Origin of the sequence: Rhodococcus sp. JS3073, assembly GCF_026810085.1 — a bacterium.
In the GTDB taxonomy this organism is placed as follows: Bacteria; Actinomycetota; Actinomycetes; order Mycobacteriales; family Mycobacteriaceae; genus Rhodococcus_F; species Rhodococcus_F wratislaviensis.
This window is the reverse complement of sequence record NZ_CP113951.1, coordinates 7,532,291-7,762,976: the sequence shown is the minus strand read 5'-3', so window position 1 is coordinate 7,762,976 and position 230,686 is coordinate 7,532,291. Positions and strand designations below refer to the sequence as shown.

At 66.6% G+C, this 230,686-nt stretch carries 195 protein-coding genes and 13 pseudogenes (2 of these 208 cut by a window edge); 89 read left to right on the top strand and 119 right to left on the bottom strand.

Translation table 11 applies throughout. The annotated features are described in order from the left end of the window. Positions 1-286 carry the final stretch of an acyl-CoA dehydrogenase family protein gene (locus tag OYT95_RS35455; protein WP_268790267.1) on the top strand. It extends 743 nt beyond the left edge of the window, so the window shows 286 of its 1,029 coding nt (coding positions 744-1,029); its start codon lies off the left edge, out of view; it ends in the stop codon at positions 284-286. Between the two features lie 111 nt (positions 287-397). On the opposite strand, the gene OYT95_RS35450 is transcribed toward OYT95_RS35455, so the two are convergent. The 5 genes from OYT95_RS35450 to OYT95_RS35430 form a co-directional block, all read right to left on the bottom strand. Further along, complete coding sequence (locus OYT95_RS35450; RefSeq protein ID WP_268790266.1) at positions 398-1,198, bottom strand: crotonase/enoyl-CoA hydratase family protein; 801 nt, start codon at positions 1,196-1,198, stop codon at positions 398-400. 167 nt (positions 1,199-1,365) lie between these two features. After that, complete coding sequence (locus OYT95_RS35445) at positions 1,366-2,271, bottom strand: alpha/beta hydrolase (protein ID WP_268790265.1); 906 nt, start codon at positions 2,269-2,271, stop codon at positions 1,366-1,368. A 45-nt stretch (positions 2,272-2,316) separates the two neighbouring features. Further along, positions 2,317-3,933 carry a flavin-containing monooxygenase gene (locus tag OYT95_RS35440; RefSeq protein WP_268790264.1) on the bottom strand — a complete coding sequence of 539 codons (1,617 nt, stop codon included), beginning with the start codon at positions 3,931-3,933 and terminating at the stop codon, positions 2,317-2,319. A gap of 105 nt (positions 3,934-4,038) precedes the next feature. Continuing rightward, entirely contained in the window at positions 4,039-5,511 is a 1,473-nt protein-coding gene (locus OYT95_RS35435; protein ID WP_268790263.1) for an aldehyde dehydrogenase family protein, read from the bottom strand. A 1,669-nt stretch (positions 5,512-7,180) separates the two neighbouring features. Further along, a complete protein-coding gene (locus tag OYT95_RS35430; RefSeq protein ID WP_268790262.1) occupies positions 7,181-7,465 on the bottom strand; it encodes a YciI family protein in 285 nt (94 codons plus the stop codon). A gap of 132 nt (positions 7,466-7,597) precedes the next feature. Here OYT95_RS35430 and OYT95_RS35425 point away from each other — a divergent pair, with 132 nt between their 5' ends. Beyond that, entirely contained in the window at positions 7,598-7,732 is a 135-nt protein-coding gene (locus tag OYT95_RS35425; protein ID WP_268790261.1) for a hypothetical protein, read from the top strand. 403 nt (positions 7,733-8,135) lie between these two features. On the opposite strand, the gene OYT95_RS35420 is transcribed toward OYT95_RS35425, so the two are convergent. The 6 genes from OYT95_RS35420 to OYT95_RS35395 form a co-directional block, all read right to left on the bottom strand. Continuing rightward, on the bottom strand, positions 8,136-8,516 hold the full coding sequence (locus OYT95_RS35420) for a nuclear transport factor 2 family protein (protein WP_268790260.1): 381 nt from the start codon (positions 8,514-8,516) through the stop codon (positions 8,136-8,138). Between the two features lie 99 nt (positions 8,517-8,615). Further along, positions 8,616-9,227 (bottom strand): malonic semialdehyde reductase, encoded by a 612-nt coding sequence (locus tag OYT95_RS35415; protein WP_268790259.1) that lies wholly within the window; start codon positions 9,225-9,227, stop codon positions 8,616-8,618. A 221-nt stretch (positions 9,228-9,448) separates the two neighbouring features. Beyond that, positions 9,449-10,612, bottom strand: coding sequence for an acyl-CoA dehydrogenase family protein (locus OYT95_RS35410; protein WP_268790258.1), 1,164 nt, complete (start codon positions 10,610-10,612; stop codon positions 9,449-9,451). A gap of 140 nt (positions 10,613-10,752) precedes the next feature. Continuing rightward, positions 10,753-11,394, bottom strand: coding sequence for a 3,4-dihydroxy-2-butanone-4-phosphate synthase (locus OYT95_RS35405; protein ID WP_268790257.1), 642 nt, complete (start codon positions 11,392-11,394; stop codon positions 10,753-10,755). A 78-nt stretch (positions 11,395-11,472) separates the two neighbouring features. Next, complete coding sequence (locus OYT95_RS35400; RefSeq protein ID WP_112298487.1) at positions 11,473-11,970, bottom strand: flavin reductase family protein; 498 nt, start codon at positions 11,968-11,970, stop codon at positions 11,473-11,475. Positions 11,971-12,192: 222 nt separating this feature from the next. Further along, positions 12,193-13,470 carry a PucR family transcriptional regulator gene (locus tag OYT95_RS35395; RefSeq protein WP_112298488.1) on the bottom strand — a complete coding sequence of 426 codons (1,278 nt, stop codon included), beginning with the start codon at positions 13,468-13,470 and terminating at the stop codon, positions 12,193-12,195. 309 nt (positions 13,471-13,779) lie between these two features. On the opposite strand from OYT95_RS35395, the gene OYT95_RS35390 reads away from it, so the two are divergent. The 4 genes from OYT95_RS35390 to OYT95_RS35375 all read left to right on the top strand — a co-directional run bounded on the left by OYT95_RS35390 (position 13,780) and on the right by OYT95_RS35375 (position 19,149). Continuing rightward, complete coding sequence (locus OYT95_RS35390) at positions 13,780-14,352, top strand: VOC family protein (protein WP_037227239.1); 573 nt, start codon at positions 13,780-13,782, stop codon at positions 14,350-14,352. Positions 14,353-14,409: 57 nt separating this feature from the next. Beyond that, complete coding sequence (locus OYT95_RS35385; protein ID WP_128638316.1) at positions 14,410-15,300, top strand: fumarylacetoacetate hydrolase family protein; 891 nt, start codon at positions 14,410-14,412, stop codon at positions 15,298-15,300. Further along, the gene (locus OYT95_RS35380) at positions 15,293-17,059 is read left to right on the top strand and encodes an FAD-dependent oxidoreductase (RefSeq protein WP_128638315.1); all 1,767 of its coding nucleotides are present in this window, start codon (positions 15,293-15,295) and stop codon (positions 17,057-17,059) included. Before OYT95_RS35385 ends, OYT95_RS35380 begins: the two co-directional genes overlap by 8 nt. Before the next feature lie 89 nt (positions 17,060-17,148). Further along, a complete protein-coding gene (locus tag OYT95_RS35375; RefSeq protein WP_268790256.1) occupies positions 17,149-19,149 on the top strand; it encodes an acetoacetate--CoA ligase in 2,001 nt (666 codons plus the stop codon). A gap of 70 nt (positions 19,150-19,219) precedes the next feature. Here OYT95_RS35375 and OYT95_RS35370 read toward each other — a convergent pair whose 3' ends face one another. Both OYT95_RS35370 and OYT95_RS35365 read right to left on the bottom strand, forming a co-directional pair. Then, a complete protein-coding gene (locus OYT95_RS35370; RefSeq protein WP_128638313.1) occupies positions 19,220-19,924 on the bottom strand; it encodes a GntR family transcriptional regulator in 705 nt (234 codons plus the stop codon). An 86-nt stretch (positions 19,925-20,010) separates the two neighbouring features. Then, positions 20,011-20,487, bottom strand: coding sequence for an Lrp/AsnC family transcriptional regulator (locus OYT95_RS35365; protein ID WP_037227252.1), 477 nt, complete (start codon positions 20,485-20,487; stop codon positions 20,011-20,013). Positions 20,488-20,761: 274 nt separating this feature from the next. On the opposite strand from OYT95_RS35365, the gene OYT95_RS35360 reads away from it, so the two are divergent. The 3 genes from OYT95_RS35360 to OYT95_RS35350 are packed head-to-tail and all read left to right on the top strand — an operon-like array spanning position 20,762 to position 24,586. Then, complete coding sequence (locus OYT95_RS35360) at positions 20,762-23,113, top strand: transketolase-like TK C-terminal-containing protein (RefSeq protein WP_268790255.1); 2,352 nt, start codon at positions 20,762-20,764, stop codon at positions 23,111-23,113. Positions 23,114-23,156: 43 nt separating this feature from the next. After that, the gene (locus OYT95_RS35355) at positions 23,157-24,296 is read left to right on the top strand and encodes a 2-oxo acid dehydrogenase subunit E2 (RefSeq protein WP_268790254.1); all 1,140 of its coding nucleotides are present in this window, start codon (positions 23,157-23,159) and stop codon (positions 24,294-24,296) included. Between the two features lie 38 nt (positions 24,297-24,334). Then, positions 24,335-24,586 (top strand): DUF3263 domain-containing protein, encoded by a 252-nt coding sequence (locus tag OYT95_RS35350; protein WP_268790253.1) that lies wholly within the window; start codon positions 24,335-24,337, stop codon positions 24,584-24,586. 108 nt (positions 24,587-24,694) lie between these two features. Here OYT95_RS35350 and OYT95_RS35345 read toward each other — a convergent pair whose 3' ends face one another. Together OYT95_RS35345 and OYT95_RS35340 are read right to left on the bottom strand one after the other, a co-directional pair. Further along, on the bottom strand, positions 24,695-24,853 hold the full coding sequence (locus OYT95_RS35345; protein ID WP_268792346.1) for a hypothetical protein: 159 nt from the start codon (positions 24,851-24,853) through the stop codon (positions 24,695-24,697). 40 nt (positions 24,854-24,893) lie between these two features. Next, positions 24,894-25,109, bottom strand: a pseudogene (locus OYT95_RS35340) (YceI family protein); the annotation flags it as partial. 519 nt (positions 25,110-25,628) lie between these two features. On the opposite strand from OYT95_RS35340, the gene OYT95_RS35335 reads away from it, so the two are divergent. Then, positions 25,629-25,775, top strand: coding sequence for an excalibur calcium-binding domain-containing protein (locus OYT95_RS35335; protein WP_052032858.1), 147 nt, complete (start codon positions 25,629-25,631; stop codon positions 25,773-25,775). 46 nt (positions 25,776-25,821) lie between these two features. Here OYT95_RS35335 and OYT95_RS35330 read toward each other — a convergent pair whose 3' ends face one another. Then, a complete protein-coding gene (locus OYT95_RS35330) occupies positions 25,822-26,262 on the bottom strand; it encodes a hypothetical protein (RefSeq protein WP_268790252.1) in 441 nt (146 codons plus the stop codon). 158 nt (positions 26,263-26,420) lie between these two features. Here OYT95_RS35330 and OYT95_RS35325 point away from each other — a divergent pair. The 5 genes and pseudogenes from OYT95_RS35325 to OYT95_RS35305 all read left to right on the top strand — a co-directional run. Continuing rightward, positions 26,421-27,283: pseudogene (locus OYT95_RS35325) on the top strand (IS701 family transposase); the annotation flags it as partial. A 1,187-nt stretch (positions 27,284-28,470) separates the two neighbouring features. Continuing rightward, positions 28,471-42,684 (top strand): non-ribosomal peptide synthetase, encoded by a 14,214-nt coding sequence (locus OYT95_RS35320; RefSeq protein ID WP_268790251.1) that lies wholly within the window; start codon positions 28,471-28,473, stop codon positions 42,682-42,684. A 63-nt stretch (positions 42,685-42,747) separates the two neighbouring features. Next, complete coding sequence (locus tag OYT95_RS35315; RefSeq protein WP_255221350.1) at positions 42,748-42,882, top strand: hypothetical protein; 135 nt, start codon at positions 42,748-42,750, stop codon at positions 42,880-42,882. Between the two features lie 266 nt (positions 42,883-43,148). After that, positions 43,149-43,547, top strand: a pseudogene (locus tag OYT95_RS35310) (steroid 3-ketoacyl-CoA thiolase); the annotation flags it as partial. Between the two features lie 292 nt (positions 43,548-43,839). After that, positions 43,840-45,035 (top strand): annotated as a pseudogene (locus OYT95_RS35305) (IS110 family transposase). Between the two features lie 144 nt (positions 45,036-45,179). Here the strand turns inward: OYT95_RS35305 and OYT95_RS35300 are convergent. Then, entirely contained in the window at positions 45,180-46,451 is a 1,272-nt protein-coding gene (locus OYT95_RS35300; protein ID WP_156046523.1) for an AraC family transcriptional regulator, read from the bottom strand. Positions 46,452-46,510: 59 nt separating this feature from the next. On the opposite strand from OYT95_RS35300, the pseudogene OYT95_RS44785 reads away from it, so the two are divergent. The 3 genes and pseudogenes from OYT95_RS44785 to OYT95_RS35290 form a co-directional block, all read left to right on the top strand. Continuing rightward, positions 46,511-46,807: pseudogene (locus OYT95_RS44785) on the top strand (oxidoreductase); the annotation flags it as partial. Positions 46,808-46,956: 149 nt separating this feature from the next. Continuing rightward, positions 46,957-47,778, top strand: a complete 822-nt coding sequence (locus tag OYT95_RS35295; RefSeq protein ID WP_268790250.1) for an oxidoreductase — start codon at positions 46,957-46,959, stop codon at positions 47,776-47,778. Between the two features lie 146 nt (positions 47,779-47,924). After that, a complete protein-coding gene (locus OYT95_RS35290) occupies positions 47,925-48,680 on the top strand; it encodes a hypothetical protein (protein WP_037227276.1) in 756 nt (251 codons plus the stop codon). A gap of 73 nt (positions 48,681-48,753) precedes the next feature. Here the strand turns inward: OYT95_RS35290 and OYT95_RS35285 are convergent, their stop codons facing one another. Then, entirely contained in the window at positions 48,754-49,101 is a 348-nt protein-coding gene (locus OYT95_RS35285; protein ID WP_052032863.1) for an SDR family oxidoreductase, read from the bottom strand. A 346-nt stretch (positions 49,102-49,447) separates the two neighbouring features. Here OYT95_RS35285 and OYT95_RS35280 point away from each other — a divergent pair, with 346 nt between their 5' ends. Further along, entirely contained in the window at positions 49,448-49,789 is a 342-nt protein-coding gene (locus tag OYT95_RS35280; RefSeq protein ID WP_037227279.1) for a metallopeptidase family protein, read from the top strand. Positions 49,790-50,346: 557 nt separating this feature from the next. Next, positions 50,347-51,096, top strand: coding sequence for an alpha/beta fold hydrolase (locus OYT95_RS35275; RefSeq protein ID WP_037227281.1), 750 nt, complete (start codon positions 50,347-50,349; stop codon positions 51,094-51,096). Positions 51,097-51,318: 222 nt separating this feature from the next. On the opposite strand, the gene OYT95_RS35270 is transcribed toward OYT95_RS35275, so the two are convergent. After that, entirely contained in the window at positions 51,319-51,768 is a 450-nt protein-coding gene (locus OYT95_RS35270) for a nuclear transport factor 2 family protein (RefSeq protein ID WP_037227284.1), read from the bottom strand. A gap of 299 nt (positions 51,769-52,067) precedes the next feature. Further along, positions 52,068-52,259 (bottom strand): hypothetical protein, encoded by a 192-nt coding sequence (locus OYT95_RS35265; RefSeq protein WP_162181167.1) that lies wholly within the window; start codon positions 52,257-52,259, stop codon positions 52,068-52,070. Here OYT95_RS35265 and OYT95_RS35260 point away from each other — a divergent pair. Then, positions 52,170-52,412 carry a cold-shock protein gene (locus OYT95_RS35260; RefSeq protein ID WP_156046524.1) on the top strand — a complete coding sequence of 81 codons (243 nt, stop codon included), beginning with the start codon at positions 52,170-52,172 and terminating at the stop codon, positions 52,410-52,412. The genes OYT95_RS35265 and OYT95_RS35260 overlap by 90 nt on opposite strands. Here OYT95_RS35260 and OYT95_RS35255 read toward each other — a convergent pair. Together OYT95_RS35255 and OYT95_RS44780 are read right to left on the bottom strand one after the other, a co-directional pair. Next, positions 52,369-52,761: a hypothetical protein gene (locus tag OYT95_RS35255; protein WP_037227487.1), complete on the bottom strand. Its 393-nt coding sequence runs from the start codon at positions 52,759-52,761 to the stop codon at positions 52,369-52,371. The two genes, OYT95_RS35260 and OYT95_RS35255, sit on opposite strands and share 44 nt — an antisense overlap. Before the next feature lie 115 nt (positions 52,762-52,876). Next, positions 52,877-53,389: a hypothetical protein gene (locus OYT95_RS44780; RefSeq protein WP_442972532.1), complete on the bottom strand. Its 513-nt coding sequence runs from the start codon at positions 53,387-53,389 to the stop codon at positions 52,877-52,879. Positions 53,390-54,350: 961 nt separating this feature from the next. Here OYT95_RS44780 and OYT95_RS35250 point away from each other — a divergent pair. Then, positions 54,351-55,868 (top strand): acetyl-CoA hydrolase/transferase family protein, encoded by a 1,518-nt coding sequence (locus OYT95_RS35250; RefSeq protein ID WP_037227488.1) that lies wholly within the window; start codon positions 54,351-54,353, stop codon positions 55,866-55,868. Between the two features lie 384 nt (positions 55,869-56,252). Here the strand turns inward: OYT95_RS35250 and OYT95_RS35245 are convergent, their stop codons facing one another. The 4 genes from OYT95_RS35245 to OYT95_RS35230 all read right to left on the bottom strand — a co-directional run bounded on the left by OYT95_RS35245 (position 56,253) and on the right by OYT95_RS35230 (position 61,374). Continuing rightward, entirely contained in the window at positions 56,253-57,344 is a 1,092-nt protein-coding gene (locus OYT95_RS35245) for a low temperature requirement protein A (protein WP_268790249.1), read from the bottom strand. Between the two features lie 99 nt (positions 57,345-57,443). Next, complete coding sequence (locus OYT95_RS35240) at positions 57,444-60,419, bottom strand: UPF0182 family protein (protein WP_268790248.1); 2,976 nt, start codon at positions 60,417-60,419, stop codon at positions 57,444-57,446. Between the two features lie 446 nt (positions 60,420-60,865). Beyond that, positions 60,866-61,126, bottom strand: coding sequence for a Txe/YoeB family addiction module toxin (locus OYT95_RS35235; protein ID WP_128638299.1), 261 nt, complete (start codon positions 61,124-61,126; stop codon positions 60,866-60,868). Continuing rightward, positions 61,123-61,374: a type II toxin-antitoxin system Phd/YefM family antitoxin gene (locus OYT95_RS35230; RefSeq protein WP_268790247.1), complete on the bottom strand. Its 252-nt coding sequence runs from the start codon at positions 61,372-61,374 to the stop codon at positions 61,123-61,125. The genes OYT95_RS35235 and OYT95_RS35230 overlap by 4 nt, the downstream gene beginning before the upstream one ends. A 263-nt stretch (positions 61,375-61,637) precedes the next feature. On the opposite strand from OYT95_RS35230, the pseudogene OYT95_RS44510 reads away from it, so the two are divergent. The 3 genes and pseudogenes from OYT95_RS44510 to OYT95_RS35215 all read left to right on the top strand — a co-directional run. After that, positions 61,638-61,949 (top strand): annotated as a pseudogene (locus tag OYT95_RS44510) (cyclic nucleotide-binding protein); the annotation flags it as partial. 401 nt (positions 61,950-62,350) lie between these two features. Then, entirely contained in the window at positions 62,351-62,806 is a 456-nt protein-coding gene (locus OYT95_RS35220) for a Clp protease N-terminal domain-containing protein (protein WP_442972574.1), read from the top strand. A 137-nt stretch (positions 62,807-62,943) separates the two neighbouring features. After that, positions 62,944-63,345 carry a hypothetical protein gene (locus OYT95_RS35215; protein WP_268790244.1) on the top strand — a complete coding sequence of 134 codons (402 nt, stop codon included), beginning with the start codon at positions 62,944-62,946 and terminating at the stop codon, positions 63,343-63,345. A gap of 54 nt (positions 63,346-63,399) precedes the next feature. Here OYT95_RS35215 and OYT95_RS35210 read toward each other — a convergent pair whose 3' ends face one another. From OYT95_RS35210 to OYT95_RS35170, 9 genes and pseudogenes are all read right to left on the bottom strand, one after another. Then, positions 63,400-64,974 carry an MFS transporter gene (locus OYT95_RS35210; RefSeq protein ID WP_268790243.1) on the bottom strand — a complete coding sequence of 525 codons (1,575 nt, stop codon included), beginning with the start codon at positions 64,972-64,974 and terminating at the stop codon, positions 63,400-63,402. Next, positions 64,971-65,684: an LppX_LprAFG lipoprotein gene (locus tag OYT95_RS35205; protein WP_268792303.1), complete on the bottom strand. Its 714-nt coding sequence runs from the start codon at positions 65,682-65,684 to the stop codon at positions 64,971-64,973. The genes OYT95_RS35210 and OYT95_RS35205 overlap by 4 nt, the downstream gene beginning before the upstream one ends. Positions 65,685-65,726: 42 nt before the next feature. Then, positions 65,727-66,029: pseudogene (locus OYT95_RS35200) on the bottom strand (Clp protease N-terminal domain-containing protein); the annotation flags it as partial. Positions 66,030-66,218: 189 nt separating this feature from the next. After that, positions 66,219-66,422, bottom strand: a complete 204-nt coding sequence (locus OYT95_RS35195; RefSeq protein WP_268790242.1) for a hypothetical protein — start codon at positions 66,420-66,422, stop codon at positions 66,219-66,221. 50 nt (positions 66,423-66,472) lie between these two features. Continuing rightward, a complete protein-coding gene (locus tag OYT95_RS35190; protein WP_268790241.1) occupies positions 66,473-67,657 on the bottom strand; it encodes an acyl-CoA dehydrogenase family protein in 1,185 nt (394 codons plus the stop codon). Then, positions 67,654-68,487: a poly(3-hydroxyalkanoate) depolymerase gene (gene phaZ / locus OYT95_RS35185; RefSeq protein WP_268790240.1), complete on the bottom strand. Its 834-nt coding sequence runs from the start codon at positions 68,485-68,487 to the stop codon at positions 67,654-67,656. Before phaZ ends, OYT95_RS35190 begins: the two co-directional genes overlap by 4 nt. Beyond that, entirely contained in the window at positions 68,484-68,936 is a 453-nt protein-coding gene (locus OYT95_RS35180; RefSeq protein WP_268790239.1) for a MaoC family dehydratase, read from the bottom strand. Before OYT95_RS35180 ends, phaZ begins: the two co-directional genes overlap by 4 nt. Before the next feature lie 19 nt (positions 68,937-68,955). After that, a complete protein-coding gene (locus tag OYT95_RS35175; RefSeq protein ID WP_268790238.1) occupies positions 68,956-70,647 on the bottom strand; it encodes a PHA/PHB synthase family protein in 1,692 nt (563 codons plus the stop codon). Positions 70,648-70,649: 2 nt separating this feature from the next. Beyond that, complete coding sequence (locus OYT95_RS35170; RefSeq protein WP_268790237.1) at positions 70,650-72,161, bottom strand: long-chain-fatty-acid--CoA ligase; 1,512 nt, start codon at positions 72,159-72,161, stop codon at positions 70,650-70,652. Positions 72,162-72,306: 145 nt separating this feature from the next. Between OYT95_RS35170 and OYT95_RS35165 the strand changes: the two genes are divergently transcribed. Together OYT95_RS35165 and OYT95_RS44775 are read left to right on the top strand one after the other, a co-directional pair. Next, positions 72,307-73,488 carry a PucR family transcriptional regulator gene (locus OYT95_RS35165; RefSeq protein ID WP_268790236.1) on the top strand — a complete coding sequence of 394 codons (1,182 nt, stop codon included), beginning with the start codon at positions 72,307-72,309 and terminating at the stop codon, positions 73,486-73,488. A gap of 168 nt (positions 73,489-73,656) precedes the next feature. Beyond that, a pseudogene (locus OYT95_RS44775) lies at positions 73,657-73,829 on the top strand (phosphate signaling complex PhoU family protein); the annotation flags it as partial. Between the two features lie 44 nt (positions 73,830-73,873). Here the strand turns inward: OYT95_RS44775 and OYT95_RS35160 are convergent. The 5 genes from OYT95_RS35160 to OYT95_RS35140 all read right to left on the bottom strand — a co-directional run bounded on the left by OYT95_RS35160 (position 73,874) and on the right by OYT95_RS35140 (position 79,004). Next, positions 73,874-75,778 (bottom strand): potassium transporter Kup, encoded by a 1,905-nt coding sequence (locus tag OYT95_RS35160; protein ID WP_268792302.1) that lies wholly within the window; start codon positions 75,776-75,778, stop codon positions 73,874-73,876. A 520-nt stretch (positions 75,779-76,298) separates the two neighbouring features. Then, on the bottom strand, positions 76,299-76,703 hold the full coding sequence (locus OYT95_RS35155) for a YciI family protein (protein WP_268790235.1): 405 nt from the start codon (positions 76,701-76,703) through the stop codon (positions 76,299-76,301). A 157-nt stretch (positions 76,704-76,860) separates the two neighbouring features. After that, on the bottom strand, positions 76,861-77,043 hold the full coding sequence (locus tag OYT95_RS35150) for a hypothetical protein (protein ID WP_268790234.1): 183 nt from the start codon (positions 77,041-77,043) through the stop codon (positions 76,861-76,863). Positions 77,044-77,624: 581 nt separating this feature from the next. Next, positions 77,625-77,783: a hypothetical protein gene (locus OYT95_RS35145; RefSeq protein WP_157234245.1), complete on the bottom strand. Its 159-nt coding sequence runs from the start codon at positions 77,781-77,783 to the stop codon at positions 77,625-77,627. Positions 77,784-78,632: 849 nt separating this feature from the next. Next, a complete protein-coding gene (locus tag OYT95_RS35140; protein WP_268790233.1) occupies positions 78,633-79,004 on the bottom strand; it encodes a hypothetical protein in 372 nt (123 codons plus the stop codon). 205 nt (positions 79,005-79,209) lie between these two features. On the opposite strand from OYT95_RS35140, the gene OYT95_RS35135 reads away from it, so the two are divergent. Together OYT95_RS35135 and OYT95_RS35130 are read left to right on the top strand one after the other, a co-directional pair. Next, positions 79,210-79,419, top strand: a complete 210-nt coding sequence (locus tag OYT95_RS35135; RefSeq protein WP_268790232.1) for a hypothetical protein — start codon at positions 79,210-79,212, stop codon at positions 79,417-79,419. Positions 79,420-79,594: 175 nt separating this feature from the next. Beyond that, positions 79,595-80,774 (top strand): annotated as a pseudogene (locus OYT95_RS35130) (IS110 family transposase). An 809-nt stretch (positions 80,775-81,583) separates the two neighbouring features. Here OYT95_RS35130 and OYT95_RS35125 read toward each other — a convergent pair. Then, a pseudogene (locus OYT95_RS35125) lies at positions 81,584-81,751 on the bottom strand (glucose-methanol-choline oxidoreductase); the annotation flags it as partial. A gap of 471 nt (positions 81,752-82,222) precedes the next feature. Here OYT95_RS35125 and OYT95_RS35120 point away from each other — a divergent pair. Continuing rightward, entirely contained in the window at positions 82,223-82,516 is a 294-nt protein-coding gene (locus OYT95_RS35120) for a hypothetical protein (RefSeq protein WP_442972531.1), read from the top strand. Between the two features lie 40 nt (positions 82,517-82,556). Here OYT95_RS35120 and OYT95_RS35115 read toward each other — a convergent pair whose 3' ends face one another. After that, on the bottom strand, positions 82,557-83,174 hold the full coding sequence (locus OYT95_RS35115; RefSeq protein WP_112298549.1) for a TetR/AcrR family transcriptional regulator: 618 nt from the start codon (positions 83,172-83,174) through the stop codon (positions 82,557-82,559). Between the two features lie 150 nt (positions 83,175-83,324). Between OYT95_RS35115 and OYT95_RS35110 the strand changes: the two genes are divergently transcribed. Further along, positions 83,325-84,836, top strand: coding sequence for an FAD-dependent monooxygenase (locus OYT95_RS35110; RefSeq protein ID WP_268790231.1), 1,512 nt, complete (start codon positions 83,325-83,327; stop codon positions 84,834-84,836). A gap of 15 nt (positions 84,837-84,851) precedes the next feature. Here the strand turns inward: OYT95_RS35110 and OYT95_RS35105 are convergent, their stop codons facing one another. Then, entirely contained in the window at positions 84,852-86,225 is a 1,374-nt protein-coding gene (locus OYT95_RS35105; protein WP_268790230.1) for an MFS transporter, read from the bottom strand. Between the two features lie 307 nt (positions 86,226-86,532). Here OYT95_RS35105 and OYT95_RS35100 point away from each other — a divergent pair, with 307 nt between their 5' ends. Beyond that, positions 86,533-87,042, top strand: a complete 510-nt coding sequence (locus OYT95_RS35100; RefSeq protein ID WP_128642058.1) for a DoxX family protein — start codon at positions 86,533-86,535, stop codon at positions 87,040-87,042. Between the two features lie 156 nt (positions 87,043-87,198). On the opposite strand, the gene OYT95_RS35095 is transcribed toward OYT95_RS35100, so the two are convergent. Both OYT95_RS35095 and OYT95_RS35090 read right to left on the bottom strand, forming a co-directional pair. Beyond that, the gene (locus tag OYT95_RS35095) at positions 87,199-87,954 is read right to left on the bottom strand and encodes a nitroreductase (RefSeq protein ID WP_037229753.1); all 756 of its coding nucleotides are present in this window, start codon (positions 87,952-87,954) and stop codon (positions 87,199-87,201) included. 23 nt (positions 87,955-87,977) lie between these two features. After that, on the bottom strand, positions 87,978-88,490 hold the full coding sequence (locus OYT95_RS35090; protein WP_268790228.1) for a DUF4863 family protein: 513 nt from the start codon (positions 88,488-88,490) through the stop codon (positions 87,978-87,980). 168 nt (positions 88,491-88,658) lie between these two features. On the opposite strand from OYT95_RS35090, the gene OYT95_RS35085 reads away from it, so the two are divergent. Together OYT95_RS35085 and OYT95_RS35080 are read left to right on the top strand one after the other, a co-directional pair. Beyond that, a complete protein-coding gene (locus OYT95_RS35085) occupies positions 88,659-89,831 on the top strand; it encodes an MFS transporter (protein ID WP_268790227.1) in 1,173 nt (390 codons plus the stop codon). Between the two features lie 246 nt (positions 89,832-90,077). Further along, positions 90,078-90,569, top strand: coding sequence for a TetR/AcrR family transcriptional regulator (locus OYT95_RS35080; RefSeq protein WP_245973475.1), 492 nt, complete (start codon positions 90,078-90,080; stop codon positions 90,567-90,569). Positions 90,570-90,838: 269 nt separating this feature from the next. Here OYT95_RS35080 and OYT95_RS35075 read toward each other — a convergent pair whose 3' ends face one another. Together OYT95_RS35075 and OYT95_RS35070 are read right to left on the bottom strand one after the other, a co-directional pair. Beyond that, the gene (locus OYT95_RS35075) at positions 90,839-91,657 is read right to left on the bottom strand and encodes an alpha/beta fold hydrolase (protein WP_268790226.1); all 819 of its coding nucleotides are present in this window, start codon (positions 91,655-91,657) and stop codon (positions 90,839-90,841) included. Positions 91,658-91,816: 159 nt separating this feature from the next. Further along, entirely contained in the window at positions 91,817-92,665 is an 849-nt protein-coding gene (locus OYT95_RS35070; protein WP_037229744.1) for an NADPH-dependent oxidoreductase, read from the bottom strand. Between the two features lie 169 nt (positions 92,666-92,834). Here OYT95_RS35070 and OYT95_RS35065 point away from each other — a divergent pair, with 169 nt between their 5' ends. The 3 genes from OYT95_RS35065 to OYT95_RS35055 all read left to right on the top strand — a co-directional run bounded on the left by OYT95_RS35065 (position 92,835) and on the right by OYT95_RS35055 (position 95,846). Next, the gene (locus OYT95_RS35065) at positions 92,835-93,581 is read left to right on the top strand and encodes an SDR family oxidoreductase (RefSeq protein WP_268790225.1); all 747 of its coding nucleotides are present in this window, start codon (positions 92,835-92,837) and stop codon (positions 93,579-93,581) included. A gap of 376 nt (positions 93,582-93,957) precedes the next feature. Beyond that, positions 93,958-94,785, top strand: coding sequence for a hypothetical protein (locus OYT95_RS35060; RefSeq protein ID WP_268790224.1), 828 nt, complete (start codon positions 93,958-93,960; stop codon positions 94,783-94,785). A 158-nt stretch (positions 94,786-94,943) separates the two neighbouring features. Continuing rightward, the gene (locus OYT95_RS35055) at positions 94,944-95,846 is read left to right on the top strand and encodes a tyrosine-type recombinase/integrase (RefSeq protein WP_268790223.1); all 903 of its coding nucleotides are present in this window, start codon (positions 94,944-94,946) and stop codon (positions 95,844-95,846) included. A 101-nt stretch (positions 95,847-95,947) separates the two neighbouring features. Here the strand turns inward: OYT95_RS35055 and OYT95_RS35050 are convergent, their stop codons facing one another. Both OYT95_RS35050 and OYT95_RS35045 read right to left on the bottom strand, forming a co-directional pair. After that, positions 95,948-96,862 carry a hypothetical protein gene (locus tag OYT95_RS35050; RefSeq protein WP_268790222.1) on the bottom strand — a complete coding sequence of 305 codons (915 nt, stop codon included), beginning with the start codon at positions 96,860-96,862 and terminating at the stop codon, positions 95,948-95,950. 456 nt (positions 96,863-97,318) lie between these two features. Then, a complete protein-coding gene (locus OYT95_RS35045) occupies positions 97,319-97,612 on the bottom strand; it encodes a hypothetical protein (RefSeq protein WP_268790221.1) in 294 nt (97 codons plus the stop codon). A gap of 28 nt (positions 97,613-97,640) precedes the next feature. Here OYT95_RS35045 and OYT95_RS35040 point away from each other — a divergent pair, with 28 nt between their 5' ends. The 3 genes from OYT95_RS35040 (at position 97,641) to OYT95_RS35030 (ending at position 101,814) form a co-directional block, all read left to right on the top strand. After that, positions 97,641-99,308: a YiiX/YebB-like N1pC/P60 family cysteine hydrolase gene (locus OYT95_RS35040; protein WP_268790220.1), complete on the top strand. Its 1,668-nt coding sequence runs from the start codon at positions 97,641-97,643 to the stop codon at positions 99,306-99,308. A 134-nt stretch (positions 99,309-99,442) separates the two neighbouring features. Further along, the gene (locus OYT95_RS35035) at positions 99,443-100,564 is read left to right on the top strand and encodes a hypothetical protein (protein ID WP_268790219.1); all 1,122 of its coding nucleotides are present in this window, start codon (positions 99,443-99,445) and stop codon (positions 100,562-100,564) included. 340 nt (positions 100,565-100,904) lie between these two features. After that, positions 100,905-101,814 (top strand): IS5 family transposase gene (locus OYT95_RS35030; RefSeq protein ID WP_268789290.1). Its coding sequence is split into 2 segments (ribosomal slippage): positions 100,905-101,261 and positions 101,263-101,814, totalling 909 coding nucleotides; the frame shifts between segments, so codons are not numbered across the junction. 161 nt (positions 101,815-101,975) lie between these two features. Here OYT95_RS35030 and OYT95_RS35025 read toward each other — a convergent pair. From OYT95_RS35025 to OYT95_RS35010, 5 genes and pseudogenes are all read right to left on the bottom strand, one after another. Next, positions 101,976-102,608, bottom strand: a complete 633-nt coding sequence (locus OYT95_RS35025; protein WP_268790218.1) for a hypothetical protein — start codon at positions 102,606-102,608, stop codon at positions 101,976-101,978. An 8-nt stretch (positions 102,609-102,616) separates the two neighbouring features. After that, a complete protein-coding gene (locus tag OYT95_RS35020) occupies positions 102,617-102,982 on the bottom strand; it encodes a hypothetical protein (RefSeq protein ID WP_268790217.1) in 366 nt (121 codons plus the stop codon). Positions 102,983-103,168: 186 nt separating this feature from the next. Further along, a pseudogene (locus OYT95_RS44770) lies at positions 103,169-103,315 on the bottom strand (LGFP repeat-containing protein); the annotation flags it as partial. A gap of 26 nt (positions 103,316-103,341) precedes the next feature. Further along, positions 103,342-103,758, bottom strand: a pseudogene (locus OYT95_RS44765) (LGFP repeat-containing protein); the annotation flags it as partial. Positions 103,759-104,876: 1,118 nt separating this feature from the next. Beyond that, positions 104,877-107,906, bottom strand: coding sequence for a Tn3 family transposase (locus OYT95_RS35010; protein WP_268790215.1), 3,030 nt, complete (start codon positions 107,904-107,906; stop codon positions 104,877-104,879). Positions 107,907-108,055: 149 nt separating this feature from the next. Here OYT95_RS35010 and OYT95_RS35005 point away from each other — a divergent pair, with 149 nt between their 5' ends. Together OYT95_RS35005 and OYT95_RS35000 are read left to right on the top strand one after the other, a co-directional pair. Continuing rightward, complete coding sequence (locus OYT95_RS35005) at positions 108,056-108,730, top strand: hypothetical protein (RefSeq protein ID WP_268790214.1); 675 nt, start codon at positions 108,056-108,058, stop codon at positions 108,728-108,730. A gap of 56 nt (positions 108,731-108,786) precedes the next feature. Further along, positions 108,787-109,422 (top strand): cysteine hydrolase family protein, encoded by a 636-nt coding sequence (locus OYT95_RS35000; RefSeq protein ID WP_037229652.1) that lies wholly within the window; start codon positions 108,787-108,789, stop codon positions 109,420-109,422. An 89-nt stretch (positions 109,423-109,511) separates the two neighbouring features. Here the strand turns inward: OYT95_RS35000 and OYT95_RS34995 are convergent, their stop codons facing one another. Beyond that, positions 109,512-110,546, bottom strand: coding sequence for an LLM class flavin-dependent oxidoreductase (locus OYT95_RS34995; RefSeq protein WP_037229650.1), 1,035 nt, complete (start codon positions 110,544-110,546; stop codon positions 109,512-109,514). Then, positions 110,543-111,181, bottom strand: coding sequence for a TetR/AcrR family transcriptional regulator (locus OYT95_RS34990; protein ID WP_037229647.1), 639 nt, complete (start codon positions 111,179-111,181; stop codon positions 110,543-110,545). Before OYT95_RS34990 ends, OYT95_RS34995 begins: the two co-directional genes overlap by 4 nt. A gap of 82 nt (positions 111,182-111,263) precedes the next feature. Here OYT95_RS34990 and OYT95_RS34985 point away from each other — a divergent pair, with 82 nt between their 5' ends. From OYT95_RS34985 to OYT95_RS34970, 3 genes are all read left to right on the top strand, one after another. Next, positions 111,264-112,466 (top strand): NAD(P)/FAD-dependent oxidoreductase, encoded by a 1,203-nt coding sequence (locus OYT95_RS34985; protein ID WP_268790213.1) that lies wholly within the window; start codon positions 111,264-111,266, stop codon positions 112,464-112,466. A gap of 571 nt (positions 112,467-113,037) precedes the next feature. After that, positions 113,038-114,123 carry an anti-sigma-D factor RsdA gene (locus OYT95_RS34975; protein WP_268790212.1) on the top strand — a complete coding sequence of 362 codons (1,086 nt, stop codon included), beginning with the start codon at positions 113,038-113,040 and terminating at the stop codon, positions 114,121-114,123. Positions 114,124-114,383: 260 nt separating this feature from the next. Beyond that, positions 114,384-114,656 carry a hypothetical protein gene (locus OYT95_RS34970; RefSeq protein WP_037229638.1) on the top strand — a complete coding sequence of 91 codons (273 nt, stop codon included), beginning with the start codon at positions 114,384-114,386 and terminating at the stop codon, positions 114,654-114,656. Between the two features lie 219 nt (positions 114,657-114,875). On the opposite strand, the gene OYT95_RS34965 is transcribed toward OYT95_RS34970, so the two are convergent. Next, positions 114,876-115,379 (bottom strand): DinB family protein, encoded by a 504-nt coding sequence (locus OYT95_RS34965; RefSeq protein WP_037229635.1) that lies wholly within the window; start codon positions 115,377-115,379, stop codon positions 114,876-114,878. A gap of 863 nt (positions 115,380-116,242) precedes the next feature. Between OYT95_RS34965 and OYT95_RS34960 the strand changes: the two genes are divergently transcribed. Both OYT95_RS34960 and OYT95_RS34955 read left to right on the top strand, forming a co-directional pair. Then, a complete protein-coding gene (locus tag OYT95_RS34960; protein WP_268790211.1) occupies positions 116,243-116,983 on the top strand; it encodes a class I SAM-dependent methyltransferase in 741 nt (246 codons plus the stop codon). Between the two features lie 502 nt (positions 116,984-117,485). After that, positions 117,486-118,775 carry an IS110 family transposase gene (locus OYT95_RS34955; protein WP_268790210.1) on the top strand — a complete coding sequence of 430 codons (1,290 nt, stop codon included), beginning with the start codon at positions 117,486-117,488 and terminating at the stop codon, positions 118,773-118,775. An 82-nt stretch (positions 118,776-118,857) separates the two neighbouring features. Here OYT95_RS34955 and OYT95_RS34950 read toward each other — a convergent pair whose 3' ends face one another. Both OYT95_RS34950 and OYT95_RS34945 read right to left on the bottom strand, forming a co-directional pair. Then, positions 118,858-118,992 carry a hypothetical protein gene (locus OYT95_RS34950; RefSeq protein ID WP_268790209.1) on the bottom strand — a complete coding sequence of 45 codons (135 nt, stop codon included), beginning with the start codon at positions 118,990-118,992 and terminating at the stop codon, positions 118,858-118,860. A gap of 42 nt (positions 118,993-119,034) precedes the next feature. Next, positions 119,035-119,482, bottom strand: a pseudogene (locus OYT95_RS34945) (YciI family protein). A 214-nt stretch (positions 119,483-119,696) separates the two neighbouring features. Here OYT95_RS34945 and OYT95_RS34940 point away from each other — a divergent pair. Further along, on the top strand, positions 119,697-120,341 hold the full coding sequence (locus OYT95_RS34940; RefSeq protein ID WP_268792301.1) for a dihydrofolate reductase family protein: 645 nt from the start codon (positions 119,697-119,699) through the stop codon (positions 120,339-120,341). Positions 120,342-120,426: 85 nt separating this feature from the next. On the opposite strand, the gene OYT95_RS34935 is transcribed toward OYT95_RS34940, so the two are convergent. The 5 genes from OYT95_RS34935 to OYT95_RS34915 all read right to left on the bottom strand — a co-directional run bounded on the left by OYT95_RS34935 (position 120,427) and on the right by OYT95_RS34915 (position 124,978). Beyond that, on the bottom strand, positions 120,427-120,867 hold the full coding sequence (locus tag OYT95_RS34935; RefSeq protein ID WP_268790208.1) for a hypothetical protein: 441 nt from the start codon (positions 120,865-120,867) through the stop codon (positions 120,427-120,429). 387 nt (positions 120,868-121,254) lie between these two features. Further along, a complete protein-coding gene (locus OYT95_RS34930; RefSeq protein ID WP_268790207.1) occupies positions 121,255-121,995 on the bottom strand; it encodes an alpha/beta hydrolase in 741 nt (246 codons plus the stop codon). 766 nt (positions 121,996-122,761) lie between these two features. Continuing rightward, the gene (locus OYT95_RS34925; RefSeq protein ID WP_268790206.1) at positions 122,762-123,103 is read right to left on the bottom strand and encodes an MmcQ/YjbR family DNA-binding protein; all 342 of its coding nucleotides are present in this window, start codon (positions 123,101-123,103) and stop codon (positions 122,762-122,764) included. Continuing rightward, complete coding sequence (locus OYT95_RS34920; protein ID WP_268790205.1) at positions 123,094-123,879, bottom strand: helix-turn-helix domain-containing protein; 786 nt, start codon at positions 123,877-123,879, stop codon at positions 123,094-123,096. The genes OYT95_RS34925 and OYT95_RS34920 overlap by 10 nt, the downstream gene beginning before the upstream one ends. 328 nt (positions 123,880-124,207) lie before the next feature. Beyond that, positions 124,208-124,978: a FadR/GntR family transcriptional regulator gene (locus OYT95_RS34915; protein ID WP_037229614.1), complete on the bottom strand. Its 771-nt coding sequence runs from the start codon at positions 124,976-124,978 to the stop codon at positions 124,208-124,210. A 164-nt stretch (positions 124,979-125,142) separates the two neighbouring features. On the opposite strand from OYT95_RS34915, the gene OYT95_RS34910 reads away from it, so the two are divergent. Then, the gene (locus tag OYT95_RS34910) at positions 125,143-126,651 is read left to right on the top strand and encodes an amidase (protein WP_268790204.1); all 1,509 of its coding nucleotides are present in this window, start codon (positions 125,143-125,145) and stop codon (positions 126,649-126,651) included. Further along, positions 126,651-127,382: a 5-oxoprolinase subunit PxpA gene (gene pxpA / locus OYT95_RS34905; protein WP_268790203.1), complete on the top strand. Its 732-nt coding sequence runs from the start codon at positions 126,651-126,653 to the stop codon at positions 127,380-127,382. The genes OYT95_RS34910 and pxpA overlap by 1 nt, the downstream gene beginning before the upstream one ends. A 49-nt stretch (positions 127,383-127,431) precedes the next feature. On the opposite strand, the gene OYT95_RS34900 is transcribed toward pxpA, so the two are convergent. The 6 genes from OYT95_RS34900 to OYT95_RS34875 all read right to left on the bottom strand — a co-directional run bounded on the left by OYT95_RS34900 (position 127,432) and on the right by OYT95_RS34875 (position 133,164). Then, on the bottom strand, positions 127,432-128,673 hold the full coding sequence (locus tag OYT95_RS34900) for a reverse transcriptase family protein (protein ID WP_268790202.1): 1,242 nt from the start codon (positions 128,671-128,673) through the stop codon (positions 127,432-127,434). A gap of 214 nt (positions 128,674-128,887) precedes the next feature. Next, positions 128,888-129,286 (bottom strand): RidA family protein, encoded by a 399-nt coding sequence (locus OYT95_RS34895; RefSeq protein WP_268790201.1) that lies wholly within the window; start codon positions 129,284-129,286, stop codon positions 128,888-128,890. 59 nt (positions 129,287-129,345) lie between these two features. Then, positions 129,346-130,110 carry an amino acid ABC transporter ATP-binding protein gene (locus OYT95_RS34890; protein ID WP_328286520.1) on the bottom strand — a complete coding sequence of 255 codons (765 nt, stop codon included), beginning with the start codon at positions 130,108-130,110 and terminating at the stop codon, positions 129,346-129,348. Further along, a complete protein-coding gene (locus OYT95_RS34885; RefSeq protein ID WP_268790199.1) occupies positions 130,107-131,042 on the bottom strand; it encodes an amino acid ABC transporter permease in 936 nt (311 codons plus the stop codon). The genes OYT95_RS34890 and OYT95_RS34885 overlap by 4 nt, the downstream gene beginning before the upstream one ends. A gap of 11 nt (positions 131,043-131,053) precedes the next feature. Further along, positions 131,054-131,977: a transporter substrate-binding domain-containing protein gene (locus OYT95_RS34880; protein WP_268790198.1), complete on the bottom strand. Its 924-nt coding sequence runs from the start codon at positions 131,975-131,977 to the stop codon at positions 131,054-131,056. Continuing rightward, entirely contained in the window at positions 131,974-133,164 is a 1,191-nt protein-coding gene (locus OYT95_RS34875; protein WP_268790197.1) for an alpha-hydroxy acid oxidase, read from the bottom strand. The genes OYT95_RS34880 and OYT95_RS34875 overlap by 4 nt, the downstream gene beginning before the upstream one ends. A 226-nt stretch (positions 133,165-133,390) precedes the next feature. Here OYT95_RS34875 and OYT95_RS34870 point away from each other — a divergent pair, with 226 nt between their 5' ends. Further along, positions 133,391-135,043 (top strand): PucR family transcriptional regulator, encoded by a 1,653-nt coding sequence (locus OYT95_RS34870; RefSeq protein WP_268790196.1) that lies wholly within the window; start codon positions 133,391-133,393, stop codon positions 135,041-135,043. A 636-nt stretch (positions 135,044-135,679) separates the two neighbouring features. Here the strand turns inward: OYT95_RS34870 and OYT95_RS34865 are convergent. The 5 genes from OYT95_RS34865 to OYT95_RS34845 are packed head-to-tail and all read right to left on the bottom strand — an operon-like array spanning position 135,680 to position 140,771. Next, entirely contained in the window at positions 135,680-136,138 is a 459-nt protein-coding gene (locus OYT95_RS34865; RefSeq protein WP_268790195.1) for a MaoC family dehydratase, read from the bottom strand. Between the two features lie 59 nt (positions 136,139-136,197). After that, the gene (locus OYT95_RS34860) at positions 136,198-136,959 is read right to left on the bottom strand and encodes an SDR family NAD(P)-dependent oxidoreductase (protein ID WP_268790194.1); all 762 of its coding nucleotides are present in this window, start codon (positions 136,957-136,959) and stop codon (positions 136,198-136,200) included. A gap of 19 nt (positions 136,960-136,978) precedes the next feature. Further along, positions 136,979-138,775 (bottom strand): acyl-CoA dehydrogenase, encoded by a 1,797-nt coding sequence (locus OYT95_RS34855; protein ID WP_268790193.1) that lies wholly within the window; start codon positions 138,773-138,775, stop codon positions 136,979-136,981. 25 nt (positions 138,776-138,800) lie between these two features. Further along, positions 138,801-139,532, bottom strand: coding sequence for an SDR family oxidoreductase (locus OYT95_RS34850; RefSeq protein WP_268790192.1), 732 nt, complete (start codon positions 139,530-139,532; stop codon positions 138,801-138,803). Positions 139,533-139,553: 21 nt separating this feature from the next. Continuing rightward, entirely contained in the window at positions 139,554-140,771 is a 1,218-nt protein-coding gene (locus tag OYT95_RS34845) for an acetyl-CoA C-acetyltransferase (protein ID WP_268790191.1), read from the bottom strand. A gap of 135 nt (positions 140,772-140,906) precedes the next feature. Here OYT95_RS34845 and OYT95_RS34840 point away from each other — a divergent pair, with 135 nt between their 5' ends. Further along, on the top strand, positions 140,907-141,536 hold the full coding sequence (locus OYT95_RS34840; protein ID WP_268790190.1) for a TetR/AcrR family transcriptional regulator: 630 nt from the start codon (positions 140,907-140,909) through the stop codon (positions 141,534-141,536). Positions 141,537-142,010: 474 nt separating this feature from the next. On the opposite strand, the gene OYT95_RS34835 is transcribed toward OYT95_RS34840, so the two are convergent. Then, positions 142,011-142,910, bottom strand: coding sequence for a LysR family transcriptional regulator (locus OYT95_RS34835; RefSeq protein WP_268790189.1), 900 nt, complete (start codon positions 142,908-142,910; stop codon positions 142,011-142,013). A gap of 5 nt (positions 142,911-142,915) precedes the next feature. After that, positions 142,916-143,944: a nitronate monooxygenase gene (locus OYT95_RS34830; protein WP_268790188.1), complete on the bottom strand. Its 1,029-nt coding sequence runs from the start codon at positions 143,942-143,944 to the stop codon at positions 142,916-142,918. A gap of 105 nt (positions 143,945-144,049) precedes the next feature. Between OYT95_RS34830 and OYT95_RS34825 the strand changes: the two genes are divergently transcribed. Further along, complete coding sequence (locus OYT95_RS34825; protein WP_268790187.1) at positions 144,050-144,919, top strand: LysR family transcriptional regulator; 870 nt, start codon at positions 144,050-144,052, stop codon at positions 144,917-144,919. Here OYT95_RS34825 and OYT95_RS34820 read toward each other — a convergent pair. From OYT95_RS34820 to OYT95_RS34805, 4 genes are all read right to left on the bottom strand, one after another. Next, the gene (locus OYT95_RS34820) at positions 144,907-145,599 is read right to left on the bottom strand and encodes a pyridoxamine 5'-phosphate oxidase family protein (RefSeq protein WP_268790186.1); all 693 of its coding nucleotides are present in this window, start codon (positions 145,597-145,599) and stop codon (positions 144,907-144,909) included. The two genes, OYT95_RS34825 and OYT95_RS34820, sit on opposite strands and share 13 nt — an antisense overlap. Further along, complete coding sequence (locus OYT95_RS34815; protein ID WP_268790185.1) at positions 145,596-146,969, bottom strand: MFS transporter; 1,374 nt, start codon at positions 146,967-146,969, stop codon at positions 145,596-145,598. Before OYT95_RS34815 ends, OYT95_RS34820 begins: the two co-directional genes overlap by 4 nt. A gap of 57 nt (positions 146,970-147,026) precedes the next feature. Continuing rightward, positions 147,027-148,016 (bottom strand): NAD(P)H-dependent flavin oxidoreductase, encoded by a 990-nt coding sequence (locus OYT95_RS34810; protein WP_268790184.1) that lies wholly within the window; start codon positions 148,014-148,016, stop codon positions 147,027-147,029. A gap of 360 nt (positions 148,017-148,376) precedes the next feature. Further along, entirely contained in the window at positions 148,377-149,285 is a 909-nt protein-coding gene (locus tag OYT95_RS34805; protein WP_037229570.1) for a LysR family transcriptional regulator, read from the bottom strand. Between the two features lie 181 nt (positions 149,286-149,466). Between OYT95_RS34805 and OYT95_RS34800 the strand changes: the two genes are divergently transcribed. From OYT95_RS34800 to pyk, 4 genes are all read left to right on the top strand, one after another. Further along, the gene (locus tag OYT95_RS34800) at positions 149,467-150,570 is read left to right on the top strand and encodes a tartrate dehydrogenase (protein ID WP_112298580.1); all 1,104 of its coding nucleotides are present in this window, start codon (positions 149,467-149,469) and stop codon (positions 150,568-150,570) included. A gap of 219 nt (positions 150,571-150,789) precedes the next feature. Continuing rightward, positions 150,790-152,103 carry a 2-hydroxycarboxylate transporter family protein gene (locus tag OYT95_RS34795; protein ID WP_112298581.1) on the top strand — a complete coding sequence of 438 codons (1,314 nt, stop codon included), beginning with the start codon at positions 150,790-150,792 and terminating at the stop codon, positions 152,101-152,103. Between the two features lie 44 nt (positions 152,104-152,147). Next, entirely contained in the window at positions 152,148-153,281 is a 1,134-nt protein-coding gene (locus tag OYT95_RS34790; protein ID WP_268790183.1) for a glycerate kinase, read from the top strand. A gap of 156 nt (positions 153,282-153,437) precedes the next feature. Then, positions 153,438-154,907 carry a pyruvate kinase gene (gene pyk, locus OYT95_RS34785; RefSeq protein ID WP_268792300.1) on the top strand — a complete coding sequence of 490 codons (1,470 nt, stop codon included), beginning with the start codon at positions 153,438-153,440 and terminating at the stop codon, positions 154,905-154,907. 60 nt (positions 154,908-154,967) lie between these two features. Here pyk and OYT95_RS34780 read toward each other — a convergent pair whose 3' ends face one another. The 3 genes from OYT95_RS34780 to OYT95_RS34770 form a co-directional block, all read right to left on the bottom strand. Next, positions 154,968-155,708, bottom strand: coding sequence for a lipoate--protein ligase family protein (locus tag OYT95_RS34780; protein WP_112298584.1), 741 nt, complete (start codon positions 155,706-155,708; stop codon positions 154,968-154,970). A gap of 213 nt (positions 155,709-155,921) precedes the next feature. Further along, entirely contained in the window at positions 155,922-156,911 is a 990-nt protein-coding gene (locus OYT95_RS34775; protein WP_268790182.1) for a transketolase family protein, read from the bottom strand. Further along, positions 156,908-157,771: a transketolase gene (locus OYT95_RS34770; protein ID WP_052032992.1), complete on the bottom strand. Its 864-nt coding sequence runs from the start codon at positions 157,769-157,771 to the stop codon at positions 156,908-156,910. The genes OYT95_RS34775 and OYT95_RS34770 overlap by 4 nt, the downstream gene beginning before the upstream one ends. Before the next feature lie 91 nt (positions 157,772-157,862). Between OYT95_RS34770 and OYT95_RS34765 the strand changes: the two genes are divergently transcribed. The 9 genes from OYT95_RS34765 to OYT95_RS34725 all read left to right on the top strand — a co-directional run bounded on the left by OYT95_RS34765 (position 157,863) and on the right by OYT95_RS34725 (position 168,050). After that, positions 157,863-158,654: an IclR family transcriptional regulator gene (locus OYT95_RS34765; RefSeq protein WP_037229560.1), complete on the top strand. Its 792-nt coding sequence runs from the start codon at positions 157,863-157,865 to the stop codon at positions 158,652-158,654. A 75-nt stretch (positions 158,655-158,729) separates the two neighbouring features. Next, on the top strand, positions 158,730-159,566 hold the full coding sequence (locus OYT95_RS34760; RefSeq protein ID WP_235214714.1) for an SDR family NAD(P)-dependent oxidoreductase: 837 nt from the start codon (positions 158,730-158,732) through the stop codon (positions 159,564-159,566). Positions 159,567-159,597: 31 nt separating this feature from the next. After that, entirely contained in the window at positions 159,598-160,566 is a 969-nt protein-coding gene (locus OYT95_RS34755) for a substrate-binding domain-containing protein (RefSeq protein ID WP_052032985.1), read from the top strand. Positions 160,567-160,569: 3 nt separating this feature from the next. Next, positions 160,570-162,105 (top strand): sugar ABC transporter ATP-binding protein, encoded by a 1,536-nt coding sequence (locus OYT95_RS34750; protein WP_268790181.1) that lies wholly within the window; start codon positions 160,570-160,572, stop codon positions 162,103-162,105. Continuing rightward, positions 162,102-163,121: an ABC transporter permease gene (locus tag OYT95_RS34745; RefSeq protein ID WP_268790180.1), complete on the top strand. Its 1,020-nt coding sequence runs from the start codon at positions 162,102-162,104 to the stop codon at positions 163,119-163,121. The genes OYT95_RS34750 and OYT95_RS34745 overlap by 4 nt, the downstream gene beginning before the upstream one ends. A 19-nt stretch (positions 163,122-163,140) precedes the next feature. Then, on the top strand, positions 163,141-164,643 hold the full coding sequence (locus tag OYT95_RS34740) for an NAD-dependent succinate-semialdehyde dehydrogenase (RefSeq protein WP_268790179.1): 1,503 nt from the start codon (positions 163,141-163,143) through the stop codon (positions 164,641-164,643). Continuing rightward, positions 164,640-165,701, top strand: a complete 1,062-nt coding sequence (locus tag OYT95_RS34735) for an SDR family oxidoreductase (protein ID WP_268790178.1) — start codon at positions 164,640-164,642, stop codon at positions 165,699-165,701. The genes OYT95_RS34740 and OYT95_RS34735 overlap by 4 nt, the downstream gene beginning before the upstream one ends. Before the next feature lie 29 nt (positions 165,702-165,730). Further along, entirely contained in the window at positions 165,731-167,473 is a 1,743-nt protein-coding gene (locus OYT95_RS34730; RefSeq protein WP_268790177.1) for a flavin-containing monooxygenase, read from the top strand. Between the two features lie 139 nt (positions 167,474-167,612). Next, positions 167,613-168,050, top strand: a complete 438-nt coding sequence (locus OYT95_RS34725) for a cupin domain-containing protein (RefSeq protein WP_112298591.1) — start codon at positions 167,613-167,615, stop codon at positions 168,048-168,050. A gap of 21 nt (positions 168,051-168,071) precedes the next feature. Here OYT95_RS34725 and OYT95_RS34720 read toward each other — a convergent pair whose 3' ends face one another. Genes OYT95_RS34720 through OYT95_RS34705 form a run of 4 tightly spaced genes read right to left on the bottom strand, consistent with a single transcriptional unit; the run spans position 168,072 to position 171,569 of the window. Next, positions 168,072-168,815 (bottom strand): cobalt-precorrin-6A reductase, encoded by a 744-nt coding sequence (locus OYT95_RS34720; protein ID WP_268790176.1) that lies wholly within the window; start codon positions 168,813-168,815, stop codon positions 168,072-168,074. Between the two features lie 2 nt (positions 168,816-168,817). Further along, entirely contained in the window at positions 168,818-169,567 is a 750-nt protein-coding gene (cobM, locus tag OYT95_RS34715) for a precorrin-4 C(11)-methyltransferase (protein WP_268790175.1), read from the bottom strand. Next, positions 169,564-170,796, bottom strand: a complete 1,233-nt coding sequence (cbiE, locus tag OYT95_RS34710; protein ID WP_268790174.1) for a precorrin-6y C5,15-methyltransferase (decarboxylating) subunit CbiE — start codon at positions 170,794-170,796, stop codon at positions 169,564-169,566. The genes cobM and cbiE overlap by 4 nt, the downstream gene beginning before the upstream one ends. Further along, complete coding sequence (locus OYT95_RS34705; protein WP_268790173.1) at positions 170,793-171,569, bottom strand: SDR family NAD(P)-dependent oxidoreductase; 777 nt, start codon at positions 171,567-171,569, stop codon at positions 170,793-170,795. The genes cbiE and OYT95_RS34705 overlap by 4 nt, the downstream gene beginning before the upstream one ends. 30 nt (positions 171,570-171,599) lie before the next feature. On the opposite strand from OYT95_RS34705, the gene OYT95_RS34700 reads away from it, so the two are divergent. After that, the gene (locus OYT95_RS34700) at positions 171,600-172,013 is read left to right on the top strand and encodes a TIGR03618 family F420-dependent PPOX class oxidoreductase (protein ID WP_037229546.1); all 414 of its coding nucleotides are present in this window, start codon (positions 171,600-171,602) and stop codon (positions 172,011-172,013) included. Here OYT95_RS34700 and OYT95_RS34695 read toward each other — a convergent pair. Next, entirely contained in the window at positions 171,973-172,731 is a 759-nt protein-coding gene (locus OYT95_RS34695; protein WP_037229544.1) for a polyprenol monophosphomannose synthase, read from the bottom strand. The two genes, OYT95_RS34700 and OYT95_RS34695, sit on opposite strands and share 41 nt — an antisense overlap. A gap of 118 nt (positions 172,732-172,849) precedes the next feature. Next, positions 172,850-173,989, bottom strand: coding sequence for a M24 family metallopeptidase (locus tag OYT95_RS34690; protein ID WP_016880747.1), 1,140 nt, complete (start codon positions 173,987-173,989; stop codon positions 172,850-172,852). Between the two features lie 36 nt (positions 173,990-174,025). Between OYT95_RS34690 and OYT95_RS34685 the strand changes: the two genes are divergently transcribed. Then, entirely contained in the window at positions 174,026-174,982 is a 957-nt protein-coding gene (locus OYT95_RS34685) for a 5'-3' exonuclease (protein ID WP_268790172.1), read from the top strand. A 16-nt stretch (positions 174,983-174,998) separates the two neighbouring features. Here OYT95_RS34685 and OYT95_RS34680 read toward each other — a convergent pair whose 3' ends face one another. The 8 genes from OYT95_RS34680 to pafA form a co-directional block, all read right to left on the bottom strand. After that, on the bottom strand, positions 174,999-175,688 hold the full coding sequence (locus OYT95_RS34680) for a DUF4333 domain-containing protein (protein WP_112298595.1): 690 nt from the start codon (positions 175,686-175,688) through the stop codon (positions 174,999-175,001). Positions 175,689-175,790: 102 nt separating this feature from the next. Beyond that, positions 175,791-178,526, bottom strand: coding sequence for a DEAD/DEAH box helicase (locus OYT95_RS34675; protein WP_037229718.1), 2,736 nt, complete (start codon positions 178,524-178,526; stop codon positions 175,791-175,793). An 18-nt stretch (positions 178,527-178,544) separates the two neighbouring features. Then, a complete protein-coding gene (gene tatC / locus OYT95_RS34670; protein WP_268790171.1) occupies positions 178,545-179,585 on the bottom strand; it encodes a twin-arginine translocase subunit TatC in 1,041 nt (346 codons plus the stop codon). A 71-nt stretch (positions 179,586-179,656) separates the two neighbouring features. Beyond that, positions 179,657-179,932, bottom strand: coding sequence for a Sec-independent protein translocase subunit TatA (tatA, locus tag OYT95_RS34665; RefSeq protein WP_005242971.1), 276 nt, complete (start codon positions 179,930-179,932; stop codon positions 179,657-179,659). A 111-nt stretch (positions 179,933-180,043) separates the two neighbouring features. Next, a complete protein-coding gene (locus tag OYT95_RS34660; protein ID WP_268790170.1) occupies positions 180,044-181,069 on the bottom strand; it encodes a 2-dehydropantoate 2-reductase in 1,026 nt (341 codons plus the stop codon). Then, positions 181,066-182,046 (bottom strand): helix-turn-helix transcriptional regulator, encoded by a 981-nt coding sequence (locus OYT95_RS34655; RefSeq protein WP_268790169.1) that lies wholly within the window; start codon positions 182,044-182,046, stop codon positions 181,066-181,068. Before OYT95_RS34655 ends, OYT95_RS34660 begins: the two co-directional genes overlap by 4 nt. Continuing rightward, positions 182,043-183,035 (bottom strand): helix-turn-helix transcriptional regulator, encoded by a 993-nt coding sequence (locus tag OYT95_RS34650; RefSeq protein ID WP_112298597.1) that lies wholly within the window; start codon positions 183,033-183,035, stop codon positions 182,043-182,045. The genes OYT95_RS34655 and OYT95_RS34650 overlap by 4 nt, the downstream gene beginning before the upstream one ends. 47 nt (positions 183,036-183,082) lie before the next feature. Beyond that, positions 183,083-184,441, bottom strand: coding sequence for a Pup--protein ligase (gene pafA / locus OYT95_RS34645; protein ID WP_012687833.1), 1,359 nt, complete (start codon positions 184,439-184,441; stop codon positions 183,083-183,085). Positions 184,442-184,514: 73 nt separating this feature from the next. On the opposite strand from pafA, the gene OYT95_RS34640 reads away from it, so the two are divergent. Further along, positions 184,515-185,981, top strand: coding sequence for a phosphatase PAP2 family protein (locus tag OYT95_RS34640; protein WP_268790168.1), 1,467 nt, complete (start codon positions 184,515-184,517; stop codon positions 185,979-185,981). Here OYT95_RS34640 and prcA read toward each other — a convergent pair. From prcA to OYT95_RS34615, 5 genes are all read right to left on the bottom strand, one after another. Continuing rightward, the gene (prcA, locus tag OYT95_RS34635) at positions 185,972-186,751 is read right to left on the bottom strand and encodes a proteasome subunit alpha (protein ID WP_268790167.1); all 780 of its coding nucleotides are present in this window, start codon (positions 186,749-186,751) and stop codon (positions 185,972-185,974) included. The genes OYT95_RS34640 and prcA overlap by 10 nt on opposite strands. Then, positions 186,748-187,632 (bottom strand): proteasome subunit beta, encoded by an 885-nt coding sequence (prcB, locus tag OYT95_RS34630; protein ID WP_268790166.1) that lies wholly within the window; start codon positions 187,630-187,632, stop codon positions 186,748-186,750. Before prcB ends, prcA begins: the two co-directional genes overlap by 4 nt. Beyond that, complete coding sequence (locus OYT95_RS34625) at positions 187,629-187,823, bottom strand: ubiquitin-like protein Pup (protein WP_007299058.1); 195 nt, start codon at positions 187,821-187,823, stop codon at positions 187,629-187,631. Before OYT95_RS34625 ends, prcB begins: the two co-directional genes overlap by 4 nt. Before the next feature lie 170 nt (positions 187,824-187,993). Continuing rightward, complete coding sequence (dop, locus tag OYT95_RS34620; protein ID WP_007299057.1) at positions 187,994-189,493, bottom strand: depupylase/deamidase Dop; 1,500 nt, start codon at positions 189,491-189,493, stop codon at positions 187,994-187,996. A 74-nt stretch (positions 189,494-189,567) separates the two neighbouring features. Beyond that, positions 189,568-189,945: a nitroreductase family deazaflavin-dependent oxidoreductase gene (locus OYT95_RS34615; RefSeq protein WP_268790165.1), complete on the bottom strand. Its 378-nt coding sequence runs from the start codon at positions 189,943-189,945 to the stop codon at positions 189,568-189,570. An 82-nt stretch (positions 189,946-190,027) separates the two neighbouring features. On the opposite strand from OYT95_RS34615, the gene OYT95_RS34610 reads away from it, so the two are divergent. Continuing rightward, positions 190,028-190,576, top strand: coding sequence for an NUDIX domain-containing protein (locus OYT95_RS34610; protein WP_037229520.1), 549 nt, complete (start codon positions 190,028-190,030; stop codon positions 190,574-190,576). A gap of 66 nt (positions 190,577-190,642) precedes the next feature. Here OYT95_RS34610 and arc read toward each other — a convergent pair whose 3' ends face one another. After that, entirely contained in the window at positions 190,643-192,418 is a 1,776-nt protein-coding gene (gene arc / locus OYT95_RS34605; protein ID WP_037229518.1) for a proteasome ATPase, read from the bottom strand. Positions 192,419-192,601: 183 nt separating this feature from the next. On the opposite strand from arc, the gene OYT95_RS34600 reads away from it, so the two are divergent. Next, positions 192,602-193,090 (top strand): hypothetical protein, encoded by a 489-nt coding sequence (locus tag OYT95_RS34600; RefSeq protein WP_268790164.1) that lies wholly within the window; start codon positions 192,602-192,604, stop codon positions 193,088-193,090. A gap of 48 nt (positions 193,091-193,138) precedes the next feature. Here the strand turns inward: OYT95_RS34600 and OYT95_RS34595 are convergent, their stop codons facing one another. Then, positions 193,139-193,993: a tRNA (adenine-N1)-methyltransferase gene (locus OYT95_RS34595; protein WP_009473523.1), complete on the bottom strand. Its 855-nt coding sequence runs from the start codon at positions 193,991-193,993 to the stop codon at positions 193,139-193,141. A 94-nt stretch (positions 193,994-194,087) separates the two neighbouring features. Between OYT95_RS34595 and OYT95_RS34590 the strand changes: the two genes are divergently transcribed. Both OYT95_RS34590 and OYT95_RS34585 read left to right on the top strand, forming a co-directional pair. After that, positions 194,088-194,993 carry a RecB family exonuclease gene (locus OYT95_RS34590; protein WP_112298600.1) on the top strand — a complete coding sequence of 302 codons (906 nt, stop codon included), beginning with the start codon at positions 194,088-194,090 and terminating at the stop codon, positions 194,991-194,993. Continuing rightward, positions 194,990-195,826: a thioesterase family protein gene (locus OYT95_RS34585; protein WP_037229512.1), complete on the top strand. Its 837-nt coding sequence runs from the start codon at positions 194,990-194,992 to the stop codon at positions 195,824-195,826. The genes OYT95_RS34590 and OYT95_RS34585 overlap by 4 nt, the downstream gene beginning before the upstream one ends. A gap of 37 nt (positions 195,827-195,863) precedes the next feature. On the opposite strand, the gene hisG is transcribed toward OYT95_RS34585, so the two are convergent. Genes hisG through metH form a run of 6 tightly spaced genes read right to left on the bottom strand, consistent with a single transcriptional unit; the run spans position 195,864 to position 203,092 of the window. After that, complete coding sequence (gene hisG, locus OYT95_RS34580) at positions 195,864-196,715, bottom strand: ATP phosphoribosyltransferase (protein ID WP_037229511.1); 852 nt, start codon at positions 196,713-196,715, stop codon at positions 195,864-195,866. 47 nt (positions 196,716-196,762) lie between these two features. Further along, on the bottom strand, positions 196,763-197,044 hold the full coding sequence (locus tag OYT95_RS34575) for a phosphoribosyl-ATP diphosphatase (protein WP_009473527.1): 282 nt from the start codon (positions 197,042-197,044) through the stop codon (positions 196,763-196,765). A gap of 25 nt (positions 197,045-197,069) precedes the next feature. Then, positions 197,070-197,963 (bottom strand): pseudouridine synthase, encoded by an 894-nt coding sequence (locus OYT95_RS34570; protein WP_268790163.1) that lies wholly within the window; start codon positions 197,961-197,963, stop codon positions 197,070-197,072. Position 197,964: 1 nt separating this feature from the next. After that, complete coding sequence (trhO, locus tag OYT95_RS34565) at positions 197,965-198,822, bottom strand: oxygen-dependent tRNA uridine(34) hydroxylase TrhO (protein ID WP_037229497.1); 858 nt, start codon at positions 198,820-198,822, stop codon at positions 197,965-197,967. A 15-nt stretch (positions 198,823-198,837) separates the two neighbouring features. Beyond that, entirely contained in the window at positions 198,838-199,530 is a 693-nt protein-coding gene (locus OYT95_RS34560) for an HAD family hydrolase (protein WP_268790162.1), read from the bottom strand. Then, positions 199,523-203,092 (bottom strand): methionine synthase, encoded by a 3,570-nt coding sequence (gene metH / locus OYT95_RS34555; protein WP_268790161.1) that lies wholly within the window; start codon positions 203,090-203,092, stop codon positions 199,523-199,525. Before metH ends, OYT95_RS34560 begins: the two co-directional genes overlap by 8 nt. A gap of 51 nt (positions 203,093-203,143) precedes the next feature. Here metH and OYT95_RS34550 point away from each other — a divergent pair, with 51 nt between their 5' ends. From OYT95_RS34550 to OYT95_RS34525, 6 genes are all read left to right on the top strand, one after another. Further along, positions 203,144-204,085 (top strand): PAC2 family protein, encoded by a 942-nt coding sequence (locus OYT95_RS34550; protein ID WP_112298604.1) that lies wholly within the window; start codon positions 203,144-203,146, stop codon positions 204,083-204,085. After that, complete coding sequence (locus tag OYT95_RS34545) at positions 204,082-205,233, top strand: MFS transporter (protein ID WP_037229491.1); 1,152 nt, start codon at positions 204,082-204,084, stop codon at positions 205,231-205,233. The genes OYT95_RS34550 and OYT95_RS34545 overlap by 4 nt, the downstream gene beginning before the upstream one ends. A 90-nt stretch (positions 205,234-205,323) precedes the next feature. After that, positions 205,324-207,819 carry a nitrite reductase large subunit NirB gene (gene nirB, locus OYT95_RS34540; protein WP_268790160.1) on the top strand — a complete coding sequence of 832 codons (2,496 nt, stop codon included), beginning with the start codon at positions 205,324-205,326 and terminating at the stop codon, positions 207,817-207,819. Next, positions 207,816-208,142 (top strand): Rieske (2Fe-2S) protein, encoded by a 327-nt coding sequence (locus OYT95_RS34535; RefSeq protein WP_112298606.1) that lies wholly within the window; start codon positions 207,816-207,818, stop codon positions 208,140-208,142. Before nirB ends, OYT95_RS34535 begins: the two co-directional genes overlap by 4 nt. Positions 208,143-208,266: 124 nt before the next feature. Further along, positions 208,267-210,453 carry an acyltransferase family protein gene (locus tag OYT95_RS34530; RefSeq protein WP_112298607.1) on the top strand — a complete coding sequence of 729 codons (2,187 nt, stop codon included), beginning with the start codon at positions 208,267-208,269 and terminating at the stop codon, positions 210,451-210,453. Positions 210,454-210,533: 80 nt separating this feature from the next. Then, positions 210,534-211,112 carry a carboxymuconolactone decarboxylase family protein gene (locus OYT95_RS34525; RefSeq protein WP_112298608.1) on the top strand — a complete coding sequence of 193 codons (579 nt, stop codon included), beginning with the start codon at positions 210,534-210,536 and terminating at the stop codon, positions 211,110-211,112. Between the two features lie 14 nt (positions 211,113-211,126). On the opposite strand, the gene OYT95_RS34520 is transcribed toward OYT95_RS34525, so the two are convergent. Beyond that, a complete protein-coding gene (locus OYT95_RS34520; RefSeq protein WP_268790159.1) occupies positions 211,127-211,567 on the bottom strand; it encodes a DUF3224 domain-containing protein in 441 nt (146 codons plus the stop codon). Between the two features lie 65 nt (positions 211,568-211,632). Between OYT95_RS34520 and OYT95_RS34515 the strand changes: the two genes are divergently transcribed. Next, positions 211,633-212,433 carry a helix-turn-helix domain-containing protein gene (locus OYT95_RS34515; protein WP_037229474.1) on the top strand — a complete coding sequence of 267 codons (801 nt, stop codon included), beginning with the start codon at positions 211,633-211,635 and terminating at the stop codon, positions 212,431-212,433. A 16-nt stretch (positions 212,434-212,449) separates the two neighbouring features. On the opposite strand, the gene OYT95_RS34510 is transcribed toward OYT95_RS34515, so the two are convergent. Beyond that, complete coding sequence (locus tag OYT95_RS34510) at positions 212,450-212,662, bottom strand: hypothetical protein (protein WP_112298610.1); 213 nt, start codon at positions 212,660-212,662, stop codon at positions 212,450-212,452. Positions 212,663-212,673: 11 nt separating this feature from the next. Next, a complete protein-coding gene (locus tag OYT95_RS34505; protein ID WP_112298611.1) occupies positions 212,674-213,255 on the bottom strand; it encodes a helix-turn-helix domain-containing protein in 582 nt (193 codons plus the stop codon). 47 nt (positions 213,256-213,302) lie between these two features. On the opposite strand from OYT95_RS34505, the gene OYT95_RS34500 reads away from it, so the two are divergent. From OYT95_RS34500 to OYT95_RS34475, 6 genes are all read left to right on the top strand, one after another. Next, positions 213,303-214,154, top strand: coding sequence for a class I SAM-dependent methyltransferase (locus tag OYT95_RS34500; RefSeq protein WP_112298612.1), 852 nt, complete (start codon positions 213,303-213,305; stop codon positions 214,152-214,154). Positions 214,155-214,326: 172 nt separating this feature from the next. After that, on the top strand, positions 214,327-215,448 hold the full coding sequence (locus tag OYT95_RS34495; RefSeq protein WP_128642037.1) for a helix-turn-helix domain-containing protein: 1,122 nt from the start codon (positions 214,327-214,329) through the stop codon (positions 215,446-215,448). Positions 215,449-215,629: 181 nt separating this feature from the next. Beyond that, positions 215,630-216,793, top strand: a complete 1,164-nt coding sequence (locus OYT95_RS34490; RefSeq protein ID WP_128642036.1) for a hypothetical protein — start codon at positions 215,630-215,632, stop codon at positions 216,791-216,793. Between the two features lie 301 nt (positions 216,794-217,094). Further along, positions 217,095-218,546 carry a TIGR02677 family protein gene (locus OYT95_RS34485; RefSeq protein WP_037229459.1) on the top strand — a complete coding sequence of 484 codons (1,452 nt, stop codon included), beginning with the start codon at positions 217,095-217,097 and terminating at the stop codon, positions 218,544-218,546. Further along, the gene (locus tag OYT95_RS34480; RefSeq protein WP_268790158.1) at positions 218,543-219,937 is read left to right on the top strand and encodes a TIGR02678 family protein; all 1,395 of its coding nucleotides are present in this window, start codon (positions 218,543-218,545) and stop codon (positions 219,935-219,937) included. The genes OYT95_RS34485 and OYT95_RS34480 overlap by 4 nt, the downstream gene beginning before the upstream one ends. Further along, positions 219,934-224,091, top strand: a complete 4,158-nt coding sequence (locus OYT95_RS34475; RefSeq protein WP_268790157.1) for a TIGR02680 family protein — start codon at positions 219,934-219,936, stop codon at positions 224,089-224,091. The genes OYT95_RS34480 and OYT95_RS34475 overlap by 4 nt, the downstream gene beginning before the upstream one ends. A gap of 39 nt (positions 224,092-224,130) precedes the next feature. On the opposite strand, the gene mshC is transcribed toward OYT95_RS34475, so the two are convergent. The 5 genes from mshC to OYT95_RS34450 all read right to left on the bottom strand — a co-directional run bounded on the left by mshC (position 224,131) and on the right by OYT95_RS34450 (position 228,540). Further along, positions 224,131-225,378: a cysteine--1-D-myo-inosityl 2-amino-2-deoxy-alpha-D-glucopyranoside ligase gene (gene mshC / locus OYT95_RS34470; protein WP_112298617.1), complete on the bottom strand. Its 1,248-nt coding sequence runs from the start codon at positions 225,376-225,378 to the stop codon at positions 224,131-224,133. A 72-nt stretch (positions 225,379-225,450) separates the two neighbouring features. Then, positions 225,451-226,254 (bottom strand): SCO1664 family protein, encoded by an 804-nt coding sequence (locus OYT95_RS34465; protein WP_037229449.1) that lies wholly within the window; start codon positions 226,252-226,254, stop codon positions 225,451-225,453. 3 nt (positions 226,255-226,257) lie between these two features. Beyond that, the gene (locus tag OYT95_RS34460) at positions 226,258-226,851 is read right to left on the bottom strand and encodes a DUF3090 domain-containing protein (RefSeq protein ID WP_005243068.1); all 594 of its coding nucleotides are present in this window, start codon (positions 226,849-226,851) and stop codon (positions 226,258-226,260) included. A 104-nt stretch (positions 226,852-226,955) separates the two neighbouring features. After that, positions 226,956-227,654: a histidine phosphatase family protein gene (locus tag OYT95_RS34455; RefSeq protein WP_011594100.1), complete on the bottom strand. Its 699-nt coding sequence runs from the start codon at positions 227,652-227,654 to the stop codon at positions 226,956-226,958. Positions 227,655-227,694: 40 nt separating this feature from the next. Continuing rightward, on the bottom strand, positions 227,695-228,540 hold the full coding sequence (locus OYT95_RS34450) for an undecaprenyl-diphosphate phosphatase (RefSeq protein ID WP_037229446.1): 846 nt from the start codon (positions 228,538-228,540) through the stop codon (positions 227,695-227,697). A 236-nt stretch (positions 228,541-228,776) separates the two neighbouring features. On the opposite strand from OYT95_RS34450, the gene OYT95_RS34445 reads away from it, so the two are divergent. The 3 genes from OYT95_RS34445 to OYT95_RS34435 form a co-directional block, all read left to right on the top strand. Then, complete coding sequence (locus tag OYT95_RS34445) at positions 228,777-229,706, top strand: aldo/keto reductase (protein WP_037229445.1); 930 nt, start codon at positions 228,777-228,779, stop codon at positions 229,704-229,706. A gap of 98 nt (positions 229,707-229,804) precedes the next feature. After that, a complete protein-coding gene (locus OYT95_RS34440; protein WP_037229444.1) occupies positions 229,805-230,491 on the top strand; it encodes a biliverdin-producing heme oxygenase in 687 nt (228 codons plus the stop codon). Beyond that, positions 230,488-230,686: the start of a heme/hemin ABC transporter substrate-binding protein gene (locus OYT95_RS34435; protein ID WP_268790156.1), read on the top strand. The gene runs 833 nt beyond the window's last position; 199 of the gene's 1,032 nt are visible here — the first part of the coding sequence; it begins with the start codon at positions 230,488-230,490; the stop codon falls past the right edge of the window. The genes OYT95_RS34440 and OYT95_RS34435 overlap by 4 nt, the downstream gene beginning before the upstream one ends.

Here is a 230,686-nt window from a genome sequence, read left to right as displayed (position 1 = left end):
AGCACTGACGGAAGCGGTCCGCACGCAGTGGTCGAATGAGAACCTCGAACTCCTCATTGCCGTCGCCCGGTCATGTGCTGGACACGCGGCATCGGTCGTCGTCCGTAACGCCCACCAGGTGCACGGTGCGATCGGCACCACCCGCGAGCACAGGCTGCACGAATTCACCAATCCCGCCCTGGCGTGGCGCTCAGAATTCGGATCCGTCCACTACTGGGACGACACCTTGGCTACCGCCGCTCTCGAAGCAGGTTGCGAGAATATCTGGGGCCTCATCACCCGCTGAAGTGCCCAGGCGCCACCAGAAGGGGCACCAGTTTCGCGAGCAGACCTGAAAGAAGAACTCCGTGGAAGCATCCAATTCGCATCCACGGAGTTCTTCGGTTTCTCGGGCACGTCACTCGCCGGTGAAGGCGGCAGTTCTCTTCTCCATGAAGGCATTGACTGCCTCCGTGTGATCGGTCGTCTGCTGAACCAGCGCCTGCATGGCAGCGGATAATTCGAGGAGACTGTCGAGGCTTTGGTGCTGTCCCTCGCGGAGGAGCCTCTTGGCCATCCGTACCGAGTGTGGCGGATTGGCGGCCACCCGGCCGGCGAGCGCGCGAGCTTCGTCGAGCAACTTCTCCGGCGCAACGACACTGGAGACCAATCCCCACTCGAGTGCCTTGATCGCGTCGACACGGTCACCCGTCAAGATCATCTCTGCCGCCCGCGCCATCCCGACAGCCTTGGGCAGCAGCCACGCGCCACCGTCACCCGGGATGATTCCGAGCTTGACGAAGCTCTCTGCAAAGAATGCCTTTCCGCTGGCAATGCGGAGGTCGCACATGAGGGCGAGGTCGCATCCGGCACCGATTGCAGGGCCGTTCACTGCTGCGATGAGCGGCACGTCGCAGTTGTACATGATCCGCGGAATCCGTTGTATCCCAGCTCTGTAGCCATCCCGTTGTTCGTGAGGCTTCCCCCCGAACAATCCGCGACGATTCGCCATGTCCTTGACGTTTCCGCCGGCGGAAAACGTCGATCCGGCACCGGTGACGATGACAGCTCGCACACCGTAGTCGGCGTTGACGGCCTCGACGCAGGCGACCAATTCGTCGACTACCTCCATCCCGGAAATAGGATTGCTCTGCGCGGGTAGATTAATCGTCCATGTCTCGATGAACCCGTCGCGTTGGACGAGGACTGGACTATCCATGGGTGTATCTCCTCTATCTTTCACTGCGGATCGATCGTTCGACTGGTGCCCGACCGGCACGCGAACGAACTCGTCGGCGGCGAGCCAGACAGACCGCCGCCGACGAGCACGTTCATCTCTTGCCGCCGAGAGCCTTCGCGTTCATACGCACGCGGCGCGGGCAGACTTCAGGCGAGGCCCAACTTGGGTCGCAGCCACTGGGCAATCCGGCTCACCGCTTGATCCGCCTCGGGTGCCCGTCCCGCGTTGAAGTGAAATACATGCTGTTGCTCATCGACCACGTCGAGCACGACCTCGCCGCTCACCTTCTCGATCAATTCGGCCAACCGACGTGAGTCGTCCAGCAGCGTCTCGAAGCCTCCGACCGATACGTACACCGGAGGGAAGCCGGTGTAGTCGTTGAGCAGTGGGTTCGCGCGCGGGTCCGCTGCATCTGCGGGTTCGGAGAGGAACATCTCCCGCATCATTTCCAGAACCGCCCTCTTGGCCAGTACGTCGACCGCGTCGTTCGATTCGACCGTCAACCCCTTGATCTCCATATCGAGCCAAGGCGAAAGCGTGACGACGGCAGCAGGGGTGGGTAGTTCCAAGCTCGCGAGTTCGAACGCTGTCGAGATCGCGAGATTGGCACCCGCCGAGTCGCCGACAGTCGCCGTGTACTCCGCCTTGTAACCTTGCGTGCGAAGCCACTTGTGGACGGCCATACAGTCTTCGAGTTGGGCCGGGTGCTTATGCTCCGGCGCGAGCCGATAGTCCACGATCAGGGCGTGAACACCCGCCAGTTTAGCGAGGTGTGCTGCGAGCTTGCGGTGTGAGAACCGTGAACCTGTCACGAACCCACCACCGTGGGTGAAGACAATCACGCGGTCCTCGGCGGCCCCCAAAGGCTTGGCCCACGTTGCCGGCACACCATTGGCTGTCACTTCCTCATAGGTGACGTCGATGGGTTCGATGGTCGGAAGATGCCACTCTTCGAACATATCTCGCTGACTGGCGAGGTCCATTCCTTCGGACCGGGCAAGCCACGAAGCGTACAGGTCGTTGAGGAACAGGGATTCTTTGCTCACGGACATGTGTTGCTCACTTTCATCACTACTCGAGGGAGGCAAATTGACTGCTCAGGAAAGCGTGAAGCCCTTGTATCCCGCACATACGGTCTCGTCCCACTTGGCCAGGTAGAGGGGAAGACCACCGGGGTAGTTCAGCAACTGCCGCGGCTTACCCGGGACGTTGGCACCCATGTACCAGGAGTCGGCTTTGTCATAGAGCGCCTCGGCCGTCAGCTCGGCGACGTGATCGGACCAGGCAGCATCCGCGTCCGCCTCGGACTCGATGCGGTTCAATCCGTTGTCCCGCATGTAGTCGATGGTGTTGACGACGAGGTCACCTTGGATCTCGGCGCAGCTGGGCCCGTTGCAGAAGCCCGACGGGCTCAGTGGTCCGTAGAGGAAAAGCAGGTTGGGAAATCCTGCCGTTGCGACTCCGAGGTTTGCCCGCACACCATTCGACCACTTGTCCCGGAGCAATGTACCGTCGGTGCCGCGAATGTCGATAGCGGTCAGGCCACCGGTGACGGCGTCGAAGCCCGTTGCATAGACGATGATGTCGAACTCGTGCTCCTCCGATGTGGTCTTCAGCCCGGTGGGCGTGATCGTCTCGATCGGGTCCTCGTGCAGATCGACGAGACGCACGTTGTCCTGGTTGAAGATGTCGTAGTACGTCTGCTCCAGCGAGGGACGCTTCACGCCGAAGGGGTACGCCTTCTTCATCGGCGCCAGCTTCTCGGCAATGACCGGGTCCTTGATCCGGGCACGCGTCCGGTCACGCCAGAACTCGTAGGCCGTGTCGTTTGCGTCATCCTCGACGAAGACGTCTTGGTACGTTCCGAGCCAGAACTCGAAACCGCACTCCCACAGTCGCTCATAAGTGGTGATTCGCTCCTCCTCGCTCACCTGGAGGGCTGACTTGGGTATGAAGTCGAAGTCGAAGCCGGAGAATGACGCCGAACGACGACTGAATCTGTCCGCCAGATCGAACTTGATCTTCGCGTTGTCCTCGTCGGTGAGCTGGCGCTGTCGCATCGGGAGCGCCTGAACGGGGGTGCGCTGGAAGATGGTCAGCTGTGCGGCCTTCTTCGACGCCTCCTGAGCGACCTGCACACCGCTTGCGCCGGTACCGATGATGGCGATTCGCTTTCCCGCGAATTCGATTCCGCCTTCGGGCCACAGACCGGTGTGGTGGTTGATCCCTGCGAAGCTGTCCATTCCCGGGAGCTTCGGGAAGATCGGCTTTGCCGCGAATCCGGTGCACAGAACGAAGTACTTGCAGACGAAAGTGCTTCCGTTCTCCGCGGTCACGGTCCAGGTGTTCGCCGTATCGTCGAACTCGGCGGAAATGACCCGGGTGTTGTAGTAGATGTCCTTGCTCAGATCGAGCTTCGCGTCGACGTACTTGAAGTAGCGGCGCAGTTCGTCACCTCCGGGATAGAGCTCGGAGAACGCGAATTCATCCCATAGGTCGGGGCGCGTGAACTGGTAGATGGGACCTTCGCTGTCCACTCGGGCACCCGGGTAGCGGTTCCAGTGCCAGATTCCGCCCAGACCCTCACCCGCCTCGACTACTTTCACCGAATAGCCTCGACTCCGCAGATTTTCGAGCTGGTACAGCCCGGCGAATCCGGCTCCTACAACGAGAACGTCGAGTACTTCGGTCACGGTCGGTGCGGCAGTGCTCATGTTGGTCTCCTCTTGATGCCAAGGGCTACTTGGGGGTTTGGCGATTGCGCTCTGTGTCGCAGAAAGTGAAGAGCTGAATGCGGGGAAGCTCGTCCGGTCCAGCTTCTAGGTCCAACGGACATACGCAGTCTTGGTGGTTGTGAAGAAAGTACGTGCAGCCTTGCCCTGTTCTCTGCTCATGCTGCTCGAGCCTTTGAGGCCACCGAACGGCACATGCGGCTCGACACTGCTCGTCTCGCGATTGACATGCACCAACCCCGATTGTGTGCGCCGGATGAAGGTCATCGCCGTCGCGATGTCTCTAGTGAACACTCCAGAGGACAGGCCGTAGTCCGTGTCGTTCGCGGCCTTCAGCGCACCGTCGAATCCATCGACCTCCTGCACGGTCACGACTGGCCCGAAGACCTCCTCCCTGACGAGCCTGCTTGCCTCCGACACCCCGGCCAGGACTGTTGGTGCGATATAACAAGTGTCGGAGTCGAACTCCCTTCCCGTAAGAAACTCGGCGTTCTCGTCGTGGGCGAGTCGCAGGTATCCGGCCACCGTGTCACGTTGCTCCACCGAGGCAAGGGGCCCGATGTCGGTGGCTTCGTCGTACGGATCACCGACTACGAGCGCGTCAGCGTGCTTCACCAGCAGTTCTCGTAGTCTGGGAGCGACGGCGCGGTCCACGTAGACCCGGCTCGTCGCTGTGCAGCGTTGTCCCGTGTGGAGCATCGCGCTCTTCACGATCTGTAGCGCTGCATCCTCGACATCGGCGTCGGCGAGAACAATGGACGGATTCTTGCCACCCAGCTCGAGCTGGACCTTGACGTTGCGATCGGCGACGGCCTGACGTAGTCGCGACCCGACGGCACCCGAACCGGTGAATGTCAAGGCTGCGAGTCGCGCGTTCCCGGTGAGTGCCGCCGAAAGCTTTCTACCGCTGCCCGTCACCAGATTGAGGACCCCCGCGGGCAACCCGGCTTCTGCGAGGATCTGCGTCAGAAACACTGCGGATCCGCAGGCCGGTTCTGCAGGCTTCCACACAACTGCGTTCCCGAAACCTATTGCCGCCGCGATCTTCCATGCCGGAAGCGCGAAGGGAAAGTTCCACGGTGTGATTGCACAGACGACGCCGAGCGGCTCCTCTACCGTCATCAGCATCGTGTGTGGATCAGCACTGGGGTACGTCTCTCCACTAGGCTGTAGGATCTCACCGGCGTAGTAGCGGAGAATGGCGACACTTCGCAGGACCTCGGCGCGTGCGTCGCGGATCGCCTTCCCCATGTCTGCGGTGATTGTCAGGGCAGCGTCGTGAACGCGGCTTTCCAAGAGATCAGCGGCAGAACGAAGAAAGTCCGACCGCTGAATTGCTGTCGTCTCGGACCACTCTGGTTGAGCACCGGCGGCGGCCGCATACCCAGCCTCGACATCGCCGGGAGTCGCCGAAGCGTAGATTCCCGTCACACGGCGGAGATCGGAGGGATCTACACGCTCGAAAGTGTCGGTGGCGGTACTCCATCGACCTGCGATATACAACGTTCTCCCGTCAGCGATCGACGACGACAGTGCTGGGTGGTCCAAGCTCATGGACATCTTGTTTCCCCGATCTGTGTAGGCGCAGAAATGGTTGGAAGTTCACCACCCGGCGCGGACTTGAATTGCCTGATCACCCGTCCACGCAACGCGGCAGGCGTGCCAGTACGAGAATCTTCTCGACTGTTCTGTAGTCCGCACTTTCACCGCGGTCGGGTCGATGTCGGACTTTCCGTGCTCAGTGCAGTAGAGCGACGGTAGTTCAAAGTAACTGGGACAATCACTCACTTGTCCCCAAAAGACTTGCACTCAGCACTCTTTGAAGACTCACAGGCATCACAACACGCTGCTGCCTGGCTCTTTTAGCCGGCACCCGGAGTGGCGTGGTCCGCCCAGCGACTCGACCTTCTCGACATCCGCTCCCGTTCGCGAATCTACGGCGGCGTAAGGAGGCGCCGAATCGTGTGAGGACGATAGCTAGTGGACCGTCCAGCGCCCCGGCCACCTTACAAACCGATTCAGCAATGACTATCCCAAGTGACCTGGAACACCTTGCAGGGCAAGCATGACATCCAAACCCCGGAAACACAATAGGAGATTAATTTACGTATATAAGCATTTTGCCGAGCACGGTGGATCCGCGACGAAACCTGGCGGGATCGAGGAGGTGGGCAGCATAGATGATCGATTTCGCCGCCCGATCCTGGAGTCGACGGCTTTGACTGGCACCGAATAGCTTTGTCCAACACTACAAATAAACTGAGCACTCGCTGAGTTCCACATTGATTCCGGGGATTGGTCGAATCGGGTTCCACGGCGTAGACGAGCGATTTCGCCGGCACACCCGCGCTCCACTCACGACCTGCGCAACATACTCTTGGAACAGCCGCGTCCAATCTGTTTTGTGCGCAAAGACTTCGAAACCCGGCCTTCGTAAGCAGGCATGACCGTCGCCCCGGTCCCGACGTCATTTGTCGAGCGAGAAGGCTACGGGGTTGGCAGCTGTGACTGTGGCTGGAACTACAGCACAAGTCGAAGCGTAAGTAGAGTGCCATCTTTCGCGCCGCACAGGCGAGCGGCGAACAAGGCTGCGGCAGTGAAACACCGTTCGTAGGGAAAGAGGGAACTTCACTGCCGTGGCTTGAACTCACTGTTCAAGTTCTTACGGATCCGGATTTGGTCGCCAAGGTGATCGACACCGTCGGCCTGTACTTGAATCCACAGACAACACCCTCGTGCTGTGCGTGGACTAAGAAGTAGCGGATTCGGGCCATGGGCCGGACCGCACCGATGCTGTCGATGCGGATCGGCTCGCTCGGGCAGCGCAAACCGCGACATCGCCTTCAGGAGTTCCTACTCTTCTTCAAACACCTCGCCCGCGCCTACTCGGAGCGGCAGCTGTATCCGGTGAAGGACAACGACGCCACCAGGCCGAAGTCCGGGCGTGGCTGGCGAAAATCCTCGTATTCATGTGTATTCACGCCCACCTCGCATCATGGATGAACCTTGCGGAGGTGTGGTTCAGACTATTCGAACAGCAGGCCATCCACCGCGGACCTTCAGCTCCGTGAACGAGCTGACCACCAAGATCCGCACCTTCATCAACGGATGTAACACCCGCTGTGCGCCGTTCGTCTGGACCAACACCGCCGACCAAGTACTTACCGAAAGCAAACCGCAAAGATACTTCGACAACGAGCCACCAGGGACTGAGCGTGCCGCATTGTCGCTAGATGCCGACGAGAGGGCCTATGACTGGATTCCATTGGTAAATGCGCTGCTCTACGACGACGCCCCGCTTGACGTAAGGATCCTCCGCAAGCAGGGAATGCAAGGCGTCTTCGCTGACCGCTTGGAATACCAGTAGGGCTCCGGCGCCGTCGGCCCAGGCGCCGGCCTCCTGCAGCACGCCTCGGGCAGCGGCATCCTTGACGAAAGTCAGGTGTTCGGCATGCGCAGCCTCTTTGACCGAGGCATCGGTGGTGTACGACCAGATCACAGCGAACAAGGCCATGGTTACTCCTCAAGTGGGGGGATGGGACATGAAACGGCTCCGAATATGCACATGGAGTGCGCACCTGAGAAGGTTAGAAGTACGGATGAGGTGGCTCGTGTCCTATTTCGCAACACTGGGTCTTCTTGAATAATGGATCGGACCCGCTCTGCGCTCGGCTGCGGTGATCTCATGATCTGCCCGCCCGGACACGACGCCTGGATTCTCGGTGATGAGCCCTGCGTGTTCATCGACTGGACCGGCGTCGCCCACTACGCCGAACGGTAGACGACAGCGCCGTGGCCACCCGCTCATCACGCGCGCGGTGAAACGGACCGAAGCGTTCCAGGTCTTGATGGAGCGGGGCTCCATCGAGATGCTCGGGGCGGAATCAGGTGTGACTAGAGGCCCCTCTACGCGTGATTACCGGCCGGTCAGTTCGTGGAGCTGCCAAGGTGCGCATCACCGCTCGCCATAGGTGAACACCCCCCAGATGACCTTCCTTCCTCCCCTCCCTCCACCCATGGCACGCTATTAGTGAGCCAACCTCTAAAGATGGTGGCATAGTGCCTGCGCCGATCGACACCCTGGACGCTACGAGACTGCAGATCCCAATCGCATCCACAGGTGATTCAACAAGTCAGAGCTTGTCGTGTTCACCCATTGGGCCCGCGGTCCGACTTGGGCGCTGCTATCGCGAGGTGCCCGAGGCAACGGGGCTGGGGTCCATGAAGATCAGGTACTCGGTCACCTTGTTGTGCTCGACGCGGGTGCGCGTGACGGCGGGAAGTGTGAAGGATTCACCGTTCTGCAAGGTGTAGGTGACCTCGACCCGGAGCGCGGTGACGTTTCCCTCTGACCATTCTTCGATGATCTCGTGGCGCATCGACACCACCGAGTTCAGGTACTGCGCTACCCAGGTTTGGATGGCGCTCTTTCCGATGACGGGGGCGTTGTTGCCCATCCGGAAGACGCAGTCGTCGGAGAAGTAGTCGAAGAACGCGGCGATGTCGGTGTCGGCGGCTTCGAGAAGTTTACGGGTGGTCTCGACCTCGGTCGTGACTGTGGTCATCGCGAACTCTCTTTCTCTGGTGATGTGACGGGATGCCCACGCACTGTGGGGATCGATCTGGACTCGATATGGGAACGATCGGAGAGCGGTCTAGAGCCCTCAGGCCCAGCGCACGGTCTCTGAGGGGTCGAGTCTGGGGAGACGCTCGAAAAACGGGTTCTCGCCGGGATGTCCGATGTTGACGACCAGGATGGACCTCCAGGAGGTTCCGGACAAGAATTCCGCGTCTATTCCTGCCGGGTCGAAGCCTGCCATCGGCCCGGCCGCCAGGCCGGCGGCACGGATGGCGAGGATGAAGTACCCCGTCTGCAGGGCAGCGTTGAAGTTGCCGGTGCGCTCGCGCAGCGCGTCGTTGTCCGCGAAGACATCACGGAGCTGTGGCCGGATGGGCAGCAGGCGGGGAAGGTGCTCGTGAAATTCGCTGTCGACCGCGACAATTGCGGTGACGGGCGCTGACGCCGTCTTCTCACGGTTACCCTCGTCGAGGTGTGCGAGCAGTCGGCGGCGGGCGTCGGCGGTGCGCACGAATTGCGCGCGCATCGGCTGGGAGTTCGCTGCCGTGGGCGCCCAGCGGGTCATTTCCCAGATCTGGGTGAGTTCGTCATCGTTGACCGGGGTCGGGGCGAAGTTGTTGACCGTTCGTGCGCCGCCGAACAGCAGGTCTCTGGCTGCGTCGTCGAGGCATTCGATTGTCGCGTTACTGCTCACCAATGCTTCTCTCCTGATCCTGAGCTGACGATGTCGATTCACCGACGTGCCGCTACGGACTGCTCGGTGGTCGCATCATTTGTGGTCATAGGGTCCTGAGTTCCGACGGTGGTGCCGCGGGAACGGGACCTGGGTACCTGCGCGGCTACTCGGTTGCCGTCCGAGCCTCGGCCGCGGGCGATCCGCGGCCGAGGCTCGGGAGGTGAGGACGTAGCCGCAGCCGGTCAGAGGAGCGGATCGGATACCGGAAGGTCGAGGGTGAACCGGCCGATGGTTTCCGAGGCCGTGTCGATGTCGAGGAAGGCGTGCACCGACAGCACGGACAGGTCACGGAAGAACCGCTGGATCGGTGCCGAGCTCCGGTACCCGTCGCCGCCTATTCCGCGCACCATGTCGTTGAGGGCGTTGCGGGCCAGGTCCGCCAGATATGCTGCCTTGAGCTTCATTTCGGCACGATCGCAGGGGTCGGACTGCTCGGGTCGCTGGGCGGTGAGGCGTTCGAAGAAGGCGTCGAGGAGTGTTTCGGCGGCGTCCGCCGCGGCGAGCGCCCGGCCGAGCCGCATCTGGGCGGCCTGCTTGCCGGAGGCCTTCTCCTGGCTGATGGTTCCCTGCCGGTCCCGGGTGCGCTGGACGAACGCGTCCGCCGCACCGCGCAGGGCACCGACGACGACCGGGGTGACCTCGGCCATCGCGAACGGCAGGAACGGCAGGTGGTACATGGGGTTGGGATGGATCAGCTGCCCGGGAGCGGTACCGGCGAGGGCGAGGGCGAACGGCCCGGTGCGGTAGTCCGGGACAAAGACGTCGTCGACGCTGATGTCGTTGCTGCCGGTCCCGGACATGCCGGCGATGTACCAGGTGTCGAGGATCTTGACGTCCTCACGGGGCACGAGGAACCACAACGGGGTGGGGGCGCTGCCCTCCTCGAACACGACACCGGCGAAGGTGAACCATTCCGCGTGCACCGAACCGGAGTTCCAGGCCGTCTGCCCGGTGATGCGGTAGCCGCCGTCGACCTTCTGCACCTGACCGAGCGGGGCCGCGGTACCAGCGGTGAGGGTGTAGGGCTTGTCGGCGAACACTTCTCGTTGCGCCTGTTCGGTGAAGATGTTCACTCGCCAGGCCGCTCCGATGTAGAAGGAGGTGACCCAGCCGGTCGACGGGCAGGCGGCACTGATGGTGCGGACGATCTCGGCGGCGACGTCGAGTCCGAGTTCGAGTCCGCCGTACTCCTTGGGGGTCAACGTGGCCAGGATTCCCGAGTCGATGAGGTCGGTGATCGTCTCGTCGAGGGGAGCACGGTTCTCCTCGGTCTTCTGTGCGCGTTCGGCGAAGGCCGGTACCAGGGCGTGCACCCGGTCCATGAGTTCGGTGCGGGTGATGTCCATTGTTTCCTCCGGTGTGGGTGGCTGTTTCTTGGAGCTGTGGGGTGTGATCGGCGCAGCTCAGGGCATGCGGGGACCGCGCCTGGGGTGTGCGGATTCTGGTTGGTTCGGGTGTGCGTGTCGCGTGCGGCACCGCGGGGGTATCAGCGAACGTTGCCCTTCAGGTTCGGGCCCGCGACGAGTGTCAGTCCGTACCGGCCGGCGAGGATTTCGGCGTCGTGTCGATCGCCGACGCTGGTCGGGTCGGCGGTGCCGTCGAGGTCGGCGAACACCGCGCCCGAGTACGGGGGTTCAGCCGTGTCGGTGAGTGTGAGGGCAAGGGACGCGGTGGTCGCGCGGATCCGGAACTCCGTGGGTGTCACGCGCACCGGGACCAGGTGCCCGGGCCGGGTGAGATCGTCTGGCTCCGTGACCGGGTCGGCAAGGATGCGGGCCGTGCGCGCCCGGTCGGCGCCGGAGATTCCGGTGGTAATACCGGCAGCGGCGTCGACGGTGACACATTGGCCGTGGCCGAGTGTGGAGATGGCCCGAACCCTGGGGGTCGCTTCCGGCAGGACGAGACGGTCACAGACACGTTCATGCAGTGCCACCTGCACAAATCCGGTGGTGTGGCGGATCAGGAAGGCCATCTGCTCGGTGGTCACGGCGCCCGCGCACCCCACGAGCACCACGCGGCGGTGATGGCTCAGGACGATCAGCTCGCCGTCGGCGAGTGCGCCACTACCGGCTGCGAGTGTCGACCATGACCGATGGTGCGAGGCGCGGGGCGCTAACAAGGTCGTCATGGCGTGCCTTCCTTTGCAGAATAATTCGGTGCTGCTGTCGAGTTGCTCTAGCCGCGGCGTAATCGAGGCCTGGCAGTGCTATGCGGGTTCGAGCGCCGAGTGCGTGCCGAATACGCGGCGGTGATAGGTGAGCGGCTCGCTGTAATTGTTCTCTGCCGCAACGACGTTGCCGAGCACGACCACATGGTCGCCGCCCTCGACAAACTGCTCGACGTGACAGGCGATCCAGCCGGCGGCGCCGGCGATTCGGGGAAGTTCGTGGTCGACGTCCCACCGCACGCCATGGAACTTGCCTATTCCGCCCTTCTTCGCGAACTTCAGCGCGGTGCCTTGCTGGTCGCTACCCAACACGTTCAATCCGAACTTCTTCGATGCCGTTATCAGTTCGAGTGTCTCCGATCCGCGGTCCAGGGAGACCAGGACCATCGGCGGTGTCATCGACAAAGAGGTGAAGGCGCTGACCGTGGTGCCGAAGGGCAGGCCGCCATCCATGGAGGTCACGACGGCGACAGGAGTGGCCACGTGTGCCATCACGTCCTTGAACGTTTCCTGGACAGGACTCGAGGGGGTGTGCATCGAAAGACTTCCTTCTGTCGACTGCGGTTCTCACCGCGATTCCCCGCGGTTGGACGGAGTTCGTGTTCGGCCTGTCGGCCTCTCGATCACCAGGAGCTGATGTGTCCTACACCACAAGTAGACCGCATCAGTGACCCAGTTCGCACTACTGCAGAGCCCAGCGTTGTCGCCAACTTTTGGTTCCTGGACCAGCCGTGGGTTCGGGCTATCGGCCTACGGTCGCTACCACTGAGCGATGGGGGCGTCTTTAAGCCACTCATAAATGCGGAGCGCGGCACGCAGGTCCGTAGTCGACCCATCCGAAGGCGTGCACAGGCTCAAGGCCTTCTGCACTCGATAGGTCACCGTGTTCTTGGAGATGTGCTCTGCCGACGCGACTTTGGACAGGCTGTGGTCCATGTCGAGATAGAGGCTCAGGGTCGACCGCAGGTCGGCCATCCGGGGGTCGTCGCCGGCGAGCGGGCCGAGCAGACGGGAGGCGAACTGCACTGCGGCTTCCGGGTCGGCGAGCAGGAGCACTTCCAGGCCGATGTGCTCGTGACCGGTGGTGGTGGGTGGATGACCTACCCGCAGGCGAACCAGCCGCTCGACGGCCCGCGCTTCGAGGTGGCTTCTGCGGAATCCTTTCATCCCGGAACCGAGTTGGCCGGCGACGACGAAGGTGTCAACGAAGTCGGGTAGGGAGGAGGTCAGGGCGCGGGTCGGGTCCGGGGTGATCGCCCCCCACGCCCAGATCGCCTGGAGACCGACGGGGATCACCAGTGATGCTGTCGGTGTTCCCCAATGCCGCAGCACCGGGTCGACGACGGTCCGGAGGTCGTGGTTCGAGTGCGGGCCGCTCCAGGCGATGAGGGCCACGTGATGGCCGCCGAGGGGATAGCCGAGGACCTGTTCGGCGTGGGCGGGCTCGATGGGGTCCGCGGCGATGATCTTGGTGACGAGGTCGAGCCGGGCCGCCGAGACCCCCGCCGCCCATGCGCTCTGCTCCTCGAGGAAGGCCGCGGCGGCCACCCCGGTGAAGTCGTCGAGCACCTCGAAAAGCAGCACGGAGATGCGGCGCAGCTCGCCGCTGCTCTCACTCGGCGGCAGCAGCCGGGTCGCCGCGTCGAGAAGTGCGGCCGCCAGCACCGCATACCCGACGCGGATGGTCCGGAGCAGATCGTCGAGCTCCATGCCTCGGCGGGCGAAATCGCGGGCGATGTCCTCCACCTCGGCACTGGCCAGAGTAGATTCCGATTCGCCGATACCCGCGACCAGCGTCAGTGCCCGGAACACGGTCGCCGTGGTGGCTCGCCGAATCGCGTCCAGGGGCGGCGCTCCGTCGTCCACTGCGGGAACTTTCCGCGAGATCGTGGCGGCAATGTCCTGGCCCACTTCAACCGCCCAGGTCACCGCGCCGTCGCCGAGGGCGGCGCGAACGCGTTCGGCGTCCGGGCTGAGCCACTCGAGCTCCGGTTGCCGGGCCCGTGCTCCCGATAGTTCACCAGTCCAGTGCGGCACCCGACATCCTTTCCGACCACGTCAACGCTACAGCCCACACATCACCCAAATTGGGCTGTAAACCAATTTCCCTCGAAGTTCCTGTTCCCCAGCCACTAGCCATCCGCGATGGAATCTCGTGAAATGGGGAGACAACAACGTGACGGGGACCACAGCAATGGTCTCTGCAGGGTGCTCGCAGCAACGCGAGCTGTTATCAAATATAGCTCCGGGTAGGAATCCACCCTAGCTGTGGAACGACATTTCGAACCCGGGTCTCACACATCCCTTCCGGTCACCCGACCGTGATCGGTATCGAAGGAGTCAACGATGACCGCCACCCCTAAGTTCGCGCACGTCGTGCTGCAGACGAGCCGGTTCGAGGAGATGCGCGATTGGTATTGCACCGTGCTGGATGCGCACGTGGTCTACGAAGGGCACGGATTGTGCTTCATCACCTTCGACGAGGAACACCACCGGGTCGCGCTGCTCGGTGCCCCGGTGCAGCTCGAACCGCGCAATCCGGGTGCGGCGGGCATGCACCACACCGCCTACACCTTCGACACCCTCGACGATCTGCTCGATCGGTACGACTCGCTCAAGGAGAAGGGGATTGAGCCGAAGGTGCCGATCCAGCACGGGGTGACGACGTCGCTGTACTACCAGGATCCGGACGGCAACTTCGTCGAGCTGCAGATCGACAACTTCACCACCCCGGACGAGGCGACGGCTTACATGAACGGCCCGGAGTACGCCAACAACCCGGTCGGGGTGTCGTTCGTCCCGGAACTGATGCGGCAAGCACTGGTCCAGGGCATCCCGGTTTCGGAGATCACCACCCACTCCTGGGCCCTGCAGACGAGCCCGGACCTGCCTGACCCGATGGCGGCGCTGACCAGCTGAGCTGATCGCGCTCGGCCCGACCAGCGGCACTCCACTCTTATCTAAGGACTTTTTCTCATGCGTTTGGCAAACCAAGCCGGTCGGCTCCAGGTAGTGGCGGACGGCGTCGCCGTCGACGTCGAGACAGCCAGCGGGGGCCGCTTTTCCGCCGAACCCCAGCAGATCTTCGACCGGTGGGACGAGTTCACCGCATGGGCGGCCACGGTGGACTTCACCGACGGGGCACCGGTGGTGGAGTCGGAGCTGGGCGCCCCGGTTCCCCGGCCCGGCCAGATCTTCGCCGTCGGCGTGAACTATGCCGACCACGTCGAGGAATCCGGGCTGACCCTGCCCGACGCGCCGTTCGTGTTCACCAAGTTCCCGGCCTCGATCACCGGGCCCTACGCCACCATCGAACACCCCGGCGGGTCGGTGGATTTCGAGGTCGAACTCGTGGCGGTCATCGGTAAGGAAGCCCGGCACGTTCCCGTTTCCGAGGGCTGGGAGTATGTGGCCGGGCTGACCCTCGGTCAGGATTTGTCCGAGCGGGAGCTTCAGTTGTCCGGTCCCCCACCGCAGCAGTTCGCGCTCGGCAAGTCGTTCGCCGGTTTCGCCCCGATCGGGCCGGTTCTGGTTACCCCGGATGAATTCGAGAACCCGGACGACATCGAGGTCAGCACGGTCCTGTCGGGCGAGGTGATGCAGAACTCGCGCACCCGGCACCTGATTTTCCCGATCCCGGTCCTCGTGTCCTATCTGTCGTCGATCGTGCCGCTGCGCCCCGGCGACCTCATTTTTACCGGCACCCCGTCGGGTATCGGCTTCACCCGCGATCCGAAACGGCTCATCGGTATCGACGACGAACTCGTCAGCCGCGCCGACACCATCGGCGAGATGCGGCACCGTTTCGCCGCCACCAACCGCCCACACCCACTCACCACTGTTTCCAGGAGCACCAGCCATGTCTGACATCACCGTCCCCGTCCTCATCGTCGGCGGAGGCGGGTGTGGATTGACCACCTCGATCCTCCTCTCCGAGCACGGCATCGACCACCACCTCATCGAGCGGCACACCAGCACCTCCCACCTGCCCAAGGCCCACTACCTCAACCAGCGCACCATGGAGGTGCTGCGCCAGGTCGGGGTCGCGGACTCGATCTACGCGGTGGGCACCCCGCCGAAGAACATGGGTAAGACCCGGTGGGTCACCTCCCTCGGCGGCGACGGCGAACTGGACGGGCGCACCCTGTACACCCTCGAATCCTTCGGCGGTGGACGCCTCGAAAGCGCATACGCGGTCGACAGCCCCTGCCCGTCCACTAACTACCCGCAGATCCGGCTCGAGCCCCTCCTGCGTGAGCACGCCGAGAAGCGGGCACCGGACTCGATCCACTTCGGCCGCGAACTCGTCTCCTTCGAACAGGACGAGAACGGAATCCACGCCGTCGTCCTGAACCGCGACACCCAGGAGACCTACACCGTCCACGCCCAGTACATGGTCGCCGCCGACGGCGGCAAGACCGTCGGACCCGAACTCGGTGTGAAAATGGAGGGCCCCACCGGGATCCTCGACATGGTCAGCACCCACTTCACCGCCGACCTGTCGCAGTGGTGGGAGGACGACGTCCTGATCACCTGGCTGCTCAACCCCGAGGGCGCCGGATCCTGGAACAGCGGCGCCATGGCCGCCATGGGCCCCACGTGGGGCAAGCACTCGGAAGAATTCGTCCTGCACTTCACCTTCCGCCCGGACGATCCGGCCCGGTTCGACGAAGAGGCCATCGTTCCGCGGCTGCGCGAGCTGCTCAAGCTGCCCGACCTCGAATTGAAGATCCACAAGGTCAGCCATTGGATCCTCGAAGGGGTGCTCGCCGACAAGTACCAGGTCGGCCGGATCTTCCTCGCCGGCGACGCCGCGCACCGGCACCCGCCGACCACGGGTCTGGGCCTGAACACCGCCATCCAGGACGCCCACAACCTGGCCTGGAAGCTGGCCGCGGTGATCAAGGGTGACGCCGCCCCCGCTCTGCTCGACACCTACGAGCCCGAACGCCGCCTCGTCGGGATGCGCAACGTCGACTGGGCCATGTTCACCTTCCTCAACCACATGGTCGTCGACGCCGGCCTCGGCCTGATCCCCGGCCAGCCCCTCGAAGCCCAGGTCCAGGTGTTCCGGGACTACTTCTCCGACACCCCGATGGGCGAAACCCGCCGCGCCCGCGCCGCCGAGGTGATCAGTACCCAGCGCACCGAATTCCAGGCCCACGACCTCGAAATCGGCTTCGCCTACCGCGACGGGGCGCTCGTCCCGGACGGCACCGAGGCACCGCCGCGCGACCCGATGGGGCACAACTACCACCCCACCACCCGCCCCGGGCACCGCCTGCCCCACGCCTGGCTCGAGCACGACGGCCGACAGATCTCCACCCACGACCTCACCGGCAACAACGCGCACTTCGTGCTCATCACCGCAGCAGACGGAGCCGCCTGGTCCGACGCCGCCCGGCTGGCCAACGACAAGTTCGGTATTCAGATCAAGGTCGCCCAGATCGGTACCGGCGCCGACTACACCGACCCCACCGGCCGCTGGAGTGAACTCCGCCAGATCGACGACACCGGGGCGATCCTGGTCCGCCCGGACAACCACGTCGCCTGGCGCGCCGCCGGCGCCGCCGCCGACCCCGCAGACGAGCTCACCCGGGCCCTCGGCACCGTGCTCTCCCGCTGACACCACCGCACGAAACCCTCCCGCCACGGGCAGACCACGACACCACCTCTGCCCGTGGCCGGGGGGGAGCCGGAAAGGACGCACCAACAATGACCGCGCCAGGACGTGAAGTGTTGTGGACCCCACCACCCGAGCGGGTATTCACCTCGAACATGAGCCGGTACCAACGCTGGCTCGCGACCGAGAAGAACGTCTCCACCACCGACTTCGACTCTCTGTGGTGCTGGTCGATCAGCGACCTCGAGAGGTTCTGGCTCTCGATCTGGGAGTACTTCGACGTCATCGCCTCGGCGCCACCGCACACGGTGCTCGCCGACCCCCAGATGCCCGGCACACGGTGGTTCCCCGGCACCCGGCTGAATTGGGCCGAAAACCTGCTCCGCCATACCGACCAGGCCGGGCCCGCGATCATTTCGGTCGACGAAACCGGCACCACCGGGGAACTCTCGCGGGCCGAGCTGGTTGCGCAGGTCGCCAACCTTGCCGCGCACTTCCGGAACATCGGCGTGCGGCCCGGAGACCGGATCGCGGCGATGCTGCCGAACATCGCGCCCACCGTCGTCGCGGTGCTGGCCGCCGCCAGCGTCGGTGCGGTGTGGTCTTGTTGCGCACCAGATTTCGGTGTCAAAGGTATGGTCGACCGGTTCGCGCAGATCGAGCCGACCGTGCTGATCGGGGTGGACGGCTACCAGTTCAACGGTAAACGCGTCGACCGCCGGGACGTCTTCTCCGCCCTGCTGGACCAGCTGCCGACCGTGCGGCACGCCATCATGGTCGACAATATCGGTCTACCCTTCACTGGGGAGCACCGGCCGAGTATCGCCGACTACGCCGATGTGGTCGTCGGGGACGCCCAACCACAGTACGAGCGGGTGCCGTTCGATCACCCGCTGTGGATCCTCTACAGTTCCGGCACCACCGGCCTTCCCAAGGGGATCGTGCACTCACACGGCGGAATCCTGCTCGAAGCCCTCAAGGCCAACGCCCTGCACTACGACCTCGGCCCCACCGATCGGGTGTTCATCGCCGCCAGCACCGCCTGGGTGGTGTGGAACATGCTCGTCAACTGCATGGCCCCCGGTGCCACCGTGATCACCTACGACGGCAGCCCCACTTTCGGGCGGCCCGACCACCAATTCGAGATCTGCGCCCGGTACGGGGCCACCCGGTTCGGCACCGGTGCCGCCTATCTGACGTTGTGCGAGAAGGCCGGCACCCAGCCCGGCACCGATTTCGATCTGTCGGGGTTGCGGTCGATCATGTCGACCGGTTCGCCGCTGCCGGACAGCACCTGGCGATGGATCTACGACACGGTCAGCCCGGATGTGCACCTGGGGTCGGACAGCGGCGGCACCGACGTGGCCACCGGATTCATCGGCGCCAACCCGCTGAGCCCGGTGCGGACCGGCGAACTTCAGGGCCCCTACCTGGGGGTCGACGTTCAGGCGTGGGACGAGGACGGCCGGTCGGTGATCGGTGAGGTGGGGGAAATGGTGATCGCCGCACCGATGCCGTCGATGCCGATCTACTTCTGGAACGACCCGGACGGAAACCGGTACCGGGACGCCTATTTCGAGGTCTACCCCGGGGTGTGGCGGCACGGAGACTGGATCACCATGGAAGCCGACGGCGGCTGCGTGGTCCACGGGCGGTCGGATTCGACGATCAACCGCGGCGGGGTCCGGATGGGATCGGCGGATATATACCAGGCCGTCGAAGCGCTGCCGGAGATCGCCGAGGCACTGGTGATCGGCGCCGAACTGCCCAACGGGGGCTATCACATGCCGCTGTTCGTGGTCCTGCGCGCCGGATACGACCTCGACGACGCCCTGGTGGAGAAGATCCGCAGCACTATCCGCCGAGAGGCCTCGCCCCGGCACGTGCCGGACGAGATCATCGACGTCCCGGCTATTCCCATCACCCGCACCGGTAAGCGGCTCGAGATTCCCGTCAAGAAGCTGATCCAGGGAGTGTCTGCGGAGACCGCGATCAACCGCGCCACCGTCGCCGACACCGCCGCCCTCGACTGGTACATCGACTATGCGCAGCGGTTCCAAGACCACCGCGCCGGCACCTCCACGCTCACCTGAGGGCAGGCCGCCGGGGCCGGTGCCTCGGCGGCCGCAGAGCCGACGTGAACATGCGCCGAGGCGGCGGTGTTCAGGGCGCGATCGGGTCGAGCGCCCGAAGCGCGATCTGTTCGTTGTCGTCGAGGTGCTGCCGGGTCGCCGCGGCGACCTTCCTCATATTGCGGGTACGCACGACGGTGAGGATGTCCGCATGCACGTGTCCCCGCCGCTCGTGTTCGTCCGGTTCGGCCTCGCGACCCGAGAACGCCAGGCGGATATACCGTTCGGCGGCGTGCCACAGGCCGTCGAGCACGCGCAGGTCCCAGGCGGTGGCGGCGGGCCGGAGCAGTTCGTAGTGGAAGGCGTGGTGCGCCTGGTAAATGTCGTCGAGGTCGAGGCTCTCGTCGCCGAACATGGCCACGTAGTTCTCGAGGCGACGCAGGTCCGCGTCGTCGAGCAGTTTGCAGGCGCGGCCGGCGATTTCCGGTTCGAGTTGGCGGCGTAGCCGATAGATTCCGTGCAGGTCCTCGTGCGAAAGCGGGGCGACCATAGCGCTTTTCCCGGGGCGGGTCACCACCAGACCCTGCGCTTCGAGCTCTTTGAGTGCTTCCCGGACCGGGATGAAGCTCACCCCGAGCTGGCCGGAGATCTCCCGCAGCGAGAAGGTTTGGCCCGGACGGAGTTCGCCGGAGAGGATCGAGCGCCGGATTTCCTTGGCGACCTGTTCGGGAACGGAGGTCGGAGTCAGGGCCCGCACCAGCGGTTGCGGGTTTCTCGTGCTCGTTGTCACGACCATCTCCGTCTCGTTGTCATCGCTGTCACCACGTGCAAGGCATGTTATAACACCGGGTCGATGCAGGTCTGGGCGCGGATCGACCGGTGTCAGTCGGTGAGCTTTTCGACCAGCGGCGTGATCCGGTAGTCCACCATCTCCCGCATGACCAGCGCGGTGGTGGTGCGTTTGACCCCCTTGATCCCGAGGATGTCCCCGGCCACTCGATACAGGTCGTCGGCGTCCCGGACAGCGACGTGGATGAGCAGATCCGCGACACCGCTGAGGCCGAGGACCTCGAGCACCTCGGGAATGCCGTCGAGAGCGGCCCCGACACGGGCCAGCTTGCGCTGGGTGACGTTGGTCAAGATGTATGCCTGCAGCGGATAACCGAGGATCGCCGGGTCGATGCGGCGCTCGAAGGAGCGCAGCGCGTGCGAGTCGTCGAGCTTGCCCATCCGGGCCTGAACGGTGTTGCGCGAGAGTCCTATCCGGTCTGCCAGGGCAATGGTCGTGGCCCGCGGCGACTCCGCGAGCGCGAGCAGTAGCCGGGCGTCGATCTGATCCGCTCTGTGCGTGCTTGGCATTGTGCCAATCCCACCTTCCCTCGAGTGCCCTATCGGCGTGCATTCTGCTCAATCTCAACACCGACTATTGCGCAGGCGGCAAAATCCTGATCCACTGTTATAACAGGTGGGCGGCGGTCAGACCAGATCCGGGCACCGCCGCATTCCGATACCGCATCCGACCGCACCCACCCTGTTACCGGTCGAGCGGATTGCTCCCCGGCTACCCCGTCGGAGCCGTTCTTGTAGTTGCGCTCGTCCGCAGCGATCCGCACATGTGAGGAAAGAGAATCCGATGCCCAACACCCTGCCCGCCAGCCCCGGAACCGTGACCCCCGTCGCAGAAGCCGGACATTCGGTGGATCTGGAAACACTCGAAACGATCCAGCAGCGAGTGTTGTGGCTGTCCACCTCGATGATCCATCACGCCAACCGGATCAGGCCGAACCCCACGGGCCTGAAGGTCGGCGGGCATCAGGCGTCCTGTGCATCGATGGTCTCGATCATGACCTCGCTGTGGTTCGAACAGCTCCAGCCCGGTGACCGGGTCTCGGTCAAACCGCACGCCTCCCCCGTGCTGCACGGCATCAACTACCTGCTCGGTGAACTCGATGAGAAATACCTGACCACCCTGCGCGAGTTCGGGGGGCTACAGTCCTACCCCAGCCGCTCCAAGGACCCCGACACCGTCGACTACTCCACCGGATCCGTCGGCATCGGCGCCACCGCCCCGATCTGGGGCGCCATGGCCCGCCGCTACGTCGAAACCACCACCGGCGGAGCCGGCACCGGCCGCCAGTACTCGCTGGTCGGCGACGCCGAACTCGACGAGGGCGCGGTGTGGGAGGCCATCCTCGACCCGGGCATCGCCGACCTCGGCGAGGTCGTGTGGATCGTCGATTTGAACCGGCAGTCCCTGGACCGGGTGATTCCGAACATTGCCGCGAACCGGTTGGAGAAGATGTTCGACGCCGCCGGGTGGCAGGTGATCACCGTCAAGTTCGGCAAACTGCTCGAAGAGTTGTTCACCCGGCCCGGCGGGCAGGCCCTGCGCACCTGCATCCTGGACATGCCCAACCCGGAGTACCAGCGGCTGCTGCGCTGCAGCGCCGACGAGGTCCGCACCCGCCTGCCCGGGAACGGCCCCGGCAGCGCGGAAATCACGGCCCTGATCGCCGGCCTCGACGACGACACCCTGACCGCCGCGATCCGCAACCTCGGCGGCCACGACCTGTCCGCCCTGACCGCCGCGTACCGGCAGATCGACGACACCCGGCCCACGGTGATCATCGCCTACACCATCAAGGGCTACGGGCTGCCCACCCAGGGACACCCGCAGAACCACTCCTCGCTGCTGTCGGTGGACGAATACGCCTCACTCGCCGCCGATCTGGGCATGGACCCGGCGTCCCCGTGGGGCCGGTTCGATGCCGACTCCGCGGCCGGGCGGCGGTGCGCGGACAATGCGGAGCGGCTGCGCCGCGACCCGATCCCGGCGTCGCCCGCGCTGACGATCCCCACCGACATCGGCCGCACCCCCAAGGGCACCGCCACCACCCAGGCCGCCCTCGGGCGGGTGCTGCTGGACCTGACCCGCGAGGCCCCCGAGGCCGCGAAGCGGGTGGTCACCGTCAGCCCGGACGTGAGCTCGACGACCAACCTGGCGGGGTGGGTCAACAAGGTCGGGGTGTGGTCGGCGGCCGAGCGCCGCAACTGGTTCGACGACGACCGCGAGACCATCATGCACTGGAATGAGCGGCCTACCGGGCAGCACATGGAACTGGGCATCGCCGAAACCAACCTGGTCGGCCTGATGGGTGAGCTCGGCGCCACCTGGAGCCGGTGGGGACAGCCGCTGTTCCCGATCGGGGTGATGTACGACCCGTTCGTCGAACGTGCCCTCGAACCCTGGTCCTACGGTATCTACGCGGGCGGCCAGTCGATCCTGGTCGGCACCCCCTCCGGTGTCACCCTCGCCGCCGAAGGCGGTGCGCACCAGTCGATCAAGACCCCCTCGATCGGGCTCGAGCAGCCCGGCTGCATCAGCTACGAACCCGCCTTCGCGATCGACACCGAGTGGACACTACTGGCCAGCATCGGCCGGCTCGGCCGCCCGGACGGCACCTCCGCCTACCTGCGGCTGTCCACCCGCCCCGTCGACCAGATCCTGGCCGCGGTGCCCACCGACCCGGCGGCCCGCGAACGCCGCCGACGTCAGGTGGTGGCCGGCGGGTATCCGCTGGTGCGCCGGGACGACGCGCAGGTCACCATCGTCGCCATCGGCGCGATGATGACCGAAGCCCTCGCCGCGGCCGACCGTCTCGCCGAACAAGGCATCCCCGCCGACGTCGTCTGCGTCACCAGCCCCGGGCTGCTGTTCGAAGCGATCCAGGCGCGCCGAGGCCACGGGTCCGGCGACAGCTGGATCCTCGATCAGCTCTTTCCCGCCGACCGCGCCACCCCGATCGTGACCGTCCTCGACGGCCACCCGCACACGCTGGCGTTCCTCGCCGGCATCAACCAGGTGCGCAGCACCGCACTCGGGGTCAGCAGATTCGGGCAGGTCGGCTCCCTCGACGAGGTGTACCGCTACCACGGCATCGACACCGACAGCATCGTGCGGGCCGCGCTCGACATTCTCCCCTGATCACCGAGACCCGCACGCACACAGGCCAGGAGCAGACAACACCATGACAACCGAACAACTCGCAGGCACCACGGTGCGGATGCCGGCCTTGGGGGAGAGCATCGACGAGGGCACCATCACCCGGTGGCTCAAACAACCCGGCGACCATGTCACCGCGGAGGAACCACTCCTCGAGGTCGCCACCGACAAGGTCGACACCGAAATCCCGTCACCGGTCACCGGGATTCTCCAACGCCACCTCGCCGAGGAGAACGACGTCGTCGCCATCGACGCCGAACTGGCCATCATCACCGAATCCGACCGCACGGCTGCGGCTCCCACTGCCCCACCCATACCGGCACCGGCGGCGGATCCGGCACAGACCGCACCGTCGGTGCCCCCGGCTCCGGCGGCGGTTCCCTCGCCGCCTCCGGAGCCGGACACGGCCACAACCACGGCCGCCGCCGGCACCGCTGCGCCGCTGCCGGCGACCGGCTCGACCACCGCGAAGCTGCCGCGCATCCGCCGCACGATTGCCCAGCGGATGGTCGAGTCGCTGCAGACCGCCGCCCAGCTCACCACAGTGCTCGAGGTCGACGTCACCGCGATCGCCCGGCTGCGGGCCACCCACAAGGACGACTTCCTCGCTCGGACCGGACTCAAGCTCTCCTTCCTGCCGTTCTTCGCCAAAGCCGCCGTCGACGCACTCGCCGAGCACCGGGTCCTCAACGCCTCGCTGAATACCGAGGTCACCGAAGTGACCTACTACGACCACTGCCACCTCGGCATGGCCGTCGACAGCGAAAAGGGTTTGATGGTGCCGGTCATCCGAGACGCCCAGACCCTCGGGGTCGAAGACCTGGCCCGGGCGATCGCGGACAAAGCCGACAAGGTCCGCACCGGCAAGATCACAGCCGACGACTTGTCCGGCGGCACCTTCACCCTCACCAACACCGGCAGCCGCGGCGCTCTGTTCGACACCCCGATCATCAACCAACCCCAAACGGGCATCCTCGGTGTCGGTGCCGTGGTCGAACGACTGATGCCGACCCGCCACGACGGGGAGCTCCGCATCGACGTGCGCTCGATGGCCTACCTGTCCATCTCCTACGATCACCGCATCGTCGACGGCGCCGACGCCGCCCGCTTTCTCACCGCCGTCAAAGCGCGACTCGAAAACGGCTTCACCGCAGACGATCTCTGACAGATATCAGCATCACAGCCGGGGGACGAGGAGGAACAATGACCCGAGACGATCAGGCCATGCTGGCGTTCGCCACCAAATGGTCCCGATTCGGCGGAGGAGACGAATACATCCTGCCCGAGTTCGGCATCACCCCGCAGGTGTTCTACCAACGCCTTCTGGCGATGGTGACGTCCACACTGATCAACGACATCGACTTCTCAACCCGGACATACTTGATGGACTTCTGCTCGAGCAAGCTCGCCCGGCCGACCTCGCGAAGTGTCGCGGCCGCACAGGCTGCCGTGTGATCGATCCGTACCGGTCGCCGCCCCGTCTACAGCTCCCAGGGGCAGCCACCGGTACGGGTGCACCGAAACCGCTTGCGAAAGATTTTTTGCACCAACGGATTCGGTGTTCTACCCGTTCCCGGTCGGCCGGGCGACGAGCGTGATGGCCAGGTTCGCACGACGTGACACTCCGGCCCACGGGCCCAGCATCGGATAGGCGGTGCGATCCACCGTCGTCTCGGCGGTGATGCCGAGTGTGTCGGCCGCCTTGATCGATCGGAGCTGCAACTGGGCGGGTGCCGTGGCCCCCCCGGACCGTCACCTCGCACGGAACGGAACCGCTCGACAGGTCGGCACCGTCGATCACCACTTCGATGGTGGGGTGCTTGTCCGTGTGGAGGTAGTGCGCGGACCGCAGGTGCCAATCACGGGGCCCCAATGCGGTATCGATGCGGTCGGCGGCGAGCAGGCCGGTCCCGGTGATGCGGCCGCCGCTGACCGTGATCGAGCCCTCCCGCACCGGGATACGGCCTCGCACCCACATCAACCCGAACGCCTTGGCGCGGAACGTCACCGTCGATCGGTATCGATGGCATACGTACCACCGGGAATGGTTGCGGAGGCCGGGTCCGAGGACGCGGATTGGATGTCGGGCATGGGTAGCGCTCCTTGGGTCGTGTGTCGCCGATCGGGCAGTTGCAATATTTGATAACAGTTAGTGTTGAAGTGCAAGGGTTCGACTGTCAGCTCCTGCGCCCTGGTCCCGACGGCCGATCACGGTCAGTGCGCGGCGATTTCGTCCACAGCGTCGACGCTGGGCAGGATGACCACCGGGATCGCGACCAGCAACAGTGTCGGCGTGCAGATTGCTCACCCTCATGAGTACTGGTTGCCGGATCTGCCGGCCACTGCTTGACTGAGATCACGCCAGGCACGAGAACGCCACGCCGTTCCTCGATCGCCCGCCGGGAGAGCTCACGAGGCCGGAGACCCGGACAACGACACCGCCGCACGATTATCGACGCACCGTATGACGGCGGTGTCGGACCCGTAACCACAAACCATGCGCACCAGGTGCCGCACGGCATCGGTCAGCTACGCGTCCTGCGCCGACGCAAACGCAGCCGGCGTCGCGCCGATCTACCAAGGCGAGCCCGGCTACTCGACGAAACTCGACCGGGACAAGGATGGTATCGCCTGTGACATGTGATGCGGTGTCACCATCGTCGACGTCACGCCGTGCTCGTCTGTGCGGGTCACAGGGGACAGAGGGTTTGCCGGGTCCGGTTCCAGAACGGAAACAGCTCGGGGCTGCCGGCGTCCGGGTGTTGCCGTTGCGCCTGTTCGACGAATTCGAGGACCGTCTTTCCGGTGGTGTGCGACAGTGCGCAGGCGTCCAGACTCAGCTTCGTCGACGCCACGAACCCGATCCGCTCGGCGTAGGGGCCCAGGACCCCGGAGTCGACGAACGCAGCGAGGCCCGTCCCCCACCGGTTGAAGGCGGCCTGCAACCCGAAATCACAGGGCTGCCCGAAGAGTTCACTGCACGTTGTCGGTACGCCGTGGACCATGACTGCGGTATCGGGCAGCGGGCGCGGCGGCTCGGGCGCATCCGGTCGCGACGCAACCGCCCACACCACCAGCACCGCGGCGCCGACGACAACGCACACCAGCACCGCCTTCAGGACCTGCTTCATCGCTCACTCACCTCGTCACACAACTTCATTGCACCACTCCTGCCCTCCGTCTGCTTAAACACGGCTGGACCGCAACGAGAAAGCCGGAACGGGAGCGCCATCTAAGTACTGGGACGACAGTTTGTGACTGACGGGACTGTTGTAGTAATTGATCTTGCATGCAGTCAGAGGTGCTGGAGTGGCCAACGGGCTTCACCGGGTTCTGTGCGCGGTTCGCCCACCGGTTTTCGCGGGTGGATCGCGGCGGCGGATGGGCGCGAGAACGCAAGAACAGATGGACGCTGGCCGAGGCGGCCGGTGATGCGGGGCCGGACGGCATGCAGCGGCTGCTGAACTTCTAATCCTGGGACTGCGTGGCGCTCTGCGACGACGTGCGTGAGGTCGTGGTCGAGACGATCGGTGACGCCGACGAGGGCGTGTTGATCGTCGACGAGACAGGATTGTTGAAGAAGGGGCACGCGCTCGGCCGGGGTGGCCCAGCAGTATTCCGGCTCGGCCGGGCGGATCGAGAACAGCCAGATCGGGGTGTTTCTCGCTTACGCTTCCGACCGGGGTCGGGCGCTTATCGATCGGGAGTTGTACCGACTGAAGGCCTGGACCGAGGACCACGAGCGGTGCCGGGAGGCCGGGATCGGCGACGAGGTGGCTTTCGCGACGAAACCCGAACTGTCGCAGACGATGATCGAGCGGGCTCTTGATGCCGGGGGTGCCGTTCGGGTGGTTCACCGGCGACGAGGCGTACGGGCAGGTCGGCCGACTCCGGCTGTGGCTCGAATCCCTTGGTGTGGCCCACATTCTCGCCGTTCCGAAGTCGCAGATGGTGATCTCGATGGAGTTGCGGCAGCGCCGAGCCCACACCGTGATCGCCGACCTGCCGGCGACCGCGTGGCAGCGGATCTACTGCGGCGACGGCGCACACGGACCCAGACTCTACGACTGGGCGGTGGTCGATATCCGGCCACGACGGAGAACACCCGACCCGTGTCTGCTGATGCGCGGGCGCAGCCGGTGCCACCCGAACCGCCGACCGACAGCCGAGGTGTGATCGGTCCACGGTGCCGGCGATCGACGGCCCGCCGCGCACGGAATGGAGGACCGACATGACCGAAGTCGACTCCATTGACGTGGTCGGAGCGCAGTCCGCGCTCGAGGTGGTCGCCGTGGTGCTCGGGGCCCGGATCGAGATGGGTGGCGAACCCGGAGGCGTCGTGGTCACCGGAGCGCCCGACCCGATCTCCGGGATGTCATCGGGCTGGCGATCGACGACGGCGGGCTACCCGACAGTTGGCCCAGGCGAATTACGATCACCCACGAACGCAGTGGCGACGAACGCCGCCGCTGGACCCAGCACCGACCCCGCCCTCACCGAACGCCGTGCCTGGACACTCACCGTCATCTCCGACGGCCCAGCGAACCCGCACCTCCCACCCTCTTCGAAACACCCGCGGAACATGACCCGCCGCGGAAGACACACGCCAGAAACCCGGACGCGGCCACCACGTGCGCACGGGACCGGTCGGGGCATCGGGCGTCGCGGCGTGAGGCATGTCGAGGTCGTTCATCAACCGATGCGGCGGACCCCCGTCAATGTGGGACGTCTGTCACCGAGGGTCCTCACGGGGTCGGAGCCCATCTAGTCGAGGAATCGTTCACGGACGGCGAGGTCAATTCGCCGGTCGCCCGGCTCGTGCGTATTGCCTCGGCGTCCGTGGGTGCGGTGGTCGTCTTCGCCGCACAGCGTCCACGCTGCACTGGCTGGCGCGAGTTTGGGCGTTGGTGACCGTGGTCGCCGCTGTCCGTGTGCGTGGCTGCGTTCTATCGGCACGACCGAAGCTGACCGCGGATGCGGGGCGGCGCATTTGTAACCATGAGTTCTTCTCGATGGGTTCGTCGAAATTTTCACCGACTTGCCGCTCGATGACCGGCTGGTGCAGCTGCTTGTTGTCGAAGGCCATGACCAAGCTGCCACTGCCTCGACTCAGCAGATTTGATCGTATTCCCGGAGGTAACGGGCGCGAGCAAAGCAGCGATATAAAAGAGCTGACCCCGAGTTAAGTAAGGATGTAGTCGACCGCGGACGATATGGCAATCCGCGCCGCAATATCGGAACCTCGAACCCCGGGCCGCCACGACCCTGCCCCGCATGAGGCGTCGTCGCCCCACGACCCCCGGTCGCATGTGAAGGGATCCTCTCAGGTGGATTCTGCAATGCCACTCAACCACCCTGCCCGCGACATGGACGCCTTCCCACTGTCGTCGGCGCAACGCGGGATGTGGCTCGCGCAACGGTTAGCACCCGACGTCGCCCTCTGCATCGCCCAGTACGTCGAATTGCACGGGCCCCTCGACCTCGATCTTCTGAACGAGGCGTCGTTGACGGCGGGGCGGGAGTTCCAGTCCACCTTCCTGAGGATCTTCGAAGTGGACGGTGAGCCGTTCCAGGTGATCGACCCCACCATCCAGTTGTCCACGGATTTCGTCGACTTCCGCACCGCGACCGACCCGGTCGGGACGGCTCACGCGTGGATGGAACGTGACTACACGAGCCCGATCGATCTCACGCGGGATATGTTGGCCGAGTCGGCGGTGCTGCAGGTCGGCGAGCAGGATTACTTGTGGTACAGCCGAATTCACCACGTCGCGCTCGACGGATACGGGGCGATGACACTCGTGAACCGGATCGCCACGCTGTATACGGCCGCGACGGAGGGCCGTTCGCCCGAACCCAACCGCGCGGCAGATCTGCGAACCCTGTACGCCATCGATCAGGAGTATCGGGCGTCGCGCCGATTCGAGTCCGATCACGCCTACTGGGCGGGGCGGGTCGCCGAGATGAGCGAGGGCGCGAGTTTGTCGCCGGTCGTCGTACCTGCCGTGGCGAAGAGCACCCCCGCGACCTCGGCCCTATCCGACGAGGCGGCCAGGAGGCTCGCCCGTTCCGACGACGTTTTCGGTGCCCCCGCCGCCCCGGTGGTCGTCTCGGCATTCGGTTCCTACCTCGCGCGCATGACCGGCAGCGACGAGGTACTCGTCAACCTCCCCGTCTCAGCCCGGACGACAGTGATCCTGCGCCGCTCCGGAGGAATGCTGGTCACCGTCGCGCCGCTGCAGGTCAGCACACGATCCGGCGACACGCTCGCCAACTTGATACAGCGGGTCCAGTGGGAGGTGACGGGCGCACTCCGCCATCAGCGGTACACCCTCGAGGACATCCGCCGGGAGGCCGCGAGCCGGAAGGCCGCCCGCGTTCTCGCGGCACCGATGGTCAACGTCATGCTCTTCCATCCGAAGATCACCCTCGGCACACTCGCCGGCGACTTCCACGTGGTCACGTCCGGGCCGGTCGACGACCTGCTGGTCAACGTGTATACGACCGGAACACCCGAGAAGACGATGGTCGAGTTCCGAGGCAACCCCGGTCGTTACAGCAACGAAGAACTGCATACGCATCAGCGGGCCTTCGTCGGACTGCTCGAGGAGTTCCTCACCGCGAACCCGGCGACTGCAACGGCGGATCTCCACCCCGAGACCGCGGCGGAGGGGGCGCGACGCCGGCGACGAGCGGTACAGCTGGAATTCTGGAGGAGTGCGCTCGACGGGCTGTCCACCGAGCCCATCCTCCGAGCCGATCACATCCGCCCCGGCCACCAGGATGATCTCGACGGCCGCGTGGTCAGGCGCGTCCCCGCCGACGTGCACGGCAAGATCCGGGGCCTCAGTGGGGTCTGTGCCTTTGCAAGCTACTCAGTCGTACACGCCGCCCTAGCCGCGCTGCTGGCTCGGCTGGGTGGTCGAGGCGACGTGGCGGTCGGCACTCCGGCAGGCCCGCGCGGGTGTCCGCTGATCCTGCGGTCCCGGGTCGACACCGCATCGACCTTCGACGAACTGCTCGCTTCGGTGCACACCACTGAGGTGGCTGCTTTCCGCCACGCCGAGATCCCGTTCGACGAGCTCGCGACAACACTGGGCCTGCCGCAGCCGCCGGGCGGTTCGTACCCATTTCAGGTCGCCCTCGCGTTCGCCCGCACGGGGCGGACGGACGAGGCCGCCCGTCTGCCGGCCGGTGGTGGAAACGACCTGCACGTGACGTGCACCGAGCACGGTCCCGAATCGGGCATCGACATTGAGGTCGCCTTCTCGACCGCGTCGTTCGACCCGGCAACGATCCAGACCTTCACCGACCAACTGGTCCGCATGCTCGAAGCCGCGACCGCCGAGCCCGACGTCGCGGTCGGGGATCTCGTGTTCGCTGCGCCCGCCGCGCTGGCCGGACTCACGCCCGCACTCGGTGAACCCGCCCGCCCCGTGCAACTGTTCCCCGAGCTCCTGTCCGCCGCAATGCCGACCGAGCCGAATACCGTCGCCGTGGCGGACGGCACCAAGGAGCTCACCTACTGTGAGCTCGATCGACACTCGAACAGGCTCGCCCGTCTGCTCGCCGAACGTGGAGCCGGTCCGGAAACCGTTGTCGCCCTCGCACTCCCCCGCTCGATGGAATTCGTGATTGCGGTGTGGGCGACCGCGAAGTCGGGCGCAGCCTTCCTGCCGGTGGATCCGACCTATCCGGCGGCCCGCATCGACCACATGCTGACCGACTCCGGCGCACAGATCGGGATCACCACATCCTCGTACCGCGCGGCGTTGTCCCAGGCCTCCTCGGCGTCCTGGATCGAACTCGACGACGCGGCCACCGCCGCCGACATCGAACGATGCCGCGCGGACGCCCTCCTGGCAGCGGACCGACGTCGACCGCTGCGACCGGATCATCCGGCATATGTCATCTACACCTCCGGGTCGACGGGAATCCCGAAGGGCGTGGTAGTGACCCATCGCGGCCTCGCGAACCTGGTGGCCGCGGAACGCGAAGGGCTCATGGTAAATCACGCATCCCGGGTCTCGCAGTTCGCCTCGCCGAGTTTCGACGCCTCCCTCTTCGAATCGCTGTTGGCGTTCGGGTCCGGTGCGCGGCTGGAGATCGTCCCGCGTGGTGTGTTCGGCGGCGCCGAACTGTCCCGGATCCTCACCGAAAGGCAGATCACGCACGCGGTGCTGACTCCGACCACGCTGGCAACACTCGACCCTGAGGACCTGCCCACCCTGACGCATCTCGTCGTGGCCGGGGAGGCGTGTCCGCCGGACGCGGTGTCACGGTGGTCGCCGGGCCGCCGCGTGTTCAACGCGTACGGGCCGACCGAGGTCACGATCATGTCCACCCTGACCGGGCCGATGGCGTCCACCGATCCTGTGACGATCGGCGGGCCGGTGCGCGGCATGTCCGTGGTGGTTCTCGACGAGCGACTCCATCCCGTCCCGCCGGGGGTCTCGGGCGAACTGTATCTCGCCGGTCCGGCCCTCGCCCGCGGGTATCACCGCCGCGACGGCGCGACAGCGGGTCGCTTTGTCGCCGACCCGTTCGGGCGCCCCGGCGATCGGATGTATCGCACCGGGGACGTGGTTCGCTGGACGAGGCGAGCCCGCATCCTCGAATACGTCGGACGCAGCGACTCGCAGGTCAAGGTGCGGGGATTCCGGATCGAACTCGGTGAAATCGATGCCGTGCTGACCGGCCACCCGGCTGTCGGTTTCGCGGTGACTGTCGACTACGACACCGGGACCGGGGAGACTGCGCTGGTCTCGTACGTCCGCGCGGCGAGCGGTGACGAGGTGGATCTCGCCGACGTCGAACGTCACGTTCGGCAGATCCTTCCCCAGTACATGGTGCCCCTGCTCGTACCCATCGACAGGATTCCGCTCACTCCGGGCGGCAAGCTGGATCGGAAAGCGCTCCCCCCACCGTCCATCCGCACGGCTGACGGCCGAAGGACACCGACCACGCCGACGGAAGAGACGATCGCGAGGGTCTTCGAGTCGGTGCTGGGTGTCGACGGGATCGGAGTGGACGACGACTACTTCGACCTCGGCGGTAACTCCTTGACCGCTACGCGAGTCGTCGCTCGGGCGAATGCCGCCCTGGGCGCCCGGATCGAGGTCACAGAACTGTTCGACGCACCGACCGTCGCCGCGCTCGCCGCCCGGATCGAGAGTGCCGGCCCCCGGGGCGTCGACCGGCCGGCGCTCCGCTCGATTCCGCGACCCGAGCGGATTCCGTTGTCTCCCGCGCAACAGCGGATGTGGTTCATCAACCAGTACGACACCACCTCGCCGGCCTACAACATCCCCCTGGTCGTGCACCTCGTCGGCCGGCTCGACGTCCCGGCGCTGGTGGCAGCAGTTGCGGACGTGATCGCACGGCACGAATCCCTCCGCACCGTCTTCCCGGCCTCGGTCGACGGTCCCCATCAGGTCGTCGTACCCGCGGCGGAGGCCGTCCCGGAGATCCATCCCGTGTCGGTGCGCGACGAGACCGACCTGGACCGACGCCTCGCCGAGATCTGCTCGTCGCGATTCGATGTCCGCTCAGCGGCTCCGCTGCGCGCCGCCCTGTTCGAGCTGTGCGACACCGAACACGTGCTTGCGCTCGTCGTCCATCACATCGCCGCCGACGGAGCGTCCACGGCCCCGTTGGCACGGGACGTGACGACCGCATACACGGCGCGCATGGCCGGGGGGCCACCACAGTGGGAGCCTCTCGAGGTGCAGTACGTCGATTACACCCTGTGGCAGTACGAGTTGCTGGGGAGCGACAGCGAGCCCGGCAGCACAATGTCGCGCCAGCTCGACTACTGGTCCGAAAACCTGAGTGGGTTACCGGAACTCCTGGAGTTGCCGACCGATCGCCCCCGTCCGGCCGAGCAATCGCTGCGCGGTGGACGCGCGGAGTTCGGCATCGGTGCGGAGCTGCACAGCAGCATCCGGGCGCTCGCCCGTCGCCACACTTCCACGGTGTTCATGACCGTGCACGCAGCCCTTGCGGTGTTGCTGGCCCGGTTGAGCGGGTCCGACGACATCGCCATCGGCACTCCCGTTGCCGGCCGGGGTGAGGCGGCGCTCGACGACGTGGTCGGCATGTTCGTGAACACCTTGGTCCTGCGCACGCGGATCGATCACGCCGCGAGTTTCACGGAGACCGTCCGGCAGGCCCGCGGGGTTGACCTCGCCGCCTTCGGGCACGCCGACATCCCGTTCGAGCAGTTGGTGGAAGCGCTGGACCCCCCACGTTCGGCCGCGCACCCACCTCTGTTCCAGGTGCTCCTCGAATTCCAGAACATTCTTCCCTCGGGCCAGGGACTGTACGGCCTCGAACTTCCCGGCCTGCACATCGATCCGGTGGAGTACGACGCCGGCATCTCCAAGTTCGACCTCCAGCTGTGGCTCACCGAGAACCTTGCGGACGACGGAACACCGCTCGGCATGCGGGCGGGACTGATCTACGCCGCCGACCTGTTCGACCCCGACACCATCACCACGTTCGCGGACCGATTCATTCGGATCCTCGAGGCCGTCACGACCGATCCGGACCTCCCGGTGGGAGACATCGGCCTTCTCGACGCCGAGGAACGAGAAGCTGCCCTGACCGCGTGGCGCGAGCCCCCCGCAGAAACCGCGGCCGGCACTGTCGTGGACGCCTTCGCACAGGGGGCGGTGCAGCGCCCGGATGCCGAGGCGCTGACCTTCGCGGGCGAGACCCTCGGCTACGCCGACCTCGTGACCCGCGTCAACCAATGGGCCCGGTATCTGCTCCGCCGCGAAGTGGTAGCCGAAACCGTGGTGGCCGTGGCACTTCCGCCCTCGATCGACTCGGTGGTGGCAACGATAGCCGTGCTCGCCGCGGGTGGCGTCTGCCTTCCGATCCAGATGACCTGGCCCGCAGCGCGCATCGCGCATTCCCTCACGCAGGCCTGGCCGTCCCTCGTCCTGACCCGACGCGCCCACGCCGCGGAGCTACACGCTGTCGGCGCGACATCGGTTCTCGTCGATGCACCCGACGTCGTCGCGGAGGTCGCCGCCACCTCGACCGCACCGATCACGGACGCGGAACGGACCTACGCTGTCCGGCCCGACTCGGCCGCGTACCTGGTGTTCACCGCCGGGTCCACGGCACGACCGAAACCGGTGACGGTGACGCATCGCGGGCTGGTCTCCGCATTCGAAAGAACACCTGGCACGTGGGGATTCGACCGAACCGATGTCTGGGCGATGGTCCCTTCGCACGCCGTCGACCTCACGCTCTGGGAGTTGTGGGGTGCGATGCTGCACGGCGCCCGCCTGGTGATCGTCGACACCGAGACCGCACGCTCACCGCAGGACCTGTGCACCCTGCTTCGACACGAGCGGGTGACCGTACTGACCCAGACTCCCACCGCGTTCGAGCAGACGGCACACGCATGGACGTCGACGGTCCATGACACCACTTCGACCCTCCGGTTGGTGGTCTTGGCCGGTGAGCCGCCCACCAAGGATCTGCTTTCGTTGCTGTCCTCCTGGGTGGAGACCACGTCGGCCGTCGTCGACCTGTACACGGCCACCGAGACCGTCACCTGCCTCGCGTCCGCGACGGCAACCACAGCGCACGGGATTTCCGACCTCGCTCTTCGGCCCTCGAGTGATCGCCGCACCATCGTGCTCGACCGCAGACTGCGTCTCGTGCCGGACGGGGTGATCGGCGAGTTGTACGTCGGCGCCGAACTGGCACGCGGGTACCACGGCAGGCCTGCGCTCACCGCCATCCACTTCGTGGCATGCCCGTTCGGAGAGCCGGGGCAACGAATGTACCGCACGGGTGATCTCGCGCGAGCAACCCGCGACGGCAGACTGGAGTTGCTGGGTCGCTGCGATTATCAGCGCCAGCTGCGCGGCTTCCGAGTCGCGGCCGACGAGGTGGACACGGTCTTGCGCCAGCACTCGGCTGTCAACGGATCGGTCACCGTCGACCACACTCGCACCTCCGGCGAGTCGATCCTCGTGTCCTACATAGTGGCGACGACCGACGCCACCGTGGACCCGGCCGCTGTCCGAACGTACGCCGCGACAACCCTGCCCGCCCATCTGGTGCCGACCACGATCGTCGTCGTCGACGCGTTCCCCCTCGATGCCACCGGGGCCGTCGATCACGCAGCGCTGCCGGTGCCCTATTTCCTCGAAGACTTCGCGGAGTTCCGCGCGCCCAGGACGGTGCACGAGGAAGCGGTCGCCGGTGTCTTCGCCCGGGTGCTGGGCATCGAAGGTGTGGGGGTCGACGACAACTTCTTCGAACTCGGCGGCACGTCCCTCATCGCAGCGAAGGTGGTGGCCCGGCTGAACTCCGCTCTCGGCACCGGGATCGGGGTGCGCACGCTGTTCGAGGCGCCGACGGTGGAGGCTCTGGCGGCGGTTCTCGCGAAGTCGGAACGGCCCGCCGGCCGTCCGGCGCTCGGCCCGCGGCAGCACCGTGAGCCCGCCCCGGTCTCCTTCGCGCAGCAGCGGATGTGGTTCGTCAACCAGTTCGACACCACAGCGGCGACCTACAACATCCCCATGGTCGTGCGTATCGAGGGACTGCTGGATGTCGACGCCCTCCGCGCGGCGCTGAGGGATGTTGCCGGCAGACACGATGCTCTGCGCACCGTCTATCCCCTCACCGAGACCGGTCCCGTCCAGGTCGTCTCACCTGTCGAGGACATGTCTCTCGAGGTGGCACCGATCCCGGTAGCGGACGAATCCGACCTCGACGAGCACATTCGCCGCGCGGTGGCCTCCGGATTCGACGTCGCGACGGAGCTCCCGCTGCGCGCCTTCCTGTGGCAAGTCGACCCACAGCTCCACGTGCTGGCCGTGGTCGTCCACCACATCTCGGCGGACGGTTCGTCGCTGGCCCCGCTCGCACGCGACCTGACGGTCGCCTACACGGCCCGCAGCCAGGGCGGCGCACCGGAGTGGCCGCCGCTTCCGCTGCAATACTCCGACTACGCGGTGTGGCAACGCGAGCTGCTCGGATCCACCGACGATCCCAATTCGCCCGTATCGGCACAACTCGACTACTGGCGGTCGACGCTGGCCGACCTCCCCGAGCGGCTCGACCTTCCGCTCGATCACCCCAGGCCCGCGACCGCCTCCACTCGCGCCGCCACGGTCCGGTTCGAGATCCCACCCGCCGTCCACCAACGGATCGTCAGGTTCGCACTCGAACACGGCGTGACACCTTTCGTCACCGTGCACGCCGCTCTCGCTGTCCTCTTCGCGCGCCTCGCCGATTCCGATGACATCACCATCGGATCGCCGATCGGCGGTCGCGGCGAGGAAGCTCTCGACGACCTCGTCGGAATGTTCGTCGGCACACTCGTCCTGCGAACTCGCATCGAATCGGCAGCATCGTTCGACGAGGTGCTCGCACGCGTCCGCGACACCGACGTCGACGCATTCGCCCACGCCGACATACCGTTCGAGCGACTGGTGGAGGAAGTCAACCCGGCACGCTCGGCCGCCGCCCACCCCCTGTTCCAGGTCATGCTCTCGTTCCAGAACATGGAGCAGCCGAAACCGGAACTGCCCGGACTCGCCGTGGCGGTCGTCGATCTGGATGCACACCTGTCGCAGTTCGACCTGAACGTGGTGCTTCGCGAGCACGTCGACGGCGCCGGTTCCGCGGGCGGAATCAGCGCACAGATCATCTATGCCACCGATCTGTTCGACGAGCAGACCGTTCAGCGGTTCGCCGACCGATTCCTCCGCGTGATCGACGCAACCCTCGCCGACCCCACCGTTGTCGTCGGTGATCTCACGCTCCTCGACGCCGCCGAGCGCGACCTCGTGCTGGAGCGATGGAACGCGACGGTGCACGAGAGTCCGGAGGAGACGATCGTCGACCTGTTCGACGCGCAGGTCGCCCGCACTCCCGACGCGCCCGCCGTGGCGTTCGAGGATCGGTCGATGACGTACCGGGATTTCGACAGGTGGGTCAATCAGCTGGCTCGCGAACTGATCTCGCGAGATGTCGGCCCGGAGAGCATTGTCGCACTGGCGGCACCGCGGTCGTTCGAACTGTTGGCCGGACTCTATGCCGTCACCAAGACCGGGGCCACGTTCCTGATGCTCGATCTCTCCAACCCCCCGGAGCGCATCGCCTACCTTCTCAGGACCTCCGCTCCCGCGCTCGTCCTGATCGGCGGCGATACCGACCTCCCCCTGCCCGACGGACTTCTCGGTCTCCGGATCGAGAGCCTCGACGTCTCGGGCCGCGACTGCGCCCCGATCACCGATGACGATCGAGTCGCGCCCCTGCGGGCCACCAACAGCGCCTACATCGTGTTCACGTCCGGATCGACCGGTAACCCGAAGGGGGTGGCGGTCTCACACGCCGCGATCGCCAGCCAGTTGACGTGGTCCCGTGCCCAGCTGCCGCTCGGCCCCGGCGATCGTACGGTCCAGAAGGCGCCGATCGCCTTCGACGTGGCGGTCTGGGAATGCCTGGCGCCCCTGTGTGCCGGTGGGGCCCTGGTCCTTCTGCGGCCCGACGGTCACCTCGATTTCGACTACCTGTCGGCCACGATGGCCACCGAGGAGGTCACCGTTGTCGAGTTCGTACCGTCGATGCTCGGAGTGTTCGTCGACGACAGACCGTGCGCTCTACCCGCTTCGCTGCGGCGCGTCCTCTCCGGTGGCGAGACGATCTCCCGTCGGACGGCGGCCAAGGTGCTGGAGCTCGGGATGGGACTGGGCAACATGTACGGTCCCGCCGAGGCAGCAGTGACGGTCACCTACTGCGACGTCGACGTGAACGACGACGACCCGACCGTGCCGATCGGCGCGCCGGTGTGGAATACCCGCGTGTACGTCCTCGACCGTCGTCTGCACCCGGTGCCTGCCGGAGCTGTCGGCGACCTGTACATCGCCGGCAAGCAATTGGCCCGCGGCTATCTCGGCCGCATGCCGCTGACCGCAGCGCGTTTCGTGGCGGATCCGCACGGCACACCGGGGACGCGGATGTATCGCACCGGCGACCGCGCCCGCTGGACCGACCGGGGTCAGCTCGAGTACCGGGGGCGGAGCGATTTCCAGGTGCAACTGCACGGCTACCGGATCGAACCCGGGGAGGTCGAGAGCACCCTGCTCCGGCATGCCGGTGTCGCGCAGGCCGTCGTGGCCCTCCAACAGGACGCCCACGGCACCGCGCACCTGATCGGTTACGTCGTCGCCACGACGGGAACCGAACTCGATGGTGCCGACCTGATTGCCCACCTCGCGGCCGCCCTTCCGGCCCACATGGTCCCCACCGCGGTGATTCCGCTTCCCGCGCTCCCACTGACGGCGCACGGCAAGGTCGATCGTGGCGCGTTGCCACAGTTCGACTTCGCTGCACGATCATCGAGCCGCGCGCCGGCAACCGACGTCGAACGAGTACTCGTGTCGGTGTTCGCCGACGTCCTGGGGCTCGACGAGGTGGGCGTCGACGATTCGTTCTTCGCTCTGGGCGGCGACAGCATCATGGCCATCCAGTTGGTGGCGCGCGCCAGGGCAGCCGGGGTCGTCCTGAAGCCGCGAGATGTGTTCGAGCACAGAACCATCACTCGCCTCGCGAGGGCCATCGAATCCGCTGGCACGGAATCGCCGGTTCTCGAGGAAGTGCCCGGAGGCGGGGTGGGCGAGATGCCTTTGACCCCGATCGCGCACTGGCTGCTCGCCCGGGGCACGGACATCGGCAGGTTCTCACAGGCCGCTCTCTTCACCGCGCCCACCGGACTGGACCGGGATTCTCTCGCCGGCACGGTGCGGACCGTCCTCGACCACCATGACCTGCTCCGGGCGCGGCTCCGCCGGACGGGGTCGCCCCGGGACGCGGCCGTGGAGGTTCTGCCGGTCGGCTCCGTGACCGCTGCCGAACTGCTGCACCGAGTTCCGGTCGACGAGACCGAGGGTGCACGGTTCCAGTCGATCGCCGACACCGCGTTGCGTTCGGCCACAGCGCGTCTGGATCCCGACAGCGGCGTCATGGTGCAGGTCGTCTGGTTCGAATCCACCGCGGACCGCCCCGACCGGGGACGGCTGCTGTTCGTCATCCACCACCTCGCGGTCGACGGAGTGTCCTGGCGCATCCTCGTCCCCGACCTCGCTGCCGCCTGGGCCGCCGTCAGCACTGGCACACCACCCACACTCCCACCGGTCGGCACCTCCATGCGCCGCTGGGCCCACGCCCTCACCGACACCGCCCCCGACCGGGCGAACGAACTCCCCCTCTGGCTCGGCATCCTCGACGGCCCCGACCCCCGGCTGGGATCCCGACCGCTCGACCCGACGCTCGACACCGATGCGACGGCCCGCGACATCACGATCGGTCTCCCTGCCGAGACGACGCGCGCCTTGCTGACAACGGTGCCGGACGCTTTCCACGGCGCCGTCGACGACGCACTGCTCACGGCCCTCGCCCTCGCCGTCAGCACCTGGCGACGCCGACGCGGCCACCCCGCCGACAACACACTGATCGGCCTGGAAGGTCACGGACGGGACAACACCCTGATCCCCGGCGCCGACCTCTCCCGCACCGTCGGCTGGTTCACCACCATCCACCCCGTCCGCCTCGACCTCACCGGCATCGACCTCGGCGACGCCCTCACCGGCGGACCCGCCGCCGGCACCGCCCTCAAAACCGTCAAGGAACAACTACGCACCATCCCCGACCACGGCGCCGGATACGGCCAACTGCGCTACCTCGACCCCCACACCGCCGACCGACTCCGCGACCTCCCCCAACCCCAGATCAGCTTCAACTACCTCGGCCGCTTCACCACCGGAGAAACCGTAGAAGCCACGGCGGACATGAATTCAGGAGAGGCGAACTCGGGCTGGATTCCGCTCGACAGTGAACAACTGGCGCCGAACGCCGGGTCACCCCTGCCGTCCGCCTCGGTCGTGAGTATCAACGCCGCGGCGGTCGGACCTGCCGGTGATCAGCAGTTGAAGTCCACCTGGACCTTTGCGGCCGGTGTGCTGACCGCCGGTGAGGTCACCGAACTCGCCGAACTCTGGACCCAAGCCCTCACCGCACTGACCACCCACACCCACACCCCCCACGCCGGCGGACTCACCCCCACCGACCTCGACCTCATCACCCTCGACCAACACACCATCGACACCCTCGAAACCCACTACCCCACCCTCACCGACATCTGGCCCCTCACCCCACTCCAAGCCGGACTCCTCTACCACTCCGAACTCACCCACACCCTCGACACCTACACCGTCCAACTCGTCCTCACCCTCCACGGCCCCCTCGACCCCCACCGACTCCACACCGCCGCAAACACACTCCTACACCGCCACCCCAACCTCCGCGCCGCCTTCACCCACACCCCCGACGGCACCCCCACCCAAATCATCACCGACCACACCGAACTGCCCTTCACCCACCACGACCTCACCACCGAAAACCCCCACCACCGCACCACCACCACCGACCAACTCCTCACCACCGACCGCACCACCCGCTTCGACCTCACCAACCCCCCACTGATCCGCCTCACCCTCATCACCCTCACCCCCAACGACCACCGCCTCGCCATCACCAACCACCACATCCTCCTCGACGGCTGGTCCACCCCCCTCCTCCTGCACGAACTGCTCCACCTCTACACCACCGGCAACGACCACCACCTCCCCCACACCACCCCCTACCGCAACTACCTCACCTGGCTCACCCACCACGACAACACCCAATCCCTCACCGCCTGGAAGAACGCCCTCGACGGCATCGACAAACCAACACTGCTCGTCCCGTCCGAGGTGGCCCGTGAGCGGACCGGTCCCTCGGCCGAGCGTGCGCTGACGCTGACGGAGGAGCTGACCGAGGCACTGCGGTCCCTGGCCCACGACCTGAACCTCACCCTCAACACCATCCTCCACACCGCCTGGGGCATCGTCCTGTCCACCCACACCCACCGCAACGACGTCGTCTTCGGCACCACCGTCTCCGGACGCCCACCCCACCTCCCCGGCATCGAAACGATGATCGGACTGTTCATCAACACCATCCCCGTCCGCATCACCCTCCACCCCACCGACACCCTCACCGACCTCCTCCACCGCACCCACACCACCCACACCCGACTCCTCGACCACCACCACCTCGGCCTCACCGACATCCACACCGCCACCGGCCCCGCCACCACCTTCGACACCCTCACCGTCCTCGAGTCCTACCCCCTCGACACCACCACCCTCACCACCCCCGACACCACCGGCCTCCACGTCACCGCCGCCGACACCTTCGACGCCACCCACTACCCGCTCGCCCTCGCCGTCACTCCAAAGTCCCGGTTGCATCTGCGCATCACCTTCCAGAGCGCGCTCTTCGACCCCCCTGCCGTCGATGCTCTGCTCGGTCAAGTCGCCAAGGTTCTCACGTCGATGGCGGCAGATCCCGCCATGCCCTTGTCCCGGCTGAACCTACTGGCGGAGAGCGACTTCGATCTGATCGTGCCCACCCGCGGCGACCACCGGGCCGCACCTCGCACATTCGCAGACCTCCTCACCGCCGCCCGATTCCCCGACACTGTCGCGGTGGTGGACGGCACGCGAGAGTTCACCTACGCCGAGGTCGAGGCACGGTCCGATCGCCTCGCCGCGGAGCTGATCGAACTCGGTGCCGGTCCCGAAGACGTCGTCGCCGTCGCGATACCGCGTTCGGCGGAGTCGGTACTCGCCGTCTGGGCGGCGGTCAAGACGGGCGCCGCTTTCCTCCCCGTCGACCCCACCTACCCCGCGGCCCGGATCGAGCACATGCTCTCCGACTCGGGTGCCGTACTCGGTCTCACCCTCACCGGCCATCACGACCAGCTACCGGGCACCGTCCTGTGGGTCGACCTCGACGAGGTCCGGCCGGACCGCCCGGCGCACCCGCTCGATGTGTCCCGCATTCCGCCGGCGAGTGTCGACGGCATCGCCTACACCATCTATACCTCGGGCTCCACCGGTGTGCCGAAAGGTGTACTGGTGCCGCACCGCGGATTGCACGCACTGGCGGAGGAATTGCGCGACCGGGCGAGGGTGACCTCCCAATCCCGGGTGTTGCACTTCTCGTCGCCGAGCTTCGACGCCTCTGTTCTGGAATATCTGCTGGCGTTCGGGGTGGGGGCGACGATGGTGATCGTGCCGCCGACGGTGTTCGGCGGGCACGAACTCAGCCGGATCATGGCGGAGAAGAGGGTCACCCACGCATTTCTCACTCCCACCGCCCTCGCGTCGATCGACCCCTGGGACGTCCCGGATGTCGGTTGTCTCCTGACCGGCGGCGAGGAGTGTCCGCCCGAGTTGGTGAAACGGTGGGCGCCCGGGCACCGATTGCTCAACGCCTACGGTCCGACCGAGGCCACCGTGGCGGCCGACATGACGTCGGACCTCACCGCGGCGGAACCGGTCACGATCGGCGGTCCCCTCCGTGGCGTCGCCGAACTCGTCCTCGACGCGCGCCTGCAACCGGTCCCGATCGGTGTCGCCGGAGAGCTCTACATCGCCGGCGACGGTCTAGCTAATGACGCGCCACCTGTTGGCTGAGACAGGACCGCGAAAGTCATACGGATGTTCGGCGGAGTAGCCCCGATGTAGGACGTCACCAAGATGCTTGACATGTACAAGGCCGGCCAACTCAAACTTGACGAAATCATCACTCGCACCTACTCCCTCGACGAACTCGACCAGGGATACGCCGACATGCACGCTTGCCTCAACATCCGCGGCGTCATCATCTACTGACTCACGAGGCCAAGATCGGCGCCACGAGGGCTCGCGCGGCTTCCGCGCCCGGCGGGTTCAGTCACGTTAGGTACAGGTGGATACGTCAACCAAAGGATGCCCGACATCCCCCGGGGCACCTTCCGCTATGTGTCGACAACTGGATTGTTACTTCGGAACTGGTCTGAGGTCGCTGACGGGGACGGCCGACTCCTGAATGCGCCCAGACGTCTTTCCGAGGACGGCGCACTCAAACTTCTCGAAAGGAATCACCCACGCCCTCGGCAGTGATCGTCGACGTCGTCCGTCTCGCGTCCGGCAAGGGCAAGCCGGGCGGCGCGCTGTCCGGTACGCACCCGGTCGAATTGCTCGCGCACGTGCTGCGCAGCATCGTCGAACGCAACGGCATCGACCCCGCCCAGGTCGACGACGTCATCGGCGGCTGTGTCGGTCAGGCCGGCGAGCAAGCCCTCAACATCTCCCGGACGGCGGTGCTGTCGGCCGGATTCCCGGATTCGGTTCCCGCGACCACCGTCGACCGCCAGTGCGGCTCGAGCCAGCAGGCGGCGCACTTCGCAGCCCAGGGCGTCATCGCCGGTGCCTACGACATCGTGATCGCCTGCGGTGTGGAGTCGATGTTCCGCGTACCGATGGGCACGACCACCATCGGGCAGGACGCGGGCGGATCCGCGTGTCCAGGGCCGCGATGGCGTATCCGTGACGCCCCCGATCGGACTGCCCCCGACACGTTACCGTCTTCGTGGTCCCGTTTCGCGGGACTGCGGTCGCCAAGTTCGGTATGACTTCTTGCCCCTGTCTCTCGAATGATCCGGGGGGTGGTGTCGCCGAACCTGGTGGCGTCGATGGACCGCTGATAGGGACAGGGCCACCGGAAACTGCGGAAGGTCTCCTCGTAACGTGGGTGTCGGGTATCGATGCTGGATCGGCGACCGGACTGGCCGGACGAAGGACTGCTGAATGGACACGAGTTACGCCGTGTTTTGCGGCATCGACGTAGGAAAAGGCGAACACCACGCCGTCGGACTGACCGCCGCCGGAAAGAAGATCTACGACAAGGCGTTGCCGAACGACGAGACGAAGCTGCGTGCGGTGTTCGACGGCTTGGCCGCGCACGGACCCGTCCTGGTGATCGTCGATCAACCCAACACGATCGGCGCCCTGCCGGTCACCATCGCCCGCGCCTGCGGACACGACGTTGCCTACCTGCCGGGGCTGTCGATGCGCCGCATCGCCGACCTGTACCCCGGACAGGCGAAAACCGACGCCCGGGACGCATTCATCATCGCCTTTCGCCGCAAGGACCATGCCCCACACCCTCCGCCGCGTCGACACCGGAGACGAGGCGCTGGCCGAACTCGAGGTCCTCGTCGGCTTCGACGACGACCTCGCCGGCGAAGCCACCCGTATCAGCAACCGGATCCGCGGACTGCTCACTTCCGTCCACCCAGCCCTCGAACGGGTGCTCGGTCCCCGCGTTACCCACCCCGCCGTCCTCGAGATCCTCTCGCGCTGTGGCGGACCCGCCGGAATCCGACAGGCCGGCAAACGCAAACTCACCACGCTCGCGGTCAAGCACGCACCCCGGATGGGTGCCCGCCTCGCCACCGAGATCCTCACCGCACTGGAAACTCAATCGGTGAGGGTGCCCGGCAGCAAGGCCGCCGAGATCGTCCTGCCGAAGCTCGCAGACTCCCTGAAAGAAGTCCTTCTGCAACGGAAAACGATCGGCGATGATGTCGAAAGGATGCTCGATGACCACCCTCTTTCCCGCGTCCTGACCTCGATGCCCGGCATCGGTGTCTTCGGCGGCAGCACGGATCCTGCTCGAGGTCGGCGACGGTTCCGCGTTCAAGTCCGCCGGACACCTCGCCGCGTACGCGGGCATTGCCCCGGTCACCCACCGATCCGGCTCCTCCATCCGCGGTGAACACCCCGCCCGGTCAGGCAACCGCAAGCTCAAACGTGCCCTGTTCCTGTCCGCGTTCGCAGCCCTGGGCGACCCGACCAGCCGCGGCTACTACGACCGCAAACGCGCCGAGGGAAAGAAGCACAACGCCGCCCTGATCTGCCTCGCCCGACGCCGATGCGACGTCCTCTACGCCATGCTCAAGAACAAGACCCACTACCAACCCCCAGTAACCGCAGCCGCTTGACGAAAACCATAGGGACACCCCCCCGATTACCGGATCAAAGATGACTTTGATTCGTAGGGGTGGCGACTTCACAAGTTCGGGGCGTTCGCGGTATCCAGCGCGCCGCGAGCCGAGTCCACCCCGTAGAGAAGCGTGGGGCGGCGATCAATGCGGCTGTCGACGAAGTGCGGTCGGAGTTTGTCCGAACCAACGTTTGCATGCACGCGTGAGAGCGGACTGTTCAGATAGTCCGACGGCATCGGCAATCTGCGACATCGGTAGCGAGGTTTCCGTAATGTATTGATAGGCAGCGTTTTTTGCCACTTCGTCGCGCAGGGCCTCGAAGCTGGCGCACTCCGCCGCGAGACGTCGCTGGAGGGTGCGGGGGTGCAACGCGAGCAGTTGCGCGATCTGCTCCAAGGTTGATTGCGGTGTGCCTATGACCCGTGACAGAGCCGAGCGGACCAGGGCGGAAGTCGAGTCACCGGGGGCGGAGTAGTGGGTCTCCAGGTAACTGGTCGCGATTTTCCGGATAGTGTCGTCGACGTCGCTCAGCGATGCATCCATCACCTTCTCGTGCATGATCAATGCACCGTGCGCCCGCTCGGGATAGACGTTGGTCTCGAAGAACTGCACATACCGCGACAGCGGGGCGAGTGGGGAATGGGGTAGCAGCACCGCGCGCGGTCGATATCTGCTCTTGACGAGGAGACTGAAGACCCGGTGCGCCGTAGCCAGTCCGAGATCCCATGTCTGGCGGGCCGGCGGGCGCGGGTCGAGGACGATATCGAACTGCATGGAAACATGGCCCGGAAATTCTCGACCTGCGGGATGCAGGCCCATTCTCAGCGCCGGACTGTGCACGAACAGGTACTGGGACGTCGTCTCGATCATCTCGCGTACGGTCGGCGTGTTCTGCAGTACCAGCGCCAAGGGACCGAGTGCGGTCGGGTCCTGCGCATTCGCCATACGCAATCCGAAGTCGGGGCAGTCAAGAGCTACGGCGGAGGCCTCGAGCAGGTGCATTCCTGCTCGCGCCGGAAGCAATCCGTCCTCGTCATCAAGCGCGTTCGCTGCCAGCCCCGCCCCCGAGAGCAATGCACCCGGTTCTCCACCGAGGTCGCGCACGAGGGTCGCCCACCCACGCAGGCCCGCCGCACGAACCATGACTCCCATGTCGTCCAAAGTAAAATCTTTGTCGCTTGGAGTCAATCTTCTTCGAGTCGGCACTGGTGAACTGGATTCATGGCGATGCAGGACACACTGATGGCCGATTGTTGACGACACCAGCTCTCTGGCCCTTGGGTCTGCCGACGGACTCCGCCGACCGAGCACGGAGTTCAGGGTCACACGCAGCGACGACGCGAGGCCGACGCCCTGCTGCTCGCGATCGGCGCGCAGCCCGGTCGTGCCGCGTCGGCAGATCGAGATCGACAACGAGGGCGCCAGTGCTATCGACGTCTGCGCTTGCAAGTTCGCGAACTGGAGGAAACAGAATGACCGCAAGGACCCCGAGCCCCCTCGTCGCACCACTACAGATCGGTCGTATGACAGTTGCCGGGCGTCTGTACAAGTCCGCGACAAGCGAGACCCGCGCGACGGACGAGGGATACGTCACCGACGAACTCCTGGAATTTTATGAGCCCATGGTGCGTGCACGCACCCCGTTGATCGTGACGGGAAATCTGTTCGTGTCACTGCAAGCTAAATCAGCGGGCGGGCAGGCCGGCATCGATATCGACGACAAGAAGCCCGGTCTGCGTGAGTGGGTGGAGCTCGCGCACAGCGGGGGCAGTCTCCTGATCGCGCAGCTCAACCATGGTGGACGCCAAATGGTTCGACCGTCCGACCCTGGCAAGGCCACCGTGCCGGCGTCATCGGTTCGGGAGCCTCTGTACGGGACCACACCGCGCCCCTTCGGACAGACGAAATACCGGCATTGGTGGACACCTTCGCGGCCGCCGCCCAGCGTGCACAAGAGGTCGGCTTCGACGGTGTGCAGATTCACGCCGCACACGGATACCTTCTCGGCCAGTTCCTCACTCCGCACACCAATCGACGCGACGATCATTACGGGGGCAGTCTCGACAACAGGGTGCGGCTGCTCCGAGAGGTGTTCCAGGCAATACGCCTGCGCGTCGGTGACGACTTTCCAATCCTGTTGAAAATGAATGGCACCGACATGCTGCCCCTCCGGAAAGGGGCAACGACGGCCGAGCTGGTGCGCGTGGCAAAGATCATGCAGGACGACGGTGTCGACGCAGTCGAAATCTCACGCGGCCACTATGAATCGTGGCCCGGAATGGTTCTGGGACACTACATGGGCTTCATCCGAGGACAGGTCGAAGAGGGTTCGGGCGCAATGATGTCGAGGCGGCGGCGGGTGGCCATGCTCGCTGCGGCACCGTTTATCGAGCGCGCCGCAGAACGCTTGGCGCCTGGCGGTGAAGGATTCAATCTCCCTTATGCCGAACAGTTCACGGCGGAGCTGGACATCCCGGTGATCTGCGTCGGCGGGTTTCACACCACCGAGGGGATGGAATCGGCGATCGTGTCCGGGCGGTGTGATGCAGTGTCCGCAGCGCGGGCGATGATCGCCGATCCGTATCTGTTCCAGAACGTGCAAGCACCGGCGCCAGGGCGCCCCGTGTGCGGGTACTGCAACGGTTGCATCGCTCGCTTCGGTGGCACACGGATCGACTGTTACAGCGACTCAATCCGCGCTCGCAGGGACCTGATGATCACTTCTCCCGAACCAGCCTGACCCCTCGCCTGGGACGTGCGTTCGCGTTCGATCCTGCCTCGACCTGAGATGTCGGATCGCCGCGCGGCTGCAGGTCACACGGTTAGAGTTTCATCAAGGCGCGCACGGGCCGATGCCCCACAGCAGCCATTTCAGCTAGGAGATCGATGAATACCCCCGTCCCCACCATCTCGGCCCTCTACCCCCTGCGCCTGCGGGAGGATCTGCCACGCGACGCCGCGTGCGCGTACTGGGCCGGTCCACACGCCGAGATCGTCAGGGGTCTGCCGCACCTGGTCGAATACAATCAGCACCACTTCTCCCCGACCGATCACGGATACTGGCCCGCCGCCCAGGGAGTCGGCACCGCGGTCCCGCCCTCCTGGCCGACCGACGGCCTCAGCGAGGTTCGGCTCTCCGGCATGGGCGCAGCCCTGCGCGTTCCGCTGCACATGCGTCAGGTCATCCTCGACGAGCAGAACATCTTCGAGCATTGCCTCGGCCATCTGACCGGACCCCGGGCCGGACGCTGGTGGACCGCTGGGCACGACGACTCGGTCGGTCATCGCACGGTTCTGCTACTGCGCCGACGCAGAGGCGTCTCCGGCCGGTCCTTCCGAGCGTTCGTCCACACCCGCCTCGGTCCGGCACTGCACGCCGGAAGGGCGCGCGACCTGCGGACCTACACCTTCCTACCCTGGACAACCGCGGCGCATGCAACCCTCGGCGTATCCCACGACAACCCACCGCACCGGCGATACCACGGCGCCATCATCTTCGGAACCGCCACCCGAACCGAGCTCGAGGACGTACTCGCCGCACCCGAGGTCGCAGCGGCCGTGAAAGCACAGGACCTGACCTGCACCGCCATCCACGCGTTCACCGTCGACCGCACCGTGCCGGTCATCCGCGTGAACTCCTGAGTACAGCAGGACCGGGGATATCACCTCCCCGGCCCGAGACATTGCCTCGCTCGCCCATTCGCCTACGCCTGGCTCAGCGGTGACGACCACCTCCGTCGACCACCAGCGTGTGGCCGGTTACGAAGCGTGAGGTATCGGAGAGCAGAAAGAGAATGGCATCGGAAACGTCTCCCGGGCTGCCGACCCGCCGCAGCGGAATAGCCTCCACCGCGGCCTGCAACGCGGCAGGCTCATCGGTGCCCCAGGAGATCATGTCGGTGCCGATCATGCCCGGGGCGACGGCGTTCACCCGCACACCCTGAGGCCCGAGCTCTACAGCCTGAAATTTCGTGAGATGTTCGACGGCGGCCGTGGACGCAGAATAGGCGCTCGACATGGTCCGCACGACATACGCCGCGATCGAGGCCACGTTGACCACCACCCACCCGATTCGCCCATCGCGGGCACGGCAGCCTGAATGCCGAACGAGGACCCGAGGACGTGCACCTGATGCATGCGGGTGATCTTCTCGGCGGAGGTCTCCAGCACACTCGTGTGCGCCCGAAAGGGGTCAGCTGGTGGTGAGAAGTGCCACCGCGGCCGCAGTTGGCGTCAGCGCACACCGAATCCTGACCCGCATCCGGTGTTCTCACCCGTGGGGAGGGACGTCGTGCCCGACAGTGACCTCGGCGGTCAGATCACCTCCCTTCCTTCGGGGATACTATCGATCACGTTCAGGACATGGTCGATGTCCTCCCGCCCTCCCCCGCGCGCCCCACAATGGAGTCATGATCGACGTCGGCGACGAGCGGTTCGAGGACATGGTTGTTCGGGCGCTCGACAGCTTGCCACCGGAGCTGGGTCGAGTGATGGCCAACGTAGCGGTCACCGTCCGACACGACGCCGGTCCGCCGGGTCTGCTCGGCCTGTACCAGGGAGTTCCGCTGACCAACCGCACGACGCAGTACGCAGGTGTGTTGCCCGATCGGATCACGATCTACCGCAAAGCGATCTGCGCCATATGCCGCAGCGACGCCGAGGTGGTCGATCAGGTGCGCCGAACCGTCATCCATGAGGTTGGTCACCACTTCGGCATCAGCGACGCACGACTACACGAACTCGGATGGTGAGCCGTGCCTGGGCTTGCGGCCACGGCCGTCGGGGCTGACGTGGCGCCGTGCGGCGTCGAGTTCGTCGGGGAGCACTCGAGACCTTCTGGCAATACGAGACCTCGCCTGGCAGAAGGCCCCATATTCAGGATCGTGCTGGACCCCAGTGAATGCTGGCCGGTCTCAACGTAATTTGCAGGTATCGCAGTGAATCTTGCACTCGACGGAAGCGACCGCCGAGTCTCAGCGCAGTTGCCAGCTCCAACCTTTCACCGCCGACCTAGGTGAACCACCCCTGTTGCGGGGCATGCTGACGGGCCGACCAAAGGAATACGCTGAAATGTCGACCCGCTCTTGGGCTCCGCCGATGCCGCGGTCCCCGCGCCGTCAGAGAAGGCTCCATTGCCGCGCGAATCAACTACTAGCTCCTCGCCACGGTGTGAGCGATGCCGGTAGCAGCACGACTCCACCCTATACATCGTGGCTTCCACCAAGGTGGGGCCCCGGGTACCATTCCAACTAAGTCATTCAGCTGTCGGCCGCCACCGATATTCGAGTTTGATGCAAAGGTTAAGCGCGTGACTGTGTGCCTCGTCCACGGCAACCCCGAGACCGCCGCCGTCTGGAACAGATTGGCTCCGCTCCTCGATCGCGGACCCGTCGTACGCCTGTCGCCACCGGGTTTCGGTGCCCCGGTGCCCCCGCGGTTTACGGCCACGGTGGAGGAATACCGCCGTTGGCTGGTCACCGAGTTAGAGCGCTTCGGGCAGCCAGTCCACCTGGTGGGTCACGACTGGGGCGGTGCCCACGTGGTGAACGTCGCGATGACACGGCCAGAACTGGTGCACAGTTGGGTGTGCGACGTCATCGGCCTCTTCGACCAGGATTTCCGGTGGCCCGATCGGGTGCACGTGTGGGCGACCCCGGGAGCCGGCGAGGAGGCGGTAGCGGCGATGATCGACCCGCCGGTCACCGAACGTGCTGCGGCACTGGCGAAGAAGGGAATGCACCAAGACGTTGCCTTACCTGTCGCGAAGGGGCAGAACGCCGCCATGGGCGAATGCATCCTTCGCCTGTACCGCGACGCCGCCCAGCCGACCATGGCCGAGCTAGGCCGCAATCTCGAGCGATCCGCCGCGCGGCCAGGCCTGTCGATCATCGCCACCGAGGACTCCTACGCCCCCGACGCGCAGCGTCGCCGCGCAAGCGCGCGCGCCGGTGCTGACATCGCAGAGCTCGACGGACTCGGCCACTGGTGGTTCACGCAAGACCCACAACGGGGCGCCGCGACCATCAATGGCTTCTGGGCAGGAGTGGGACGAGAGTGATACCCACAAGATGACGATCAGCACCAAGCTCTCTGCGCGCTATCAGCGTCGTCGCTGCGCCGGCGATCGCTGATCACGCCCCCAGGCGCCCACCGCATCGGCAAGGGCACTGTCACGTTGACGGAGAAGCTGATGTCCTCCCCGTCGTCACCGAATACGGTTCCGCCGATGTCGTCGACGAGCTCGAAGAATGGAAGCGGCCTGTGGCTTCCATGACCGTATCTATTCGCCGTCGGCCCAGCTGACGTGCTGGGTCAAACTCTCGATACGCCAGCCATCCGATGTACGGAGCATGTGGTTGGTGTACGAGCCGCGCAGCAGGAAGAACCCACCCTCGGAGCCCTCACGGTAGTGCTGCGCGTACATATACGAGGAGCAGAGCGCCCGGTCGGAATCGTTTTCGTCGAACTCGATGACATGGTTGGTGCTGAGGTGCTGAGTTGCCGTGTATTCGCCGAGCGCCCCGCGAACGATGCCGACCAAGTCCTCGCGGGCAAAATCGGCTGCCGGCATCCCGTTCTCGGAGTAGTCCGCGTGCACGAGATCGGTGAAGCAGTCGGCGAACATCTCCCAGTCGGCGCGGTCCACGGCCATCGCGTATTTGATGACCCGCTCGCTGATGAGGGCGCGGTCTTCGAGCTGGCGAATTCGTGATTCGAGATCGGTGGTCATGGGAGTCCCTCCAAAGGATCACGCCGTTTTCTTCCAGGGCCCCAACCGTACGACTCGAGGACGACGTCGTTACCCGCCCGGAAGCGGCCGCGCGAGGAAGCCATCGAACCTCGAACTCGTCATGTCAACGCCGAGGTACTGGAACTCCTCCCGCTGCCCGCTGCAGGCGACCTCTGATCCGCGTCTGCAGCGGCTACCGAAGAGGTCGTCCCAACGACCGTTTCAGTGACTGACCGTTGATAGACGAACGACTGGCGGCAAAGTCGGGAGTCGCAGTTATGCCGAACAGGATGTCCGCATCAGGTGCGGTCGTCCGAACCGCCGCCGGCTGGCAGGATCAGCGGCATCGAGATCGAGAATTCGATGCGAATGCCCGGATCGAGCTTGTAGGCAGTATCGGCATGGCACAGAACATTGTGAAGTGGTTCAACGGTGAGAACGGCTTCGGATTCATCGCACCCGACAACGGAACTCCGGACGTCTTCGTGCACTTCTCCGAGAGCACGGGCAGTGTCTTCAAGTCGCTCGACGAGAACCAGCGTGTGGAGTTCGAGGTGGCCAGGGGCAGAAGAGCTCGCGGGCCACGAATACGCGGGGTGTCTAACGAGTCCGCGGGACCGCATCCGGTCGGTGCCGACCTCTGACCAGGCCGGCAGCGCCGGCAGCCACCCACGGAGCCACTACCGCGACGGCCTTGATCGCACCGGACCGTCCAATCAGGCGGGCGCTGCAGATCCCCACCAGGAGGTCACCGGTGTCACTGGCGAGCCCAGCCGCCGCCCAGCGGCGGAACTCGTCGCGCCGGCCCCGCGTCCAAACCGCACCCCCACCGAGAACGAGATCGCGAACCCCGACCGTCCGCATCAGCACGGCGTTCGTACCGTTGCCGGCGTCCTCGCGAGGCAACACCACGGTCGGCGCCGCGATGAGCAGCACGCCGACGCCGATCCGGGCGGACGCGAGAAGCAGCGAAACGTCGACGCGCGCAATCATGATGAGAACAGTATCGCCAACCGCGAGCACGTGGCGCCGTCGAGAAACCTCCGCAGTAGCCACCGACGACCGTCGCAGCGAGGCCAGATGCGGGCCGAGGCTTCCCGTCCAGTCATTAATGTTGTGCTTCGGCGCCGAATATTGATCGACGTTGGCGGATGACGTGATGTTCGGAGTCGAAGAGAACCCACCCAAATTTCAAAGCGTTGACGCGATCTTGAGGCCGGTTTATGAAGGCGCTGGTTGTGTGCGCCCTCCACCCCGCCAGTGGTGACGGGGTGGAGGGGCCTCGGCACCGCCCATAGTGGCGATTCAATCGGCGGTTTCCGAGCCTCCGGCACAGGCGTGGCGGAACAGCTCGAGTTCCACTACCGTCACCCTCTCGGTTGCGCGCAGCGGCGGCAAGTGCACGGACGTTCTGGGTGCACTTCGACATCGGGTCGTCGTAGCAGTCGTCGATCGCCGCGGGCGGGGTGAACCGTCCACCGAGAGAGGCAGGGTCGGCGCGCCAGGCGAGGCGACCATCCCACCAGCGGTACAGCGCCTGCTCGTGAGCGGTCTGACGGGGGACTTCGACTCCGATGACCCGCAGCGAGGTGTAGTTGGAACGGACCAGTTCCTCATACACGTTGGGGCCTTGTCCCGGCCACCTCAGCGTGCCCTCGATCAGCACGTTCTCGCCGCCGGTCCAGACACAGCCGGCGGATCTGATCGATCAGGGCGGTTAATTCGTCGTGGACCAGCGCGGCCAGCTCCCGCGGTGCCAGCGGGGCACCGTCCGCGAGTTCGGTGCCGAGCAGTTCCGCGCTCAGACCTGAATCCAGTATCAGATGGAAGGTCTTGGAGTCAGCCCTGGCGAGCTTGGCAGATAGCCGCCGCCAACCCAACGTAGTTGCAAACCCCCCAGGCTCGTCGTGTTGTGAATCACACAGACGCACGGAGGTCCCCCGCCTCCACGCCGCGGACGGAGACTGGCCGGTAAAGGTTCATTCCCGGCCATGACGGGGCTATGGGACGGTGGCCGAACTGGGCGAGCGTGTGGGCGACCTCGAGATCGGCGAGCGGGTCGGGAATGCCTGGCCGTGGTCGGCCCGTCTGGAATGCCGATACTAACGCACGGGTTGGGAAACCCTGTACGAGAAGCAGATTAATGGCGGATACTCGGCCAACGGATCCATGCCGAGTACATGCCGCCGGACTCGCGCTTCGCGGCGCGCATTCCGGGACGGTTCCGTCCCGGCGGACACGCTGGTCGATGCGGACGTCAAGTTAAGGGCGACCCCGGTGACGGAGCGCTGTCGGGCAGCCAGGAATCGAGACCTGTCGGTGTCGTGATCGCCCGGCCTCTACGGAAGCGCCCGGGCAGTGACCAGGATCACGATTCGACGCTCAGTCGGGCTCGACTCGGCGGGCGACCTCGCGGAGCCGACGAGCGGCAGGTCCGCCGCGACGAACGGTCGAGGACGGCGGGCAGCGGCGAACACCGGGGTGATCCGGTGAACATCACAACCTTTCGGGATGGTCGCGTCACGTCGCCCACTCCTACACTGGCCGCCGTGAGCCTCCAGATCAGTGATCCCGCATCCCCGGTGCAGTCGAGCCGGATTCGACACTCGGCGTTCCAGCAGAAGGTGACGTCGGCGGAGGAAGCGGTAAAGGCCATCGGTCCGGGTGACACCGTCGCTGTCAGCGGCTTCGCCAGTGCAGGGACCCCCAAGGCTGTCATCCCGGCCTTGGCTGACCGGATTCGCGCCGCCCGCGCGGCCGGCGCGAATTTCACCATCGACTTGCTCACCGGGGCATCCGTGTCGACGGAGACAGAGAGGATGCTCACTGAGATCGACGGAATCGCCCTGCGGATGCCCTACCAGGCGGAATCCACGGCCCGGCAGAAGATCAACCAGGGGCGGATGGATTACGTCGACATCCACCTCTCGCACGTCGCCCAACAGGTGTGGGAGGGCTACTACGGCTCGGTGAACGTCGCGGTCATCGAGGTTTCCGGCATCACCGAGACCGGCGAGCTGATCCCCTCCGCATCGGTCGGAAACAACAAGACGTGGCTCGACGTCGCGGAGAAAGTCATTCTCGAGGTCAACTCGTGGGTCCCGGACGCGATGGACGGTATCCACGACATCTACTACGGCACAGCTCTGCCCCCGCACCGCCGGCCGATCGAACTCACCGACGTCGAGGACCGCATCGGGCAACCTCATTACCGGGTGGACCCGGCCAAGGTTGTTGCGGTGGTGGAGACAAATGCCCCTGACAGTGCGAGCGCGCTGACCGCTCCGGATGCGGCCAGTGAGGCGATCGCGGCACACGTGCTGGACTTCTTCGACCACGAGGTGAGGCGTGGCCGGCTCCCGGAGAACACCCTGCTGCCACTGCAGGCGGGCATCGGAAACGTGGCCAATGCCGTACTCGGGGGACTCGATCGCGGCCCGTATCGTGGTTTGACCTGCTATTCCGAGGTCATCCAGGACGGGATGCTGCACTTGATCAAGCACGGCACCGTCCGGTTCGCGTCGGCTACCGCGCTGGCACTCTCGGAGGCGGGGATCGAGGAGTTGACCTCCAACATCGACTTCTACCGGCAGCACATCCGGCTCCGTCCGCAGGAAATCAGCAACCACCCCGAGGTAGTCCGCCGATTGGGAATCATCGCGATGAACGGGATGCTGGAGGCCGACGTCTACGGAAACGTCAATTCGACGCACGTGATGGGCACCAAGATCATGAACGGCATCGGCGGATCCGGGGACTTCGCGCGCAACGGGTATCTGTCCATGTTCCTCAGCCCGTCCACGGCGAAGAACGGGGCGATCTCGTCGATCGTCCCGATGACCCCGCACGTCGACCACACCGAGCACGACACCCAGGTACTGGTCACCGAGCAGGGCCTTGCCGACTTGCGTGGGTTGTCGCCGCGTCGTCGGGCACGGGTGATCATCGAGCGCTGCGCGCATCCGGAATTCCGGCCGCTGCTCACCGACTACATCGAGCGGGCGACGGCAGCTGCGGGAGCCGGCCAGACGCCGCACCTGCTCGGGGAGGCGTTCTCGTTCCACCAGCGGTACCTGGAGTCCGGCTCAATGCGACTCTAGGACGGTCACCTTCCCGCCTCCCGTCGGGCGGTGGACCCTCCGGGGACTCGTCCGCGAAGGCCAGCCGACGCGATCTGCGACCTGGTGGCCCGACGGCCGATAGTTCGAATAGCGCACCGGCGCACGGCATGTGGGCGCCCGTTGCCCCGGGTCGACGGGCGGCCCGTCCACCCTGCGCCCAGGCAGCAGTGAGATCTCAGGTGCCTCACGCTTGCCCGGGAGTCAACCCGTCTGCCGGACTCGAACGCTTCGACCGGGCGCTTCGGGGCGGCCAGGTTCGTCGCGGTCACCTTCGGCCATGTGTCCATCAGGGCAAGTCAATCCCCCACTCACTGCAACACCCTGAAGTTTGGCTAGACGGTGCTTACGTCAGCGGAGTCGTTCTCACCGTACGGCTCCCGCTATCCCGGTGCTTATCTGCGGGCGCCGCCACAGCTCCCATGCGAGTCGCAGGAATCCGATCGCGGTAAGATCGGTCAGCGACAAGACGGCGGGGACGGAAATCGCCACCGGAAAAACTAGGAGGGCCGCGGCGGCGGTGAGGAGCCGATCGACGGTGAGCTGATGGTGGTCACGCCATCGGTAGGCCACCTCGGCGGCGTAGAACAGTGCCACCCCACCGGTGAGGGCGAGGGCGGCCAGCGGTGCCAGCGGCTCGTCGATGTGTTCCACCGAAACCCGTGCCCCGAGGGCGAAGAAGACAATCCCCGCGACGAGCGGCAGGTGCAGGTAGCTGTAGGCGTCGCGCGCCAACCGGACCCGATCGACACCGAGTGTTCGCTGCATACGTTCTTCGGCGCCGGCGGTGAGGCCGAAGTAGGTCCACCACAGGGTGGCCGAGATCAGCACCCCGAGAACCACAGCGCCGAGGACACCGGGGCGGCGCAGGTTTTCGGTTTGCCCCGCCCCCAGCGAGATGGTCGTCTCGCCCAGCGCGATGATGATGACCGAACCGTGGCGCTCGATGAAATACGAAGGTACGACCCGAAGTCCGCTGATTCCCGCTACCAGGGGACTGCCGAAGTCGACCGCCCCGGCCGCGACCCACAGCAACTCACGGTAGGGGGAGGCCACAAAAGCAGCGGCAACGATCAAGGCCGGCCCGACGAGCAGGCCCGGCGCCAGTCGGCGGATCGCCGACGCCAATCCATCCTCGTCTCGGGATGACGAGGCGAATAACATTCCGACGTTGATGACGCGGACGGCGAGCAATGCGAGCCCGAAAACGAGGGCCCCGGTGGTGAATGCGGTCGGCAGTGCGATCGCCGCGATGAGCGGCGCCGCCATCGCGACGATGATCAAAGTCGTCTGCATCACCCGCGCCGTTTCGAACATGTTGGTCAGCCAGGCGTAGCACACCCACGCCCACCACAGGGCGAGCAGAGCGAGCACACCCCGGCCGAAACCATGCCAGGAGATGTCGCCGCCGTCGATCTTGATCAGTTCGAGGGGGCGGAGGGACGGGCCGGAGTGCACGCGTGCGCGGTCGGCGGGTGGTTCTGGCCGGTCTACAGCCCGAATCCGCAATTTTCCATACGGGACAACGTCATTGCGCGGATCGCGCGGAGGGATGGGTCAGTGCGGGGTGCCGCCCGCGGCCAGGTAGGTGTCGATGGCCTGTTGCAGACGGTCCAGGGCCGCGCCGTAGGCGGTGAAGTCGCCGGTGCGTTGCGCCTCGCGCAGGTTGGCCAGGGCGTCGTTGAGTTCGAGGACCGCGGCGGTCAGCTGGTCCGATGTCGCCGGCGGCGGGGCGGGCGGGGCGCCCGGTGGGGGCGGCGCCGGCGGTTGCCCGCCGGTAGGTGGTGGTTTGGTGGCGTCGCCGCCGGGTGCGGTGGCGACGGCTCCGGTGCCGGTGCCGAAGACCTGGTCGAGGGCCTCGGCGAGGGTGGGGGCGTACCCGATCCGCACCCCGCCGGTGCCGGGTTCGCGGTAGCTGACCAGGACCCGGGCCAGCTGCGGGAACGTGGAACTGTTGGGCGTGTTGGTCAAACGTTCGGTGAACACCGGTTCGACATAGAGGATGCCGCCGTCGGCGATCGGCAGGGTCAGCAGGTTGGCGTAGTAGATCCGGTTGGACCGCTCGAGCAGGGTGCGCTCGGAGGCGACGCGGGTGTCAGAGATCATCGAGTTCTGGGTCTGCCGCGGGCCCTGGGTCTGGGTGTCCGTCGGCAACCGCAGAATGTCGATCCTGCCGTAGTTTTCGGGGTCGGAGTGCACCGAGAGGTAGGCGGAGAGGAATTCGCGGTTGAAGCCGACCATGGCGCTGGTGAGCCGGAAGGACGGGGCCGCGGTACCGGCGTCGCCAACCAGAACGTAGTACGGCGGCTGCTCCCCACCGGTGTCGGCGGTCGGATCGCTGGGCACCGACCAGAACGCGTTGGTGGTGAAAAACTCCCGCGGATCATCGACGTGGTACTTCGCCAGCAGGTCCCGCTGCAGGCGGAACAGATCCTCGGGGTAGCGGAAGTGCGCGCGCAGCTCGGTCGGGATCGCCGTCGGCGGCTGCACGGTGCCAGGGAACACCTTCATCCACGTCCCCAGGACCGGGTCGTTCTCGTCGACCTGGTAGAGGGTGACGGTGCCGTCGTAGGCGTCGACGGTAGCCTTCACCGAATTCCGCACATAGGAGACCTCCTCGCGGGCCAGGGTTCGGCCGGTGTCGTTCACGACCGGCTCAGCGAGTGAACCGACCTGCGAGTACGGGTAGTGCGCGGCGGTGGTGTAGCCGTCGACTATCCACACGATCCGGCCGCCGACCACCGCCGGATACGGGTTGGAGTCGGTGGTCAGCCACGGGGCGACGTGTTCAACCCGGGCGGCCGGGTCCCGGTTGAAGATGATCTTCGACTCGGACCCGATGGCGCCGGAGAACAAGATGTTTCGCTCGCCGTACCGCGCGGCGAACGCCAACCTGTTGACCCAACTGCCCACCGGCACCCCACCGGTGCCCGTATAGGTGTACTGGGCGGTGTCGGTGTCGTACTCGCGCGGCGGCGCACCCTCCGGGCCGCCGACGATGGCGTAGTCCGGGTCCGCCTGCGCGATCACCTCACCGAAGTAGATGCGCGGTTGCTCGACCGGGATCACCTGGTCGCCGCCCACCTGGGAGGCGATATCGCTGACCGCATAGACCGGATACCCGCTGTCACTGCTCGCGCTCTGCCCGGCGACATCGCGGACGGCGGCGTTGACCCTATTGGCGGGAGCGGCGATGAACCCGTTGCCGTGGGTGTAAACGGTGTGCCGGTTGATCCACTGGGTCTGGTTGCCGCTCAGGCTGTTCGGGGAGAGCTCGCGGGCCGCGACGATGTAGTCGGTGAGTTGTCCGTCGATGGTGTAGCGGTCGATGTTGAGGTGCTCGGGAAAGCCGTAGAAGTTCTTCAGCTGTTGCTGCTGGGTGAAGGTGCGCGAGAGCACGGTCGGGTCCAGCAGGCGGGCGTTGGCGATCGTGGTGACGTCGGCGGGAATGTCGCGAGGCGGCCGGGTGCCCACCCCTGGGTAGTCGAGGTAGTCGACCCGGTCCGGGCCGATTCCGTACGCCTGCCGGGTCGCGGCGATGTTGCGTTCGATGTAGGGACTCTCCCGGTCGGCGGCATTCGGGCGGACCGAGAACTGCTCGATCAGCGCCGGATAGATTCCGCCGACCAGGATCGCCGAGAGCACCAGCAGTGCCGTGGCCATCGCCGGGATCCGCAGGTCCCGCACCGCGATCGCGGCGAAGAACGCCACCGCGCACAGCACCGCGATCGCGACCATGATCAACCGGGCCGGCAGCACCGCGTTGATGTCGGTGTACCCGGCGCCGGTGAAAGTCGGTTCCTTCCGGCCGCTCCACAACAAGGAGTACCGGTCGAGCCAGTAGGACGCCGCCTTCAGCGCGATGAACGTGCCCGCGAACACCGCAAGCTGGATGCGCGCCGGACGGGACACCTCGATGACGTGGTCCTTGCTCGGTGCCAGCCGGATGCCGCCGAACAGGTAGTGGGTTCCCAGCCCAATCAACAACGCCAGGAACACCGCGATGAACAGCCACGCCAGGATCAGCCGGTAGAACGGCAGGTCGAAGACGTAGAAGCCGACGTCGTACCCGAACTCCGCGTCCACGGTGCCGAACGCGCCGCCGTGCAAGAACAGTTGCACCGTCTCCCAACTCGCCTGCGCGTGCAGCCCGAACGGCAGCGCCAGCAGCAATGCGATCCCCACCGTGAACGACCGCGGACGGCGCGACACCACCTCCCGGTACCGCTCGACCGGATCCTTCGCCGTGTTCGCGCCCGAGGCCGCGAACAGTGGGCGGGACCGGTACGCCCACACCACGGCCGCGAAGATCACCGCACCCACCAGCAGCGTCACCGCCGTGAACAGGATTACGCGGGTGACCAGGACCGTCCCCCAGACGCGACGGTAACCAACCTCACCGAACCACAGCCAATCGGTATACCCCACGACCAGACGCGGCCCGATCACCAGCAACGCAATGAGCGCCACCGTCACCATGATCATGACCCGGGCCCGCCGCGGCAGCGCCCGCATCCGGTCGGACGGTTGCATGGCCACCTCCCACGGGTCGGCTCACGAGCAGCCCCGCCGCGGACCACCTCGCCCGATCCAGCGAAGGCGTCCGTATCACCCCATTCTAGGCGGCGCCGGGCTCATCCTGGCCGGCGCGCACTCGGCATCGGATTTGGCGAAGTGGACCCGCGAGTGGAGCGCCGCCGGGTTCGATGGCGCGGCTCGTCGCCGGTGCCTCCTCGACCGGTGACACATTGCTCCCCGGGTCATCGCGGTGACCGTGATCGGCAGAACCGTGGAAACGACCGTCAAGGGCACCCTGCCACTCGCCGGCCGAAACACGCCGTCCATGTGCATCAGCGGGCTGCAACGAGAGCGTCGGTGCGGGGGCTGAGGTGATGGCCCGTGCCGCGGAGCGTCATGCCCAGGGACTAGAACGATTCCGCAGTCGTTGTCGACAAGCCCAGCCGCCGTGGTGAGCGCGATCAGTGTCCGTAGTGGTAACGGCAGGCAGCAATGCGGATCTGATCATCGACAATTTTATAAACCAGCCGGTGCTCGTCGGTGATACGCCGGGACCAGTAGGCCTGAAAACCGTGCTTGAGGGGCTCGGGCTTGCCGATTCCGTCGTTCCCGTTGCGTTCGACATCCTCGAGTAGTGTGTTGATCCGCTTGACGATCTTCCGATCCTGCGCCTGCCACCAGACGTAGTCCTCCCACGCAGACTCGTCCCAGACAAGTTTCACTCAGCCAGATCCCGGATAGTTCCCCCGCCGGACTCCAACCGATCGATCGACGCCAACAGCCGACGGGCGTTCTCCGGACTCCTGAGCAAGTATGCCGTTTCCTTCAACGACTCATAGTCGTCGAGCGAAACCATCACCACCGGCTCGTGACCCGCCCGCGTGATGACGATTTCTTCCCGGTCATCGACGACGGCGTTGAGGACCTCGGCGTACCGCGCGCGAGACTCCGAGTAGGTCATGGTTCGCATGAGCACACCTCCAATTGTTACGTACAAGAAATTGTACGCAACCCGGCATGCTCCCGCAATCCAAGGCGACAACCACCGTGGCGCGAGCTCGAGAACGAAGTTCACCACGTGGCCCGCATCCCCTCACCGACCGCCGATCCCCCGCCGCTCCGGCGAGCGACTCGTCCAGACCCGGGACCGACCGCGTCCACCAACCGGTGCGGGGCTGCGCAGCGATCCCTGGCCGACGCCCATCCGGATCGAAAATCCGAGAGTGAGGACCGCAGCGGGACAAACGGGCGGAGCAGCTGCTGCGCAGCCTGGACGTCGCCCCCGAGGACACTCCCGTCGTGATCTGGAACGGCGAGAAGGTGCTGCGCAATCCGACGAATGCGGAACTCGCCCGCATCGTCGGTCTTCCGGTCCCGGACTCGGTCCCGGACGCAGCCAAGGACGTGTGCAACCTCGTCGTCGTGGGTGCCGGACCGGCCGGTCTGGCCGCGTCCATGTAGGGCGCCTCGGACGGGTTGAACACGGTGACACTGGAGTCGATCGCCGCCGGCGGCCAAGCCAGTACCTCCTCCCGGATCGGGAATGTTCGGTCGACCAACCCCAGTCCCATTGCCGCACATCGGAAGCGACGCTCAGCGGCACGGCCCAAGACATCCGGAACCCGACGATCGTACCGACCCCGGCCGCGATTTCCCCATGCGGGAGCGCAGCTCCGCCGGTGTGGCCCGGTTGGAGTCTTCGCCGGCCCGTGGACGCCGGTCCGTGTTATTCCACGTAGCCCACACTGCGCGGCCCCGCGCCTGCAAGCGCACCGAGATCACCCAGAGCAGGCGGCGCGGAGATGGACACGGCGTCCGCCGCAACCGAGCGCCGAACCACCCTCCCCGGGACGACTCATCCTTGCAGGCTCAGCGCCCCCGCACGGGGATACTGGAAGGGCGACGGCTCCACCCATCCGCAGGGCTCGCCGAAGGAGTGATCAATGGTGTTCGACAAATTCAGCGATCAAGCACGCCACGTCATCGTGCTCGCCTCCGACGCGGCCCGCACCCACCACCACAACCACCTCGGCACCGAACACCTCCTCACCGGTATCCACGCCGCCGGCGGCCCCACCGGTGCCACCCTCACCTCCTGGGGGATCACCAGCCCCCACATCGACAGCGCCCTCGACGAGATCCCCGCCTACCCCAACACCGACAGCGAATGTGCCGGACCCCCCTTCACCCCGACACTGAAAACGGCCCTCGTACAAAGCCTGCGGGAAGCCTCGCTGCTCGGACACAACATCATCGGCACCGAACACCTCCTACTTGCCCTCCTCGCCGACACCACCTGCACCGGCACCCAAATCCTCACCCACCTCACCGCCATCAGCCCACACGAGATGCGCGACCGCCTCCGACACCAACTCACCGAACACCCCCAAACCCACGAGTAGACCCGCACACCCCCAGCGAAATCCGTCCACCCTCCCGACTCCACGGGCCACTCCACGGCCACCGCACCTCGTCGGTGCGCCGAAGGACACCAGGGCTCAGCCTCGAGCATCTGCTTCATAATTTCCATCTCCGGTCCGTGCCGCGGCGCGAACAGCGGCTTGACCCGCACCCGTTCGAGGGTGAATTCCCGAGGCCGGGGCTCCACCCGCTCACGCAACTCCCCGAAGTTGCCCGCGCGCATTCGCTCGAACTCCACCAGAAACTGCGACGCGGCCTGTCGCCCGTGCACGATCAGCACATAATTGAGGTTGTTCCCTACCACAGCGCCCCGCCCGCCTGCGGCGACGCTATTGCTGCCCGTGTCGGCGAGGGTGAAGCTCGTCGACCCCGTCATCACCGCAGCAGTGGACTCACCGAATTTCTGATGGAAGATCGCGGGATTCAAATCGATTATGACGTCGATGCCGGCGCGCAAGACGCGACCGACATTCTCGACGCCGCAGCGCATCGTGGCGCGACCGTGAGCGCCAGCCCGTAGTGGCGACCGAGGACGGAGTGCGCTTGTACTCGGTCAGGTCGCCATTCGACGGGGTCATGTCCGCTTGGTGATGCTGTTCTCGGCGGAGTCCGAAGCCTTGGCTGGGTGGCGGCCGAGGAACAGTGCCAGCAGCGCTCCCGCCGCGCACACCACCGACGTGATCAGAAATATCCCGGTGTACTCGGTAAGCAGGGCACGGTCGACTGCCCCGGTGTACTCGGCCAGCTCCCTCGCCGCCTGCTCGGGAGGTTTGCCGACGGGGAACGGCACCTGCAGGTTCGCAGTCAGGCTGTGGAAGCGGTGCAGCCCCCACGCGGATAACGCGGCAACCCCGACGAGCATCCCGGTCATCCGCGCGACCACCACACCGGCAGAGGCGATCCCGTGCTGGATGGGCGGCACGGCGCGGAGCACCGCAACGGAGAGCGGCGCGATCACCAGGCCGAGACCTAGCCCAGCGATGGCCAGGTCGGTGTCCAACCGGGGCACCGCAATCGGCCCGACCTGGTACGGCACGGACAGCACGTCCATCGGCCACCGGGCCATCCGGAAGTAACCCGCCGCGGCCAGCAGCGTGCCGGCGGCCGCGACCACCCTGTCGCCCAGCCGTGCCGCCAGCAGCCCACCGAGCAACGCGCCGACCGGGAGCGCGGCCAGGAACCGCAGCAGCAGCATGACCGCTCCCCGGTCGTCCCGATCGAGCAGCGACTGGGCGAACAGGTCGACGTCCACCAGGGTCACCATCAGCGCGACACCTGCCGCACCGGATACCCCGAGCGCGGCGAGGAACGCGCCCATCTGCACATCGACCGGGTCGATCAGCCGGGTCTTGGCGCGCAGCTCCCAGCCGACGAAGGCGACGGTCGCGACACCGACCCCGACCAGCATCGGCCCGCCCCACGGTGGCAGCACGGCGGTGCGCGGGTCCGGGTTGTACAGGCCGACGACGGCCAGCCCAAGAGCGACCGCGAGCAGCAGCCCCCCGACCACGTCCACCCGGACGGGTTCGTGCGCCGGATCGCGGCGCGACACCGAAACCTGCACCGCGATCATGGCGAGCACGCCGAGCGGTACGTTCATCCAGAACACGCCGCGCCAGCCGGCGATGCCGAACGTGCTTGACCACACGGCAAGGCCTGCGATCGCCACTCCGTATAGCGGGCCCAGCACGCTGCCCAGCTCCTGCACGGCACCCACCGCGCCGAGCACGTTCGACCGCTTGTGGGTTGCCCACAGGTCGGCGGCAAGCGCCATGGTCACTGGCAGCAACGCTCCACTTGCGACACCCTGGACGACCCGCCCGGCAACGAGCATGGGCAGGTCGTCGGCGAGCGCGGTGACCACCGAGCCGACCAGGAACCCGGCGAGGCAGCTCTGCAGCACTAGCTTGCGGCCGAACCGGTCCGATGCCTGGCCGAGCAGGGGCATCGCGGCGATGTAGCCGAGCAGGTACCCGGTGACGATCGGGGTCACCCGCTCCAGTCGGTTCACCGGGATCAGCAGGTCGTCCATGATCTGCCGGATCATGCTCACCACGACGTAGGTGTCCAGCGCGCCGAGCAGCACGGCGAGCGCCGCGGCGCCGATGGCGACGGTCCTGCTCCGCCCCGGGATCAGCTCGACACTCACAGCGGGGGTGTCACCGTCACGGGCTTGTCCAGCTCGGACACCACCACGTCGACGGTCGGGGCGTCTGCGCCGTCCGGCTTCGGGAACGTGACCAGCGCTCTCATCGGGAGGTGCATGCCGTCCTCGTCAAGCCACACCGTGATGTCCACCTCGGACTCGACCCCGGGAACGATGTTGCCCACCGCGTCCTTGTCCGCCCGCCCGGTGATCTTGTACGCCGGTGTCCCGTCAACCTTTTCCCTCGTCTCGGTCTTCGCATCCGTGATGCTGGTCAGCACCTTCGCGAAGCCCCGGTCCGGGTCGAGAATGGCGGTCGGGTCGTAGTACTCGGAGGTGAGCGAGGACGGATACTGCTGAAAGGTGCCGGTCGGGCCCCTCAGGTACAGCGAGTCGTCGACCAGCACGAACTCACCTTCGATCAGCTGACCGGCCAGGGTCAGCTTCACCTTGCCCTTCGCGCCACCGGCCGGACCGCCCTCCCTGGTCAGATCGCCCTCGGCGGTCTGCACGCTGATGCCCGGAATCGAGCCGTTGACGGTCATCGTGAAGTGTGCGCTCTTGATATCGCGGAGGGCGGACGCCGACTCGGCGAGCAGCCCGGCCGCGTCCGGCAGGTTCGCGCTCCCTCCCGGATTGGTGTCGGTGGTGCAGCCGGTGACTACCGCCACGCTGAACGCGAGGGTCCCGAGGAAGATACGGCGGGTGAGCATGCCCGCATCGTAGGACGCCGGGGCCACAGAGTCACCGGGCACGATGCGCTCATGGCCGAGCAGCGACGTCTCGTGCAGGCTCTGTTCGAGGATCCGTTTGGCGTGCCGGGTGAACGGGATGTGCCCGGATCGGGCTTGCTCGCTGTGACCGGTGGCGAGTCGGCTGTCGATGACGGCCGCCGACACGCCGAACGATTCCAGCGATCGCGCCGCTGCGCCTTCACGTTCGCGGATGAGGTCCAGCAGGATGTGCTCGGTTCCGAGATAGTCGTGGTTGTGGGCCCGGGCCGCTTCGGAGGCCAGGACGACGGTGTGCCGCGCTCGGTCGGTAAACCTCTCGAACACCGTTGCTCCCATCGGATTTGCCGCTGCCCGCGGTACCCAACCTAGTTGCCCGTTGTGTGCACCAGGGGCAACCGTCGGTCGCCGCAGACGGTGCCAGCTGCACGGGGTGGATGCATTGAACAATGATGTCCGATTTGCCGGTTCTCTACCGCAGTAAACATCGAACAATCGGCCACCTCCCGCTTCGTGTCACCTGGCCGCGGCGGTCACCCTATGCTGTCGGGCGGTGGCCTCCGCCCGGCCGCCCTCGGCGGGAGGGCGGACATGGTGGTGCGGGTGCGTCACGCGGACGCGGTCGCGGTCGCGGTCGCGGTCGCCAAGCGTGCGTGGTCCGCCGACCGAGCCGTCCGCGGCGAGCAGTGGGTCGTCGACGATCGGTATTCGCCGTGCCACCGAGCGACTGCAGAGTTTGCCGGCAGTGCAGAGTCGGCGCAAGCGAGTCGTCATACAAAGGCGCTTCGTCCGGTCAACGAGCGTCCGACGATCAGGGTGTTCATTTCCCTGGTTCCCTCGTACGAGTAGATCGCTTCCGCATCGGCGACGAATCGTCCTACATTGTGTTCCAGAAGTATTCCGTTGCCGCCCATCAACTCCCTCGCCCACCCGACGGTTTCACGCGTGCGGACCGTACAGAACGCCTTCGCGAGCGATGAGTGCCGGTCTTCGGCTTCCCCCTGGTCCTGCAACTGGGACAGCCGTGCACATAGGGCCAAGGAGGAGGTGATGTTTCCGAGCATTCGCACCAGCAGGTCCTGCACGAGCTGAAAGCCGCCGATCGGCCGGCCGAACTGTTCACGGGCGCAGGCATATTTCAGTGCGTTTTCGTACGCGCCGCGCGCGCATCCGACCGCCATCCAGGCCACGCCCGCGCGTGTCACTCGGAGCACCTCGGCGGTGTCCTTGAACGTGTTCGCGCCTTGCAGGCGGTTGTGTTCCGGAACCCGCACGTTGTCGAGAGTGATGAGCGCGTTCTGCACGATCCGCAGGGCGATCTTGTGCTCCTGCTTGTCCGCCGTGAATCCGGGCGAGGAATTCTCGACGACAAATCCCTTCACCTGGCCGTCGGCGAAATCCTTGGCCCAGATGACCGTGAGATCGCCGAACGTCGCGTTGCCGATCCATTTCTTCTGCCCGTTCAGCGTCCAGGTGTCCCCGTCCCGTTCGGCAGTCCTGGTGAGCCCGCCCGACGCGCCGGAGCCGACGTCGGGTTCGGTCAGCCCGAAGGATCCGATCTTCTCGTACTGCGCCATTGAGGGGAGGAAGCGTGCGCGTTGTTCGTCCGAACCGCAAAGGTAGATCGATCCCATGGCGAGGCCGCCGTGCACGCCGTTGAAGGTGGCAATCGAGGAATCCGTGCGGGCCAGCTCCATCGCAATCATCCCGTCGAGCAGGTAGCTCCGTCCGGCACAGCCATCGCCCTGGTAGGGCACACCGGCGATGCCGAGTTTCCGGAGTCCGGGCACGATCTCGAACGGGAAGGTCCCGGCATTCCAATGTGTGTTGACGATCGGGTCGACCTCGGTGGCCATGAAGTTGCGCACGGAGTGCAGCATTGCGCGCTCGGAGTCGGAGAGCATCTGTTCGAATACATAGAAATCCGATGTGTCGGCGAGCGGATTCGGGCTCATGGGCTTACTCCTGGGTCGTGAAGGAAGGTGGTGATCACCGGCGCGAGTTCGGTGGCATTGGTGACCAGGTCGATGTGTCCACCGGAGTGCAGATGGACAGTTGCGTGCGGCAACAGCTGGTTCATGATGCGGGCGTTGACCACGGGCACGATCGGGTCGTCGGTACCCGCGACGAGGAGGGTCTGCTGCCTGATCGCGGGCAGCAGAGGCACACTCGTCCACACCGCTCCGGCAAGCAGTTGATGCACGTAGCCGATCTTCGATCCGGCGTGCAACTGCTGGAGGAACAGCCCGGCGACCTCGCCGCCCTGCTGGCGCGCGGTGCCGCCATACAGGTCACCGGCGATCGAGGCCGCGTAGGCCGGGTCGCGAAACCTGCGCGGTGTCAGCATTTTGGCCAGCACCCACGGCTTCCCCGGAACCATCAGTGCGCCGGTACCGGTCGCGGCCAGGACCAGTCGCCGGCACCGACGCGGATTCTGGACGGCGAACTGCTGTGCCAGCGCCCCACCCCAAGACAACCCGAGCACGTCGACGACGCCGAAACCGAGTTTGGTCAGCACCCGCCCCAGGACCCACGCCAGGTATGCAAACCCGTAGGGAACCACGGACGCGGGGGATCCGCCGGTGCCGGGAACGTCGAACCGGACCACGGTGATCTCCGGATCCAGCTGAGCCACCAACGGATCGAGCACCTCGTAGCTGGCGCCGATGCCATTGCACAAGACCAGCGGCACACCTCGGGCGCCGGCGGATCCGGGCCGGATGCTGACCCGGATCCGCTGACCGGCGGCCGCGACGTATCTCTCGGCCTCGATGGCCGCGTTCATCGGTACAGCACGACGACGTCGGCAATGCAGGCCGGGCGTTCGGTGCCGTCGACCTCGTAGGTCAGTCCGTACACGACCTCGACACCGGCGGGCTTGTGCTGGGCCGAAGTGACGGTCACCGTTGCCCGGAGTTTGGCACCGACCGGCACCGGCGAGGGGAACCGCACCTTGTTCAGCCCGTAGTTCAGTGCGGCCTGAACGTTGTCGATGGTCAGGACGTCGGCGAGCACGCGCGGCGCCAACGCGAGCGTCAGGTAGCCGTGCGCGATCGTCCCCTTGAACGGTCCCCGGGCAGCGCGCTCGGGGTCGGTGTGGATCCATTGGTGGTCGCCGGTTGCGTCGGCGAAAAGGTTCACTTGGTCTTGGAGGACGTCGTACCACGCGGTGGTTCCGAGGGTCTGTCCGGTCAGGTCGAGCAGGTCCGCTGCGTTGGCGATATGTGTGGTCATCGTCTTCTCTCCGGTGGTGTCAGTTCTGGTGCACGTAGGTGCCTGGCGCTGGGGCGACGGGTGCATAGCCCGGGCCGCCCAGGGTTTGTGGCGCGTCGATCTCGGGTCCGCTGCGGTCGGCCAGCCAGCTGATGTAGTCCGGCCACCACGAGTCGGTGGCTTCCTCGGCCGTCTGCACCCAGTCTTCGGCCGTGTCCTGATCGACTTGGCCGATCCGGTACGCGGCCCTGGGGTTGCCCGGCGGGTTGACCAGTGCCGCGATGTGGCCGCTCGACGAGAGGACGAACCGGTTGTCCTTGCTGCCGAGCAGCCGGGCACTGCGGTAGCAGGCCTGCCAGGGTGAGATGTGATCGGCGACACCGCCGATGACATACGAGTCCGCTGTGACCTTCGACAGGTCGACCGGGGTTCCCAACATGCTCACCGCCCCCGGGGTGGTCAGCGCGTTGTGTAGCCCCATCAACACCAGGTCCCGATGCAGCGCCGCCGCCATCCGGGTGGTGTCGGCGTTCCAGAACAGCACGTCGAAGGCTGCGGGCGAGCGGCCCTGCACGTAGTTGTTCACCCAGTACCGCCACACCAGGTCGGTCGGTCGCAGCCATGCGAACACCTCGGCCATCGCCCGTCCGTCGAGGTATCCCTTGGACCTCGACGCTCGGATGGCGGCTTGCGCTGCTCGCTCGCTCATTGCGGCCGAGGCGAAGCCTGCCCTGCTCTGGTCGAGCACCGTGACGGCGAGCGTGAGTCCGGCGATCCGATCCCCCTGGCCGATCTCAGTGAGGTGGGCCGCAGTCATGGCGGCGAGGATGCCGCCCGAGCAGGTCGCCAGCAGGTGCGCACTGTCGGTCCCGGCGATCTTCTGCACCGCATCGAGTGCCTCAATGATCGCCGCACCGTATGTATTGACGTCCCAATCACGATGCCGGGCTTTGGGATTGCGCCACGAGATCGCGAAAACCTGCTGGCCCTGCTGCAGGAAGTACTCGATCATGCTGCGACCGGGAGCGATATCCATGATGTAGTACTTGTTGATCACAGGTGGGATCATCAGCAGCGGGGTCGAGCGCACCTTCGGTGTCTGCGGCGCGTAGTGGATCAGCTCGAACGCCCGGGTCTGCAGCACCACCGCCCCCTTGGTGGTGGCGACGGTCTCGCCGACGGCGAACGCGTCGGGATCCACCATCGCCGGAATCCTTGGCTGGGACAGCATGTCGCGGGCGAAGGCTTTCAGTCCGCGTACGGCGCTCAGTCCGCCGGTGTCGATCATTGCTTTCCAGCCGACCGGGCTGATCAACGGGTTGTTGGTCGGCGCCAACCCCTCGATGATGTTGTCGAGGACGAACCGCATCTTCTCCGCGTCTCGCCAATCCAACTGGGCATCGTCGAACAGCTTGTCGGCCGTCTCCGCCGCCGCCAGGTACGCCTGCATGGTTCGCTCGAGCAGGGGATTGCCCTGCCATGCCGGATCGGCGAAGCGTTTGTCACCCTTTGCGGGGACACGTTCGCAGGTCCCGACGGCGATCGTGCCCAGTTCGCGGGCCAGGGCGGTGCCGCGCCGAGCGAGTGCGCCCTGCCGTTTGGTGAGATTGACCGCGAAGCGGGCCCAGGCGCCATTCGGGAGCATTCGGCCGACAAATCCTCGAGTGGAGTTGGTCAGCAGCAGGTCTAACGGCGCGGCGAGCTCGTCGGGGTTCTTGATCGGGTTTGTCATGGCTACTTGGTGCTTTCGGTTGTCGGAACGGACACCTCGCGGCGGAGAATCTTCCCTGTCGCTCCCTTCGGGAGACTGTCGACGATCCATACGTGGCGGGGGTACTTGTAGGCAGCAACTCGCTGCTTCACGAACTCGCGCAGTTCGGTGGGATCGACCGGTGCGCCGTCCCCGAGGACGACCGCAGCGCCGATCTCCTCGCCGAGTGAGTCGTGCGGAAGACCGATGACCGCAGCTTCGACCACCACCGGATGCTCGTAGAGCACCTCCTCGATCTCCCGGGGGTAGACATTGAAGCCACCGCGGATGATCAGGTCCTTCTTGCGGTCGACGATGTAGAAGTAGCCGTCTTCGTCGACCTTGCCGACGTCACCGGTCGAGAACCAGCCATCGGCCGAGAGGGCCGACGCCGTCGCCTCCGGCAGGTTCCAGTACCCCTTCATCACGTTGTGTCCCCGGATCTGGATCTCGCCGAGCTCGCCCTGCGGGACCTCGTGGCCCGCCAGGTCGACGATCCGCATCTGGACACCCTCGACCGGGGTACCGATCGAACCGGGCTTGCACTCGCGGTGCGGGTGGTTGAAGGAGGCTACCGGGGAGGTCTCGGACAAACCATAGCCCTCGAGAATCGTGGCACCGAACAACTTCTCGAAATCGGTGAGAACCTGAACCGGCAGGGAGGCGCCGCCGGATACGCAGACTCGGAGGGTCTCGGTCGCCGACGAAGGAAATCTTTTCGCCTCACCGAGCAGTGCCGAGTACATCGTCGGCACGCCCTCGAACACCGTGACGGCGTCGCGTTCGATCACTTCGATGGCCTTGTGCGGGTCGAATCTGGGGATCAGGGTGAGTGTCGCGCCCGCTGACACCGACGTGTTGAGCCCGCAGGTCAGCCCGAAGACGTGAAAGAGTGGCAGGCACCCCATCACCACGTCGTCGGGCCCCAGTTCGATCAGGGTGCGCGCGGCGACGTCCTGGTTGCGGTTGAGGCCGCCGTGGGTGAGCTCGGCCCCCTTCGGCTTGCCGGTCGTCCCCGAGGTGTGCAGGACGACGGCGGTGTCGGTGTCGGCGCGGTCGACCGGACTCGCTTGTTCGGGCAGATCCGCCGTCAGCCTCGCCAGATCGGCATCGCCTACCAGCCAGCATTTCGCCCCGGCGCCCGCCGCGCCGGCGGTGGCCTCCGCGGCGAAGGCGGGTGTCGCGAAGAGCGCCGTCGCACCTGTGTTGGAGAGATAGAACTCGATCTCGCGGGACTTGAGCAACGGGTTGATCGGCACGGCGATGGCACCGCTGCGCAGGATGCCGTAGAAGGCCAGCGCGAACGCCGGCGTATTGGACAGCATCAGCCCGACCCTATCGCCGGGCGCGATGTCTTCGCGGTCGAGGAAGGTGGCGACTCGCGCGGCCCCCGCGTCGAACTCGGTGAAGGTTAACTCCAGATCGTCGCAGCGAAGCGCCACCGAGTCGGGGTAGTTTCGCGCTGAGGCAACAAGATTCAGACTCAAATTGGACAAGAGGACCTCCGGTGACTGTTGGCGTTTTGCCGGTGATTCAAGGGTGACTCCCGGCGCCGGCTGAGTCGATGGCGGCGGGAACAACGTCGATGGGCCGTCGGTGTGAGCGCCCACAACCGGCGTTGATCGGGCCTATCGTGTCGGTATGGAACGACCGCCCGATCCACTCATCGTCGAACTCGCCGTCTCGATGCTGGCCCGTGCCGACCAGCTGGGTGCCGCGCTGGCTGCGGTCATCCGCCGTGACATCGACTACTACCGGTCGAACACCCTCGTGACCACCGACGAGATCCAGCACAGCTGCACCGCGAACATGACCTTCGTCTTTCATTCACTGGCCGGTGACACCGAGATGGACGTCTCCGCTGCCGAAGCAACGGGGACAGCCCGAGCACTGGCCGGGGTCCCGCTACCGGCGGTGATGGCGGCATACCGCATCGGCTTCCGATTCATGTGGGAGAAGACGGTCACCGAGGCAAGGAGCAGCGGGGTGCCGCTCGACACGATCCTGAACGCCACCTCGCAGATCCTCATCGCCCAGGACATGTTCACGCAGGCGATGACCGACGCGTACCGGCACCAACAAACGATTCGAGTCCTCCGCCGTGAGGAGGAGCGTTCGGCGCTGGTGGAAGCGTTGTTGTTCCGCCGGATCACCGACACACAGAGCCTCTGGGAGACAGCCGACCTCTTGCGATTACCGACGGCTGGCCCGTATGTCGTTGTAGCAGCGGAGGTTCCAGCCCTCGGGAAAGTCGGCCTACCGGACATCGCAAGCAAGCTCGACGTCCGCGACATCCGCTCAGCATGGCGACTGCTGCCCGACCAACAGGTCGGCATCGTCTTCCTCCGTCGACCCGACATCCTCCGCGAGCTTATCGATGCCCTCGACACAGTTGCCTCCTCGCGCGTCGGCATCAGCCCGCAGTTCGACGACCTCAGCGAGACCAGCGAAGCACTCCGACTCGCCCGGATAGCCATCGGCGAGAGACCGTCCGGCGACTCGTTGATCACAGTCTTCGACGGGTCTCCGCTAGCGCTCGCCGCCGTCAGCGCACCCGAGGCCATGAAAAGGATCGGGAAGTCCGTACTCGGACCGATCGACCACCTCCCACCCGAGGAACGCCGGATTCTGGTGGATACCTTCGCCGCATGGCTCGATGCCGGCGGCTCAGCGAACGAGACCGCCGCGAAAATCTACTGCCACCCAAACACCGTTCGGCATCGACTCCGCCGCATCGAGGAGTGGACCGGAAAGTCGCTGTCACGGCCAAGAGATATCGCCGAGCTCTGCCTGGCATTCGAGATCGACCGCCTGCTGCCCTGAGCGACCCAGCGCTACGCTGCCCTAACTCCACCAGACTTGAGGTCCAGGATCGGAGTAGGCCTGGCTTCGCCTCAGTCGGCGTCGAGGAGTCGGGTGCTGCCGTCCGAGTTACGGACAACTGGACGTCGCCCGCGCATCAACCAGGCAAACCGGCGCGGTCGGATGTGAATCCCCGTACGCCAGGTCATCACCGGTGCCCATCTGGTAGCTGATCTGACTCAATGGGCGGCCTGGCGCAACACGTCGCCGAAAGCGTGCGCCGCCGCCACCCCGACCACATCACCTCAGGACACGCCGAACAACTGCTCGCACAAATGGGCCGAGTGGCCACCGAGTTCGCCACCGTCCGGTGACGAGCGGGCACGCGAGATGACGATTCACTCCCCTACACGTCGATTCGAGAACCCATGATCACGGTCCGCTCCCCCGGAAGGCCGAAGTACTCGGCAGCGTCTGCCGTGATGTACGAGGTAGCGATGAACAGACGCTTGCGCCATGATGCCATCGTCGGTGCCGTCCCCATCGTCAACTCGATCTTCGACAGGAAGTAGGAGGCGCTGTCGACCGCGATCGGCCCCTCGGTCTCCGCGGGGTCGAGCAGACGCAGTACATCCGGAATGTTCGGCGCATCCATGTACCCGAAAAATGCTGTCACGTGAACGATCCCGTCTTCGGCGTAGCCGAGCTTATCGATCTCCGTCCGCTCGGTGTCCGGTACGCGCGGCACCGGCAGCGTGTTGATCGACAGGATCACCACGTGTTGCTGAAGCACGCGATTGTGCTCGACATTGGCACGCATCGCCAACGGCGCCGTCTGCTTGCCGCGGTTGAGAAACACCGCGGTGCCGGGGACCCGCACCAGCGACGGCCGATAGTCGTGCAGCTGGCCGACGAAGTCCGCCAACGATCCCTCCGCTCGCTCCCGTGCGCCGGTGACGATGGCGCGCCCACGCTGCCAGGTGGTCATCACCGTGAACGCCGTGAGCGCGATCAGCAGTGGCAGCCAGGCCCCGTGCACCAGTTTGGTCAGATTCGCCGCCAAGAACAGCAGGTCGACCGCCAGCAAGCAGCCGGCGCCGCACACCACCAGCCACAATGGCGTACCCCACCGGGTACGGGCGATGTAGAAGAAGAGCAGCGTCGTGATGGTGATCGTCCCGGTGACCGCCATTCCGAACGCGTACGCCAACGCCGCCGAGCTGCGGAACGCGAAGACCAGCGTGAGCACCGACACCATCAGCACCCAATTGATCCACGGGACGTAGATCTGTCCGATCGTCGACTCGGAGGTGTGTGCCACCCGCAGTCTCGGCAGGTAACCGAGCTGGGCCGCCTGTGATGCCACCGAGTAGGCGCCGGTGATCACCGCCTGGGAGGCGATCACCGTCGCCGCGGTGGCCAGCAGCACCAACGGCCACCGTGCCCAGCCGGGGGCCAGCAGGAAGAACGGGCTGCTCACGGCACTCTCGTCGCCGAGAAGCAGCGCACCCTGGCCGAGGTAGCTCAGCACACACGCCGGCAGGACGAGCCCCAGCCAGCCTCGGGTGATCGCCCGCCTGCCGAAATGGCCCATATCCGCATATAGTGCCTCGGCACCGGTGACCGCCAGCACGACCGCGGCCAGCGCGAAGAAGGCAATCCCGAAATTCCCGAACATGAAGCTCAGTGCATAGGTCGGCGACAACGCCTTGAGGATTTCCGGATGCCGGGCGATGCCGCCCACCCCGCAGGCCCCGATCGAGGCGAACCAGACGATCATCACCGGCCCGAACAGCCGGCCGACCGCCGCCGTGCCGCGGCGCTGCACGGAGAACAACGCCACGATGATGACCGCCGTGATCGGCACGATCCATTCTTCCAACCCCGGTTCGACGACCTTCAGGCCTTCCACCGAGGACAGTACCGAGATCGCGGGCGTGATCATGCTGTCGCCGAAGAACAGGGCGGCACCGAAGATGCCCAGCCCGGCCAGCACCGCAGTAACACGACCGCCCCGCACCGCACCCAAACGTCGGAGCAGCGTGATCAGCGCCATGACGCCGCCCTCGCCGTCGTTATCGGCGCGCATCACCAGCAAGACATAAGTAGCGGTGACGATGAGCATCACCGACCAGAAGATGAGCGACACAACGCCGTACACGTTGCTCGTGCTGATCGGCACCGGGTGCGGATCTTCCGGATTGAACACCGTCTGGATGGTGTAAATCGGGCTGGTCCCGATGTCGCCGAACACCACACCCAGCGCCCCGACCATGACGGCGACTCGAACCGTTTCTCGACCGCCCGCCATGCGACTCGACCGACCGACTCCGGGCTCTGTGTCCACAGTGCGCTCCTCGTCTGCAGGACCGGATCCCATTGTCGGCCTTCCTGGACGCGGTGACCGCAGAAGTCGCGTTTCTCGTCCTGCGGGTCGAAGACCTCCAGGCCAGAAGCACGCACCGGTGCAGGCGGCCGCTCGCCGCAGCATGGGAAGCGCGGTGCTCCTACCTGGTCGATGGTGTCGAAGGCAAATAGGAATACAGCGCGCCTTCGCCATTCCGGACGCCCCGGTCACCGAGGGTCGTGCCCTCGAATCCCGACCTATCGAACATCTCTGCGGCGCCACGCACGAGCTGCCTCAGAGGCCACCGACAGTGCTGACGAGCAGTCCGATCGCGTTGACGGCGATAGACATCCCGCAGTTCTGCGCGATCACGGCAACGGAATGCGGCCGAGGTCGCGGACATCGAGGATCCCGTCCAGATCGTCGCTGCCGAGCGCGACGCGGTGCCGGTTGGCGCAGCAGGTCCTCCACCGCGGAGTCGATCTCACAGATCGATCTCCGGTGCGCCCATCACCTGCCGGACCTCGATCGGCTGCACGATCGGCTTGCCACCCGGGCCCGGGGCAGCCGAAGACTTCGCCGCGACCTCGAGGGCGCGCGCCTGCGACTCGACATCGATCATCCGATAGCCGGCGAGCAGTGCCTTCGACTCCGGGAACGGGCCATCGGTTACCACCGGGACGCCCGAGCCGTCGAACGTCACCCGCTTCGCGGCCTCCGGGCCGGCCAGACCCTGGGCATCGACCAGTTCACCCGCCGCGGCGAGCTCTGCGTTGAGGTCCTGCTGGAACCTCACGTGCGCGGCGATCTCTGCTGGGGTCCACTCTGGCATCGGCACCGTGCAACCCGCTCCACCCTCGTAGTTCTGCAGCAACATGAACTTCGGCATCGTCTCGCTCCTCGTCGTGTGGTGCGCCCATTCTGGCGCTTTCACAGGAAGGACGGAGTCCGGTTGCAGTTCTCGACATCCCCACCAAAAATTCTCAGTTCTGCCCTATCTGGTCCGCCCGGGATCCGGATGGTGTCGTCGGCGCTGTCCGTGATGCTCATCGTTTCCCTACTACGGCGGCGAACCTGGTGGGCGCGGTCCGATGTTCCATTCTCGCCCAGGCTGCCTCGGCGGTAAACGGCCCGAATGTGCAACACGTCCCGTCGTGGCGGTCTACTTCGACCACCCAGTACTCGGTCACATGAAGGGCTGCTACGGCGTCGACGACGGTGTCAGTCATCGGTGCTCCTTTGCAAGAGTGAAGCCTCTCGATTGTGTCAAGATCCATTGTCTGCCGACCCGAGCTTGCAGGACTAGGGACCAGTACCAACACTGCCGACAAAGACCATGGTGTGCACATCGCCGGGGCCCCTCCTCTTTGCCGCTCATCGCTCAGGGACCGGAACGGGCCGCCCGACGACTCCGACTGATTGTCGAACACAAAGGCTCGACGGAATCGGCCTTCCCGCAGCATAAAAGGACCCCCACAGCCTGGAGGCAGTCACCGCCCGAGGAATCCTCGCCCAACTCCCCGCGCGGAGCGAGCTGAGTGCGATCGTCTCGGTGCTGCCGCCGCCGGTCCTGATGGTGGACGGGCGCCATCCGGGGTAAATCGGCCCCCAAGCCGGAGAAGGAACGGCTGTTCGCCCACGGCGGAAGAGTGCAGTACCGATTGCGGGAGACTGCAGCGGCCTGATCAGTGCAGCTCGTGTGAAGGACGAGTCGTTCGAGCCCGTCGGCCGCTCCCACAGCACTTATCCAATCGAGCAGCACAAACCATCCCACCCGCATCGGCCGAGTGGGCAGAGCGGGTCGAGAGCGTTACTCCACGTGCCCGGACGGTTTGATCTCGGCGGACAGTTCCTCGAGGCGGCGTGTGGCTCTCGCCAACCGGCCCTCGAGTTCGAGGATTTCCACTACCAACTCGTCCCGCTCCGCCAGCCGGTAGGCAAGCTCGCGCTGAGGTGATTTGGTCTTCATCAATTCACGATACGCCCAGGTCGCCGGTCGATGGCCGCCCCAAGCACACGGGCGCATCGCACAGTTCGGTGCCCGGCTCGGCACCCCATCCAGCCCTGCATTTGGATCAGCTCCGCCAGCGAGAACAGGCGTTCGGCCTCGACGCCGTCGCGTCCGTCATCGTCGTCCTCAAGGTATTTCTCAAACCCTGACCGCCGGTTCGAGGGGCTCGGCCCGCGATTCCGGGTGCGCCGACCGACAGCACGCGCGGACAGCAACAGATCGTTCGGGATGTCACTTACGAGAGCCACACCCGCCTCCCCGCGCGCCCGGTAGTTCGGTCCAGCGACATCAGGAACTGTCCTGACGCCGGCATGGTCGGCACCGGCCCGAGCCCGCCCGCGGGGATGTCGCAGATCATCGGGCGCTCCCTTCGGAGTCGACCAGCAGTAATTCGATCCGGGTGACGTGGGGCGTCGTCGTGCCGCGCACCGGCGTCCCGTCAGATCGGCGAAGTGGTGCGACGGCGGGCCTCGGCCAAGTTCCGCGCGGAGTTCCTCGATCCGCTCCCAGACGGCCTCCGTTTGAGAGCACGAGGCGGCGAGATCGGCACGGGCGGTGGCGAGATCGTCGCGGATCTCATCTGTGCGGGTCCCTCGGCCTGAATGGCGGACCGGGCGTCGTCGAGGTCCGGTTCGGGCCGGCCGACCGTGGCCGCGGCGGCAGCGGAAGCGCGGTCCCCTTCCCTGCACAGGCCTGGGTGATCTCGTCCCGTGCTCGGCGGCGCGGGTGCGCAGGGATTCAACGAGGTGATGCTGCTCGGCCACCTCCTAGGGGCCCGCCGCCAGGGCGCGCACCTGCTCGGCATGCTCACGCCGGGCGTCGGCGAAGGGCAGCGGCCCGGTCGTCGATCACCGTGTCGAGCCGGTCGCGGAGGTGTTCGAGCTCGGCGACGGCATCGGCCCGCACCTTGTCCGCGGTCACCAGGGCGCGGCGCAGGTGCACCTCGACGGCGGCCTGGTCCCCAAGCAGGTCCACGGCACTGGTGATCCCGTCGGCGACCGCGGACAGCCGCGCTACCACCCCTTCGGCCGCTGCCGCAGCAGCGGCAGCGGCAGCGTGGCCGCGGCCTCGGCCGGATCCGCCGGTGTCTCCGCGATCGAGGTGGTTATGGGCGAGCTGGGAGTCGACCGGCGCGGTCGTTCCCGTCGTATGGAGTGGGCGAATCCCCGCGGGCCGCACGAGAGCTCAACAGATACGATGGGAAGAGACTCGCTGTCGGGCTGCCTTGGAGCGCCACGCGAAGCGGGCATCCGGGGCAACCGAGGCGGTCACGCAACAGCAGCGCGACACGGCACGATGCTGGCTCACGATCCACGCGCGAACAGCATCACTCGCAGGGTGCCGTATCCGACGGCTTCAATTTCATGCCGAAGGAGCACCGACAATGAACACAACCACGAAGGCACGCAGGAAGATCCTTCTGGTCAGGCTGGTAGTGGCCGGATCGATCGTCACGTTACCGGCAGGACTCGCCGCCGGACCCGCGGTGGCCTCCATCGCCGCACCCGCGGTGGTGTCCGCCGCCGCATCGACCGGCCCGTTACCGTCTTCGTGGTCCCGTTTCGCGGGACTGCGGTCGCCAAGTTCGGTATGACTTCTTGCCCCTGTCTCTCGAATGATCCGGGGGGTGGTGTCGCCGAACCTGGTGGCGTCGATGGACCGCTGATAGGGACAGGGCCACCGGAAACTGCGGAAGGTCTCCTCGTAACGTGGGTGTCGGGTATCGATGCTGGATCGGCGACCGGACTGGCCGGACGAAGGACTGCTGAATGGACACGAGTTACGCCGTGTTTTGCGGCATCGACGTAGGAAAAGGCGAACACCACGCCGTCGGACTGACCGCCGCCGGAAAGAAGATCTACGACAAGGCGTTGCCGAACGACGAGACGAAGCTGCGTGCGGTGTTCGACGGCTTGGCCGCGCACGGACCCGTCCTGGTGATCGTCGATCAACCCAACACGATCGGCGCCCTGCCGGTCACCATCGCCCGCGCCTGCGGACACGACGTTGCCTACCTGCCGGGGCTGTCGATGCGCCGCATCGCCGACCTGTACCCCGGACAGGCGAAAACCGACGCCCGGGACGCATTCATCATCGCCGACACCGCAAGGACCATGCCCCACACCCTCCGCCGCGTCGACACCGGAGACGAGGCGCTGGCCGAACTCGAGGTTCTCGTCGGCTTCGACGACGACCTCGCCGGCGAAGCCACCCGTATCAGCAACCGGATCCGCGGACTGCTCACTTCCGTCCACCCAGCCCTCGAACGGGTGCTCGGTCCCCGCGTTACCCACCCCGCCGTCCTCGAGATCCTCTCGCGCTGTGGCGGACCCGCCGGAATCCGACAGGCCGGCAAACGCAAACTCACCACGCTCGCGGTCAAGCACGCACCCCGGATGGGTGCCCGCCTCGCCACCGAGATCCTCACCGCACTGGAAACTCAATCGGTGAGGGTGCCCGGCAGCAAGGCCGCCGAGATCGTCCTGCCGAAGCTCGCAGACTCCCTGAAAGAAGTCCTTCTGCAACGGAAAACGATCGGCGATGATGTCGAAAGGATGCTCGATGACCACCCTCTTTCCCGCGTCCTGACCTCGATGCCCGGCATCGGTGTCTTCGGCGGCAGCACGGATCCTGCTCGAGGTCGGCGACGGTTCCGCGTTCAAGTCCGCCGGACACCTCGCCGCGTACGCGGGCATTGCCCCGGTCACCCACCGATCCGGCTCCTCCATCCGCGGTGAACACCCCGCCCGGTCAGGCATCCGCAAGCTCAAACGTGCCCTGTTCCTGTCCGCGTTCGCAGCCCTGGGCGACCCGACCAGCCGCGGCTACTACGACCGCAAACGCGCCGAGGGAAAGAAGCACAACGCCGCCCTGATCTGCCTCGCCCGACGCCGATGCGACGTCCTCTACGCCATGCTCAAGAACAAGACCCACTACCAACCCCAGTAACCGCAGCCGCTTGACGAAAACCATAGGGACACCCCCCCGGGGCAAGACCCGTGCGATCCCAACAACAACTGGCTGCTACCGCCGGACCAAATTCAGCAGCAGATGAACATGTGCGACAACAACGGCGGCCAAATGCAACGGGATCGAAACCGCGAGCAAAATAACCCGCCCGCGCCATTCAAGATGTCTCCGCCGCCGGGCTTCGGCTCCTCCTGACGCGGACACCCTCCGCGTGGTTCCGACGCGACACGGCCCACGAACGCAGATGGCTCGCTTGCAGCGGACTCGCGCGCGCGAAACTCGGGGTCTCGCCGTCGCCCGCCGCATCCACGAGTCGTTACGAAGGCCGTGAGTTCGAACAGCCCTTCCTCAATGGTCGCGAACTCGTTTCCGAGTACCCAATCCGACAGGTCCGCCGGACATCGGCGCGCGCGGTCGCGGTTCTCGGTCAGGTAATTCACTGAGAAGGGCTCCGATGGCGACCACACAGGCCCGTATCCCCGAGGCCGCGCGAGATGCCGAACGCAGGTGCCCCGGACCAGTAACTACCGTCGCCGACCGAACTGCCCGGCGTCGCTGGTGAACCCGTCGTCGAATTGCAACAGCTGTCGGCCCGGTACTTCGACACGAAGGACTACCGCCTGTTGCGAAGCGGGGTTACCCTCGGCCAACGCCGCGATGGCGACGATGCCTGATGGCACCTGCCGATTCCCTCCGACGAGGACGCCCGCACCGAATTGCGGTTCCCCGCTCCGAAGGCGATACTCCACCCGCCGAGCTCGAGACCCTCGTCTGTGGGGTCCTTCACCGCCGCGGCTGACAGATTTCAGGAGTACGGCGCCGATAACGACGGCGTGCGCTGTCGGTGCGAGGAGCCCTTCCTCGAAGAACGGTGCGGGCGCGAAGAGTATCTCGAGGTCGGGCAGCGGCGGGTCGGGGCGACTGCGGGCAAATCCATACGCTTCCTCGACATTCGACCACCCAACAGGTCATCATCAGCACCACCCCATCGGGGAGTCCACCGTCCCGGTGACGCTGGAGCAGATCGAATACCTGGCCACCGCACCTGAACTCGACCTGTACTGAAACCCGCGGGCCGCGGGTTCGCACGGCCTATGGGCAATCAATGGCACTGCGGGCGGTAACCAGAGGGTCGCATCCCGCCGGCCACCGCGGTAGTTGCGTGCGCCTTCGTACTTGCGGGTACGGATCCGATTACGTCGGAATCCAACGAGCTCAGAACCTGCTTGAGGACGCCGAACTGGACTTCGGACCAGCCAAGACGATGTCAGCCCTGGTCGTTTCAGTCCGGCAGATCCGCAGCGTGGTCGGCGCATCGGCGCGAAACCCTCCGCACGTTTCCTCCACGAGCGCTAACATCCCCGATCGTGACAACACTGCGCGGCGTGCCGATGACACTTTTGCGAATCAATTACCAATTGCTGCGTATGCCTTTGCAATTCGTGGAGCACATCGCGATCAGGCAACTCGACGAACAGGCACCAGCGCGCCTCGCCTACGAACAGTTGCTCATTCGATGCGACCGAGCGGCCGGTTACCTCCTCGAGGACGAGAACGCACACGGCCGTGCAGCAGCACTGCACCGACACACGACTGCCGTCCGGGTCGGAATCGCCCGTCGACACCGGCGAGTAGACGCCGAGAGCGCGACACTCCTCGATCTCCAGCGCGCACGGTTTCACCGGCGCCGCCAACCCCGGAGAAACACCGACCCGGCGTGAACGTGCCCGCGTACGGACCTGGGCCTACGAGGCCGACCGGTCACCGGCAGAGGGTGCGTTCGGCGGTTGCGATCAGGGTCCGGGAGACGTCGTCGACGGGGAGATTCCGCCCGGTGTAGAGCTGGTCGAAGCTGTCGAAGCTCGCCAACAGCCAGAGCAGGTCTGCGGCTTCGTCGACGGTGATCTCCGGCCGCAGGACATCCTGCTCGGCCAGTCGGTGGGCGAGGTGGGCCATCCCGCCGGCCCGGTTCTCCTCGATCCGCGCGATGGCCCCGCCGACGGCATCCGCGTCGAGTTGGGCCATCGAGAACAGTGCCCGGAAGACGTCGCGGTGGGCCGCGAACACCCGGACACCGGAGTCGATTCCGCCGCGCAGGTGCTCCCGCGCGTCCGGGTGCTCCACCGCGTCCACCACCGCCTGAAACCCTGCCCGGTGCCACCACAGGTCGGTGGTAACTGCGTCGAACAGCCCCGCTCGTGAACCGAAGACGAGGTAGACGGTGGACCGGGAGACCCCCGCCGTGCGGGCAACCTGCTCGACACTCACCGGTGTGGACGGTGCTCGGCGCAGCCGGTCATAGACCGCGTCGAGGATGTTGCGGCGCGTTTCCTCGGCCGCCTCCGCGCGCAGGCGCTGCTCATACTTCCTGGTGGCCACGGCCGTCACTCTAACATTTTCACTTGACACATCGTCTTGTGAAGTTCACGCTATTAATCAAAAGACATATTGTCCGGCGAAATCGAGAAGAGCCCGCTGCCCTCCCCGGACACCGAGACAACCCAGCCTTCCGACGAAGGAGCTGACGTCGTGAACAGCCCGACCGCATACACCCGTCCGCCAACACCCCCGGCGTCCACGCCTGTACTCGTGGTCGGAACGGGTCCGGCGGGATTGACCACGGCAATCACGCTGGCCCGGCACGGGATCGAGGTCATGGTCGTGGAGCGACGAGCCACCCAGTCGGGGCTGCCGAGGGCCGCCTCGGTCAGCACCCGCACGATGGAGCTGTTGCGTTCCTGGGGGCTGGAGCAGGAGATCCGGGCGGGCGGGGTCGAGGTCGAATGGAAGCAATGGGTCGGTCCTACACTCACCGCGGCCGGCGACACTCACCTGACCAGCTTCCCGACCCGGGAGCAGAGCGCGGTCCTCAGCCCGACTGCCCCTGCCTCGGTTCCACAAGATCACCTCGAACCCGTGTTGCTGGACCACCTGCGCTCGTTCGGCACCGCGCGGGTGGAGATGGGCACCGAAGTGGTCGGCCTGGACGGCCGAACCGATGACGTCCAGGTGACGTTGCGCGACGTCGAAACCCACGAAACCCGCATCGTCCACGCCCGCTACCTCGTCGCGGCGGACGGCGCGCGCAGCACGGTGCGCGACACCCTCGGGATCGTGATGCGTGGGCCGGGGCGTCTGTCCCAGGCAGTCGGGACCGAGTTCCGCGCCCCGCTGTGGGAACTGCTCGGCGACCGCCGCTACTGCATCTACGCCGTCACCCACCCGGAAGCCGCCGGAGTCTTCGTCCCCGCCGGTCGCGGTGACCGATGGGTCTATGGCGTGGAACACGAACTCGCGCAGGAGCCCTCGCCAAGTCTGACGAAGGAGCAGTCCGCCCGCCTCATCCGGCTCGGCAGCGGACGTGCCGACCTGGCTCCGCGGATCGAACGCATCGGGACGTTCACCTTCGCCGCGCAGCTCGCCGACCGCTGGCGGGAGGGTGCCGCGTTTCTCGTCGGCGACGCCGCACACCAGATCACCCCACGCGGGGGCACCGGCATGAACACCGCGATCCAGAGCGCCTACGACCTCGGGTGGAAACTCGCCTGGGTGCTCCGCGGCTGGACCGGACCGCAACTGCTGGACACCTACGAGGCCGAGCGTCGACCGGTTGCCGCGCACAACGTGGCCCGATCGGCCGATCCGCACGGCGGGGCCCGACTCGCCGCACAAGAACTGCCCGCGGACCTCGGCGGCCGAATCCCGCACGTCTGGGTGCGCTCCCGGGCCGACGCTGCGTCCACCCTCGACCTACTCGGACCCGGGCTGACAATGTTCACGAACGGCCCGAGCGCAGCCTGGCAACGCGCTGCGAGTTCCATTCCCGGGCCTCCGCTCGTCGTCCACGACCTCGACGCCATCACCGCTCGCGGAATGGGCATCCCCCGCGGCGGGGCACTCCTGGCGCGCCCGGACGGGGCGCCTGCCGGATGGTGGCCGTCAGGCACCGAACCGGCCGCGGTACTGCGCGACGCGATCCGGGCCTTGCCGACGCCATCCGAGACAGCGGATCGACTCGCGGAAGGCGCCTACGCCCGTTGAGTGGAAGATTCGAGCTCATGCACGTCGTTGGGTGCGAGAGCGACGTTCGAGCATCAGGACGCTGATACTGGCGACAACCAGAACCACCGCCATGGCGAAGAAGACGTCGCGTGGAAGAAAGCCGGCGCCGAGTGCAGACCCGACGATCAACGGGCCGGCGATTCCACCGAGCCGTCCGATCCCGAGGGCCCAGCCGACTCCGGTGGACCGCATTCCGGGTGGATACAGCACAGTTGCGAGGGCGATGACGCTCATCTGCCCGCCGGTCACACACGTTCCCGTCAGGAATGCAGTTCCGAGAAGTGCCCAAGTGCTGCCGCCGCCGATGACCAACCCCAGCGCGGCGACGAAGGCCGCACCACCGAGATAGACAATGCCCAGAGTGCGGAACGGGTTGGTCTTGTCCATCGCGGGACCGATGACGATTGCTGCCAGAATCCCGCCGATCGTGGTCAAGACGGTCGAGGCGATCACGACGCGTGAAGACGCTCCCAGCGAGCCGACGATCGTCGGAAGCCAACTTTGAATTGCGTAGAAGGCCGCCAGATTTGCCGCGAATGCAGTCCACAGCAGGAGGGTGCTCAGGAACCACCTGCCGCGTACCAGATCGACGACGACCTGAACCCTCCCACGTTCGGGTTCCTCGACACTCGAGTAGTCGGCCCGAATGACCGCATCGGCAGGCAAGCCGGGTTCGATGCGGCGGAGGGTGGCGTGTGCACGGGCGGAGGCGCCGCGCATCAGAAGGTAGCGGGGCGAATCGGGGAAGTAACGCAGCAGAAGAACGAGTAGCACCAATGGCACGATGCCTCCGATGACGAACATCGCGCGCCAGCCCCATTGTGGGATGACGATGCCGGAGACGATTCCCGCGGCTACGAAGCCGAGTGCGAACCAACAGTAGATGAACATCACGAAGGACGACCGTCGCCGGGCGGGGGCGAATTCGCTGGTCAGAGCGACAAGGCTGGGGATGGCTGCGCCCAGCCCGGCACCGGTCAGGAAACGCAGGGTGATCAGCTGAATCGGGCCGGTCGTGAGAGCGCAGAGCAGGGTGAGGATGCCGAACAGTGCGGTGCACGCGATGACGGTGCGTCGGTGTCCATACCGATTCGCCAGCGGTGACAAGACCAGGTATCCGACCATCAATCCCACGATCGCCGCGGAGAAGATCGGGCCGAGCGATGCGACGGGTAGACCCCATTCCCGGGCTATCGCCGGCGCGACGAAGCTGATCGCCTGGGTGTCGAAGCCGTCAAGGAACATGACGGCTCCGGCAAGGGCAAGCAGGAGGTAGTGGAAGCGGCCGACGGGCCGTCTGTCGATGACATCACTGACGAGAATCCCGTGGGTAGGGCGCACTGGGGAGCGGGAGAGTTCCGAGTCCATTACGACTTCTTTCGCGTTGGGGCGAGTCCGGTTCGGGGTAGGCATCGCGTCCCCGTGGTGTCCGAGAACGGGACCGCCTCGTTGCCCGATGACGAAGACCATAGAAGTGGATTGCGTTACAGTCAATAGCTGTAACCTATCCTCTGCGCCTACGCTCTACCCACTGCGACGGCCCATCCAGGCCGTTCCAGCACTTCTCCACCACGGAGTGGAGGGCAATCACCGAACCCCCGGTCAGGTCCCACTGGCTGGTCAACCCCAAGGAGAGCACGTGAATGTGCAAGCGGCACTTATCGGATCGCCGTCGATGAGTTCATTCGATTTCGCGCTATCGGTGCTACGAGTCAGCCTCGGTGGCACCATGGCCGCTCACGGTTACCACAAGATCTTCCTCGGCGGCCGTCTGTCAGGAAACGCCACATGGTTCGAGAGACTGGGGATGCGGCCCGGCGCCTTCCACGTTCGCGTGGCGGCAGGGACCGAGATCCTGGCCGGGGCCGCCCTCGCCCTCGGCCTGTTCACTTCGGTCGCCGCCGCAGCTTTCGTGGCACTCATGCTCGTCGCCGCCTGGACAGTGCACCGCCCCAACGGTTTCTACATCATGGGCTCGGGCTGGGAATACACATTCATCCTCGCGGTGACTGCCGTGTGCATCGCCGTTCTGGGCGCCGGAGAGTTCAGCGTCGAACATTTGATGTTCGGCAGTAATCCGCTCGATGGATGGACCGGACTCGTCGTTGCAGTAGGCGTCGGCGCCGTCGGTGGGATCGGCCAGCTGGTTCTGTTCTATCGGCCGGCGAACGCCGAAGCCGCATAGTTCGGCACCGACCCGGACCCGCACGCGAAAGCGTTGCGGGTCCTGCCATTCCCGAGTCCACTCCCCCGGCGCCGCCGGAACCGTGGGGAGAAGTATCCCGGATACGCGAAACTACCCGCTCGCCCGAGATGGGCGAGCGGGTAGAGAACTGCCGGACTATGGCGCGCCGACGTCGCCGTAGAACCTGGCGAAGGACGTCACCGGCTCCCGGCTGGTGCTGTGACCGTTCAATTTGTGTTGGCGGTCCGCGTAGCCCAGAGCCAGGCCGCAGACGATGATGTGGTCCTCCGGGATGTCGAGCTGCTGCCGCAGCACCGGATAGAAGTCGATGAAGGACGCCTGTGGGCAGGTGTCCAGTCCGATGCCGCGAGCGGCGAGAATCAACGCCTGCAGAAAGAGACCGGCATCGACGAGAGCGCCGGCCAATGGGTGACGACTCACGGTCACGATGAGACCTACCGGCGCGCCGAAGAAGTCGTAGTTGCGACGGTGGTGCGCCAACCGCGCCTCCGCATCCGTCGGCGCGATGCCGAGCGCGCCCCCATAGAGGCCCTCACCGAACTGTCTGCGCCGCGTGTGGAAGGGCTCCGGCCACTCGTCGGGCTTCGGCTGGTAGTCGTACTCCCGGGTTCGCACCCGACCATCCGTGTCATGGGCGGCCAGCAGGGCCGCCGTGAGGCGGGCCTTGACCGCGCCCGTGACTACGTGAACCTGCCATGGCTGGCAGTTCGAATTGCTCGCTGAGCGCGCTGCCAATTCCAGGAGCCGTTCGACGACCGAGCGCGGAACCGGCGTCGCCGAGAAGGCTCGAACGCTCCGCCTGCTCAGCAGAGCCTGCTCGACCGTCAGTTGCCTCGCTGCGTTGTTCGACTCCGGGAGCACCTCTGATGCGGGGGTGGTCGTTTCGTTCATGAAACACTGGACCTCTTCCAACATCAGCCGACCGCGGCCGGGGTGATGTCGTACGAGATCCGTCCTGCAGGGAGATAGAACAGCGCGATCAACGCTCCTCCCCTGACCTCCGGATAGTGATGACTGCCAGGACCCGGCGCAGTCCAACCCGCGCCCTGCCAGCCGCGCGGTCCGGCAAGCTCGGCGCCCGGATCGAGCGGTACGACGAGATTCAGTTCACCGTAGGGATGCTGGTGGTACTGGCCGCGGTAGCGGGGCACGCTGTCCATATAGACCGCGGTAACGCTGAAGTAGTTGAGGACGTCGCTCGGTTCGGCGATGCGACTCCGCCGATAGCGCGGCCCGTCGACTTCGACGTTCGCGGCCCACCCTTCTTCGACACCGTCCGTGATCATCTGCGCAAGGTCGTCGTACAGAGCGGTTCCGGGGCCGTACGTGCTGTTGAGCCAGTCTTCCAGCTCGCCGCCGGCAGTGCGGTTCTTCACCTCTTCGAGGAACGGAATACTGCGCTCGATCAGGGCTTGGCTGGGATTCATCTTGACTCCTACGAATGAGACTCACACCACTCTTGCGGCTACTCGCACAGTAGGACGTAATTACGTTACAGTCAACATCTGTAACGTAACTGCATCGGAAGACATCGCATGCCTCACTCGCCCTCGTGGAGAATCCCTCCTCGAGAAGTCCGCCCACGGTCTCACGCCGTGGCCTTCACCGTGGTCGCTGCGATCACTGCCACACTGGTCGGCGCCTCCGCAGTTCCAACCCCGCTCTACGCGATCTACCAGGAGAGATGGGCGCTCTCCACGTCGCAATCCACACTCGCGTTCGGCGTGTACGCCGTCAGCCTGCTGTTGGCCCTGCTGACCGTCGGTTCGCTTTCCGATCAGATCGGCCGGCGCCCCGTCATCGTCGCCGCGCTCATGCTCGAAGCAGCATCCATGGCGATCTTTGCCGGCGCAACCGGCCTGGAGTTACTTCTCGTTGCGCGGATTGTGCAGGGCTTCGCGACCGGCGCCGCAATCAGCGCACTGGGTTCTGCGCTTGTCGACCTCGAAGCCTCCCCAGGCCATGGCGCCCGGATCAACAGCAGTGCCCACCCGATCGGACTCGCAGTGGGAGCACTCTTCTCGAGTACTGTGAGCGAGCACTTCCCCCGGCCCACCAGTACCGTCTATCTCGTTCTCCTCGTCGTGTTCGTGGTGGAAATCGCAGCGGCACTGACAATCCCGGAAACCGCGCCGCGCCGACGCAACCGCCCCGTGTCGATTCGACCGCGGGTGACAGTTCCGGGGCCCGCACTCGGGGCGTTCCTTCTCACCGTTCCGTACGTTGTCGCGGTGTGGGCTCTCGCCGGCTTCTACCTCTCCCTCGGCCCGTCGCTCGCCCACAACGCGTTGCACGTACATACGTCGATGGTCGGCGCCGCGATGGTGGCGACGCTGACCGGAACCGGGGCTGCGTCCATCTTCGTGCTACGCGCTGTCGGGCCACGGACGATCCTGCTCGTGGGCGCCGGGACCCTCGTCGCCGGAGTCGCCACAACTCTCTACGGCTCCGAAAAATCCTCCGCAATTGCGATTCTGACCGGAACGGCCATCGCAGGCGTGGGCTTCGGAGCAGGATTTCAGAGCGCGATCCGCACCGTCATGCCCCTTGTGCAACCTCACGAGAGAGCCGCACTCCTGTCGAGTGTCTATACGGTCGCCTACCTCGCCAATTGCATTCCCTCCCTGGTTGCGGGATCTCTCATCGACCGCCTCGGCTTCATCGCAACCACGAGGATCTATGCGGGCCTGGTGGCATCGCTCGCTACCACCGCCTTCATCGGACTCGCCTTCCGCCGCAATCGAGCGGACGCGCCCTCGAGTGCGTGACTCGCCCGTGGGCGCTGCCGACGCACCGCTACGTGCAGCCGGCACCGGAAAAAGTTACAATCACCGCCCGTAACCAAACTCGACAAGGGGTGAACGATGGCTGAGAAGTCGGCTGGGACGGCTCCATCGGACACCACGGATGCAACGAGCTCGCGGGGTGGCAGACCTCGTGATCCGGCCCTGGACGACGCGATCATCGAAGCGACACGACGACGCCTGGTATTGGACGGGTACTCGCAAATGTCCATGGGAGACATCGCTTCCGACGCAGGAGTCACCCGGCCCACCATCTACCGTCGATGGCCCGGCAAATTCGAGCTCGTCGTGGACGCCCTGGACTACGGATTCCGCGCTCAGCGAGCGTCGTACCCGGGTCTCGAACTCGAAAAGTTGCCACCATTCGACGCCTTCGTCGAAGCTGTCCGCAGGGTCGACCCGTGCTATTTCAATCCGGATGCGATGGTCCTGATGGGCAATTTCATGGGCGAGAAGCTACGGACACCAGCACTGCTCGAGATAGTGCGCGAGCACGCGGTCGAACCGCGAGTGAATCTGGTCGAGCGTGTCCTGGAGAATCTGCGCGACCGCAAGGCGGTTCGCGCCGACGTCGATACCCACACCGTTGCAACGTTGTGCTTCGGCGCCTACTACGCAGCCTTCCTCCGCGGGGACACCGACACCGCAGATCTCGCCCACAGAGTCGCTTCGACCATCTGGTCCGGCATCGCCGCATCCTAGGGCGCGGAAGGCTTGGCGCCGCCCGGCAGCCGTTTCCGAAGTCCGCTGTTGACGAAGCACCAGGTCCGGGTGATGATTTGGGTATCCCACCCGAGGTGGGGAGAGGGCCCGCCCCTCTGTTGGAGATCACTCATCGGGCAGCACCAGAACGGTTGCTGTCGTCGTGTGTCCGCAACAGAAAGGGGTCCACACGGTCCAGCCTGAAGTCCTGATCGCCCTGGACTGGAGTCCCCGGCATCGGTCCGGGGACTCCCCCGGATCTGTAGCCATCATTCTTCCGGCGATTCCGCACAGACCGGATGGCGTGAGAAGAAGTCCTTCAGGCCCCGCGCCAATGCCGTGGGATTCTGCACCATCAGAAGGTGCCCGGCCTCCGGCACGGAGAGTCGCTCGGCCCGCGGGAACCAGGACTGCACGAGGTCGCTTCCTTCGACGAACCGCGGGGCGCTCTCGGCGCCGAGCACATTGAGCACCGGCCGCGTGATGCGCCCGGCCTCCCCTGCTCCAAAACTCCACTGCTGCACGGCCGGCATCTCAGCATGGAAGAACAAGTCAGCTTCGTCGAGCGCCTCGTCGAAGGCGTGTGGAATCACCCGATCCAGCACGACACGATAGCCGTCGCCGCACACATGGCGCAGGAACCCGTCCACCGCGGCGGCCTTGTCACCTGCTCTGTACGCAGCGATGACCGGCTGCAGCGCAGCAGTGACCTGCTCCGAGCTGGGGATCCCCCGGACTGCGGGTTCGAGCAGTGCCACCGAGGCGACGCGCTCGGGATTCTCCATCGCCAACTGGAGCGCGACAAGCGCACCGTAGGAGTGACCCACGACGTGGGCCGCGTCCCAGCCGACATGATCCATCAGCCTGACGCATGTCCCGGCATCTTCGGCGACCGTGAGCGGCCGGTATCCCCCACTGCCGGATTCGGGGAGACGCCGCCGATACCGCAAGGTCGAATACCCCGTCAGCTGCTCGACCAGTGGGTCGTACCACGAGACGAAGGCACTGGCATGCACGAGCACGACACGCTCACCGCGTTCGCGCAGCTGATAGGTCAGTTCGACGTCACCGAGCCACAAACTGTCCACGACGTCCCTTGCCGGATCCGCTCCCTGGTCCCAGTTGTAGTGGAATTGCCCGCGAAGTCAAGGGCCCCACGGCGCGACTCCCGGTGGGTGGCCGCAGAGCCACCCACCGGGTTCTGCCTTCCGGAAGCCACCGGGTACCGGTGGCTGCGACACGCGCCGCTAGCGAAGTGGGAACCCGAGACGGATGAGCGATTCCTTCAGGCGATCCCGCCCGTTCAGCCGCGCCGCGGAGGCGAGTCGGTCCAGAACCCTTTCGATCCAGGAATGTTCGAGCTGCTGCGCCGAGTAGAAGGCGGCGATCCGCCCCTCGTAGGCGTCGACGTGGTCTCGCTGAGCGGGCAGATCGTACTTCTCGTGGTGCAGCACCGCCGCTTGGGGCAGGCGCGGTTTGATCTGGGCGTCGGCGTCCGGATGCGGATGTCCGACGACGAGCCCGAACACCGCGAACACGTGGGGCGGCAGACCGAGTTCCGCCGCGACCTCCTCGGGCTTGTTCCGCAACGCCCCGATGAACACCGTTCCCAGACCGAGCGACTCCGCCGCGGTCACGGCGTTCTGCGCCGCCAGGGCGGCATCGATGAACCCGATATAGCTGCTCTCGAGGTAGTCGGCTCCCTCGATCGGCGCGCCGCGGTCGTCGGCGAGCTGACGGACGCGGGCGAAGTCGGCGAGCCAGACCAGCAGGACGGGGGCCTCGACGATGTGGGCCTGGCCTCCCGCGAGTGCGGCCAGGCGAGCCTTGCTGTCGGGGTCGCGGACCGCGACGACACTCCACGCCTGGAGGTTCGACGATGTGGCGGCCGACTGCGCAGCCGAGACGAGGACGTCGAGCGTCTCGTCGGCCAGCGGATCGGGTAGGTAGCGGCGGACCGACCGGTGCGAGTGCAGGGCTTCCAGGACCGGATTCCACTGCGCGGGTTCGGTGAGGGCGGGGTCCCAGTAGCGCTGCTGCAGCGCCGTGCGGGGTGCGATGTCTGCGATGGTCACCCGGACAGGAAAGCCGACCACCGTCTCCCGCTCCAGTGTTAGGCGCACCGTGATTCCTGGGATCCCCCGCGGTCGCGTCGACAACCGAGAACGGAACGCGCGAACAGCCGCACCGACGGCCGCCGGTCGGCGACAATTCGAAGGGTTGCCGACACCTGGTCGGGAACCACCTGATGCACGCGAACAAGGAGTGGATGTGACGGAACGGGTCATCGTGGTGACGGGTGCCGGCTCGGGAATTGGCCCGCCCATGGCGACCGGGCTGCTCGATGCCGGACATCACGTGGTGCTGACAGGACGGGTGCGGGAGACGTTGGACGAGACCGCGCACGGTCACGAACACGCAGTCGTGGTACCGGCCGACGTCTCGTCACCACAGTCGGTGCACAGTCTCTTCGCCGCCGTGGCCGAACGATTCGGCCGCCTCGATGTACTCGTCAACAATGCGGGCACGTTCGGCCCCACCGGCGCGGTGGACGAAATCGAACCCGAAGACTGGGACCGCACAGTCGCCACAAATCTGACAGGAGTCTTCCTCTGCTCGCGCGAGGCGGTGCGAATGATGAAGACGCAGACACCGCGCGGCGGACGCATCATCAACAACGGTTCACTGTCCGCCCACACACCACGACCCGCGAGCGTCGCTTACACGGCAACCAAACACGGTGTGTCGGGGTTGACCAAGTCGATCGCGCTCGACGGGCGCGACCACGAAATCTGCTGCACCCAGATCGACATCGGGAACGCTGCAACCGCAATGACGGCCGGCATCGGCCAATCCGCCCGTCAACCGGACGGATCGTTGCGAGCGGAACCCACGTTCGATCCGCGGTACGTCGCGGACGCGGTGACCCGATTGGTAGAACTCCCGTTGGACGTCACCGTCCCGACGGTGACGATCATGGCCAGCGGGATGCCGTACATCGGTCGCGGCTGACCGAACGGGCCGGGGCTTCAAGAACCCCGTCGACGACCGGCTCGCCCAGCTCGGTGTCGACGAGCAGCAGCGCCGCCTCTCCCACCTCGTCGACGCCGGCCTCCGGCGTCCCGGGCCACGCAGCCGCGAAATACTGTAATCGTTCACACGACCGGCCGAAGCCGAAACACCGTTGTCATCTTCTGCGCACCTTGCACATCGAATAGGCTCTCGCATAGTCACTTTGAGGTTGACGACACATCGAAGGAAGACCAGGATCATACGACAACCGGGCTGCGGCGCCCCGTGTCGTGACCGACGAGGTCGTTACTCGGGCGTCCTCACCCGCACATTTCCGAGGTACTCGCCGCAAGTAGTTCGATACAAGGAGTCGCACGTGGGCGCTGCGCAGATCGTGTTCTTAGTCGGCCTTGCTTCTCTGATCGTGGCCATGGCGCTACGCAAGAACGTCATGATCCCCGCGGTACTCGCGACATTCGCCACGGCACTTGCATACAGCGGCAGCGTCCCGAATGCCATCATGTCGGTATTCCGGGCCACCATCACTTCCGGCACCGCGCTGTTCGAGATCTTCATCGTCATCGCCGCGGTCACCTCGATGCTCGCGGCGATGCGGGCGATCGGTTCCGATGAGGTGATGGTGCGCCCCATCAGCCGGTGGATGGTCAATGGCCGCGTCGCATACATCGTGCTGTTCGTCTTCACCTATCTTCTCTCGCTGTTCTTCTGGCCGACCCCGGCACTGGCCCTGATCGGTGCGGTCCTACTTCCTGCCGCGATCAAGGTGGGTCTGCCACCGCTCGGAGCCGCGGTGGTTCTCGCGATCTCCGGCCAGGGGATGTCGATCGCCTCCGACTACGTGATCGGTCTGGCACCCTCGATTTCCGCGAGCGGCGCAGGCGTCCCCGCCGACGACATCGCCGACCGTGCCCTGGTGATCTCATTGATCGTCGGTATCACCGCGGCGGTGCTCGCCTACTTCTTGACCGTCCGCCGCAGGATGCGTACGGAGGCAGTTCCGGGGACCGAGCCGATCGGTGGAACCGCGCATCCCCCCGGTGGTGTCGGTGGCACCCCCGGTGCCAGGTCTGCCGGCTTCGCACCGGGCCCGGACGTCGAGGTCTCACCCACCGTGACGGACGTGCTCGACGAAGAACTGCCCGGCTTGGGGGTCGGGGAGCAGTCGCGTCAGATCCGGCGCTAACGATTTACCGCAGACAATAGCTCTTTATCTGCGGTAGAGTTGAAGATCGCCAGGCTCGAAGGGGTTACCGTCTGGGTCGACTCGCGAAATTATCTGCGGTAGCGGGGAGGGGGTTCTCGGTGGGAACGGTCCGGACGCTTCCGACTCCAGTGAGCGGTGTGCGGTTGGCCGACGCGGTGGCGGTGTTCCTCGGCACGATCTCTGTGGCGAACACCCGCCGCGGCTATGCCGCCGCGCTGGATCGGTTGATGCGCGACTTCGGTCCCGACACGAACGTGGCGCTGCTGGACCCGGACCGGGTGTCGGGCTGGTTCACCTTCGTGTGGGGTGGTCGGTCGGCTACGACGTTCAACGTCCGGTTGGCGGCGTTGCGCACGGCGTGCGGCTACTGGCGTGAGCAGGACTGGCTGACCGGCGACCCGCTGGTCCGGCTGCGGGCCCGGCCCATGCCACCGGACAACAGCAAGGCGCTCACCCAGCGGCAGATCGCCGAGGTCCTGGGTCTGGACGTGCCGCTGCGGGAGCGGGTGCTGTGGCAGCTGCTGTACGAATCCGCGGCGCGGGCCGAGGAGGTGCTGATGCTCGACGTGCCCGACCTGGACACGGCGAACCGGTGCGCGACGGTCACCCGCAAGGGCGGCGCCCGCGACGTGATCGTGTGGCAGACCGGGACAGCGCGACTGCTGCCTCGGCTGCTTGCCGGGCGACGCACCGGCGCGGTGTTCCTGACCGACCGCAGGGCGAAACCCTCGGTGGCGCTCGCCGACGTCGACCCGTCCACGGGTCGAGCGAGGTTGTCCTACCGGCGGGCCGCGGAGTTGTTCGAGATCCACACCGCCGACCTGGCGGGCGGGCCGTTCACGCTGCACCGGTTGCGGCACTCGAAGCTCACGCACGCCGCCGAGGCGGGAGCATCCACGCCGATGCTGATGAAGCTCAGCGGCCACACGTCGGTGCGGTCGCTGGCCAAGTACGCAAAGGTTTCCGTCGAAGGACTCGCGCGGTGGCAGGCCGAGAACGATCCGGCAGCTCGGCGCCGCCATAAACCTAGCTCACCGTAGGTGAGGATGGCGGGAAATGAGCTCGCGTGCCTGCCGCGGGTGAGTGCGCCTCGGCGTCGTGGTCGCCGCGGGGAGAGATGGGCGCCGGTTTCCTGGTGTACCTATGCACCCGGCTGCCGCTTCCCTGCGGACCTGTTGCTGCGGAGCCGTTCGCGGTAGCGGGCGGCAGCGTAGCGTTCGGTCGTGGCGTACGAGTCCCGCGGACCGTAGGCGCTGCCCGGGAGCGGGGTGTTCCGACGGGCATGCTCCCGCAGGCGCTCGAGGAACGCGGCGTACTCGGAATCATCACCCCCGGTACCGGGTGCGTTCTCGACGATGATCGGCCCGATCACACCCAGTCGACGGCACTCCTCCTCCACAGCGGTGGCATAGGCGGCGGTATAGGCGGCGACGTCCCGCAGGAAGCGGTCCTCGACCCACAGGCAGTCAGCCTCGAGTTCCTCCCGCCGACGGGACAGGCGGGAGAGCTGCTCATTCGTTCCGGCGGCGGCACCGTACAGTTCGCGCAGCGCGAGGAACTGCTCGTCGACCGCGTCGAGTTCCAAGGCGACCAGGGCCTTCTCCTGCTCGACCACGGCATCGAAGCCGAGTTCGGCGAAGAATCGCTCGAAATCGACGGGCACCCGCAGGAGGGGGGCACACGCGCAGTTTCGCTCGTCTGCTGGGGCGGTACGGCAGGGTCGTTCTGCCGTACCGGGAACCACTGCGGTGCGGCTGTCGTTGCCAACACGCATGTCCTCTGTCCCCGCGGGAATACGTCCGGGCTGGGTCCCACCGCCGACACGATGGCCGGAGTCTGTGCCGCGCGCCAAGATTCGTCCGGAAGCACCGGGGGGCCATCCCAGGGACTGATCGATCCGCACCAGGGTGGTGTGCGTGAGCTGGCCCTCACCGCGTTCGATCTTGCCCATCGTCATATCCGACGGTCCACCGAGCGTCCGCATCTGTGCCCGGGTCAGTCCCAGTTCGCGCCGCCGACGTTCGACCAGGGCCCCGAACCAGCGCTGATTCTCCATCGCGCCAGACTAATTCGTCCCACCGGCACAATGGATCCCGCAATTCGCGAAACAGGTCGGGCCGCAACCTCATAGCTGTCGAGTCGAATCGCTATCGGCCAAACTCTCGACACGAGTGGCGGGTTGCGTCGGCCGACGACGAGAGACTCACAGGCATGCGACCCCCGAATGCGGGGCACCGTCCTCCCAGGGGACCAGTCCGTATTCACGCCCTCGCTTCGGGCGTTCCGACACGACCAAGGAACCGAGCGGGTGCGTTCGGTAACCCCTTGCGCGGCCGGACGACCACGGTGACCGATCGAGTGCTGCCAGCGTCGTCGCCCACTGGCCTTCTGCCGATGAGGACAAATGGGACGACCTGGGAGAATGTCCGGTTTGTTACATATGTCACCTTCCTGCTGTGAGGTTCCTGAGAATTATTGGTTTATGTTGCTAACGAGTGACGGGCCCCGTCGCCTACCCAATCCCCTTTGCAGACAGGCGCCAGATGGCCAGAACAGCGAAGTACCTGAATTTGTCATGACCCAAACGTGCCTCTCCGAGAAAAGCCTTGGTGATGGCCTCGTTGGTGTCGGTGTTGATCGCGACGGGCGGAGGGATCGCCGCGGCACAGCCGACCACCACCCCTACACCGTCCCCGTCGGGTGCACCGGAACTCGCGCCGGCGCAATCACCGTCCGATGCCACCACTGACCCGTGTGCGACGACCACGACAACCGCAGCACCCACGACAACTGCGACACCGACCACGACAGCGACACCTGTGCCGTGTGAGACGGTGCCGACTGCACCTGAATCGACGACAACCATTCCGGTTGCGGCCTCGGAATCCGTCCAGTCGACGACGCCCCTTCCGATTCCGACGTCGGAATCCGTCCAGTCGACGACAACGCTCCCGGCGGCGACCTCAGAATCTGTTCCGAGTGTCGCGCCGGAGCCGCCGTCAACCGGGAAGAAGATCCCCTACACGGGCAAACCGACTGAGAACCCCAACGAGACCCTGGTCCCGGGCAAGATGCGCTCGGACCGCGAAGAGCTGCCGGAGGGTTGGACCAAGGAGCAGGCCGACACTGCGGAAATGAAGGAAGCTCGGCTGCAGAAGGAGGCTCGGACCGGGCTGCAGGCGCGAGTGGCACCGGGATGCCAGCTGTACTGGCCGTCGGAGTTCGAGGTTTGCGGAGCCATCCGCGACAAGTACAACTCCCTCGGCGCACAGTTCAGCTTCCTGCTGCTGCCCACCAGCCCCGAACTGGTAAATCCCGACGGATTCGGACGCAGATCCGTCTTTCAGAACGGCCCGATCTATTGGTCCGCGGCCGGCGGTGCACACCCGGTGGTGAACCACTTCTTCGCCGCCTGGGCGCGAAAGGGTTACGAGGGTGGCTACATCGGCTACCCGACCACCGACGAGATCGTCAACCCCGACGGGATCGGTCGGCGTCAGCACTTCACCGGTGCCGTCATCTACTGGAAGCTCAACGAGGCGTACTCCATCGGTGGTGCCATCCGCGACAAGTGGGACACCGTCGGCTCCGAACGGAATGACAGCCTTCTCGGCTACCCCATCAGCGATGAGATCGTCGTTTCCGGTGGCGGGCGGATGAACCGCTTCGAACGCGGCGTCCTCTATTGGTCCGCGGCTACCGGTGCGCATCCCGTAACGGGACCGATCCTCGACAAGTGGACTGCAGCTGGCTACGAGACCGGCACCTATGGTTTCCCCACCGGTGACCAGACCAGCACGGATGGCAATGTCACTGTCGAACAGCAGTTTCAACGAGGCAAGATCACGGCGCCGGGGCCGTATGCGACTGAAATGGCCTTCCTTAATCCCGGCACCACGCCCGAAGAGATGCTTGCCCATGCCCAACGTGTCGCAGCGGAGAGGTCTGCGTCAGTGATCGATGTCCTGCAAGACGCATTGGCCGGGAACCACGAAGAAGTCTCCGTTTCCGATCCCGTGACAGGCTCACCTACCGAGCTCCCGAGTGCGCGCGGACCGGGCGACATCTTCTTCTCCGAAGTAGACACTGCGAATATCAATCACGGCCACAACGGAATTTTCGTTTCCGAGGATGAGACTGTCGAAGCTTCGAACCCGGAAAAAGGGGTTCAGCTGATTGATAACACTGCGGTGCCTGGTGGCCACCGAACGGTATATGGGCCTCGAATGCAGTGGGTTAACACCTCGGACGTCAATCGTGGGCGGGCTGTCGATTTCGCTCGAAGTCAAGTCGGCGATGACTACAACAGCAACTTCCTCTACAACAAGCAGAAGATCTGGGACGATCGCTACAATTGCTCGCAGCTGGTGTGGGCTGCGTACTACAGCGCATCAGCAATGGACCCCATCGATCTGGACGTCTCTGCAGGGGAAGAGGCGACCCCAGACGGGATCTTCCCGAGAGAAATCGCTCGGTCTATCTGGGTAACGGACTACCCGTGAGTTAATCCGCCTCAGCTCGCGCGAGCCTCGACTGGGGCTCGCGCGAGCCCGCTCATGCAGTAGCTGCCACAAGGATGGTCTGATCGAATATGCCACGTTCGTGCGAAGTATTACGGGCCGCTGCCCTCACGACCATGTTGGCTGTCACGGTGTCGTGCAGCACAACGAAGGAGCCAGGCGATGAGTTGGAAGCACTGCCTGCGGATGCCATAGGGGCGGTGTCCGTAGGACCGGAACTCCTCGAAGCGGTCGATGACCAGGATCGGACGACGGTGTATGCGTTCGACGAAAGTGGGAGTGTCATCGGACAGGTAGAGGGAAATGCAATCTACGGAAACAGCATTCTGACCGCAGCGCACAAACTTGTCTCAGCGTCCTCCCGTGCCGTGATTACGCTCACCGACACGGCACGGATCGAAACCCCCATCGACTACGAGAATATCGTCCAAGCCGCCGTAAACCAGCAAGAAGACGGTGCCGCAACAATCTGGTTCAACAGTGGAGCGGCGGAGGGACATTACTCCAACAGCTTCGTTTCGATCGATGCAGACAACCAAGCACACTCAGGCTCAGTACCCGGCATCGTGCGGACATCGGCCTACTGCGGCGGACGCAACTTCACCGTTGTCAACGAGTCCTTCATCGGTACCACGGGCGACCCCACCAGAAACCAGTTGTACGAACTGCTCCCCGGCGGAGAGCCCGTCGTGCGGGCGGAATGGGAACATCCATCCGATTTTCGTCCCGCGGACGTTGGCTCGGCCTGCTCCTCGGACGGACAAACAATACTCGCCCTCTATTCATCGAGAGAGACGAGAAGGAATGAGAGAGGCGATCACGGACTGACGTTGGTTCGCATCAACGTGACCGATGGCTCACGGTCCGAAACCGCACTCGATATGCCCGGTTACATTTGGAATGTCCGCCGAGGGACACCGACCGCAATCGGCGATAGGCTCTACTGGATTAGCGGAGACGGGGATGTGCTATCCGTTGACGTCACCGGCTCGCCAACAGTCACGCGGGAATGGACGATCCCAGAAGGAGACGACAAGACTGCTGTGTCAGTCGATGGTACAACGGTTACGACGGTCAATTACCGTGGAACGCCGGTATTTTCGGAGTTCGACCTGCTCACTGGAGAGCGAAAGAGAAGCCAGATCGAGTTACCTTGGCTGGAGTCCATCGTAGGTTCTGAAACCGAAAGCGGGAAGAACATTTATACGATCTCCGACGTCGCCAGCCTGCCTCGGTAGTTGGCGCGCTGTCGCGGCGAAAACACCTAGATGGGGGCGGACCGGAATACGGGAAAAACTTGCCGCGACGACGGGACTTGTGCGATTTCCGCTGGTTAGTGGCGGTGGGGCTGGGGTGTGTGGACAAGTCAGGGCGGGTTCGAGCTGCCAGTGGCGGTCGCGTAGCCATGCCCGGGCCTCGTCGAGCAGTGCGCCGGCCTCGGTGGGATGGTCGGAAGCGGCGAGCAGTGGTCCTGCCCAGCTCGTTGTTGGCTGGCGGAGCCGGGACGACGTTGGGAGATCGACAGCGCTAGGGTGTGTCTCCCAATGATTTGTGGTGTTGTGCTGCAGACTCTTCGGTGTGGCAGACGTTGTTGATCGGTTTGAGGTGTTGACGGACAAGCAGTGGGAGTTGCTCGCGCTGCTGTTGCCCAGTTCCGATGGGCTCCGGGGGCGGAAGTTCCGGAACAATCGTGTGGTGGTCGAGGGGATGCTGTATCGACTGCGGACCGGGTTGCCCTGGCGAGATCTCCCGTCGCATTTCGGGCCGTGGAAGACGGTGTGGAAGCGACATCGCCGATACGCCGGAGACGGAACCTGGGATCGGGTGCTGACGGCTCTGGTCGCGATGGCCGACGCCGGCGGGAACCTGGACTGGGCGGTATCGGTCGATTCCACAGTGGTCCGTGTCCATCAGCACGGTGCGAACGCCGCCCGCCACACAGGGGGATCTACCGAATTACACGAACCTGCGTGACGAGCCTGCCGATCACGGCATCGGCCGGTCGAGGGGCGGGTTGACCAGCAAGGCGCACCTGGCGTGCGACGGTCACGGGCGCCCGCTGTCGGTGCTGGTCGGCCCAGGCCAAGCCGGTGACAGTCCGATGTTCGCCCACGTGCTGGAGGGCATCTGCGTGCCGCGGCTCGCGGGCGGAGCGCACCGCACGCGCCCCGTCGAGGTCCGGGCCGACAAGGCGTACTCATCACGGGCAAACCGGGAACTGCTGCGAAGCAGAGGCATCAAGGCGGTGATCCCCGAGAAGACCGATCAGGCAGCGAACCGGGTGAACAAGGGCCGCGCGGGCGGGCGGCCACCGAACTTCGACCCGGAGTCCTACAAGGGGCGCAACGTGGTCGAACGGGCCTTCAACAAGGCGAAACAGTGGCGTGCGGTGGCCACTCGCTACGACAAACTCGCCCTCACCTACCGCGCCGGATTCCTGCTCGCCGGCATCGTCGAGTGGCTCAAGTTATTGGGAGACATGCCCTAGCAGGGTCGCTCGCAAGGTGCGCTGATTTGTTCCACCGTGGAGCTCTCTCATAGGAGTGCGGAACCTGTAGGAGCGATCGCCCGGCACCGGGTGCACGCTGCGTACCGGATTCGGACAAAGCGAGAGCGGGCCGGGCAAATGCCTGACCCGCTCCCGTCCACTCAGCCCAGGGCCTGGGACCAACTCACTGAGGCGAACAGATCCAACATGGTCTTCTCAAGGTCTTTCCGACTCGAAGGATCGGAGCACCATTCCGAATACAAATTGGGTGCGGATAGACGGGTTTTCAGCTCCCGCGAGTTGTACCCTTCCTCTCTAGACAATGACCCAACTCGCATCTGGCCGGCGCACAATGCCGGGTGCAGCAGTCCATCCGCTCCGCGGGAAGCTAGAGTCCGGACCCAAACATTCAGCCCGGCCTCTTTTCGGTCCATCGCCGGCGCTCCGAGTGGTTCGAGAATCGCCCATCGCCGTTCCACACGGTTCTCGCGGGTAAGCCCAGACGTCGCCTCAAGGATGATTCGACCGACTTGCGTGTCCAGACCTTTCGCGAACTCGGCGGGCTCGCGAGCAATGGCCTTACCGAAGTACTCGAGCTGGTCCAGGCCAGAGCGAGGACCGCCTTCCCCGAGGGGGTAACCCGAAAGAACCATTAGGAGGTTGTCGATCGCGTCCCTGAGAAACGGATCTGGTGAAGACGGCGTCCGGAGCCGACGTGCTTCGGCGAGCGTGACCACCTGCTGGAGAAGTAGATCCTCCACCATTCGCTGATCCTCGCGCATTAACCAGCTCATGCTGCTCCTTACGGTTCAGGTAGATCTTGGACGAGCCCGCTCGCACACCCTCCCCAATTATTGCCGTGCTCGTCTTCGTCGTCGTCCGGCCCGGCGTACGCAGTGACAATCTCTGAGGTCGGGAGGCTGTACACAATAGTTCCCGGGACGTTGGTGGAGAGGTTGGTCCACCGAATTCCGGTGTATCCGTCACCGACTTGGCTGTACGGACCGCCGTTGCCATAGGTGACCATGAGGCAGGTGAGGAAATTTTCCGGATCTGTATGGGCGAGGTGACGATCGGAGATGTGGTCATAGACTTCGCAGGTCATGCGAAGATCGGGCTGATTCCCTGTCGGGTCGAACAGGCCGATGATATAGGTGTCGTACGGCATGTCGCCGTACCTGCAGTCGGCCATTTGATCGAGCACAAACGCGAAATCACCTGAGGGATAACAATCGCCTGATTCGTACTTTATCCTGGTGCAGTAATCGTCATCTGGGGCGGCATTGGTCTTCCAACTCTCCACCCAGGGGACAGCTTGAACTCCACCTGAAGGTGTCGAATAGATTCTCCCGCCGATGAAATCGTGGTAGCGGGTGGTCCCGAGGGTGAACTCATCTGACGTGAGGTATCCCAGCCAGCCGGTCTCGGCGCCGAGACTGTTCCATTTGTCCCGAATCGGGCCATTGCGGATGGCGGAACCGATCGCGTTAACGAACGCCACGTAGAGGCGCCGTTGGAGAATTCCTGGTGGCGGCCGACGCCGTCGGTGTGCACGATTTCGTCGGTGGTGGGGTAGCCCATCCAGCCGGCTTCGTAGCCATGGATGCCCCAGCGGTTGAGGAAGCTGTTGACGACGGGGTGTGCGCCGGTGGCGTTGGACCAGTAGATGGGTCCGTTGAGGAAGGTGACGCGTTCGCCGGTGTTGCCGGGGTTGATGATGTTTCCGCTGGACGGGTAGGACAGGAAGCTGCCGGGGCCGCCGAGGCTGTTGTATTTGTCCCGAATGGCTCCGCATACGTCAAACCATGACGGCCAGTACCGCTGACAGGTCACGGCTGCGCGCGAGGTACTTCGCTTGGCGAGGTCCTGTGCCTCGAGGATCTCGGCCTTGTCCGCGTCTTCCTTGGTGAACGGAGCGGGAACCTCTTCCCGGTCGGAGCGCATCTGGCCGGGGATGATCGTGGACTTCGGATTCTGGGTAGGAGCCCAGTCCGGGTCCGGTTCGGCGGTCTTCGACGACAGCTCCGGATCTTCCGGTGCTATCGGCTCATTCGGTCCCGGCCGAGCCGGTAGCGGCACATCGACGGGAGCAGGTGCCGCGCTCTCCGGCTGCGGTGGGGTGGCGGGCGCCACTTCCGTCGTGGGAGTGGGCGGCGGGGCTGCCGACGAACGCGCATCAGAGGATGCCGGCGTTTCGACCGGAATCGTGGTGCTCGGCGCGACCCGTTGAGCGGGGGACGAGGCCGGTCCGGTTGTCGTGGTTGACGGCGCCACTTCCGTTGTGGTGCTGGTACTTGGTGTCGGCGTCGGCGTGGTGGTCGGCTGAGCCGCGGCAATTCCGACGCCCGCCGCGATCATCGTGGCGATCAGCGCGGCAGTGAGGAGGCTCTTCGTCGGTGAATCTCGTTTCGGGCGTGGGTGATCCCGATGCATGATGGTTCTGGCCATCTGACATCCCGTTCCTGTGAGAGGGACTTCGGTCAGCGGCGGGCCCGACGCTTCTCAGCAACTTAGCGCTAGATCACAGGAGCATCACCTGTCACAGGTGTCGCTTCTATAACAAACAGGCCGGATGGTACGGAGACTCTGGTGCGAACGGTGGACCAGGGAAATGGATAGGGTGCTTCTGAAACGAAGAACCCCATGGTCTAGCTAGGTTGGACGCTCGTTTGACTTGAGCTGGCCCGGGTCGGCGGCGGACGGGGGAACTGATTAGGGTGCACTTCGTCATGTTGGTCGGGTGCCGGGGTGCTGGTGGCGTCGATTGATCGGACCGCGTATCCGCAGTTCAACAGTGGTCTCGGCTCGGGAGCTGAGACTGCCGACAAGGCCGGGTGGGCGCGGGGGCGTACGCAGACCGAGCGGAATCTGCTCGCGTTGATTGTGCTGCTCAAGTGTTACCAGCGTCTGGGGTAATTTCCCGAAAACGGTGCGACGATGCGGTCGCGACCACGCCCGTGAATCAGGCGATCAATGCACGTCGCCAGCGTGTAGCGGACCTGGTAGCAGGCGTGCCCGCGAGCACAAGAGCCGCACTGGCAAACAGATGGGTTGTTCGGGTCCTATTCTGTATCGGGGGCGTCGGGGTCGCGCAGCGGCCGGTGGGCGCCGGCGAGGTCGGGTAGGTGGAAGCTGTAGTGCCCGTCGATGCCGATGTGGGTGCGCACGAACGCCGAGAGCCGTTCCACGTCGGCATCGAGCACCGGGTAGTCCTGGGTACGCAACTCGTCCAGGGCACGGTCCATGTAGAAGGTGTTCCACAGCACGACGCAGTTGAGCACCAACCCGAGCGCGGACAGCTGGTCTTCCATGCCCTCGTAGTAAGTGCGGGTCATCTCACCCTTCTTGCCGTGGTAGACCCTTCGGCCGAGATCGTGACGACCCTCGGTCAGATTGGACTGCGTCTTGCCCTCGCGCCGATACGGCTCGTCGTCGGCCAGGCGCAGGATGTGCATTGTCTTGAAGATCCGCCCGTAGTGCGCGATGGCCTGCCCGAGCGAGGTCGGGTTGCCGTCGCGGGAGATCATCCGCGTCACCTCGTGCGCGGACACTTCGCCGGAGTGGATCGACACCGCGACCCGGCACATGTCCTCCCAGTGTCGCGCGATCCGGTCGGTGTCGATCTTGCCGCGGGCGGCGCGGTCGAGCGGGCCGTAATCGGCACTGCCGTCGATGCGCCACAATCGCTGATCGGGCAGGTTGGCCAGCTGGGGCCGGTATTGGCGACCGAGCAGGTGCAGCAGCCCGAACACGATATCGGAGTACGAGCCGGTGTCGGTGATGATCGCCTCGGGCACCCTTCCGCCGTGCTGGGCCAGCACCACGTCCACGGTATGCAGCGAGTCGCGCGGGGTTCCCGACAACACCTTGGCGGCCAGCCCGGCAGCCTGGTCGTTGATCATGTTCAACCAGGTGATACCCCGTTTGCGGCCGAAGTATTTCGGGTTCGGCCGTGCGTGGTGGGTGCGGACCGGGACGACGAACCGCATCCCGTCCACCGACGCGACCATTCCGCCGCCCCAGGCCCCCGCCAGCGGAATCTCCGCCTGCGCCTCGACCAGCACGGCGTTCGCCGCGGTCAGGGTCTCGGACCGCACGTAGCACTGGTCGACGTGCAGCAGCCGGTCACGGGTCAACGCTTCCACGCCCCGGCCGGTCACCGGACCGAAGCCGACGTTCATCGCGTGCGCACACAACACCGCCGCGACCGACAGCCCGAGGTCGGCCACGCGGGCGTCGTTCCCGGAGGTGTGGGTGAACGCCTCGGTGAAGCCGGGATGCCAGGACATGACCTCGAGCACCAGTTCGGGCAGATCGATACGCGGCAGCATTGCCTCGACGCGGCGCCGCAGATCGACCAGGCTCGGCGGGTCGGGCACGGCGACCAGTGCGGCGACGTGCAGCTTGCCGTCGTCGTCGATGGTGGCCGGGGTGTCGGCGTCCAGGCGGGACGCCACCTCGCGGTAGGCGGTGTCCAGGGCGGCAGCGTGCTCGTCGAGCATCCCCGCCGGGACGGCGGGCAGGCCGAGCGCGTTCATGCCCGCCTCGCGGGCCTGCTCCCACGCCTGCCCCGACAACAGGTGCGCTCGTGGGTCGCGCCACCGCGACGAAGATGCGGCGAAGATGTTGCGGTGCTTGATATGTCGATGGAACTGCTCGAGCACGCAGAACGTGTAGGCGGCGCGGTCCACGGTGGCTTCCGGGCGGCCCGGCGCATAGACCAGGCGCTGCCAGCCGCCGGTGATCAGATCGTGGTCGACCCGACGCGCATCCAGGTAGGACGCGGGCAGCTTCGACTTCGCGGTCAGCAACTCCGCGAGCGTAGTCATCGCCGAAAGCACCGGTGCGCCGTCCGGGGTCGCGCCGAACTCGACGGTCTTCATCAGCACCGGCAGAAACGGGCGGACCGTCGCCAGGCGGCCGGCCAGCTCCTGCAGGCGTTGCCCGTCGAGTTCGGCGTCGCTGGCCGGCACCAGTTCGTCGATCACCGCGACCGCGGAGCGCAGTTCCTTCTTGGTGACGGTGTTCTCGATCAGATCCCACACCACGCCCACCCCGAGGTCCGGGTTCACCTCGGCCATCTCCAACAGCACCTTCACCGCCGTGGCCAGCTTGCCGGCGTTCCGCGAGACCCTCGGGTATCGGCGCAGCTTCTCGTCCTTGGACTCACGCTCGGCCTTCGACAACAGATCAGTGGTCATCAGCAGGTCGAACAGCTCCAGTACGTCGTCGGCCGCCCGCGCCGACAACGCCACCACAGTGGCGACCAGCACCGCCAGGCGGTGCTCACGCGGCAGGCGGCGCAGCGCGTTCGCCTTACCCGACAGGCCGTACGTAGCCAATCCGGCCAACCGTCGTGGCGGCACCGCCGACACGTCCAACGTCCCGATACCGAGGGAATGCAGGTCGGCCAACCGGTGCAGCGCGGCGAGCATCCCCTTCGACGAGGGCCGGAACACACCCTTGCGCAACCGGTCCAGCTCGCTGACCCGCTGCTTGCCACCCTCGGGCACGTCGAGCAACCGCAGCAGCGCCGACGCCGTGACCGGCGTGAGCTGGCCGTCCAACTCATTCCACAGCCGCTGATCGGCTGCCGCCCTGCCGGCCGCGACCAGCTTCTGCAACGTCGTGACACCAAATGGCAGCAGCGCCTGGCGCTCCCGTAACCAAGTGACCGCACCCTCGAAGATCGCCTTCGGACCGTCACCGGTCATCCACGCCTGGTCGGCGATCCATGCCTTCAGCTCCGGTTCGACATCGGTAAACGGCGCCAGCCCGTATTCGCGTTGGATCTCCCAGGCATGTTCGAGCTTGGTCTTCTCCCGGTCCGGGTAGCGCTTCACGCACGACGGGTCGTCGATGCCCAGCTGCTCGGCAAGATAGTCGACCAGCTCCGGGGGAACGTCCAGCGGACCGGGCAGGAACATGCCCAGGTGACGCACGGTCACCAGCTGCACGGCGAACCCGAGCCGGTTGTAGTCCCGCCGCCGAGCAGAGATCAACCTCCGATCTTCATCATCGAGGTAGCAGAACCGCTCCAGCTCCTGCCGCGACAGCGCACCGAACCGACCGTAGCCACCATCATCGATCACGACGACATGAAATCACCCCAAGATCAGGGCCGCTCGATAATCGCTCTAAGCGCCGGATCTGACGCGACTGCTCCCCGACCCCCGGCTTCGAGGACGACGGAACGAGAATCACGGATCGCCCGACACTGACCCGTGCGTGGGCGATCGGCGTGCCCGCCGCATTCCTCGCCGTCCTGGCCTACATGTTGGTCGGTCGCTTCACCGACGTCGTCCCCTGGGAGGACGGTGGCGGCGCGTCCCTGGTGGGAGGCACGGCGATCATCCTGATGACGCTCGTGACCGTCACCTCACGACGCTCCGAGGCTCTGGAATTCTGCGCCACCCACTTCATCGATGGTCTGTCGTACGCCTTCAAGGCAATGGGAATCATCCTTCCCGTCGCAGGTTTCGTGTACATCGGCATTCCCGATTATTCGGGCGCCATTCTCGGCCTCGACGACGACACCACCGGTCCGGCCTTCCTCTTCGACACCGTGGAACGGGTGCAGCCGTACATCCCCGACAACGGCGTTTTCGTCGCACTCAGCATGCTGTTCATCGGTATGGCGGTCGGTCTCGACGGTTCCGGGTGGGCCGGCCTACCCCTCACCGGCGGACTGGCTGCCGCACTGGCCCCGCAATCCGGGATGGACACCGCGACCTTGGCGGCCATCGCCCAGAACGGCGCCACGTGGACAGGCGGGGGGACTCTCGTGATCTGGTCGTCGCTGGTGGTGGTCGCCGGATTCTGCCGGATACCGGTTGCCGAACTGGTCCGCCACCTCGTCGTCCCGGTGATGGCCGGACTGCTGCTGGCCACCGGAGCTGCCGTCATCATCTGGTAGCGGATGATCGCCGAACACGGTTTCCGTACAACCCCTGACATGGAAGGACACTACGAATGAGCTCGGTCCCGTTCCGCTACGACCCCGCCCGGTGCGCACTGATCGTCATCGACATGCAGAACGATTTCTGCTCCCCCGACGGGTCGCTGGCACGGAAGGGCTTCGACGTGACCGCCCCGGTGGCGATGGCTCCGCGACTGGACCACCTCGTCTCGTCCGCGCGCACGGCCGGGGTCCGGGTGATCTTCGTCCGTACCCTGCACGACGAAACCACCGATACACCCCAGTGGCTCGGCCGCGTCGGCGAGGGACCGGACGCGGCACGCACCGGAATTACCTGCCGCACGGGAACATCCGGGGCAGACTATTACGCCGTCGCTCCGCAGGACGGCGACGTGGTGATCACGAAGAACCGGTTCAGCGCATTCGTCGGCACCAACCTCGATCTCACCCTGCGTTCCCTCGGCATCGACTCCCTGCTCTTCACCGGCGTCGCCACCGAGGTGTGTGTCGAGTCGAGTCTGCGTAGCGCACTGTTTCACGAATACTGGGTCTCGCTCGTCGAAGACTGCGCTGCCACCTACAGCCGAACAGCCCACGACGCTTCGGTGTCCGTCGTCGCACAGAACTTCGGCACCGTGATCACCGCCGAGAAACTCGAGACGTTCTGGACCACACTCCCAGGATTGTGAACAGCCGAAGCAGCGCCGGCCGGAAAATCCAGCCCTGACCGATCTGCGGGGCGAGCCTGGAACTACGTCGTTCCCGGTCCCGCGGAACGTCAGGGGTGTGGGCGCATGGTGTCGAGCATGTAGTCGAGTTCGGCGACGGTGCGGTGGGGCGGGAGGGTGAGGATCGGCATCTCGGCGCCCGAGGTGTACCAGTGCTGGAGGTGGTCGTGAGCCGTGTCGGGTGTGCCCCAGACGGTGAGCTCGTCGAGCAGAACATGGGCTGCGGCCGGCACGTCGGTGGTGTCGTGGGTCGGGTTGCCGGCGAGCACGGCCTCGACCGGGTGGTGGTATCCCCGTTCGCTCAGCGAGCGGCGGTAGAGCGAGCCCATGCTGGTGAGGTAGAACGCGATCCACCAGGACGCGATCTCGCGGGCCGTTGCCTGATCGGCCGCGACGGCGGTGGGAACTGCCGGACACACCAAGGGGCGTGTGGTGCGTCCGGATCGGGCGCCCGCCTGCTGGAGCAGGTCGATTCCGCGGGGCAGCCACGACCGCGGGACCAAGAAGGGCGTCCAGCCGTCCGCCAGTTCGCCGGCGAGCTGGATGGATTTGTTGCCGAGTCCGGCGAGGTAGATCGGCAGGCCGGTGCGCGCGGCGACACCCAGCCGCAGGGGCCGGTGGTCGTGGGTCGCCGTCGGGAGGACCCGCTCGCCATCGAGCAGTCGACGGACCTGTGCGGTAACCGCGCGCAGCTTCGCCACCGGCGCGGTGAACGATTGGTCGTGCAGTCCTTCGACGAGCTGTGGACTGCTTGCCCCCAAGCCGAGGACGAAACGGCCGCGTGAGACCTGGTCGAGGCTGGCGGCGAGCATCGCGAGGGTTCCGGCTGTGCGGCCCCAGACGCTGAGCACACCGGTACCGATGGTGATCCGCTCCGTCCTGGTGGCGATTTCGGTGAGCAGGACGGCGGCATCCTGGCTCCACCCTTCGGCGAGGAAGAACCCGTCATAGCCGAGATCTTCGGCGCGGCGGGCGACGTGCAGTATCACGTCACGGCGCGTTTCCAGTGGGGTCACGCAGATGCCGAGGCCGCGCCGGGTAGCGCTGACGCCGGCGGCGACGTCGTCGGTTGTGTGGGTGCTCATGCGCGGGTTGCCGTCCGTTCTGGTGTCGATTCTCCACTCGCCAGGCGTGCACGCACCGCGAGGCGGGCGCGGTCGAGATAACGCGTGTCGGCGAAGAGATGGAAATACGAGTTGGCCGCCAGCAGTGTGCCTTCCAGCTCGAACGCGAGCTGGTCCGGATCGGTGTCGGTGCACAACTCACCGGATTGCTGTGCCTCGCGTGCCGCCTGCGCGAGGGTCCCCATCCACTGGCGCTGGCACTCGGCAACGGCGTCACGCACCGGGCCGGGCGTCTTGCCGTCGAACTCGGCCATCGCGGCGGCGAAGAAGCATCCCCCCGGGAAGACTCCCCGTTCGACATACGACAGGAACGACTCACAGAGTGCGGTGAGGCGTTGCATGCCCGGACCCGACCCGAGCGCCGGTGTGACCACCTCGCGCACGTAACGCTGGCGCGCGACCTCGATGGTGGCCAGTTGGAGGTCTTGCTTCGACCCGAAGTGGGCGAACAGCCCACTCTTGCTCATCCCGGTCAGGCTCGCGAGATGCCCGATGGTGAGTCCGTCCAGACCATCGATCGATGCGACGTCGGCGGCGGCGTGCAGCACGGTCTCCCGCGTCTTGGCCCCTGGGGTCGTGTTCCGCTTCTGTGCCATGAACTCATCCTAGTACAGTACGAACGATCGTGCTATCTTTGTTTCAGGCGGCCATTCAGACCGGCCCGAAGGAGAAGGCCCGATGTACGACGTGATCGTGGTGGGTGCCCGGTGCGCAGGCGCGTCGTTGGCGATGCTTCTGGCACGCGGCGGGCACCGTGTCGCGTTGGTCGATCGAGCGTCGTTTCCCAGCGACACCATGTCCACCCATTTCCTGTGGCAACGTGCTGCGTTCCGACTGCGGGATTGGGGGTTGCTCGATCGGTTGCACGCCCGCGGCTGCGCACCGATCGAGCAGATCACCTTCGACGTCGGCCCCGTGCAAATGTCGGGTATCGGACCTGGTGTCGAGGGGCAGACGGCCGTGTACTGCCCGCGGCGGACCGTCCTCGACACGGTGCTGGTCGAGGCGGCCGTCGAGGCGGGCGCCGAACTCATCGACGGCGTCGTCGTCGACGACGTGGTGTGGGCGGATGGTCGGGCATCGGGCGTGCGCGGCCGTCGCCGAGGAGCCGGCGGCTCGTTGTCGCTGCGGGCACCGCTGGTCGTCGGGGCCGATGGTCTGCACTCGACCGTCGCGCGACGAGTCGCTGCTCGTGTCTACAACCACCATCCGCCGCTGACGTGCGTGTACTACTCCTATTGGAGTGGCCTCGGCGATGTACGCGCGTCGTTCCACGCCCGAACCGGCCAGCTGATCCTGGTCTGGCCCACCAACGACGGACTCACCTGCATCTACGTCGGTTGGCCCCGCCGGGAATTTGCACGCGTTCGCACAGACCTCGACCGAAGCTTTCATGCCGCCCTCGATCTGGTGCCAGGTCTGCGTGACACGGTCGCCTCCGGCCACCGCGAACAACGTTTCGTCGGTACCGCCGACCTACCCAACCAGTACCGAACATCGGTCGGACCGGGATGGGCGCTGCTCGGCGATGCCGGCCACCACAAAGACCCCTCCACGGGGATGGGCATCGCCGATGCATTCCTCAGCGCCGACCTGCTCGCGGAGGCCATCCACAGCGCGCGCGCCGGCCGTCCCGTCGACGACGCACTCGGCGACTACCCACGTCAGCGCGACCAGCTCACCGCCAACGGCTTCGAACTTGCGCTCAACACGGCCCGCCTCGCGCCGCTCTCGAACGGACTCACGGCGTTCTACAGAGCGGCTGCGACCCAACCGGAGGTAGTCGAACGGATCTTCGGCGTCCTCGGCGGGTCGGTGCCCATTCGAGACGTCTACTCTGCGCCGCGCATCGCGTCGGTACTCGCACAAGCCAACGCGTAGCGCGCATTCCTTCTCACGTGGTCGACGGCCGGCACGTCAAACCCGGACATGAAGATACGCAACCACATCCGGCAACTCGAAGCCCTCCGCCAGGAGATCCTCGCCACCGAGATCGTGAACCCGACAACTGCTGAGCCTCGCCGAATACCGGCCACCGGTGGAATAATCCAACCAGGAGGATCGTCCACCCGAAGACGACCCTTGCAAAACGTCGACCCCGGCCCAGGGCCTCAGGACCGCCCGAGTGCGCCGGGGTCGGCCCAAAGAGGACGGGTGGTCGTGCGGCAACCGACGGTGTGCGGACGACACCGAGGAACCCACAACCGACATGGAGGGCCCCGATTTCTTGTCGCTCGTCTCTGACATGCGGTAACAAGTCGGAGCCCGTCACCGACGTACTAGATGTCATAGTCAACGATGACGGACCCGAACTGCGGGCGCTGGACTCGGAAGCGAGCATGCAAATGAACGGACTGCTGAGCACGCCGCCGGAGAAGCACCGGGAGATGGGGTAGTGCCACGGGAGTTGTCCGCGTGGCTCGACACGAGCCATCGCGAGTGACGAGGGCAGGTGAGAAGTTTGGCTAGGGGCATCAAGCGCAACGGCAATCCCGATGCCGATCTCCCAGGAGACGACGCACCGGTGGACGTCGCGGCAGTGCGCCGCGACGACGCTTTGATCGACGCGATCGCCGCCGGCGGTCCCGTCGCAACGGATTCGCCGGAACAGGACCAGCTCGCGCTTCTGCTGACCAATTGGCGCGCCGACATCGTGGCGACGCCGATGCCGACCGGGCCGCTGCTCGACGACGTGATCGCGGCGATCGACGCCTCGGACGCCCGTTCCTCACGCAGCGCCGCCCGCGGCAAGCTCCGCTTGTTGCGACCGATCGCAGGCGCTGCCGCCGCGATCGCAGTCGTCATGGGTGGCGCCACCATCTTCTCGTACAACGCCGCACCCGGCGATCCGCTGTGGAGCGTCAAGTCCGTCGTGTTCAGCCAGCAGGCCGATTCGACCGTCGCGCAGATCGACACCACGTCGCAGCTGCAGGAGGCCGAGCGGCTGATCGCCGCGGGCGACGCGGAGGCGGCGAAGAACCTGCTCGAGAGCGCCGCCGACCGTGCCGGCGGGGTACGTGACTCCGACATGCGCACCGAACTCGACGCGTGGCGTGCGAAGCTCGCCGCGGAGGTCGAGAAGATCGCTCCCACCACGCCGCCTGCGACGACCACGCCCGGTACCACCACCACCGACACGCCGACCCGGACCACCGAGTTGCCGGCCACACCCGGCTCCACGACGGCGCCGGGAGTCGAGCAGTTGCCGGGAACCCTGCCGACGGATCTGCAGATTCCGGGACTGCCGCCCACTTCACTGCCGCCGCTACCCACGACGACGCTCACGCTTCCGCCCGAGACGTTGCCGTCCACCAGCCCTGAACCCCCCATCACGATGGTCCCGCCTCCGCAGCCGCCCCTGCCTGTCCCGTCCGACAACCCGACCACACAACCACCCCCGCCTACGCCGCCGGACAACCCGACCCCGCAACCACCCCCGGCTACGCCGCCGGACAACCCGACCCCGCAACCACCGACCCAGCAGCCGCCGCCGGAGCCTTCTTCGGCACCGCTGCCGCCGCCAGTCCCGACCAGCTGAGAACTCGGCGGCCGTATCGGCGAAGGCCCCGGGACGTGTCATCGTCCCCGGGCAGAGCTGTCACCCCGACCGCGTTCCTTACCGAAGTGCTATCGAGCGGGCCGCCCTGCACAACACGGCTGAGTCATTCACAACAGATGGAGTGATCGCATGACCGACCTCGACCAACCGATAGCCGGCGTACAGCAGCAGGTCCGCCGTCTGGCCGACGTGCGGCCGCACCTCACCACCGCCGCCGTGGCGCCCTGGGATGTGATCGTGTGAGCACGCCCGCTGACCTCGACGAGCAGGTAACCAAGGTCCGGGATGCGCTGCACGTCCTACGTCGAACCCTCCTTGACCTCGAGCGCACCTTCGCAGACCTCGATGCGAACGCGCTCGACGTGGACGCACTCGGCGACCCGACCACGGCACCGGAGGCGTTGGAGAGCGCCGTCGACGCTCTCCGCGCCGCTCAGGACACGCTCGGAATCGCTGACGCCGACCTCGATGTAGCGAAGCGACACACCTCACGGTTGAAAACGCGCGAATGACCGCGGCCTGCGGCCGTGTCCCCGGGCAGTACCGGACCCGTCCCAGGCCAGCTCGTGGCTGCTGGTGGTGCGGTGCACCCGCCGTACACGGCCGTCGGCGCACGAGCCGTGCCGCACCAGTCGTGGCTGCTGCTGCAATCGGCGACGGTAGCTCCTCGCACGCGACTATTTCGGTAGCGCGCACTTCTGCGAGTGACATGCGTCAGGTACCGAGACTGGTCACGAGTTCGGCTGTCGCAGTATAGGATTGTCGATCTGTTCGCGAAGGATGTCGCCGTGACCTGCATGCCTGGCGAACTCCTGGATCATCAGAAGCAGTGTCCATCGCATGCTGACGTTTCCCTCGCGGGGACTGTCCTTGTGATCATCGAGATCGAAGCGGGACGCGATCTCACGTGATCGTTGGCTTGCTCGCTCGAACTCAGCGATGACATCTGCCAGCGACTCGTCGTCGGCGACGGCGAACGTACCCTCGTCGCGGCGCGAATAACCATCGCATTCGGATTCGTCGAGCCCCGCCCAGAACCGTTGGAACCAGATCCGTTCAGCGGCGGCGGCATGCTTGATCAACGAGATCGGTGTCGTCAGCGATGCGACGAGTCGTCGGCGAGCGTCGATATCAGAGAGGCCTCGTACCGTCTCGATCAGTGCCTCACGGTTCCGGTCGAGTGTGTCCTCGATGATCGACCGCTCCGCGCCGGAAGCAATTATGTTGGTGTACATGCGATTTCACACCATCCTGTCATGTGGTTGGTCAAGGATTGCACGCAATGTATCGGTCGGGCTGGGTTACGCAAGACGGCAATCCATTTCGGGAGAGAAGCGAAGCGCCCGGCGCCGAGAAAGGGTAAGAGCATGTGATGCGCTTGCCGTCAGGGACTGTGCGCTCGGGAGTGCCGCAAGAAGGGCCCACGTCGACACCGCACCCAGGCCGTCAGAGGACCTGCTGCTCAACACAGCTTATCGCACGCTGGGCGGTAGCCGGACAACATCAGTCCGCTGGACACGAGAGATCCCGCGACGGCCCGTGTGCGGACGAGGCCCATTCGAGCGAGCACACACCGACCCTCCGAAACGCTCGCCATGAGACGGCCGCAATGAGCGGGTCCGTGCCGGTGGAAGCAGAAGGGACACCGGTCACCGGGTGAAAAACCCCCGAATCAGCATTCACCGCCGCGATCGGCCGGCGCCGCACCGCCACCGACCAAGCCCGCACCACACGAACTTGCCAATCCGCACCTCCACCGGAAACCACCACCCGATAGACCCATCCAGTTGAGAAATCTTGATGGGCAATACAATTCGACCCATCGATGGCTCTCAGATTGACAATGACACACCCTGATCGGTACGCAGACCGCCGTGATCCCACAGCAACCCCCGCCGGAATGAATGGCACTTTCTTGTCGATGACTATCTCGACATCGAGCAGGCACCAACCCGCATGACATTGTCCACGTCAGGATCGCAGTAGAACGCAATCCAGAAGCGCAAATCGGCCCATCGCCCTGCTCCGAGCAGCGGCATGCTTGCCGATACGGCAAGAACTCTCGCCGAAACCGTCGGTGTTACTGCACTGTGTTGATATGGAAGAAGCGGGCGAAGACAGCGAAGTCACGACGACATCAAACGAGGCGGACGAGTGGGATGCGCGCTACAGCGAGCGGGATCGCGTGTGGAGCGGAGAAGCCAACGGCGCACTTGTCGAGGAGATGACCGGCGCACGGCCGGGACGCGCCCTGGACGTCGGTTGCGGCGAAGGCGCCGACGCGCTCTGGCTCGCCCGCCAGGGATGGGCCGTGACCGCGCTGGACGTTTCTCGAATCGCCCTCGACCGGGCCGGGGCCCACGCCGACGGGGAAGACGTGGACATCACCTGGGTGCTGAGCGGACTGCTCGATGCCGATTTGCCCGCGGGCGGTTTCGACCTGGTCTCAGCTCAATACCCCGCCCTGCGCAGTAGCGCCGACCGTGCCGCCGAACGCACGCTGGTCTCCGTCGTCGCACCGGGCGGCATCTTGCTCGTTGTGCACCACGACATCCGCAATGCGGATACGGCGCGCGAGCACGGCTTCGATCCCGACGACTGGGTCTCCCCCGGTGATGTGGCGGCGCTACTCGGTGACAGCTGGCACATCGACGTGAACGAGGTGCGGGAGCGTTCGATCAGTGGCGGCGCGGGTGCACACCACACCCACGACGTGGTTCTGCGGGCGCACAGGCTGCCTCACCGTAGCCCTGCCATCGGAAACGGGACAGCCGGTGGTTCTCTCTGCGCCCACTCACACGATCGCACCCGCTACTGGGACCACCGAGAGGCGCGGTAGGTCAAGCATCATGTCAACCGACCCGGAGACCAGAGGCCGTCATCACCGGACTGGGCGAGACGCCCACCCCTGGCGAACGATGATGTCGGCAGCTAGGTAAGTACCTGACCCCACTACCACCGGCACGGCACCTCGATCGTTTCCGACCTCGCGCCACTCAGCGTCAGCGAGATGCGCAGGACCTTCAACACGAACTCGCCCACAAGCCACCCCAGGCCCCGCCCACCTCATCACCGACCCCCTCGACACCGAACAACCCGGATAACAGTTGTGTGGTCCCTTCCGGGGACGCCCGCGCATGCGGGAAAATCGGGTGCGGTCGCTCGCCGAGGTCGATCTTTTCTTGGCGCCGGTGAGCCCGAATAACAGTTTGATCCGGGGAGCCGATCGTGGGGCTGCGCATTGTTGCCACGAGCACGAGGGTCCGACTCTTACCTTTCCCTGTTCGGCTCCCGCGGGCGACCGTGTTCATGCAATCGGTTCGGTGGGAAGGAGTTTCGTCATGGATGAGGTCGACGATGTCGAATTGCTCGTGGAGCGGGTCGCGGCGCTGGATCTCGGCAAAGCCGTTCTTGAGGCGTGTGTGCGGGTGCCGCACCCGCAGCGGCTCGGTAGGCGAATGCAGGAGCTGCGCGGTTACGGCACGACCACCGCACAGCTGCTGGCGATGGTGGCCTGGTTGCGGCACTGGCACGTGCAGCGGGTGGTGATGGAATCCACCAGCACCTACTGGAAGGGCGTGTACTACCTTCTCGAAGCCGAGGGCTTCGATTGCTGGCTGGTCAACGCCCGCGAGGTGAAGAACGTGCCGGGCAGGGCGAAGACCGACCGGGCCGACGCGGTATGGCTGGCGAAGGTGGCCGAACGTGGCATGTGCCGGCCATCGCTGGTGCAGCCGCCCGAGATCCGCCGGCTACGTGACCTCACCCGCTACCGCCGTGCCCTGGTGCAGGACCGCACCCGCGAGCAGCAACGGGTCGAGAAGCTGCTCGAGGATGCCCAGATCAAGATCTCGTCGGTGCTCTCGGACCTGCACGGCGCATCCGGACGGTCGATGATGCACGCCCTCATCGCCGGAGAGCGCGATCCGCGGACACTGGCCCGACTGGCCAAGAGCGGTGCGCGGAAGAAGACCGACCAGCTCGAAGAGGCGCTGCGCGGATTCTTCACCGACCACCACGCGACGATTCTGACGATGATGCTCGACAACAGTGACCGGATCGGCGACCAGATCGCCGCACTCGACGCGCTGATCGAGGACGCGATCAGCCCTTTCTCCCGACAGGCAACCCGCCTCGCTGACATCGTCGGCGTGAACACCGTTGCCGCCGCCGAGTTGATCGCCGAGACCGGGGTCGACATGACCCGATTCCCGTCCGCCGCACATCTGGTGTCGTGGGCGAAGTTCTGCCCGCAGACCCACCAGTCGGCCGGCAAGTCCACGAGCAAGGGCCGCGGCAAGGGCAACCCCTGGCTGGCCGGAACCCTTGGGCGCATCGCGTTCGCCAACTCCCGCGCCGACACCTTCCTCGGCACCCGCTATCGGCGCCTCGCGGGCCGCCGCGGCAAGCAGAAGGCGATCGTCGCCACCGGCAACTCGATACTCACCGTCATCTACCACCTGCTCTCCGACCCAGACGCCAAATTCTGCGACCTCGGGCCCGGATACTACGAATCCCGGATCAACAAACACCGCCGCGCCCGCGACCTCGCCACCCAACTCCAGACACTCACCGGCCAGCACATCGCCATCCGCGACGGCAAAGCCGTCATCACCGACACCGTCGCCTGACCCCAAACTTCTTGCGGCAGAACACCATAACCCGGCTCCGCCCGGTGCCTTCGGCCTGCCCACTCACCATCCTATTTTCGGGTCAGAAGAACCCCAGCAGCAGACCCGCGCACACCCCTAGCGAAATCCGCCAACCCCTCGCCGACCCCGCATTTGTCACCTCGTCCACCCGATCCATCATCCGCAGCACCCCGCGCACGGCCTCGATCGGGGTCACGATAGGGGAAAGTGTCCGCAGCAGGGCCTCACCCACCGTCCGTCACTCCGTCACGGTCGCACATTCACCCAGGAACGGGCGCAACTGCGAGCCACTCGTGGATCGGCGTGGCACCCGCACCCGGAGCTGCGGACAACTCGCCGGCCAGCTCGAGTGCCCGCTCGTAGGTGTCGCCGTCGATCACCATCCAACCGGCGATCACGTCCTTGGTCTCCGCGAACGGGCCATCGGTCACCGGCGGCCGCCCCTCGCCGTCGTACCGGACGAACATGCCCTCCGCGGAAAGTGCCTGACTGTCGACGAACTCGCCGGTGCCATCGAGCCGAGCGGCGAAGTCATTCATGTACTGCATATGGGCCGAGATCTCCTCCGGCGCCCTCTGCGCCATCGGCAGGTCGTTGACCGATGCCGGCGCGCCACGGTAATGCCGGTGTTGACCCCGATCACCCTCGCGACGTGTCTCGGATACACCCGGATGTTGGCGGGCGATCCGCTACCTCGCCATCATCCCGCCCCTATCGCCGTCAGAAGGGCATTCAGCGTCTCCGTCTCGGTGTCCAGGATCGCCGGCGCCGCCCACGGCGGAACGACCGATAGACGATCGCCCAACGGAACACTATTTTCAATGTTCCGCGATGAGTTCGGCCGTCTCCGCCGGTCTGTTTAGGTATATCTGGATCATTCGATCATTGAAGGAGTCGCCCATGCCCCGCACCCGGATCCACAACATGAACATCTCCCTCGACGGCTACGCCGCCGGCGAGTTCGTGACGTTCGACGCCCCGATCGGCGGTGCCGAACGGCTATTCGATCGGTTCGACGGACGCGTCATCCACGGGGTCGACCGGGTAGACGCCCCCGTCACCCTGGACCGCGCCCTGACCAGCCTGTGGAGCCAAGGCATCGGCGCAGAGATCATGGGCCGTCGCAAGTTCGGCCCCCAGACCGGCGATTGGCCCGACGACGGGTGGCGAGGCTGGTGGGGCGACGAACCGCCATTTCAGACACCAGTGTTCGTCATGAGCCACCACCCACACCCCAGCATCGACTTTCCCAACGGAACCAGCTTCCACTTCGTGGACGCGCCACCCCGTGAGGTGCTGCGCATGGCCGAGGAAGCTGCGAACGGTCACGACATCCGGATCGGCGGAGGTCCCTCGACTGTGCGGCAGTTTCTGCAAGCCGACTTGATCGACTTGATGCACCTGGTGATCGTGCCCATCACCCTCGGGCGCGGCATATCCCTGTGGGAGGGCTTGGACGGCATCGAAGACCGCTTCACAGTCGAGACCGTCGCTTCCCCCAGCGGGCTTATCCATCAGCTCTGGAACAAAAACCGGCACGACTGAATCCGGTTCTTTGGCCAGTCGGGATCGGTGAGGTTGATGACGGGAATTCACTCGAGTACGGCATTATGTCACCGATCCCGTGTGGTCAGTGCCCTTCTGCGCTGACGAAAAGGTGGGCGCGGGTGCCGTCGCTGGTCAGAAGCAGTGTGACTTTGTCGGTGGGGAACTCGCTGTTCACGGGGTTCTCACTAGCGAGTAGTTGCATCTCCTTGGTACAAGAGAATCCTAGGATTTCCCACTCGAGCCCGGCGACTGCCGGATCGGTGCACTGGATTGGTTGCAGGGGTGGAAACGTCGAGTTGGCGGCGGACAGTTGGGCCGAATTCACGAAGACGGTCTGGGGCCCGTCGTAGCGACCCAGGTATGAGTTCGCACCCGAAAAGACCTGCGATTCGTACATCTGACCGAATCTGAACGTGGACGGGATCTCCACTCCACGGCTCTTCAATGCATCACGGGCAGCATCCTCGTCAATCGGATGAGTGCCCAGCCCGTCGCCGCACGCGGTCATCGCAAGGGCCGCCACTACCACGAGACTCGCCGACCCCGATCCCCATCCTGGCTTGCCGCACCTCACCAATGAATCCTTCGTCATCGTCATCGTCGTTGGCAATCGGGCTCGCAACTCTTTACGAGCTTATCCGGGGAAACGAATCCACTCGTCGAACGAAGACCGACACGAGTCGTCGGAACCTTGAACCGTCCGAGCGGTTCCCGGAAGCGGATCCGTGAGCGCTACCGCAGTTGGTCGCGGCGGCGGGTCAGGTAGGCGGTCTCGGCGGTGTTGCCCGCCGGCCCGATGGCTTTGTCGTACGCCGCGCGCGACTGCTGACTAAAACGTGCCGCGCACGCACTCACCAGCGAGAGCTGGCCGGCAGCTCCTATCGTCTGCTGCCGGCCTGACGGGCCGGCATCACTTCAGGTGCCGGGCGAAGAACCGGTTCCCGGCGTCCCCCTCGAACTGCGGAACGCCGGTGTGCCCGCCCATATTGGCATGCAGCGTCTTCTCCTTGGAGCCGAAGGCGTCGAACAGGTCCAGGGCCAGTTGCCGGTCGTTTCCTTCATCGTCCCACTGCAGCAGGACCTGCAGCGGAATGGTGACCTGCCGGGCCTCCTCGAACATGGTGCGGGGCACGAAACTCCCGGCGAACAGCAGGGCGGCCGAGACGCGCGGCTCGACCGCCGCCAGCCGGATGCCGACAGCGATCACCCCTCCCGAGTACCCGACCGGGCCGCCGATCTCGGGCAGCGAAAGGAGGGCGTCCAAGACGGCCCGCCATTCCGGGACCGCCGTTTCGACCAGCGGGAGGACGAGCCGGTCGATGATCCCGTCGTCGACCGACTCGCCGGCCTCCAGCGCCCGGTGCAGGTCGGCGCGGGCCTGTTCGGCGGCGGCGGAACGGGGCCGGTCGCCGCTCCCGGGGAGCTCGATGGTGGCCGCGGCGAAGCCCTCCGCCGCGGCGCCCCGGGCCCGGGCCACCAGTCGGGGGTACATCTTGTGCAGTCCGCCGGGGTGGCCGACCAGGATCAGCGGCGCCGGTGCGGGTGGTGCAGATGCGGATCCAGGCGTCCACAGGATGCCGGGGATCTCGCCGAGAGTGAATTCGCGCTCGAGGACACCGTCGTCGAGGCGTTGTTCGGAAGTGAATTGCATTGTCGTGCCTTTCGGGAGTGCTTCGTCAACGGCGCTCCCGGGCGACCCATCGCCCGACCGTGACCCCGAAGGGGAGCACCCATGTCGATACTGCGTTCACGGGTACCACCTCCTCGTTCTCTCGCACGGCCTCCAGAAAAGTAGCAGTGGTCGCCGTGGTCCGCCAACAGGTTTTTGCGGACGCTTCGGGCCCGCCGACCACCCCCGCTATCGGGAGTAGATGGACTCGATGTCCGTCGTGTGTTGCTCGAGGACGACCTCGCGCTTGATCGATGGCTTTTCTGCGTCCACTCGGCGTCGAGGATTCGGTATTCTTTGATTTGCTCTGCCCTGGAGACCTTCTCGTTGGTTTCGGCGACCGCGGTATCGATTTGGGCGATCAGGTCGCGATTGCGGAGTAACTCCGGCAGTGGCGTGGCGGGCGGGACGCCGTGTCGGTCCTTCCAGCCGGGTAGGGATCGGGATCGAGGGTGATCAGGGGGCCGATGTATGGGCGTGCATCGCCGACCACCATGCACTGGCTGACGAGGGGTGGGCGCGCAGGAAGTCCTCGAGATCGGCCGGTGAGACACTCTTCCCGCGGGCATCGATCCATCTGCACCACAACGTAACTAGCTAGCCTGTCGGTGACCGGCACCCTCGGCACCCGACCCTGCTGACGCATCAGCGTGCCGAAGAAACCTTTCGCCGCCGTCGCTGGGAGAACTGCGCTCTCCCATTCGGCACGACCCGACGTCGGCCATGTCATTCGGAGCATGGGCATCAGTCAACCCTCGTAGGCGGCGGCCACCTTCTTCGGCACGCACATGCGCCACGCGTCGACGAGTAGCTCTCGCAGCTCCTCGACGTCGAGGGCATCGAGCCGTACGCAGACCCACCGGAACCGCATGTCGGAGGCGCGGGGCATCAGGAATTTATCGGGCTCCGAGGCCACCAGCGCCTCCCGCTCTTCCCTGGGGAAGCCGAAGCCCATGATCGTGTCGTCCTGGTAGAACGCCGCGTAGACCATGCGTCCCACCCGGAACCTCACCTCGTCGCGTACGAGCGCCTCGTAGGAACGAGGCAACGTGCCGACGATCGCCCGGGCATCGTCGATCGTCACCCCCATCGTCGATCCTCACCCCATCGGCGGCGCAGCACCTCGGCGGTGCCGTGGTCAGCGGGCAGGAACGCCTCGAGGTGCAGCTCGGCGAGCGTCACGTCGGCGGCGGTCGCGAACGACGTGAGCGTCGTGATCAGCCGGAGGTCGCCATCGGCCGAGCCCAGCTCCAGCGGCACCGCGAAGCCGAGCACGTCGGCCTCCTCGGGCAGCGGCGGAAGGTAGGACTCGAGTTCGGTGAGCAGCGCCTCCAACGCCGGGTCGGGGCTCTGCGCCAGCTGAGCCCGCAGGTGCTCGGTGATGTGCCTGCCCCACTCCGGCAGGTTGCGCACCCGGGGCGCGTTCCCCTCGGGGTGCAGGGCCAGGCGGAACACGTTGACCGGTGGTGCGAGCAACGCGGGGTCGACGCCTTCGTAAAACACCTCGAACGCCCGGTTGGCGGTGACGAGGATGCCGTGCGGCCGCATGACCATCGCCGGGTACGGGAGATGACCGTCGAGAATCGTTTCCAGCGCCTGACGAACCGGGCGCAGCGCCTCGTCGTCGAGCGGTGACTCCGGGAATGCCGGGGCGAAGCCGGCAGCGAGGAGCAACTCGTTGCGCTCCCGTAGCGTGAGCTCCATCGACTCCGCCAGGCGCAACACCATGCCCCGCCCCGGGCGGGAGCGGCCCTGTTCGATGAAGCTCACGTGCCGCTGGGTGGTGCCCGCCCGAAGCGCGAGATCGAGCTGGCTCATCCGGCGGGCCGTGCGCCAGCGCCGGAACTCACTGGGGAACCGCGTCATCACCAATCAATCCTCGCTCACCCCGGGGGATCGATGCCATTCCTTCCAGGGAGTTGCTCACTGTCGGGCTTCGGCTGTAGCCAGCACGCCAACACCCGTCCTGAAGCGTGAGAGAACGACCAAAGTCTCTTGGCTCGGCAACGCCACGTCCCCGGCTGGCATGAAGTGAATTGGAACGCGCGGCGACGTGAGGAGGGACGCGGTCGAGTACAGAACTCGTTGGACGCCACCGTGCCGATGATGACGTTCATGGCCACCGGGATTCCGTACATCGGTCGCGGCTGACCGAGCGGGCCGTCAGACACGCTGCCGAGAAAGCGGTTGCCCCTTACACACCCGGGATGTCGGAGATTCTGACGTCGTCGGTGTTCAGGTCGCGCAGCACCTCGCTGCGCACCGAATCGAGGTAGCCGATGTGAGTCGCGAACGCCTCACGGGCCTTTACCGGGTCGCCGGTGGCGATCGCCTGATACATGCCCTCGTGCTGTTCCATCACCAGGCGTCGATCCAATCGATCGACGAAGACACGGTTGGTCACCGGGCGGATCAGGTGCACCGAGGTCATCGCCAACTCCAGGATCGGGTTGTGCGCCGCCCGGGTGATCGCGGTGTGAAATTCCAGGTCCAGGCCGAGCCACTCTTCGATGTCCATCTCGAAATCTCGCGACGCCAGCACCGGCCTCCAAATGGCCTCGAGGTCTCCTTCGGTGTGGCGCTGCGCCGCCATCGCGACACTGAATTCCTCCAGCACCCGGCGCGCTTCGTCCACGTCGTGCACGGTGACGTCGCCGGCGCGGAACCAGAGGCGGATGGCATCGCCGAGCAACTCGGCGATGTCGTCCGAGTCCGGGACGGCCACATAGGTGCCGCCTCCGACGCCGCCGCGGACCGAGGTGAGCAGTCCGGTCGCGGTCAGCAGTTTGAGGGCCTCGCGGGCGGTGTTGCGCGACACGTCGAACGTGTCCGCGAGATCGAGTTCGGTGGGCAGCCGCTCCCCCGGGACCCAGACGCCGTCGGCGATCGCCGATCTGAGCTGCCTCGCGATCTGCCCCGAGGCGTCCTTACGGGTCAGCGCCTTCGGCCTGAACGCTCGATCCATTGCGGGACACCTCTCCGTTGCCTGATGTTGTGCTCTGCATTACAGTAACGCCCAACGTTCAATGTCCAACATTGAACGTTGGGCGAAATCCCGCCCACACACCTCGACAAACAACCCAACCGCCGCCCCGGCCCGCGCGCCGGGCACCACGGAAGTGACCACAGATGAGCCTCGACTGGGATATCCAAGAAGCCACCATCGACAGCGTTCAGCAGGCCTATCGCAACGGCACCGCAACGACGCGCGACGTCGTCCAGGCATACCTCGACCGCATCGCGGCTCTCGACCAGGACGGGCCTCGACTGAACTCGGTCATCACCGTGTCCGACACCGCCCTCGACGACGCCGACGTGCTCGACCGCTCCTTCGCTCTGACCGGGGAGCTGGCAGGGCCCCTCCACGGAGTGCCCGTCCTGGTGAAGGATCAGGCCGCGACCGCAGGGATGCGCACTACCTTCGGCAACAAGAACGCCGCGAACTACGTGCCAACCGAGGACGCAACCGCGATCAAGAAGCTCAAGGCCGCCGGCGCGATCATCCTCGGCAAGACGACGATGCCCGACTTCGCCACTTCATGGTTCTCGACCTCCTCCGTCTCCGGGGTCACCAAGAACCCCTACGACCTGACCCGGGATCCGGGCGGATCCAGCAGCGGTTCCGGAGCAGCCATCGCGGCAAATCTCGCCCTCGTCGGTATCGGAGAGGACACCGGCGGCTCGATCCGTCTCCCCGCCTCGTTCTGCAACCTCGTCGGCTTCCGCGTCACACCCGGCATGATCAGCCGCAACGGCATGTCGCCCCTGGTGGTACCGCAAGACACTGCCGGCCCGATGACCCGAACCGTGACCGACGCCGCCAAACTCCTCGACGTCCTGGTCGGCTACGACCCCACCGACGATTTCACCACGGTGGCTCGCCATCACCGCCACTCCGGTTCCTTCGCCGAGAACATCAAGGGCGCGACTGTGGCAGGCAAGCGGATCGGCGTCCTGCGCAGCGCATTCGGCGACTCGAACGATTCGGCCGGATCAGCCGTCAACGAGGTCATCGACAACGCACTCGCGGAGTTGGACGCCGCCGGTGCTGAACTGGTCGACGTCGAGATCCCGAAGCTCGACCACTACGTCTCGTTCACCTCGCTCTACTTCACCCGCTCCCGCAACGACATGAACCGTTTCTTCGCCGAAAACCCCGATATCGGAATCGCCGGTGTCGACGAGGTTCGCCGAAACGGCACGTACGACCCGCATCTCGACCTGTTCGAAGGCATCACCGACGGCCCCGCGGACCCCAAATCCGATCCCGACTATCTCGACCGCGTCCTCGCACGCGAAGAGTTCGCGCGAATCGCCACAGCGCTGTTCGTCGAACGCGCCCTCGACGCCATCGTCTTTCCCGACGTGAAACTCCCGGCGCCCACGCACGACGACGTGCTCGGCGGCCGCTGGACCTGCCTGACCTATCCGACGAACACCGTCATCGCTTCCCAACTGCACTTTCCCGCAGTCTCCGTCCCTGCCGGATTCACGGCAGACGGACTCCCGGTCGGTCTGGAGATCATGTCCACCCGCTTCGAAGAAACGACACTGCTCCAGGTCGCCCGCGGCGTCGAACTCGCCGTCGGTGCGCGCAGGGCACCCTCCCTGGATGTTCCCACGGGAACGGACGCCTGATGTCCATCACCCTCAACTCGGACATGGGCGAAGCCTTCGGCATTCACACCTTCGGCAACGACACCGCCCTGCTCGACTACGTCGACACCATCAACGTCGCCTGCGGCATGCACTCCGGAGACCCGAGCACCATGGCGCACACGGTCACCGCCGCCCTCGACGCGAATGTCACTGTCGGCGCTCACCCGGGGCTACCCGACCCGGTGGGTTTCGGGCGTCGAGAAATGATGCTGACCGCGGACGAGATCCGGGATCTGATCCGCTACCAAGTGGGCGCCCTGACTGCATTTCTCGACGCCGTAGGCGCACCGTTACATCACATCAAACCGCACGGCGCCCTCTACGGGATGCTCTCGCGCAGCGAAGAGTTGATGGAATCCGCCTGTGATGTCGCCGAACAGTACGGTGTCCCGATCCTCGGCCTCCCCCACACCGCCCATCAGCGCGTGGCCGACCGCCGCGGTGTGGAATTCGTCGCCGAGTTCTACGTCGATCTCGACTACAACGACGACGGCACCATCATCGTCAACCGGACCGCCGCCCCCCATGATCTCGTCCACATCGAAGCCAAAGCACGCCGGGCACTCGTCGACGGCAAGACGATATCGATCCACGGCACCGAGATCGACGTCACCGTCGAATCACTCTGTATCCACTCCGACCTGCACAACGCACCGGACGTCGCGGCGCGACTCCGCACGATGGTCGACCAGCACGCAGGCAATACCTGAGCGCTCCCCTCGGAACGCACCGTGCGGGCGGCACGGTTTCATGCGAGCCTCACCCCGCCCAGTCGACCCGGTCGGCCAGTGTGTGCAGCGACCGTTTCCTGCTCACGTTGGATTCCCCGACCCAGGCGATACGTCCGTAGACGTATTCACGGAAATGTGATCTGCCGTCACGATTCTGCGAATCGGGTCCGTAGCGAGCGCAATTGAAGAGCAGCGCTCGCAGGTCGTCGTAGTCGGCTCGCGCCGCCTGCGGACGGGTATTGACCACCAGCCCCGCCAGGTGCTGGCATCGGTGTGCCCGCATGATCCGGGTCTTGCCGGGGTGTACCGAGAAGCCTTCGTCCGCAACGATGCGGCCGACGGCGTGGATCAGCCGGTCCGCCGCCAGTTCCGTGCCGGAGAACGCGAGGTCGTCGGCATACCTCGTGTAACCAGCGCGATGTGTTCTCGCGAGTCCGGTCAGTCTCCGGTCGAGCCGGTGTGCGACGAGATTGGCGAGCGCCGGCGAGGTCGGTGCCCCCTGCGGAAGGTGCGCACCCCGGAGCCGACTCGCCGCATCGAAGGGAAGCTGCGCGAGAATACCGGGCGGGGTGGACGTGGTGCAGAGCCCAGCCAGCACTCGTGACACCCGGGTCGGGTAGCCGAGGGCATCGAAGACCGCCCTCACCCGAGTCCGGGAAACCGAAGGAAAGAAGGCGCGGAGGTCCATGCGCACCACGACCTCGTGTCCTGCATGGGGAGCGGCGAAGGTGTGGACGCTGCGGCCTCGGACGAATCCGTGCGCCGCGACGTGGGGAGGGACGCGGTCGAGCACAGAGCGCAGAATCCGGCGCTGCACCTCTCGAAGGCGTTCCTTGGGCGCCTCGAGCAGGCGGTTGTCCGAACGGATCCGATAACGGTAGTGCTGCAGCGGAGTGGCTTTCGTGCGCAGCCATCCGCCGGGATCTGCGAACCAGTCGAGTTCGGCGGGGGTGAGACCGACCGCCTCGGCGACCGCCGCCGTGCGCGACCACCGCGGGACGTCGAACTTCCAGTCACTGCCGGACACCTCGACGACCGTCTCCGGTTGCTCGATCTGCGGGAGCTCGGACAGCAATCGATAGACGCTGTCGACGCCGTCGATCGGCGGGGTGGGCATCAGGTCGTGGAGCCGTGTCGCGATCCGGCCGGCATCCGGCACACCGGTTTCCTCGAAGCGGAGCACGAGGCCGGCTCTGGTCCAGGCCCCGGCGGTCGCCGCCGAAGCGAGGCGACGAGCGATTTCAGGCTGCAAGGCCCGGCCGGCTGTCATGTGTGCGACGGTGCGAGGTGACCGATATCTGTCGTCTGCGGCGCGCCCCGGCACGCGGAGCATACGGTCGCGCGTCGGACGGTGTCTCCGATGAACACTGTCGAGCCAGGGGTTGCCCCTGACGTGGTCGCGGCCGGAACACCGGCCGCACCACTCTCACCTCCGCACCGTCGCACCTCGTGAGAATGCCACATGATCTTAGCCGTGCGGGGCCCTATCGGGACTGGGTTTTCTCTGGGCACAGAGCGACGACGTCGATTTCGACCAGGAAGTCGCCGAGATGCGATCCTACGGTGGTGCGCGCCGGGTACGGGTGCGAGACGAACTTCTGATAGGTCTCGTTGAAACCGGTGAAGTCTCGCGCTGGATTCTGCAGGTGGACGGTGGCTTTGACCACATGTGAGAAGTCCGAGCCGCACGATTCGAGTACGGCCGCGAGGTTGCGCATCGCCTGTTCCGTTTGTTCTTCGATGGTGGTGCCGACGAGTTCCCAGGTGTTCGGGTGGTGGGGAGTCTGGCCTGCCGTGTAGAGGACCCCACCGGCAATGATCGCCTGGGAGTAGTGCCCTGCAGGGCGGGGTGCGTGCTCGGTGCTGACGTGTTGCCTGTTCATGTGTTTCCTCAGTCCTGAGTGTTCGTTGTTCTCGATTGTCGGGCGGGCGGGTGAGCTGTTCAGAGGACCTTCGAGAGGAACGCGCGGGTTCTCTCCTGCCGCGGATTCCCGAGAACCTCGGACGGCGGGCCTGCCTCGACGACGACCCCCTGGTCCATGAAGACGATCTGGTCGCTGACCTCGCGGGCAAACCCCAGCTCGTGGGTCACCACGACCATGGTCATCCCCGCTTCCGCAAGGGACTTCATCACGTCCAGTACCTCACCGACGAGTTCCGGGTCGAGCGCTGAGGTCGGTTCGTCGAAGAGCAGCAACTTGGGCTTCATCGCCAGTGCCCGGGCAATCGCAATCCGCTGTTGCTGTCCCCCGGAGAGCTCCCGCGGGTATGCCTGACCTCGGTTCCCCAGTCCGACACGATCGAGGAGCACGTGCGCCTCGGCTGTCACCTCGGCGCGGGACCTGCCGAGAACGTGAATCGGGGCTTCGACGATGTTCTCGAGAACCGTCATATGTGGAAACAGGTTGAAGCGCTGAAACACCATGCCGGCATTCAGCCGAGACCGTGCCGTCTGCCGTGGTTTCATTTCGTGAAGCCGGCCATTGCGTTCCGTGTAGCCGATCAATTGCTGGTCCACGTACAGGCGTCCCGCATCCACCTTCTCGAGGTGATTGATGCAGCGCAGGAAGGTTGTCTTCCCGGACCCGGACGGTCCGATGAGGCATGTCACCGATCCGCGCTCGACACTGAGGTCGATGCCCTTGAGGATCTCGGTGGTACCGAAGCGCTTCCGGACGCCCTGTGCTTTCACCATGACGGTGTTCATTTCGCCCTTCCCAATGCAAATCGACGGCGTGTGGGGGCTACCGACGCGGTGAACCCGCGCGCGTAGTGTTTCTCGAGCTTGTCCTGGAAGAAGCTCAGGATGGTGGTCATCAGGAGATACCAGAGGCTCGCGACGATGAGCAGCGGGATCGTCTGGTAGTTCATCGAATAGATGATCTGCGCGGAGTACAGCAGATCGGAGATCGCCAGAACGCTGACGAGGGTTGTCCCTTTCAGCATCGAGATCACCTGGTTCCCCGTCGGGGGAAGCACCACACGCATCGCTTGGGGAAGAATGATGCGGCGCATCAGCTGAGTCCTGTTCATTCCCAGCGCCTGAGCCGCGTCGTACTGGCCGTTGTCCACCGATCCGATGCCACCACGGATGATCTCTGCCATGTATGCCGCTTCGTTCAGAGACAGCCCGAGGAGAGCAGCCCCGAGTGGCGTGATCAGCGTGTTGACGGAACCGACCATGAACTCGGGTCCCCCGAACGGGATTCCGATCGAGATGGTGGGATAAAGGGCTGCGATGTTGTACCAAAAGATCAGCTGAACGAGGAGCGGGGTTCCCCGGAAGAACCATATGTAGCCCCGCGCGATCGAATTGACGATCGGGTTGTCCGACAGTCGCATGACGGCAAGGAGCGTTCCGAGCGAAATGCCGGCGGTCATCGAGACGATTGTCAAGATGATCGTCAGAACGACGCCTCGAAGTATCTCCGGGGCAAAGAGATAGGACGACACGACATTCCAATGAAATCGGTCATTCGTCGCGACGTTCCACGTCACTGCCACGGCGACGATGAGCAGTCCCAGTCCGAACGTCTGTCGGACAGGATGTTTGAGCGGCACAACCGGGATGGACGTGTCCGGGGACGCCGATACCGCGGACGGAGGAGGGAAGGCGTCTCGCGAGGCCAATTGTTGCATGGTAGGTCTCCTTATTGAGCCGCGTTGACGCGAGCTCGAGTGATCATCGCGGACTCCGAACCGTATTTTCCGAGCACTTCCCTGTACGCATCGCTGGCGATGACGGAGTCCAGTGCCGCGGACACGGCGTCGACGAGTGCGGGTTCCTTGGTCACGCCCACGGCGACGGGGGCGTAATCGAAGGTGTCCGACAACTCGAGGTCGGGATTGTTCGCCGTGGCGTACGAGAGAATCGGGGAATCTGCCAGGACGGCGTCTTGCCGGCCGCTGGTCAGCGCAGAAATCGCCTGCCGCGTGTCCTGGAACTGGCCGGTCTGGATCGGCGGCTTACCGGCGGCCACGCACTCTTGCTCATACGCCGGAATGGTGACGGTGAGCTGATACGAGCCCGTCAGGACGCCGACCTTCCTGCCGCAGAGTGTGTCCTTCGTGACGGGCTCCCCTCCCTTCGCGACGACGATGGCGTTTCCCATCTGCATGTAGTCGACGAAATCCATTGCCGCCATCCGCTTGGTCGTGGGCGTCATCGAGGACACCGTCATGTCGTAGCGTCCGGCTGCGATCCCGGGAATGATGGAGTCGAAATTGACGACCATGATGTCGACGTCGAGGTTCAGGGCCTTCCCGATGAGTCTCGCGATATCGGGGTTCGTCCCCGTCATGTACCGGGTGCCCTCCGAATAGAACTGGGTGGGCGGTTCATTCGTCGGGATCGCCACCCGCAGTGTGCGGCGTGCTGCCACCGTGTCGGGCAGCAATGCGACGGCCGAGTCGTTCACCGCGAGCGCGGGCGTACTGTCGCCCTCGACGGGAGCCGAGGCCGGTGGGTTCGCAAATTCCTCGAGCCGACCGCAACCGGCCGTGGAGAGGAGAAGGGCGGCGAGTGCGCCGGCACACAGGAATCGGTGAGAGTAGCCTCCGGCACGACTTGTCATGACGAGGACTTCTGCTTCCGCGCGGTCTGCGTTCCGGTGTACGGGTTCGTCGAGGCGGCGAAGGCGGCGTGGCGGTTGCGCACGAGCGACGGTCCGTTGTCCTGCAGTTCCTTGATGCTCGAGACCCCCAGCAGCATCATCGTCCGGGTCATCTCCTCCGCGAAGATCCGCAGCACGTGCGCGACACCCTCCTCACCCGCCGCCGCGAGGCCGTAGAGGTACGGGCGTCCGATCGCACACGCATTCGCCCCCAGCGCCAGAGCCTTGATCACGTCCGAGCCGCGGCGAATGCCACCGTCGACGATGATCTCGACCCGACCGTTCACGCGGTCGACGATCTCCGGCAGAACGTCCATCGGGGAGGCCATGTGATCGAGTTGCCTGCCGCCGTGGTTGCTGACCTGGATGGCGTCGATCCCGATGTCAGCGGCGATCGCCGCGTCGTCGGCGCTGACGCACCCCTTGAGGACGATCGGACCGCTCCATCGGGAGCGTAGGTCGCAGAGGGTGTCCCAGTCGGTGGGCTCGTAGGAACCCGACAGCAGGGTTCGCCACATATCCGGTGTGCTCGCCAGCGGCCCTTCCGCGATGGTCCCGTCGAGATTGGGGAAGGCGATCGCGTCGTTGCGCAGAAACCCCCACGCCCACGTGGGATGTAGTGCCCCTTCGATGACCGTCCGCGGCTTCAGGGACGGAGGTGCCGTGAAGCCGTTGCGGTAGTCGCGTTCGCGATGACCGATCGCTCGGCAATCGACATTGACCAGCAAGGCCTCGTACCCCGCGTCCGCCGTCCGGTCGAGCATCGCCTGGAGCATGCCCTTGTCCGCCATCGGTTCGATGTTGAACCAGCGACGAAGGCCCGGGGTCTGCGCGCTGACCAGTTCCATCGGCGTCGTACTCAGGTGTGCCAGACCATATGGGACATTCGCGGCGAGAGCAGCACGCGCCGCACCGAGTTCGCCCTCCGGGTGAAAGAGCCGAGTTCCCCCGGTGGGAGAGAGCATCAACGGCATGGATACCGGCTCGCCCAGGAGTGTCGACGCCAAGTCGAGGTTCTCCACCGCACCCCACCGTGGCACGAAGGACCAGTCGTCGAACGAGGCACGATTGCGGCGGACCGACGCTTCGTCTTCCCCGCCGCCCTCGATGTAGTCGAGGATGCTCAGCGGGAGACGTGCGGCGGCCATCTTGCGTACGTCTTCGATGCTGTGGCATCGCCGTGCGAGCCGTTGTGACACGGACCGAGCGGGGCCCTCGACATTCACTAACGACCTGATATCTCTGAGTTTCATGGGGACTCCTCGAAATGGTGCTGACACCCGGTGCGTGGGGTGAACCAATAGTGATCCAGACCTCACCTAGTTGATATGGAGGAGTTTCCAAGCTCGGATTCTTTGCTTGTAAGATATTCCAATGGACCTCTCGGAGGAGTTGTCGAGGCACGGCGACGCGACACCTGTGCCGATCGCGCTGTCGGCCTGGACCGACCTCGTGCAAGAAGATCTACTGCACGCGAATCCGACGGCAGAGAACCTCCGCCGCCCCGTCGCCGACGTGCAGCTCTACGACGCACTCGACGATCAGGCGAACGTCAGGAACGCAGTCGTCCTTGCGATGGGGGTGTCGTGCGGATCGGTGGGATTCGAGCGAGTACTCGTCCACGCCGCCGACGGCGAGGCCGCCGCCGTGATCGTCAAAGCACGAGGAACGCCCATCGAGGAGCTGCGGGCCGCGTCCAGCCGTCACGACGTTCCGGTGCTCGTCGTCGGAGACGACGCGGATTGGACACGGCTGATTGCGATGGCACGAACAGCGGTCGCGGGCGCTGCGGTCGATTCGGTATCGGGCGTGCGTTTGGGCGATCTGTTCGCCTTCGCCAACGCCGTTGCCTCGATAGCCAATGGGGCCGCCAGCATCGTCGACCCTTCGGGCCGCATCCTTGGATACTCCACAGTGCCGGGCCAGCCGATCGACGACCTTCGGCGAGAGACGACTCTGACCCTGCAGGAGCGGACGCCCCCGGCCCTCGACGCCGATTTCAAGGTCGTCTACGCCTCCACCGACGCACTGTTCGTGCAGTCGCCGAGCGGGATACGGGACCGGCTGGCACTGGCGGTCCGGGCGGGCGGGGAACTGCTCGGATCGATCTGGATCATCGATCCCGGAGGTGAACGCCGCCAACCGGCTCTCGATGCGCTCGACAGGCTGGCGCCACTGGCCGGTCTCCACATGCTTCACGCCCGGTCCGCTTCCGACTTCACCGAGCGCCGCAACGCCGACCTGATGCGGACGTTGATGGACGATCCGGCACAGGCCCCGTTCGCTGCCGCCCAACTCGGACTCGAGTTCACCGATGGATTCGCCATTGCGGCCTTCGCTCTCACCCACCCGAACACCGGCAGCCTCGACGCCATGCGTGAGCAGCATCGGCTACTTCAACTCGTGACCGTCACGTGCAACGTCCAGTTCCGCAGTGCGTACAGTGCCCTGATCGACTCGGTCGTGTATGCGTTGCTGCCCTGTGCAGGTGAGTCTCCCCGTGCAGCCCACCGTCGGGTGATTCGTGACATCGGCTCCTATGCGACGACGATCAGCGCGCATCCCGTTGTCGCCGCAGTGGGCGGTATCGCCGAGCAGATCGGCGAGCTACCCCGATCCCGGACCGAGGCGGTGCGGACATTGCAGTACCTGATGCACCAACAGTCGGTCACGAGAGAGAATCCGACTCTGCACCCCCCGGCAGCGGCAGTGTTCGAAGACTATTGGACCGAGCTCAACCTGCTGGAGATCGGCACGTACATAGCCGAGAAGCATCTCGGCAGGTTCGACGTCATCGATGCGATCCGGGCATATGACGCCGCCCATCACACCGACTTCCTGATCACTTTGCGTGCCTACTTCGATTCGAACGCGAGCGTGTCCACAGCGGCCGACCGAATGCATGTCCACGGCAATACCATTCGGTACCGGATCACCCGCGTCGCCGAGGAGTTCGGTATCGACTTCGACAATCCGACCACGCGTCTATGGCTGTGGCTCCGACTCGTTTCTGCAGATCTCAGGTGAGGGGGCGCATCCGGGGTGGGTCCGCTCCCCCGCGCTGTACCCGCTCTGGGACGTGACCGTTTCGGCCTGCACCCCGGGCGCCGGGAACGCGAGAATCGTCAGCGCCATGGCGCCGATGACGAGGCCGGCGAGACAGGCCGCGCCACCTACACTCGCGCGAATCGCGTGAAGTGGTTGAAATCTTCGGCCTCTGCGTTGACTCACCATGACGATCTCCGTGTGCTCTTCACCGTGCCGCGCGCCGGCGACGTGGAAGCCAGCATGGCCGCTACTCGTCGTGACCACATCGGCCGAAGTACGCGTGCGCATACCTGCTTTCCGATCACCCTGCTCATCCGACAATGGCTCGCTGACGAAACCGGACGGTCAGTACCGCGGCCGCGACTGCAGCCGCCGGAACGACGCGGCCCGTTCTGCGACAGCGCGGCCTCCCAATAGGCGGCTGACAGGCCCCTGCCGCGACCCGCATGTTGCGTGCCACATCAAACGACGATGAGGCCGGTCGAGCAAAGGTGATTCTGGGGCGTCGGCCACGCCAGATCGTCCGGTCATGCTGGTTCACCGAAAAGTTGACTGTCCATCGTTGAGAAACTCACTGCCATCGAGAAATCTACTGTTATCAATCGGATTGAGCGGTCATCGGTAAAATCGAAAGACAGGTTCTGCCACGCACACGGGCTTGTCCACCGCGGTGCAATGCACTATTGCTCGGACAACGATCTGGATGCCGCCGGCGATGTCTTCGACGGTAATCAGCTCCGCGCTCAGTCGGACCTTGGATCCGACAGGAACTGGTGCCGGAAACCTGACCTTGTTCAGACCGTAGTTCACTGCCATCGACGCCTGCCCAACGGTGAGGACCTGCAGGAACATGGCACTGAGTAACGACAGCGTGAGGTAACCGTGGGCGATGGGCCCGCCGTAGGGGCTTTCGGTATTCGCGCGCTCGACGTCCACGTGGATCCATTGATGGTCGTCGGTGGCGTCGGCGAAGGTATTCACCCGGTCCTGGGTGATGTCGAACCACTCACTGCATTGGAGTTGGTGTCCGAGAAGGCCGTGGAGGCCGTCGACGTCCTCGACTGTGGTGGGCATGATTACCTGCTCTCGGAGAGTGAAGAGATCGGCGGATGGCAACGGGGTCGACGGAACGATCAGGTGATGGTGACGCCGCCGTCGACCGCGAGAGTCTGTCCGGTGACGTAACCCGCGGCATCCGAAGCCAGCCAGACGAGGGTCGCGGCAAGTTCCGCCGGCTCACCCGTCCGCCCGAGAACCATCCGGGACGCCAGACCGTCGAGGTAGCCGTCGTGATACTGGTCGGTCATCTCGGAGGCGAAGAAGCCCGGGGCGATCGCGTTGACGCGAATTCCCTTGCGTGCACCCCATTGTTGGGCGAGGTCCCGGGTCAGACCGACGATGCCGGCCTTGCTGGCACTGTATGCGGCCTGGGGCAGGCCGGCGGTGGTGAGTCCGAGGATGCTGGCAATGTTGACGATGGAGCTGCCCGGTTGCATCACCCTGCCACACGCCTGGGCGGCCCAGTACGAGCCGGCCAGGTTGATGTCGATGACCGACCGGAACTGATCGGGGGTCTCGCGGGTGGCCGGGAAGGCGGTCGCGATTCCGGCGTTGTTGACGAGAACATCGACGCGGCCGAACTCCGCCATCGCCGCGTCGACCATCGCCGTGCATTGATCCGGGTCGGCGATGTCCGTTGCCACAGCGAGAGCGCGGCGTCCGCTGGCCCGAACCATCGCGGCCGTGTCATGCAGCTTGTCGACGCGCCTGGCCGCGAGCACGACGTCCGCGCCGGCCTCGGCGAAGGCCTTGGCGAACGCGACGCCGAGGCCGGACGACGCGCCGGTGACGATGGCGACGCGGCCGTCGAGACGGAATTTGTCGAGCACACTCATGCGCAATGTCTCCTGGGGTTCAGAACCAGCTGGGGTTCATGTCGAGGGTGGTCCGGTCCAGGCTTGCCAGCAGGTCGAGTTGCGGTGTGACCTTGGGCAGCTCATGGCGGTAGAAGTAGCGGGCGGCGTGGCGCTTGCCGTCGTAGAAGTCGCCTTCTTTGCCGTCGGCTGCGGTGAGCTGCTCGAGCCACATCCACGCGATCACCGTGTGCCCGACCGCCTCCAGGTACACCGACGAGTTCGCCAACGACGTCGTCGCGTCGCCCGCAGACCACAGTGTCGCGGTGACCTCGACGGTCCGATTCCACACGGCATCGAGTTCGGCCGCGTAGCGGGCGGTGTCGCCGCCGATCACACGGCCGCGTTCGATGGTCGCGGTGACCTTCGATCCGAGCAGTGAGAGTCCGGCACCGTCTTGCATGGTGACCTTGCGACCCAACAGGTCCAGTCCTTGAACGCCGTGCGTGCCTTCGTGGATCGGATTCAACCGGTTGTCGCGGTAGTACTGTTCGACGTCGTAGTCGCGGGTGTAGCCGTACCCGCCGTGGACCTGGATGGCGAGGCTGTTGGCTTCGAGGCACCATTGCGACGGCCAGCTCTTCGCGATCGGGGTGAGGACGTCGAGGAGCAATGTTGCTTCCTCGGCCGTCGCCGTGTCCTCGGCGGTGTCCTGCTCGTCGACCAGGCGTGAGCAGTAGAGGCCGAGCGCGAGAGCGCCTTCGACGTAGGACTTCTGCGCCAGCAGCATGCGGCGGACATCGGCGTGTTCGATGATCGGAACCGGCTGCGAGGACGGGTCCTTGGCGCCGAGGGGGCGGCCCTGGGTTCGCACCTTCGCGTACTCGAGCGACTTCTGGTAGCCGACGTAGCCGAGGGAGATCGCGAGGAAACCGACACCGATCCGGGCCTCGTTCATCATGTGGAACATATACGACAGGCCCCGGTGTTCCCGCCCCACGAGGAACCCGATAGCGCCGGATTGCCCTGCTGGGGAATGTGTTCCGTCACCGAATGCGAGCAGGGTGTTGGTGGTGCCCCGGTTGCCCATCTTGTGGTTGAGGCCCATCAGCGTGACGTCGTTGCGCTCGCCGACCGCGCCGTCGGCGCCGGGAAGGAACTTCGGGACGATGAACAACGAAATGCCCTTGACCCCGGGACCGCCGCCCGGGATTTTCGCCAGCACCAGGTGCACGATGTTCTCGGTGAGCTCGTGGTCGCCTCCCGAGATCCACATCTTGGTTCCGGTGATCCGGTAGCTGCCGTCGTCCTGCGGCACCGCCCGGGTGGTGATGTCCGCCAGCGACGACCCTGCCTGGGGTTCCGACAGGCACATCGTGCCGAACCAGCGGCCCTCGAGCATCGGACGGACGTAGTCGTCGATCTGCTGTTCGGTGCCGTAGGTCGCGATCAGGTTGGCGTTGGCGGCGGTCAGGAACGGGTAGGCGGCGGTGCCGGCGTTGGCGGCCTGGAACCAGGCCATCGCCGCCCGCGCCACCGTGGTGGGCAGTTGCATGCCCCCGACGCTCTCGTCGAAAGATCCGGCGATCAGGCCCGAGGCCGCGTAGGCGTCGAGCGCCGTCTTGACCTCGTCGATCATGTCGACGGTGCCGTCCGGTCGCATGGTCGGCTCGTTCGCGTCGGTCTTCTTGTTGTGCGTGGCGAAGTGCTTGTGCGCGATGTCCGCACTGAGGTCGAGGACGGCGTCGAAGGTGTCCTTCGAGTGTTCGGCGAAGCGTTTGCGGGAGGTCAGCGAGACGACGTCGAGCCATTCGTAGAGCAGGAAGTCGATGTCGCGCCGGGAGAGTACGTCGGTCATGGATTCATCCGTTCAGGAAGTGGCGTCAGATGGAGACACCGCCGTCGACCGGAAGGACGACGCCAGTGATGTAGCCGGCTTCCTCGGAAGCGAGGAAGCAGATGGCGTCGGCCATCTCGGACGGGTCGGCGAACCGCGAAATGGGGCCGGTGAGCTCGGCGATCTTCTCCTCAGGAATCGAGGCCGTCATCCGCGTGGCGGCATTCGGGGAGATCGCGTTGACGGTGACACCGAACGCGGCCAGTTCTTTCGCCGCGGTCTTGGTGAATCCGATGATCCCGGCCTTGGCGGTGGCGTAGTTGGCCTGGCCCCGGTTGCCGTGCAGTCCGGTGTAGGAGGTGATGTTGACGACCCGGCCGAATTCCTGCTTCCGGAAGTGCGGCACGCAGGCCCGGGTGAAGCGGAACGTCCCGCCGGCGTGGACATTCAGGACCTGGTCCCAGTCGTCGTCGGTCAGCTTCCACAGCACCTTGTCCCGCAGGATGCCGGCGTTGTTGACCAGGACATCGATCCGCCCGGTTTCGGCGATCACGGTGGAGATGACCTTCTCGACGTCGTTGGTGCTGCTGACGTCGGCGGGGATGCCGACCGCGCCGACCTCACGGGCGGACTTGTCGAGTTCGTCCTTGTCGAAGTCCACCATGAACACGGTCGCGTTGGCGTCGGCGAAGTGGCGTGCGAGTGCCTGGCCGATGCCGCGGGCGGCGCCGGTGACGATGACCGATTTGCCGGTGAAATCGTAGGTGATGTTGCCCATCGAGGTTTCCTGTCTTTGTTGTCAGTTGAGGCGTTCGAGGACCATGGCCATGCCCTGTCCGCCTCCGACGCACATGGTTTCGAGGCCGAACTGCTTGTCGTGGGTGGTCAGGTTGTTGAGCAGGGTGGCGGTGATGCGGGCACCGGTCATGCCGAATGGGTGGCCGAGGGCGATGGCACCGCCGGAGACGTTGAGCTTGTCCTCGTCGATGCCCAACTCCCGCGCCGACCCGATCACCTGCACCGCGAACGCCTCGTTGATCTCGACGAGGTCGATGTCGGAGATGCCCAGTCCCGCGATCGCCAGGGCACGCTTGGACGCCTCGATCGGGCCCAGCCCCATGATCTCCGGCGACAAACCGGACACCCCGGTGGACACGATCCGGGCCAGCGGGGTCAGCCCCAGCTCCGTGGCCTTGGTGTCGGACATGATCACCAGGGCGGCGGCGCCGTCGTTGAGCGGGCACGCGTTGCCGGCGGTGACGGTCCCGTCCGGACGGAACACCGGCCTCAGCTGGCTGACGGCCTCGTAGGTGGTGCCGGCGCGGGGGCCGTCGTCCTTCGCCACGACGGTGCCGTCGGGCAGGGTCACCGGGGTGATCTCCCGCTCGAAGAAACCGTTGTCGATGGCCTCCTCGGCGCGGTTCTGCGAGCGCACCGCCCACCGGTCCTGCTCCTCGCGGGTGATGCCGGTGATCTGCGCGACGTTCTCCGCGGTCTGGCCCATCGCGATGTAGGTGTCGGGGACCAGCCCCTCCTGCCGCGGGTCGACCCACCCCCGGCCGCCCTGGGCGAGCTTCTCGGTGCGGGTCTGCGCATCGGCGTACAGCGGATTCTGGGTGTCGGGCAGCGAGTCGGAGTTGCCCGCGGTGAACCGGGAGACGGTCTCGACGCCGGCGGAGATGAAGACGTCGCCCTCACCGGCCTTGATCGCGTGCAGAGCCATGCGGGTGGTCTGCAGCGACGACGAACAGTACCGGGTGATGGTGGTGCCGGGGATGAAGTCGTAGCCGAGCTGGACCGCGACGTTGCGGCCCATGTTGAAGCCCTGCTCGCCGCCGGGCAGGCCGCAGCCCAGGATGAGGTCGTTGATGTCGGTGGGGTCGAGCGCGGGCACCTTGTCGAGTGCCGCCTGGACCATCTGCGCGGCGAGGTCGTCGGGGCGCATGCCCTTGAGCGATCCCTTCATGGCGCGACCGATCGGGGAACGGGCGATGGAGACGATGACGGCCTCGGGCATGAGTAACTCCTACCGATTGACGTGGTGGACGGCAGTCGGTGCGGACCTGCAGCCCCTCAGTTCTAAGCATGTGCTTATTTTCTATGCGCTCGCATATACTGGCGGCGTCGATAGATACCTGTCAACCCCTACCGATTGAGAGGCAGTGCGGTGAGTGCATCAGCGCCTGATGTCGCCAGCGAGGTGGGTACATCCAAGGCCGCCGCGCGTATACGAGCAGCGGCCATCGAGGTCTTCGCCGCCAAGGGATACGGGGCGACCACCACTCGGGAAATCGCCGCGAGTCTGGACCTCAGTCCCGGAGCCGTGTACCCGCACTACAAGACCAAAGAATCGCTGCTCTTCGCGATCAGCCTGGAAGGGCACGATTCGGCGCTTTCAGCGATCACAAAAGCCGATCAACCCACCGCACTGCCGGTCGACAGGCTCACTTCCACCGTCGCCGCCTATGTGGAGTGGCACGCACGCAACCATTCCCTTGCGCGGGTAGTGCAACACGAGCTGCGATCGCTCTCACCCGAACACTTCCAAGCAATCGCGGCGATCCGACGATCGACGTCGAAAGTCTTCACGCGCATCATCGAATCAGGCGATGCGTGTGGCGATTTCCGAACGATCGACACCGAAGCCGCCACCCTCGCCATCACCTCACTCGGCGTCGACGTAAGCCGATGGTTCCCCTCGAACACGCACTCCGACCCAGCGATTCTCGCTCAGCGGTATGTGGAGCTGTCCTTGCGGATGGTGGGTGCGCAAGGCGTGTGATGCACGGGGAATTACGGAGGCCACCCAATCCTCCCCCGCCCAATCCAGACCCAAGGTCCGTCGGGAGCCCCAGAACTGAGACACTCCACCTGCCCGCAGGAGATCTAACGTCGAGCCAACGATTTGGATCAGTCACCTGAGGAGCAGAAGTGGACAGCGAGTTGAAATTCCCAGCGACGGCGAGACATTCACCCCCGGTAGCCATGAGTCGCAGTTGACCCAGCCAGATGCCCTCGCAGCCGCATTGGTCGAGGCTGCAACCGGGTAGTCACAAACTAGGCGGCCTGCGAATCGCCCTTTCTCGGGCGTGTGCAGATCCGCCGGTGCGGACACTTGCGGTGAGGCAGTCCACTCCCCCGTCAGCGCGGCCTCACCGGCGGCTCATGAGAGTCGAGTCGGAACTCTGCGAAATGAGCGCCGGTTGGGCACCCGCGCCAACGATGCGTAGGTGTGATTGGTGGCCCGCAGGCCGCTCTAGCGGGCCACGGATTTCAGGGACGCCGGGCGGCTGGACTCGTGGGTGTGGAACAGGAAGCGCGACATGGCGGGGGTCATGGTGGCGTCCTTGCGTCGGATGAACAGGGTTTCCGCGCGCGCGTCGGCCGGCGCGAGGTGATGTACCTTCAAGGCCGCCGCCAACGGCGACGTGGTCACCACACCCAGTGGCAGCAGGGTCACGCCCATCCCCGCGGCCGCACATCCGAGGATGCCCTCGAGAGTTCCGAACTCGAGGACCGCCGGGCTCGGCACTCCGTGCTGTTCGAAGAGCCGCTCCAGGCGGGCCCGGTAGGCGCAGCCGGCCCGGAGGACGAGAACTTTGTGCCGCCCGCCGTCGGCCGGTATCGAGTCCAGGTCCGCCATGCGAACGCCGCTCACCAGCACGAGCTGCTCGACGAAGACCTGCTCGGAGACCAGGTCCGGATGCCGCACCGGGCCGCAGACGAAAGCACCGTCGAGTCGATGCTCGATCACCTGGGTGGTCAGCGCGTCGGTGGTGTCGGTCGCCAAGGTGAAGTCGACTCGGGGGCACTCCTCGCTGAAGGAGGCCAGCACACCGGGGAGCCGCAATCCCGCGGTGGTCTCCATGGAGCCGATCGCCAGTCGTCCAGCCGGATCGCGGTCGTCGCTGACGACCTGCGTCACTTCCCGCACGAGCTGAGTGATTTGTTCGGCGTACGGCAGCAGACGTTCGCCGGAGTTCGTCAGGGTCACCCCACGGGCATGACGGCGGAACAGTGCCACTCCGAGTTCGTCTTCGAGCGCGCGGATCCGTGAGCTGATGTTCGACTGAACCGTCAGAAGTTCCTTCGATGCCCGAGAAATTCCGCCGGCTCGGGCCACGGCCAGGAAGAAGTTCAGATCGCCGATGTCCATGGGAATTACCGTGTTTCACTCCACAGGTCCCGAACGATCTCCCCTGCGGGGGCCGAACGAGCACTGCGATAGCCGGTGCCGGCCCACAGGGCGAGGCCGTGCGGGTCGCCGCTGGCGGCGGCTGCGGCTCGCAGCCCACTGGTCAGCAGGTGTACCTGCGGATATGCCGCCACCGCATACGCATCGAAGTCGGTGATGAAGTCATTGACCAGGCCACGCGCGGGACGACCGGAGAACGCGCGAGTGACGACGGTGTCGGTGAATCGGGCGTCGTGCAACGCGGCCCGGTGTGCGGGTTTGGTCCCGGCCTCGTCGGCGTCGAGCAGAGCGGTACCGATCTGGACGGCGGTGGCACCGGCCGCGAGTGTCGTCGCAACATCTGTTCCGGTCGCTATCCCGCCCGCCGCGATGAGGGGAAGGTCGACTGCCGAGCGAGCCGCCTCGACCAATTCCCTCGTCGAACGTGGGTCCGGCTCGGCGTCGGGGTCGAGCGTCGCTCGGTGCCCGCCCGCGTCGACTCCTTGTAGGCATATCGCGTCGACGCCCAACCGAGCGGCCGAGACCGCCTCGTCGACATCGGACACCGTGGCCACCACGGCGCTGCCGGCGTCGTGTAACCGATCGACGACCTCCCGCGGCGGAAGGCCGAAGGTGAACGACACCACGGGAACGGCACGCTCGACCGCGAGGTCGACCTTGGCGTCGAATGCGTCGTCGTCGAAGTCGACGATCTCGGGCAGCACCACCTGCCGGCGTTCGGCGAGCGGCTGCAGCCGCTCCCGGTAGGCCTCCACCGCTGCGCGATCGGCCAGGGGGCGGCCGGGGACGAAAAGATTGAGTCCGAACGGTGCGCTCGTCAGCGCGCGGACCGCGTCGACCTCCCGTCGAACCGCGTCGACTGTCTTGTACCCGGCCGCAAGGAAGCCGAGGCCACCGGCGGACGAGACCGCGGCGACGAGCTCGGGCGTGCTCGGCCCTCCTGCCATGGGCGCCCCGATGATGGGCGTTCGGAGGCCGTCGTCGAGATCGAACACCGGGATCCTTTCGGTCGATGTGTGCGTGGTCTTTCCGTTCCTCATCGTGCACCGCCGCTTTGCGGAGCGGAAATGCCTATTCGGCTGGATCTATGCTTGGGAGTTATGTCCATCGAACTGCGGCATCTGCGGGCGGCCGTTGCCGTCGCCGAGGCAGGCTCGTTCACCGCTGCGGCGAACGAGCTCCACATCACCCAGCCGGCGCTGACTCGAACGGTGCAGCAGCTCGAGACCTCGCTCGGCGTTCGATTGTTCGACCGGACCTCGCGGGCACTCGCCCTCACCGAGGACGGTGCCGGATTCGTCGAGAAGGTGCGCGTCATTCTCGGCGATCTCGATTCCGCGGTTGCGCTGTACACCAACCGATCCCTCGTCCTCGGCTTCAGTTGGCTCCTCCCCGATCCGTGGGCGCAGCAGGTGATCGACGACGTCGAGAAGAACTCCCGCGCCACCGTCGTTCCGCGTCGCTACGACGACCCCGTCGCCGCGCTGAACAACGCCACCGTGGACGCCGCCGTCGTCCGCCGGGATGTTCCCGGCGACGAGTTCGTGCAGCACCCGTTGTTCGAGGAGCAGCGGATTGCGGCGGTCTCGACCGCGTCGCCTCTCGCGACCCGCGATTCGATCGACTGGGCCGAGTTCGGAACGCTTCCTCTGGTCATCAATACCCTCAGCGGCACCACATCCGAAGATCTGTGGCCGAACCACGACGGTCCGGTGGTGACGTGCTCGAACTTCGACGAGTGGCTCGAGTTGATCGCCGCCGATCGCGGTGTCGGCACGGTTCCCGAAGTTGCCCGGAGGCGGGTAACCCATCGGAATGTCCAGTTCATCCCGTTGGTCGGTGCGCCGCCCGCGATCGTGAGGTTCGTGTACCGCCGCAACCGGGTGACACCGCTGCTGCGGGTGCTGCGGGACGCCGCGATCCGGCACTCTCCGCCACCCGGCGGTGCCACCGCCGGTCACCACGGCTGACCGTCGTCGTCGTTGTGCAGGCGGAGCCGGGTGATCTCCCGCTCCAGTTCTGCATTGCGGGATCGCAGCAGTTCGATCTCTTCCTGTAGACCCTTGCGGGCCAACGTGAGCGATTCCTGCATCCGCGCCTCGCCGTACTTCGGGGGGATGTTCTTCGTGCAGTTCCGGTCGAGGGCCTCGACGTGGACGACGAACGCACGATCGCATCCGGCCGTACCGACCCCGTCCGGTGTCGTGAGAAGCCGTGCGATGAGATCCGGATCGTCGGCACGCTCGACGACCTCGGCTCGTCCGTAGACCTTGACTCTGGTGCGGGTGGGGTAGTCGATGAAGAAGAGGGCCACTCGGTCGTTCTCGTCGAGGTTGCCGACCGTGACGAACTGCTGATTCCCCGAATAGTCCGCCAGCGCAATCGTCGTCGGGTTCGGGACGTGCACGAAGCCGGGCGGGCCGCCGCGGTGCTGGATATAGGGCCACCCGGAGGGCGTCACAGTCGCGATGAAGAACGAATCGGTGGCTCGGATCAGTGCAGTGACGCGGGTGTCCAGTTCGTCGGGCAGGCCCGGGTCGCCTTCCTGCGCCCGCATGCGCCCGTACCAGTTGATGCTCCCCGTCGCCTTCTGCCGCTCGGCCACCGGAGCAGTGAACGCGATCGCGCCGTACCGGGTCGGGTGTCTCATGACGAGCACTCGGAATCGATGTGCTTCCACGCCCGCCGGACTATCGGGCTGTCCACTCCACGCCGCAACGTCAGCACGAACACCACTGCCGTGACCGTGGTTACCGCGATGGGGTAGATCAGCCCGGCGAGGACGTTCCCGGTCGCGGAGTTGAGCGAGAGCGCCACCAGAGGAGTGAAGCCACCGAACACGCCGGTCCCGATGTGGTACGCCAGCGACAGTCCCGTGTAGCGGATCTGTGGCGGGAACAGTTCGGACAGGAATGCCGCAGTGGGCCCGTAGACCATGGTGACGAAGATGACCTGAATCGTCAGAGGCACGACCATCTGGATGTGGTGGCCGTGGACCGCGGCATCCCGGATCCACAGGAACAGCGGGAGGTAGCCGACCGCCGAAAGCACCAAGCCGCACAGAATGATCCGAGTCCGTCCATACCTGTCGGACATCTTGCCGAAGATGACGAAGAACGGTGTCGCGATGACCAGGGCGATTCCGACGGAGACGTTCGCGGTGAGGAAGTCGATCTTCAAGATCGTCTGCAGGAAGTAGAGCGTGTAGAACTGGCTGGTGTACCAGGCAACTCCCAGCCCGGCCGTGACTCCGAAGAGCACGACGAGCAGCAATGCGAGGGCCGGCCCGTGCGCGACCGCATCCTTGATCGGTGAGCGCGAGAGTTTTCCGCTCCGCCGCATCTCCTCGAACACCGGTGATTCGTGCATCTTCATGCGGATCTTCAGTGAGAACAGCACCAGGACCGCGGACAGAAGGAACGGAATCCGCCAGCCCCACGAATTGAATGCCTGCTCGCCCAACCCGACCCGGCAGAGCACGATGACGCCGATCGACAGGAGCAGACCACCGGTCGCGGTGGTCTGGAGAACACTGGTGAGGGCTCCGCGTTTCTTCGCCGGCGAATTCTCCGCGATGTAGACGACTGCGCCCCCGTACTCTCCGCCGATCGCGAGACCCTGCAGCAGCCGCAACGTCACCAGCAGTATCGGCGCCAGAATCCCGATGTGGTCATAGGTGGGCATCAGTCCGAGCATCGTGGTGGCGCCGCCCATGATGAGCAACGTCGTCATGAACGTCTTCTTACGTCCGACGCGATCTCCCATTCTGCCGAACACCATGGCACCGATGGGGCGTACGACGAAGCCCGTGCCGAAGGCGGCAATCGTGACGAGAAGTGCTGCGGTTCCGTTTCCTTCGGGAAAGAACATCCCGGAGAACACGACCGCGAGGCTCCCGTAGATGTAGAAGTCGTACCATTCGATCAACGTTCCGACGCTCGACGCGGTGATGATCTTGCGAAGACTGCTCTTCGCGACACCGCTCGCGAGAGCAGGTGGTGACACGGACTGGCTGGTCATGAGGAATCCTTCTGGGACGCGCGGGGTGAGGGTTTGCGAGGTCGCACCGATACGGCGCTAGGAGCCGATCGCCGCCAGGTGGTGCGAAGTGCGGCCCAGGATGGCGGCGGCGGAGCCGACCATGTCATCGATGATCGACGCGACGGTGTCGACACGATCGATCTGCCCGACGACCTCACCGACGATCAGATTCGCGACGTCGTAGTCCTCGGCCTTCACCGCTGCCCGGAATTGCTCCTGCTTCTCCTGAAGCACGCCCCGGAGGCCGGACTCGTCGCCGTGCCATCGGCGAATGAAGTCGTTGTGCAGGACTCGGCCCGTGTACCTACTCGGCCAGGGCTTCTCACGCACGATGTCGAAGGCGCTTTGCCTGATCGTGTCGTCCCCACTCGCCCGTAGCGCACGGTGCTGGGCGGCACGGGAAATCGCCGCCTCCTCGGCCGCCCAGAACCTGGTCCCGACGAGGGCACCGTCCGCTCCCAGCGCAAGGGCGGCCGCCAGGCCTCGGCCGTCACCGATTCCACCGGCCGCCAACAGCATCACATCCGGCGCCTCCCGCTGGAGAAGGTCGGCGATCTCCGGTACCAGGGTGAACGTCGATCGGGTTCCTGTTCCGTGGCCGCCTGCTTCTCCTCCTTGTGCAGCGATGACGCTCGCACCTACCGCCACCGCGCGGCGCGCTTGCTCGAGATCGTGCACCTGGCAGATCAGCGGGATTCCCGCCGCACGAATCGCAGGCGCATGCGGTGCCGGGTCGCTGAACGAGAGGAAGAGGGCCGCCGGCCGGTAGCCGATCGCCTTCTCGAGGAGCTGCGGTTGCTGCGCCACGGACCAGGTGATGAAGCCACAGCCGACCGCGTCGGTCGTCACGCGGTCGAACTGATCGCGCAACCAGGACTCGTCGCCGTACCCGCCGCCGATCAATCCCAGCCCACCTGCCTCGGCCACCGCAGAAGCCAATCGCCCATCGGAGACGTAATCCATCGGGGCAAGGACGATGGGATGCTCGATTCCGAATTTCTCGGTGAAACGGTTCTGCAAGCTCACGCTGGACTCCTCCACGAAATCTCCGACGTGTCGCAGTGGTTCCCACGTGCTGCACGTCACACCGGATGGCTATGCGACAACGCTAGAACCGGGCGGAACAGTGGTCCAACAGTTTGTACCGATACCTGCGTTCTCCGGAACAGAACGCTCGCGCGCGCCGCGCAGGACACGTGAAATTGACTGTCCCGCAAAGAACCTGCGCGATCTTGTTCGTTAGCCGTGCAACGGCGAACACGACCATCGATTCTCATGGTCGTTCCCCTCCTTTCCCCGATCCTGCCGTCGCCCATATCGTGTCGGCGAGAAACGCGGACTCGTCGTGAATCCTCTTCCCAAGCCGCCGCTCACCGACGGGGTGTGTCACTGCTCGATCCGGTCGCCGAGTCCGGCGGCGAGATGGTCGACGAGTGCGCGGATACGACGGGGCACGTGCGACGTGGCGGAGTACAGCGCATTGATGTCGGCGGCGGGGGTGGGGAAGTCCGACAACACCTGGACGAGCGCCCCTTCACGAAGAAGCGGAGCGACATGCCACATCGAGCGCATGATCACACCGTGCCCTTCCACGCACCAGCGGGTTGTGACGTCCCCGTCGTTGCACAACAGGTTCCCGGCCACCCGGATGGCGATCTCGTCGTTGGCCTCCCCGAACCGCCACAATGCGTAGTCGCCTTCGTTCTCTCGCAGCACGATGCAGTTGTGGTGTTCGAGGTCCTTGGGCTGTGTGGGAGTTCCGTGCCGTTCGAGATACTCCGGGGAGGCACACACCACTCGGCGGTTCCGGCTCAGGCGTTTGGCGGTCAACCTCGAATCCTGCAACGAGCCGACTCGGATGCCGATGTCGAAGGTGGTCCCAGCAATGTTGAGCGGGAGCGGCGAGAGATCGAGTTCGATCTGCACCCGCGGATGTTCGTCGAGAAACTGACCGACCAGCGGGGCTATGTGCGCCCGGCCCAACCCCAAGGTGGCATGCACCCGCACCCGGCCGACGAGTTCGGCATGCTGCTCGGAGATCGATTCCTCGAGCTCCGTCAACTCCGCCGCGATGCCCGCGGCCCCCGCCGCATAACGCTCCCCCTCAGGGGTGAGGGTGAGGCGGCGCGTCGTGCGCTGGATCAACCGCACGTTCAGCCGTTTCTCGATCCGACTCAGTCGTTTGCTCACCGACGAGACCGACACGCCGAACTCGCGGGCCGCTTCGGTCAAGCTCGACGACCGCGCAACCACGTCGAAGAACAGGACGTCTTCCGCTGATGCATCACTGGACATGGTCCCATTCTTTCCTATTTGGAAAAACTGTCTTGCTCATTTGCGGCTTTCCAGGCCGATTGTTGCCTTATAGGCTGTGATCAGTCCCACAGTCGATGGCATCGCGTAGTCCGGTCACTCCGTCTTCCGCGAATTACGCCGCAAGCCAGACATTCTCACCCCAGCAAGGAGCACACGCATCATGGGCGCAACGCATCGGATTGCAGTCATTCCCGGCGACGGAATCGGCACGGAGGTCGTCCCCGAGGGGCTGCGGATCCTCGAGGCCGCGGCGTCGGCATTCGACTTCCAACTCGACTACGAGCAGTTCGACTACGCCAGCGCCGACTACTACACCAAGACGGGCACGATGTTGCCCGACGGCTGGTTCGACCAGCTCAATCGTTTCGATTCGATCTTCTTCGGCGCGGTCGGCTGGCCGGACGTGGTCCCCGACCACATCAGCCTGTGGGGAAGCCTGCTGCAGTTCCGCCGCCACTTCGACCAGTACGTGAGCCTGCGCCCGGTCAAACTTCTCCCCGGCATCACCAGCCCGCTCGCCGGCCGCGAACCCGGTGACGTCGACTTCTACGTCGTGCGGGAGAACACCGAGGGCGAATACTCGAGCATCGGCGGCAAGATCTTCGAGGGCACCGACCGCGAAACCGTCATCCAGGAAACGGTGATGACGCGAACCGGTGTCGACCGAATCCTGAAGTACGCCTTCGATCTCGCCCAGTCCCGGCCGAAGAAGCATCTGACCTCGGCGACGAAGAGCAACGGCATCTCGATCTCGATGCCGTACTGGGATCAGCGCGTCGAAGCGATGGCCCAGAACTTCGCCGATGTCGCGGTGGACAAGTACCACATCGACATCCTCACCGCGAACTTCGTTCTGCACCCGGACTGGTTCGACGTCGTCGTCGCCAGCAACCTGTTCGGTGACATCCTGTCCGATCTCGGCCCGGCCTGCACCGGCACCATCGGCGTGGCCCCGAGCGGAAACATCAACCCGGAGCGCAAGTTCCCGAGTCTGTTCGAGCCGGTCCACGGGTCGGCCCCCGACATCGCGGGCAAGGGCATCGCCAACCCGATCGGGCAGATCTGGAGCGCGAGCATGATGCTCGAACACCTCGGCGAGACCGAGGCCGCCGCCGCCGTCATGACCGCAGTCGAGGACGTCCTCGCAGTCGGCGGCGACACGCTCACCCCTGACATGGGCGGCACGGCCACCACCAAGACTCTCGGCGAGGCAGTGCGCCGCCAGTTCGAAACCAACACCAGCATGGCGTTGGTGCGATCCTAGAGAAATCAGCACCTCCTGCCGGGTGTCGACCCGGCCGATCGGTCACCGGTCGGCACCCGGCCCACCGAATTCTTCGTCGTGGAGGACCTCACCTCCTCCCGGCTCGTCGCCGATATCCGGCGGTTCGCGCATTGATGCGCAGCTTCATCGAGCGTGACGCCTCCGCTCCTTCCACTTGCGGCTAGCGAGGCCGCCACACCCCCCCCGAACGGGAATCCCATGAGCATCGAGACTCGACCACGCCTTGCTTCATCCTTCCGCCGTCCCCGTCTCGACGGCGTGCCACTGATCATTCCCATCGCCCTGACCGCCATCGTGATGGTCGCAGGCCTTTTCAACTCCATTCCCAAGAACATGATCGGCGGCCTCGCGGTCATCGTCGGATTGGGAATGCTGCTCGGACCGTTGGGAAATCGGCTCCCGATCATCTCCAAGATCGGCGGTGGCGCCCTCGTCTGCCTGATGACCCCGTCCATCCTGGTCTACTTCGGGGTCTTCAACGACAACACCCTCGACGCCGTGCACTCGCTGATGAAGGAAGCGAACTTCCTCTACTTCGTCATCTGCACCCTGGTGGTCGGCAGCATCCTGGGCATGAGCCGCAAGGTCATGATCGGCGGCCTGGTCAAGATCTTCCCGCCGCTGTTCATCGGCACCGTCGTCGCCGTCTCCGTCGGCATCGGCGTTGCCATGCTCTTCGGCTACGACTTCCACCGCGCATTGTTCTTCATCGTCGTCCCCATCCTCGGCGGCGGAATCGGCGAGGGAGTCATCCCGCTCTCGGCGGCATACGCCTCGGCGATGGGCGGCGAATCGTCCACCTACATCTCGCAGCTCATCCCCGCCGCGATCATCGGCAACATCGTCGCCATTATCAGCGCCGGCGTCCTGCGCCGGATCGGCGACCGCAAACCCCACCTCGACGGCGGCGGGCAGCTGGTCAAGACCGGCGACACCGACGACCTGCTCGCCCCGTCCGACGACTCCGCCGATCGGGAGACGAGCACCTCACCCAACTACGCCATGGGTGTGCTGACGATCTGCAGCCTGTTCGTCCTGGGCACCATGCTCGAACATTTCGTCCACCTGCCGGCACCGGTGCTCGTCATCCTCATCTCGGTGATCTGCAAGCTGTTCAACGTCTTCCCGCAGAGCGTCGAGGACAGCGCCCGCGGCGTCTACAAGATCATCTCCGGATACTTCATCTATCCCGTCATGATCGGTCTCGGCATGCTCTACGTGCCGCTGGCCAATGTCATCGATGTCGTCTCCATCGGATACGTGATCACCTGCACCGCCGTGGTGCTCTCGATGGTGCTGGTCGGGTTCTATGTCGGCAAGGCGATCGGCATGTACCCGGTCGACGCGTCTTTGGTGACCGTCTGCCACAGCGGCCTCGGCGGCACCGGCGACGTCGCGATCCTGTCGGCGTCCAACCGCATGAACCTCATGCCCTTCGCGCAGATTTCCACCCGACTCGGCGGTGTCACCACCGTCATCTCCGCCGCCTCTCTCATCCGGATCCTCGGCTGACTCCCGAGGTCCTCGGTCCACTACCAGCAGGAAAGAAGACAGCCGTGAGGGTTCTGGTTGCTCCCGACAAGTTCAAGGGAAGCCTGTCCGCGTCGCAGGTCGCCGACCGTCTCGCCGAGGGACTGGCGGAGGCGGGCGTCGACAGCGACCGACTTCCGCTCGCCGACGGCGGCGACGGCAGCATCGACGCCGCCTTGGCCGCCGGCTTCACGCCGCACCCGGTGACCGTGGCCGGGGCAACAGGAACCCCGCACTACGGCCGGATCGCCGTCCACGACGGCACAGTCGTGGTCGAGGTCGCCGACACCTGCGGCCTGGCCACTCTCCCGGGCGGCCGCCGCGCTCCGCTCGACGCATCCAGCCTCGGGATGGGGCAAGCCATCGGTCAGGCACTGCGCCACCACCCCACCCGGCTGGTGCTGGCCCTGGGCGGGTCCGCCAGCACCGACGGTGGGATGGGCATGCTCGCCGCGCTGGGATTCACCTTCGCCGACGCCGACGGCCGTCAGCTGCGGGCCTGCGGGCGGACCCTGCACCAGGTCCACACGGTCGACGCCTCCCGAACGGTGAACCTGTCCGGCATCGAGATCGTGATCGCCGGAGACGTTACCAACCCGCTGACCGGACCGCACGGTGCCGCCGCCGTCTACGGTCTGCAGAAGGGCGCCACCGAAGCCGACCTGCAGTTCCTCGACGCCGGCCTGCGCACCCTCGTGGAGGCGTTCACCCGCAGCGGCTACCCGCACGCACGGTGTCTGGCGGATGCGGCCGGGGCCGGTGCCGCCGGTGGCCTCGGCTTCGCCGCCCTGCTGCTCGGGGCCCGGATGGTCTCCGGCGCCGAGTTCTTCCTCGAACTGCTCGACTTCGACGGACACCTCCCCAGCACCGACCTGGTGATCACCGGCGAGGGCAGCATCGACGAGCAGACCGAACACGGCAAACTTCTCACCGCCCTGGCCCGCCGCGCCCACCCGGTCCCGGTGATCGCCGTCACCGGCCGCAACACGCTCTCCCGGAACCGTTGGGCACCGGCTGGTTTCGAGTACATCCATGCCCTCGGCGACTACACCGACCGCAACACCGCCGCGGACCCGGAGCTGACCGGCAAAATCCTCACCCGCATCGGCAGGCGAATCGGCCGCTCCACCACTGCCGTCGCCGCACCTACCGCCGGATGAGCGACGCCGTGGACGCCCCGCGGTATCAGCCTGCCCTCATCCCGTCCGCTGTCGCCGTTCCACCGGTCGGGTCGACCCACTGACGCCATCGAAGTGGCCCACCGCCGCTCGTACCCCCACTGTGCACAACGAAGGATCCTTGTGACTCTCACCGACATCCACTCGTCACTCGCTGCCGAGGTCGACTCGGCTTCACTGCTGTCTCCGCGCAGAGCGAAGATCGTCTGCACGCTCGGCCCTGCCACCGCCACCGACGAACGCACCCACGCCCTCGTCGAAACCGGGATGGACATCGCCCGCCTGAATTTCAGCCACGGCGACCACACCGACCACGAGGCCAACTACCGACGCGTCCGCGCCGCGGCCGGCAGCACCGGCCGGGCCGTGGGAATCCTCGCGGACCTGCAGGGACCGAAGATCCGCCTCGGCCGCTTCGCCGACGGCGCGGCGGTGTGGGCGGCCGGGGAACAGGTCCGGATCACCGTCGAGGAGTGCGAGGGCACCCACGACCGGGTCTCGACCACCTACCGCCAGCTCGCCGAGGACGCGCGGCCCGGTGACCGCCTCCTGGTCGACGACGGCAAGATCGCGCTGACCGTCATCGACGTCGACGGCAACGACGTGGTGTGCCGGGTGACCGACGGCGGCCCGATCAGCAACAACAAGGGCGTGTGTCTGCCCGGGATGAACGTCTCCGTTCCCGCCCTGTCCGACAAGGACATCGACGACCTCGAATTCGCCCTGCGCCTCGGGGTGGACCTGATCGCCCTGTCGTTCGTGCGCGCCCCCACCGACATCGACCGCGTCCACGAGGTGATGGACCGGATCGGCCGGCGGGTGCCGGTGATCGCGAAGATCGAAAAACCCGAGGCCGTCGACGACATCGAGGCGATCGTGCGCGCCTTCGACGCGGTCATGGTCGCGCGCGGCGACCTCGGGGTCGAGGTCCCCCTCGAGCGGGTGCCGTTGATGCAGAAGCGGATCGTGCAGATCGCACGGGAGAACGCCCGACCGGTGATCGTGGCGACGCAGATGCTCGAGTCGATGATCGACAATTCCCGGCCCACCCGGGCGGAGGCGTCGGACGTGGCCAACGCGGTCCTCGACGGCGCGGACGCGGTGATGCTCTCCGGGGAAACCTCCGTCGGCGCCCACCCGATCGAGACGGTCGCGACAATGGCGCGGATCCTCTCCGCCGTCGAACACGAATCCACCACCGTTCCCGCCCTGACACACATCCCGCGAACCCACGGCGGCGTGATCTCGTTCGCCGCCCGCGACATCGGCGAACGGCTGAACGCCACCGCGCTCGTGGCGTTCACCCAGTCCGGGGACACCGTGCGACGTCTCGCCCGGCTCCACACCCCGCTACCACTGCTGGCGTTCACCCCGGTACCCCAGGTGCAACACGAACTCGCCCTCACCTGGGGCACCGAAACCTTCCTCGTCGACCCGGTCGAATCGACCGACGAAATGATCCGCCAGGTCGACACCGCCCTCCTCCGACTGGGCCGCTACCGGCGCGGCGACCTCGTCGTCATCGTCGCCGGCTCACCCCCGCACACCATCGGATCCACCAACCTCATCCACGTCCACCGGATCGGCGAAGACGACCTCATGAACTGACACGACCGTGCTATCCGTCACATTCCGTTCCCAGGCCCGCACACCCGACGCGGTGACGCCTCACGCCACATGCGCGTCGCGCAGATTCGCTGCCTCCTCCAGGAGGTCGGGGTCAGCGGTCCGTTCGTGGACCACGCCGAGTTCGGCGAGGATCGCGGCCCGGACCTGTTCGAGGGTGACGTCCGGGTTCAGGTCCGTCAGGGACGCCGCCGTGCCGGGGTCGAACTCCAGCTCGAGGGCGGCATTGACATCGGTGAGCACCGCCCGCACGGGGTCGGGATCGGACACCACCAGTTCGAAACCGAAAAGCCACGCCCCGGCGACTATTCGCTGCGCGGTTCCTGCCAGCTTGACGCGGCCTGCGCCGTTCACCGTCCAATCACCGGGGCAATACTCACCAGGCACCGGTCCGATGCGAGCATCGACACCGAGCTTCCTCAGCACCGCGACGAGCCTCGGGGTGATGCGCTGGAAGCGCGGGCGGGCCCCGACCATGCCCTCGGCGTCCCGGGAGATCATCTCCACGACGAGGCTCTGCTCGTGGTAGGCCGCCGCCCGACCTCCGGCGCCGCGGACGACGGGGGTGAATCCGTGTTGCCGCGCCACCGCGGTGGCGGCCGGAAACTGCGCTCGAACAGCGTCCAGCCGCCCGAACGACAGCGTTCGCGCGGGACTGTAGATGCGCACCAGCGCAGGGGCATTCGGCTCTCGCGCGGTGCGACGCAGAAGTGCCGTGGCGAGCGCCGCGTCCATCACGGGATCGTCCGGAAAGTGCGTGGTCAGCAACTGCCTGATCGTCATACCGTTCCCGTCACTCCGTTCCGCAACACACTGCCACGACGTCATTGCCGCAACCGGCACGTCACTACAGTGTCGCCGAGCGGGACGACACGAGCACCCGCTTCGCCGCGCAGCTGCGCGCGACCCCCGGCGCGGGCGGAATGGCCGGGCCGGGAGTCGCGTCGCCCCGCCCGGCAGAACGGACCGCGGGAAATGGTGCTGCCGTGTGCGGATTTACGCCCCTACGGCGGTTCGCGCAACCTCCTCGATACCTGCGGCGTCGAGCTTGTAGTGCCGGTACAGGTGGGTCGGCGGTCCGATCAGCGCGTATTCGTCCTTCACACCGTGTCGGACGACACGTGTGCCGTACCCGTGCTCGGCGACGACCTCCGCGACCGCACCCCCGAGACCACCGATGACATTGTGTTCCTCCACGGTCAGGACGATGCGGGACCGCTGTGCGGCGCGGGCGACGGCTTCGGTGTCGAGGGGCTTGATGGTGTGCATGTCGACGACACCCGTGGAGATGCCACCGGCGTTCAGTGCTCGCGCCGCCGCGAGCGCGGGATGCACCATCGACCCCGTGGCGATGATTGTCAGGTCGGTGCCGGCGCCGTGTTCGATGGCGGTGCCGATGGTGAAGGGCTGAGTGCCGTCGGCGTAGACGTCCGGGTCCTGACCACGGCCGATCCGGAAATAGATCGGTGCGGGATGATCGACGGCGGCACGGAGCGCGGACCCGAGCTGAGCGGTGTCGGCGGGGGCGATGACCGTGAGCCCGGGGATGCTGCGGGTGATGGCGAGGTCCTCGGTGGCGTGGTGCGAGGTGCCGTAGAAGCCGAGCGTGATGCCGGCGTGATGGCCGATGAGCCGGACCGGCTGCTTGGTGTACGCGATGTCGGTGCGGATCTGCTCGCAGGCCAGGTAGGCCATGAACGACGCGAAGGTGGCGACGTACGGCTGGAGCCCCGTGGTGGCGAGTCCCGCTGCGGTGGAGACCATGTGCTGTTCGGAGATGCCGAACTGAACGTATCGGTCGGGGTGACGCTCCTGGAATGCGACCAGACCGTTCGAATACTTGAGATCGGCGGTTCCGGCGACGATGGGATGCCCCTCGTCGACCAGATCGGCCAATGTGTCGGCGAGTATGTGGAAGCCGGGGGCCCGCTCGATCAGGGTAAGCAGGTGCCAGGACTCGGCCTGCAGGCCGGGTGCGACGCTCATCGGTTGTTCCTCAGTTCTTCGATCGCGTTGATTTCGTCTTGTTCTGCCAGCCAGCCGAGATGCCAGCCGAATTCGGATTCCATGTAGGAGATGCCCTTGCCCTTGACGGTGTTCGCGATGATCACGGCCGGGCGTGTTCGTTCGGGGTCCTCGACGATCGCGCGGAAGGTCGCGAGCAGTGCGCGGACGTCGTGTCCGTCGACCTCGTGCGCGTCCCATCCGAAGGCGCGCCATTTGTCGCCGAGCGGCTCGATGTTGGTCACGGTGTCGATGCGGCCGTCGAGGGAGTGGTCGTTGCGGTCGACGATCGCGATCAGGTTCGAGACGTCGTGGTGGGCCGCACTGAGCGCGGCTTCCCAGATCTGACCTTCGTGCAGTTCGCCGTCGCCGAGGAGGACGAAGACGTTGGAGGGGCGGCCCTGCAGGCGGGTGCCGAGAGCGATTCCGGTGCCGGTCGACAGGGCGTGCCCGAGCGATCCGCTGCTGAAATCGATGCCGGGGATCCGGGTCATGTCGGGGTGGTCGCCGAAGGCGTTGCCGAGGCGGGTGTACTCGTCGAGCTCGGCCGGGTCGAAGAACCCCCAATCCGCCAGGAGCGGATAGAGCGTCGCCGCGGCGTGGCCCTTGCCGAACAGGAAGCGGTCTCGGTCGGGCCAATCCGGCTCACCCTTCCGAAGCCGCATGACGCCGTAGTACAGGGTCGCGAGGATCTCGGCACAGGAGAAGCCGGAGGCGTAATGGCCGGTCTTGGCGATGGAGATGAGGCGGACCGTTTCGAGGCGTGCGAACAGCGCGCGTTCGGAGATCAGGTCGACGAGGTCGTCGTCGTGGTCGGTGACCGGTGGGGTTGGTGTCAGCATGGACGAAAAGTACCAACTGTCGGACGCCTTGTCCATAGAGCAGTAAAACTATTTGATGGACTGTTTGTCCGCTGAGCGATAATCTGAACGCATGGCAAATGACGGAAGTTTGATGTTGGTACGCAAGGTCTCGGAGTTGCTCGACTTCCTGGCCAAGGGGGAGGCAACTGCCACCGAAATCGCGGAAGCGATCAACGAGCCGCGCAGCTCGATGTATCGCCTGCTGGCGAGCCTGCAGGAGGAAGACCTCGTGGAGGCGGGATCGCGGCGCGGCAAGTTCCGCCTCGGATTCAAGCTGGTGTCGCTCGGCTCGGCGGTGGTCGAACGGTTCGACGAACGCCAATTCGCACAGCCGGTCATGGAACGCCTGCACGCACTCACCGGCGAGACGGTGTTCCTCTGCGTCCCCCGCGGTGACCAGGCAGTGTGCATCGAACGCCTCGACGGCAAACGCGTGCAGTCGCTGGCCCTGCGCCTGGGCGGGTCCCTGCCCATGCATACCGGCGCCGCCTCCCGCGCCATCCTGGCCTTCCGGGACGAAAGCGAGTGGGAGGCCTACATCGCCCGCAACACCCCACTGACACGGCTGACCCCCTCCACCCCCGCCGAGCCGTCCGAACTGCGTGCACTGCTGCGGCGCACCCGCGAAGAGGGGATCGCGATCAGCGACCAGGACGTGACGGTCGGCGTGGCGGCGATCGGCGTCCCGATCATCGACTACCAGGGCCGGGTCCGGGCGGCACTGTCGATCAGCGGCGTCCGTGAATCCATCCTCGGAGCCGACGGCGACCGCTGGAAGGCGGAGGTGATCAGCGGTGGACAGGAGATTTCTCGTGCCCTCGGCGTGGATCTCGCCGGCCGGAAGGTCGCGAACTTCGGGTAACGCCGCGCCCTACTCGCGCCTCCCCGCTTAGTTTGTCTCGCCTACTAGACATGTCGTCCGTGAAGTGAGACAGTGGTGAGCACCACAGTCCGTGGTACGACTCACCAGCAGGAAGGCAAGGACATGAGCGGCGAGCTCCACGACCGCGTGGTCGTGATCACCGGTGCAGGGGGCGGCATCGGCGGGGCCTGTGTTCGACACGTGCTCGCGGCGGGGGCCAAGGTGGTCGGCGCCGATCTCGACGTCACCACCTCGGACCTGCCCCACGATTCCGAGCACCTACGCCTGACGCAGGTCGACCTCCTCGATCCGTCCGGCGCGCAGACGATGATCGACTTCGCGCTCCACGAGTTCGGACGCGTCGACGTCCTGGTCAACAACGCCGGCGTCGCGCCGGTACGCGACAGCTTCCTGACGACATCCGACGAAGACTGGGCCCTCACGCTGGACCTCAACCTGATGGGCTACGTCCGGGCGTCCCGTGCCGCGATCACAGCGATGCGCCGGCACGGCGACGGCGCCCTCGTCCACATCGCATCGGAAGCGGCCCGGATGCCCAATCCCCGGTTGCCCGACTACAGCGTCTCCAAAGCTGCAATTCTGATGCTCTCGAAAGTCCTCGCCGCGGAGTTCACCCCCGACGGCATCCGGTCGAACGTCGTGTCGCCGGCGTTCATCCGATCTCCGATCTACGACCGGCCCGGCGGTATCGCCGATTCACTGGCGGCCGAGTTCGGCGTCGACAAAGAGACTGCGCTCGCCAAATACGTTGAATTGAACAAGATCCCGGTGGGCCGGCTGGGAACCGTGGACGAGGTGGCGGGAATCGTCGTCTATCTCGCGTCCACCCGCGCAAGTTTCGTGTCGGGGGCGAATTTCTGCATCGACGGCGGCGTCACGCCCGTCGTCTGACCGATCCAGACCAGCAAGAAGGAACAGCCTGATGTCAGTTCACGATAGAACCTGCCCGCGTGCGAAAACGCCGTCGAAGATAGTCGCTGCAGTGGGCACCGCGCTGATCGCGGCCGGCACCATGACAGCGTGCACGTCCGGCGCGGGTGCCGGAGACGACGGCAAGACCACGATCGGCGTCACCCTCAACGCGGCGTCGAACCCCTTCTTCCTCGCGGAAGGCCAGGCGATCGAAGCGGCCGCCACCGAGAAGAGCGTGGAAGTGTCCGTTCAGTACGCCAATGCCGACGTCGCCGTGCAAAGCGACCAGATCGATACGTTCATCCGGCAGAAGGTCGACTCGATCATCGTCGACGCCGTCGATTCCGACGGCATCGGTCCCGCCTTGCTCCGGGCGACGCAGGCGAACATCCCCGTCGTCGCCGTCGATGTCACTGCGGTCGGTGCCGACGCGACCGTGACCAGCGACAACGTCCAGGCCGGCCGCGAAGCGTGCACGTATCTCGTCGAGCAACTCGGCGGCTCCGGCAAGGTGGCCATCGTCGACGGGGCCGCGGTATCGGCGATCGCGGACCGCATGCAGGGATGCCGGGAAGCGTTCGACGCCCACCCGGGCATCGAGGTCGTCGCCACTCAGCGCGCAGATCTCACCCGTGACAAGGCCATGAACGTCGCGAGCACCATCCTCACCGCGAACCCCGACGTGGACGGCTTCTTCGGCGTCAACGATCCCACCGCGATCGGAATCTCCCTCGCTGCACAGCAGAAGGGCACCGACGTGAAGGTCGTCGGAGTGGACGGCGCGAAACAACTGACCGACCTCCTCGGCAAGAGTTCCATCATCGCCACCTCGGGGCAGGACCCCGCCCAGCTCGGCCGCTCGGGACTCGACACCGCTGTTCGTCTCGCCGCCGGCGAGAAGGTCGACAGCGCACCGACATTGATTCCCACCGTCCTCGTCACCGCGGACACCATCACCGCCTACAAGACCTGGGGATGAACCATGGGTACGCTCACGAAGGTCCCCGCCGCGCGACTCGAAGGCATCACGAAGTCCTTCAACGGCAACTCTGTCCTGCGCGGGGTGTCATTGTCCTTGCAGTCCGGATCGGTGTCCGTCCTCGCCGGTGAGAACGGTGCAGGCAAATCGACCCTGATCAAGGTGCTGACCGGAATTCACCAACCGGACTCGGGAACGATCCACGTCGCCGGCAACCCAGCGCACTTCACCGGCCCCGGCGACGCACGCGCACACGGACTCACGGTCATCCATCAAGAGCTGAGCGTGGTTCCCGAACTCACCGTCGCCGAGAACATGGTGCTCGGCCGGGAGCCACGGCGGCGCCTGGGTCGATTGGACCGCGGTGCCGCCCGCCGACTCGCGGTCGCCGCCCTGGCCCGGGTGGGGTCGACCATCCGTCCCGAAACCTATGTGGCCGAACTCAGTACGGGGCAGCAACAGTTGGTCGAGATCGCCCGCGCCCTGTCCGAAGAGCCACGGATCCTCGTTCTCGACGAGCCGACTGCCGCACTCTCTCAAGACGAGGCCGACAACCTGCTCCGCCTGGTCGCCGAACTCAAGGCGCACGGTCTGGCCATGTTGTACATCAGTCACCGGATGGCGGAAATCGACCGCATCGCCGATCACGTCACCGTCCTCCGCGACGGTGTCGTCGCCGACACGATGGCCCGAGCGGAGATGACCCCCGACCGGATCGTCACCTCGATGGTGGGCAGGCCGGTCGAGACGATGTATCAGCACCGGCGAGCCACGGCACGCACCGACGTCCGACTCCAGGTCAGCGACCTCTCCTCCGACCGAGTGCAACCCTGCTCCCTCGAGGTCCGCGCGGGCGAGGTCGTCGGATTGGCCGGCATCGTCGGCGCCGGAAGAAGCGAACTGTGCCGCCTGGTAGCAGGCGTCGACAAAGCCGCTGCCGGCCGCGTCGAGGTCGACGACCAACACGTCGACCTCGGCAACCCCCGCTCGACCGCGGCAGCCGGGATCGTGATGCTCCCGGAGAGCCGTAAGGAACAGGGCCTGTTCCTCGACATGTCGATCGCCGACAACGTCTGCCTCGGTACGGCGTTCGGCCGCCACCGCTTCGGCCGGACCTCGCCGGCAGCATTGGAACACGCGGCCACTCGGTACACCGAGCAGATGCGCGTCAAAACCACCGGCGTCGACCAGCGCGTCGGGGACCTCTCCGGCGGCAATCAACAGAAGGTCCTGCTCGCACGCTGTCTGGCCAAGCAACCGTCGGTACTCATCCTCGACGAACCCACCCGCGGCGTCGACATCGGAGCCAAGGCCGACATCTACGCGCTCATCAACGAGGTCGCATCGAAAGGCGTTGCAATACTGTTGATCTCCTCTGAACTTCCGGAGGTCATCGGACTCTCCGACCGCATCCTCGTCATGCGCGAAGGCGGGATCGTCGCCGAGGTCTCCGGCGACTCCATGACCGAGGAAGACATCATCCGGCACGCCACCGGAAGCGCGACTGCCCCTCCATCGCTCACCGAGGTAATCTCATGACCACCCGACTTCCCTCCCCCACCCTGCCGGCGGCGCCGCACCGATCCCCGCGGTCGAACGGCATCCGACACCACGTCACCGCACTCGCCGATCGACTCGGCGTGGCGCTCGCACTCATCGTGCTGATCGCCGTGTTCTCCGCGGTCGCACCGTATTTCCTGTCGGTCGACAACCTTTTCGACGTCGCCCGGCAGATCTCCGTGACCGCCATACTCGGTGCGGGACTGACCTTCGTCATCATGACCGGAGGCATCGACCTGTCCGTCGGTTCGGCGGTGGGCGTGACCGCGTTCGTCGCCGTCGCCCTCTCCATCAACGGCGCCCCCGCCCCGGTCGCCCTGCTCGGTGCGCTGGCCGCCGGCCTGGTCATCGGCTTGATCAACGGTGTGTTGGTGGCCGGACTCGGGCTGGCGTCGTTCATCGTCACCCTTGCCGCGCTGACGTACCTGCGCGGAGTGACGTACGTCGGTACCGACGGCAAGACCCTGTTCTCGACGGACCTCGGCTACGCCGTCCTCGGCCACGGCTCGATTCTCGGTATGCCGATTCCGGTGCTCGTCATGGCCGCGGTCTTCGCGGGCGGGTGGTATCTGCTCAATCGCACCGTCTTCGGACGCTGGGTTCGCGCAGTCGGCGGCAACGCCGAAGCCGCACGGCTGGCCGGGATCCCGGTCCGGCGGGTGCTCACCACCGTGTACGTGATCTCCGGCATCTGCGCCGCCGTGGGCGGAATCATCGCGTCGGCCCGTCTGCAGAGCGCGGTGCCGGACCTCGGCGCCGGATACGAATTGTCGGCGATCGCCGCCGTGGTCCTCGGCGGAACGTCACTGATGGGTGGGCGAGGCTCACTGATCGGCACCTTGGTGGGTGCGGCGATCATCGGCGTCCTCGTCAACGGTATGACGCTGCTCGACGTCTCGACGTTCTACCAGCAGATCATCCAGGGCGCGGTCATCGTGCTCGCGGTGGCGCTGGACCGGCTGCGCATCAAGTCCTCGGGGACGCAGCATGCTTGACACACGATCAAAGGAAACCATGACGTACGAAACCATGAAACCCGATGCCGCACTGGCAAAGGTGCCCACCGATCTGTTCATCGGAGGCAGGTGGGTATCACCCGGAACGGGAAAAACCATTGCGGTGGAGAACCCCGCCACCGGCGATGTGATCGCCGAGATCGCCGACGGCGGGCTCGCCGAGATGGCCGCCGCTCTCGACGCCGCAACGGCTGCCCAACGGGACTGGGCGCGCACCGCTCCCCGGGTGCGCTCGGACATCCTGCGCCGCGCCTACACGCTCATGCTCGAGCGGTCCGACCATCTCGCCACCCTGACCACGCTCGAGATGGGCAAGCCGTACGCTCAGGCCCGGGCCGAGGTGACGTACGCAGCCGAATACCTGCGCTGGTACTCCGAGGAAGCTGTGCGCATCGGCGGCCGCTACACCGTCACCGAGTCGGGGGTCGGCCGGATCGTCACGATGGCCCAGCCCGTCGGTCCGTGCCTGTTCGTCACACCGTGGAACTTCCCACTCGCGATGGGCACCCGCAAGATCGGCCCCGCGCTGGCGGCGGGCTGCACCTGCATCGTCAAACCCGCGAAGCAGACTCCGCTGAGCATGCTCGCGACGGCGTCGATCCTCGAGGAAGCCGGTGTTCCCGCCGGAGTGGTCAACATCGTGCCCAGCAGTGATTCCACCCGAATCGTGGCCGCGGCAATGAATGATCCACGGCTGCGGAAGATTTCGTTCACCGGCTCGACCGAGGTAGGACAGTCACTGGTCCGGCAGTCGGCCGACCAATTGCTGCGCGTGTCGCTCGAACTCGGCGGCAACGCCCCGTTCATCGTCTTCGACGACGCCGACGTCGGCTCGGCAGTGGACGCCGCGATACAGGCGAAACTGCGCAACAACGGGGAAGCCTGCACCAGCGCCAACCGCCTGTACGTCCATTCCTCGATCGCCGCCGAGTTCGCTGCCGAACTCGCCGCGCGCTTCTCCGCGCTGACGATCGGCCCCGGCATGGACCCCGGCACCGACATCGGCCCGCTCATCGACGACAAGCAGCGACGCCAGGTGCAGAGGCTGGTCGACGACGCCGTCGCCAAGGGCGCACGCGTCGCGACGGGCGGGCACGCCCTCGACCGTCCGGGCTGCTTCTTCGCGCCCACCGTCCTCACCGATGTGCCCGATGACGCGCTCCTGATCCAGGACGAGATCTTCGGGCCCGTCGCGCCGATCATCTCCTTCGACGACGAAACCGCGGTCCTCGAATCCGCCAACTCGAGCAGGTACGGGCTGGCCGCCTACGTGTTCACGCGCGATCTGGACCGCGCGATCCGAGTCGCCGAACAACTCGACAGCGGAATGGTCGCGATCAACCAGGGAACGGTGTCGAACCCGGCAGCACCCTTCGGCGGTGTCAAACATTCCGGCTACGGGCGGGAAGGCGGCCCGGAAGGCCTCGACGAATACCTCGAGACGAAGTACGTCGCACTGGGCGCGGGCACCGCACCCACGAGCATCGGAGGCAGGGCATGAGCGCCGGAAAGACTCTGGTCGTCGGCGCCCACGGGGTGATCGGCAGCGCAGTGGTGCGGACGCTGACCGACGAGGGCAGGGACGTGGTCACGGTGGCACGCCGCGGCCCGGTCGAGCTGCCGGGCGGGACGACAGTCGCCGACCACATCCAGGTCGATCTCCTCGACGGCGCGGCCACCTCGGCTGCGTTCGCCGGCCGTGCCGACATCGACACGATCGTCTACACGGCATACACCGAACGTGAGTCGATGGCGGCGACCGTCGCACCGAACCTCGCGATGCTTCGGCACGTGCTCGCGGCGGTCGGCGGGTCACCCTCCACCCTCCGGCACGTCGTCCTGATCGGCGGTGGAAAGTCGTACGGCGAGCACCTCGGCTACTACAAGACCCCGGCCAAGGAGACCGACCCCCGCCACCTCGGTCCCATCTTCTACAACGACCAGGAGGACCTGCTCTTCGCCGACGCCCAGCAGCACGGGTACACCTGGACCGTCCTCCGCCCGGATGCAGTGCTGGGTGTGAGCATCGGATCACCGATGAACATGCTGACCGGTGTCGGCGTCTACGCAACCCTGTGCCGGCATCAAGGTCTGCCGCTGCGCTTCCCCGGCACCCCGAAGGCCTGGACGGCGCTACACCAGGCGACGGACAGTGCCGTCGTGGGCGCCGCGGTGCACTGGGCGCTCGAGGCCGAGACGGCACGCGGAGAGACGTTCAACGTCACCAACGGCGACAACTTCCGCTGGCAGCATCTGTGGCCGGACATCGCCGGCTTCTTCGGCATGGACGTCGCGCCGATACAGCCGATGACGCTCGCCGAGCAGATGGCGGACAAATCTGCACTCTGGGACGACGTCGTCGCCCGGCACCAGCTACGCCCGCTCCCGCTGTCTGCGGTGGCAGCCTGGCCGTTCGTCGACGGATGGTTCGCCATGGAGTCCGACATGGTGCAGAGCACCATCAAGATCCGCCGGGCCGGCTTCACCGCGTGCATCGACACCCACGAGAGCTTCGTCGCCAACCTCGAGCAACTCCAGCGGCTTCGCCTGATTCCGTAATCCCTTTACACTTTCGACAGGACTACATCATGACCACCACATTCAGTGACACCGACCTTCGAACCGACGCACAGGCGTGGCTCGACGGATTCTCCCGGTTCCTCACCGCCGAACTCGCGCCCACGGCTGTCTTCGCCCCGCAGTCCTACTGGCGCGACGTGCTCGCGTTCACCGGGGATCTGCGCACGTTCAACGACGAGATTCCCGCGGAGTTGCTCCGCCGCCAGGAACTCGCGAAGGCGACGAACATCCGGATCGCCGAAGACCGGACTCCTCCCCGTCTGGTGGAGCGGGCGGGTATCCCCTGCCTGGAGGTCATCTTCGAGTTCGACACCCTCGCCGGGTCCGGGGTCGGGGTTGCGCGGCTGGTCGACGTGCCGGACCGCGGTCTGCTCGTGCGCTCCCTCTTCACCACACTCGACCAGCTTGCCGACCACCCCGAACGCACCGGCGAGCACCGCCCCGTCGGGCAGGCGGACTCGTCCAAGTTCGGTGGCCCCAACTGGCTGGACCGCCGCGTCGCCGCGCAAGCCTACGAGAACCGCGACCCCGACGTGCTGATCGTCGGCGGTGGGCAGTCGGGACTGACCCTCGCAGCCCGGCTCGGGCAGCTCGACGTCGACGCCCTGGTCGTGGACACCCATGTGCGGCCCGGCGACAACTGGCGCACCCGATACCACGCCCTGACCCTGCACAACGCGGTGTGGCTCAACGACCTTCCGTACATGCCCTTCCCCGCAACCTGGCCGCAGTTCGTTCCCAAGGACAAGCTTGCCGGATGGTTCGAGGCGTACGTCGAGGCCATGGAGATCAACTTCTGGGGTGCCACCGCCTTCGTCGGCGGAGACTACGACGAACAGTCCCGATCCTGGGTTGCGCGAGTTCGTCGCGGCGACGGCACCATTCGCACCCTGCGCCCCAAGCACGTCGTGATCGCGACCGGTGTCAGCGGCATCCCGTACGTCCCGGAGCTACCCGGACTTTCCCAGTTCGCGGGTCGCACGCTGCACTCGAGCGACTACGACGACGCCGGCGAATTCGAGGGTCAACGAGTCGTCATCATCGGAACCGGGAACAGTGCCCACGACGTCGCCCAGGACCTGCATGCTCACGGTGTCGACGTGACGATGGTGCAGCGCAATTCGACCACCATCGTGAGCGTCGACCCCTCGGCCGCGGCGGCGGACGCGTCGTACCTGACTGCACCGACCCTCGACGACTGCGACCTCCTCTCGATGGCAACGGTCTATCCCGACCTCTACACGGGCAGCCAGATGATCACCGCAACGATGAAGGAACTCGACAAGGATCTCGTCGCCGCCCTCAATCGCATCGGTTTCCGAACCGACTACGGCGAAAAGGACACCGGCCAGCAGATGAAGTTCATGCGCCGTGGTGGCGGCTACTACCTCAACGTCGGCTGTTCGGATCTGCTGATCTCCGGGCAGGTCGGGCTGGTCCAGTACGCCGACACGGCCGGGTTCGTCGCCGACGGTCTGAGTCTGACCAACGGCGACGTCGTCGAGGCCGACGCCGTCATCCTGGCGACCGGATACCAGACCCAGCAAGAGGGTGTACGCGCGCTGCTGGGCGACGAGATCGCCGACGCGGTCGGCCCCATCTGGGGATACGACGACGAGGGCGAGGTCCGCAACACGTGGAAGCGGACCGCACAACCCGGACTGTGGTTCTCCTCCGGCAACTTCCAGCTCTGCCGGATCTACTCCAAGGTCCTGGCCATGCAGATCCGCACCGACCTCGACAACGGCTGAATCCGACCGGCCCGGGCGCCGGTTTCGCGGATATCCCCGCGGCCGCTCCCTCCGGAGCCCTACCCTGGACACGCCGAAATGCACTCCCCTGGATGCCTGCGCGCCGTGTGCGGGGCCAGCGCGCCGAGAGGTCGTCACGATGCTCCTCAGATCGAGTGTGGTCGTCTTGTCCTGTGCCGTAGCCGCGGTACTGGCCGCTTCCCCCGCCCAGGCGACGCCGTCTTCGGGTGTGACCGCGCAGATCCTGTTCGAGACCACGGTTCCGGCGGTCGCGGGCAGCTCGGCGGGCACGGATCTCACGTTGCGGCGCATCGAGATCGCCCCCGGCGGCACGACGGGATGGCACTACCACGACGGTCCGGTGTATGCGTTCGTCGAATCCGGTGTGCTGTCCCGCACCCTGCAGGACTGCACGAAAGCGGTGACGACGGCCGGTCAGGCGATCACCGAGGACCACGGAAGCGATCACGTCCACGAGGGCTCGAATCTGGGGACCGAACCGCTGGTGCTGCTCGCGTTCTACACCGAACCGGAGGGCAAGCCCCTGTCCGAGGACGCGCCGGCGCCCGCCTGCTGACAGGTCACCGTGCCCGTCTCCTCATCGGATGACCGAGTCGATCCACTCGAGCGCTCCCTCGACGTCGTCCACCGGTGCCGTCCCCGACGGCAACGGTGGACGACGGATCATCAGGACCGGAACGCCCAGATCACGGGCGGCGTCGAGCTTCGCGTCGGTCTGACCGCCGCCGCTGTTCTTGGTGACCAGGACGTCGATGCGGTGCTCACGCATCAGCGCTATCTCGTCGGGCACCGCGAACGGCCCGCGGGCGAGGAGCAGCGTCGACTGCGGCGGCATCGCCACGTCCGGTGGATCGATCGCGCGGATGAGGAACCACAGTGCCCGCAGGCCGGCGAACGCGCCGACACCCTGCCTGCCGATGGTGAGGAAGACTCTCGTTCCCAGGTCGGGAAGCAGGGCGGCCGCGTCGGCGAGGTCGGTGGCGCGGTGCCAGCGTTCGCCGGGGCGCGGACACCATTCGGGGCGCCGCAGCACGACGAGCGGTATCCCGCGACGGTGCGCGGCGTCGGCGGCGTTGCTCGTGATCTGCGCCGCGAACGGGTGCGTCGCGTCCACGATCGCGTCGACGGGATGTGCGCGCAGCCACTCGTCGAGTCCGTCTGCTCCCCCGAATCCGCCGATCCGCACGTCACCGACGGGCATGCGAGGATCGCGGACCCGGCCGGCGAGAGAGGACACCGCGTCGACGCCCGGAACGTCCGCGAGTGCGGCGGCGAGCGCCCGGGCCTCCCCGGTGCCGCCGAGGATCAGGATCCGTGCCACGCTCAGTGGGTGGTGCGCTCGCGGGTGGCGGAATACAGGTAACTGTCCGGAAACCCCTCGGCAGCAAGCACTTTACCGACGATCACCACGGCGGTCTTCGTGACGCCCGCCGCCTTCACCTGCTCGGCGATCGTGGCCAGGGTGCCGCGGAGCACGATCTCGTCGGGACGCGACGCGAACGCGACAACCGCGGCGGGACAGTCGCGACCGTAGTTCTCGGCGAGTTCCAGGGCGATCTGATCGATCCGGTGCGCGCCCAGGTGCACCACCATCGTGGCACCGCTGCGGCCGAGGGAACGCAGGTCCTCTCCCTCTGGCATCGCGGTGGACAGCGTGGACACCCGGGTCAGCACGATCGACTGCGAGACACCGGGAACGGTCAACTCCCGCCCCAGCGACGCCGCCGCGGCGGTGAACGCCGGCACCCCGGGCACCACGCTGTACGCGACGCCTGCGGCCTCGAGCCGGCGCACCTGTTCGGCGACGGCACTGAAGATCGACGGGTCACCCGAATGCAGGCGGGCGACGTCCTGACCGGCCGCGTCCGCCTCGATCAGGAGGGCGACGATCTCGTCGAGACTCAGTCGCGCCGTGTCGATCACCCGCGCACCCTCGGGGCATTCCGCCAGGAGTTCCTGCGGGACCAGGCTGCCCGCATACAGGCAGACGGGGCTCGCCGCGATGATCCGCTGCGCGCGGACCGTGACCAGGTCGGCCGCGCCGGGACCTGCCCCGATGAAGTACACCGTCATGCCGCATCACCTTTCGACTGCTTCGTCACCGACCACTGCGCCACCGGCAGTTGCGGCCGCCACGCGGTGAACCCGCCGAGCGGCTCACCGCGGTACACCTGAAACTTGCGGAGCTGCCCACCGCATTTCGAGAACCACTGCAGCAGAAGTGCTTCCGATTCCGCCGTCACCGCGTTGGTCACCATGCGGCCGCCGACCCGGAGCCGCGACCAGCACTCCTCGAGCAGACCGTCCTGCGTGACGCCACCGCCGACGAAGATCGCGTCCGGCGTGGACAGGTCGGGTGGCACGTCCTCGAACGCTGCGGGTGCGTCACCGAACACTTCGAGAGACGGCACCCCGAGCCCGGCCGCGTTCGACTCGATCTGGCCGACGCGTGCCGCGCTGCGCTCGAAAGTCACTGCCCGGCAGAGGGGGTGGGTACGCATCCATTCGATCGCGACGGTGCCGGACCCGCCTCCCACGTCCCACAGCAACTCCCCCACCGCAGGTGCGAGGGCACACAGCGTCAGGGCGCGGATCTCGTGTTTGGTCATCTGCCCGTCGCCCGTGAACGCGACGTCGGGCAGTCCTGGCATCCGGGTCAGCCGGAGGGTGCCGGAGTCGGCGCGGCAGTCGATCGCGATCACGTTCAGCCGTGCCCCCGGCTCGTGTGACCATGCCGACGCCGTGCCGTCGAGCCTCGACTCGTCGGGTCCGCCCAGTTCGCCGAGCACGCTGAGCCGCGACGGTCCGAACCCGTGTTTCGTCAGGAGTTCGGCCACGGCGGCGGGGGTGTGCTCGTCGCGGCTCAGCACGAGCAGTCGCGCGTGCTCTCCGAGTGCGGGCAGGAGGGTGTCCACGGGCCGGTTCACGAGACTGACCACTTGTGTCTCGTGCGCCGCCCAGCCCAGCCGGGCGCACGCCAGGGTGGCCGAGGACGGGTGCGAGATCACCCGCACCCGCTCCGCGCCGAGCAGGTCGACGAGAGTGACGCCGATGCCGTGGAACATCGGGTCTCCGCTGGCCAGGACGCACACCCGCCGGCCGTGGTGCTGTTCGAACAGGCCCGGCAGCGCGGGGACGAGCGGCGACGGCCAGGCCACCCGCAGTGCCGGCGACTCGGGGATCAGGGCCAGCTGACGCCCGGACCCCATCACGACGTCGGCGGCCTGGATCTCGCGACGCGCGGACGGCGACAGACCGTCCCACCCGTCCGCACCGATCCCGACGACGATCGGGTCGATCATCGCGGCATCCGGCGCCAGACCGCCTGCGGCAGCAACCTCATGACGAAGAACACCGGGCGCAACCGTCCCGGCACCCACACTCGGCTCGCACCGCGGTGCAGGCCCCGCACGACCGCGTCCGCGACCTGTGCCGGTGTGCTCGACATCGGCGCCGGCGACATCCCCTCGGTCATCCGGCCGATCACGAAACCGGACCGGACGAGCAGGAGGGAGACACCGCTGCCGTGGAGGGCGTCACCGAGACCGGAGGCGAACCCGTCCAGGCCCGCTTTCGCCGACCCGTACACGTAGTTGGCGCGGCGCACGCGCACGCCCGCGACGGACGAGAACACCACGATCCGTCCCGACCCCTGTTCCCGGAGCAGGGTGGCGAGATGCGTGAGCACACCGACCTGCGCGACGTAGTCGGTGTGGACCACCGCAACGGCGTGCCGTGCGTCCCGCTCAGCGCGCGCCTGATCGCCGAGAATGCCGAACGCCAGCACCGCCACCGACAGCGGGCCGTGCGTTTCCACCACGGACCGCAGCAGCTTCTCGTGGCTGTCGAGGTCGTCGGCGTCGAATTCCACGCAGTCCACCACGGACGCGCCCGCGCCGAGCAGGGCCTGCCGTTCGGCGGTGAGTTCGGTGCTGCGGCGGGCCGCGAGGACGACCGTGCGGCCGGGCGCGAGCCGGGAGGCGATCTCGAGGCCGATCTCGCTGCGACCACCGAGGAGGAGTACCACCCCGTCGTCGCCGGGCTTGCCGCTGTTCTTCTTCGATCCCAGGCTCACCCGTCCAGTGTCCTGGATTACCGTCGGGGCATGGACCGCACCCCCACCACTCCGATCCGCCTGACCGACGCGGCGCTCGCCTTCCTCGGCGAATACCACCTCGGAACGCTCACCACGCTCCGCAAGAACGGCACCCCGCACGTCGTCGCCGTCGGCTTCACGTGGGATCAGGAGCACGGGCTGGCGCGGGTCATCACCAACGGCTCCTCGCAGAAGGCCCTCAACGCCGAACGCGGAGGATACGGCGCGGTGAGCCAGGTGGACGGACCGCGCTGGATGACCCTGGAGGGCCCCGCCCGGGTACTGACCGACCCCGAATCCGTCGCCGACGCCGTCGCGCGCTACGCGGCCAGGTATCGCCAGCCCCGGGTGAACCCGACCCGTGTGGTCGTGGAGATCGCCGTCAGCCGCGTACTCGGCTCGGCTGCGCTGCGTCACCACTGAACCGCAGCTTCCACGGGACCAGCGCGGACTCGATCTGCACGGCGAGACTCATCTTGGACACGCCGTCGGTGCGCTCCTCGAACCGGATCGGGACCTCGGCGATGGTCATGCCTCGCTGCACGGTGCGGTAGTTCATCTCCACCTGGAACGCGTACCCGTTGCTCTGCACGCCGTCGACGTCGATGGCCCGCAGGGTGTCCGCGTGCCACGCCTTGAACCCGGCGGTGGCGTCCTTGACGCGCAACCGCAGGATCGCGTTGACATAGAAGTTCGCCCACGCCGACAGCGCCTTGCGATGCCAGGGCCAGTCGCTGGCGACCGCGCCGCCGGCGACGTAGCGGGAGCCGAGCACGACGGCCGCGTCCGTCGTCGCCAGGGTCTCCACCATCCGCGGAATGGCCTCGGTGGGATGCGACAGGTCGGCGTCCATCTGGATCACGATGTCCGCACCCTCGGCCAGCGCCCGGGTCATCCCGGCGACGTAGGCCCGTCCGAGGCCGTCCTTCACGGTCCGGTGCAGGACCCCGACCGGGATCGGACCGCTCTGCGCGAGCGTGTCGGCGACCTCACCGGTGCCGTCCGGCGAGTTGTCGTCGACGACCAGCACATGCAGGTTCGGAACATCCAACGCCGCGAGAAGCTCGACGATCTTGGGCAGGTTGTCGCGTTCGTTGTAGGTCGGTACGACGACGGTTACCTTCGGGGCGACGCTTTCCATGACACCTTCGCGTGATCTGTGATCCCGACTCCCCGCAGACGTGCAGCGGCGAGTGCGGTCGTGAACAAATGGGAGATGTTACTACCCGCGCCGCACCGCCCCCGCACGCTCCCGGTCCTCAGCCGGGAAGAACCGTCAGCCCGTGCGGCCGGGTGTTGACCGGCTCACAGCCGTCGGCGGTCACGATGACGATGTCCTCGATCCGCGCACCCCACTCCCCGCGGAAGTAGATGCCCGGCTCCACGCTGAACGCCATGCCCTCGGCCAGTTCGATCGCGTTACCCGACACGATGTACGGCTCCTCGTGCACCGACAACCCGATTCCGTGCCCGGTCCGGTGCACGAACACCTCGGCCAGGCCCTGCGCGGCCAACAGGTCGCGGGCGGCCGCGTCGACCGCCTCGGCGGTGACGCCGGGACGCACCAGGTCGACGGCCGCCGCCTGCGCCTCCTCGAGTACCGCGAACTTGGCGGCCACACCCGGATCGGGCTCACCCATGCTGTATGTGCGGGTGGAGTCGGAGTTGTAGCCGGGTTCGACGGGTCCGCCGATGTCGATGACCACGACGTCACCCGATTCGACGACCCGTTCGGACACCTCATGGTGCGGGTCTGCGCCGTGTGGTCCCGAGCCGACGATGACGAACGCCGCCTCGGTGTGCCCCTCCGCGAGGATCGCGGCGGTGATATCCGCCGCCACCTCGGCCTCGGTGCGGCCGACCTTCAGGAACTCCCCCATGCGGGCATGGACCCGGTCGATGGCCTGACCGGCCCGGCGCAACGCGTCGATCTCCGCGTCGTCCTTGACCATCCGCAGCTCCCGCAGCACCCCGGTGGCCAGGACCGGTAGCGCACCGAGCGCCTCCGAGAGCGGAATCAGGTGCAGCGCAGGCATCGCATCGGTGACGGCGGTCCGGGCAGGCGACGGCAGCAGTCCCGACACCAACGCGTACGGGTCCACCCCGTCGACCCAGTCGCGGATCGTCAGACCGAGTTCGGACGCGGCCGACTCGGTGAGCGACGCCAGTTCGAGCCGCGGCACGACCACGGACGCGGTGTCACCGTTCGCGGGAATCACCAGGCAGGTGAGCCGTTCGAACGACTCCGCGCGCGAACCCAGCAGATACCGCAGATCGGGTCCGGGCGTGATGAGGAGGCCGTCGAGTCCGGCGTCGCGGGCCAGTGCGCCTGCGCGGGCGATCCGGTCGGCATAGATGGTGGTCGGGAAGCGTGAAGTCGATGCGCCGAGGGAACTCATGGCTTCAGGCTAAACCGGTTTGGCAGGATGAGGGTCATGACAGGGCCTCTGCTTCTCCTCGACGGTGCCAGCCTGTGGTTTCGCGCGTACTACGCGCTACCCGACTCGATCACCTCACCCGACGGTCGATCCGTCAACGCGGTGCGCGGGTTCACCGACATGGTGGCCGCACTGATCACTAAGCACCAGCCGTCGCGGCTCGCGGTGTGCCTCGACCTCGACTGGCGGCCCGCGTTCCGCGTCGAGGCGGTGCCCACCTACAAGGCGCACCGGGTCGCCGAGGACACGGGCGGGGCGGAGGAAGAGGTACCCGACACCCTGTCGCCGCAGGTCCCGATGATCCTGGATGTCCTGGCCGCCACCGGAATCGCGACCGCCGGTGCCGAAGGCCTCGAAGCCGACGACGTGCTCGGCACCCTGGCCGCCACCGAGACCCGCGACACGACCATCGTCGTCACCGGGGACCGCGACCTCCTGCAGGTCGTCACGGACGACCCGGTGCCGGTGCGGGTGCTGTACGTGGTGCGCGGCCTCGCGAAGGCCGAACTGCTCGGGCCGGAAGAGGTGGCAGCCAAGTACGGGGTGCCCGCCGACCGGGCAGGCGAGGCCTACGCCGAACTCGCCCTGCTGCGCGGCGACTCGTCCGACGGGCTGCCGGGAGCGAAGGGAATCGGCGAGAAGACCGCGTCGAGCCTGATCATGCAGTACGGATCGCTCGCCGCCCTGCGGGCCGCCGCAGTCGATCCCGAATCCGACATGGCGAAGGGTGCGCGCGCTAAATTCGCCGCCGCAGCGGACTATCTCGACGCGGCACTGCCGGTGGTGCGGGTGGTACGGGACGCGGATGTCGAACTGTCCCGCGAAGACACGCTGCCTGCCGAACCGGTCGATACGGACCGGCTCGGCAGGCTGGCGGAGGAACTCGGAATCGAGAATTCCGTCGGCCGCCTCACGGCGGCGCTGAAAAAGGTGGCCGCCGCACGGGTTCCGTGACGGCCGGGTGAGCCGCCTAGCTCGGGCGGCTCACCTCGTACGTGCCCTTGTCGTCGGTGAAGGTGAGAGTGACCTGCTTCTTCTCGCCGTCCACGGTGAGACTGCACGTGAAGCTGTTGCCCTTCTTCACTTCCTGATCCGCGGGGCAGGTGACACCGGACACGTTCTCGGCGCCGTACGAATCGGTGACGATGCGCTCGACACCGTCCTCGGCCGCCTTCTGGTCGAGGGTGTCCGTGCCGAACACCGTGAACGCGAGCACCAGGGCGATACCCACGATCACCAGCAGTGCCACCACACCGCCGATGATCAACGGCAGCTTCGACTTCCCCGACGACGGCGGCTGCCCCCACTGCTGCTGGCCCTGGGTCGGGCCCCACTGCTGCGGCTGGCCCGGTTGCTGACCCCACTGCGGCTGCCCGGGCTGCTGCCCCCACTGTCCCGGACCCGGCTGTCCGAGCTGACCGGGTTGCGGCTGCTGACCCCACTGCGGCTGCCCGGGCTGCTGGGGGTGCTGACCCCACTGCGGCTGCCCGGGCTGCTGAGGCTGACCCGGTCCCGGCTGTCCCCACGGCTGGGCGGGCGGCTGCTGACCGTACTGCGGCGCCCCGTACTGGCCGCCGGTCTGGTCAGGGTTTCCCTGGCCCGGTTGCTGTCCCTGGGCCCATTGCCCGTTCGGGTCGTTCGGTCCGTAAGGGCCGCTCATCGTCGCCTCCCGCTCACGTGTCAAGTTTTGTACCTACCGTAACGCCCCACCATCGGATTCGGGCCTTCGGACAGCGTGCGAATCCAACCACACGGCGTCGGATCACGCAGCATCCACGGCGACGACACCGCGGCGGATCGCCGCGACCGCACGACCTGCGGCCTTGCCGACCTCCGGATCGGGGGACGTCGACCGGACCTGTTCGAGCAGGTCGATCACCTGCCTGCACCACCGCACGAAGTCGCCTGCAGACAGCGCACGCCCCTGATCTCCTGCCGCGATCAGCGCCTCGACGAGCGAATTGTCGCTCGCCCAGTGGAAGATCGCGGCAGCGAAGCCGAGGTCCGGCTCACGGGTGGGGGGCAGTTTGTGCCGGATCTCGTCCGCCCGCAGCTCCCGCCACACCCGCACGGTCTCGTCGAGGGCGTGCCGCAGCGCTCCCGGACCGCCGCTTTCGACGGTGTCCCCTTCACGGCGCGATTCGAAGATCACGGCGGACACGACGGCGGCGAGCTCCGCGGGCCCGAGACCCTTCCACACACCCTGCCGGAGGCACTCGGCCACCAAGAGGTCGCTCTCGCAATAGATTCGACTCAGCCGGGTGCCGTGTTCGGTGGCGTCGGGGTGTTCGCCCGGCGAGATGTAGTCGCGCTCGGCGAGCAGCGACAGGATGCGATCGAACGTGCGCGCCAACGAGTTCGTCGTGGCAGCCGCCTTCTGCCGCATCGTCTCGGTCTCGCGGGCCAGCCGGTTGTAGCGCTCACCGATCCGGCTGAGCTGCTCGCGGTCCGGCCAACTGTGGCACGGGTGCTGCCGGATGGCGCGCCGCAGCCGCGCGATCTCGGCGTCGTCGGTGGCTGCACCCGACTTCTTACGCTTCCGGCGACCCGGCGCGACGATTCCGGTGCTGCGCAACGCCGATGCCAGATCGCGTCGTACCCGGGCGGTGTGGTGGTCGAAGCGCCGCGGCAACCGCATCGATCCCAAAGACCGTGCGGGCTCAGGGAAGTCGCCGGCCGACACCCGGCCCGCCCACTTCGCCTCGGTGAGGATCAACGGCTTCGGATCCGTGGGGTCCCGGTCCGGTTCCAGCACCACGGCCAGACCGGAGTGCCGTCCCACGGGGATGGCGATCACGTCGCCACGCCGCAACGCGACGAGCGAGGCGACCGCGGCGTCCCGGCGTTCGGTCCGGCCTGCCCGTTCGAGTGACCGCTCCCGGCTGCTCAGCTCCTCCCGCAGGCGCGCATACTCGAAGTACTCGCCGTCCTCGCCGCCCAGCCGTTCGCGGAGCGTGGTGAGCGCGGCCTCGTTGCGTTCGATCCCCCGCGTCAGGCCGACCACGGACCGGTCCGCCTGGAACTGGGCGAACGACCGCTCGAGCAGGGCCCGTGATTCCGCCGCGCCCATGCGATCGACCAGGTTGATGGTCATGTTGTAGCCGGGACGGAACGAGCTGCGGAGCGGGAACGTGCGGGTGGAGGCCAGCCCGGCGACGTCCACGGGTTCCACCCCGGGCTGCCACAGGACCACCGCGTGCCCCTCGATGTCGATGCCGCGACGTCCGGCCCGTCCGGTGAGCTGCGTGTACTCCCCGGGGGTGAGTTCGGCGTGCGCCTCGCCGTTGTACTTGACGAGGCGTTCGAGGACGACCGTCCGGGCGGGCATGTTGATGCCGAGCGCCAGCGTCTCGGTGGCGAACACGGCCCGGACCAATCCCTTGACGAACAGTTCCTCGACCGTCTGCCGGAACGCGGGCAGCATCCCCGCGTGGTGCGCGGCGAGGCCCCGTTCGAGCGCCTTGCGCCATTCCCAGTACCCGAGGACCTCCAGATCTGCCTTCGGCAGTTCCGCGGTGTGGGCGTCGATGATGGTCCGGATCTCGGCGACCTGCTCGGGCGTCGTCAGATCGAGGCGGGACCGCAGGCACTGTGCCAGCGCGGCGTCGCACCCGGCGCGGCTGAAGATGAACGTGATCGCCGGGAGAAGCCCCTCGTCGTCGAGACGGGAGATCACTTCCGGTCGGGGCAGCGGCCGGAAGTCGCTGGAGAACCCGCGGCCGCCGCCTCGGCGTCCCCTACCCCGCGACTCCCACGAGTCGGCCCGCTCGAGGGCCTGCCGCTGTTTGACGTGACGGACCAGATCCTGGTCGACCACCAGATCCTTGCGGGCGTCCCCGCTGCGCGCCCTCGTGTCGAACAGGTCGAACAGCCGCTTCCCGACCATGATGTGCTGCCACAGCGGGATCGGGCGGTTCTCGTCGACCACGACAGTGGTGTCGCCGCGCACCGTTTCCATCCACGCACCGAACTCCTCGGCGTTGCTGACGGTCGCCGACAGGCTGACGAGGCGGACGTCCTCGGACAGGTGCAGGATCACCTCTTCCCACACGGCCCCACGGAACCGGTCCGCCAGGAAGTGCACCTCGTCCATGACGACGTGGGACAACCCGCGCAGCGCCGGGGAGTCGGCGTACAGCATGTTCCGCAGCACCTCGGTGGTCATGACGACCACCGGGGCGTCCGAGTTGATGCTCGAATCTCCGGTCAGCAGCCCGACGGTGTCCTTGCCGTACCGCCGCACCAGCTCCGCGTACTTCTGATTGCTCAGCGCCTTGATGGGTGTGGTGTAGAAGCACTTGCGCCCGGACGTGAGCGCCAGGTGCACGGCGAATTCGCCGACCACGGTCTTTCCCGCACCGGTCGGGGCGCAGACGAGTACGCCGTGGCCGCCCTCGAGCGCGCGGCAGGCGTTGATCTGGAAGGGGTCGAGCACGAAGCCGAGCTGCGCCGAGAACACATCGAGTTCGGTGCCGCCGGTCGTGTCACCTGTTGTCACTGCCACCCCGTCAGATTGTCACAGGGTGTCGGAGAAGTCCTGACCCGGTGTGTTGCTGCCGGTCGTGCTCGCGTCGTCGGTCTTGTCCGCGCGGCCGGACTTCCCGGACTTGCGTGACCTCCGGAATCGGCCCGCCGGCTCGGGGACCGGTGTGGCGGCAACGTCGAACGCCTCGTTCAGGTCCGAGGGCGCGGCGATCGTCGACGCCTCGTCGTCGTCGAGAGCACCCCACTCCTGCTCCGTGCGACGGGCCTTGCGGCGGTCGTTGATGCGGGCGATCTGCACGGCGACCTCGAACAGCAGGGTCAACGCGAACGCGAGGGCGAGCATCGAGAACGGGTCCTGCCCGGGGGTGGCGATCGCGGCGAACACGAACAGGGCGAAGATCAGGCCGCGGCGCCACGCCTTGAGCTTCGCGTAGGGCAGGATGCCGACGAAGTTCAGGGCGACGATGAGCAGCGGGATCTCGAAGCTGACTCCGAAGATGATCAGCAGGTTGATGATGAACCCGAAGTATTCCGCGCCGCCGAGTGCGGTGATCTGGACGTTGTCGCCGATCGTCAGCAGGAAGTGCAGGGCCTTCGCGACGACCACGTAGGCGAGGACGGCGCCCGCGATGAACAGCACCGCGCCGGACACCACGAAGCCGATCGCGTAGCGGCGCTCCTTCGCGTAGAGGCCGGGGGTGATGAACGCCCACAGCTGATACAGCCAGATGGGGCAGGCGAGGACGATGCCCGCCGTGAGCGCGACCTTGAAGCGGAGCATAAACTGCTCGAACGGTCCGGTCGCGAGGAGGCGGCACGACCCGTCGCTGGTCAGGTCGGCGCGGCTCGACGCCGGCAGCGAGCAGTACGGCCCCTGCAGGAGCTCACCGAGGCTCTCGATCCCGAGAATCTGGTGGGAGTACCAGTAGAAGCCCACCGCGGTGGTGACCAGGATGGCCAGCACCGACAGGAGCAGTCGCGTCCGCAGCTCGTAGAGGTGATCGACCAACGACATGGTGCCGTCGGGATTGGTCCTCCGCTTGCTGGTGCGCGGATCGAACGGAATTCGCACTGTTGTTCGCCCTAGTCTTGGTCAGCAGGCAACCGGGGTGAAGAGTCACCCCGGTTGTCAGGCGGCTCGGGCTACGCCGACTTGGGCTCGGTGTGTTGCGGCTGCACCGGCGCCGGAGGGGTGACCGGTGCGGCGGTGGTGTCCGCCACGGGCAGCTCGGCGGGCGCGCTCTGCTGCGCGGTGGGCGCCGGCGTGCTGTTGTCGTTCTGCATCTCCTTGACCTCGCTCTTGAAGATGCGGAGCGAACGGCCGAGTCCACGAGCCGCGTCGGGCAGCTTCTTGGAACCGAACAGGATGATGACGACCAACGCGACGATGGCCCAGTGCCAGGGGCTCATGGCTCCCATGATGAAACCTCCAAAAGATCAGGTGACCCTGATGCTACCGGACATACACGGCACCGGTCCGGCCGAAACCGGCTAGTTGCGCTGCCGTTTACCTGTCGCTTTCCTGAGTGCTCACTGTGAGCGCAGATCGGCGAGCAAGGTGTCCCCGGACCAGTGCCGGTTCCCGCCCGCCTCGGCCTCGCGGACCAGTTCGACCAGCCTCGCGTTCACCGGCGCGGCCCTGCCCGACGCCGCGGCCAGCCGCACGATCTCCCCGCTGATCCAGTCCACTTCGGTCCGCCGGCCCGCTTCGAGGTCGTCCCACATCGAGGATCGTGCGTGCGGGTCGATGGCCAGCATCCGGCTGCCCGCCACCCGGAACACCGCGTCCGGGACGGTCAGCAGCCGGGGAATCCACTGCGGCGGCAGCGGTGTGAGCTTGGCGACAGCGATACCGCGGGCGGTCAGGAGAGCGAGCGCTTCCCGCTGCGCCAGGGCGACCGCGCGCCGGAACGACCGCTGCGACAACTCCTCGCGGAGCGGCAGGCCGGACAGGGCGTTGACCGCGTTGTTCAGGTTGAGCAGCAGCTTCGCCCACTGCACCGAGCGGAAGTCCGCACGTGCGTGTAGGGGCAACCCGGCGTCGTCGAATACCCGCTCGAATGCGCGCACCGCCGGATGCTGCTCGATCTCCAGGTCGCCCTCGGAACCCTGGTGGAAGTGCCCGCCGCCGCGGTGCACCACGTTGAACGGGACCATTGCCGCGAGGACGACGTGCTCCGGCAGTGCCGCACGCAGGGTGTCTGCATTGCCCAGCCCGTTCTGCGCACTGACCACAACCGTGTCGGAACCGATCGCGGATGCCAGCGCGGCACCCGCGTCCGGTGTCCCCGCCGATTTCACCGAGACGACGACGAGGTCGGCCGTGGCCGCCGACGCGGGGCCGGTGGCGAAGCCGATCCCGGAGGCACCGACTCGGATCTCCGCTCCGTGCAGGTCCGTCAGCCGCAACCCGTGTTCGCGGATCTCCGCGCCGACGCGCTCCCGGCCGATCAGGGTCACCTCGGCGCCGGCCGCGGCGAGCCGGCCCCCGAGATAGCATCCGATGCTGCCCGCGCCGAAGACGCTGATCCGCAGCGGACGTCCGTCGCCGCTCATGCCTGGACGGCGTCGTAAGCCGACAGCGCCTCCACGGCCCGGCGGCGCACCTCGTCGACCAGTTCGGCCGGTTCGAGGACCGTGATCCCGGCGCCGAAACCGAGCACGAGCCGGGCCATCCACTCGAGCGCCCCGTAGCTCATGCTCGCCTCGACCGAGCCGTCCGCGGCAACCGCCCGGACATCCATCGGGTAGTAGTCGAGCACCCACACGCAGTCGGCGCCGATGTGCAACCGGGCCTGGGGAAGGGACGCGTCGCCGCTGAACAATTCCAGGTTGGAATCCCGCACGAGGGCCTGCGCCGGCGGTGTGGACGGCTCGTCCAGCTCGGTGGCGGCGTCGATCCGGTCGAGCCGGAACAGCCGGACCCCCTCGGCCTGCCGGCACCACGCCTGTAGATAACTGTGGTTGTCGACCAGCACGATCCGCACCGGATCCACGGTGCGCTCGGTGACCCGGTCCCGGGACGCCGAGTAGTACGTCAGGTGGAGTGCGCGCCGATGATGGAGCGCGGACCGCACCGCGGCGGCGATGGGATCTTCCGCGACGTCCTCCACCGCATCCCGCTCCGACGCCGGCGTCACCGCCGCGCGGGCCGCCGCGGTGCCCGCGGCGTCCTCGATCTTGGCGATGGCGCTGTGCGCCGCGGACGGATCGACCATGCCCGGCATCTCCACCAGCGAACGCAGGGCAATCAGCAGGGCGGTCGCTTCGGTGGACGTCAACCGCAGCGGGCGGTCGATGCCCGCCGAGAACGTCACCTCGATGCTCTCCTCGGAGAACGAGAGGTCGATGAGGTCGCCGGGACCGTAGCCGGGCAGGCCGCACACCCACAACTGGTTGAGGTCGGACATCAGCTGGGTGGTGGTGACGCCCAGTTCGGCGGCGGCCTCGGCCGCGCTCATCCCGGGGTTCGCGATGAAGTATGGCACCAGGTTGAGGAGCCGGGACAGTCTCGACGACAGCCTGTTGCTCACGACGTGCCCCCTTCCCCTGCGGCGTCCTTCAGCTTGGTCAGCACGTCGTGGCGTAGTTCGGGCGGATCGAGGACCAGGGCGTCCGCACCGTGGCCCGCGACCAGCCGCGCGATCCAGTCCCGCGAACGGACCGGGATCCCGAGCACGGTGCCGCTGCGCTCGTTCACCCGCTTCTCCTCCGCCGTGGTCGCCAGTCGGCGCAGTTCCTGGGCTCGGCCCTCGGCCACCCACACGGTGGCGGTCCCGGTGACCTCCCCCGAGCCGGTGACCCGGTCGACGATCTCCCGGAGGTCGACGCCCGCCGGTTTGTGGACGACCCCGGACGGTCCGAACTCCGTCACGTCGTCGCCGATCCGCGACAGCCGGAACGTTCGCACGGCCTTCCTGTCGACGTCGTGACCGACGAGGTACCACCGGCCGTGCGCGGTGACGACACCCCAGGGTTCGACGGTGCGCTCGGTGTACGGCTCGTTGAGGGCGCCGCGGTGCGGGAAATGCACGGCGCGGCCGGCATCGACCGCCGCCAGCAGCTTGCCGAGCGCCGGTTCGGAGCCTCGGGTGCGGGCGGGGACCGCCGTGATCGGGGTTGCCGCCGAATCCGGATCCACCTGCACGCCCGCTGCACGCAGCTTGAGCAGTGCCCCCTGGGCCGCGGACGTCAACTCCGGGGACTCCCACAACTGGACGGCCACCGCGACCGCCGCCGACTCCTCCTGGCTGAGGTCGATGTCGGGAAGCTCGTACGCGTTGCGGTTGATGCGATAGCCCTCGACCGTCGAGAACCGCGATGCCTGCCCGGTCTCGAGCGGAACACCGAGATCCCGGAGCTCGTTCTTGTCGCGTTCGAACATGCGGCTGAACGCCTCGTCGCTCGCGGAGTCGGCGTACCCGGCAACGCTCTCGCGAATCTTCTCGGCGGTGAGGAACTGTCTGGTGGACAACAAACAGATCACCAGGTTCATCAACCGCTCGATCTTGGAAGTCGGCACGCCCGGAAGCCTAGTGGGTGAGCCCGTTACGGACTCCCACAGCGCCGCTACATCGAGGCAATCAGGCGCTCCACCCGCTCGTCGACCGACCGGAACGGGTCCTTGCACAGCACGGTCCGCTGGGCCTGGTCGTTGAGCTTGAGATGCACCCAGTCGACCGTGAAGTCCCGTCCGGCCTCCTGCGCGGCGGTGATGAACTCGCCGCGCAGCTTCGCCCGGGTGGTCTGCGGCGGAGTGTCCACGGCCGCCTCGATCGTCTCGTCCTCGGTGATCCGCTTGACCAGACCCTTCCGCTGCAGCACGTCGAACACGCCGCGCCCTCGTTTGATGTCGTGGTACGCCAGATCCAGCTGCGCGATCTTCGGATCGGCCAGCTCGAAGCCGTGCCGGTCCTGGTAGCGCTGGAACAGCTTGCGCTTGATCACCCAGTCGATCTCCGTGTCGACCTTCGCGAAGTCCTGCGTCTCGACCGCGTCGAGCATGCGACCCCACAGGTCGACCACCTGCGTGACCTGCGGATCAGGATCCCGGTTCTGCAGGTGTTCCACCGCGCGCGCGTGGTACTCCCGCTGAATGTCGAGGGCACTGGCCTGCCGGCCGCCGGCGAGCCGCACCGGACGGCGTCCGGTGACGTCGTGACTGACCTCGCGGATGGCGCGGATCGGGTTGTCGAGCGCGAAGTCGCGGAACGACACCCCGGCCTCGATCATCTCGAGGACGAGCGCGGCGGTGCCCACCTTGAGCATGGTGGTGGACTCGGACATGTTCGAGTCGCCGACGATCACGTGCAGGCGGCGGTACTTCTCCGCGTCGGCGTGCGGCTCGTCACGGGTGTTGATGATGGGCCGCGACCGCGTGGTCGCCGAGGACACACCCTCCCAGATGTGCTCCGCGCGCTGCGACAGGCAGAACGTCGCTGCCTTCGGCGTCTGCAGGACCTTGCCGGCGCCACAGATCAGCTGCCGCGTCACCAGGAACGGGAGCAGCACGTCCGAGATCCGGGAGAATTCGCCGGCCCGGGCCACGAGGAAGTTCTCGTGACAGCCGTACGAATTGCCCGCCGAGTCCGTGTTGTTCTTGAACAGGTAGATGTCGCCGCCGATGCCTTCCTCGGCGAGCCGCTGTTCGGCGTCGATCAACAACTCCTCGAGTACGCGCTCCCCCGCCCGGTCGTGGTTGACCAACTGGATGAGGTTGTCGCACTCGGCTGTCGCGTATTCGGGGTGCGAGCCGACGTCCAGATACAGGCGGGCACCGTTCCGGAGAAACACGTTGGAGCTCCGGCCCCACGACACCACCCGCCGGAACAGGTAGCGCGCAACCTCGTCCGGGCTCAGTCGCCTGTGACCATGGAAGGTGCAGGTCACACCGAACTCTGTCTCAATTCCCATGATTCGTCGCTGCACACCTCGACAGTACAACGCGGATCACCCGGCGGAGCGTTAAAACCGTCCGGCGACACCCCGCGCATACCCTGAGATGGTGAACCGACACCTACACCGAATCCACCGGGCCGACGAGATCATCTTCGACCGCAGCGCCGATCTGAGCCCGTCCGGGCTCGACCGGGCCATGCGCTTCCTCAGCCGCGCGGCCGACAAGGGGCTGCTGTGGTGGTTCGTGGCGGCGGTGCTGGGACTGGTCGGCGGGCGCGCCCGGCGCGGTGGTGTGCGGGGCCTGCTCTCCCTCACGATGGCGAGCGGTCTGGCCAACGGCATCCTCAAGCCGCTGTTCCCGCGGCGCCGCCCGCCGGCCCGCGTATGGACGAACGTGCTGCGTGGGGTGGCGATCCCCCGGTCCTCGTCGTTCCCGTCCGGACATGCGGCGTCGGCGGCGGCATTCACCACGGGTGTCGCCCTGGAATCGCCCGCGACCGCTGCCGTCGTGGCCCCCCTTGCCGCCGCGGTCGCCTACTCCCGTGTGCACAACGGCGTGCACTGGCCGACTGATGTCGCCGCCGGGCTGATACTCGGCGGGGCCGTCGCATCGGGCACCCGCCGCTGGTGGGCGGTGCGCACAGAGGAACCGGCGGAGCTGGGCCCCACCGTCGACGCACCGGCACTTCGGGGCGGTGAGGACCTGCTCGTGGTGGTCAACCCGGATTCCGGGCCCGACAGTGTCGATCCCAGCGAGGAGATCACGACCGCTCTCCCCAAGGCCGACGTGCGCGCACTCGACACCGACCGCGATTTCGCCGAACAACTCGACACCTGGGTGACCGACCGGAAGCCCCGCGCCCTCGGAGTGTGCGGTGGCGACGGGACCGTGGTCGCCGTCGCGTCCGCGGCAGCGCGTCACGCATTGCCGCTGGCGGTGTTCCCGGGCGGAACGCTCAATCACTTCGCGCGGGACGCCGGCGTCGCCGACATCTCGGACACGGCGAACGCCGTCGAGACCGGACATGCGGTTCTCGTCGATCAGGCCGTCGTCCACACCGACGTCGCGGAGCCGGCGCCGTTCCTCAACACCGCCAGTCTCGGTGGCTATCCCGACGCGGTGCGACTGCGGGAGAAGTGGCAGCCGCGGTACGGCAAGTGGCCCGCGGCGTGTGTGGCGATGATCCGGATTCTCTCCGCGGCAACACCGCTCGCCGTCACCATCGACGGCAGGCCCGTGAAGGTCTGGATGTTGTTCGTGGGGAACGGTCGGTATTCCCCGGCCGATCAGGTCCCGATGTCGCGTCCCGCCATCACCGGCGGACTGCTCGACGTCCGGTACGTGCGGGCCGACCGGACAGCGTCCCGGCCGCGGCTGCTGTTCGCCGCCGCCACCGGGACGCTCGGAAGCAGCCGGGTGTACGTGCGATCCCTCGTGCCCCGGCTCACCGTCCGCGTGGACGGCTCGCCGGTCGCGCTGGCCACCGACGGTGAAGTGGTCGCCGACGCCCTGAGGTTCGACTTCCGGACGGTGCCCGAAGGTATCGCGGTGTACCGGCCTCAGACCTGAGGGTCGGCCGGCTTCGTCTCGGTGTCCGGCTTCGACTCCGGAGGGGGCTCCGAGGCGGCCGCAGGCGCTGCGGGGATCAGCCGTTCGAGCGCGGGTCCGGCGATCCGCCGGAACGCGCGGCGAGGACGGGACTGGTCGAGCACGGCCACCTCGAGGCTGGCCACATCGACGTTCCGCTTCTCGCCTTCCCCGGCACCGCCCTGACGCAGCGCGTTCACCGCGATACCGACCGCCGCCTCGAGATCGAGGTCGGCACGGTACGACTCGCGCATGGCGGTCGCGATCGGCTCGGTCGTGCCACCCATCACGACGAAATGCTGTTCGTCGACGATGGATCCGTCGTAGGTGATGCGGTACAGCTGGGGAGCCTTCGGGCTGCCCACGCGCCCGACCTCCGCGACGCAGATCTCCACCTCGTACGGCTTGGGCTGTTCGGTGAAGATCGTGCCCAGGGTCTGGGCGTACGCGTTGGCCAGCGATCGGCCCGTCACGTCACGGCGGTCGTAGGAGTAGCCGCGCATGTCGGCGTGGACGATCCCGGCGCGCCGCAGGTTCTCGAACTCGTTGTACTTGCCGACGGCCGCGAAGCCGAGCCGGTCGTACAGCTCGCTGACCTTGTGCAGCGCGGTGGAGGGATTCTCGGCGACGAACAGCACGCCGTCGCGGAACGTGAGCACCACGACGCTGCGTCCCCGGGCAATTCCCTTGCGCGCCAGTTCCGAGCGGTCCCGCATGATCTGCTCGGCGGAGGCGTAATACGGCATGGTCATCGCGCAGACCCCCATTCTTCGGTGCGCTCGGCGACGATGCGCCGAGCCAACTCGGACGTCGTCTCCTCGGACACGTGTACGGCACCGGCCTGGGTGATCGTGACCGCGGTCGGGTAGATGCCGCGGGTCAGGTCGGGCCCACCGGTGGCCGAGTCGTCGTCGGCCGCGTCGTACAGCGATTCGATGGCCGCCCGCAGGGCGGTCTCCTCGTCGCTGTCCGGCGAGTAGATCTTCTTCAGTGCCGACTTCGCGAACAACGATCCCGAACCGACCGCGTGGTATCCGGCACGTTCCTCGTACCGGCCGCCGACGACGTCGTACGAGACGATCCGGCCCGCGTGGGCCTCGTCGTCCGCGTCGAGGTCGTAGCCGACGAGCAGCGGGACGACCGCGAGACCCTGCATGGCCGCCCCGAGGTTGCCCCGCACCATCGACGCCAGGCGGTTGGCCTTGCCGTCGAAGGTCAGCTGAACGCCCTCGATCTTCTCGTAGTGCTCGAGTTCGACGGCGAACAGGCGGACCAGTTCGATGGCGATACCCGCGGTGCCGGCGATGCCGGCCGCCGAATATTCGTCGGTGACGTACACCTTCTCGACGTCCCGGCTGGCGATCAGGTTGCCCTGGGTCGCGCGCCGGTCGCCTGCGAGCAGGACGCCACCCTTGTAGGTGAGCGCCACGATCGTCGTTCCGTGCGGTGCGAGATCACCGCTCTCCATCCCGTCACCACCCCGTGTCGAGTGCGAACGATGGCCGATCCGATTCTCCGGCAGCAATTCTGGTGCGTGACCACGCAGATACTCGGTGAACGAGCTCAGATTCGAACCGAAACTGAGCCTCGTCTCACCGTCGCCTGTCCGCAATGCCGGTCGATCCGCCGTCACTGGCCGCCCTTCTGGACATAGGCCCGGACGAAGTCCTCGGCGTTCTCCTCGAGCACGTCGTCGATCTCGTCGAGCAGGTCGTCGGTGTCCTCGGCCAGCTTTTCGCGACGTTCCTGACCCGCGGCACCGTCAGCACCCGGGGTGTCGTCCTCGTCGCCGCCACCAGTTCGTTTGGTCTGCTCTTGCGCCATCGCAGCCGACCTCCTTGTGTGAAGGGAGCTCTTCTTCCGAGCGTCCTGTCCTGCCAAGCAGTCTGACTACATCATCCGCTCGGACCTTCACCCTACCGAGCGTCGCCGCCCCACGTGTGCCGACGCGACGGCGAGTTCCGGCGCAGATCCGTCCGGGACCGGTCGACGGGTCAGTTCGTGAGTTCGTCGACGAGCTCTTTCGCGGTCTCCACCGACTCCAGCAACTCCCCCACGTGCGCCTTGCTGCCCCGCAGCGGCTCGAGCGTGGGGATACGGACCAGGGAGTCGCCACCGAGGTCGAAGATCACCGAATCCCAGCTCGCGGCCGCGATGTCGGCCCCGAACTTGCGCAGGCACTCACCCCGGAAGTAGGCGCGGGTGTCGGTGGGCGGGGTGTCGACGGCGTCGAGCACCGCCTGCTCCGAGACGAGCCGTTCCATCGACCCGCGCGCGACCAGCCGGTTGTAGAGCCCCTTGTCCAGGCGGACATCCGAGTACTGCAGGTCGACCAGATGCAGTCGCGGCGCGGACCAGTTGAGGCCCTCGCGGTTCCGGAAACCCTCGAGCAGGCGCAGCTTGGCCGGCCAGTCCAGCAGGTGAGCGCACTCCATCGGGTCCCGCTCGAGGAGGTCGAGCACCATCGCCCACTTCTCCAGCAGATCGGCGACGCGGGGGTCGTCGTTGCCCTCGGCGGACATGAACTTGTCGACTCGGTCCAGGTAGATCCGCTGCAACGCAAGCCCGGTCAGTTCCCGGCCGTCGGCCAGCGCGACCGTCGCGCGCAGCGTCGGGTCGTGGCTGATGTGGTGCACGGCGGTCACCGGGCGGGCCAGCTGCAGGTCGGTGAGGTCGACACCGGCCTCGATGAGATCGAGGACCAGCGCCGTCGTCCCGACCTTCAGGTACGTCGACATCTCGGCGAGGTTCGCGTCGCCGATGATGACGTGCAGACGCCGGTACTTGTCCGCGTCCGCGTGCGGTTCGTCGCGAGTGTTGATGATGCCGCGTTTGAGTGTCGTCTCGAGCCCGACCTCCACCTCGATGTAGTCGGCCCGCTGGGACAGCTGGAAGCCGGCCTCGTCACCGGACTGGCCGATGCCCACCCGGCCCGACCCGCAGATCACCTGACGGGACGCGAAGAACGGGGTCAGCCCGTTGATCACCGCGGAGAACGGCGTGGCCCGGGACATCAGGTAATTCTCGTGGGTGCCGTACGACGCGCCCTTGCCGTCCACGTTGTTCTTGTACAGCTGCAGTCGCGGGGCGCCGGGGACGCTCGAGGCGTGCCGGGCGGCCGCCTCCATCACCCGTTCGCCGGCCTTGTCCCAGATCACGGCGTCCAGGGGGTCGGTGACCTCCGGGGCCGAGTACTCGGGGTGCGCGTGATCGACGTAGAGCCGGGCGCCGTTGGTGAGGATCATGTTGGCCGCGCCGACCTCGTCGGCGTCGATCACCGGCGCCGGGCCGCTCAGCCGGCCCAGGTCGAATCCGCGGGCATCGCGTAGCGGGGATTCCACCTCGTAATCCCATCGGGTGCGCTTGGCGCGCGGCACTCCCGCTGCCGCCGCGTAGGCCAGCACCGCCTGGGTGGACGTCAAGATCGGATTGGCCGAAGGCTCGCTGGGTGAGGAGATTCCGTACTCGACTTCGACACCGATGATCCGCTGCATGCTGCCGAGCCTATGCGATCACCCACATCACCCGGCGGCACACTCCTGCCGCGCGAGCCGTTCGCGTCCGGCGACTAGTCCGGCGAGCACTCCAGGTACTGGTCCGCCGAGATCGCCCGGAGCACCGTCCGGACCCCGGCGGGAACCCAGGAGTGGGTGCTGTCGGTGACGACTCTCGGGTCCGTCAGGTGCACCGTCCGGCGGCGCGTCACGATGGTGCATCCGCCCGCCGCCACCACGTTTCGCACCCAGTCGCTGTGCGCACCGTACGTCAGCGCGAACCGGTAGCGGCCGTCCACGACGAACACGTTGACGGGTGTGCGATACGCCTTGCCCGACCTGCGGCCCCGGTGCTCGACCATCGCGAACCCGGGCAGGAGCGTCGCGACGTGACGGCTCACCTGATTGGTGGCGACCCGGTTGAATCGGGCGACCGAACGCGGCAACGCCATGCACTCTCACCCCTTCGGCACCGGAACGAGCAACCGACCTCGACAGTACCGACGTCCGCCGGGGTGCTGGCAGGATCGACACATGGATTCCGCACCGAACACCCCACCCGGCACGGACGAAGTGGTGGCGGTGTTCGACAGTGCGGGACGACCGGTGGGGTCCGCCGAGCGTTCCCGCGTCTACGCCGAGGGGTTGTGGCATGCGAGTGCGGGCGTCCTCGTCCGATCCGGCGACGGGAAGCGCCTCTACGTGCACCGACGCGCGGACACGAAGACGGTGTTCGCCGGACATCACGACTGCCTGGCGGGCGGGGTGGTCGATCCCGGGGAAACCCCGGAGGAGGCCGCGAGCCGGGAGCTTGCGGAGGAACTGGGCATCACCGGAGTGGGCCTCACCCCCATCGCGACGGTGGCGTGGGACGGGCACTGGCAGGGTCTGCGGCTGCGCTGCCACCTGTACGCCTACGAGACGCACTGGGACGGGCCGATCGTCCACCAGGCCAGCGAGATCGCGTCGGGCTGGTGGTGGACGCCCCACGAACTGGTGACGCACCTGCACGACCCGCAGTGGCCGTTCGTACCGGACACCCGGGCGCTCCTCGAGGACTACCTCGTCACACGGGACCGCTGACACACAGCACACCTGCGCGGCGGGAACCGGGTTCGGGTTCCCGCCGCGCAGGTGGTGCCGGACGGCTTACAGGTACTGGCCCGTGTTGGATTCGGTGTCGATGGCGCGGCTCGCGCTCGCGTTCTTGCCGGTGACCAGTGTGCGGATGTACACGATCCGCTCACCCTTCTTGCCCGAGATCCGGGCCCAGTCGTCGGGATTGGTGGTGTTGGGCAGGTCCTCGTTCTCCGAGAACTCGTCGACGATGGAGTCGAACAGGTGCTGGACCCGCAGGCCCGGGGCACCGGTGTCGAGCACCGACTTGATCGCGTACTTCTTGGCGCGGTCGACGATGTTCTGGATCATCGCGCCCGAGTTGAAGTCCTTGAAGTACAGGACCTCCTTGTCGCCGTTGGCGTACGTGACCTCGAGGAAACGGTTCTCCTCGCTCTCGGCGTACATGCGGTCGACGACCCGTTCGATCATCACCCGGATGCAGGCAGTGCGGTCGCCGCCGAACTCCGCGATGTCGTCGCTGTGCACCGGCAGCGTCTCGACGAGGTACTTCGAGAAGATGTCCTGTGCCGACTCCGCGTCGGGGCGTTCGATCTTGATCTTCACGTCGAGGCGGCCGGGACGCAGGATCGCGGGGTCGATCATGTCCTCGCGGTTGGACGCGCCGATCACGATGACGTTCTCGAGTCCCTCGACACCGTCGATCTCACTGAGCAGCTGCGGCACGACGGTCGTCTCGACGTCGGAGGAGACGCCCGATCCGCGGGTACGGAAGATCGAATCCATCTCGTCGAAGAACACGATCACCGGGGTGCCCTCGGACGCCTTCTCCCGGGCCCGCTGGAAGATCAGCCGGATGTGCCGCTCGGTCTCGCCGACGAACTTGTTCAGCAGCTCGGGGCCCTTGATGTTGAGGAAGTAGGACTTGGCTTCCTTGCTGTCCTGCCCCCGGGCCTCCGCGATCTTCTTCGCGAGCGAGTTGGCGACCGCCTTGGCGATGAGCGTCTTCCCGCACCCGGGCGGACCGTAGAGGAGCACACCCTTCGGTGGCCGCAGCTCGTATTCGTGGAACAGGTCCTTGTGGAGGAACGGCAACTCGACGGCGTCGCGGATCTGCTCGATCTGCCGTCCGAGGCCGCCGATGTCGTCGTAGTGCACGTCGGGAACCTCTTCGAGGACCAGATCCTCGACCTCGGCCTTGGGGATCCGCTCGAACGCGTACCCGGCCTTGGTGTCGACGAGGAGGGAGTCGCCTGGCCGAAGCTTGCGGGTGGGCGATTCCGCGTCGTACGCGATCGACTCCCTCTCGCTGTCCGCGTACACGGTGGCGAGGGGTTCGGCCAGCCAGACGATCCGTTCCTCGTCGGCGTGCCCGACCACGAGGGCGCGCTGACCGTCGTCGAGGACCTCGCGCAGCGTGCTGATCTCACCCACACGCTCGAAGTTGCCGGCCTCCACGATCGTGAGTGCCTCGTTGAGGCGCACGGTCTGGCCGAGCTTGAGGATCTCGGCGTCGACGTTCGGGGAGCAGGTCAACCGCATCTTGCGACCGGAGGTGAACACGTCCACGGTCTGATCGTCGTGCACTCCGAGCAGCACGCCGTACCCGCTCGGCGGCTGGCCGAGGCGATCGACTTCTTCTCGAAGGGCGATGAGCTGCTGACGGGCCTCCTTGAGGGTGTCCATCAACTTGGTGTTCCGGATGGACAGCGAGTCCACTCGCGATTCCATCTCACGAAGCTGTTCCGGCGACTCCGCGAGCTGCCTGCGCAGTGCCGACGCCTCTGCGCGCAACGCCTCGAGCTCTCGTGCGGCCGCAACCGAATCGGGGTTCTCTGTCGAGCTCATGTGCGTCTCCTCCCAATGAGATCTATCAACGCTACCGGCACTGCCCGAATTCTGCGCCGTGACACGGATTCTGCCGATTGCGAATCGGCATACACGACACCCTGGGCCACCGAACCTCTCATGTTAGCCTTACCTACTTGTCAAGCACTTGCCTCTCTGTTCTGTGTAACGAAAGGGTTCGTCGTGATAATCCGCAAGCCCGTGAACGGCACATCCTTCATCGGTAGGTCCGCGGTTGCCGTCGGCGCGGTGGTTCTCGCGCTGGGGATGTCGGCCTGCTCGTCCGACGACGCTTCCGACGCCGCGGCGCCGACGTCCGCGGCAGCCGAGGCGGTTGCGGCCCCCACGTCGGAGGAACTGCTCGGCACACTCCAGCTGCTCGTGGATCCTGCCCGACCGGTCGACGAGAAGACCGCCGTGGTCGTCGACGGCGACGAACGCCGCCCGAATCTGGAGGCCATGACGGCGGCGATGGCCAACTACCCGGTGTCCTTCACGGTCACGGATGTGCAGGTAGAGGGCGATACCGCGACGGCGAACGTCGCGATCGTCAGCCCGCACGGCACAGCCGCTCCGACCGCGTGGACGTGGGAGAACGTCGACGGCACCTGGAAGGTGTCGGACGAGAGCACGTGCACCCTGCTGGGCATGGCACGCGCCGGCTGCAGCTAGTTTTCCGCCTTCGGCGGCGCCCTCTCCGGGCGCCGCCGAAGGCGTGTCTCAGCCCTTGCCCGAGCGGCGCTGCGGCTTGGGGGTGACGGTTCCCTCGGCGAGACGCCGGGCGCTCACCAGGAACGCGGTGTGGCCCTGCATCCGGTGTTCCGGGCGCACGGCGAGCCCGACGACGTGCCACCCGCGAACGATCGATTCCCAGGACCGCGGCTCGGTCCAGCACTCCTGCTCGCGCATCGCCTCGACCACCTTCGAGAGCTGCGTCACAGTGGCGACATAGACGATGAGCACACCGCCGGGAACCAGCGCCTTGGACACCGCGGGCAGCGCGTCCCAGGGGGCCAGCATGTCGAGGACCACCCGGTCGACCTGACCGCCCGCCGCGTCGGCGTCGAACTCGGCGACGTCGGCGATGGTCAGATCCCAGTTCTCGGGGCGTTCCCCGAAGAACGTCTCGACGTTCCGGACCGCGTGTTCGGCGTGGTCGTCGCGCACCTCGTACGAGATGACCCGGCCTTCCGGACCGACCGCCCGCAGCAGTGAGCACGTCAGCGCGCCCGACCCGGCACCGGCCTCGAGCACGCGGGCGCCCGGGAAGACGTCGCCCTCGTGGACGATCTGCGCGGCATCCTTCGGGTAGATGACCTGCGCCCCGCGGGGCATCGACAGGATGTAGTCGACGAGCAGCGGTCGCAGCGCGAGGTACGGGGTGCCGTTGGTCGACTTGACCACGCTGCCCTCGTCGGTGCCGATCAGGTCGTCGTGCAGGATGCCGCCGCGGTGGGTGTGGAACTCCTTGCCGGCCTCCAGGTTGACCGTGTAGTGCCGGCCTTTCGCGTCCGTCAACTGGACGCGATCGCCCACCCGAAACGGTCCGCTCGGTCGCGTTTCGCGTCCCACCATCGTCACCGACTCCTCAGCCTGTTCGTCCGGCGCCGTCCGACGCCCACACCGCGCCCCGACTCGACTGTCGGACCGGGGGCCTACCCTGCCAGGTGTGAGCATCTCAGAGTCGCCAGCCCCCGTCACAAAGGGTTCCCCGTCACAGCCCGGCGACACTTCGACCACCCGCAGGCGCCCCGCCCTGTCACCGTCCCGCGCCGGCGACTTCAAACAGTGCCCGCTCCTCTACCGTTTCCGCGCCGTCGACCGGCTTCCCGAGGCGCCGTCACGCGCGCAGGTGAAGGGCACGGTCGTGCACGCCGCACTGGAGACCCTGTTCGGGCTGCCCGCGGCCGAACGCGTCCCGCAGAAGGCGGCCGATCTGATTCTCCCGTCCTGGGAGCGCATTCTCGCCGAGGCCCCCGACCTGATCGACCTGGTCCCCGAGGAGGAGCGCGACACCTTCCTCGACGAGGCGCGTTCCCTCGTCACCGCCTATTACGAGCTGGAGGATCCCACCCGGTTCGAGGCCGAATCGTGCGAACAGCGCGTCGAGACCGAACTCGCCGACGGGGTGCTGCTGCGCGGATTCGTCGACCGCATCGACGTCGCCCCCACCGGTGAGGTGCGGGTGGTCGACTACAAGACCGGCCGAGCGCCCCGCGAGATGTCCGAGTCCAAGGCGCTGTTCCAGATGAAGTTCTACGCGCTGGTCCTGCTCCGCACCCGCGGCATCGTCCCCGCGCAGCTGCGGCTGCTATACCTCGCGTCGGGCACGGTCCTCACCTACGCACCCGACGAGGACGAACTGCTGCGGTTCGAGCGCACGCTGTCGGCGATCTGGAAGGCCATCCTGGCGGCTGGGGTCACCGGCGATTTCCGACCCAAGCCGAGCCGGCTCTGCGACTGGTGTGATCATAAGTCCCTGTGCCCCTCGTTCGGCGGAACGCCGCCTCCCTACCCGGGATGGCCGGAGGGGCCCGCCGAAGACGCACCGGGTTTCGAGGAGATTGTCGAATGAGTTCCGAGTCCTATTACGTACCACTCGGTTCGGAAGCACTGAGTGCGCCGGACGTGGACTCGGACCAGAAGATCACCGTCGAGCGGTTCGACAGCACGGATCTGACGATCAGCGTGTGGGCCGAGACGATGCAGCACGGCGCTCCCCCGTCCGCACTGCTCGTGCGAGCACTCGAGCGCTGCGCCCCACGCGACGACGTGCGTCTCACGCGGGTCGTGGTCGAGATCCTCGGTCCCATCCCCATCGCCGAGCTCGAGGTCCGGTCCTGGGTGCAGCGACCGGGACGCCGAGTGGAGCTCGTGGTCGCCGAATTGTGGACCGTCGGCGACCGGCCCCGTGCCGTGGCGCGGGGCTCGGCCTGGCGGATGGAGACCGTCGACACCAGCGACGCCGTCCACGTCGTCGACCCGCCACTCGAACCGCGGTCCACCGGCCGGGACGGCAAGTTCAGCGAAGCCTGGAATTCGGGCTACCTGACGACCCTCGACTGGCGGTGGATCGCCGAGATGGGATGCGAGGGCCCGGGCAAGCTGTGGGCGAAGCCGCGGCCCACACTGGTTCTCGGCGAGACCATGACGCCGCTCGAGCGACTGTTCTCCATCGCGGACATCGCCAACGGTGTGGGATCGAAACTCGACCCGGCGGACTGGACGTTCCTCAACACCGACCTCACCGTGCACATCTTCCGGGTCCCCGAGGGCGACTGGGTGGGGGTCAGCTCCGAAACCTCCATCGGACCCGACGGAGTGGGAATGTGTGCGGGTGTGCTCTACGACGAGACCGGCGCCGTCGGCCGGATCGCCCAGACCGTACAGGTCCGCGCCCGCCCCTGATCGGAGCGAGCGCGGACCGTGTTGCGGTGGAACGGGATCAGAGTGCGCGGCAGGACCGGATGTTGGACGCGAGGATGGCCTTGGCACCGAGGTCCGCGAGTTCGTCCATGACTCCGTTGTGGCCCTTGATCGGCACCATTGCCCGGACCGCGACCCAGTTCTCGTCGGCGAGCGGCGACAGCGTCGGCGACTCCAGGCCCGGGGTGATCTTCAACGCGTCGTCGAGGATCGTCTTGGGGCAGTCGTAGTCGAGCATCAGGTTCTGCTGCGCGAACACGATGCCGCGCACCCGCTCGACCAGCTGGTTGCGCGCGGAATCGTCGGCGGGCGAACCGGCGCGCTCGATGAGGACACCCTCGGAGTCGCACAGGGTGTCGCCGAACGCGATCAGGTTGTGCTGGCGCAGCGTGCGGCCGGAGCCGACGACGTCGGCGATGGCGTCGGCGACGCCGAGCTGGATCGAGATCTCCACGGCGCCGTCGAGGCGGATGACCGAGGCCTCGATCCCACGTGCGGACAGGTCGTCGCGCACCAGGTTGGGGTAGGACGTGGCGATCCGGAGCCCGGCGAGGTCCTCGACCGACCAGTCCTTGCCCGCGGGGGCGGCGTACCGGAATGTGGAGCGGCCGAAGCCGAGCGACAGCCGCTCGGAGACCGGAGCACCCGAGTCCCGGGCGAGGTCGCGGCCGGTGATGCCGAGATCGAGTTCACCGGATCCGACGTAGATCGCGATGTCCTTGGGGCGAAGGAAGAAGAATTCGACCTGGTTGGACGGGTCGAGGACGGTCAGGTCGCGGGAGTCGGTGCGACGGCGGTAGCCGGCCTCGCTGAGGATTTCGGCGGCGGACTCGGACAGCGAGCCCTTGTTGGGGACTGCGACGCGCAGCATGGCTGAGGGTTCCTTTCGGGAGCGGGTGGAGGAGTCTCGATCACCGATCACAGATGTCGGTAGACGTCCTCGAGCTTCAGGCCCTTACCCACCATCAGCACCTGCGTCCAGTACAGCAGCTGAGAGATCTCCTCGGCGAGCGCCTCGTCGCTCTCGTGCTCGGCGGCGATCCACACCTCACCCGCCTCTTCGAGGATCTTCTTTCCCTGCGAATGGACGCCGGCGTCCAAGGCGGCAACGGTGCCGGACCCCTCGGGGCGGGTAGCGGCACGCTCGGTCAGCTCGGCGAACAGGGATTCGAAGGTCTTCACGAGGACCCATTGTTTCACGCCGCCGCGGACCTCTCCGAACCGGTCACCACCCGAGTGTGCGGCGACTCTCGAACCGGCGGACCTCGCCCGAACGGGGATCGGTGAACTCGATGGCCCGCGCCAGCAACCGCAGCGGGGTCGAGAAGTCGCCGGGCTCGGATCGGCGGAAGTCCGGGTAATAGTTGTCGCCCTCGATCGGCAGCCCCAGCGACGACATGTGCAACCGCAGTTGATGTGTCCGGCCGGTCTTCGGTAGCAGCCGGTACCGCGCGCGGCCCTCCCGGGTCTCGATCAGGTCGACGACGGTCTCGCTGTTCGGTTCCCCCGGTTCCTCCGTCGCCGTCATGATTCCGTGTTCCTTGACGATGCGGCTGCGGATGGTCCGCGGAAAGGCAAGCGCGGGGTCGTGGTCGGCGACGGCCTCGTATTCCTTGGTGACCTGCTGGGAGACGAACAGTTCCTGATACGCCCGGCGGTCTTCCCGCCTGATCAGGAACACCAGGACACCGGCCGTCATCCGGTCGAGCCGATGTGCCGGCGTGAGGTCGGGCAGGTCGAGCGCCCTCCGCAGCCGCACCACCGCCGTCTCGGTGATGTGCGCGCCCCGCGGAATGGTCGCGAGGAAATGGGGCTTGTCGATCACCACGAGGTGGTCGTCGCGGTGGAGGATGTCGATCTCGAACGGAACCGGGATCTCGGGTGCGGGGTCGCGATAGAAGTACACGAAACGGGTCGGGGCATAACGGGTTCCGCGGTCCACCACCCGGCCGTGTTCGTCGACGACTTCCCCGCCGTCGATCAGCGACAGCCAGTGCGCCCGCTCGTCCGGGTACGTCTCGACCAGGAACTCGGCGACCGTCTTCGCGCCGTGGCCTGCCGGCATCCGGATGCGATCGGGACCGAGACCGTCGCGGACCGGCAGCGGCGCCCCGGCCATGTCAGCCCACCCGATTCTCGGTGCACTCGGCGCACACGAGCGCGAGTTCGCGGCCCCGGTCGTCCGGCAGATTCTCGTACCGGGACGTCGGGCCGCCACACCGGGTGCAACGTCCCAGCGTCTTGGCCTGATCGCTGAACTCGATGTTCATCCGCTTGTCGAAGACGTACAGCGACCCCTCCCACAGGCCCGTGTCGCCGAACTCCTCGCCGTAGCGGACGATGCCGCCGTCCAGTTGGTAGACCTCGCCGAAACCACGCGAGCGCATCAGCGACGACAGGACCTCGCACCGCACTCCCCCGGTGCAGTAGGTGACGACGGCCTTGTCCTTCAGATGGTCGTACTTGCCGCTGTCGAGTTCGTGCACGAACTCGCGCGTGGTCGCCACGTCGGGCACGACGGCGTCCCGGAATCGGCCGATCTCCGCCTCGAAACCGTTGCGCCCGTCGAAGAAGACGACATCGTCACCGCGACCCTCGACCAGTCGGTGCAGCTCTTCGGGCGCGAGGTGGGTGCCGCCGCCGACGACGCCGTCCGCGTCCACCTTCAGCTCGCCCGGCGCACCGAACGTCACGATCTCCGACCGCACCTTGACGCTCAGCCGCGGGAAGTCGTCACCGAGCCCGTCGGACCACTTGATGTCGGCGTCCTTGAACGGGGCGTAGCTGCGCGTCCCCTTCACGTACCGCTTGACGTCGTGGATGTCACCGCCGACCGTCGCGTTGATGCCGTGCTCGGAGACGAGGATCCGTCCGGTCAGGTTGTTCGCCTCGGCGAGTGTGTACTGCCACAGCCGTATCGCCTCCGGGTCGGCGAGCGGAGTGAACACGTAGAACAGCACGATTTTCGGGACAGCCACGGGAAACCAGACTACCTAGAGACGGACGCCACTCCGCTGCGCCCACACCTCGACCAGGTCGGAACCGGTGAGACCCTCGAGACTGTCCCGGAACACCCGCCCCGGGCCGTCGGCCACCGCGATCTCGCACGGGACGATCAGGACGACGCACCCCGCGGCCTGCGCGGACGCCGCACCGGTGGGCGAGTCCTCGATGGCGAGGCACTGCGACGGATCCAGTCCCAGCAGTTCCGCGCCCCGCAGGTACGGGTCCGGATGCGGTTTGCCCGCCGGCACCTCGTCGCCGCACACCGAGTGGTCGAAGTGGTGCCTGCCGAGCGTCTCGAGCGCCCGCTCGGTGAGCCGGCGCTCGGTGTTGGTCACCAGCGCGGACCTCAGGCCGTGCGCCCGGACGGTCCGCAGTGCGTCGTGGGCGCCCGGTCGCCACGGGATCCCGTCGCCGAACAATTCCTCGACGCGGGTGAACATCCATTCCTTGGCCTCGGCGAGCGCCGCCGGATCCCGGTCGAGCCCGAGGGCGTCGAAGATGACGCCGAGGGCGTTGGCGCTGGACGCGCCGATCGTCTTCAGCCGCGTCTCCTCGGTCATCGGCCCGCCGAGGTGCAGCGACAGCTCGCGGACCGCGACGTCCCACATCTTCTCGGAATCGAGCAGCGTTCCGTCCATGTCCCACAGAACACCTGCGAGACCGTCGACTGCCTCAGACATTGAAGTACTTCGCTTCGGGGTGGTGCAGCACGAACGCATCCGTGGACTGCTCGGGATGCAACTGCAGTTCCTCCGACAATTTCACACCGATCCGTTCGGGTTCGAGCAGGGCGACCATCTTCGCGCGGTCCTCCAGGTTGGGGCAGGCGCCGTACCCGAAGGAGTACCGGGCACCTCGGTAGGCGAGGTCGAAGAACCCGGACACCTCGGACGGGTCCTGCTCGGCCACGTTGTGACCGCCGGGCAGCACGAGTTCCTCGCGGACCCGTTGATGCCAGTACTCGGCCAGCGATTCCGTCAGCTGCACGCCGATACCGTGCACCTCGAGGTAGTCGCGGTACGCGTTGGCGGCGAACAACTCGTTCGCGAAGTCCGCGATGGGCTGCCCCATCGTGACGAGCTGCATCGGGAACACGTCGACCTGACCGGTCTCCTTCGCCTCGGTGCGGGACCGGACGAAGTCGGCGACACACAGGAAACGGTCGCGGTGCTGGCGCGGGAACGTGAACCGGAAGCGCTCCTCCGCGTCGGGTGTCGGGTCGGTGAGCACGACCACGTCGTCGCCCTCCGACACCGCGGGGAAGTAGCCGTACACGACGGCGGCGTGCGCGAGGATTCCCTCGGTGCTCAGCCGGTCGAGCCAGTACCGCAGGCGGGGGCGACCCTCCGTCTCCACCAGTTCCTCGTACGTGGGACCGTCGCCGGAACGCTGCCCGCGCAGACCCCACTGCCCGAGGAACAGGGCACGCTCGTCCAGCAGTCCCGAGTAGTCCGACAGCGAGACACCCTTGACGATCCGGTTGCCCCAGAACGGCGGGCTCGGCACCACGATGTCGGTGGCCACGTCGGATCGCTCCGGCACCTCGATCGGGGTCTCGGCGGCCTTGCGCTTCTCCGCGATCCGCTTGGACCGCTCGTGCCGTGCCTTCCGTTCGGCCGCCTTCTCGCGGGCCGCGATCGCTTCCGGGCTGTCCGGGTCGGGTCCGCCGCCACGCTTGACGGCCATGATCTCGTCCATCCGGTGCAGGCCCTCGAACGCGTCGCGCGCGTAGCTGACGTCGCCCTCGTACACCTCGGCCAGATCGTTCTCCACATACGACCGGGTCAGTGCGGCACCGCCGAGGAGGACGGGGAACTTCTCCGCGACACCCTTGGCGTTGAGTTCCTGCAGGTTGTCCTTCATCACCACGGTCGACTTCACGAGCAGCCCGGACATGCCGATGACGTCGGCCTTCTGCTCGATCGCCGCGTCGAGGATCGTCGCGATCGGCTGCTTGATGCCCAGGTTCACCACGTCGTACCCGTTGTTGCTCAGGATGATGTCGACGAGGTTCTTGCCGATGTCGTGGACGTCGCCCTTCACGGTGGCGATGACGATGCGGCCCTTGCCGTCCTCGTCGGTGGCCTCCATGTGCGGTTCGAGGTATGCCACGGCCGCCTTCATCACCTCGGCGGACTGCAGCACGAACGGCAACTGCATCTGCCCGGACCCGAAGAGTTCGCCGACGGTCTTCATGCCGGACAGCAGCGTCTCGTTGATGATCGCGAGCGGCGGCTTCTCCTCCATCGCCGAGGTGAGGTCGTCGTCGAGGCCGTTGCGTTCACCGTCGACGATGCGGCGTTCCAGCCGCTCGAACAGCGGAAGCGCCGCCAGTTCCTGGGCGCGGGATTCGCGCGCCGACGCCGCGGAGACGCCCTCGAACAGTTCCATCAGCTTCTGCAGCGGGTCGTAACCCTCGCGGCGGCGGTCGTAGACCAGGTCGAGGGCCGTTTCCCTCTGTTCGTCGGGGATCCGCGCCATCGGCAAGATCTTCGACGCGTGCACGATGGCCGTATCCAGGCCGGCCTCGGTGCACTCGTGCAGGAACACCGAGTTCAGGACCTGCCGGGCCGCCGGGTTGAGACCGAACGAGATGTTGGACACGCCGAGGGTGAAGTGCACCCGCGGATGCAGCTTCTTCAGCTCGCGGATCGCCTCGATCGTCTCGATGCCGTCGCGGCGGACCTCTTCCTGACCGGTGGAGATCGGGAACGTCAGCGCGTCGATGATGATGTCGGACTCGTCGAGACCCCAGTTCACGGTGATGTCTTCGAGCAGACGCTCGGCGATGCGGACCTTGTGCTCCGCCGTACGCGCCTGGCCCTCCTCGTCGATGGTCAGCGCGACGACGGCGGCGCCGTGCTCCGTGACGAGCCGCATGATCTTCTGGAACCGGGAGTCCGGTCCGTCGCCGTCCTCGTAGTTGACGGAGTTCACGGCGCACCGGCCGCCGAGGTGCTCGAGGCCGGCCTGCAGGACCGCGGGCTCGGTGGAGTCGAGCATGATCGGCAGCGTCGACGACGTCGCGAACCGGCTTGCGAGGGCGGCCATGTCGACGGCACCGTCGCGTCCGACGTAGTCGACGTTGAGGTCGAGCATGTGGGCGCCGTCGCGGGTCTGGTCCTTCGCGATGTCGAGGCACTTCTGGTAGTCCTCGGCGATCATCGCCTCACGAAATGCCTTGGAGCCGTTGGTGTTCGTGCGTTCACCGATCATCAGGATGCTGGCGTCCTGCTGGAACGGCACCGCGGTGTACAGCGAGGACGTCCCCGACTCGTGCACCGGGTTCCGCTCGGCCTTCTCGACCAGGCGAACCGCTTCGGCCACCTGCCGGATGTGCTCCGGCGTGGTGCCGCAGCAGCCGCCGACCAGACCGAGACCGAACTCGGTGACGAAACCGCTGAGCGCCTCGGCGAGCTCCTCCGCGGTGAGCGGGTACTCGGCGCCGTTCGGGCCGAGCTGCGGCAATCCGGCGTTGGGCATCACCGACACCGGAAGGGAGCTGTACTTGGACAGGTGGCGGAGATGTTCGCTCATCTCGGCGGGACCGGTCGCGCAGTTGAGTCCGATCATGTCGATACCGAGCGGCTCGAGCGCGGTCAGCGCGGCGCCGATCTCGCTGCCGAGGAGCATCGTGCCGGTGGTCTCGACCGTCACGTGAGTGATGATCGGCAGCCGCGACCCCAGCGTCTCCATCGCCCGCTGACTGCCGAGGATGGCCGCCTTCACCTGCAGCAGGTCCTGGCAGGTCTCGACGAGGATCGCGTCCGCTCCCCCGTCGATCATGCCCATCGCCGCCTCCGCGTAGGCGTCGCGGAGGACCGCGAACGGCGCGTGGCCCAGCGTCGGCAACTTGGTTCCGGGCCCCATCGAGCCGAGGACGAAGCGGCCCATGCCGTCGCGTCCGGGCCCCATCTCGTCGGCCACGTCACGCGCCAGCCGGGTGCCCTTCTCGGCCAGTTCCCGGATGCGGTCCGAAATGTCGTAATCGGCGAGGTTGGGTAGGTTGCACCCGAACGTGTTGGTCTCGACGGCGTCCGCCCCGGCCTCGAAGTACGCGCGGTGGATGTCTTTCAGCACGTCAGGGCGGGTGTCGTTGAGGATTTCGTTGCAGCCTTCGAGCCCGAGGAAGTCGTCGAGCGTGAGGTCCGCGGCCTGCAACATGGTGCCCATGGCTCCGTCGCCGATGACAACGCGCTGGTTCAACGCATCGAGCAGGGCAGAGTGAAATGGCGCAGACATGCCGTCCAGACTAGTGGGCGCGCGAACCAATGCTGGCCGTAGGCTGGGTGGGTGAGTTCCAGTGAGTTCCCCGTCACGCCTGCGGGCCGCGCCGACGACACCCCCGACACCGCGGATGCCGGTGCGACGGACAGTGGCGTGCCCGTACTTCGTGACCCTGTCCTCGTCGCCGCCTTCGAGGGCTGGAACGACGCCGGCGACGCCGCGAGCGGAGCCGTCGAGCACCTCGAGTTGACCTGGGACGCCCAGCCGCTCGCCGAGCTGGACTCCGAGGAATACTACGACTACCAGGTCAATCGACCCACGGTCCGGCAGGTCGACGGTGTCACCCGGGAGATCGTGTGGCCCGCCACCCGCCTGTCGGTGTGCTCGCCTCCCGGCAGCGACCGCGACGTGGTTCTGCTGCGCGGGATCGAACCGAACATGCGCTGGCGGAGCTTCTGCGAGGACCTCCTCGAACTGGTCGATCAGCTGCAGATCAACACCGTGGTGATCCTCGGCGCGCTGCTCGCGGACACCCCGCACACGCGGCCGGTCCCGGTGACGGGCAGCGCATACAGCAGCGAGGCCGCCGAGCGGTTCAAGCTCGAACAGACCCGCTACGAGGGGCCGACCGGAATCACCGGGGTGCTGCAGGACGCGTGTGTCCGGGCCGGTGTTCCCGCCGTGTCGTTCTGGGCGGCCGTGCCCCACTACGTGTCCCAGCCGCCGAATCCCAAGGCCACGGTGGCGCTGCTGCAACGCGTCGAGGATGTCCTGGACATCGAGGTGCCCCTCGGGGAACTCCCGTCCCAGGCCGACGATTGGCAGGAAGCCGTCACCGAGATGACCGCGGACGACGAGGAGATCGGCGAGTACGTCCGCTCACTCGAGGAGCGCGGCGACGCCGAGACCGACATTTCCGACGCCATCTCGAAGATCGACGGTGACGCGCTCGCGGCCGAGTTCGAGCGGTACCTCCGCAGGCGTGGGCCCGGCAGCTTCGGGCTGTGACGAAGAACTCATCCGAGTCGCTTCGTTCCTCGCTCCAGCGCACGGCGCTCTACGCCGGCGGTTTCCTCGGTCCGTTCGGCGGCGGGGTCGTCGCCTCGATCCTTCCCGAGATCGGTGACGACCTCGGCGTGAGTGCGTCTGCCGCGGCCGGTTCGCTGACGGCGTATCTGCTGCCGTTCGCGTTGCTGATGCTGGTGTCGGGCACGCTGGGCGCCCGGTGGGGGCAGATGCGGACCGTGCGGATCGCGTACGGCGTCTACCTGCTGTCGTCGCTCGCCTGTTTCGCGGCGCCGACGCTGCCGCTCTTCCTCGGCGCCCGCGTGCTCCAGGGGTGTTCGAACTCGTTCACGACGCCGCTGCTGCTGGCGGCGCTCGCCGCCTCGACGCCGAAGAAGCATCTCGGCCGGGCCCTGGGGATCTTCGGTGCCTTCCAGGCCGCGGGACAGTCGAGCGCGCCGCTCGTCGGCGGTCTCGCGGCGGAGGTCGACTGGAGGCTCGCGTTCCTCGTCATCGCCCTCGTGGCCGCGGTGCTGGGGCTGGTCGGCGTTCCCGACAGCCCTCCCGCCGAACCGGGGGCGCCGCGCCCGCGACTGCGCGACGCCCTCACCCCGTCGGTGCTGAGGATCGGGGTGGTCGCACTCCTCGGCTGGGGCGCGCTCGGTGGGCTGAGCTTCCTGGTCGCGTTCCGCGCCGAGGACGTCTTCGGGCTCAGCCCGACCCAGCGCGGGCTGCTGCTCACCGGGTTCGGCGTGGCCGGCATCCTCACCGCACGCCTCGTCGGCGGTGTCATCGACAAGATCGGGGCGCGGTCTGCGGTCCTGATCGGTGCGCTCGGCGGGGCGATTCTCGTTGCAGCCGCCGGGACCGTGTCCCTCCTCGCGGTCGTGGCCGTGGCGTGGTTCGCGGCCGGAATCGCCGGTCAGTTCATCCTGGTCGGTGTCAACGCCGCCGTGCTCGGTTCGCCGGGCCCGAACCGGGGTGGCGCGGTGTCCGTCGTGCAGGCGCTGCGATTCATGGGCAACGCGCTCGCCCCGATCACCCTCACCCCGGTGTATTCGGTGTCGCCCGCGGCCGGTTTCCTGCTGCCCGCACTGCTCCTCGCCGTGCTGGCCCCGCTGCTCATGCCCCGCGACCGCGCACCTGCCTGACATGACTTCCGGGAGGGCTGTGAGGTGTTCCTGATTCCCACGTAACGTGCGCGCAGCCGTTACGACACTCCCGGGGCGGAGCCTCGACGCATGGCCAACACTCCGAGTTCGAGCAAGCTGCTGGTCGTCGGCAACGGTATGGCCGGCGCACGCACCGTCGAGGAGATCCTGAACCGTGGCGGCGGCGAGCGTTTCGAGATCACCATGATCGGCGACGAGCCCTACGGCAACTACAACCGGATCATGCTCTCGCACGTGCTGTCCGGGGAGGCGGCCGTCGACGACGAGGACCTGATCCTCAACCCCATGGGCTGGTACACCGCGAACGGCGTCAAACTCCACGCCGGCGATCGCACGGTCGCACTCGACCGGTTCGCGAAGACGGTCACGTGTGAGAGCGGCCGCGTCGTCGACTACGACGTGCTCATCATCGCCACGGGAAGCAACACGTTCTTCCCCAACATGGACGGGTTGCGGGAGCACGACGGGCGCCTGGCCCGCGGGGTGTTCGGATTCCGGAACATCGCCGACACCAACGGCATGCTGCAGATGGCGCAGGCCCGCGACGACGTGTCCGCGGTGGTGATCGGCGGCGGCCTGCTCGGCTTGGAGGCCGCGTACGGGCTGCGCACACAGGGTCTCACCGTCAACGTCGTGCACTCCCCCGGGCACCTGATGAACCAGCAGCTCGACGAACGCGGCGGCAGCGTCCTGCGCGCCGAGATCGAGAAGCTCGGCGTCGGCGTCCACACCTCGATGCGGACCACCGCCGTGCTGCGCGACGAGGCGGGCCTCGTGACCGGGGTGTCGTTCGTCGACGGCTCGACCCTGGACGCCGACATGGTCGTCGTCACCGCCGGAATCCGGCCCAACACCGAACTCGCGCGTGCCGCCGGGCTGGTGGTCGAACGCGGCGTCGTGGTGGACGACCAGATGCGCTGCGAGGACGAGGGTTCCGTATACGCCGTCGGCGAGTGCGCACAGCACCGCGGGGAGACCTACGGCCTCGTCGCCCCGGTGTGGGAACAGTCGGTCATCCTCGCCGACGTCCTTACCGGCTCGAATCCCGAAGCGGCGTACGTCGGTTCACGCACCACCACCCAACTGAAGGTCGCCGGTGTCGACGTGGCCGCGATGGGCGTCAAGGGACCCGAGACGGCGGACGACGAATTCGTCCAGTACTACGAACCGCGCAGCGGCACGTACAAGAGCCTCGTCGTCCGCGACGGAAAGCTGATCGGCGCCACCCTGATGGGCGACATCAGCAAGGCGGGTTTCCTCACTCAGGCGTTCGACGGCAAGGTGCCGCTGCCCGAGGAGCGGATCAGCATGCTCTTCGACGTCGGAGCCCCGAGCGCCGCAACGAGTGTCGCCGACCTCCCCGACGACTTGCAGGTGTGCAACTGCAACGGCGTGAGCAAGGGCGATCTGGTCGCGTGCGTCCATTCCGGCGCCAAGACACTCACCGACGTCTGCGCCCAGACCCGGGCAGGCAAGGGCTGCGGGTCGTGCAAGGGACTCGTCGCCGACATCGTGGCCTGCGCCGCAGGTGGCGAACTCGAGGCCGACCCCTCCGCCGACTGGTATGTGCCCTGCATCCCGATGGCGAAGCCCGAACTCATCGCGACCATCCGGGAACGCGACCTCCGGGCCGTGTCCCAGGTGTTCGCCGAACTCGCGACGGACGCGAAGGAGGACGCGTCCGCGAAGATGCCCCTGGCCTCGCTGCTTCGCACGATCTGGGGTCCAGACTGGGTGGACGAGCGCGGCGCGCTGTTCATCAACGACCGCGTACACGCCAACATCCAGCGCGACGGCACGTTCTCGGTGGTTCCGCAGATGAAGGGCGGCGTCACGACGCCGGAGCAACTCCGCAAGATCGCCGACGTGGCGGACAAGTACGGCGTGCCGCTCGTGAAGGTCACCGGCGGGCAGCGCATCGACCTGCTCGGCATCAAGAAGGAGGACCTCCCCAAGGTGTGGGGGGACCTCGACATGCCGTCCGGGTTCGCCTACGGCAAGAGCATGCGCACGGTGAAGACGTGCGTCGGAACCGATTTCTGCCGCTATGGTCTCGGCGATTCGACGAGCCTCGGCATCGCGCTCGAGGAACGGTTCCAGGGCCTGGAGACGCCCGCGAAGCTGAAACTCGCGGTCGCCGGGTGCCCACGCAACTGCTCGGAGGCCCTGTGCAAGGACTTCGGTGTGGTCGCGGTCAGCGACGGCCGATGGGAAATCTACGTCGGCGGCGCCGCCGGAGCGCACATCCGGAAGGGTGATCTGCTGGCAACGGTCGAATCACCGGACGCCGTGGTGGAACTCGGCGGACGGTTCATCCAGTACTACCGCGAGAACGCGAAATGGCTCGAACGCACGTACGACTTCGTCCCGCGGGTGGGACTCGAACATCTTCGGGCGCTGCTGGTCCGAGACGAGGAGGACATCGTGACGGGGTTGGACGAGCGGATCCAGACGGCGGTGGACGGTTACCGGGATCCGTGGAAGGAGCGCAGCGCACCGAAATCGCCTGCACAGTTCGCTCCGTCGCTCCCGCTGCTGCCGCTCCCTCAGGTGCCGGTCCGATGACCGCCCTGATCGAGGGCCCCTCCGAGGTCGCTGTGGGTCCGGTCAGCGACCTGACACCGGGCGAGGGCCGGACATATGTCGTGCAGAACCGTCAGGTGGCCGTATTCCTGTTGTCGGACGGCACCGTTCGGGCGATGGACGCGGTGTGCCCGCACAAGGGCGGTCCGCTCGCCGACGGTCAGATCGACGCCACCGGCGTGATGTGCCCGCTCCACCAGTACTCGTTCGCCTTCGACACGGGCGCCTGCGCATCCGAGGGTGTGAGCTCGGTCCGCACCTACACCGCATCGGTTCGCGAAGGGTCGGTCGTCGTGCGCGTCTGAGTGGCCACTCACCAGCGCTCTGACCCGATACGGCGTGCCTTTCGGGAAAGTCTAGGCACCGCTGTCATCATGAGCTCAATGCTGCAGCTGAAGGGGCGCGTCGCATGGACAGATCGCTGGTCGAGTGAATACCGTCGCGAGCCCGGAACGACGGCGCCGATCCGGTAGCCGTCCACAGATCGGCGGCCGGTCGGCCGACACCGTGTTCCGCGCCGACATCGAGGGTTTACGGGCCGTCGCGGTGCTGGCCGTGGTCCTCTTCCACGCGGGCGTCCCCGGAATCGGCGGTGGGTTCGCCGGCGTCGACATCTTCTTCGTCGTCTCGGGGTTTCTCATCACCGGGCTGCTGTGGCGGAGCGTCGCGACCACCGGCCGTGTCCGGCTGGCCGAGTTCTACGGCGCGCGGGCCCGCCGGCTGCTGCCCGCCGGGTGCATCGTGCTGGTGGCCACTGCCATCGGCGCGGCCCTGCTCCTGCCCCCTCTGCAGGCCCGCGCGGTCCTCGGTGACGGGATCGCCAGTGCGCTCTACGTCGGCAACTACCGGTTCGCCCTGCACGGCACCGACTATCTGGCCGCCGACACGCCCCCGTCACCGTTCCAGCACTACTGGTCGCTCGGTGTGGAAGAGCAGTTCTACCTGCTGTGGCCTGCGCTGATCATCGGGGTCGCGTGGCTCGTCCGGCGCAGGGCACGGCGCCTCGACGCGGACAACCCACCGTCGACGACGCCGTACCTGATCGTTCTCGCCGTGGTCGCGGCAGTGTCGTTCGCGGTCTCGCTCGACTGGACCCGGACGCTGCCGCCGTGGGCGTTCTTCTCGTTGCCCACCCGCGCCTGGGAACTGGCCGCGGGTGGGTTGGTCGCCCTGTCCGTTCGGCATTGGCAGCGGCTGCCGTCGGTGGTCGCCGCCGCGGCGGGATGGGCGGGTTTCGGACTGATCGTCGTCGCTTGCTTTCGACTCGGTGAGACGACGCCCTACCCCGGCACCGCCGCGCTGGTTCCGGTCGTCGGCACGGTGCTGGTGATCGGAGCGGGATGTGCCGCACCCCGGCTGGGGGTCGGGCGGAGCCTGTCGCTGCCGCCGATGCGGGCGGTCGGGCGGGTGTCCTATTCCTGGTACCTGTGGCACTGGCCGGTGCTGCTGCTCGCGCCGATCGTGCTCGGCCGCTCGCTGGACCTGACCGATCGTCTGGCGATGGTCATGGTGTCCGCGGGTCTGGCCGGACTGACACTGGTCCTGGTCGAGAATCCCGTCCGCTTCGCTGCTCCGTTGCGCCGCTCGGCCTCGCGCAGCCTCGTGCTCGGCGGCGCCGTCACCGCCATCGCAGTGTGTGCGGCACTGGTGCTGCTGATCGCGCGGCCGGTTCCGGTCGGACACGGAGCCGCGGCCACAGCCCTCACCGTCTCTGCACCGGCCGAATCGGCGCCTCCCACAGTCGATCCGCGTGACGCGGCGGTGCACGACATGACCGCGCAGGTACAGGCGGCTGTCGGGGAATCGGCAGGGCTGCAGGCGGTCCCGTCGAATCTGTCTCCACCGCTCGCCGACGCGCCTGCCGACAAGCCGGAGGTGTTCGTCAACGGCTGCGTGCGGTCGTGGCTCGAGGTGGGGCAGGACGAGTGCGCGTCGGGGGACGTCGCGTCTCCGACGACGGTGGCGCTGGTCGGCGATTCGCATGCCGCGATGTGGGCCCCGGCTTTCGAATCGGCCGCCGAGCAGAATCATTGGCGGCTCGAGACGATGGGCAAGGTCACCTGTCCGCTTCTCGACCTCCCCCTCACCAGCCCCTACCTCGGCCGGGAATACACCGAATGCGAGGAATGGCGCGGCGAGGTCGTCGACAGACTGCGGGCCGAGCGGCCCCGGTTGGTCGTGCTGAGCATGTCCCGGCGGTACGGCGCCGATTTCGGTTTCACCGTGTACGGCCAGGCCTGGCTCGACAGCCTGACCAGGCTGGTCACGGAACTCCGGGCCACGGGCTCGGCCGTCCTCGTCCTCGGGCCGATCCCGGATCCGCAGTCGACCGTGCCCACCTGCCTCTCCGCCCACCTGGACGACGCGACTGCCTGCTCGCCGCCGCGACCGGTCGCGGTGAACGACGCCGGCGTCGCGGCCGAGGCGGCGGCCACCGCGGCAGGCGGCGGGCGGTACGCCGACCTCACCTCCCTGTTCTGCACCACCGAGCGCTGCCCCGTCATCGTCGGCAACGACCTCGTGTACCGCGACGACAACCACCTGACCCTCGAACACGCCCAGGCACTCTCACCTGTCGTCGCCGCGCTGGCCGACCACGCACTCGCACCGGGCTGAGCGGCTAAATTCGGTGCGGGTGTCACATTCCGCTCGTGGCCGGTGTCTCATGCCGAGAGCACACCACCGGAGGAGGAATCATGGCCGGCAATACCCGGATCCCGAAGGCCGAGCTGACCGGCATCTACGGCGCGATCGTCAAGCGGATGTCCCGCAAGATGCTCGGCGACGTGGCCGAGCCCGTCGAGGTCGCGTGGCACAACCGAAAGGTGCTGAACTTCAGCTTCAGCGTCGGCCGCCGGGCTCAGAAGTGGGATCAGTGTGACCAGAACCTGAAGTCGTTCGCGCACATGGCGGTCGCGAGCCTGGTCGGCTGTAGTTTCTGCCTGGACTTCGGCTATTTCCAGGCCCACAACGAGGGACTCGATCTGACCAAGGCACGCGAGGTACCCCGCTGGCGCCAGTCGGACGTGTTCACACCGTTGGAGCGGGACGTGCTCGAGTACGCCGAAGCGATGACCCAGACCCCGCCGACGGTCACCGACGAACTGTCGGCCCGGCTGCTCGAGCCGCTCGGCCCGGCCGCGCTGGTGGAACTGACCGCGTTCATCGCGCTGGCAAATCTCGTGACCCGCACCAACACCGCGTTCGGCATCGAATCACAGGGCTTCGCGACGGCGTGTGGCCTGAAGCCGCTCGCCGCACCCTCGACGACATGAGCGACGTGGAACTGTCAGCCGACGTCGTACGACAGGACGAATTCGTAACCGCTGTCGCCGGGTCCCGCGATGGACAGGTCCGCGCCGCCACGTAGGTCGATCAAACCGCCGGTGCCCATACCCGGTACCACCTCGATCCGGGCTGACACCGAACCCTGGTCCTGGCTGCCGATGTGCTGGAATACGCACGTCCCGTCGTGCCCGCCGATCGAGCCCTCGAAACGCTCGAAACCGAGCACCGGCGCGGCATCGGCCTTGTATGCGATCAGGTAGACCACGGTGCTCGTTCCCTCGATGTCCCCGGAGTACGAGTACGCGACGGTCGCTCGGTTGGCACCGCGAGTGGGGTAGTAGGCGTCGCCGGTGGTCGTACCCTCGCCGTCGATGTCGACGATCACCGATTCCGACCACGAGGCGATGGAGAACTTGCCTCGTGCAATGTGTGAGTAGCTCATGACACGTGACTCTAGGTACGAGGCAGCGTGGCGTTCTTGAACATTCGCGACACTAGGATGAGCGAATGTCGACTGTGCCAGGACATCCCGAGGCGATCGTCCGCCCGACGGCCGCCGCACCGGGGTTCGAGGTCGAACGGGTCGCTCCCCGAGAGGCTTTGGCCGAGTTCGTCGACTACCACTGGCTGGTGAGGTGGTCGGTGCCGAAGCCCCATCGACAGCAGGTGGTGCCCCAGCCCCGCGTTCATGTCGCTGCCGAGGACGGACAGTTGCTCGTGCACGGGATCTCCCGGTCGCCGTTCTACCGAACGCTGACCGGGAACGGCCACGTGCTGGGAGCCGCCTTCCACGCCGGAGGGTTCCGGCCTCTGCTGAAGGGCAGCGTCGGCGCGATCTCGGGAACCATCCAGCCCGGACGGCACCTGCTCGCCGGTGACGATCGCCCGGTCGCGGAGCGGATCCTCGCAGGCACGGACAGCGCGGAAATGATCGACGCCTTCGAGCGATACCTTCTCCGCACCGATCCCGTTCCGGATCCCACGGGACGGGAGATCACAGACCTGGTGGGCGACGCCCAGAGCAACCGCGACATCGTCCGGGCAGACCAGCTCGCCGCACATGCCGGCTGCAGTCTGCGCACCCTGCAACGGCTGTTCACCGAGTACGTCGGTATCGGCCCGAAGTGGGTGATCCAGCGATTTCGTATCCTCGACGCCGCCGGCGCCGCGCACTCGGGCGAGAGGATCGACTGGTCGGCGCTCGCCTACGAACTGGGGTTCAGCGACCAGGCTCACCTGACCCGTGTCTTCACTCACGTGGTCGGGACACCACCGGCCACCTATCAGCGCACGCACGGCCTGTTGTAGCGCGGCCGGGTTCGGTTCACTTGGCGAAACCGAGCCCCCGCTCCGCGAGTTCCTCTTCGAGGATTCGGATCGCCTTCGGTCCGACGCCGTGGATCTTCAACAGTTCCTTGGCGGTGACCGTCGTCAGATGATCGAAGCGCGTATAGCCGTGGGATGCGAGCTCACGCCGGGAGACCTTCCCCATGCTCGCCGGAAACTCCGTCGGGTCTGCGGTGTCGGAAGAGGACATGTCCGCCCTTTCTACTCGTTGTGGTCGGCGTGCAGGTGGGCACGCTCCCCGTCGTGATCGAAGATCGTGAGGATCTCCACGGGACCGTCGTGGGCGCCGATGGAGTGCGGGACCATGGTCGAGAACTCCGCTGCGGCACCGGCTTCGATCAGGATGGTTCGCTCACCGAGCTGCAGGCGGGCCGTCCCCGAGAGCACCGTGAACCACTCGTGGCCGGGGTGCACACTCACGTGCTCCGGGCCCGCGGGCCGATCGGGGGTGATGCGCATCTTCGCCACGGTCGCGCCGTGGAGTGCGCGTTCGCGAGACAGGAGCCAGATCGTCAGGCCTCGCGTGTGCTCGGGCTGCGGCCGGATCACCACATCCTCGTCCTCGACGGACTCGACGAGTTGATCGATCGTGGTGCCGAGGGCGCGTGCAATCGGGACCAGTTGGTCGAGGGCAATCCGGCGGTGACCCGTTTCGATGCGGCTCAGGGTGGACGGACTGAGGAAGCAGCGCGCAGCGAGCACGTCCAGGGACCAGCCGCGGGCCAGCCGAAGGCCGCGGATCCGTTGACGGATCACACTGTCCAACCCGACTTCTTGCTTCATACGCAAGAGTGTATGCGCATAGCGCAGGTCATGGCTAGCCTGGAGCCATGACACAGCATTCCCATCACCACGCCCATCACCACGGCGGGCACACCCGGGACCACGAGGCAGCGCTGGCGGATCTACTGGACCTGGACGCAGAGGTCTTCGGCGCCTACCTGGACCCGGTGGCCGAGTGGGCCGGGCAGCGGACCCGCACGACCCCGCGCCGGGTCGTCGACGTCGGCGCGGGCACGGGAGTCGGAAGCCTGGCCCTGACTCGACGGTTTCCCTCGGCCGAGGTGATCGCGATCGACAGGTCGGAAATGATGCTCGAACGCATCCGTACGGCCGCACACGTGCAAGGCGTCGCCGACCGGTTGAGCGTCCTGCACGCCGATCTGGATGCCGGCTGGCCCGCAGTCGAGGCGGCGGACGTCGTGTGGGCAGCCTCCTCGTTGCACGAGGTCGCCGACCCGGACCGAGTACTCCGCGACATGTACGGCGCGCTGAACACCGACGGCGTGCTGGTGGTCGTCGAAATGGACGCGCTGCCGCGTCTCCTGCCGGACGACCTCGGTCTGGGCCGCCCGGGCCTGGAGTCGCGCTGCCACGAGGCCTTGGCGCGGTTGGACTGGAACTCCCACCCGAACTGGCGGACGCACGTGGAACGGGCCGGTTTCGTGGACGTCGAGGAGCGCAGTGTCTCCAGCGAGGCAACCCCGGCCCCGCCGAGCACCGGACGCTACGCACAGACTTTCCTGCGCCGCATTCGCTCCGCGCTCGACGGGCAACTGGCCACCGACGACCGCGACACGCTCGATCGCCTTCTCGCGGTGGACAACCCCGACAGCGTCCTGCACCGCGGGGACCTGACGGTGCGGGGCAGCCGGACCGTCTGGACGGCCCGGCGTCCCTGAACCTGCCGTGACGGAGTGGAACTTCCCCACGCCGTCACGGCGTTCGGGGACCGGTTCACGTGGCGGTGGTGAGTGGCGATGGGATCGGGCTACTCGATGGCGCTGGGAGCCGACCACGATTATTCGGTCTATTTTACGGTTCCGTCTCGGACCGACTGAGTACACTGGCGACGTGCCGAATCAGGAGAACGCCGAATTCGCAGGTAGCGAGCCGAAGGTGCCGTTTCCGAAGCCGGAACGCGACATCGATCTCTACCGCCGGGCGATCGCCACCCTCCAGGCCGCACTCCCCCACGGCTGGACCTTGACGTCCGGAAAGTCCCGCTCCCTCGCCGACGCGCCGGAACGACTACTGGTCGGCGCGCCCAACGGCGAGGTGGCGTCCTTCTCCGTCATCCCCGCCCGAGGGGTTCTCGCCGGCGACGCCGCCCGCTTCGCCGACGGACTGTCCGGGTCCGATCGAGGATTCGTCTGCGCCCGTTACCTTTCCGAACCCGTTCGCCGTCAACTCGACGCCAGGGGTCTCTCCTACGCCGACGCGACCGGCAACACCTCACTTGCCGCGGACCGGCCCGCGATCTGGGTGCGCGACCGCGGCGCGGACGCCGACCCGTGGCGTGGCCCCGGTCGTCCGGCCGCCCAACTGACCGGCGATCCGGCCGCCCGGGTCGTGCGTGCCCTCGCCGATCACTCGGGTCAGCTGACGGTCCCCGAACTCGTCCGGCTGTCCGGAGCGTCCACCGGCGCGACCTATCGGGTGGTCGAAACCCTGGAGGAACGCGATCTGCTCGAGCGACTCCCTCGCGGGCCCATCACCAGCGTCCGGTGGCAGCAGATGCTGCGCGCCTGGAGCAGCGACTCCAGTTTCAAGGACTGCCCCACCGTCGGCTACTTCGCACCCGAGGGAGTGCAGTCGTTCGTCGCGAAACTCGCGAAGGTCTCCGGCCACCTCTATGCGGTGACCGGGTCACTCGCAGCAGCGGCGTTCGTCGAGTACGCGCCGGCGCATCAGGTCCAGATCTATGCCGACCACGGCGAGGCGCTGGCAGGCGCACTCGCGCTACGCCCCGTCGATCAGGGCGCCAACGTCCTCGTCGCCACTCCCCGATCGGCTGCGGTCTTCGAGCGCACCCTCTTCCGCGACAACGTCCGCCTGGTCGCCCCCGCGCAGGCCTTCGCGGATCTACTCGCCGGCACCGGTCGTCATCCGCAGGAGGCGGAGCACCTCCTCGACTGGATGACCGAGAACGCGCCCGAGTGGAGAACAGCCCTCGGCGCACCGACGGTTACCTGACGATCACTCGCCGGGGGCGAAAATGCCCGAGTGTGCGCAATACGACCACGCCACGCCGCGCGTGATGGCGCGCACAAGCGCGCTCGGGTAGCAGGATGTACATCTTGTGGCCTCACCGAGTGAGTCGGAACGGGCCTGACGGAAGTCGCAATCCGTTCGCAAAACGAATAGGGGTACGTGCATGTCCATGGGAGTCGGGCTCAGGATCGGCAGTGTCGTGTCCACCGCGGTGGTGGCGTCGAACGATCCAGGATCCCCGGATCCGGTCGTCATCGTCCGGGACACCGTCCTGCACATGTGCCCGGACGGCACCGCAATTCTCGGCGGATCGGCGCCGCACACGATCGGCGACACCCACACCGTGTCGGGGTTCCTTCCCCGCGTCGGCGACCCGGCCGGTGTCGCGGTAGGCGACGGATCCCGGTATCGCGCCGAGGACCTGGTCGCGGGCGCGATGCGGTGCCTGCTCCGGGAGTGCGAACCTCTCCCCGACCACGGCGGCCGGACGGGCGGCGCCCCCGACATCATGGCCACCTACCCCACCCGCTGGGACTCGGCCGCCGTCGCGGCGCTGCGCGACGCCCTGGACTACGCCGACATGTCCTACCTGTCCCTCGTCTCGGACGCCGAAGCCGCCGCGGCCTGGTTCGAATCCGAGATCGCGGAGCGTCCCGGGCAGCTGGTCGGCATCTATCACGTCGACGACACCGGCGCGACCGTCGCGCTGATCCGCTCGGGCGTCGAGGCAGGCAAGGCGTTCCGCTTCTCCTCGGGGGGTTCCCCCACGGCCCAGATCGCCACCGCGCTCGGTGCATTCGGCTGGCTCCCCGGCAACCTCGATGCCGTGGTCGTGACGGGCGACGGCCTGATCGCGAGGGACTCCGCGGCCATTCACGGGTTCGCTACCACGGTCGGTGAGAAGTTCGGTGTGCGGTGTGTCGTCGGCCCGGGCCCCGAGCAGACCGCAGCGCTCGGTGCCGCCATCCGCGCCGCCGGGTTCAACCCCACCACGCACAGGGTCACCCCGATCGGCCTGCCGCCGTCGTACGACGTCACCGAGGTGATCGATGCCGTCGTCGGCGAGCCGGTGCCCTCGACCTCCACGGCCGCGAGCCGGCCGGCGACGCGCACGCACAACCCCGCGTCGGCCGCGGCGGTGGGCGCGTCCCCCGCTCGCGTGTCGGGCGGAACGGCGGTCGCGACACCGCCGGAACCTCGCGCAGTCGCGCAGTCCGAGGACGAATCCACCGCCGACTCGACGTCCCGGGCGTCCTGGCTCGTCGCCGCAGCGGTCGGGCTGGCTCTCGTGCTGGTGGCGATCGTCTTCGTGCTGTTCATCCTCTGAATGCCCGCCTCCCTTCATCGGTGCAGCGGTGTGGGGAAGGGGCGAATGGTGACGATGGAACCCCGGCGGCGCTGGGTGGTTCGAACCGAGCCAGCCACGTAAATTCGGTTAATTATCGCATTCCGTCATGGTCCGATTCAGATATCGGCGTTGATGACGCAGGTCGGCACGGCGTTCGCTCCACGGCTACGCGACCGCATAACCTGTCACGGTGAGTGAATCAGGCAGCGATCCAGGTCGGTCCCCCTCGGGGCTGCGTGCAGCGCGCCCGGCGGTTCCACCCCCACTCCGGGACGACCGGTTGAAACTGTTCGCGTTCACCACTGCCGAGAAGCGCGCGGAGTACCTGTGGGTGCTGCGGGCCTTCGACCACGCCCGCGCCAACTACGTCGTCCTGCTCCACGCCGGCGACGTCGCCCGCATTCTGAACGGCCTCGCCGGCGACGATCCGGCCGGACAACTCGGCGCCGGAGACATCACTCCCCTGCTCGAGCAACTCCACGTCTGGGAGGTGCTCGAACGCAGCTACGACGGAACACGCGCCGCGACGCTGGCCGAATACCGGAACCGGCACTTCGTCTATCAGTTCAGTCAGGCCGGCTACCAGGTGTTCCGAGCAGTCGAGGACGCACTGGCGGCCCGGCTCGACGACGCGTCACTGTCCCGGCTGGCGCTGCCCGACCTCCTCGCCGACATGAACGACCTGGCCGCCGCCAACCGCGCGGCCGACAACGACCTCGTGTACCGGAAACTCAACCGTCTCGATGCGACGCTGTCGGACATGGCCGGACGCGCCGCCCAGTTCTACCTGACCCTGGGCGATCTCGTCCGCACCACGGAGATCACCCCCGAGACGTTCATGTCCCACAAGGACGCTCTCCTCACGCACATGCGCGAATTCAGCTCCGACCTCTCGCGCTATGCACCGAAACTCGCGGCGGCGATCGCGCTCGTGGAAGACACCGGCGTCGAGACGATGGTGACGCGGGCCGCCGCCAGCGACGAGCGAGTGTTCCTCGGCATCGAAGAGCGCGAAGCCGATTGGCGCGCGCGGTGGGCGGGGCTGACGCATTGGTTCGTCGGGAGCGAGGCGGGTCTCAGCGAGTCGGAGCGCCTGCGCGAGGGCACGATGAGTGCCATCGCCGCCGTCCTGTCGCTGCTGCGCCGCGTCACCGAGACCCGCAAAGGTGGTGTCAGCAGAGAGAGCCAATTGCGCCACCTCGCAGGCTGGTTCGCCGCAGCTCCGACCGAGGACGCCGCGCATGCGCTGTTCCAGGCCGTGTTCGATCTCGGCCGTCCGCGCCACCTCTCGATGGTGCACCCGGACGCCGACATCATTCCCGACACACGGTCGTGGTGGGAGGCCCAGCCCGTGGAGATCTCCCGCACGCTGGCCGAGACCGGACGTCCCCCGTCGCCCGGCCTGCCCGCGCGGGTACAGCGCAACGAGGGCAGCGTGCGCCGCCTGCGGGAGGAACAGCTGACCGCACAACGACTTCGCGCCGCCGCCGCCCAGTCGCTGGCCCGGGGCGGGGTCTACGAGCGGGAGCTCGACGAGGCCGAAACCGACGTGCTGCTGAGTCTGCTCAACGCCGCGCTGACGGCGCGGGTTCCGGTCAGCGGCCGCGTGAACAGCAGCACAGGATCGGAGAACGGCGTGAAGCTCACCCTCAGCCCACACAGCGAATCGACGGTGGTGCGCACCGCCCGCGGACGTCTGCACCTCGACGGACTGCAGGTGAGCGTTCGGTGAAGGCACGGGAGATCTCGCCGCTCGCCCTCGATTCGTATCAGCGCGCCGCCCGCGTCATCCTGTCGAATCACCTGGTGACACAGACCTATCCGGATCGCATCGCACTCCCCCTGCTCCGCCGGTGGGCCACCGAACTACGCGACGATCTGATGACGCTCTTCGGGTACCGACTCGAAGTCACCGAGACGACCGCCCGGCTGTTCACGGTGAGCGACCGGCTCGACGCCGGGACGCCGGCCAAGACGGCCACCGACCGCACGTTCGACCGGTACCGCTACGCCTATCTCGCGTTGGCGCTGGCCGCACTCGGCCGCGCCGGAAACCAGATCACCCTGTCCGAACTCGCCGATCACGTGGCCGCCGACGCCGCACAGGTCGACGGTGTGGATCTGTCCACGGAACGCGCGTCCGACCGGGACGCGTTCGTCGACGCCGTCGGCTGGCTCGCCGCCCGCGGCGCGATCGCCCTCGCCGACGGTGACGCGGGCGGCTGGGCCGCCAATCCCGATGCGGGAGAAGCGCTGTACGACATCGACAGGTCCGTCGTCATCGCCCTGTTCCGGCCGCCGCGCGCACTGCAGCACCTCCGGTCCATCCGCGGACTGCTCGCCGGCGCGGACGCGGTGACCGAGGACGACACCTCGGATTTCGGGACGACCCGGCCGGTCGACGTGAAGGAGACCGCGCGGCGGGTCCGGCGTGCTCTCGTCGAACGGCCAGTGGTCTACGCCGCCGACCTGGACGATCACGAGCTGGTCCAACTCGCGCTCCCCCGCACCGCGGCCGACGTCGAGTTGCTCACCGGACTGGTCGCGGAGCGGCGTGAGGAAGGTGTCGCGATGATCGACTCCTCCGGACGTCTGTCCGACGTCCGGTTCCCCGGGACGGGAACGGTCGCGCAGGTCGCGCTCCTGCTCGCCGGAGAGATCGCCGATCGCGTACTGGACCCGGACGCCCCGGAGACGGCCCGGATGCCGCTGCCGCAGGGCCGGATCGACGACCTGATCGAACAGGTCGACAGCGCCATTCCGCAGTCCGGGATCTTCGACAGCCTCGCCGGCAACGACGGGTTCGAACCCGCAGACCCCGCCCCCGCGGACCGGCTGTTCCCGGTCGTCGAGGACGAGTGGATCACCGGCACCGTCCGGACACTGACCGAACGGTTCGGGCGCACGTTCGCCGCCGGGTGGCAGGCGGACCCGGACGGTCTGGGACGGGCGGCGCTGGCGCTGCTCGAGCGGCTACGCCTCACCGCGGCCGTGCCGGGTGGTGTGCTCGCACTCCCGGCACTCGCCCGCTACCGGGGTGTGGTGGTCACGATCCGCGACCGCACACCCGAGATCGACCTGTTCCAGAGCTCAGCGAACGACAGCGAGGAAGTCACAGCATGACGAGTGCGCGTTTCCGGCCCACCCGCGCCGGAATCATCAACCTCTGGGACTACCGCGATCAGGAGTTCTCCTTCGCCGACGGTCGCCTCGTTCTCCGCGGTCCCAACGGCTCCGGCAAGACGAAGGCCCTCGAAGTGCTGTTCCCGTTCGTCTTCGACGGCCGGATCGAACCCCGGCGGCTCAATCCGTTCGCCGGCGAGGAACGCACCATGAAATCGAACCTCCTGTACCGCGGGCAGGAGAGCGCGTACTCGTACGTCTGGATGGAGTTCTGCCGCGGCGCGAAGGACGACCCCGAGGCCGTCACCGTGGGCATCGGCATGCGCGCCACCCGCACCAACGACAAGGTCACACGCTGGTACTTCGTCGCCGACGGTCGCGTCGGCGTCGACTTCTCCCTACTCGGCACCGACGACCGTCCGCTCACGAAGAAGCAACTGGGCGAACAGATCGGCACCGACTCCATCACCGACCGGCCGCTCGACTACCGCACCGCCATCGACGCCCGGATGTTCGGGCTCGGCGTCCAACGGTACGACCAGCTGATCAACCTCATCCTCACGCTCCGGCGGCCCCAGCTCGCGAAGAACCTCGACCCCAAGGGACTGTCGCAGGCACTCACCGACGGTCTCCGGCCGCTCGACGAGCAACTGGTCCTCGAGGCCGCCCGCTCGTTCAGCGACATGGAGGAGGTCGGCCGGGCGCTCGAGGGGCTGGCCGCGGCGGACCAGGCGGCGCAGAGCTTCGTCGGCGTGTACGCGAAATACCTTCGCCAGCAGGCGCGTACGGACGTCGACCATCTCGCGACCCGTCTCGAGGCCGTGCGGTCCGGCATCGCCGCCCTCCACGGGGCGGCCGCCGACCGGGCCCGCAGCCAGGAGAGCCGGGCGGCCGCCGAGGACCGCTTCACCGCCGCCGAACGCGCACTCGACCAGGCCAATGCAACCCTGGACGCACTGAAGCGGTCGACGGCCTACGAGGGACGGACGCAGCTCGACGACCTCGCGCAGGCCGTCTCGACGCTCGAGAAATCGACCGAACTGCAGGCCGAGAAGGCACGCAAGGCCAAGGCGACCCTCGAACAGCGAGCCGAGGAGCACGACAACGCCGGCGACGCCGTCGCCCGCGCCGTCGAGGCGCTCACCCACGCCGAAGACGAACTTCACCTCGCCGCCGAGGACGCGGGAATCACCTGGACCGCACTGCCCGAGAATGCGCGGACCGACCAACTGACCGCGGCGCTGCGCGGACACACCGAGGAACGCGACGGCGACATCCGCGCGGTCCGGGCCGCGCTCGCCACCGTCGAGAGGGCGGCCACCGAACGGACCAGAGCCGACGAGGCGGCACGCCGCGGCCAGGAGCAACTCGACACCGCGACGGTGGCCGTTCTCGAAGCCGAGACCGCGGTCGAATCGGCCCGCAGCCGCTGCGCCACCGAACTCCGATCCTGGTGGACGGAACAGTCGTCCCTCTACGCCGAGATCGCCGCGCCCGCTTCACTGTTCGAGGCCCTGGACGCCGCCCTCGCCCGGATCGGCGACGACGACGCCGCGACCCTGACGGAGACGCTGACCGAACAGACCACGGACGCCGTCGACGCGCTCCGGCTGCGCCGGCAGCAGTACGACCGCGACGCCACCTCCGCCGAGGAGGCGATCGCCGAACACGAATCGGCACGCGCCGCCATCGAATCCGAGCACGACGACGCCCCACCACTCTCGGCCGCCCGGCACGACGCCCGCTCCCGGCTGACCGGTGCGCCGCTGTGGCGGCTGGTCCGATTCGCCGACAGTGTCGACGCCGCCGCGGCGGCGGGAATCGAGGCCGCACTGCAGGCGGCGAACCTCCTCGACGGCTGGGTGACCGTCGACGACGCGCTCCCCGACGTCGAATCCGAACAATTCCTCGTGGCCCTTCCGGCCGAGGATCGGCCCGGCGGCACGACCCTCGCGGACGTTCTCGAGGTCGAGCAGGACACGGGTGTTCCCGACAATCGCGTACGCGGGATCCTCGAATCCATCGCCCTCGAATCCCTCGACCTGTCCGAAGGACCGGTGGGTGTCGCCGAAGACGGCGCGTACCGGCAGGGAATCCAGCGGGGACGCCACACGAAATCGGACGCCGAGTACATCGGGACCACCGCACGGGCCCGCAGGCGCGCTGCCCGTATCGCCGAACTCGACAGCACCCTCGAGGAAACCCGGGCGACGCTCGACGAAGCCCGGGCGTCCGCGGATGCGGCGGCGTCGCTGCTGTCGCGGACCACCGCGGCGGCGCAGGCCCTGACCCGCACGGGATCGATCCTCACGGCGCTGAAGAAGGTCACCGAATCCGCAGGCGCACTCCGCAGCCGCTCCGACACGGCGACAACGGTCGGTCGCGAACTCGACCAGGCCATCGCCGACCTGTCCGCGAAGGAGAAGCAGCTCCGAGCCACTGCGTCCACGCACCGGACTCCCCACGTCGCCCGCGAGATCGACTCGCTCGCCGCGGCCGTCCGGCACTTCGAGAAGCAGGGCGAGATGGTGCAGCGGTGCAGGCGCGAACACGCCAAGGAGGTGGAGCACACCCGCGAGTCCGAGGACCGACTGCACGAGGCGCGCGGCAGCGCGGAGGAGTTCGCGGAAGAAGCTGCCATCGCCGAAGAGGTTCTCACGCAACAGATCCAACGCCTCGAGACGCTGCGCGACACGCTGGGAGCGGGGGCCGAGCAGTTGGACCGGCAGCTCGAGGAGGCGCACACGCGGATCGAGGCGTGCAAGAAGGAGCAGCGCGACGCCCGCAAGGCGGACAAGGACGCGGGTGAAGCCATCGGCAAAGCCGAGGGCGCGTACAACACGGCCGTCCAGACGCTCCGGCTGGCGCTCACGGAAACGCACGCCGACGCCGCCCGCCTCGCGCCGTATGCCCGGCGCGACCTACTCGAACTCCTCGGCGTCGACGGCGGCCACACCTGGCCGGCGAGCTCCGCGGCGTGGATGAGTGCCGAACAGCTGGTGTATCGCATCCAGAACACCGAAGACGACACCCCGATCCTGCCGCCCGAAGTGGACGCGCTGTTCCGCGCACTGGACGGCGCCACCGAATCGGTGCGGGTCAGCGACTCGGCGCGCAAGTCGACGCGCACCGCGCTCACCACCGCGCTGCAGGACTTCGACGCACAGTTGGCGGCCGCCGGCCAGGACTACCGGTTGCAGTGGGACGCCCCGGACGGCGTGACCGTGGTGCAGGTGCAGGACGACGAGGGGTACTCGTCGATCGGCGAGTTCGCCGCCCGCATCGCGTCCGCGCGCTCCGATCAGGAATTGCTGCTCACCGAATCCGAGCGTCGCATCCTGGAGGACGCGCTGCTCACGGGTCTCGCACAGCAGATCCACGAACGGACCGTCGACGCCCGCGAACTCATCGCCCGGATGGGCACCGAGATGCGGGAGCGCCGGATGTCGTCCGGCAACACCATCGGCGTCCACTGGGTGCTCGCCGACAACCTCGACGACAGCGCGAAGGCGATCTCCAAACTGCTCGAGCGCGACACCTCGGCGCTGGGGCCGGACGAGCTCGCCACGATGCGCGCCCACTTCGCTCACCAGATCAGGACTGCCCGCGCCGCCCATCCGGAGCGTTCGTACCCGGAGATCCTGGCGTCCGCCCTCGACTACCGGCGGTGGCGGGTGTTCTCGTTCACCCTCATCAGCGGCACCGGCAACGAAGACCGGCTGACCGTCGCCCGGCACAGCGCCCTCTCCGGCGGCGAGCAGTCCGTCTCGCTGCACCTGCCGTTGTTCGCCGCAGCGCACGTCATGCTCGATTCGGCCGACCCCCATGCACCGCGACTGCTGGCGCTGGACGAGGCGTTCGCCGGCGTCGACGACAACGGCCGGGCCGAACTGCTCGGCCTCAGCGTGCAATTCGACCTCGACCTGTTCATGACCGGGTTCGACCTGTGGATCACGTACGGCGGCGTGCCGGGGTGCGCGCACTACGATCTGGCGCACTCGACGGCCGAGCAGAGCGTCAGCGCCACGCTGCTCGTGTGGTCGGATGGCGAACTACTCGCCGAACACGACGGCACCGACCTGGCGCAGGCGCTCGGTTCGCCCCTCCGCAGGCGGGTCCCGAGGCCCGCGGAGGGTGCTCTCGAGTTCGCCTGACCCGTGAGTACTTGTTAACCGCGGGCGGTTAACAAGTACTCACGGGCGCCGAAGGCGAACACCGAGGAGGGCGTCCACGGCGGCAGCGAATTCGCTCGGCGCGTTCGTGTCCGAGCCGCCGTTGTCGAGGGCGCGACGGGCCCAGCCGTCGAGGGCGTCGAGCGCCTTCGGGGTGTCGAGATCGTCCGCGAGATGCTGGCGCAGCCGGGAGATCGTGTCGGTCGCCGACTGCGCGGATTCGAGTGCCGCGGCGTCCTTCCACAGTGTCAGCCGGGTGTGGGCGTCGGCGAGAACCTGCTCGGTCCACGGACGGTCCTGCCGGTAGTGCCCGGACAGCAGTCCGAGGCGGATGGCGGCCGGGTCGACACCCTCGCCGCGCAGCTTCGACACGAACACGAGGTTGCCGCGGCTCTTCGACATCTTCTCGCCGTCGAGACCGATCATGCCGGTGTGCACGTAGTGGCGGGCGAAGCGACGGTCGCCCGTGGCCGACTCGGCGTGCGCCGCGGAGTACTCGTGGTGCGGGAAGATCAGGTCGCTGCCGCCGCCCTGCACGTCGAAACCCGAACCGATGCGGTTGAGGGCGATGGCCGAACACTCGATGTGCCAGCCGGGACGCCCGGGGCCGAACGGCGACGGCCAGGACGGCTCGCCCGGGCGGACCGCACGCCACACCAGGGCGTCGAGGGGATCCTCCTTGCCGGGGCGGTCGGGGTCGCCGCCGCGTTCGGCGAAGAACTTGTCCATCGTCTCGCGGTCGTAGCCGGACTCGTACCCGAACTGCTCCGTCGCGTTGGCGCGGAAGTACACGTCGGGGAATTCGGGGTCGTCGACGACGTAGGCGGCGCCGGACGCGACGAACTTCTCGACCATCTCGATCACTTCGCCGATCGACTCCACCGCGCCGATGTAGTCGCGCGGGGGCAGCACCCGGAGGGCTTCCATGTCTTCGCGGAACAGCGCCGTCTCGCGCATGCCGAGGACCACCCAGTCCTCCCCGTCGCGGTTGGCGCGCTCGAACAGCGGGTCGTCGACGTCGGTGACGTTCTGGACGTAGTGCACGTCGTGGCCGGCGTCACGCCAGATCCGGTTCACCAGATCGAACGTCAGATACGTGGCCGCGTGACCGAGGTGGGTGGCGTCGTAGGGGGTGATACCGCACACGTACATCGTGGCCGTGCGCCCGGGAGTGACGGGACGTACCTGCCGGTCAGCGGTGTCGAACAACCGCAGCGGAGGCCCCTGGCCTGGAACGGACGGGACAGCGGTTTCGGACCAAGACTGCATGACAGCGAGCCTAGTGGACCCGCATTTCCGCCTCGGAGGGAGCCGCCGCCCCCAGGGCGCCGAACGGTTCCGTCAGAACGCGGGCCACGGAATCGGCCGGTGACCGTTCGGCCGGGGCATCACCGGCGCCGCGAGGAGGTCCACGGCACGCTCGTACAGCGCGGCGACCTCGCCGGACGTGATGTGCTCGCCCAGTCGCGCACCGAACTCGCCCTCGAGCGAGGAGATCAGTTCGGCGATGTCGACGACGAGGGCACCCGGCACCTCCGTCCCGGCCCACCCCCACAACACGGTCCGTAGTTTGTTCTCCGTGTGCAGGCAGATGCCGTGGTCGACGCCGTAGACGGAACCGTCGAGCCCCTCGAGCGCGTGGCCGCCTTTGCGGTCGGCGTTGTTGATCAGCACGTCGAGGACCGCCATCCGCTGCAGCCGCGGATCGTCGGCGTGGATGAGCGCGACCGGTTCGCCGTCCATGTCGGTGGCGCGCAGGATTTCGAACCACCCCTCGGGGACGGCGTCGGGAGCGCAGATGTCGACCAGGTCGAGACCACCGGTGTCGTCGGCGTGCCGGTCAGGGGTGTCGACCCACCGCTGCACCATCCCCGGGCCGAACGGGCCGTCCCGCAGGAGAGTGCGGGGAATCACACCCCACCCGAGCTGCTCGGACACTAGATACGACGCGTATTCACGTCCGGCGAGCGTGCCGTCCGGGAAGTCCCACAACGGACGCTCCCCGCGGACCGGCTTGTACACGCAGCGGACGGTGTTCTCACCCTCGACCGCGTCGCACACCAGGGTGGCGTTACTGGCGTGGGTGATCTGGCCGATGAGGGTCAGCTCGCCGGACTCCAGAGGATCGGACTCCTCGGCAGGCAACCGTCAGTCCTCCTCGTCCATCTCCGGGGTGAGGCCGAAGCTCTGGCCGCGGCGGTACCCGTTGGTTCGGATGCAGATGTGCCCCTCCGGGGCCAGTGGCTCACCGCACAGCGGGCACGGCGCGCGCCCGGCGGCGATGACCCGTTCGGACCGCAACGAGAAGTCCCGCGCCTGCAACGGGGTGAGGAAGACGCGCACGGCGTCCGGTCCGTCCTCGGAGTCGTCGAGAACGACGGACTCGTCGAACTCCGTCTCGCTGACGGCGAGCAGTTCCACCACGACGGCTCCGGCGTCCGCGTCCCAGCCCAGGCCCATCGTGCCCACCCGGAACTCGGCGTCGATCGGGGTGACGAGGGGGCTCGCGTCGTCGAGTTCGGCCCCCTCCGGCGGAACCTCCGTCCCGAACCGTCGGTGCACTTCCTCGAGGAGGAGCCCCATCCGGTCGGCCAGTACCTGCACCTGCTGTTTCTCCAGCAGGACGCTGATCACTCGCGCCTCGTGTACGGCCTGGAGATAGAACGACCTGTCGCCGGGCTCACCCACCGTCCCGGCAATGAATCGGTCAGGAGTGCGGAATACGTGAATTGCGCGTGACATTGCACCTCCTTCAGCTGGAGCCGGGCCCTACTGCGGCGCTGCCCACTCGTTGTTCCGTCTCGGACTGTTCCTCGCAGCATGTTGCGTTCATTATCCGTCAATCGTCACAGGCGGACCTCCCCGCCGGGCACCGATCCGGATACTTCGGCCCGCGCCCCGTCTCCGGAGACGGGTGGCGTGTTCACTCCGGACAGATCGGCCCCGGTGTCGTTCATCTTCAGCACGTACGGACGGGTGGAGGTGTACCGGACGACGCTGATCGAGGCCGGCTCGGCGACGATCCGCTGGAAACCGTCGAGGTGCGCGCCGAGGGCGTCCGCGAGGACCGACTTGATGACGTCACCGTGCGAGCACGCCACCCATACGACGTCCCGGCCGTGTAGTTCCGCGAGCCGCGCGTCGTGCTCGCGGACCGCGGCGACGGCCCTGGCCTGGACTTGCGCGAGCCCTTCTCCTCCCGGGAACACGGCGGCGGACGCGTGCTGCTGCACGATCTTCCACAGCGGTTCCTCGAGCAGGACCTTCAGCTCGCGACCCGTCCATTCGCCGTAGTCGACCTCGACGAGCCGATGCTCCACCACGGGGGTCAGGCCGCGTGCCCGGGCGAGCGGCTCCACGGTCTGCTCGCACCGCACGAGCGGCGAGTGCACGATCTCCTCGATCGCCACGTCCGCGAGCCGGGACACGATGGCCTGCGCCTGCTCGCGGCCGCGGTCGTCGAGTTCGACTCCCGGTGACCGGCCGGCAAGCGTGTGTGCAGTGTTCGAGGTCGACCGCCCGTGGCGCAGCAGCACAACTGTCATTGGCCCAGCCTAGTGTCGTGCACTCTCCGGCCGCCCGATCTCAGGTGGCCGACACGACGCCGGTCGCGAGAAGCGACAGGACGACGACGCCGAGGATGATGCGGTAGCCGACGAACCAGTACATCGAGTGGTCGACGACGAACCGCAGCAGCCACGCGATCGACGCGTAGCCGATGGCGAACGCGATCACGGTTGCGACGAGGAGCTGCGGGCCGCTCGCGTTGAGACCTTCCCCGGCCGGTTCGAACGCGTCCGGCAGGCTGAACAGCCCGGACGCGACGACCGCGGGGATGGCGAGGAGGAAGGAGTAGCGCGCCGCGGCTTCGCGGGTGAGTCCGAGGAAGAGACCGGCGCTGATCGTGCCGCCCGATCGCGAGACGCCCGGGATCAGGGCGAGCGCCTGCGCCGAACCCATGATGATGCCGTCCTTGGCGCGCAGGTCCTCGACGGGACGCACCTTCCGCCCGTAGTACTCGGCCGCCGCGATGACCAACGCGAACACGATCAGCATGGTGGCGATCAGCCACAGGTTGCGGGCACCGGTGCGGATCTGGTCCTTGAACAGGAAGCCGAGCACACCCACCGGGATCGTGCCGATGATCACATACCAGCCCATCCGGTAATCGAGGTCACCGCGATGCTCGGGGTGAAACAGTCCCCGGAACCACGCGGCGATGATTCGTCCGATGTCGCGGGCGAAGTAGATGAGCACGGCGGCTTCGGTGCCGAGCTGGGTGACGGCGGTGAAGGACGCACCGGCGTCGTCACCGAAGAAGATCTCCGACACGATCCGGAGATGGCCGGACGAGGAGATCGGCAGGAACTCGGTCAATCCCTGGACCGCACCGAGGACAATCGCCTGGAGCCAGGACATCGCCTCGCCCATCACTCACCGGTCCCGAGGTCGAATGTGCCGCTCTGACGCCAATTTCCCATGTCGCGTTCGTAATTCACCGGCGCCACGGTACCGGGGAGGGCGACCTCCGGCAGAATCCGGCGTGGCAGGACCCACTGCCACGCAATACCCCACTACTCTGCACCTGTGGTGGCCGGTCCCGGGGGGCACCAGCATCTTCGGGGGCGAAGCCCGGGTTGCAGCTACGGTACGAGACGCAGGCGGTTATGGAACAGAGATCGGTCGGAGCAAGCGGGTTACGAGTGTCACGTCTCGGCCTGGGCACGCTCACCTGGGGTCGGGACACCGACGGCGACGAGGCCGCGGCGCAGATCGCGGCGTTCGTCGATGCGGGCGGAACGCTCGTCGACACCTCGCCCGCGTACGGCGACGGTGTGGCGCAGCGGATCCTGGCGGAACTGCTCGACGACGTGGTGCCGCGAACGGAACTCGTCCTGAGCTCGAGTTCCGGGATCAATCCGTCGGGTCCGTCGCGGATCGACTGCTCGCGACGGGGTCTCGTCGCCCAGCTCGACGCCACCCTGCGCGAGCTCGGCACCGACTACCTGGACATGTGGCAGGTCGCCACCTGGGATCCGTTCACGCCCGTCGACGAGGTCGCCGCCACACTCGATTTCGCGGTGGCGAGCGGCCGGGTCCGGTACGTCGGGGCGCGGGGTTACCTCGGGTGGCAGCTGGCCACCGCGGCGGGCGCGTCCCGGGGCACCACGCTCGTCGCCACCCAGGTGGAGTACTCGCTACTCGCCCGGGGCGTCGAGGAAGAGCTCGTTCCGGCGGCGGGGCATCACGGCATCGGTGTGTTCGCTGCCGTCCCGCTCGCCCGCGGGGTCCTGACCGGCAAATACCGAAACGGCATTCCCGTCGATTCACGCGGCGCCGACGACGCGCACGCGCAGGACGTCCAGAGTTACCTCACCGACTCCTCCGTCCGGGTGGTCGACGCGGTCGTGACCGCGGCCGACGGGCTCGGCACGTCCCCGCTGGCCGTCGCGCTCGCGTGGGCGCGCGACCGTCCGGGTGTCGCGAGCGCGGTCGTCGGGGCCAGGGACATCGCACAGCTCACCGGTGTGCTCGTCGCCGAGGAACTGGAGTTGCCCGCCGCGATCGCAGCGGCGCTCGACGACGTCAGCGCCTAGCGTGTGCAGGAGCCGGCAGACGTGCACCTGCAGTTCACGTGCAGGGCAGGCTAACCTGGTGCCCACCGGCCGACGCCGTTAGATCTGCAGGAGAGTCCATGACCACGCTGAACGAGGCCGACGCGGCCGATCGCCGAGCCGTCGGCTTCGCCGAGCGCATCAAGACAGGCACGGACGCCGCTCACCGGGAGACCGAGCAGTCCCGCTTCGTCGGGGCCCTCCTCGCCGGTGAACTCACCTCGGACGGCTACGCCGAACTGCTCGCGCAGACGTACCTCGTCTACCGCGAACTCGAGGACGCGGGGCGCACCCACACCGGCAGCCCCGTCGCGTCGCCGTTTCTCCACGACGAACTGCTGCGGGTTCCGTCGTTGGAAGCGGATCTCGAGTTCCTGCGCGGGCCGTCGTGGCGCGAGACGGTGTCCGCGCTGCCCGCCACCACCCGCTACGTGGAGCGGCTCCGCGAGGTGGCGTACGAGTGGCCCGCCGGTTTCGTTGCGCACCACTACATCCGGTACATGGGAGACCTGTCCGGTGGGCAGATCATCCGGCGCATGCTCGAGCGTGCGTACGGATACACCACCGACGGCCTGCAGTTCTACATCTTCGACGAGATCCCGAAACCGAAGGTGTTCAAGGACACCTACCGCGCGAAACTCGACGCCGCGCCCCTGTCTCCGGAGGACCAGCAACGGGTGATCGACGAGGTCAACCTCGCCTACCGTCTCAACGGCGACCTGTTCGCCGCCCTCGAAGCGGACATCGACCGGTACCTCGCACGATGAGATCGGTGTTCCGGACCCGCACGGACAGGTCGCTGTTCGCCGTTCTCGTCCTGCTTCTCGTGTCTGCGGTGGGGGTGTCGGCATGCAGTGCCGGCACCGGTGACAGCACCGGCGGTGCGCGCACGGCGGTCCTCGACGATCTGAATCCCGAACCTCTCGCGTCCCCCGCCACACCCGCGCTGCCCGTCACGGTCC

Coding starts and splice junctions, on each gene's coding strand:
- OYT95_RS34885 (WP_268790199.1), bottom strand. CDS start 131,042: ATGCAACAATTGGCCTCGCGAGACGCCTTCCCTCCTCCGTCCGCGGTA.
- OYT95_RS34875 (WP_268790197.1), bottom strand. CDS start 133,164: ATGGCCGCCGCACGTCTCCCGCTGAGCATCCTCGACTACATCGAGGGC.
- OYT95_RS35330 (WP_268790252.1), bottom strand. CDS start 26,262: ATGAAGCAGGTCCTGAAGGCGGTGCTGGTGTGCGTTGTCGTCGGCGCC.
- cobM (WP_268790175.1), bottom strand. CDS start 169,567: ATGACGGTGTACTTCATCGGGGCAGGTCCCGGCGCGGCCGACCTGGTC.
- OYT95_RS34725 (WP_112298591.1), top strand. CDS start 167,613: ATGCTCCTCAGATCGAGTGTGGTCGTCTTGTCCTGTGCCGTAGCCGCG.
- OYT95_RS35450 (WP_268790266.1), bottom strand. CDS start 1,198: ATGGATAGTCCAGTCCTCGTCCAACGCGACGGGTTCATCGAGACATGG.
- OYT95_RS34820 (WP_268790186.1), bottom strand. CDS start 145,599: ATGAGACACCCGACCCGGTACGGCGCGATCGCGTTCACTGCTCCGGTG.
- OYT95_RS35315 (WP_255221350.1), top strand. CDS start 42,748: ATGCTTGACATGTACAAGGCCGGCCAACTCAAACTTGACGAAATCATC.
- OYT95_RS35375 (WP_268790256.1), top strand. CDS start 17,149: ATGACCGCGCCAGGACGTGAAGTGTTGTGGACCCCACCACCCGAGCGG.
- OYT95_RS35230 (WP_268790247.1), bottom strand. CDS start 61,374: ATGCGAACCATGACCTACTCGGAGTCTCGCGCGCGGTACGCCGAGGTC.
- OYT95_RS35100 (WP_128642058.1), top strand. CDS start 86,533: ATGAGTTCATTCGATTTCGCGCTATCGGTGCTACGAGTCAGCCTCGGT.
- OYT95_RS35390 (WP_037227239.1), top strand. CDS start 13,780: ATGACCGCCACCCCTAAGTTCGCGCACGTCGTGCTGCAGACGAGCCGG.
- OYT95_RS34660 (WP_268790170.1), bottom strand. CDS start 181,069: ATGAGCGGCGACGGACGTCCGCTGCGGATCAGCGTCTTCGGCGCGGGC.
- OYT95_RS34775 (WP_268790182.1), bottom strand. CDS start 156,911: ATGAGCGTCGCACCCGGCCTGCAGGCCGAGTCCTGGCACCTGCTTACC.
- OYT95_RS34795 (WP_112298581.1), top strand. CDS start 150,790: ATGAGCATCGAGACTCGACCACGCCTTGCTTCATCCTTCCGCCGTCCC.
- cbiE (WP_268790174.1), bottom strand. CDS start 170,796: ATGATCGACCCGATCGTCGTCGGGATCGGTGCGGACGGGTGGGACGGT.
- OYT95_RS34610 (WP_037229520.1), top strand. CDS start 190,028: ATGGATTCCGCACCGAACACCCCACCCGGCACGGACGAAGTGGTGGCG.
- OYT95_RS35440 (WP_268790264.1), bottom strand. CDS start 3,933: ATGAGCACTGCCGCACCGACCGTGACCGAAGTACTCGACGTTCTCGTT.
- OYT95_RS34995 (WP_037229650.1), bottom strand. CDS start 110,546: ATGAGCACCCACACAACCGACGACGTCGCCGCCGGCGTCAGCGCTACC.
- OYT95_RS35290 (WP_037227276.1), top strand. CDS start 47,925: ATGAATACCCCCGTCCCCACCATCTCGGCCCTCTACCCCCTGCGCCTG.
- OYT95_RS34695 (WP_037229544.1), bottom strand. CDS start 172,731: ATGGAAAGCGTCGCCCCGAAGGTAACCGTCGTCGTACCGACCTACAAC.
- OYT95_RS34890 (WP_328286520.1), bottom strand. CDS start 130,110: ATGAACACCGTCATGGTGAAAGCACAGGGCGTCCGGAAGCGCTTCGGT.
- OYT95_RS34690 (WP_016880747.1), bottom strand. CDS start 173,989: ATGAGTTCCCTCGGCGCATCGACTTCACGCTTCCCGACCACCATCTAT.
- metH (WP_268790161.1), bottom strand. CDS start 203,092: ATGTCTGCGCCATTTCACTCTGCCCTGCTCGATGCGTTGAACCAGCGC.
- OYT95_RS34870 (WP_268790196.1), top strand. CDS start 133,391: ATGGACCTCTCGGAGGAGTTGTCGAGGCACGGCGACGCGACACCTGTG.
- OYT95_RS34510 (WP_112298610.1), bottom strand. CDS start 212,662: ATGTCCTCTTCCGACACCGCAGACCCGACGGAGTTTCCGGCGAGCATG.
- OYT95_RS34815 (WP_268790185.1), bottom strand. CDS start 146,969: ATGACCAGCCAGTCCGTGTCACCACCTGCTCTCGCGAGCGGTGTCGCG.
- OYT95_RS35090 (WP_268790228.1), bottom strand. CDS start 88,490: ATGAATCCCAGCCAAGCCCTGATCGAGCGCAGTATTCCGTTCCTCGAA.
- OYT95_RS35155 (WP_268790235.1), bottom strand. CDS start 76,703: ATGCCGAAGTTCATGTTGCTGCAGAACTACGAGGGTGGAGCGGGTTGC.
- OYT95_RS35020 (WP_268790217.1), bottom strand. CDS start 102,982: ATGCCGTACGACACCTATATCATCGGCCTGTTCGACCCGACAGGGAAT.
- OYT95_RS34910 (WP_268790204.1), top strand. CDS start 125,143: ATGAGCCTCGACTGGGATATCCAAGAAGCCACCATCGACAGCGTTCAG.
- OYT95_RS35445 (WP_268790265.1), bottom strand. CDS start 2,271: ATGTCCGTGAGCAAAGAATCCCTGTTCCTCAACGACCTGTACGCTTCG.
- OYT95_RS34860 (WP_268790194.1), bottom strand. CDS start 136,959: ATGAGTGTGCTCGACAAATTCCGTCTCGACGGCCGCGTCGCCATCGTC.
- OYT95_RS35095 (WP_037229753.1), bottom strand. CDS start 87,954: ATGAACGAAACGACCACCCCCGCATCAGAGGTGCTCCCGGAGTCGAAC.
- OYT95_RS34930 (WP_268790207.1), bottom strand. CDS start 121,995: ATGCAATTCACTTCCGAACAACGCCTCGACGACGGTGTCCTCGAGCGC.
- OYT95_RS35435 (WP_268790263.1), bottom strand. CDS start 5,511: ATGTCCATGAGCTTGGACCACCCAGCACTGTCGTCGTCGATCGCTGAC.
- OYT95_RS34750 (WP_268790181.1), top strand. CDS start 160,570: ATGGGTACGCTCACGAAGGTCCCCGCCGCGCGACTCGAAGGCATCACG.
- OYT95_RS34965 (WP_037229635.1), bottom strand. CDS start 115,379: ATGTACACCAACATAATTGCTTCCGGCGCGGAGCGGTCGATCATCGAG.
- OYT95_RS35430 (WP_268790262.1), bottom strand. CDS start 7,465: ATGGCCTTGTTCGCTGTGATCTGGTCGTACACCACCGATGCCTCGGTC.
- OYT95_RS34835 (WP_268790189.1), bottom strand. CDS start 142,910: ATGGACATCGGCGATCTGAACTTCTTCCTGGCCGTGGCCCGAGCCGGC.
- OYT95_RS34770 (WP_052032992.1), bottom strand. CDS start 157,771: ATGCTGACACCAACCCCACCGGTCACCGACCACGACGACGACCTCGTC.
- OYT95_RS34895 (WP_268790201.1), bottom strand. CDS start 129,286: ATGAACAGGCAACACGTCAGCACCGAGCACGCACCCCGCCCTGCAGGG.
- OYT95_RS34685 (WP_268790172.1), top strand. CDS start 174,026: ATGACAGGGCCTCTGCTTCTCCTCGACGGTGCCAGCCTGTGGTTTCGC.
- OYT95_RS35360 (WP_268790255.1), top strand. CDS start 20,762: ATGCCCAACACCCTGCCCGCCAGCCCCGGAACCGTGACCCCCGTCGCA.
- OYT95_RS35405 (WP_268790257.1), bottom strand. CDS start 11,394: ATGACGACCTTGTTAGCGCCCCGCGCCTCGCACCATCGGTCATGGTCG.
- OYT95_RS35240 (WP_268790248.1), bottom strand. CDS start 60,419: ATGCAACCGTCCGACCGGATGCGGGCGCTGCCGCGGCGGGCCCGGGTC.
- OYT95_RS35420 (WP_268790260.1), bottom strand. CDS start 8,516: ATGACCACAGTCACGACCGAGGTCGAGACCACCCGTAAACTTCTCGAA.
- OYT95_RS34615 (WP_268790165.1), bottom strand. CDS start 189,945: ATGGCGTTGCCGCGTTCGGTCGCCCGATTCAACCGGGTCGCCACCAAT.
- dop (WP_007299057.1), bottom strand. CDS start 189,493: ATGCAGCGGATCATCGGTGTCGAAGTCGAGTACGGAATCTCCTCACCC.
- OYT95_RS34455 (WP_011594100.1), bottom strand. CDS start 227,654: ATGACAGTTGTGCTGCTGCGCCACGGGCGGTCGACCTCGAACACTGCA.
- OYT95_RS35145 (WP_157234245.1), bottom strand. CDS start 77,783: ATGAAGACCAAATCACCTCAGCGCGAGCTTGCCTACCGGCTGGCGGAG.
- OYT95_RS34475 (WP_268790157.1), top strand. CDS start 219,934: ATGACGAGTGCGCGTTTCCGGCCCACCCGCGCCGGAATCATCAACCTC.
- OYT95_RS34585 (WP_037229512.1), top strand. CDS start 194,990: ATGAGTTCCGAGTCCTATTACGTACCACTCGGTTCGGAAGCACTGAGT.
- OYT95_RS34595 (WP_009473523.1), bottom strand. CDS start 193,993: ATGGTGGGACGCGAAACGCGACCGAGCGGACCGTTTCGGGTGGGCGAT.
- OYT95_RS35105 (WP_268790230.1), bottom strand. CDS start 86,225: ATGGACTCGGAACTCTCCCGCTCCCCAGTGCGCCCTACCCACGGGATT.
- OYT95_RS34780 (WP_112298584.1), bottom strand. CDS start 155,708: ATGACGATCAGGCAGTTGCTGACCACGCACTTTCCGGACGATCCCGTG.
- OYT95_RS34805 (WP_037229570.1), bottom strand. CDS start 149,285: ATGTCCAGTGATGCATCAGCGGAAGACGTCCTGTTCTTCGACGTGGTT.
- OYT95_RS34640 (WP_268790168.1), top strand. CDS start 184,515: ATGGTGAACCGACACCTACACCGAATCCACCGGGCCGACGAGATCATC.
- OYT95_RS34855 (WP_268790193.1), bottom strand. CDS start 138,775: ATGACCGACGTACTCTCCCGGCGCGACATCGACTTCCTGCTCTACGAA.
- OYT95_RS35050 (WP_268790222.1), bottom strand. CDS start 96,862: ATGGAGAATCAGCGCTGGTTCGGGGCCCTGGTCGAACGTCGGCGGCGC.
- OYT95_RS34825 (WP_268790187.1), top strand. CDS start 144,050: ATGTCCATCGAACTGCGGCATCTGCGGGCGGCCGTTGCCGTCGCCGAG.
- OYT95_RS35080 (WP_245973475.1), top strand. CDS start 90,078: ATGGGAGACATCGCTTCCGACGCAGGAGTCACCCGGCCCACCATCTAC.
- OYT95_RS34515 (WP_037229474.1), top strand. CDS start 211,633: ATGTCGACTGTGCCAGGACATCCCGAGGCGATCGTCCGCCCGACGGCC.
- OYT95_RS35255 (WP_037227487.1), bottom strand. CDS start 52,761: ATGATTGCGCGCGTCGACGTTTCGCTGCTTCTCGCGTCCGCCCGGATC.
- OYT95_RS34700 (WP_037229546.1), top strand. CDS start 171,600: ATGGACCGCACCCCCACCACTCCGATCCGCCTGACCGACGCGGCGCTC.
- OYT95_RS34755 (WP_052032985.1), top strand. CDS start 159,598: ATGTCAGTTCACGATAGAACCTGCCCGCGTGCGAAAACGCCGTCGAAG.
- OYT95_RS34955 (WP_268790210.1), top strand. CDS start 117,486: ATGGATGAGGTCGACGATGTCGAATTGCTCGTGGAGCGGGTCGCGGCG.
- OYT95_RS34915 (WP_037229614.1), bottom strand. CDS start 124,978: ATGGATCGAGCGTTCAGGCCGAAGGCGCTGACCCGTAAGGACGCCTCG.
- OYT95_RS34445 (WP_037229445.1), top strand. CDS start 228,777: ATGGAACAGAGATCGGTCGGAGCAAGCGGGTTACGAGTGTCACGTCTC.
- OYT95_RS35025 (WP_268790218.1), bottom strand. CDS start 102,608: ATGAGCTGGTTAATGCGCGAGGATCAGCGAATGGTGGAGGATCTACTT.
- OYT95_RS34505 (WP_112298611.1), bottom strand. CDS start 213,255: ATGAAGCAAGAAGTCGGGTTGGACAGTGTGATCCGTCAACGGATCCGC.
- OYT95_RS34490 (WP_128642036.1), top strand. CDS start 215,630: ATGTCCATGGGAGTCGGGCTCAGGATCGGCAGTGTCGTGTCCACCGCG.
- OYT95_RS35190 (WP_268790241.1), bottom strand. CDS start 67,657: ATGAGCCCGAATCCGCTCGCCGACACATCGGATTTCTATGTATTCGAA.
- nirB (WP_268790160.1), top strand. CDS start 205,324: ATGGCCAACACTCCGAGTTCGAGCAAGCTGCTGGTCGTCGGCAACGGT.
- OYT95_RS34535 (WP_112298606.1), top strand. CDS start 207,816: ATGACCGCCCTGATCGAGGGCCCCTCCGAGGTCGCTGTGGGTCCGGTC.
- OYT95_RS34560 (WP_268790162.1), bottom strand. CDS start 199,530: ATGTCTGAGGCAGTCGACGGTCTCGCAGGTGTTCTGTGGGACATGGAC.
- OYT95_RS34865 (WP_268790195.1), bottom strand. CDS start 136,138: ATGCCCACCACAGTCGAGGACGTCGACGGCCTCCACGGCCTTCTCGGA.
- phaZ (WP_268790240.1), bottom strand. CDS start 68,487: ATGAACGCGGCCATCGAGGCCGAGAGATACGTCGCGGCCGCCGGTCAG.
- OYT95_RS35365 (WP_037227252.1), bottom strand. CDS start 20,487: ATGCCAAGCACGCACAGAGCGGATCAGATCGACGCCCGGCTACTGCTC.
- hisG (WP_037229511.1), bottom strand. CDS start 196,715: ATGCTGCGCGTCGCAGTCCCCAACAAGGGCTCGCTGTCCGAGTCCGCC.
- OYT95_RS34730 (WP_268790177.1), top strand. CDS start 165,731: ATGACCACCACATTCAGTGACACCGACCTTCGAACCGACGCACAGGCG.
- OYT95_RS34745 (WP_268790180.1), top strand. CDS start 162,102: ATGACCACCCGACTTCCCTCCCCCACCCTGCCGGCGGCGCCGCACCGA.
- OYT95_RS35135 (WP_268790232.1), top strand. CDS start 79,210: ATGAACACAACCACGAAGGCACGCAGGAAGATCCTTCTGGTCAGGCTG.
- OYT95_RS34450 (WP_037229446.1), bottom strand. CDS start 228,540: ATGGGCGAGGCGATGTCCTGGCTCCAGGCGATTGTCCTCGGTGCGGTC.
- OYT95_RS35160 (WP_268792302.1), bottom strand. CDS start 75,778: ATGGCGGGCGGTCGAGAAACGGTTCGAGTCGCCGTCATGGTCGGGGCG.
- OYT95_RS35370 (WP_128638313.1), bottom strand. CDS start 19,924: ATGGTCGTGACAACGAGCACGAGAAACCCGCAACCGCTGGTGCGGGCC.
- OYT95_RS35205 (WP_268792303.1), bottom strand. CDS start 65,684: ATGCTCACCCGCCGTATCTTCCTCGGGACCCTCGCGTTCAGCGTGGCG.
- OYT95_RS35350 (WP_268790253.1), top strand. CDS start 24,335: ATGACCCGAGACGATCAGGCCATGCTGGCGTTCGCCACCAAATGGTCC.
- OYT95_RS35355 (WP_268790254.1), top strand. CDS start 23,157: ATGACAACCGAACAACTCGCAGGCACCACGGTGCGGATGCCGGCCTTG.
- OYT95_RS35270 (WP_037227284.1), bottom strand. CDS start 51,768: ATGACCACCGATCTCGAATCACGAATTCGCCAGCTCGAAGACCGCGCC.
- OYT95_RS34925 (WP_268790206.1), bottom strand. CDS start 123,103: ATGGGGGTGACGATCGACGATGCCCGGGCGATCGTCGGCACGTTGCCT.
- OYT95_RS34880 (WP_268790198.1), bottom strand. CDS start 131,977: ATGACAAGTCGTGCCGGAGGCTACTCTCACCGATTCCTGTGTGCCGGC.
- OYT95_RS34920 (WP_268790205.1), bottom strand. CDS start 123,879: ATGACGCGGTTCCCCAGTGAGTTCCGGCGCTGGCGCACGGCCCGCCGG.
- OYT95_RS34900 (WP_268790202.1), bottom strand. CDS start 128,673: ATGACAGCCGGCCGGGCCTTGCAGCCTGAAATCGCTCGTCGCCTCGCT.
- OYT95_RS35320 (WP_268790251.1), top strand. CDS start 28,471: ATGCCACTCAACCACCCTGCCCGCGACATGGACGCCTTCCCACTGTCG.
- OYT95_RS34800 (WP_112298580.1), top strand. CDS start 149,467: ATGGGCGCAACGCATCGGATTGCAGTCATTCCCGGCGACGGAATCGGC.
- prcA (WP_268790167.1), bottom strand. CDS start 186,751: ATGACCATGCCGTATTACGCCTCCGCCGAGCAGATCATGCGGGACCGC.
- OYT95_RS34570 (WP_268790163.1), bottom strand. CDS start 197,963: ATGGCCGGGGCGCCGCTGCCGGTCCGCGACGGTCTCGGTCCCGATCGC.
- arc (WP_037229518.1), bottom strand. CDS start 192,418: ATGAGCTCGACAGAGAACCCCGATTCGGTTGCGGCCGCACGAGAGCTC.
- OYT95_RS34765 (WP_037229560.1), top strand. CDS start 157,863: ATGGCAAATGACGGAAGTTTGATGTTGGTACGCAAGGTCTCGGAGTTG.
- OYT95_RS35150 (WP_268790234.1), bottom strand. CDS start 77,043: ATGACTGACACCGTCGTCGACGCCGTAGCAGCCCTTCATGTGACCGAG.
- OYT95_RS34735 (WP_268790178.1), top strand. CDS start 164,640: ATGAGCGCCGGAAAGACTCTGGTCGTCGGCGCCCACGGGGTGATCGGC.
- OYT95_RS35280 (WP_037227279.1), top strand. CDS start 49,448: ATGATCGACGTCGGCGACGAGCGGTTCGAGGACATGGTTGTTCGGGCG.
- mshC (WP_112298617.1), bottom strand. CDS start 225,378: ATGCAGTCTTGGTCCGAAACCGCTGTCCCGTCCGTTCCAGGCCAGGGG.
- OYT95_RS34625 (WP_007299058.1), bottom strand. CDS start 187,823: ATGGCGCAAGAGCAGACCAAACGAACTGGTGGCGGCGACGAGGACGAC.
- OYT95_RS35410 (WP_268790258.1), bottom strand. CDS start 10,612: ATGGACATCACCCGCACCGAACTCATGGACCGGGTGCACGCCCTGGTA.
- OYT95_RS35035 (WP_268790219.1), top strand. CDS start 99,443: ATGTTGGCTGTCACGGTGTCGTGCAGCACAACGAAGGAGCCAGGCGAT.
- pxpA (WP_268790203.1), top strand. CDS start 126,651: ATGTCCATCACCCTCAACTCGGACATGGGCGAAGCCTTCGGCATTCAC.
- OYT95_RS34960 (WP_268790211.1), top strand. CDS start 116,243: ATGGAAGAAGCGGGCGAAGACAGCGAAGTCACGACGACATCAAACGAG.
- OYT95_RS34990 (WP_037229647.1), bottom strand. CDS start 111,181: ATGGCACAGAAGCGGAACACGACCCCAGGGGCCAAGACGCGGGAGACC.
- OYT95_RS35165 (WP_268790236.1), top strand. CDS start 72,307: ATGGAACGACCGCCCGATCCACTCATCGTCGAACTCGCCGTCTCGATG.
- OYT95_RS34940 (WP_268792301.1), top strand. CDS start 119,697: ATGCCCCGCACCCGGATCCACAACATGAACATCTCCCTCGACGGCTAC.
- OYT95_RS35400 (WP_112298487.1), bottom strand. CDS start 11,970: ATGCACACCCCCTCGAGTCCTGTCCAGGAAACGTTCAAGGACGTGATG.
- OYT95_RS34845 (WP_268790191.1), bottom strand. CDS start 140,771: ATGCCCGAGGCCGTCATCGTCTCCATCGCCCGTTCCCCGATCGGTCGC.
- OYT95_RS34520 (WP_268790159.1), bottom strand. CDS start 211,567: ATGAGCTACTCACACATTGCACGAGGCAAGTTCTCCATCGCCTCGTGG.
- OYT95_RS34680 (WP_112298595.1), bottom strand. CDS start 175,688: ATGAGCGGCCCTTACGGACCGAACGACCCGAACGGGCAATGGGCCCAG.
- OYT95_RS35180 (WP_268790239.1), bottom strand. CDS start 68,936: ATGACCACACATATCGCCAACGCAGCGGACCTGCTCGACCTGACCGGA.
- tatA (WP_005242971.1), bottom strand. CDS start 179,932: ATGGGAGCCATGAGCCCCTGGCACTGGGCCATCGTCGCGTTGGTCGTC.
- OYT95_RS35120 (WP_442972531.1), top strand. CDS start 82,223: ATGCCTTTGCAATTCGTGGAGCACATCGCGATCAGGCAACTCGACGAA.
- OYT95_RS35260 (WP_156046524.1), top strand. CDS start 52,170: ATGGCACAGAACATTGTGAAGTGGTTCAACGGTGAGAACGGCTTCGGA.
- OYT95_RS35000 (WP_037229652.1), top strand. CDS start 108,787: ATGAGCTCGGTCCCGTTCCGCTACGACCCCGCCCGGTGCGCACTGATC.
- OYT95_RS34460 (WP_005243068.1), bottom strand. CDS start 226,851: ATGTCACGCGCAATTCACGTATTCCGCACTCCTGACCGATTCATTGCC.
- OYT95_RS35380 (WP_128638315.1), top strand. CDS start 15,293: ATGTCTGACATCACCGTCCCCGTCCTCATCGTCGGCGGAGGCGGGTGT.
- OYT95_RS34850 (WP_268790192.1), bottom strand. CDS start 139,532: ATGGGCAACATCACCTACGATTTCACCGGCAAATCGGTCATCGTCACC.
- OYT95_RS35425 (WP_268790261.1), top strand. CDS start 7,598: ATGGATCGGACCCGCTCTGCGCTCGGCTGCGGTGATCTCATGATCTGC.
- OYT95_RS34440 (WP_037229444.1), top strand. CDS start 229,805: ATGACCACGCTGAACGAGGCCGACGCGGCCGATCGCCGAGCCGTCGGC.
- OYT95_RS34500 (WP_112298612.1), top strand. CDS start 213,303: ATGACACAGCATTCCCATCACCACGCCCATCACCACGGCGGGCACACC.
- OYT95_RS34740 (WP_268790179.1), top strand. CDS start 163,141: ATGACGTACGAAACCATGAAACCCGATGCCGCACTGGCAAAGGTGCCC.
- OYT95_RS34525 (WP_112298608.1), top strand. CDS start 210,534: ATGGCCGGCAATACCCGGATCCCGAAGGCCGAGCTGACCGGCATCTAC.
- OYT95_RS35175 (WP_268790238.1), bottom strand. CDS start 70,647: ATGACAAACCCGATCAAGAACCCCGACGAGCTCGCCGCGCCGTTAGAC.
- OYT95_RS35385 (WP_128638316.1), top strand. CDS start 14,410: ATGCGTTTGGCAAACCAAGCCGGTCGGCTCCAGGTAGTGGCGGACGGC.
- OYT95_RS35335 (WP_052032858.1), top strand. CDS start 25,629: ATGCGCACCAGGTGCCGCACGGCATCGGTCAGCTACGCGTCCTGCGCC.
- OYT95_RS34985 (WP_268790213.1), top strand. CDS start 111,264: ATGTACGACGTGATCGTGGTGGGTGCCCGGTGCGCAGGCGCGTCGTTG.